Source organism: Lentisalinibacter salinarum (assembly GCF_040706555.1).
GTDB lineage: Bacteria > Pseudomonadota > Gammaproteobacteria > Steroidobacterales > Woeseiaceae > Lentisalinibacter > Lentisalinibacter salinarum.
On record NZ_JAPDRH010000002.1, the window covers coordinates 628583 to 853632 of the forward strand.

The 225050-nt window shown below is 68.6% G+C and carries 217 protein-coding genes (2 of these 217 running past the window's edge); 106 read left to right on the forward strand and 111 right to left on the reverse strand.

The genetic code is table 11. The annotated features are described in order from the left end of the window. The 7 genes from accC to purD form a co-directional block, all read left to right on the forward strand. Positions 1 to 1185, forward strand: partial view of an acetyl-CoA carboxylase biotin carboxylase subunit gene (gene accC, locus ACJMKZ_RS05875; protein ID WP_405232258.1) — the 3' portion only. 156 nt of this gene lie to the left of the window's left edge; 1185 of the gene's 1341 nt are visible here — the last part of the coding sequence; the start codon falls outside the window, past its left edge; the stop codon is at positions 1183 to 1185. 15 nt (positions 1186 to 1200) lie between these two features. Beyond that, entirely contained in the window at positions 1201 to 2085 is an 885-nt protein-coding gene (gene prmA / locus ACJMKZ_RS05880) for a 50S ribosomal protein L11 methyltransferase (RefSeq protein WP_405232259.1), read from the forward strand. A 4-nt stretch (positions 2086 to 2089) separates the two neighbouring features. Next, positions 2090 to 3928: a DUF3426 domain-containing protein gene (locus ACJMKZ_RS05885; RefSeq protein WP_405232260.1), complete on the forward strand. Its 1839-nt coding sequence runs from the start codon at positions 2090 to 2092 to the stop codon at positions 3926 to 3928. Continuing rightward, positions 3919 to 4914 carry a tRNA dihydrouridine synthase DusB gene (gene dusB / locus ACJMKZ_RS05890; protein ID WP_405233144.1) on the forward strand — a complete coding sequence of 332 codons (996 nt, stop codon included), beginning with the start codon at positions 3919 to 3921 and terminating at the stop codon, positions 4912 to 4914. Before ACJMKZ_RS05885 ends, dusB begins: the two co-directional genes overlap by 10 nt. 79 nt (positions 4915 to 4993) lie before the next feature. Then, positions 4994 to 5272, forward strand: coding sequence for a DNA-binding transcriptional regulator Fis (fis, locus tag ACJMKZ_RS05895; protein WP_405232261.1), 279 nt, complete (start codon positions 4994 to 4996; stop codon positions 5270 to 5272). 40 nt (positions 5273 to 5312) lie between these two features. Next, complete coding sequence (purH, locus tag ACJMKZ_RS05900) at positions 5313 to 6860, forward strand: bifunctional phosphoribosylaminoimidazolecarboxamide formyltransferase/IMP cyclohydrolase (protein WP_405232262.1); 1548 nt, start codon at positions 5313 to 5315, stop codon at positions 6858 to 6860. A gap of 15 nt (positions 6861 to 6875) precedes the next feature. Continuing rightward, the gene (purD, locus tag ACJMKZ_RS05905; RefSeq protein WP_405232263.1) at positions 6876 to 8180 is read left to right on the forward strand and encodes a phosphoribosylamine--glycine ligase; all 1305 of its coding nucleotides are present in this window, start codon (positions 6876 to 6878) and stop codon (positions 8178 to 8180) included. Positions 8181 to 8241: 61 nt separating this feature from the next. On the opposite strand, the gene rho is transcribed toward purD, so the two are convergent. Both rho and trxA read right to left on the reverse strand, forming a co-directional pair. Further along, on the reverse strand, positions 8242 to 9498 hold the full coding sequence (rho, locus tag ACJMKZ_RS05910; RefSeq protein ID WP_405232264.1) for a transcription termination factor Rho: 1257 nt from the start codon (positions 9496 to 9498) through the stop codon (positions 8242 to 8244). 191 nt (positions 9499 to 9689) lie between these two features. Continuing rightward, positions 9690 to 10016 carry a thioredoxin TrxA gene (gene trxA, locus ACJMKZ_RS05915; protein ID WP_405227350.1) on the reverse strand — a complete coding sequence of 109 codons (327 nt, stop codon included), beginning with the start codon at positions 10014 to 10016 and terminating at the stop codon, positions 9690 to 9692. Between the two features lie 279 nt (positions 10017 to 10295). On the opposite strand from trxA, the gene rhlB reads away from it, so the two are divergent. The 3 genes from rhlB (at position 10296) to ACJMKZ_RS05930 (ending at position 12818) form a co-directional block, all read left to right on the forward strand. Beyond that, positions 10296 to 11693 carry an ATP-dependent RNA helicase RhlB gene (gene rhlB, locus ACJMKZ_RS05920; RefSeq protein WP_405232265.1) on the forward strand — a complete coding sequence of 466 codons (1398 nt, stop codon included), beginning with the start codon at positions 10296 to 10298 and terminating at the stop codon, positions 11691 to 11693. Between the two features lie 12 nt (positions 11694 to 11705). Beyond that, complete coding sequence (cysQ, locus tag ACJMKZ_RS05925) at positions 11706 to 12500, forward strand: 3'(2'),5'-bisphosphate nucleotidase CysQ (RefSeq protein WP_405232266.1); 795 nt, start codon at positions 11706 to 11708, stop codon at positions 12498 to 12500. 84 nt (positions 12501 to 12584) lie between these two features. Next, complete coding sequence (locus ACJMKZ_RS05930) at positions 12585 to 12818, forward strand: DUF465 domain-containing protein (RefSeq protein ID WP_405232267.1); 234 nt, start codon at positions 12585 to 12587, stop codon at positions 12816 to 12818. 1 nt (position 12819) lies between these two features. Here ACJMKZ_RS05930 and trhO read toward each other — a convergent pair whose 3' ends face one another. Both trhO and plsB read right to left on the reverse strand, forming a co-directional pair. Beyond that, positions 12820 to 13782 (reverse strand): oxygen-dependent tRNA uridine(34) hydroxylase TrhO, encoded by a 963-nt coding sequence (gene trhO / locus ACJMKZ_RS05935; RefSeq protein ID WP_405232268.1) that lies wholly within the window; start codon positions 13780 to 13782, stop codon positions 12820 to 12822. Between the two features lie 50 nt (positions 13783 to 13832). Then, positions 13833 to 16331: a glycerol-3-phosphate 1-O-acyltransferase PlsB gene (plsB, locus tag ACJMKZ_RS05940; RefSeq protein ID WP_405232269.1), complete on the reverse strand. Its 2499-nt coding sequence runs from the start codon at positions 16329 to 16331 to the stop codon at positions 13833 to 13835. A 74-nt stretch (positions 16332 to 16405) separates the two neighbouring features. Here plsB and otsB point away from each other — a divergent pair, with 74 nt between their 5' ends. The 4 genes from otsB to glk all read left to right on the forward strand — a co-directional run bounded on the left by otsB (position 16406) and on the right by glk (position 21410). Then, positions 16406 to 17176 carry a trehalose-phosphatase gene (gene otsB / locus ACJMKZ_RS05945; protein ID WP_405232270.1) on the forward strand — a complete coding sequence of 257 codons (771 nt, stop codon included), beginning with the start codon at positions 16406 to 16408 and terminating at the stop codon, positions 17174 to 17176. A 70-nt stretch (positions 17177 to 17246) separates the two neighbouring features. Then, on the forward strand, positions 17247 to 19034 hold the full coding sequence (locus ACJMKZ_RS05950; RefSeq protein ID WP_405232271.1) for a glycoside hydrolase family 15 protein: 1788 nt from the start codon (positions 17247 to 17249) through the stop codon (positions 19032 to 19034). Positions 19035 to 19044: 10 nt separating this feature from the next. Continuing rightward, the gene (gene otsA / locus ACJMKZ_RS05955) at positions 19045 to 20433 is read left to right on the forward strand and encodes an alpha,alpha-trehalose-phosphate synthase (UDP-forming) (protein ID WP_405232272.1); all 1389 of its coding nucleotides are present in this window, start codon (positions 19045 to 19047) and stop codon (positions 20431 to 20433) included. Next, on the forward strand, positions 20430 to 21410 hold the full coding sequence (glk, locus tag ACJMKZ_RS05960) for a glucokinase (RefSeq protein WP_405232273.1): 981 nt from the start codon (positions 20430 to 20432) through the stop codon (positions 21408 to 21410). The genes otsA and glk overlap by 4 nt, the downstream gene beginning before the upstream one ends. 99 nt (positions 21411 to 21509) lie before the next feature. On the opposite strand, the gene ACJMKZ_RS05965 is transcribed toward glk, so the two are convergent. The 5 genes from ACJMKZ_RS05965 to ACJMKZ_RS05985 all read right to left on the reverse strand — a co-directional run bounded on the left by ACJMKZ_RS05965 (position 21510) and on the right by ACJMKZ_RS05985 (position 25163). Continuing rightward, positions 21510 to 22112: a DUF2059 domain-containing protein gene (locus ACJMKZ_RS05965; RefSeq protein ID WP_405232274.1), complete on the reverse strand. Its 603-nt coding sequence runs from the start codon at positions 22110 to 22112 to the stop codon at positions 21510 to 21512. Then, complete coding sequence (locus tag ACJMKZ_RS05970) at positions 22109 to 22495, reverse strand: hypothetical protein (protein WP_405232275.1); 387 nt, start codon at positions 22493 to 22495, stop codon at positions 22109 to 22111. Before ACJMKZ_RS05970 ends, ACJMKZ_RS05965 begins: the two co-directional genes overlap by 4 nt. 111 nt (positions 22496 to 22606) lie before the next feature. After that, positions 22607 to 23146, reverse strand: a complete 540-nt coding sequence (locus ACJMKZ_RS05975; RefSeq protein ID WP_405232276.1) for a macro domain-containing protein — start codon at positions 23144 to 23146, stop codon at positions 22607 to 22609. A gap of 51 nt (positions 23147 to 23197) precedes the next feature. Beyond that, positions 23198 to 24352 carry a serine hydrolase domain-containing protein gene (locus ACJMKZ_RS05980; RefSeq protein ID WP_405232277.1) on the reverse strand — a complete coding sequence of 385 codons (1155 nt, stop codon included), beginning with the start codon at positions 24350 to 24352 and terminating at the stop codon, positions 23198 to 23200. A 1-nt stretch (position 24353) separates the two neighbouring features. Next, complete coding sequence (locus ACJMKZ_RS05985; RefSeq protein ID WP_405232278.1) at positions 24354 to 25163, reverse strand: CPBP family glutamic-type intramembrane protease; 810 nt, start codon at positions 25161 to 25163, stop codon at positions 24354 to 24356. A gap of 167 nt (positions 25164 to 25330) precedes the next feature. Between ACJMKZ_RS05985 and wrbA the strand changes: the two genes are divergently transcribed. Continuing rightward, a complete protein-coding gene (wrbA, locus tag ACJMKZ_RS05990; RefSeq protein ID WP_405232279.1) occupies positions 25331 to 25933 on the forward strand; it encodes an NAD(P)H:quinone oxidoreductase in 603 nt (200 codons plus the stop codon). Positions 25934 to 25955: 22 nt separating this feature from the next. On the opposite strand, the gene ACJMKZ_RS05995 is transcribed toward wrbA, so the two are convergent. Genes ACJMKZ_RS05995 through ACJMKZ_RS06030 form a run of 8 tightly spaced genes read right to left on the reverse strand, consistent with a single transcriptional unit; the run spans position 25956 to position 32780 of the window. Further along, complete coding sequence (locus tag ACJMKZ_RS05995) at positions 25956 to 26624, reverse strand: hypothetical protein (RefSeq protein ID WP_405232280.1); 669 nt, start codon at positions 26622 to 26624, stop codon at positions 25956 to 25958. Positions 26625 to 26639: 15 nt separating this feature from the next. Next, positions 26640 to 27338: a hypothetical protein gene (locus tag ACJMKZ_RS06000; RefSeq protein ID WP_405232281.1), complete on the reverse strand. Its 699-nt coding sequence runs from the start codon at positions 27336 to 27338 to the stop codon at positions 26640 to 26642. After that, positions 27335 to 27574: a hypothetical protein gene (locus ACJMKZ_RS06005; protein ID WP_405232282.1), complete on the reverse strand. Its 240-nt coding sequence runs from the start codon at positions 27572 to 27574 to the stop codon at positions 27335 to 27337. Before ACJMKZ_RS06005 ends, ACJMKZ_RS06000 begins: the two co-directional genes overlap by 4 nt. Before the next feature lies 1 nt (position 27575). Beyond that, positions 27576 to 28115 carry an alpha/beta fold hydrolase gene (locus ACJMKZ_RS06010; RefSeq protein ID WP_405232283.1) on the reverse strand — a complete coding sequence of 180 codons (540 nt, stop codon included), beginning with the start codon at positions 28113 to 28115 and terminating at the stop codon, positions 27576 to 27578. Next, positions 28112 to 28519 (reverse strand): MGMT family protein, encoded by a 408-nt coding sequence (locus tag ACJMKZ_RS06015; protein WP_405232284.1) that lies wholly within the window; start codon positions 28517 to 28519, stop codon positions 28112 to 28114. Before ACJMKZ_RS06015 ends, ACJMKZ_RS06010 begins: the two co-directional genes overlap by 4 nt. Further along, complete coding sequence (locus ACJMKZ_RS06020) at positions 28516 to 29904, reverse strand: DUF697 domain-containing protein (RefSeq protein WP_405232285.1); 1389 nt, start codon at positions 29902 to 29904, stop codon at positions 28516 to 28518. The genes ACJMKZ_RS06015 and ACJMKZ_RS06020 overlap by 4 nt, the downstream gene beginning before the upstream one ends. Then, positions 29828 to 31324, reverse strand: a complete 1497-nt coding sequence (locus tag ACJMKZ_RS06025; protein WP_405232286.1) for a GTPase — start codon at positions 31322 to 31324, stop codon at positions 29828 to 29830. Before ACJMKZ_RS06025 ends, ACJMKZ_RS06020 begins: the two co-directional genes overlap by 77 nt. A gap of 28 nt (positions 31325 to 31352) precedes the next feature. Beyond that, positions 31353 to 32780 carry a sodium/proline symporter gene (locus ACJMKZ_RS06030; protein ID WP_405232287.1) on the reverse strand — a complete coding sequence of 476 codons (1428 nt, stop codon included), beginning with the start codon at positions 32778 to 32780 and terminating at the stop codon, positions 31353 to 31355. A 456-nt stretch (positions 32781 to 33236) separates the two neighbouring features. Between ACJMKZ_RS06030 and ACJMKZ_RS06035 the strand changes: the two genes are divergently transcribed. Then, positions 33237 to 36857 carry a hydantoinase B/oxoprolinase family protein gene (locus ACJMKZ_RS06035; RefSeq protein WP_405232288.1) on the forward strand — a complete coding sequence of 1207 codons (3621 nt, stop codon included), beginning with the start codon at positions 33237 to 33239 and terminating at the stop codon, positions 36855 to 36857. Next, the gene (locus ACJMKZ_RS06040) at positions 36847 to 37323 is read left to right on the forward strand and encodes a hotdog fold domain-containing protein (RefSeq protein WP_405232289.1); all 477 of its coding nucleotides are present in this window, start codon (positions 36847 to 36849) and stop codon (positions 37321 to 37323) included. The genes ACJMKZ_RS06035 and ACJMKZ_RS06040 overlap by 11 nt, the downstream gene beginning before the upstream one ends. A 12-nt stretch (positions 37324 to 37335) precedes the next feature. Here ACJMKZ_RS06040 and ACJMKZ_RS06045 read toward each other — a convergent pair whose 3' ends face one another. Further along, positions 37336 to 38898, reverse strand: coding sequence for a hypothetical protein (locus ACJMKZ_RS06045; RefSeq protein WP_405232290.1), 1563 nt, complete (start codon positions 38896 to 38898; stop codon positions 37336 to 37338). 104 nt (positions 38899 to 39002) lie between these two features. Here ACJMKZ_RS06045 and ACJMKZ_RS06050 point away from each other — a divergent pair, with 104 nt between their 5' ends. Beyond that, positions 39003 to 40079: a pyridoxal-phosphate dependent enzyme gene (locus ACJMKZ_RS06050; protein WP_405232291.1), complete on the forward strand. Its 1077-nt coding sequence runs from the start codon at positions 39003 to 39005 to the stop codon at positions 40077 to 40079. A gap of 63 nt (positions 40080 to 40142) precedes the next feature. Here ACJMKZ_RS06050 and ACJMKZ_RS06055 read toward each other — a convergent pair whose 3' ends face one another. From ACJMKZ_RS06055 to lipA, 13 genes are all read right to left on the reverse strand, one after another. Next, positions 40143 to 40904: a SapC family protein gene (locus tag ACJMKZ_RS06055; protein WP_405232292.1), complete on the reverse strand. Its 762-nt coding sequence runs from the start codon at positions 40902 to 40904 to the stop codon at positions 40143 to 40145. Then, positions 40894 to 41070: a hypothetical protein gene (locus ACJMKZ_RS06060; RefSeq protein WP_405232293.1), complete on the reverse strand. Its 177-nt coding sequence runs from the start codon at positions 41068 to 41070 to the stop codon at positions 40894 to 40896. Before ACJMKZ_RS06060 ends, ACJMKZ_RS06055 begins: the two co-directional genes overlap by 11 nt. After that, complete coding sequence (locus ACJMKZ_RS06065; protein WP_405232294.1) at positions 41067 to 42230, reverse strand: L,D-transpeptidase family protein; 1164 nt, start codon at positions 42228 to 42230, stop codon at positions 41067 to 41069. The genes ACJMKZ_RS06060 and ACJMKZ_RS06065 overlap by 4 nt, the downstream gene beginning before the upstream one ends. Positions 42231 to 42331: 101 nt before the next feature. After that, positions 42332 to 42709 carry a hypothetical protein gene (locus tag ACJMKZ_RS06070; RefSeq protein ID WP_405232295.1) on the reverse strand — a complete coding sequence of 126 codons (378 nt, stop codon included), beginning with the start codon at positions 42707 to 42709 and terminating at the stop codon, positions 42332 to 42334. After that, the gene (locus tag ACJMKZ_RS06075) at positions 42706 to 43485 is read right to left on the reverse strand and encodes a class I SAM-dependent methyltransferase (RefSeq protein ID WP_405232296.1); all 780 of its coding nucleotides are present in this window, start codon (positions 43483 to 43485) and stop codon (positions 42706 to 42708) included. The genes ACJMKZ_RS06070 and ACJMKZ_RS06075 overlap by 4 nt, the downstream gene beginning before the upstream one ends. Continuing rightward, positions 43482 to 44252, reverse strand: coding sequence for a DUF429 domain-containing protein (locus ACJMKZ_RS06080; RefSeq protein ID WP_405232297.1), 771 nt, complete (start codon positions 44250 to 44252; stop codon positions 43482 to 43484). The genes ACJMKZ_RS06075 and ACJMKZ_RS06080 overlap by 4 nt, the downstream gene beginning before the upstream one ends. Next, positions 44249 to 44920, reverse strand: coding sequence for a ligase-associated DNA damage response endonuclease PdeM (gene pdeM / locus ACJMKZ_RS06085; protein WP_405232298.1), 672 nt, complete (start codon positions 44918 to 44920; stop codon positions 44249 to 44251). Before pdeM ends, ACJMKZ_RS06080 begins: the two co-directional genes overlap by 4 nt. Next, positions 44917 to 47397 (reverse strand): ligase-associated DNA damage response DEXH box helicase, encoded by a 2481-nt coding sequence (locus ACJMKZ_RS06090; RefSeq protein WP_405232299.1) that lies wholly within the window; start codon positions 47395 to 47397, stop codon positions 44917 to 44919. The genes pdeM and ACJMKZ_RS06090 overlap by 4 nt, the downstream gene beginning before the upstream one ends. After that, positions 47394 to 48992 carry an ATP-dependent DNA ligase gene (locus tag ACJMKZ_RS06095; RefSeq protein WP_405232300.1) on the reverse strand — a complete coding sequence of 533 codons (1599 nt, stop codon included), beginning with the start codon at positions 48990 to 48992 and terminating at the stop codon, positions 47394 to 47396. Before ACJMKZ_RS06095 ends, ACJMKZ_RS06090 begins: the two co-directional genes overlap by 4 nt. A gap of 26 nt (positions 48993 to 49018) precedes the next feature. Next, the gene (locus ACJMKZ_RS06100) at positions 49019 to 50011 is read right to left on the reverse strand and encodes a ligase-associated DNA damage response exonuclease (RefSeq protein ID WP_405232301.1); all 993 of its coding nucleotides are present in this window, start codon (positions 50009 to 50011) and stop codon (positions 49019 to 49021) included. 8 nt (positions 50012 to 50019) lie between these two features. Then, the gene (locus ACJMKZ_RS06105) at positions 50020 to 50841 is read right to left on the reverse strand and encodes a M48 family metallopeptidase (RefSeq protein WP_405232302.1); all 822 of its coding nucleotides are present in this window, start codon (positions 50839 to 50841) and stop codon (positions 50020 to 50022) included. A 206-nt stretch (positions 50842 to 51047) separates the two neighbouring features. Then, positions 51048 to 52082, reverse strand: a complete 1035-nt coding sequence (gene sohB, locus ACJMKZ_RS06110) for a protease SohB (protein WP_405232303.1) — start codon at positions 52080 to 52082, stop codon at positions 51048 to 51050. A gap of 15 nt (positions 52083 to 52097) precedes the next feature. Further along, the gene (gene lipA, locus ACJMKZ_RS06115; protein ID WP_405232304.1) at positions 52098 to 53156 is read right to left on the reverse strand and encodes a lipoyl synthase; all 1059 of its coding nucleotides are present in this window, start codon (positions 53154 to 53156) and stop codon (positions 52098 to 52100) included. Between the two features lie 112 nt (positions 53157 to 53268). On the opposite strand from lipA, the gene ACJMKZ_RS06120 reads away from it, so the two are divergent. Next, positions 53269 to 54090, forward strand: coding sequence for a DUF2797 domain-containing protein (locus ACJMKZ_RS06120; RefSeq protein WP_405232305.1), 822 nt, complete (start codon positions 53269 to 53271; stop codon positions 54088 to 54090). A gap of 105 nt (positions 54091 to 54195) precedes the next feature. Here the strand turns inward: ACJMKZ_RS06120 and ACJMKZ_RS06125 are convergent, their stop codons facing one another. Next, positions 54196 to 54402: a hypothetical protein gene (locus ACJMKZ_RS06125; protein ID WP_405227244.1), complete on the reverse strand. Its 207-nt coding sequence runs from the start codon at positions 54400 to 54402 to the stop codon at positions 54196 to 54198. A gap of 350 nt (positions 54403 to 54752) precedes the next feature. On the opposite strand from ACJMKZ_RS06125, the gene ACJMKZ_RS06130 reads away from it, so the two are divergent. Beyond that, a complete protein-coding gene (locus ACJMKZ_RS06130; RefSeq protein WP_405232306.1) occupies positions 54753 to 56216 on the forward strand; it encodes an OmpA family protein in 1464 nt (487 codons plus the stop codon). A gap of 215 nt (positions 56217 to 56431) precedes the next feature. On the opposite strand, the gene ACJMKZ_RS06135 is transcribed toward ACJMKZ_RS06130, so the two are convergent. Continuing rightward, complete coding sequence (locus tag ACJMKZ_RS06135) at positions 56432 to 57337, reverse strand: lipase family protein (RefSeq protein WP_405232307.1); 906 nt, start codon at positions 57335 to 57337, stop codon at positions 56432 to 56434. A gap of 9 nt (positions 57338 to 57346) precedes the next feature. Continuing rightward, positions 57347 to 58039 (reverse strand): HAD family hydrolase, encoded by a 693-nt coding sequence (locus ACJMKZ_RS06140; protein ID WP_405232308.1) that lies wholly within the window; start codon positions 58037 to 58039, stop codon positions 57347 to 57349. Positions 58040 to 58139: 100 nt separating this feature from the next. Here ACJMKZ_RS06140 and ACJMKZ_RS06145 point away from each other — a divergent pair, with 100 nt between their 5' ends. After that, positions 58140 to 58559, forward strand: a complete 420-nt coding sequence (locus tag ACJMKZ_RS06145; RefSeq protein WP_405232309.1) for a VOC family protein — start codon at positions 58140 to 58142, stop codon at positions 58557 to 58559. A gap of 178 nt (positions 58560 to 58737) precedes the next feature. Here the strand turns inward: ACJMKZ_RS06145 and ACJMKZ_RS06150 are convergent, their stop codons facing one another. The 8 genes from ACJMKZ_RS06150 to ACJMKZ_RS06185 form a co-directional block, all read right to left on the reverse strand. Continuing rightward, the gene (locus ACJMKZ_RS06150) at positions 58738 to 59643 is read right to left on the reverse strand and encodes a DMT family transporter (protein ID WP_405232310.1); all 906 of its coding nucleotides are present in this window, start codon (positions 59641 to 59643) and stop codon (positions 58738 to 58740) included. 58 nt (positions 59644 to 59701) lie between these two features. Then, positions 59702 to 60553 (reverse strand): methylated-DNA--[protein]-cysteine S-methyltransferase, encoded by an 852-nt coding sequence (locus tag ACJMKZ_RS06155; protein ID WP_405232311.1) that lies wholly within the window; start codon positions 60551 to 60553, stop codon positions 59702 to 59704. A 79-nt stretch (positions 60554 to 60632) separates the two neighbouring features. Further along, positions 60633 to 62252 (reverse strand): BatD family protein, encoded by a 1620-nt coding sequence (locus ACJMKZ_RS06160; protein WP_405232312.1) that lies wholly within the window; start codon positions 62250 to 62252, stop codon positions 60633 to 60635. Between the two features lie 53 nt (positions 62253 to 62305). Then, a complete protein-coding gene (locus ACJMKZ_RS06165; RefSeq protein WP_405232313.1) occupies positions 62306 to 64189 on the reverse strand; it encodes a VWA domain-containing protein in 1884 nt (627 codons plus the stop codon). Further along, a complete protein-coding gene (locus ACJMKZ_RS06170; protein WP_405232314.1) occupies positions 64179 to 65270 on the reverse strand; it encodes a vWA domain-containing protein in 1092 nt (363 codons plus the stop codon). Before ACJMKZ_RS06170 ends, ACJMKZ_RS06165 begins: the two co-directional genes overlap by 11 nt. Next, positions 65267 to 65746 (reverse strand): DUF4381 domain-containing protein, encoded by a 480-nt coding sequence (locus tag ACJMKZ_RS06175; protein ID WP_405232315.1) that lies wholly within the window; start codon positions 65744 to 65746, stop codon positions 65267 to 65269. The genes ACJMKZ_RS06170 and ACJMKZ_RS06175 overlap by 4 nt, the downstream gene beginning before the upstream one ends. 10 nt (positions 65747 to 65756) lie before the next feature. After that, positions 65757 to 66716, reverse strand: a complete 960-nt coding sequence (locus ACJMKZ_RS06180) for a DUF58 domain-containing protein (RefSeq protein ID WP_405232316.1) — start codon at positions 66714 to 66716, stop codon at positions 65757 to 65759. A 23-nt stretch (positions 66717 to 66739) separates the two neighbouring features. Continuing rightward, entirely contained in the window at positions 66740 to 67738 is a 999-nt protein-coding gene (locus ACJMKZ_RS06185) for an AAA family ATPase (RefSeq protein ID WP_405233145.1), read from the reverse strand. A 67-nt stretch (positions 67739 to 67805) separates the two neighbouring features. Between ACJMKZ_RS06185 and ACJMKZ_RS06190 the strand changes: the two genes are divergently transcribed. The 6 genes from ACJMKZ_RS06190 (at position 67806) to ACJMKZ_RS06215 (ending at position 76841) form a co-directional block, all read left to right on the forward strand. Then, positions 67806 to 68480, forward strand: coding sequence for a hypothetical protein (locus ACJMKZ_RS06190; protein WP_405232317.1), 675 nt, complete (start codon positions 67806 to 67808; stop codon positions 68478 to 68480). Continuing rightward, complete coding sequence (locus ACJMKZ_RS06195; protein ID WP_405232318.1) at positions 68477 to 68971, forward strand: DUF192 domain-containing protein; 495 nt, start codon at positions 68477 to 68479, stop codon at positions 68969 to 68971. Before ACJMKZ_RS06190 ends, ACJMKZ_RS06195 begins: the two co-directional genes overlap by 4 nt. 202 nt (positions 68972 to 69173) lie before the next feature. Continuing rightward, a complete protein-coding gene (locus tag ACJMKZ_RS06200) occupies positions 69174 to 71132 on the forward strand; it encodes a S9 family peptidase (protein WP_405232319.1) in 1959 nt (652 codons plus the stop codon). A 341-nt stretch (positions 71133 to 71473) separates the two neighbouring features. Continuing rightward, entirely contained in the window at positions 71474 to 74293 is a 2820-nt protein-coding gene (locus ACJMKZ_RS06205) for a TonB-dependent receptor plug domain-containing protein (RefSeq protein ID WP_405232320.1), read from the forward strand. A 164-nt stretch (positions 74294 to 74457) separates the two neighbouring features. Further along, a complete protein-coding gene (locus ACJMKZ_RS06210; RefSeq protein ID WP_405232321.1) occupies positions 74458 to 75687 on the forward strand; it encodes a hemolysin family protein in 1230 nt (409 codons plus the stop codon). A gap of 29 nt (positions 75688 to 75716) precedes the next feature. After that, positions 75717 to 76841, forward strand: coding sequence for a PQQ-dependent sugar dehydrogenase (locus tag ACJMKZ_RS06215; protein WP_405232322.1), 1125 nt, complete (start codon positions 75717 to 75719; stop codon positions 76839 to 76841). Positions 76842 to 77114: 273 nt separating this feature from the next. Here ACJMKZ_RS06215 and ACJMKZ_RS06220 read toward each other — a convergent pair whose 3' ends face one another. Both ACJMKZ_RS06220 and ACJMKZ_RS06225 read right to left on the reverse strand, forming a co-directional pair. Then, the gene (locus ACJMKZ_RS06220) at positions 77115 to 77570 is read right to left on the reverse strand and encodes a tellurite resistance TerB family protein (RefSeq protein ID WP_405232323.1); all 456 of its coding nucleotides are present in this window, start codon (positions 77568 to 77570) and stop codon (positions 77115 to 77117) included. A gap of 101 nt (positions 77571 to 77671) precedes the next feature. Then, positions 77672 to 79531 (reverse strand): Na+/H+ antiporter NhaC family protein, encoded by a 1860-nt coding sequence (locus ACJMKZ_RS06225; protein WP_405232324.1) that lies wholly within the window; start codon positions 79529 to 79531, stop codon positions 77672 to 77674. 176 nt (positions 79532 to 79707) lie between these two features. Here ACJMKZ_RS06225 and ACJMKZ_RS06230 point away from each other — a divergent pair, with 176 nt between their 5' ends. Beyond that, positions 79708 to 80841, forward strand: coding sequence for an aromatic ring-hydroxylating oxygenase subunit alpha (locus ACJMKZ_RS06230; RefSeq protein WP_405232325.1), 1134 nt, complete (start codon positions 79708 to 79710; stop codon positions 80839 to 80841). Positions 80842 to 80890: 49 nt separating this feature from the next. Here ACJMKZ_RS06230 and ACJMKZ_RS06235 read toward each other — a convergent pair whose 3' ends face one another. Together ACJMKZ_RS06235 and ACJMKZ_RS06240 are read right to left on the reverse strand one after the other, a co-directional pair. Further along, positions 80891 to 82384 carry a sodium:solute symporter family transporter gene (locus ACJMKZ_RS06235; protein WP_405232326.1) on the reverse strand — a complete coding sequence of 498 codons (1494 nt, stop codon included), beginning with the start codon at positions 82382 to 82384 and terminating at the stop codon, positions 80891 to 80893. A 71-nt stretch (positions 82385 to 82455) separates the two neighbouring features. Continuing rightward, entirely contained in the window at positions 82456 to 82740 is a 285-nt protein-coding gene (locus ACJMKZ_RS06240; protein ID WP_405232327.1) for a GIY-YIG nuclease family protein, read from the reverse strand. Between the two features lie 131 nt (positions 82741 to 82871). Here ACJMKZ_RS06240 and ACJMKZ_RS06245 point away from each other — a divergent pair, with 131 nt between their 5' ends. Next, complete coding sequence (locus tag ACJMKZ_RS06245; RefSeq protein WP_405232328.1) at positions 82872 to 83615, forward strand: hypothetical protein; 744 nt, start codon at positions 82872 to 82874, stop codon at positions 83613 to 83615. A 22-nt stretch (positions 83616 to 83637) separates the two neighbouring features. After that, a complete protein-coding gene (locus ACJMKZ_RS06250) occupies positions 83638 to 84531 on the forward strand; it encodes a hypothetical protein (RefSeq protein ID WP_405232329.1) in 894 nt (297 codons plus the stop codon). Between the two features lie 19 nt (positions 84532 to 84550). On the opposite strand, the gene ACJMKZ_RS06255 is transcribed toward ACJMKZ_RS06250, so the two are convergent. Both ACJMKZ_RS06255 and ACJMKZ_RS06260 read right to left on the reverse strand, forming a co-directional pair. Beyond that, positions 84551 to 86173: an NAD-dependent malic enzyme gene (locus ACJMKZ_RS06255; protein ID WP_405232330.1), complete on the reverse strand. Its 1623-nt coding sequence runs from the start codon at positions 86171 to 86173 to the stop codon at positions 84551 to 84553. Positions 86174 to 86197: 24 nt separating this feature from the next. Continuing rightward, the gene (locus tag ACJMKZ_RS06260) at positions 86198 to 87535 is read right to left on the reverse strand and encodes a DUF418 domain-containing protein (RefSeq protein WP_405232331.1); all 1338 of its coding nucleotides are present in this window, start codon (positions 87533 to 87535) and stop codon (positions 86198 to 86200) included. A 180-nt stretch (positions 87536 to 87715) separates the two neighbouring features. Between ACJMKZ_RS06260 and ACJMKZ_RS06265 the strand changes: the two genes are divergently transcribed. Further along, complete coding sequence (locus ACJMKZ_RS06265) at positions 87716 to 88375, forward strand: hypothetical protein (RefSeq protein WP_405232332.1); 660 nt, start codon at positions 87716 to 87718, stop codon at positions 88373 to 88375. An 87-nt stretch (positions 88376 to 88462) separates the two neighbouring features. Further along, positions 88463 to 89323, forward strand: a complete 861-nt coding sequence (locus ACJMKZ_RS06270) for an MBL fold metallo-hydrolase (RefSeq protein WP_405232333.1) — start codon at positions 88463 to 88465, stop codon at positions 89321 to 89323. 99 nt (positions 89324 to 89422) lie between these two features. Here ACJMKZ_RS06270 and ACJMKZ_RS06275 read toward each other — a convergent pair whose 3' ends face one another. Together ACJMKZ_RS06275 and ACJMKZ_RS06280 are read right to left on the reverse strand one after the other, a co-directional pair. Further along, complete coding sequence (locus ACJMKZ_RS06275; protein WP_405232334.1) at positions 89423 to 90154, reverse strand: glutathione peroxidase; 732 nt, start codon at positions 90152 to 90154, stop codon at positions 89423 to 89425. Between the two features lie 76 nt (positions 90155 to 90230). Beyond that, a complete protein-coding gene (locus ACJMKZ_RS06280) occupies positions 90231 to 90710 on the reverse strand; it encodes a Dps family protein (RefSeq protein WP_405232335.1) in 480 nt (159 codons plus the stop codon). A 112-nt stretch (positions 90711 to 90822) separates the two neighbouring features. Between ACJMKZ_RS06280 and ACJMKZ_RS06285 the strand changes: the two genes are divergently transcribed. Together ACJMKZ_RS06285 and ACJMKZ_RS06290 are read left to right on the forward strand one after the other, a co-directional pair. Continuing rightward, positions 90823 to 91725, forward strand: a complete 903-nt coding sequence (locus ACJMKZ_RS06285) for a hydrogen peroxide-inducible genes activator (protein ID WP_405232336.1) — start codon at positions 90823 to 90825, stop codon at positions 91723 to 91725. A gap of 109 nt (positions 91726 to 91834) precedes the next feature. Further along, positions 91835 to 92539, forward strand: coding sequence for a J domain-containing protein (locus ACJMKZ_RS06290; RefSeq protein ID WP_405232337.1), 705 nt, complete (start codon positions 91835 to 91837; stop codon positions 92537 to 92539). 4 nt (positions 92540 to 92543) lie between these two features. On the opposite strand, the gene ACJMKZ_RS06295 is transcribed toward ACJMKZ_RS06290, so the two are convergent. Then, complete coding sequence (locus ACJMKZ_RS06295; protein ID WP_405232338.1) at positions 92544 to 92795, reverse strand: hypothetical protein; 252 nt, start codon at positions 92793 to 92795, stop codon at positions 92544 to 92546. 112 nt (positions 92796 to 92907) lie between these two features. Here ACJMKZ_RS06295 and ACJMKZ_RS06300 point away from each other — a divergent pair, with 112 nt between their 5' ends. After that, complete coding sequence (locus tag ACJMKZ_RS06300) at positions 92908 to 93285, forward strand: hypothetical protein (RefSeq protein WP_405232339.1); 378 nt, start codon at positions 92908 to 92910, stop codon at positions 93283 to 93285. Positions 93286 to 93377: 92 nt separating this feature from the next. On the opposite strand, the gene ACJMKZ_RS06305 is transcribed toward ACJMKZ_RS06300, so the two are convergent. Both ACJMKZ_RS06305 and ACJMKZ_RS06310 read right to left on the reverse strand, forming a co-directional pair. Next, positions 93378 to 93638 carry a hypothetical protein gene (locus tag ACJMKZ_RS06305; RefSeq protein WP_405228324.1) on the reverse strand — a complete coding sequence of 87 codons (261 nt, stop codon included), beginning with the start codon at positions 93636 to 93638 and terminating at the stop codon, positions 93378 to 93380. Between the two features lie 367 nt (positions 93639 to 94005). Continuing rightward, positions 94006 to 94557, reverse strand: coding sequence for a BPSL1445 family SYLF domain-containing lipoprotein (locus tag ACJMKZ_RS06310; protein WP_405232340.1), 552 nt, complete (start codon positions 94555 to 94557; stop codon positions 94006 to 94008). A gap of 168 nt (positions 94558 to 94725) precedes the next feature. On the opposite strand from ACJMKZ_RS06310, the gene ACJMKZ_RS06315 reads away from it, so the two are divergent. Continuing rightward, positions 94726 to 95244, forward strand: a complete 519-nt coding sequence (locus ACJMKZ_RS06315) for a hypothetical protein (protein ID WP_405232341.1) — start codon at positions 94726 to 94728, stop codon at positions 95242 to 95244. 241 nt (positions 95245 to 95485) lie between these two features. On the opposite strand, the gene ACJMKZ_RS06320 is transcribed toward ACJMKZ_RS06315, so the two are convergent. The 7 genes from ACJMKZ_RS06320 to ACJMKZ_RS06350 form a co-directional block, all read right to left on the reverse strand. Continuing rightward, a complete protein-coding gene (locus tag ACJMKZ_RS06320; RefSeq protein ID WP_405232342.1) occupies positions 95486 to 96304 on the reverse strand; it encodes a GTP cyclohydrolase II in 819 nt (272 codons plus the stop codon). Between the two features lie 25 nt (positions 96305 to 96329). Beyond that, positions 96330 to 96995 (reverse strand): NUDIX domain-containing protein, encoded by a 666-nt coding sequence (locus tag ACJMKZ_RS06325; protein WP_405232343.1) that lies wholly within the window; start codon positions 96993 to 96995, stop codon positions 96330 to 96332. Positions 96996 to 97005: 10 nt separating this feature from the next. Beyond that, on the reverse strand, positions 97006 to 97413 hold the full coding sequence (locus ACJMKZ_RS06330) for a CBS domain-containing protein (RefSeq protein ID WP_405232344.1): 408 nt from the start codon (positions 97411 to 97413) through the stop codon (positions 97006 to 97008). Between the two features lie 45 nt (positions 97414 to 97458). Then, entirely contained in the window at positions 97459 to 97809 is a 351-nt protein-coding gene (locus ACJMKZ_RS06335; RefSeq protein WP_405228311.1) for a P-II family nitrogen regulator, read from the reverse strand. After that, on the reverse strand, positions 97799 to 98635 hold the full coding sequence (locus ACJMKZ_RS06340) for a DUF1538 domain-containing protein (protein WP_405232345.1): 837 nt from the start codon (positions 98633 to 98635) through the stop codon (positions 97799 to 97801). The genes ACJMKZ_RS06335 and ACJMKZ_RS06340 overlap by 11 nt, the downstream gene beginning before the upstream one ends. Continuing rightward, on the reverse strand, positions 98626 to 99369 hold the full coding sequence (locus ACJMKZ_RS06345; protein ID WP_405232346.1) for a DUF1538 family protein: 744 nt from the start codon (positions 99367 to 99369) through the stop codon (positions 98626 to 98628). Before ACJMKZ_RS06345 ends, ACJMKZ_RS06340 begins: the two co-directional genes overlap by 10 nt. 140 nt (positions 99370 to 99509) lie before the next feature. Continuing rightward, a complete protein-coding gene (locus ACJMKZ_RS06350) occupies positions 99510 to 100082 on the reverse strand; it encodes a hemerythrin domain-containing protein (RefSeq protein WP_405232347.1) in 573 nt (190 codons plus the stop codon). A gap of 204 nt (positions 100083 to 100286) precedes the next feature. Here ACJMKZ_RS06350 and ACJMKZ_RS06355 point away from each other — a divergent pair, with 204 nt between their 5' ends. Further along, complete coding sequence (locus ACJMKZ_RS06355) at positions 100287 to 101036, forward strand: TerC family protein (RefSeq protein ID WP_405233146.1); 750 nt, start codon at positions 100287 to 100289, stop codon at positions 101034 to 101036. Between the two features lie 58 nt (positions 101037 to 101094). On the opposite strand, the gene ACJMKZ_RS06360 is transcribed toward ACJMKZ_RS06355, so the two are convergent. After that, positions 101095 to 101796, reverse strand: a complete 702-nt coding sequence (locus ACJMKZ_RS06360; RefSeq protein WP_405232348.1) for an OmpW/AlkL family protein — start codon at positions 101794 to 101796, stop codon at positions 101095 to 101097. Positions 101797 to 102025: 229 nt separating this feature from the next. Between ACJMKZ_RS06360 and ACJMKZ_RS06365 the strand changes: the two genes are divergently transcribed. After that, positions 102026 to 103834: an ABC transporter ATP-binding protein gene (locus ACJMKZ_RS06365; protein ID WP_405232349.1), complete on the forward strand. Its 1809-nt coding sequence runs from the start codon at positions 102026 to 102028 to the stop codon at positions 103832 to 103834. Between the two features lie 17 nt (positions 103835 to 103851). Then, positions 103852 to 105042 carry a M20 aminoacylase family protein gene (locus ACJMKZ_RS06370; RefSeq protein WP_405232350.1) on the forward strand — a complete coding sequence of 397 codons (1191 nt, stop codon included), beginning with the start codon at positions 103852 to 103854 and terminating at the stop codon, positions 105040 to 105042. A gap of 4 nt (positions 105043 to 105046) precedes the next feature. Here the strand turns inward: ACJMKZ_RS06370 and ACJMKZ_RS06375 are convergent, their stop codons facing one another. After that, the gene (locus ACJMKZ_RS06375) at positions 105047 to 105400 is read right to left on the reverse strand and encodes an HPF/RaiA family ribosome-associated protein (RefSeq protein ID WP_405232351.1); all 354 of its coding nucleotides are present in this window, start codon (positions 105398 to 105400) and stop codon (positions 105047 to 105049) included. Positions 105401 to 105729: 329 nt separating this feature from the next. On the opposite strand from ACJMKZ_RS06375, the gene ACJMKZ_RS06380 reads away from it, so the two are divergent. Then, the gene (locus ACJMKZ_RS06380; RefSeq protein WP_405228293.1) at positions 105730 to 106155 is read left to right on the forward strand and encodes a MarR family winged helix-turn-helix transcriptional regulator; all 426 of its coding nucleotides are present in this window, start codon (positions 105730 to 105732) and stop codon (positions 106153 to 106155) included. 18 nt (positions 106156 to 106173) lie between these two features. Here the strand turns inward: ACJMKZ_RS06380 and ACJMKZ_RS06385 are convergent, their stop codons facing one another. Further along, the gene (locus ACJMKZ_RS06385; protein WP_405232352.1) at positions 106174 to 107898 is read right to left on the reverse strand and encodes a L,D-transpeptidase family protein; all 1725 of its coding nucleotides are present in this window, start codon (positions 107896 to 107898) and stop codon (positions 106174 to 106176) included. Positions 107899 to 108076: 178 nt separating this feature from the next. Here ACJMKZ_RS06385 and ACJMKZ_RS06390 point away from each other — a divergent pair, with 178 nt between their 5' ends. From ACJMKZ_RS06390 to ACJMKZ_RS06400, 3 genes are read left to right on the forward strand one after another with little or no spacing between them, the layout of a single operon-like run. After that, a complete protein-coding gene (locus tag ACJMKZ_RS06390; protein WP_405232353.1) occupies positions 108077 to 108634 on the forward strand; it encodes a DUF882 domain-containing protein in 558 nt (185 codons plus the stop codon). 4 nt (positions 108635 to 108638) lie between these two features. Next, the gene (locus tag ACJMKZ_RS06395) at positions 108639 to 110390 is read left to right on the forward strand and encodes an amidohydrolase (RefSeq protein WP_405232354.1); all 1752 of its coding nucleotides are present in this window, start codon (positions 108639 to 108641) and stop codon (positions 110388 to 110390) included. An 18-nt stretch (positions 110391 to 110408) separates the two neighbouring features. Further along, complete coding sequence (locus tag ACJMKZ_RS06400) at positions 110409 to 112424, forward strand: tetratricopeptide repeat-containing sulfotransferase family protein (protein ID WP_405232355.1); 2016 nt, start codon at positions 110409 to 110411, stop codon at positions 112422 to 112424. A gap of 30 nt (positions 112425 to 112454) precedes the next feature. Here the strand turns inward: ACJMKZ_RS06400 and ACJMKZ_RS06405 are convergent, their stop codons facing one another. Next, positions 112455 to 113369 (reverse strand): hypothetical protein, encoded by a 915-nt coding sequence (locus ACJMKZ_RS06405; RefSeq protein WP_405232356.1) that lies wholly within the window; start codon positions 113367 to 113369, stop codon positions 112455 to 112457. Continuing rightward, complete coding sequence (locus tag ACJMKZ_RS06410) at positions 113366 to 113926, reverse strand: aspartyl/asparaginyl beta-hydroxylase domain-containing protein (RefSeq protein WP_405232357.1); 561 nt, start codon at positions 113924 to 113926, stop codon at positions 113366 to 113368. Before ACJMKZ_RS06410 ends, ACJMKZ_RS06405 begins: the two co-directional genes overlap by 4 nt. A 154-nt stretch (positions 113927 to 114080) precedes the next feature. Here ACJMKZ_RS06410 and ACJMKZ_RS06415 point away from each other — a divergent pair, with 154 nt between their 5' ends. Both ACJMKZ_RS06415 and ACJMKZ_RS06420 read left to right on the forward strand, forming a co-directional pair. Continuing rightward, a complete protein-coding gene (locus tag ACJMKZ_RS06415) occupies positions 114081 to 116492 on the forward strand; it encodes a TonB-dependent receptor (RefSeq protein ID WP_405232358.1) in 2412 nt (803 codons plus the stop codon). Between the two features lie 117 nt (positions 116493 to 116609). Next, on the forward strand, positions 116610 to 117614 hold the full coding sequence (locus ACJMKZ_RS06420) for an alpha/beta hydrolase family protein (protein WP_405232359.1): 1005 nt from the start codon (positions 116610 to 116612) through the stop codon (positions 117612 to 117614). Here the strand turns inward: ACJMKZ_RS06420 and ACJMKZ_RS06425 are convergent. Then, the gene (locus ACJMKZ_RS06425) at positions 117611 to 118330 is read right to left on the reverse strand and encodes a DUF4097 family beta strand repeat-containing protein (RefSeq protein WP_405232360.1); all 720 of its coding nucleotides are present in this window, start codon (positions 118328 to 118330) and stop codon (positions 117611 to 117613) included. The genes ACJMKZ_RS06420 and ACJMKZ_RS06425 overlap by 4 nt on opposite strands. A 92-nt stretch (positions 118331 to 118422) precedes the next feature. Here ACJMKZ_RS06425 and ACJMKZ_RS06430 point away from each other — a divergent pair, with 92 nt between their 5' ends. Next, positions 118423 to 119220, forward strand: coding sequence for a DUF2189 domain-containing protein (locus tag ACJMKZ_RS06430; RefSeq protein ID WP_405232361.1), 798 nt, complete (start codon positions 118423 to 118425; stop codon positions 119218 to 119220). Positions 119221 to 119255: 35 nt separating this feature from the next. On the opposite strand, the gene ACJMKZ_RS06435 is transcribed toward ACJMKZ_RS06430, so the two are convergent. Further along, on the reverse strand, positions 119256 to 120614 hold the full coding sequence (locus ACJMKZ_RS06435) for a pyridoxal phosphate-dependent decarboxylase family protein (protein ID WP_405232362.1): 1359 nt from the start codon (positions 120612 to 120614) through the stop codon (positions 119256 to 119258). A gap of 114 nt (positions 120615 to 120728) precedes the next feature. On the opposite strand from ACJMKZ_RS06435, the gene ACJMKZ_RS06440 reads away from it, so the two are divergent. The 3 genes from ACJMKZ_RS06440 to ACJMKZ_RS06450 all read left to right on the forward strand — a co-directional run bounded on the left by ACJMKZ_RS06440 (position 120729) and on the right by ACJMKZ_RS06450 (position 123934). Beyond that, a complete protein-coding gene (locus ACJMKZ_RS06440; protein WP_405232363.1) occupies positions 120729 to 121967 on the forward strand; it encodes a putative DNA modification/repair radical SAM protein in 1239 nt (412 codons plus the stop codon). Continuing rightward, positions 121964 to 123421, forward strand: a complete 1458-nt coding sequence (locus ACJMKZ_RS06445) for a UdgX family uracil-DNA binding protein (protein ID WP_405232364.1) — start codon at positions 121964 to 121966, stop codon at positions 123419 to 123421. Before ACJMKZ_RS06440 ends, ACJMKZ_RS06445 begins: the two co-directional genes overlap by 4 nt. 78 nt (positions 123422 to 123499) lie before the next feature. Continuing rightward, entirely contained in the window at positions 123500 to 123934 is a 435-nt protein-coding gene (locus tag ACJMKZ_RS06450) for a c-type cytochrome domain-containing protein (RefSeq protein WP_405232365.1), read from the forward strand. A 12-nt stretch (positions 123935 to 123946) separates the two neighbouring features. Here ACJMKZ_RS06450 and ACJMKZ_RS06455 read toward each other — a convergent pair whose 3' ends face one another. Beyond that, entirely contained in the window at positions 123947 to 125242 is a 1296-nt protein-coding gene (locus tag ACJMKZ_RS06455; RefSeq protein WP_405232366.1) for a cysteine desulfurase-like protein, read from the reverse strand. A 205-nt stretch (positions 125243 to 125447) separates the two neighbouring features. On the opposite strand from ACJMKZ_RS06455, the gene hemN reads away from it, so the two are divergent. Then, positions 125448 to 126830 (forward strand): oxygen-independent coproporphyrinogen III oxidase, encoded by a 1383-nt coding sequence (gene hemN / locus ACJMKZ_RS06460; RefSeq protein WP_405232367.1) that lies wholly within the window; start codon positions 125448 to 125450, stop codon positions 126828 to 126830. Positions 126831 to 126878: 48 nt separating this feature from the next. Here hemN and ACJMKZ_RS06465 read toward each other — a convergent pair whose 3' ends face one another. Further along, complete coding sequence (locus ACJMKZ_RS06465) at positions 126879 to 127256, reverse strand: phage holin family protein (RefSeq protein ID WP_405232368.1); 378 nt, start codon at positions 127254 to 127256, stop codon at positions 126879 to 126881. A gap of 20 nt (positions 127257 to 127276) precedes the next feature. Beyond that, a complete protein-coding gene (locus tag ACJMKZ_RS06470) occupies positions 127277 to 127762 on the reverse strand; it encodes a cytochrome C (RefSeq protein ID WP_405232369.1) in 486 nt (161 codons plus the stop codon). Between the two features lie 167 nt (positions 127763 to 127929). Between ACJMKZ_RS06470 and ACJMKZ_RS06475 the strand changes: the two genes are divergently transcribed. The 6 genes from ACJMKZ_RS06475 to ACJMKZ_RS06500 all read left to right on the forward strand — a co-directional run bounded on the left by ACJMKZ_RS06475 (position 127930) and on the right by ACJMKZ_RS06500 (position 133776). After that, positions 127930 to 128796 (forward strand): alpha/beta hydrolase, encoded by an 867-nt coding sequence (locus ACJMKZ_RS06475; RefSeq protein ID WP_405232370.1) that lies wholly within the window; start codon positions 127930 to 127932, stop codon positions 128794 to 128796. Positions 128797 to 128958: 162 nt separating this feature from the next. Next, the gene (locus tag ACJMKZ_RS06480; RefSeq protein WP_405232371.1) at positions 128959 to 130842 is read left to right on the forward strand and encodes a DUF5666 domain-containing protein; all 1884 of its coding nucleotides are present in this window, start codon (positions 128959 to 128961) and stop codon (positions 130840 to 130842) included. A 121-nt stretch (positions 130843 to 130963) separates the two neighbouring features. Continuing rightward, positions 130964 to 131821, forward strand: coding sequence for a DUF6502 family protein (locus tag ACJMKZ_RS06485; protein ID WP_405232372.1), 858 nt, complete (start codon positions 130964 to 130966; stop codon positions 131819 to 131821). 86 nt (positions 131822 to 131907) lie between these two features. After that, entirely contained in the window at positions 131908 to 132798 is an 891-nt protein-coding gene (locus ACJMKZ_RS06490) for a hypothetical protein (protein ID WP_405232373.1), read from the forward strand. A 34-nt stretch (positions 132799 to 132832) separates the two neighbouring features. Continuing rightward, positions 132833 to 133360: an RNA polymerase sigma factor gene (locus ACJMKZ_RS06495; RefSeq protein WP_405232374.1), complete on the forward strand. Its 528-nt coding sequence runs from the start codon at positions 132833 to 132835 to the stop codon at positions 133358 to 133360. Next, on the forward strand, positions 133357 to 133776 hold the full coding sequence (locus ACJMKZ_RS06500) for a hypothetical protein (protein WP_405232375.1): 420 nt from the start codon (positions 133357 to 133359) through the stop codon (positions 133774 to 133776). The genes ACJMKZ_RS06495 and ACJMKZ_RS06500 overlap by 4 nt, the downstream gene beginning before the upstream one ends. Positions 133777 to 134422: 646 nt before the next feature. Here the strand turns inward: ACJMKZ_RS06500 and ACJMKZ_RS06505 are convergent. The 5 genes from ACJMKZ_RS06505 to ACJMKZ_RS06525 all read right to left on the reverse strand — a co-directional run bounded on the left by ACJMKZ_RS06505 (position 134423) and on the right by ACJMKZ_RS06525 (position 139583). Continuing rightward, entirely contained in the window at positions 134423 to 135037 is a 615-nt protein-coding gene (locus ACJMKZ_RS06505) for a membrane-associated protein (RefSeq protein ID WP_405232376.1), read from the reverse strand. Then, a complete protein-coding gene (locus ACJMKZ_RS06510; RefSeq protein WP_405232377.1) occupies positions 135034 to 136098 on the reverse strand; it encodes a threonine aldolase family protein in 1065 nt (354 codons plus the stop codon). Before ACJMKZ_RS06510 ends, ACJMKZ_RS06505 begins: the two co-directional genes overlap by 4 nt. Before the next feature lie 89 nt (positions 136099 to 136187). Further along, the gene (locus tag ACJMKZ_RS06515) at positions 136188 to 138437 is read right to left on the reverse strand and encodes a xanthine dehydrogenase family protein molybdopterin-binding subunit (RefSeq protein ID WP_405232378.1); all 2250 of its coding nucleotides are present in this window, start codon (positions 138435 to 138437) and stop codon (positions 136188 to 136190) included. Between the two features lies 1 nt (position 138438). Beyond that, entirely contained in the window at positions 138439 to 138897 is a 459-nt protein-coding gene (locus tag ACJMKZ_RS06520) for a (2Fe-2S)-binding protein (protein WP_405232379.1), read from the reverse strand. Positions 138898 to 139001: 104 nt separating this feature from the next. Continuing rightward, positions 139002 to 139583, reverse strand: a complete 582-nt coding sequence (locus ACJMKZ_RS06525) for an LOG family protein (protein WP_405233147.1) — start codon at positions 139581 to 139583, stop codon at positions 139002 to 139004. A gap of 203 nt (positions 139584 to 139786) precedes the next feature. On the opposite strand from ACJMKZ_RS06525, the gene ACJMKZ_RS06530 reads away from it, so the two are divergent. Beyond that, positions 139787 to 140155 (forward strand): DUF6491 family protein, encoded by a 369-nt coding sequence (locus ACJMKZ_RS06530; RefSeq protein ID WP_405232380.1) that lies wholly within the window; start codon positions 139787 to 139789, stop codon positions 140153 to 140155. Positions 140156 to 140239: 84 nt separating this feature from the next. On the opposite strand, the gene ACJMKZ_RS06535 is transcribed toward ACJMKZ_RS06530, so the two are convergent. After that, positions 140240 to 140809, reverse strand: a complete 570-nt coding sequence (locus ACJMKZ_RS06535) for a cysteine dioxygenase family protein (RefSeq protein WP_405232381.1) — start codon at positions 140807 to 140809, stop codon at positions 140240 to 140242. Positions 140810 to 140950: 141 nt separating this feature from the next. On the opposite strand from ACJMKZ_RS06535, the gene ACJMKZ_RS06540 reads away from it, so the two are divergent. Continuing rightward, positions 140951 to 141403, forward strand: a complete 453-nt coding sequence (locus ACJMKZ_RS06540) for an Lrp/AsnC family transcriptional regulator (RefSeq protein ID WP_405232382.1) — start codon at positions 140951 to 140953, stop codon at positions 141401 to 141403. 74 nt (positions 141404 to 141477) lie between these two features. On the opposite strand, the gene ACJMKZ_RS06545 is transcribed toward ACJMKZ_RS06540, so the two are convergent. Continuing rightward, positions 141478 to 141990, reverse strand: coding sequence for a high-potential iron-sulfur protein (locus ACJMKZ_RS06545; RefSeq protein ID WP_405232383.1), 513 nt, complete (start codon positions 141988 to 141990; stop codon positions 141478 to 141480). A 200-nt stretch (positions 141991 to 142190) separates the two neighbouring features. Here ACJMKZ_RS06545 and ACJMKZ_RS06550 point away from each other — a divergent pair, with 200 nt between their 5' ends. From ACJMKZ_RS06550 to ACJMKZ_RS06565, 4 genes are all read left to right on the forward strand, one after another. Continuing rightward, positions 142191 to 143345: a sulfotransferase family protein gene (locus ACJMKZ_RS06550; protein ID WP_405232384.1), complete on the forward strand. Its 1155-nt coding sequence runs from the start codon at positions 142191 to 142193 to the stop codon at positions 143343 to 143345. After that, positions 143342 to 144493 (forward strand): glycosyltransferase, encoded by a 1152-nt coding sequence (locus ACJMKZ_RS06555; RefSeq protein ID WP_405232385.1) that lies wholly within the window; start codon positions 143342 to 143344, stop codon positions 144491 to 144493. The genes ACJMKZ_RS06550 and ACJMKZ_RS06555 overlap by 4 nt, the downstream gene beginning before the upstream one ends. Then, positions 144486 to 145202, forward strand: a complete 717-nt coding sequence (locus tag ACJMKZ_RS06560; protein ID WP_405232386.1) for a polysaccharide deacetylase family protein — start codon at positions 144486 to 144488, stop codon at positions 145200 to 145202. Before ACJMKZ_RS06555 ends, ACJMKZ_RS06560 begins: the two co-directional genes overlap by 8 nt. Positions 145203 to 145347: 145 nt before the next feature. Beyond that, positions 145348 to 145794 (forward strand): thioesterase family protein, encoded by a 447-nt coding sequence (locus tag ACJMKZ_RS06565; RefSeq protein WP_405232387.1) that lies wholly within the window; start codon positions 145348 to 145350, stop codon positions 145792 to 145794. 18 nt (positions 145795 to 145812) lie between these two features. Here the strand turns inward: ACJMKZ_RS06565 and ACJMKZ_RS06570 are convergent, their stop codons facing one another. Further along, the gene (locus ACJMKZ_RS06570) at positions 145813 to 146313 is read right to left on the reverse strand and encodes a MarR family winged helix-turn-helix transcriptional regulator (protein WP_405232388.1); all 501 of its coding nucleotides are present in this window, start codon (positions 146311 to 146313) and stop codon (positions 145813 to 145815) included. 325 nt (positions 146314 to 146638) lie between these two features. Here ACJMKZ_RS06570 and ectA point away from each other — a divergent pair, with 325 nt between their 5' ends. Genes ectA through ACJMKZ_RS06590 form a run of 4 tightly spaced genes read left to right on the forward strand, consistent with a single transcriptional unit; the run spans position 146639 to position 151423 of the window. Next, positions 146639 to 147160 carry a diaminobutyrate acetyltransferase gene (ectA, locus tag ACJMKZ_RS06575; RefSeq protein ID WP_405232389.1) on the forward strand — a complete coding sequence of 174 codons (522 nt, stop codon included), beginning with the start codon at positions 146639 to 146641 and terminating at the stop codon, positions 147158 to 147160. An 18-nt stretch (positions 147161 to 147178) separates the two neighbouring features. Further along, on the forward strand, positions 147179 to 148483 hold the full coding sequence (gene ectB / locus ACJMKZ_RS06580; protein ID WP_405232390.1) for a diaminobutyrate--2-oxoglutarate transaminase: 1305 nt from the start codon (positions 147179 to 147181) through the stop codon (positions 148481 to 148483). A 23-nt stretch (positions 148484 to 148506) separates the two neighbouring features. Then, entirely contained in the window at positions 148507 to 149940 is a 1434-nt protein-coding gene (locus ACJMKZ_RS06585; protein ID WP_405232391.1) for an aspartate kinase, read from the forward strand. Between the two features lie 49 nt (positions 149941 to 149989). Further along, positions 149990 to 151423, forward strand: coding sequence for a sodium/proline symporter (locus ACJMKZ_RS06590; RefSeq protein WP_405232392.1), 1434 nt, complete (start codon positions 149990 to 149992; stop codon positions 151421 to 151423). A 51-nt stretch (positions 151424 to 151474) separates the two neighbouring features. Here the strand turns inward: ACJMKZ_RS06590 and ACJMKZ_RS06595 are convergent, their stop codons facing one another. The 6 genes from ACJMKZ_RS06595 to ACJMKZ_RS06620 form a co-directional block, all read right to left on the reverse strand. Then, the gene (locus tag ACJMKZ_RS06595) at positions 151475 to 151873 is read right to left on the reverse strand and encodes a hypothetical protein (RefSeq protein WP_405232393.1); all 399 of its coding nucleotides are present in this window, start codon (positions 151871 to 151873) and stop codon (positions 151475 to 151477) included. Between the two features lie 195 nt (positions 151874 to 152068). Further along, a complete protein-coding gene (locus tag ACJMKZ_RS06600) occupies positions 152069 to 152596 on the reverse strand; it encodes a fasciclin domain-containing protein (RefSeq protein ID WP_405232394.1) in 528 nt (175 codons plus the stop codon). 108 nt (positions 152597 to 152704) lie between these two features. Next, on the reverse strand, positions 152705 to 154045 hold the full coding sequence (locus ACJMKZ_RS06605) for a DUF1501 domain-containing protein (RefSeq protein WP_405232395.1): 1341 nt from the start codon (positions 154043 to 154045) through the stop codon (positions 152705 to 152707). A 14-nt stretch (positions 154046 to 154059) separates the two neighbouring features. Next, complete coding sequence (locus ACJMKZ_RS06610) at positions 154060 to 155694, reverse strand: DUF1800 domain-containing protein (protein WP_405232396.1); 1635 nt, start codon at positions 155692 to 155694, stop codon at positions 154060 to 154062. Between the two features lie 199 nt (positions 155695 to 155893). Next, a complete protein-coding gene (locus ACJMKZ_RS06615) occupies positions 155894 to 157354 on the reverse strand; it encodes an amidase (RefSeq protein WP_405232397.1) in 1461 nt (486 codons plus the stop codon). Positions 157355 to 157361: 7 nt separating this feature from the next. Further along, entirely contained in the window at positions 157362 to 157796 is a 435-nt protein-coding gene (locus ACJMKZ_RS06620) for a CBS domain-containing protein (protein ID WP_405232398.1), read from the reverse strand. A 146-nt stretch (positions 157797 to 157942) separates the two neighbouring features. Between ACJMKZ_RS06620 and ACJMKZ_RS06625 the strand changes: the two genes are divergently transcribed. Further along, positions 157943 to 159511: an AbgT family transporter gene (locus ACJMKZ_RS06625; protein ID WP_405232399.1), complete on the forward strand. Its 1569-nt coding sequence runs from the start codon at positions 157943 to 157945 to the stop codon at positions 159509 to 159511. A gap of 208 nt (positions 159512 to 159719) precedes the next feature. Further along, a complete protein-coding gene (locus tag ACJMKZ_RS06630) occupies positions 159720 to 160736 on the forward strand; it encodes a Coenzyme F420 hydrogenase/dehydrogenase, beta subunit C-terminal domain (RefSeq protein WP_405232400.1) in 1017 nt (338 codons plus the stop codon). Here ACJMKZ_RS06630 and ACJMKZ_RS06635 read toward each other — a convergent pair. Continuing rightward, complete coding sequence (locus tag ACJMKZ_RS06635) at positions 160682 to 162532, reverse strand: winged helix-turn-helix domain-containing protein (RefSeq protein ID WP_405233148.1); 1851 nt, start codon at positions 162530 to 162532, stop codon at positions 160682 to 160684. The genes ACJMKZ_RS06630 and ACJMKZ_RS06635 overlap by 55 nt on opposite strands. A gap of 214 nt (positions 162533 to 162746) precedes the next feature. Between ACJMKZ_RS06635 and ACJMKZ_RS06640 the strand changes: the two genes are divergently transcribed. The 9 genes from ACJMKZ_RS06640 to ACJMKZ_RS06680 all read left to right on the forward strand — a co-directional run bounded on the left by ACJMKZ_RS06640 (position 162747) and on the right by ACJMKZ_RS06680 (position 170623). Then, positions 162747 to 162869, forward strand: coding sequence for a hypothetical protein (locus ACJMKZ_RS06640; RefSeq protein ID WP_405232401.1), 123 nt, complete (start codon positions 162747 to 162749; stop codon positions 162867 to 162869). Between the two features lie 13 nt (positions 162870 to 162882). Beyond that, complete coding sequence (locus ACJMKZ_RS06645; protein WP_405232402.1) at positions 162883 to 163038, forward strand: hypothetical protein; 156 nt, start codon at positions 162883 to 162885, stop codon at positions 163036 to 163038. Between the two features lie 16 nt (positions 163039 to 163054). Further along, positions 163055 to 163840, forward strand: a complete 786-nt coding sequence (locus ACJMKZ_RS06650) for a sterol desaturase family protein (RefSeq protein ID WP_405232403.1) — start codon at positions 163055 to 163057, stop codon at positions 163838 to 163840. Positions 163841 to 163986: 146 nt separating this feature from the next. After that, the gene (locus tag ACJMKZ_RS06655) at positions 163987 to 164658 is read left to right on the forward strand and encodes an ABC transporter ATP-binding protein (RefSeq protein ID WP_405232404.1); all 672 of its coding nucleotides are present in this window, start codon (positions 163987 to 163989) and stop codon (positions 164656 to 164658) included. Continuing rightward, complete coding sequence (locus ACJMKZ_RS06660) at positions 164655 to 167210, forward strand: FtsX-like permease family protein (protein WP_405232405.1); 2556 nt, start codon at positions 164655 to 164657, stop codon at positions 167208 to 167210. Before ACJMKZ_RS06655 ends, ACJMKZ_RS06660 begins: the two co-directional genes overlap by 4 nt. 2 nt (positions 167211 to 167212) lie before the next feature. Further along, positions 167213 to 168373 (forward strand): lipocalin-like domain-containing protein, encoded by a 1161-nt coding sequence (locus tag ACJMKZ_RS06665; RefSeq protein WP_405232406.1) that lies wholly within the window; start codon positions 167213 to 167215, stop codon positions 168371 to 168373. Positions 168374 to 168453: 80 nt separating this feature from the next. Continuing rightward, entirely contained in the window at positions 168454 to 168657 is a 204-nt protein-coding gene (locus tag ACJMKZ_RS06670; RefSeq protein ID WP_405232407.1) for a hypothetical protein, read from the forward strand. A 197-nt stretch (positions 168658 to 168854) separates the two neighbouring features. Next, positions 168855 to 169994, forward strand: coding sequence for an S-methyl-5-thioribose-1-phosphate isomerase (mtnA, locus tag ACJMKZ_RS06675; protein WP_405232408.1), 1140 nt, complete (start codon positions 168855 to 168857; stop codon positions 169992 to 169994). 11 nt (positions 169995 to 170005) lie between these two features. Beyond that, positions 170006 to 170623, forward strand: a complete 618-nt coding sequence (locus tag ACJMKZ_RS06680; RefSeq protein ID WP_405232409.1) for a class II aldolase/adducin family protein — start codon at positions 170006 to 170008, stop codon at positions 170621 to 170623. A 288-nt stretch (positions 170624 to 170911) separates the two neighbouring features. Here the strand turns inward: ACJMKZ_RS06680 and ACJMKZ_RS06685 are convergent, their stop codons facing one another. After that, positions 170912 to 171613, reverse strand: a complete 702-nt coding sequence (locus ACJMKZ_RS06685; RefSeq protein WP_405232410.1) for an esterase/lipase family protein — start codon at positions 171611 to 171613, stop codon at positions 170912 to 170914. A 63-nt stretch (positions 171614 to 171676) separates the two neighbouring features. Continuing rightward, complete coding sequence (locus ACJMKZ_RS06690; RefSeq protein WP_405232411.1) at positions 171677 to 172516, reverse strand: hypothetical protein; 840 nt, start codon at positions 172514 to 172516, stop codon at positions 171677 to 171679. A gap of 141 nt (positions 172517 to 172657) precedes the next feature. Here ACJMKZ_RS06690 and ACJMKZ_RS06695 point away from each other — a divergent pair, with 141 nt between their 5' ends. From ACJMKZ_RS06695 to ACJMKZ_RS06710, 4 genes are all read left to right on the forward strand, one after another. Continuing rightward, positions 172658 to 173533, forward strand: a complete 876-nt coding sequence (locus ACJMKZ_RS06695) for an alpha/beta hydrolase family protein (RefSeq protein WP_405232412.1) — start codon at positions 172658 to 172660, stop codon at positions 173531 to 173533. Continuing rightward, the gene (locus ACJMKZ_RS06700) at positions 173530 to 175302 is read left to right on the forward strand and encodes an SLC13 family permease (protein ID WP_405232413.1); all 1773 of its coding nucleotides are present in this window, start codon (positions 173530 to 173532) and stop codon (positions 175300 to 175302) included. The genes ACJMKZ_RS06695 and ACJMKZ_RS06700 overlap by 4 nt, the downstream gene beginning before the upstream one ends. A gap of 70 nt (positions 175303 to 175372) precedes the next feature. Further along, a complete protein-coding gene (locus tag ACJMKZ_RS06705) occupies positions 175373 to 176863 on the forward strand; it encodes a M16 family metallopeptidase (RefSeq protein WP_405232414.1) in 1491 nt (496 codons plus the stop codon). Further along, entirely contained in the window at positions 176853 to 178304 is a 1452-nt protein-coding gene (locus ACJMKZ_RS06710) for a M16 family metallopeptidase (protein ID WP_405232415.1), read from the forward strand. The genes ACJMKZ_RS06705 and ACJMKZ_RS06710 overlap by 11 nt, the downstream gene beginning before the upstream one ends. A 42-nt stretch (positions 178305 to 178346) precedes the next feature. Here the strand turns inward: ACJMKZ_RS06710 and ACJMKZ_RS06715 are convergent, their stop codons facing one another. Genes ACJMKZ_RS06715 through ACJMKZ_RS06755 form a run of 9 tightly spaced genes read right to left on the reverse strand, consistent with a single transcriptional unit; the run spans position 178347 to position 187591 of the window. Continuing rightward, positions 178347 to 179120, reverse strand: coding sequence for an SDR family NAD(P)-dependent oxidoreductase (locus ACJMKZ_RS06715; RefSeq protein WP_405232416.1), 774 nt, complete (start codon positions 179118 to 179120; stop codon positions 178347 to 178349). 7 nt (positions 179121 to 179127) lie between these two features. Further along, on the reverse strand, positions 179128 to 179433 hold the full coding sequence (locus ACJMKZ_RS06720; protein WP_405232417.1) for a DUF4389 domain-containing protein: 306 nt from the start codon (positions 179431 to 179433) through the stop codon (positions 179128 to 179130). 54 nt (positions 179434 to 179487) lie between these two features. Then, the gene (locus ACJMKZ_RS06725) at positions 179488 to 180462 is read right to left on the reverse strand and encodes an aspartyl/asparaginyl beta-hydroxylase domain-containing protein (RefSeq protein WP_405232418.1); all 975 of its coding nucleotides are present in this window, start codon (positions 180460 to 180462) and stop codon (positions 179488 to 179490) included. A gap of 10 nt (positions 180463 to 180472) precedes the next feature. Next, positions 180473 to 181636 carry an OprO/OprP family phosphate-selective porin gene (locus ACJMKZ_RS06730; protein ID WP_405232419.1) on the reverse strand — a complete coding sequence of 388 codons (1164 nt, stop codon included), beginning with the start codon at positions 181634 to 181636 and terminating at the stop codon, positions 180473 to 180475. Positions 181637 to 181650: 14 nt separating this feature from the next. After that, positions 181651 to 182514: a hypothetical protein gene (locus ACJMKZ_RS06735; protein WP_405232420.1), complete on the reverse strand. Its 864-nt coding sequence runs from the start codon at positions 182512 to 182514 to the stop codon at positions 181651 to 181653. 9 nt (positions 182515 to 182523) lie between these two features. Continuing rightward, the gene (locus tag ACJMKZ_RS06740) at positions 182524 to 184158 is read right to left on the reverse strand and encodes an ATP-binding cassette domain-containing protein (RefSeq protein WP_405232421.1); all 1635 of its coding nucleotides are present in this window, start codon (positions 184156 to 184158) and stop codon (positions 182524 to 182526) included. Continuing rightward, the gene (locus tag ACJMKZ_RS06745; protein WP_405232422.1) at positions 184142 to 185275 is read right to left on the reverse strand and encodes a P-loop NTPase family protein; all 1134 of its coding nucleotides are present in this window, start codon (positions 185273 to 185275) and stop codon (positions 184142 to 184144) included. The genes ACJMKZ_RS06740 and ACJMKZ_RS06745 overlap by 17 nt, the downstream gene beginning before the upstream one ends. Before the next feature lie 4 nt (positions 185276 to 185279). Beyond that, complete coding sequence (locus tag ACJMKZ_RS06750; RefSeq protein ID WP_405232423.1) at positions 185280 to 186746, reverse strand: DUF5666 domain-containing protein; 1467 nt, start codon at positions 186744 to 186746, stop codon at positions 185280 to 185282. Between the two features lie 26 nt (positions 186747 to 186772). Next, a complete protein-coding gene (locus ACJMKZ_RS06755) occupies positions 186773 to 187591 on the reverse strand; it encodes a DUF6502 family protein (RefSeq protein ID WP_405232424.1) in 819 nt (272 codons plus the stop codon). A 293-nt stretch (positions 187592 to 187884) separates the two neighbouring features. Between ACJMKZ_RS06755 and ACJMKZ_RS06760 the strand changes: the two genes are divergently transcribed. The 4 genes from ACJMKZ_RS06760 (at position 187885) to ACJMKZ_RS06775 (ending at position 193062) form a co-directional block, all read left to right on the forward strand. After that, positions 187885 to 189816, forward strand: coding sequence for a DUF4382 domain-containing protein (locus ACJMKZ_RS06760; protein WP_405232425.1), 1932 nt, complete (start codon positions 187885 to 187887; stop codon positions 189814 to 189816). A gap of 71 nt (positions 189817 to 189887) precedes the next feature. Further along, positions 189888 to 190973 carry a hypothetical protein gene (locus ACJMKZ_RS06765; protein WP_405232426.1) on the forward strand — a complete coding sequence of 362 codons (1086 nt, stop codon included), beginning with the start codon at positions 189888 to 189890 and terminating at the stop codon, positions 190971 to 190973. A gap of 122 nt (positions 190974 to 191095) precedes the next feature. Next, positions 191096 to 192280, forward strand: a complete 1185-nt coding sequence (locus ACJMKZ_RS06770) for an endonuclease/exonuclease/phosphatase family protein (RefSeq protein WP_405232427.1) — start codon at positions 191096 to 191098, stop codon at positions 192278 to 192280. A gap of 8 nt (positions 192281 to 192288) precedes the next feature. Further along, positions 192289 to 193062: an alpha/beta fold hydrolase gene (locus ACJMKZ_RS06775; RefSeq protein ID WP_405232428.1), complete on the forward strand. Its 774-nt coding sequence runs from the start codon at positions 192289 to 192291 to the stop codon at positions 193060 to 193062. Between the two features lie 73 nt (positions 193063 to 193135). Here the strand turns inward: ACJMKZ_RS06775 and ACJMKZ_RS06780 are convergent, their stop codons facing one another. Both ACJMKZ_RS06780 and ACJMKZ_RS06785 read right to left on the reverse strand, forming a co-directional pair. Next, positions 193136 to 194287 (reverse strand): fatty acid desaturase, encoded by a 1152-nt coding sequence (locus ACJMKZ_RS06780; RefSeq protein WP_405232429.1) that lies wholly within the window; start codon positions 194285 to 194287, stop codon positions 193136 to 193138. A 74-nt stretch (positions 194288 to 194361) separates the two neighbouring features. Next, complete coding sequence (locus ACJMKZ_RS06785) at positions 194362 to 195138, reverse strand: alpha/beta fold hydrolase (protein WP_405232430.1); 777 nt, start codon at positions 195136 to 195138, stop codon at positions 194362 to 194364. A gap of 82 nt (positions 195139 to 195220) precedes the next feature. Between ACJMKZ_RS06785 and ACJMKZ_RS06790 the strand changes: the two genes are divergently transcribed. The 5 genes from ACJMKZ_RS06790 to ACJMKZ_RS06810 are packed head-to-tail and all read left to right on the forward strand — an operon-like array spanning position 195221 to position 200473. Next, positions 195221 to 197137, forward strand: coding sequence for an ATP-binding cassette domain-containing protein (locus ACJMKZ_RS06790; protein ID WP_405232431.1), 1917 nt, complete (start codon positions 195221 to 195223; stop codon positions 197135 to 197137). Continuing rightward, entirely contained in the window at positions 197134 to 198345 is a 1212-nt protein-coding gene (locus ACJMKZ_RS06795) for a nitrilase-related carbon-nitrogen hydrolase (protein WP_405232432.1), read from the forward strand. Before ACJMKZ_RS06790 ends, ACJMKZ_RS06795 begins: the two co-directional genes overlap by 4 nt. A gap of 31 nt (positions 198346 to 198376) precedes the next feature. After that, a complete protein-coding gene (locus tag ACJMKZ_RS06800) occupies positions 198377 to 198787 on the forward strand; it encodes a GFA family protein (RefSeq protein WP_405232433.1) in 411 nt (136 codons plus the stop codon). 58 nt (positions 198788 to 198845) lie between these two features. Next, on the forward strand, positions 198846 to 200024 hold the full coding sequence (locus tag ACJMKZ_RS06805) for a saccharopine dehydrogenase family protein (RefSeq protein ID WP_405232434.1): 1179 nt from the start codon (positions 198846 to 198848) through the stop codon (positions 200022 to 200024). A 59-nt stretch (positions 200025 to 200083) separates the two neighbouring features. Continuing rightward, positions 200084 to 200473: a hypothetical protein gene (locus ACJMKZ_RS06810; protein WP_405232435.1), complete on the forward strand. Its 390-nt coding sequence runs from the start codon at positions 200084 to 200086 to the stop codon at positions 200471 to 200473. On the opposite strand, the gene ACJMKZ_RS06815 is transcribed toward ACJMKZ_RS06810, so the two are convergent. Continuing rightward, entirely contained in the window at positions 200427 to 201200 is a 774-nt protein-coding gene (locus ACJMKZ_RS06815) for a hypothetical protein (protein ID WP_405232436.1), read from the reverse strand. The two genes, ACJMKZ_RS06810 and ACJMKZ_RS06815, sit on opposite strands and share 47 nt — an antisense overlap. A 108-nt stretch (positions 201201 to 201308) precedes the next feature. After that, positions 201309 to 201581 (reverse strand): hypothetical protein, encoded by a 273-nt coding sequence (locus tag ACJMKZ_RS06820; protein ID WP_405232437.1) that lies wholly within the window; start codon positions 201579 to 201581, stop codon positions 201309 to 201311. 211 nt (positions 201582 to 201792) lie between these two features. On the opposite strand from ACJMKZ_RS06820, the gene fusA reads away from it, so the two are divergent. Continuing rightward, entirely contained in the window at positions 201793 to 203835 is a 2043-nt protein-coding gene (gene fusA / locus ACJMKZ_RS06825) for an elongation factor G (protein ID WP_405232438.1), read from the forward strand. A gap of 54 nt (positions 203836 to 203889) precedes the next feature. After that, positions 203890 to 205485 carry a tetratricopeptide repeat protein gene (locus ACJMKZ_RS06830; protein WP_405232439.1) on the forward strand — a complete coding sequence of 532 codons (1596 nt, stop codon included), beginning with the start codon at positions 203890 to 203892 and terminating at the stop codon, positions 205483 to 205485. 76 nt (positions 205486 to 205561) lie between these two features. On the opposite strand, the gene ACJMKZ_RS06835 is transcribed toward ACJMKZ_RS06830, so the two are convergent. Continuing rightward, positions 205562 to 207088: an amidase gene (locus tag ACJMKZ_RS06835; protein ID WP_405232440.1), complete on the reverse strand. Its 1527-nt coding sequence runs from the start codon at positions 207086 to 207088 to the stop codon at positions 205562 to 205564. A 193-nt stretch (positions 207089 to 207281) separates the two neighbouring features. On the opposite strand from ACJMKZ_RS06835, the gene ACJMKZ_RS06840 reads away from it, so the two are divergent. The 3 genes from ACJMKZ_RS06840 to ACJMKZ_RS06850 all read left to right on the forward strand — a co-directional run bounded on the left by ACJMKZ_RS06840 (position 207282) and on the right by ACJMKZ_RS06850 (position 209608). Further along, positions 207282 to 207815 carry a bactofilin family protein gene (locus ACJMKZ_RS06840; protein ID WP_405232441.1) on the forward strand — a complete coding sequence of 178 codons (534 nt, stop codon included), beginning with the start codon at positions 207282 to 207284 and terminating at the stop codon, positions 207813 to 207815. Between the two features lies 1 nt (position 207816). Beyond that, entirely contained in the window at positions 207817 to 208425 is a 609-nt protein-coding gene (locus tag ACJMKZ_RS06845; RefSeq protein ID WP_405232442.1) for a hypothetical protein, read from the forward strand. 79 nt (positions 208426 to 208504) lie between these two features. Next, a complete protein-coding gene (locus tag ACJMKZ_RS06850) occupies positions 208505 to 209608 on the forward strand; it encodes a phytase (protein WP_405232443.1) in 1104 nt (367 codons plus the stop codon). Between the two features lie 82 nt (positions 209609 to 209690). Here ACJMKZ_RS06850 and ACJMKZ_RS06855 read toward each other — a convergent pair whose 3' ends face one another. Then, positions 209691 to 211070, reverse strand: a complete 1380-nt coding sequence (locus ACJMKZ_RS06855) for a GntP family permease (protein ID WP_405232444.1) — start codon at positions 211068 to 211070, stop codon at positions 209691 to 209693. Between the two features lie 63 nt (positions 211071 to 211133). Next, positions 211134 to 212768 carry a di-heme oxidoredictase family protein gene (locus tag ACJMKZ_RS06860; RefSeq protein ID WP_405232445.1) on the reverse strand — a complete coding sequence of 545 codons (1635 nt, stop codon included), beginning with the start codon at positions 212766 to 212768 and terminating at the stop codon, positions 211134 to 211136. 131 nt (positions 212769 to 212899) lie between these two features. Here ACJMKZ_RS06860 and ACJMKZ_RS06865 point away from each other — a divergent pair, with 131 nt between their 5' ends. From ACJMKZ_RS06865 to ACJMKZ_RS06875, 3 genes are read left to right on the forward strand one after another with little or no spacing between them, the layout of a single operon-like run. Further along, a complete protein-coding gene (locus ACJMKZ_RS06865; RefSeq protein WP_405232446.1) occupies positions 212900 to 213388 on the forward strand; it encodes a DUF2165 family protein in 489 nt (162 codons plus the stop codon). Between the two features lie 3 nt (positions 213389 to 213391). Beyond that, positions 213392 to 214264 (forward strand): class I SAM-dependent methyltransferase, encoded by an 873-nt coding sequence (locus tag ACJMKZ_RS06870; RefSeq protein ID WP_405232447.1) that lies wholly within the window; start codon positions 213392 to 213394, stop codon positions 214262 to 214264. Between the two features lie 44 nt (positions 214265 to 214308). Continuing rightward, positions 214309 to 214689, forward strand: coding sequence for a thiol-disulfide oxidoreductase DCC family protein (locus ACJMKZ_RS06875; RefSeq protein ID WP_405232448.1), 381 nt, complete (start codon positions 214309 to 214311; stop codon positions 214687 to 214689). A gap of 8 nt (positions 214690 to 214697) precedes the next feature. Here ACJMKZ_RS06875 and ACJMKZ_RS06880 read toward each other — a convergent pair whose 3' ends face one another. After that, a complete protein-coding gene (locus ACJMKZ_RS06880; RefSeq protein WP_405232449.1) occupies positions 214698 to 215249 on the reverse strand; it encodes a GNAT family N-acetyltransferase in 552 nt (183 codons plus the stop codon). Positions 215250 to 215286: 37 nt separating this feature from the next. Continuing rightward, positions 215287 to 215709 carry a hypothetical protein gene (locus ACJMKZ_RS06885; RefSeq protein ID WP_405232450.1) on the reverse strand — a complete coding sequence of 141 codons (423 nt, stop codon included), beginning with the start codon at positions 215707 to 215709 and terminating at the stop codon, positions 215287 to 215289. Positions 215710 to 215916: 207 nt separating this feature from the next. Between ACJMKZ_RS06885 and ACJMKZ_RS06890 the strand changes: the two genes are divergently transcribed. The 3 genes from ACJMKZ_RS06890 to ACJMKZ_RS06900 all read left to right on the forward strand — a co-directional run bounded on the left by ACJMKZ_RS06890 (position 215917) and on the right by ACJMKZ_RS06900 (position 218349). Next, positions 215917 to 216399, forward strand: a complete 483-nt coding sequence (locus tag ACJMKZ_RS06890) for a hypothetical protein (protein ID WP_405232451.1) — start codon at positions 215917 to 215919, stop codon at positions 216397 to 216399. A gap of 123 nt (positions 216400 to 216522) precedes the next feature. Beyond that, a complete protein-coding gene (locus tag ACJMKZ_RS06895) occupies positions 216523 to 217401 on the forward strand; it encodes a retropepsin-like aspartic protease (RefSeq protein WP_405232452.1) in 879 nt (292 codons plus the stop codon). A 180-nt stretch (positions 217402 to 217581) separates the two neighbouring features. Next, complete coding sequence (locus ACJMKZ_RS06900) at positions 217582 to 218349, forward strand: hypothetical protein (protein ID WP_405232453.1); 768 nt, start codon at positions 217582 to 217584, stop codon at positions 218347 to 218349. Positions 218350 to 218424: 75 nt separating this feature from the next. Here the strand turns inward: ACJMKZ_RS06900 and ACJMKZ_RS06905 are convergent, their stop codons facing one another. Together ACJMKZ_RS06905 and ACJMKZ_RS06910 are read right to left on the reverse strand one after the other, a co-directional pair. Continuing rightward, entirely contained in the window at positions 218425 to 218865 is a 441-nt protein-coding gene (locus ACJMKZ_RS06905) for an MgtC/SapB family protein (protein WP_405233149.1), read from the reverse strand. Positions 218866 to 218915: 50 nt separating this feature from the next. Beyond that, a complete protein-coding gene (locus ACJMKZ_RS06910; RefSeq protein ID WP_405232454.1) occupies positions 218916 to 219053 on the reverse strand; it encodes a DUF3096 domain-containing protein in 138 nt (45 codons plus the stop codon). A gap of 253 nt (positions 219054 to 219306) precedes the next feature. Between ACJMKZ_RS06910 and ACJMKZ_RS06915 the strand changes: the two genes are divergently transcribed. Further along, complete coding sequence (locus ACJMKZ_RS06915) at positions 219307 to 219660, forward strand: hypothetical protein (RefSeq protein WP_405232455.1); 354 nt, start codon at positions 219307 to 219309, stop codon at positions 219658 to 219660. Between the two features lie 13 nt (positions 219661 to 219673). Here ACJMKZ_RS06915 and ACJMKZ_RS06920 read toward each other — a convergent pair whose 3' ends face one another. Beyond that, on the reverse strand, positions 219674 to 220399 hold the full coding sequence (locus tag ACJMKZ_RS06920) for an oxygen-binding di-iron domain-containing protein (protein ID WP_405232456.1): 726 nt from the start codon (positions 220397 to 220399) through the stop codon (positions 219674 to 219676). Between the two features lie 210 nt (positions 220400 to 220609). Here ACJMKZ_RS06920 and ACJMKZ_RS06925 point away from each other — a divergent pair, with 210 nt between their 5' ends. The 3 genes from ACJMKZ_RS06925 (at position 220610) to ACJMKZ_RS06935 (ending at position 222318) form a co-directional block, all read left to right on the forward strand. After that, complete coding sequence (locus ACJMKZ_RS06925) at positions 220610 to 221113, forward strand: beta-class carbonic anhydrase (RefSeq protein WP_405232457.1); 504 nt, start codon at positions 220610 to 220612, stop codon at positions 221111 to 221113. Between the two features lie 97 nt (positions 221114 to 221210). Further along, positions 221211 to 221804, forward strand: coding sequence for a class I SAM-dependent methyltransferase (locus ACJMKZ_RS06930; protein WP_405232458.1), 594 nt, complete (start codon positions 221211 to 221213; stop codon positions 221802 to 221804). Positions 221805 to 221847: 43 nt separating this feature from the next. Next, positions 221848 to 222318 (forward strand): LEA type 2 family protein, encoded by a 471-nt coding sequence (locus ACJMKZ_RS06935; RefSeq protein ID WP_405232459.1) that lies wholly within the window; start codon positions 221848 to 221850, stop codon positions 222316 to 222318. 84 nt (positions 222319 to 222402) lie between these two features. Here ACJMKZ_RS06935 and ACJMKZ_RS06940 read toward each other — a convergent pair whose 3' ends face one another. Beyond that, positions 222403 to 222828, reverse strand: a complete 426-nt coding sequence (locus ACJMKZ_RS06940; protein ID WP_405232460.1) for a hypothetical protein — start codon at positions 222826 to 222828, stop codon at positions 222403 to 222405. 82 nt (positions 222829 to 222910) lie between these two features. Between ACJMKZ_RS06940 and ACJMKZ_RS06945 the strand changes: the two genes are divergently transcribed. After that, positions 222911 to 224005 (forward strand): PQQ-dependent sugar dehydrogenase, encoded by a 1095-nt coding sequence (locus ACJMKZ_RS06945; RefSeq protein WP_405232461.1) that lies wholly within the window; start codon positions 222911 to 222913, stop codon positions 224003 to 224005. Positions 224006 to 224081: 76 nt separating this feature from the next. Here the strand turns inward: ACJMKZ_RS06945 and ACJMKZ_RS06950 are convergent, their stop codons facing one another. Both ACJMKZ_RS06950 and ACJMKZ_RS06955 read right to left on the reverse strand, forming a co-directional pair. Then, a complete protein-coding gene (locus tag ACJMKZ_RS06950) occupies positions 224082 to 224291 on the reverse strand; it encodes a dodecin (protein ID WP_405232462.1) in 210 nt (69 codons plus the stop codon). Between the two features lie 46 nt (positions 224292 to 224337). Next, positions 224338 to 225050 carry the 3' portion of an aminotransferase class III-fold pyridoxal phosphate-dependent enzyme gene (locus ACJMKZ_RS06955; protein WP_405232463.1) on the reverse strand. It continues 1654 nt past the right edge of the window, so only the last 713 of its 2367 coding nucleotides appear in the window; its start codon lies off the right edge, out of view — the gene reads right to left on this strand; it ends in the stop codon at positions 224338 to 224340.

Genomic DNA, 225050 nt, shown 5'->3' on the forward strand with positions numbered 1-225050 from the left:
CCGCCCTCCTCCGCCGAGAGCTACCTGGACATGCCGGCCATCATCAGCGCCGCGGAGGTCACCGACTCCGTGGCCGTGCATCCGGGTTACGGCTTTCTCTCGGAGAACGCCGACTTTGCCGAGCGGGTCGAGAAGAGCGGTTTCATCTTCGTCGGCCCGAAGGCGGAGAGCATCCGCCTGATGGGTGACAAGGTCTCGGCCATCCGTGCCATGAAGGAGGCGGGCGTGCCCTGCGTGCCCGGTTCCGACGGCCCCCTCGGCGAGGACGGCGACGAGAACCTGCGCCTCGGCCGCGAGATCGGCTATCCGGTGATCATCAAGGCGGCCGGCGGCGGCGGCGGACGCGGCATGCGGGTGGTCCACAGCGAGGCCTCCCTGCTCGGCGCCATCAACGTGACCCGGGCCGAGGCCAAGGCGGCCTTCGGCAACGACCAGGTCTACATGGAGAAATTCCTGGAGCGGCCGCGGCACATCGAGTTCCAGGTGCTGGCCGACGCCCACGGCAACGCCGTCCACCTCGGCGAGCGCGACTGCTCCATGCAGCGCCGCCACCAGAAGGTCATCGAGGAAGCCCCGGCGCCTGGCATCAGCGACGAGGAGCGCGAGCGGATGGGTGCGCGTTGCGTCCAGGCCTGCCAGGAGATCGGCTACCGCAACGCCGGCACCTTCGAGTTCCTCTACCAGGACGGCGAGTTCTACTTCATCGAGATGAACACCCGTCTGCAGGTGGAGCATCCGGTCACCGAGATGGTCACCGGCATCGACATCGTGAAGGAGCAGCTGCGCATCGCCGCCGGCGAGAAGCTCGGCTTCACGCAATCGGACATCCGTGTCACCGGGCATGCCATCGAGTGCCGCATCAACGCCGAGGACCCGAAGACCTTCATGCCTTCGCCCGGCATGGTCCAGCTGTGGCACTCGCCGGGCGGCCCCGGCATCCGCGTGGACAGCCATCTCTACAGCGGCTATCGGGTGCCCCCTTACTACGATTCATTGATCGGCAAGCTGATCGCCTACGGCGAGAACCGGGAATCCGCGATCGCCCGCATGCAGATCGCGCTGACGGAGATCGTGATCGAGGGCATCAAGACCAACGTGCCGCTGCACCAGGAGATCATGACCCACCAGGCCTTCAAGACCGGCGGCACGAATATCCACTACCTGGAGAAGCGCCTCGGTCTGTGAACCGGCGCCGGCGGGATGTCTTGGCGTCAGTTCACCATGGCTCTGGACGGGCTCGACCCGGAGCGGGTGGAGGCCGCGCTGGAGGACCTCGGCGCCGGCGCCGTCACCTACTCCGACGCTGGCGACTCGCCGGTGCTGGAGCCCGCGCCGGGCGAGACCCCGCTCTGGCCCGCCACCCTCGTCACCGCGCTGTTCGACGACGATCTCGACGAGGAAGCCCTGAGTGCCGGCCTGCGCGCCGCGCTCGAACTGGACGAACTTCCGGCATGGCGAGTGGAGACGCTGGCGGACCGCGCGTGGGAGCGGGAGTGGTTGCGCGACTTCCGGCCCATGCGTTTCGGGCATCGCCTCTGGGTATGTCCGACCGGCAGCGTGGTGGAAGAGCCGAACGCAGTGGTGCTGAACATGGACCCCGGCCTCGCTTTCGGCACCGGCACCCACGCGACCACGGCCCTGTGTCTGGAATGGCTCGACGCGGCCCGCGTCGACGGACTCAGCGTCCTCGATTACGGCTGCGGTTCGGGCATCCTCGCCATCGCCGCCCTGCTCCTCGGCGCCGGGCAGGCGAGCGCCACCGACATCGACGCACAGGCCCTCACGGCAGCACGGGCAAATGCGGGACGCAACAGCGTCGCCGGGCGTCTCGGCGTCGTCGCCCCGGACGAACTCGGCGACGCCGCGTTCGACATCGTGCTGGCGAACATCCTCGCCGCCCCCCTGGTCGGACTCGCACCGCGGCTGGCCGCACTGACCCGGGGCGGCGGCGAGATCGTGTTATCGGGTATCCTCGCGAGTCAGGCGGACGAGATCCGCGCCGCCTATGAGCCCTGGTTCGAGACCGCGCCGGCGGTCGCACGCGAGGACTGGATCATGATCAGCGGCAGGCGCCGGGAAGACTGAGGCCGTGTACACCCAATGCACCGAATGCCGGACCGTCTACCAGATCGGGCCGGAAGATCTGAAACGCGCCCACGGGCGGGTGCGCTGCGGCGCATGCGGGACGGTGTTCGACGCACTGGAAACGCTGTCCCACGAGCCGCCGCAACCGGCCGAGCCGCCGGCACCCGAGCCGGAGTCGATCGAAGAGCCGGCGCCGGAGATCGGCGCCGAGGCCGGGCCGGAACCGGAGCCGGAATCCGAACCGAAGCGGGAGCCGGAGCCGGAGCCGGAGCCGGAGCCGGAGACCGAGACCGAGACCGAGACCGAGACCGAGTCTGCAGGGAGTCCGGCGGAAGAAGCGGAATGGACGCCCGCGCCGATGGAGGAGCCCGAAGCGCTGTGGCAAGCCGCGCCGGAAACCGGATCGGAACTGGAATTCCGGCCCGAAACGGGGCCCGAGGCCGAACCGGAACCCGAACGGGAATCCGAGGCCGAACCAGAACCCGAGGCCGAACCCGAGCACGAGCCCGAACCGGAAGGCGAACCCGAGCGCGAGCCCCAGCGCTTCGACGACGACACGCCCCTGGAGGAAATCCTGGCTTCCTTCGGCGGTGAACTTGCCGCTGAGTCTGACGAAGAGGAAGGCGAGCCGCGGCACGAAGCCGCCGCGGCCGGCCCGCAGACGGACGGTCCGGCCGGGAAACCGGCAGAGCCGACGCCCCATGCCGGCGAAGACGCGGGGGAGACCGGCGATCTCGGCGACGAGGACGAGTGGCGGGCACTGCTCGCCGAACTCGAGCTGGACGAGACCACCCTGGGACTCGGGCTGGAGCATGAGACCGGCGACGAGAACAGCGCCCCGGCCGCGCAACGACCGGAGGCGCAGGCGCCGCTCGAAGAGCTCACCCTCGCCGAAGAGCCGGCGGAGGAGGCGCCGTCAGCGCCCGAGAAAGCCGCGGCGCCGGAGGAACCCACGGTGGCCGAAGAACCGACGGCGCCCGACGAACCCGCGGTGCCCGAACAGCCCGCCACGGCCGGCGACCGGACGGACGAAGCGGAAAAGGAGGGCGAGCGTCCCGCTGCCGGCGAAGACCGGGACGACCTCGCGGCATCCGCGGCCCTGTTCGACGAGATCGTGCAGAGCGGCGAGTTCGCGGCGATCCTCCGCCCCGACAGCGACGCCGCGGCGGCCGCCGTCGAGGAGCGCGGGCGGGAAGATCGCGGGGAGTCGCAGCCGGCCGCCGAAGCCTCCCGGGAGATCGACAGCGAGACGGCCGGGGGTGCGGCCCGGGAGCCGCCTGCGGAAGACGGCGAAGAGGAGATCATCGACCAGACACTGCTGCCGCGCCGCCGCGGACGGTCGCTGACGCTGCTGTGGTCGGCGGCCGCCTTGCTGCTGGTCGCGGCGCTCGGCGCCCAGGTCATCCACGGCCAGCGTGCCGAGCTGGCGACGCATCCGGAATTCGGTCCCCGCCTGCAGCAGATCTACGGCCTGTTCGGCGCCGACGTGCAGCCGCGCTGGGACATCGGCGCGCTGTGCGTCGAGTCGTCCAGCGGCGATGCCAGCAGGGATTCGCTGCAGATCACCAGCGTCATCGTTCACCAGGGCGACCGGCCCCAGCCCTATCCGCTGCTGCACGTCTCGCTGACGGACCGCTGGCAGAGCGTGATCGGCAGCCGCTCGGTCGAGGCTGAGGACTATCTGCCCGAGGGGGATTTGCGCGACGTCCGCATGCATCCGGGCGATCGCGTGCGCGCCCGCGCCCGTCTGTCGGATCCGGGCAGCGAGGCGTCAGGCTACGAACTGCATGTCTGCTACCGGGGCGCTGAAGGCGACCTGCGCTGCTCCGGCGCCTGCCGCTAATGCGCATCGGCACCATCGACATCGCGTCGCCCGTGCTGCTCGCCCCCATGGCGGGCACCACCGACCTGCCTTTCCGCCGCCTCGCGCGCCGGTTCGGGGCGGGCCTGGCCGCCACGGAGATGACCACCGCGGACACCTCGCTCTGGCGCTCGGAGAAGTCACGGCACCGACTGCGCCTGGAAGGCGATCCCTGGCCACGGGTGGTGCAGATCGCCGGCAGCGATCCCGCGCCGATGGCGGAGGCAGCCCGCGCCGTCGCCGACGCCGGCGCCGACATCGTCGACATCAACATGGGCTGCCCGGCCAAGAAGGTTTGCCGCAAGCTCGCCGGCTCGGCGCTGCTGCAGGACGAGCGCCGGGTCGCCGACATCCTCGCCGCGGTCGTGGCCGCGGTCGACGTACCCGTCACGCTGAAGACGCGGACCGGCTGGAACCCCGATAACCGCAATGGCGTGCGCGTTGCGAAACTCGCCGAGGACTGCGGCATCCGGGCGCTGGCCATCCACGGACGCACCCGCGCCTGCCGCTTCGCCGGCAGCGCGGAATACGCGACCATTGCGCAGGTCGTCGACGCAGTCTCCATACCGGTGATCGCCAACGGCGATATCGACGGTCCTGAAAAGGCACTCGAAGTTCTGCGCGTAACCGGCGCCGCCGCGGTGATGATCGGCCGGGCGGCACAGGGCCGGCCGTGGATATTCCGGGAGGTCCTCCACCATCTGCGTCACGGCACCGCGCCGCCGCCTGTGGACGCTGCCGAGCTCCGTGCTATCATCACCGCCCACCTGCAAGACCTGCACCGTTTCTATGGGGAAGAGCGCGGTGTCCGGGTGGCACGCAAACACCTGTCCTGGTACAGCCGCCATCTGACGGATGGTGATGAATACCGACGCCAGGTGGTGCGCGTTGAGAGCGCCAGGGAGCAACTGCTCCTCACCGAGCGCTTTCTCGACAGCACGGACCGGGCCGGTGCACGAGCCGCCTGATCCCGCTGTTCAGCAGCAACAGTCAACGGAAGCGCTGCGGCCGGCGGTCGTGGCGGCGATCTGCGGGGAACGAATCGACGTGGCTCCATCGACACGAAAGAAGAAGCGAAAGCCGACGCTCGGCAACGACAAGTCCCTGAGCGACCACACCCAGGAAGCCCTGAACCAGTATTTCGAGAGCCTGAACGGCTACCGGCCGGGGGATCTCTACGAACTGGTGCTCAGCGAAGTGGAGAAGCCGCTGCTGCGCACGGTGCTCGAATACACCGGCGGCAACCAGAGCGAGGCCGCCTCGATCCTGGGCATAAACCGGGGCACCTTGCGGAAGAAACTGAAGGCGTACGCGTTGCTGCGCTGAGCGGCCGTCGGCGCCAGGACACACACCGGGAGCAGAGCCGATGACGCGACCCCGCCGCGCGCTGTTGAGCGTCTCCGACAAGACCGGGGTGGTGGAACTGGCGCGGGGCCTGGCCGGCAGCGGCTACGAGCTGCTCTCCACCGGCGGCACCGCCGGCGCGCTGCGAGATGCCGGTCTGGAAGTCACCGACGTCTCGGCGCACACCGGTTTCCCCGAGATCATGGACGGCCGGGTGAAGACGCTGCACCCGAAGATCCACGGCGGACTGCTGGGCCGCCGGGATACCGACGCCGCCGTCATGGCCGAGCACGGCATCGACGCCATCGACGTACTCGCCGTCAACCTCTATCCCTTCGAGCAGACGGTCAGCGCGGCGGATGCGACCCTCGCCGACGCCATCGAGAACATCGACATCGGCGGCCCCGCCATGATCCGGGCCGCGGCGAAGAACCACCGCGATGTCCTCGTACTGGTGGACCCGGCCGACTACGAGGCCGTCCTCAGCGCGCTGGATGAAGGCAGCGTGGACGAGGCTCTGCGCCTGCGCCTCGCCGCGAAGGCCTATACCCATACGGCCAGTTACGATGCGGCCATCTCGGCGTGGCTCACCGAGGCGGCGGGTGACAGCCGGCTCGGCGAGCGCTTCGCCGCAGGCGGGCGGCGCATAGCCAGTCTGCGCTATGGCGAGAACCCCCACCAGCAGGCCGCCTTCTATGCCGATGCGGGCGACCTGCGCGGCACGCTGGCGGGCGCGGACCAGATCCAGGGCAAGGCGCTTTCCTACAACAACATCGCGGATGCCGACGCCGCGCTCGAATGCGTACGCCAGTTCGAAGGCCACGCGTGCGTGATCGTCAAGCACGCCAACCCCTGCGGCGTGGCCGCTGCCGGGTCGCAGCTCGAGGCCTACGAGCGGGCCTACGCCACCGATCCGGTATCCGCCTTCGGCGGCATCATCGCCTTCAGCGCGCCGCTGCAGAAGAAGGTGGCCCGCGAGATCCTGGATCGGCAGTTCGTGGAAGTCATCGTGGCCCCGGCCCTGGCCGATGGCGCCGCCGAGGTGCTGGCCGCGAAGAAGAACGTGCGCGTTCTCGTCACCGGCGAGACGCGGCCCCCGCGGCCGGCCGTCGACCTGAAGAAGGTCTCCGGCGGTCTGCTGGTGCAGGACCGGGACGATGGCCGCATCGAGGCGGGCGAGCTGCGCGTGGTGACCCGCCGCGAACCCTCGGCCGGCGAGATCGCCGATCTGATGTTCGCCTGGCGGGTGGCCAAATACGTCAAGTCCAACGCGATTGTCTTCGCCCGCGGCAGCGCCACCATCGGAGTGGGCGCCGGTCAGATGAGCCGGGTCTACTCCACGCGCATCGCCGCCATCAAGGCGGCCGATGCCGGGCTCTCCACGAAGGACGCCGCCATGGCGTCCGACGCCTTCTTCCCGTTCCGCGACGGCATCGACTCGGCGGCCGAGCACGGCGTTCGGGCCGTGATCCAACCCGGCGGTTCCGTACGCGACGAGGAGGTCATCGCCGCGGCCGACGAGCACGACATCGCGATGGTGTTCACCGGCATGCGGCACTTCCGTCACTGAGCCGGAGGAGTTGCCTTGAAGATACTCATCGTGGGCGGCGGCGGGCGCGAGCACGCGCTGGCCTGGAAATGCGCCGCATCACCCAGGGTCGACGAAGTCGTGGTCGCGCCGGGCAACGCAGGCACCGCGCTGGAACCCGGGGTCCGCAACGCCGCGGTGGCGGCGGACGACATCGAAGGCCTGCTCGCGCTGGCCCGCCGGGAGGACGTCGATCTCACGATCGTCGGTCCGGAGGTCCCGCTCGTCGCAGGCGTCGTCGACTCCTTCGCGGAGGCCGGGCTGCGCTGCTTCGGACCCCGCGCACAAGCCGCGAGGCTGGAAGGCTCCAAGGCCTATACCAAGGACTTCCTGGCCCGCCACCGCATCCCCACGGCCGCCTACGGCAACTTCACCGAACTGACGCCGGCGCTCGACTACATTCGCGGGCAGGGCGCGCCGCTGGTGGTGAAGGCGGACGGCCTCGCCGCCGGCAAGGGCGTGGTGGTCGCCCACACCGTCGAGGCCGCGGAGGAGGCAGCGCGGAACATGCTCCAGGCCGGCGCGTTCGGCGGTGCCGGCCAACGCATCGTCGTGGAGGAGTTCCTGCAGGGCGAAGAGGCGAGCTTCATCGTCATCACCGACGGGCGCCACATCCTGCCGCTGGCCACCTCCCAGGATCACAAGGCCCGGGACGAGGGCGACACCGGCCCGAACACCGGCGGCATGGGCGCCTACTCCCCTGCACCGGTCGTCACGCCCACGATAGAACGCCGCATCATGGACGAGGTGATCCGCCCCACCATCGACGGACTGGCGGCGGACGGCGTCGACTACCTGGGGTTCCTGTATGCCGGGCTGATGATCGACGAGAGCGGCGCGCCGCGGGTGCTCGAATTCAACTGCCGCTTCGGCGACCCGGAGACCCAGCCCATCATGGCGCGGCTGGAGAGCGACCTGGTCGAGCTCTGCGAGGCCGCGCTGGACGGCCGCCTGGCCGACGCGAAGGCGCAATGGGATCCCCGCGCCTCACTCGGCGTGGTGATGGCCGCAGGCGGTTACCCGGACGACTATCCCAAAGGCGACGCCATCGCGGGCCTGGATCGCGCCGCAGCCGTGGACGGCGTCAAGGTCTTCCATGCCGGCACGCGCATGGACGGCGATCGGGTGGTGACGGCCGGCGGGCGCGTGCTCTGCGTCGTGGGGCTCGGCGCGAGCGTCACGGCAGCGCGGGACTCGGCCTACCGGGGCGTCGACTGCATCCGCTGGGATGGCGTCTATTTCCGCCGCGACATCGGTCACCGCGCCATCGCCCGCGAGGCCGCTGCCGCGGCCGACCGCTAGAACCGCACAGGCACCGCCGACTGTACTGATGCGGAGACGGCGGCGCCGTCTCAGCGGTTCCTCAGCGCTTCATTGCCTCGAAGAACTGGACGTTCGTCTTGGTGTCCTGCAGCTTCGACAGCAGGAACTCGACCGCGGCGAGCTCGTCCATCGGATGCAGCACCTTGCGCAGCACCCACATCTTCTGCAGCTCGTCCGGCTGGGTCAGATACTCTTCCTTCCGGGTACCGGAGCGGTTGATGTTGATGGCCGGGAACACCCGCTTCTCGGCGATGCGCCGATCCAGGTGGATCTCCATGTTGCCGGTGCCCTTGAACTCCTCGTAGATGACATCGTCCATCTTCGAGCCGGTGTCGATCAGCGCCGTGGCGAGGATGGTAAGCGAGCCGCCCTCCTCGATGTTGCGTGCCGCGCCGAAGAAGCGCTTCGGCCGGTGCAGGGCGTTGGCGTCCACGCCGCCCGTCAGCACCTTGCCGGACGACGGCACCACGGTGTTGTAGGCACGTGCCAGACGCGTGATGGAGTCGAGCAGGATCACGACGTCGCGCTTGTGCTCGGTGAGCCGCTTGGCCTTCTCGATCACCATCTCGGCCACCTGCACGTGACGGCTGGCCGGCTCGTCGAAAGTGGAGGAGACGACTTCGCCGCGCACCGTGCGCTCCATCTCGGTGACCTCCTCGGGCCGCTCGTCGATGAGCAGCACGATGAGATCGCACTCGGGATGGTTCGCCGCGATGGCCGAGGCGATGTTCTGCAGCAGCATGGTCTTGCCGGCCTTCGGCGGCGAGACGATGAGGCCGCGCTGGCCCTTGCCGATGGGTGCGACCATGTCGATGATGCGTGCCGTCAGGTCCTCGGTACTGCCGTTGCCCTGCTCGAGCTGCAGCCGGTCCTTCGGGAACAGCGGCGTCAGGTTCTCGAACAGCACCTTGCTCTTCGCGTTCTCCGGCGCGTCGAAATTGATCTGCCCCACCTTCAGCAGCGCGAAATAGCGCTCGCCGTCCTTCGGCGGGCGGATCAGGCCGGAGACGGTGTCGCCGGTGCGCAGGTTGAAGCGCCGGATCTGGCTGGGCGACACGTAGATGTCGTCCGGACCGGCCAGGTAGGAGCTGTCGGACGAGCGCAGGAAGCCGAAGCCGTCCTGCAGGATCTCCAGCACGCCGTCGCCGTAGATGTCCTCGCCCTGCTTCGCATGCGCCTTCAGCATCGCGAAGATGATGTCCTGCTTGCGCGAGCGTGCGAGGCCTTCCAGCCCCATCTCCTCCGCAAGCTCCACCAGCTCCGACGCGGGACGCGTCTTGAGCTCGGTGAGGTTCATCACATTCTTGCTGTCGGCCAGCTGCTCCGGCGTGATGACCTCGAGATTCTCCTCGTCGGCCGGGAGATCCTCGTAGCCGTGCTGCGTGTTGCCGCTTTTCCGCCGGCGCGGTTTGCGCGGCGGTCCATTCTGATTTTTCGGACGGGAAGATTGCTTCGACCGTCCTCTTGCTTGATTACCCAAGTAGCCTCTCACAAGTTGGCATCCAAAAACTCGACAAGTTGCGATTTCGACATCGCACCCATTTTCTGTGCCTGTACTGCTCCGTCACGGAACAGCATCAGGGTAGGGATACTGCGGATCCCGAATTTCGGCGGCGTGTTAGGATTCTCGTCGATGTTGATCTTCGCCACCTTCAATCGATCGCCGTACTCGCCGGATACGTCATCGAGCAGCGGCGCAATCATCTTGCAGGGACCGCACCACTCCGCCCAGAAGTCCAGCAACACCGGACGATCGGACTGCAGTACGTCCTGCTCGAACGTCGCGTCACTCGTATGAACGATCTGGTCAGTCACCGCTGTTAACCTCCCCGCAGTATCGAATGATTCAGTGTCCAGAGTCGGAGCTACCCCGACAGCGCATATTTCTTTCGGCACCGGACCAGGCAGGTGACGGCGCCTTCCCGATCAGGCAATATGTCGCAGCTTTCTCGCCGGTCTTGTGCGGCTTCTCTTGAGATTTGGTGGTAGCGAATTCTGGCAGGTGCGACGGCTGTCGCAGCGAACTGGGGTTAATTTGAACCCTTCGCGGCCGAATTTGCAAGCCTTACATTCACTTTTTCCCCACGGGAACCCATGTCTGAAAATCATCTGAGCGAACTGGCCTTCAGGGATCTGGAGCTGCCGGACGCGATACGCAAAGGCATCGAAGATGCCGGTTTCGAATACTGCACGCCGATCCAGAGCCGGACGCTGCCCATCGCGCTCGAGGGCCGCGACGTCGCCGGCCAGGCGCAGACCGGGACGGGCAAGACGGCCGCGTTCCTTATCGCCCTCTTCGATCGGCTGCTCGCGAGCGAGCGGCCGGACAGCAAGCAGTCGGCGCCGCGTGCGGTCATCCTGGCCCCTACCCGGGAACTCGCGGTGCAGATCGCCGCCGACGCCGAAACCCTGGGCAGCCACACGGGTCTCGAGCTCGCGCTGGCCTACGGCGGCAAGGACTACGACAAGCAGCGCGACCACATCACCGCCGGCATCGACGTATTGGTCGGCACGCCGGGACGCCTCATCGACTACTTCAAGCAGGGTGTGTTCAACCTGAACCACGTGGAGGTCATGGTGCTGGACGAGGCCGATCGCATGTTCGATCTGGGCTTCATCAAGGACATCCGCTACGTGCTGCGGCGCCTGCCCCCGCCGACCGAACGGCTGAACATGCTGTTCTCGGCCACCCTCTCGCACCGGGTGATGGAACTCGCCTACGAGCACATGAACGATCCGGAGCTGATCCGCATCGAGCCCGAGAAGGTGACGGCCGACCGCGTGCGCCAGGTCATCTACTATCCCTCCAACGAGGAGAAGCTGCCGCTGCTCATCAAGCTGCTGCGCGAGAGGGACGCCAAGCGCACGATGGTGTTCGTGAACACCAAGCGGGAGGCGGAAAGACTCGAGGACACGCTGCGCGCGAACGGCATCAACGCCCAGGCCATCTCCGGCGACGTCCCCCAGCGCAAGCGCGAGCGCATGCTATCCGACTTCCAGAGCGGCGAACTCGCGGTGCTGATCGGCACCGACGTCGCCTCACGCGGCCTGCACGTGCCCGACGTGAGTCACGTGTTCAACTACGACCTGCCCCAGGACCGCGAAGACTACGTGCATCGCATCGGCCGCACGGCGCGGGCGGGCGCATCGGGCGACGCCATCAGCTTCGGCTGCGAACAGTACGTGGTGTCGCTGCCCGACATCGAGGACTACATCGGCAACAAGATCCCGGTGGCGAGCTTCGATCACGAGGCGCTGCCGGAGATCGAGCGCCCGCCCCGGCGGCCGCGCAAGCGCATCGGCGACCGCCCCGGCGGCGGCGGCAGGCCGTCCCGCGGCGGCGGGCGCAGCGGCCGTGGGAGCGGCGGCGGCAGCGGCAGGAAGGCCCGCTCCGACGACGGCGGCAGCAAGGCCAAATCCGGCGACGGCGGCGAGAAGAAGAAGCGGCGCCGACGCAGGAAGACGAAGAAATCCGGTGATGCCGGTCAGTAACACGGAGGATACGTGCAGAACCGACAGCAACTCCTGAAGAACGTGGTGGCCGTCACCCGGGATGCCGGTCAGGCCATCCTGGAGGTCTATGAGACCGACTTCGACGTGGAGAACAAACAGGACGACTCCCCCATCACGGCGGCCGACCGCGCGGCCCACGACATCATTGTGCAGGGCCTGAAACAGCTGACGCCCGGCATGCCCGTGCTGAGCGAGGAAGACGGCATGCCGTCCTACGGCGAGCGCAGCGCCTGGCAGCGCTACTGGCTGGTGGACCCCCTCGACGGCACGAAGGAGTTCGTCAGCCGCAACGGCGAGTTCACCGTGAACATCGCCCTGGTGGAGGGCCATCAGGCAGTGCTCGGCGTCGTGCACGTGCCCGTGCAGGGCAAGACCTACACCGGCCTGCACGGCTACGGCGCGCGGCGTCTCGTCGACGGCGGGAGCAGCGAGGCCATCCGCGTCGCCGAGGAATCTGCATCTCCGGTACGCGTGGTCGGCAGCCGCTCGCACCGCGGCGCAAGTCTGGACGCCTGGCTCGAGGAACTGGGCGAGCACGAACTCGTACCCATGGGTTCGTCGCTGAAATTCTGCGTCGTCGCCGAAGGAGGCGCCGACGTCTATCCCCGGCTCGGTCCGACATCGGAGTGGGATACCGCTGCCGCCCAGGCCGTGGTGGAGGCCGCCGGCGGGCGCGTTACGGTGGCCGGCGGCTCGCCGCTGGCCTACAACGCCAAGGCGGACATCCTGAACCCGCACTTCCTGGTGACGGGCCCGCAGGACCGCCAGTGGCCGCCTATTGGTTGATAGATGGGTCGAGACCGAGGCTGAGACCCGGGCTGCGACCGGGAAAGACTGGACAAGCGCCGGATTTCGGCTTACTAAGAAAGCGTGGACGGCGAGATCACCGACAACAACAACGTCGAGAACGACGCATTCCGGGACCTGGAGCGCCTGCGGGAGCTTCGCATCAGCCATCGGGACCTGGACGACCTCATCGACCGCCTGTCGGAGGATCCCCTGGTCGACCAGCTCCGGCTGCGGCGCCTGAAGAAGCGCAAGCTGCAGCTGAAGGACATGATCACCCGCCTCGAGAGCGAACTGATCCCCGACCTGAACGCCTGAGCTACTCCTCTTCCCTGGCTTCGTAAACGGCGCCGATATGCCGCTCGCCGCGGGCCTCGGCCAGTTCCACCTGGCGGCGCCGCTCGGCCAGCCGCTCGGCGCGGTCGGCGTCGACGTCGCCGTGGCAGTGGGGGCAGCTCACGCCCTCTTCGTAGAGCGGCGATGCCACGTCCGCGGCGGACAGCGGCCGCCGGCAGGCGTGGCATTGCACGTAGTGGCCGGGGGCCAGGCGCCGGTCCACGGCCACCCGGCTGTCGAAGACGAAGCACTCGCCCTCCCAGCGGTTGTCGGGCGATTCCGCCATCTCGTCCAGATAGCCGAGGATTCCGCCTTCCAGCTGGTAGACCCGCTCGAAGCCCATCTCATGCATCATGGCCGTCGCCTTCTCGCAGCGGATGCCGCCGGTGCAGTACATGGCGATGGGCCGATCGCGCACGCCGGCCAGCCGTTCGTCGACGAAGGCCGGGAAATCGCGGAAGCTGTCCGTGCCGGGATCGACGGCGCCGGGGAACCGCCCCACGTCGATCTCGTAGCGGTTGCGCGTGTCGATGACCAGCGTCTCCGGATCCGAGATCAGCCGGTTCCACTCTGCCGGCGCAACCCGCTCGCCGGTGAGCGCCGACGCGTCGACGTCGGGCCGCCCGAGGCTGACGATCTCCCTGCGCAGGCGCACCCGCAGCCGCCGGAAAGGCGGCTCGTCCGCGCGCGACCAGCGGCCCTCCAGGCCCCCAAGCCCCTCCATGCCGCCCAGCCAGTCGAGCATCGACACGAGTTCGCCGCGCTCGCCGGCGAGTGTTGCGTTGATGCCTTCCGGCGCCAGCAGGACGGTGCCGAGCAGATTTCGCTCGCGTCCGGCCGCGAGCAGCGGCTCGCGCAGCTGCCGGTACGCCGACAGAGAGACGAAACGATAGAAGGAGACGACGTCGCAGGCGTAGCCGTCCGTGCTGCGGGGAGTGCTGCTCATGGACGCAATTGTACGCAACACCGGGCACCCGGGGTGCAGATGCAGGCGCCTCAGGCCTGTTCCCGCTCCGCCTCTTCGGGCGGCAGCTCGCTCACGGTGGTGCTGAGGATGTGGTGGCAGAGCTGTTCGCCGAGTACCTGGCGGGCGTCTTCCTCGACGCGCACCAGGTCCTCGCCGAACGCCAGCCGGCCCTCGGCGTCGACGGAGAGCACGTCGCCCTTGCGCAGCGTGCGGATAAATTCCTGGAACAGCTTGCGGTCGAAGAAGTCCGGCGAGCGCAGCCCGGAGACCATCGACAGGCGCTGCGCCGAGAGTTCGCAGATACGCTCCAGCCGCCCCTGGGTGAGACGTCCCGACCCATAGCGCTCCAGCAGCGCGATGGTCATGTAGTAACGCTGCAGCATCGGCAGCATCAGGCGGCCGAGCTGGACCAGCTGGAAGGCGGCTGCGCTGCCCGCGCGGGGCCGGCGCAGCGTCTGGCCGTCCTCGGACAGACGCAGGAGCCCGAGGCCGGTGAGCTGGCCGATGACGTCGCGCACCAGCGTCTCCACCTCGCTTCCCCGCCAGCGCAGGAACAGCTCCACGCGCACGTACGGATAGGTCAGACCCACCAGGCGCACCACCTCGGCCAGTGCGAGCCGGCGACTCTGGATGAAGCAGGCGGCCACCAGACCCGGGACGGCCAGCAGGTGGAGCACGTTGTTCAGGAAATAGGTCATCAGCACCGCCTCGCTCTCCCGCATGAGGATGAGATCGCCGAGGGGATGCTCCTCGCGCCGGATGACGCCCATCTTCTCGCCATGGGCGATGACGGCTTCGGGCCCGAGTTCGGTGACCGTGACCGCGTCGCTGTAGGGGAAGCGACGCAGCAGCTCCAGCAGCAGCGTAAGCTGGCGGTGCAGCGTGGACTCCGGCATGGTCTGGCGGGGCGTCGCCAGCAGCGCCAGGGCCAGCAGGCTGATCGGCGTGACGGCAGCGGCCGCGTTGATGCGCCACATGATGCGGCGCTCCAGGTCGCCGACCACCTCCGGGAGCCAGGCCGGCCGTTCGCCCTCGATCAGCTCCTCGTCCCGCCAGCCCGGACGGTGCGCGTCCAGCAGCGCGGTGAGTTCCAGCGGCTCGCCCACGTTGACGTACACCTCGCCGAAGTAGTCGCGCAGCGTCCGCAGGGAGCGGATCAGGCCGAGCACGGTCTCTTTCTTTTTCTCCTCGCCCGAGAGCTCGCTGATGTACGCCTTGCCTTCCACCAGCTTCTCGTAGCCGAAGTACACGGGCACGAACACGACCGGACGGCGGGGATCCTGCAGGAACGACTCCACCGTCATCACCAGCATGCCGCCCTTGGGTTTGAGCAGCCGCCCGGTGCGGCTGCGCCCGCCCTCCACGAAGTACTCGATGCTGAAGCCGCGGGTGATCAGCGCCCGCAGATAGGCATAGAACACCGAGGCGTACAGGCGGTTGCCACGGAAGCTGCGGCGCAGGAAGAAGCCGCCGCCGCGCCTGAGGATGGAGCCCACCACCGGCAGATTCAGGTTCACGCCCGCGGCGACGTGGGGCAGCGACAGGCCCTGGTGATAGAGCACGTAGGACAGCAGGATGTAGTCCATGTGGCTGCGGTGACAGGGCACGTACACCAGTTCCCTGCCCTCGGCCACGGATTGCACCCGCTCGATGCCGTTCAGGCGGATGCCGTCGTAGAGCTGATGCCAGGCCCAGGTGAGCACCTTGTCCAGGAAGCGCACCATGGGGTAGGACATGTCGGCCGCGATCTCCCGGGCGTACTCCCGCGCCTTGCGCCGCAGCCGCTCGCGCTTGCGGGCATCGCCGCGGGACTCCTGGCTGATCACGCCGCGCACGCTGGCGCTGCGCACCACCCCGTTCACGAGCGTGCGGCGATGGGACAGATCCGGGCCCAGGGTCGCGACGCGGCGCTGGCGGAAATGCACGCGGAGTATCCGCGAGATCTTGCGCGAGGCGAGCCGCGCGCTGAGCCCCTCCGCCGCCACACGGCGCACGGACAGCGGCTCGCTGAAATGCACCAGCGTGGCGCGGCCGTAGAGGACCGTACTCAGGAACTTGCGCGTGCGGCCGCCGATATCCCACTGCTCGCTGAACAGCACCTTGAACCAGGAGCGTTCCTTCTCCGGCGCCCGGCCCCAGTAGACGGCCACGGGCACCAGCAACAACTCCTCGTCGCCCTCGCGGCCCGCGGCGGCCACCAGGCGCTCGAGCCGCGCCGATATCTGTTTGCGGCGGCGGCCGAACAGCAGACCCCGCGGGCTACGCAGCACGATCAGCGCCGTGGATTCCTCCTGCCCCGCAAACACGACGCCCTCCCCGGCCAGCGGCAGGTCGTGCCTTATGCAGGCCTGCTCCAGCGCGAGCCGATCCGCCAGCCCGCCGTACTCGAGGACATAGCAAACGCGGGTACCGGGCGGCGCCATCAGCTCCGCGGGCTGCTCCGGCAGCACGGCCGGTCTGATCCACAGGCGGGTGATGCGCGCGAGCAACCAGATCCAGGGCTGACGCAGGAATCTCGGGGCGATCATGCGGCGGATTCTACCGAATACCGGCCGCGCAGGTGTTTGCAAAGCGCGCCGCGGTGCGCAATGCTCGCACCGCCGTGACAACGACAGCAAAGAACCTGAAGCCTGCGCCGCCACTCGGCGACGCCCGTCGCTGGGCGCTGTTCCTGGACGTGGACGGGACGCTGCTCGGCTTCCGCGACGACCCCGCGGAGGTGGCGTCCAGCGCCGAGCTCAACGCGCTTTTGTCGCGTCTGGCCGAGCGGCTCGACGGGGCGCTGGCGCTGATCAGCGGGCGCCCGGTGCACGACATCGATCGGGTCTTCAGCCCGCTGGTACTGCCCGCCGCCGGCGCCCACGGCCTGGAGTTGCGCCGGCATCCCGACGACCCCGTGGAATACCGCGAGGGTGCGCAGCTGCCCGACGATGCGATGGACCGTCTGCAGACCTTCGTCGCGGGCCGTCCCGGCGTGCTGCTGGAACACAAGCCCCAGGGTGTCGCGCTGCATTACCGCCGCGCGCCGGCCGCGGGCCCGGCGGTCGTGGAGACCATGCGCGCCATCGGCGAAGACCTCGGACCCGGCTTTCGCCTGATGGAAGGCAAGATGGTCTGCGAGCTCATGCCGGCCGGTCGCAGCAAGGGCAAGGCCATCGAGGATTTCATGACCGTGGAGCCCTTCGCCGGGCGGCTTCCGGTTTTCGTCGGCGACGACATCACCGACGAGGCCGGCTTCTCGGTGGTGAACGAACTGGGCGGACACTCCATCCACGTCCGCGAGAGCGCCCGCCAGACCGGCACGCTGGCGCGCTGGTCGCTGCCGGACATCGAGGCGGTCTACGCATGGCTCGACGCGCTGGCGGACTCTTGACCGCGTCCGCTCTTCCCTCATTATCGGGATTTTTCGAGTCACTGAAGACGACGACGCAAAGGGGTCGCGCATGACGGATCTGAATCTCGGGGTCATCGGCAATTGCCAGATCGCCTCGCTCATCGACAGCCGGGGCGTGATGGTCTGGGGCTGCCTGCCCCAGTTCGACGGCGATCCCGTCTTCTGCCGTCTGCTGCGCAGCGAGGAAGACCGGGAACGGCCCGGCTACTTCGAGATCGAGCTGCAGGACTTCGAGCACGCCGAGCAGGAGTACGTGCCGAACACGCCGATACTGCGCACCACCCTGTACGACCGCCACGGCGGCGCCATCGCCATCACCGACTTCGCTCCGCGCTACCCCTACATGGGGCGCATGTTCCGGCCGATGATGCTGATACGCGCCGTCACGCCGGTGAGCGGCAGCCCGCGCATCCGAATCCGGCTGAACCCGGCGCGCGATTACGGGCGCAAGGCCTGCAAGACCCGCCGCGGCAGCAACCACATCCGTTACCTGGGCTCCGGCATGCGGATGCGGCTCACCACCGACGTCTCGATCACCCGGGTGCTGGACCAGTCCAGCTTCGTACTCGACCGGCCGGTACACCTGATACTCGGCCCCGACGAGTCCATCCCGGAGGCGGTCTCGGACACCTACCACAACCACCTGGAAGCCACCGAGCGATTCTGGCGCGGCTGGTCACGGGGCCTCGCCATCCCCTTCGAGTGGCAGGAAGCGGTGATCCGTGCGGCCATCACGCTGAAGCTCTGCACCTTCGAGGATACGGGCGCGGTGATCGCGGCCATGACCACCTCCATCCCGGAGGCCGCCGGCAGCGGGCGCAACTGGGACTACCGCTACTGCTGGCTGCGCGACAGCTACTTTGTGGTGAACGTGCTGAACCGGCTAGGCGCCACGAAGACCATGGAGGAGTATCTGCGCTACATCATCGACGTCTCCACCGAGGCCGGCCTGACCGAGCTGCAGCCCGTCTACGCCATCAGCGGCCGGGCGGACCTGACCGAGAGCGAGGTGGAATCGCTCTCCGGCTACCGCGGCATGGGCCCGGTACGCCTCGGCAACCAGGCCTACGAACAGAACCAGCACGACGTCTACGGCGCAGTCGTCCTCTCCTCCACGCAGATGTTCTTCGACCAGCGCCTCACGCATCCGGGCGGCATGGCGGAGTTTCAGCTGCTGGAGCAGCTCGGCGCCGTCGCGGTGCGGCTGCACGATCAGCCGGACGCCGGCCTGTGGGAATACCGGGGGCGAAAGAGAGTGCACACCTTCTCGTCGCTCATGTGCTGGGCGGCCTGCGACCGCCTGGCGCGCATCGCCACGCGGCTCGGCCTCGCCGACCGCGCGGCCTACTGGGGCCGACAGGCGCAGCACATCCACCGGGTCATCTGCGAGCAGGCCTGGGACGACAGGCAGCAGGCCTTCACCGAGAGCTTCGGGCGCCCGGAGATGGACGCGAGCCTGCTGATGATGCACTACCTCGGTTTCCTGAAGGCCGACGATCCCCGTTTCATCGGCACGGTGAACGCCATCGAGAAGCAGCTGCGCCGCGGTCATCACGTGTTCCGCTACGCGGCAGCCGACGACTTCGGCGAACCGGAAAACGCATTCAATATCTGCACCTTCTGGTACATCGATGCGCTGGCGTCCATCGGCCGGGAGGAAGAAGCGCGGGAACTCTACGAGCATATGCTGAGCTGCCGGAACCCGCTGGGCATGCTCTCCGAAGACATAGACCCGCGGGACAATTCGCTGTGGGGAAACTTCCCGCAGACCTACAGCATGGCCGGTATCATCGACGGTGCCATGCGCCTCAGCAAGAGCTGGGCCGAGGCCATCTAGGGAGCAGTACATGAGCGGCAACGGACGTCTGATCACCGTCTCCAACCGGGTGGCGATGCCGAATCCCAACCGGCCCGCGGCCGGCGGCCTGGCCGTCGGCGTGCTTGCGGCGCTGGAGGACGAAGGCGGCGTATGGTTCGGCTGGGACGGCAAACTGACCGCCAGCGACAGCCACGACCCGCAGCATGTCACTCGCGGCAAGATCACCTTCTCCACCATCGACCTGAACGAGCGCGAGTACGAGCTGTACTACAACGGCTTCAGTAACCGGGTGCTGTGGCCGCTGTTCCACTACCTGCTGAGCTACATGCTCTACGACCGCCGCGAGTTCGAGGCCTACCTGCGGGTGAACGCACTGTTCGCGCGCAAGCTGAAGCCGCTGCTGGAACCCGACGACATCATCTGGGTGCACGACTATCACCTGATCCCGCTCGCGGCCGAACTCAGGAACGCCGGTGTGGACCAGCCCATCGGCTTCTTCCTGCACGTGCCGTTCCCCGGTTACGACGTGCTGCAGGCGCTGCCCGACCATGAGTATCTGCTGCGCTCGCTGTCCGCCTACGACGTGGTGGGCTTCCAGACCGAGCGCGACCTCGCCTCATTCCGGGAAGCGATGACCCACCCGATCATCGGCGGCGAACTCGCGGAGGGCAATCGCATCGACGTCCCGGGCGGCTCGCTGATCGCCGACGTCTATCCCATCGGCATCGACGTCGACGGTATCGCAACCCTGGCGGAGGCCAACAAGGACACGGAGAACGTGCAGCGCATGCGCGCCAGCCTCGGCAACCGCGAGCTCCTGATCGGCGTCGACCGCCTCGACTATTCCAAGGGCCTCAGGCGACGATTCCAGGCCTACGAGCGCCTGCTGGAACGCTATCCCTCCAACCAGGGCAACCTCGTGTTCATGCAGATCGCGCCGCCCACCCGGGTGGGTATCCGCGCCTACGAGGAGATCCGCGCCCAGCTGGAGCGCACCGCCGGCCAGATCAACGGCCGCTTCGCCGACATGGACTGGGTGCCCATCCGTTACCTCAACAAGGGCTTCGATCGCCCGACGCTGATGGGCATGCTGCGCACCGCGCGGGTGGGGCTGGTGACGCCCATCCGCGACGGCATGAACCTGGTGGCGAAGGAGTATCTCGCCTCCCAGGATGCCGAAGACCCTGGCGTACTGGTACTCTCCAAACTCGCCGGCGCGGCCCACGAACTCACCGAGGCGGTGCTGGTGAATCCCTACGACACCGAGGACGTGGCCGACGGCATCAACCGTTCCCTGCACATGCCCGTGGACGAGCGCCGTGAGCGCCACGCCGCCATGATCGACACGCTGCGCCGCAACGACATCACCGCCTGGCGTACCCGCTTCGTCGCCGACCTCAGGAAGAAGCGGCGATGATCTCTGCAGGTCCCGACCGCTGGCTGATCGCGGATATCGGCGGCACCAACAGCCGGGTCGGCTGCTGGCGCCGCGGCCAGCCGCATCACCAGATCGAGCATCCGCTGGTCATGGAGAATGCAGCCTTCGAGAACATCGAGGACATGCTGCGCCATTATCTCGACGGCCTCGGCGGCACGCCGCCGGAAGCCGCCGGGCTCGCCGTCGCGGCCCCCGTCACCGGCAACGAGGTCGACCTGCTGAACATCGACTGGGCGTTCCGGCAGGACCGTCTGGCCGCGGACTTCGGCTTCTCCGAGCTCTACGTGATCAACGACTTCGAGGCCATAGCCTGCGCGCTGCCGTCACTGCCGGCCGAGGACTGCATCGACATCGGCGGCGGCGCCGGCCTGCCCGGCCGCAGCGTGGCCGTGCTCGGTCCGGGCACCGGCCTCGGCGTGGCCGGACTCGTCATGAGCGATGCCGGCTACATCCCGGTGAGCGGCGAAGGCGGACACATGACCCTGCCGGCGGTCAACGACGACGAGATGCGCGTGATCAAGCGCGTGCGCGACGAACTCGGCCACTGCTCGGCAGAACGCATACTCTCCGGCGAGGGCATCGGACGGCTGCATCAGGGGCTGCACGGCGGCGAGCGACCGAAAGCGCGGGAAGTCAGCGAGGCGGCACGCGCCGGCGACGAAGACGCCATTCGCACCTTCAACCTGTTCTTCGGTTTTCTCGGCACCGTCGCGTCGGACGTGGCGCTGGTGTTCGGCGCCCTGGGCGGCGTCTACATCGCCGGCGGCATCGTGCCGGCGAACCTGGGCCTATTCCGCCGCTCCGGCTTCACCGAGCGCTTCGTGGACAAGGGCCGCTACCGGGAGTACCTCGCGGGAATTCCGCTGAAGCTGATCACCGCGGCGACGCCGGGACTCACCGGCATGGCCGCATTCTGCGATCCGGACTCGAGCATCAGGACGCAAAGGACGCGGTAAGTCAGGACGAATCGCTCGTAAAGGCCGACGAGCACGAAACAGAGGCCGGCTACGAGCAGTGCGTATTCGGACCGGGCGATCTCCATCGGTCTGCCGGCGTCAATGCAGAGCGGAAGGCCACGCGACGTCCGGCGGGGCGTCGCCTGCCGCCCAGTCCGGCGTTTCCCGCTCTCGCGGGCTTCCGGATTCCATCTCGTCACGCAGCAGGGCCATCAGCCGCGGCTGGCTGTCAGCCATCAGGTTACGCATGATCCGGAGTGCCTCGGCCTCCAGGAGGGGCTGACGGTCGATCATCTTTCTGCCGACCGGCGAGCGGTAGAAATCGATCAGTTGCCGGAGTTCCGCTTCCTCGTAGACGTTCGTGTAGGCCCGGACGAACTCGGGTTCGACGCGCTCCCAGGACATTTCGCGGTCTATGAAGTCCCTCGCCAGGCTGAAGCACCGCTCGAACCGCCCCCGATCCTCCGGGCGGATGCCCGCCAGTTCGATCGACTCCATGATCATCGACAATGTCTGCGCCTGGGAGCGCTCCATCATCTCGCGGGAACGGGTGACCTCCAGCAACTCCGTGGCGGCGGCCGCATGGGTGGCTGCATTGCCGCCAGCCGCCGGGTCGCCCCCTGCTGGATCATCGTCCAGCGTAGCGCAGGAAGGGACAGCGAAAAGGACCACGAGAACAACAGTCAGTAACTGACGCATCATCGTCTCCTCCCTGATGGGCGGCCGCGTACCGGGCGCCGCGGCACAGCCGGCCCGACACTGATCCGCGAAACACCGAAACCGAGTATGAGCGCGACGAAGATCGTGGCCGCCTCGCGGAGCAGGTTACCGGCATCGATCAGGCCGACGGGGGTGAGAACGGCGAAGAGACCGTAGCCGACGCTCACGCCGCAGAACGCGGCGACGGCGAGGCGCCACAGCGGCGGGCGGGTATGCAGGCGGGCTATCGCCAGGCCGGTGCCGGTGCCGACGAACGCTGCGAGCGCATGCGCAAGGCTGAAAAACTGGCTCTCGCTGCCGCCGAAGCCCAGAACCAGCGCCACGAGCACCGACGTTGCGAGCGCATCAAGAAATGGATGTCCCACGTCCCCTGACGTCCCTGTCTACCATATGCGGGAATAAATTACCGCAAACTGACGAAGGAGTCACGATCGCGGGCCACGAAGGCCTGGCCGGCTACCGGTCGTCCGCGGCGCTCACCCCGCCGGCAGGGACTGGAGCGTCTCCTCGTACAGCGCCGCGTCGGCATCGCTGAACAGCACGAACCGGACGTGCTTCACGGCGGACAGCTTCGGCAACGCCTCCAGGACCGCGCCCAGTGCGATACGCGCCGCCGGTTCCGCCGGGAAGCCGAAAGCCCCGGTGGAGAGCGCCGGGAAGGCAATGGACGCCACCGAGTTTTCGTCCGCCAGCGACAGTGCCACGCGATAACAGGAGGCCAGCAATTCGTCGGACGGCTCGTCGCGACCGTAGACCGGCCCCAGACAATGGATGACGCAACGGTTCGGCAGATCGTGGGCGCCCGTCATCACCGCCTCGCCGGGCTGGATCGGCGCGTACTGACTGCCCTCCTCGGCCAGGCCCGGCCCCGCAGCGCGGTGGATCGCGCCGGCCACGCCGCCGCCGGTCTGCAGCTCCGCGTTCGCCGCGTTGACGATCACGTCCATGTCGGGCTGGTCGGCGATGTCGCCGCGGATGATCTCTATCGTGACGTCATTGATCGCCGTCTTTCTCATGGGGCCAGTCTAGGCAGACCGCCCGCCGACAACAATGGGCGACGGCACGCATCAACGCCCGATGACCGCCTCCGCGAGCCGCGCCTCGATCTCTCCCATGAGCTCGCTGCCCGGCTCGGTGAATCCGATGTCGGTGTTCACCTGGAAGGCGATCGTCACACCGTGATCGGCGTAATGGCGCAGGCTGGACGTGTAGCCCGGGATCCAGCCGGCGTGGCCGTACACGGCGCCGAAATGCCCGCCGCGGAACTCCGCAACCCCCAGGCCGTAGCGCGCGGCGGGCCGCGCCGGGTCGATCGGCGCCGAGGCGAGCAGCACCGGCAGGTAGTCTCCCGGCATCGCCGCCCCGCCGAACAGGGCGGCGCCCCAGCGCGCCAGATCCCGGGAATTGCTGACGAAGCCGCCGGCGGTCCATTCGAGTCCCGGATGGAAGGCCAGCAGCCCGTCCTCCGTGAGCGTCTTCGCCGGCAGCCCGAACGGGTTGTCGGCGGCCAGATGACCCGGCACCAACCCGGCCAGGTCGCGACGATCAGACGGCGAGGTATGCGAAAGACCGAGCGGCTCCAGGAACCGCCGGGCCACGCCCTCGTAGTAACCCTCGCGCGTCGCCTTCTCGATGACCAGTCCGAGCAGCACGTAGCCCGTATCCGTGTATGCGAAGCCCTCGCCGGGCAGAAACAGAGGCTCCTCGTCGAGTACGTAGCCGATCAACTCCCGCGGCGCGAACGAGCGGCCGGTCGCGAGCCGCTGGGCAAACTCGGCGCCGAAGGCCTCGTCGTAGACGTGGTCGGAGAGGCCCGATCGATGCCGGAGCAGGTGGCGCAGCGTGATCGTGTCATGGTTGGGCAGCCGCTCGTACCAGGGCTCGTCGCCCAGCCACTCGGCCAGGGGATCGTCGAGCCCGAGCCGGCCCTCGCGCGACAGAGCCAGCGCCATCGCACCCGTAAAGGTCTTGCCGATGCTCGCAGCCAGCATCCGGTCGTCCGGCCTCATCGGCATTTTGGCATGCATGTCGGCGAGCCCCGTCGCCGCGACCAACACCGAGCCGTCGGGCAGGACGCAGGCAGCCGTGGCGCCCGGGAAACCGTGCTCGGCGTGCAGCGCCTCCAGCGCGTCCCGGAACGCCTCCCCCGGTCCGGCCGCCGCTGGCAGGGCGACGGGGATGACGGCCAGCAGCCAGACCGCGGCCGCATACAGTCCTCTCATCCTAGGCATACGGTTTGGCATAGCGGCTCTCGACGACGCCGATCGCGGCGCCCTGCCGGCTGAACATCGCCGTGCGGTTCAGCCACACAACGACTACGGCCGCTGCGCAGAAGAGATACATGTCGTAAGGCTGGGCATCCGGCCATAGGGGATTGTTCAGCCAGAAATGGAAGAACAGCGGCAGGAGGATGCTCCCGCGCGAGGCATTGAACAGCGCCGTCACGATAAGCGCCGCCCCGACCGAACCCAGGAAGAAGGGCGTGAACGACCAAGCGCCCTGGGGCGTGCCACTCAGAAGGAAAGCCGGAAAATGCCAGAGCGCCCAAACGATACCCACCGCCAGACCGGCCCAGAAAGGCGCGAGCCGGCGCTGAGCCAGCGGGAGGGCCAGACCGCGCCAGCCGAATTCCTCGACCGGACCGAGAAACAGCATCAAGAGCAGCGCCGTCGCCAGCGAACCGGCCGTCCCCGACCATGCGGACCACTCGTCCAGGTCGCCTTTCAGTGCCACGCCCGCGACAAACAGCAGCGGGATGCCGAGCAGGACGAATGCATACCAGGCAGGCGAACAGCGCCACAGGGCAAGCCGGCGAAGGTAGCCCCGGAGTCCGCGCAGGCCGGCATACCGCAGCACGAGCACGACAGCGGCAATGCCGGGCGCCCATACGGCCAGATAGAACAGCGGGTTGCGGCCGCTGATCTCACCGAATACCGCCGTCACCGCATCGGGGGCGAACAGGAACAGGCAGAACACGCCCCAGGCGATGCCGAAGGTGATCAGGACGAACGGGACGAGTGCGGCGACGGGCACGGCGTCGACATTCTGCGCGGCCGGGGCGCCTGTCATGACGGCATCCTCGAGACTGACGAAACCGTATTGTCGGGACGGCGCAGCGCGGCGTCCATTGGTGATTCGCGCAAGAACTACCGGTAGCATCTGCGGTCGGGTTCGCAGGATCGATCAGCAGGAGACCAACGATGGCGCGAATACTCGTCCTCTACTACAGCATGTACGGCCACATCGAGACGATGGCGAAAGCGGTGGCCGAAGGAGCCGCCGGCGTCGAGGGAACCGACGTCACGCTGAAGCGGGTGCCGGAACTCGTGCCCGAGAAGGTGCTCGAAGAGTCGGGCGCCAAGACCAACCAGGACGCGCCGGTGGCCGAACCCGCCGAGCTGGCCGATTACGACGCCATAATCTTCGGCACGCCGACGCGCTTCGGCAACATGTGCGCGCAGATGCGGAACTTCCTGGACCAGACCGGCGGTCTGTGGGCGAACGGCAAGCTGGTCGGCAAGGTGGGCAGCGTGTTCACCTCCACGGCCTCCCAGCATGGCGGCCAGGAGACCACCATCACCTCTTTCCACAACACGCTGATCCATCACGGCATGGTGGTGGTGGGCGTGCCCTACACCTGCCGGGCGCTGACGACGATGGACGAGGTGATGGGCGGCAGCGCCTACGGCGCGGCTACGCTGGCGGATACGGACGGCAGCCGCACCCCGTCGGAGAAGGAACTCACGATCGCCCGCTTCCAGGGAGAGCACGTCGCGGGGATCGCGAAGAAGCTCGTCGCCTAGCGGCGGGCGGCTTGCCCGTCCGTCAGGCGAGCGCCGGCTTCACGACGCTCAGCACCGTAATGCCGGCAATCAACAGCCACAGGACGACGAGGACCGACGTCGCCCGCCGGTAACCCTGCCGCAGCCGGGACTCGAGCGCGGCGTCGCTGCCGTGCGCGCCGATCTCCTGCCATACCGCGAAATAGCGGACCAGCGCCAGCCGGATGCCGACGCCGCAGACGATGACGCCGGCGAAGAGGATCACCTTCCAGGCGAGCCAGCCCGGCGCCCGCAGGAGCCCGGTCAGCGACAGCGCACCGAGTACCAGCAACGCCAGCATCACGGCGTGGCGCACCGCATGATCGGCCAGCGCCAGCAGCGTTCCGGCAGAGGACTTGCGCCGGCGATGCGTCAGCTCCACCAGCACCAGCCATGCCGCCGCAAACAGCCCGGCGACGACGGCGAGCGCCGCGCCGCCCGGCAGATAGCCGTACAGGGCCGCCAGCGCGGTACCGAGGCCCAGCTGCAGTATCAGCGCGTAGCGCACGTGCTGGTCCACGTCCATGACGTGATCCAGCAGCCGGTCCCGCTCCGCGAACGGCAGGCCGTCCGCGTACGAGACGTAGCGGAAGGTGGAATTGATGACCAGCTCCGAGCCCAGCCAGTATCCGAGCACGGCGATGTGGGCGACCAGTAACGTCTGCAGCAGCATGGGCGTCGGCAGGCGTCAGCCGGTCAGGCTCACGAGCTGATAGAGGTAGTCCTTCGGCTCGCCCACGTGGGCCTTGACGATCAGCCGGTCGTCGTCGGCCGTGGTCCACACGTGATACGGCGGATGGTAATCGACCACGGTCCCCTCGAACAGGAACTCGAAGTGATGCGTCTCCAGCGCACACGCCGGCACCTCCAGCGTCTCCCGGCCGCGGTAGCGCAGACCGTAGCTGATGCGGTGCAGCCGCGGGCCCGTCGAGCCATTGAAGGCGAGCGAGCTGATCAGGCTGCCCGTCACCCACTGGTCCTCGTCCGGGCGGGAGAAGTCGAAGGCGGTGGTCATCCAGGCGTCGCTGGCGATCGCGTGGCTGCCGAAGGTCTGCAGCGGCGCGGCGGCATCCAGCACCTGGCTGAGACGGCCGTCCTCCACATTGAACGATTCGCAGGCGCCGCCTCTCTCGTCGAACACGTACCAGCCGGTGCCGACGAACCGATCTTCCACCGTGAGGCGCACGAACGCGTCCAGCGGGCGCCAGTCGGCGTCGACGGCGCACAGCACGTCACGCAGCACCTCCCCCTCGTCGATCTCGCTGCGGGCGCGCAGGATGCGCCGCCCGTCGGTGTGGACCGTGACCGTGTAGTGCTCGCGGCCGCGCTCGCCGCCAGCACCGAGGTATGCCAGTCGGCCCTCCCGCGTGCGATGGCGCATGCTCACTCGGGATCCCGCGCCTCGGCCCCCTCCAGCGCCTCGTCCATGGCCTTCTTGCGGTCCTTGCCCATCTCCTCCACTTCCTTCGCGCGGTCGATGGTGTCGGTCATCGGGTCGAAGACGGTCTCGCGGTCCTCATAAGTCTCGTCGGTATAAGACTCGTCGGACTTCGCCGCCTCGTCGTCCGCACCGCCGCAGGCGGCCAGCGCCAGACAGGCGCCTATCAGCAACAGGTTCCGCATTTCACTCTCCCCTCTTCGCCATGACGCGCCCGATGAACAGGCGCAGCAGTTCGTTGATGATATCGATGTTTTCCGTCAGGCGGTGATCACCGTCCACCACGTGCAGGGAGGCCAGCGACTCCCGGGCGAAACGGATGCTGTTCTCCACCGGCACCACGTCGTCGCGCCAACCGTGCACGATCTCGAGCGGGGAGTCAGGCGGCGGCGGAGTGAGCTCCTCGTAGCCGGGCATGTAGTAGGCAGGCGCCAGCACGAAGACGCCGTCCACCGACTGGACGGTGCTCGCCGCGGTGGCAACGTGGCCGCCCATGCTGGAGCCCACCAGGATGATCGACCGTGCCGGCCGCTCGATGCCGCCCAGCACGCCCACGAGCTTCTGCACCCGCTGGGTGGGGTCGGCGATGCCCTGGTAGTCGACGGAGTCGGCACGGGCGCCGAGCTCGCGCACCATGGCCGCCATCGCGGTGATCTTGCTGCCCCAGGGCCCGCTCTCCTGGCCGTGGGAAAAGATGACGTCGAGATCGGCGTAAGCGTTCGTCACTGGGTTTCCTCCCTGCTCGCATCGGCGGCCGGCGCCGCCCTCCAGATGAGTTCGTCGAGGTCCGGCTGCCAGCCGAACCGCGCCATGGAGATGCGACCGCGCGAGACGATGACGCCCTCCTCGCGCAGGCGGTCGCGCTGGCGGAAATAGCCGGCACTGCCCTCCGGCAGAGAGATGCGGCCAGCCGCGTTCACCACCCGGTGCCAGGGCACGTCGGTGCCTTCGGGCAGCGTCGCCATCACCCGCCCCACCAGCCGGGCACCGCGGGGCACCCCCACCAGCCGGCCGATCTGGCCGTAGCTGGCCACGCAGCCCGGCGGGATGGAGCGCACCATCGCCCTGATGCGCTCCCTGCGCTTGCGGGAGAGCGTGTCGGGTTCGCTCCTGCGTCCCGCGAGTTTCACTGCGCCGCCCGCAGCCGCTGACGTATCTCCTCGCGCGCCTCGCGCAGGATCGTGTCCCGGTCGAGGCTGGCGAGGATGTCGGAGACTACCCGCTTGGGCCCGCCCTCGCCCCAGGACTTGCCCTGGGCCAGGTACTCGTCGGCGACGCGGCCGACCACGTAGGTGCTGTAGTAGGCGATCGCGCCCTGAGCACCGGCGGTCATCAGGGTGGACAGCCCGCCGGTGCCCACCTTCAGCGCGCTGGAGAGGAAGTGCACCGCCCAGACGGTGCCCATGAGCGCCGCTGCCTCGGTCATGATGACCCGCACCAGGGAGCCGGCCTCGCGGCGGGCGACGGGCAGCTCGTAGATCCGGGACAGATGCACCACCATGCCGACGTCGACGAAGGCGGCGGCGAACAGATCCGCCACGGGTACCGGGTTAAGCGCCACGGTGGCGCCCTTGGCGATGCAGTAGGTGCGCACCACGCGCTCGGCCACCTCGCGCCGCGCCTGCACGATCCGCCGGCCCACCTTGTCGGTGAGATCGGCGGCGAAGATGGAGGCGTTCAGCGCGGCCAGCGTCTTGCCCTCCCGGTCGAGGATCTCCCACAGCCTGAGGCGCAGCGCCTCCACGTCCGCCGGCGGCCGGCGGCGCGTCTCGTGCTCCTCCCCGTCCGCTACTCGGGTGATCACGGTGCGCGGTGCGGGGTCGGCAGCGGCCGGGATGACGTTGCGCGCATCGATGAGCCCATCCACGCGTTCGCGCAGGACCGCCAGCAGCGTGTCCCGTTCGGCGTCGTCGTAGCGGTCGGCCTTGTTCAATACCAGCACCACCGGGCGGCCGAGTCGCACGATCGTGCGCAGCGCATCGAACTCGGTCGCGGTCATGTCGCCGTCGACGACGAACATGACCAGGTCGGCGCGGCCGGCCACCTCCCGCGCCAGCGCCTCGCGTTCCTCCCCGCCCGCCTCGTCGATGCCGGGCGTGTCGATCACGAAGACGCCACCCGCCTCCTCCTCGCGCAGGGCGTGCATGGCGCTCTCGCGTGTCTCGCCGTGCAGCGGACTCACGGCGAAGCGGGTCTCGCCGATCAGGGCGTTCAGCAGCGAGGACTTGCCGGTGCTCACCCGGCCGAAGGCGGCGATGTGCAGGTGGCCGTGCTCGAGCTTGTCCAGCATCGCCTGGACCTGCCGGTAGTCGTCCGCCAGCGCCTCGCGCACGCCGGCGGGCAGGCGCCGGTCGCCCAGCAGCTCGCGCAGGCTCTCCCGGGCGAGGTCGAGATGACCGCCGCTCGGGTCGGCCGCAGGATCGGCAATTCCGCCGGCCCTACTCGTCCCGGCGTCTTGCCTGTTCCCGGAGGGCGATCTGCGCCACGCGCCGAACACCCGTTTCCAGATACTCACTCAGATTTTCCTCGAACTGCTCGGCGGCCGCCTCCGGCGAGAACCGTCCCCGGGCGGCGAGGGCCTGGACCAAGCTGCGGCCCAGGGCATCGAAGATGAGGCCATAGGCTACGGCATGCACCAGCCCGCCCGCCACTGTGCCGACGCCGGGAAAGGCCTTGAGCCCGTTGCCGGCCACGGCGAGCGTGAGCGGCAGCGCCCGTCCCACGCGGCTCTGGCTCAGGTTCAGGAACTGCTCGATATCGAGATCCCGCGGCGAGATACCGTACAGCGCCGACAGGGCCCGGGTCATCGCGGTGCCCAGATAGCCCTGGATGACGATATCGGTGCCGGGGCTCACCGCCGCCAGCGCACCGATCACGGCCTTGCGGGTATAGGAACGGATGATCTCCTCGGCCCGTCGCGCACGGTAGGCGGTCTCCGCCGCCTGCAGCTTCTCCGTGGCCAGCGCGAACACGGCCGCATCGCGGCGGCGGTCCATGTCGTCGCGGCCGCGGGCAAGCTGCTCGTTCAGCGCCAGCACCAGCTCGGCGATGTCGGGCTCGCGCGCCCGGCGACGCTCGACCAGTTCTCCTTCCGGACCCTCCTCCATGACGGCCTCGTCCTCGCGGGCGCTCACCCGCACGGCGACGGCCGGGGCCTGCGGCTGCAGATCCTGCAGGCGGGCCTGCAGCCGTTCCATTACCTGGTAGAGCTCCTCCTCCGTGTACTGGTCGGTCTTGTTCAACACCAGAATGGTGGGTTTGCCGACGCCGACCAGCTGCCCGAGCGCACCGGCTTCCTGGCGCCTGAGATCCCCGTCGCAGAGATAGAGCACGACGTGGGCGCGCAGCGCCTCCTCGCGCGCGACGGCATCGAACTCGCCGCCGACGGCGCCGGTGCCGGGGACGTCGGTCAGCACCACTTCCTCGCCGTTCGGGCTGTGCCACTGATAGCGCGCAATCTCCCGGGTGGAGCCGCCCACCGGACTCGTCTCGACTTCCGCGCCGGGCACCAGCGCGCGGATCAGCGAACTCTTGCCGGTGCTGATCTCGCCGAACAGGGCGAGATGGATGCGCCCGGTCGCCCGCCGCTCGTCCAGGGCGGCGAGTTCACCGCGGGCGGCGGCCACGTCGATACCGGCCGCCTCGGCGGCCGTCAGCCGGTCCTTCAGTGCCTCCTCCGAGAACACCGGCTGCTTCTGCTCCTCCCGGCGGGAGCGCCGCGGCAGCAGGAAGCGCCAGACGATCCAGACGGCCGCGAGAGCAATGGCGAGCAAGACCCCTGCATAGGCAGAGACCAGCCACGCCGGCGCCTCGCGCAGGCGGTCCCAGACGTTGAGCGCGGACTCGGTAATGAACAGCATGCCCGCGATCACCGCCACGAACAGCAGGATCACCGCCAGGATCAGCACGGTGCGCAGGATGCGATCGACCTTCATAGGCGGGACAGTCTAATTGCGGCGGCGATCAACGCACACTCATCGCGTCAGTCGTTTCCCGAACGGCGGCAACCCAGGCGATCGTGAGCGCGACGACGAGCGGGATCAGCCGCTCGGCGGCGTCGCCCGGCGTGTGGGGCAGCCAGTGCAGGATCACGGTCAGTCCGAAGCCGGCGATCAGGGTGGCGAGCGTGCCACGCGCGCCGACGCGATAGCCGAGCACGCGCATCAGCAGCAGCGGGCCGAAGGCCGAGCCCACGGCGTGCCAGGCGAACAGCACGCGCGTGAAGATGTCCTCCGCGACGAAGATCGCCAGCAGGGCCGCCGCGATGCAGAGCAGTACCACGGTGACCCGGGAGACCCACAGGCGCGACGTACGCCCCGGCGTGCCCGCGTTCCAGTCGTGGGCCGCCGACGAGGCCGCCACCAGCAACTGGCTGTCCGCGGTGGACATGATGGCCGACAGCACGGCCGCCAGCACGATACCGGCGACGAAGGGCGGCAGCACCCGCGCCGAGACCTCGAACAGCACCTGCTCGCCGTCGGCGATGTCGTAGAGCACGCGAGCGCAGAGCCCGAGCAGCAGCATGCCGCCGTAGACGAGTACCGCCCAGGAAATCGCGATGACACGGGCCCGCCGGAGCGACGGCTCGTCGCGCAGCGCCATGAAACGGTTCACGACGTGAGGCTGGCCCGGATAGCCGAGGCCGATGCCCAGCGTGCCGAGGACGAACGCCACGCCCATGGCGCCGGTGAACGGACCGGTCAGCGACAGCTCGACCGGAGAGGCGGTGGCGGCGAGCCGGGGCGCCAGCTCGCCGACGCCGCCGAGGGCGACGAGCGCCGCCGCCGGCACCAGGACGGCGGCGGCCACCATCATCAGCCCCTGCACCATGTCCGAGACCGAGACGGCCCAGAATCCGCCGAGGAAGGTGTAGGCCAGCACGATCGCCACGCCCGTCAGGATGGCCGCCTCCCGGGGCCAGCCGAAATGCGCCTGAAACGCCTTTCCCGCGCCTTCGAACTGGGAGGCGATGTAGAAAATGAAACAGAACAGCACGATCACGGCGGCCACCCGCAGCACCGTCTTGCGCGCCGCGCCGAACCCGGCTGGCGCGATGATCTCCGCCAGCGTGATGGCGCCCGTCTCCCGCGACAGCACCCGCAGGCGCGGCGCGATCAGGAACCAGTTGATGAGGAAGCCGCTCAACGTCGCCGGGAACAGCCACAGCGCGGACAGGCCCCAGGAATACGCCGCGCCGCTCACGGCCAGCAGCGTCCAGGCCGATGACGAACTGGCCGAGCCGCTCAGCGCCGCCAGCCACGGCCCGAGCCGCCGGCCGCCCAGGAAGTAGTCGGTATTGTCCCGGTTGCGGCTCTGCGCCCACACGCCGATGCCGACGAGCGCAATGCCGTAGGCGATCAGGGTGTAGAGGATGACGTCGTTCTGCTCCATGCGCCGGCCATCTTACTGCAACACCCGTAGGAGGGCCTTCAGGCCCGACCCTGCTGTGGGAGGGCCTTCAGGCCCGATTCCTTCTTTCCTGGCCGCCCTGCGGGGGTATCCATCTTGCTCCCGACAAAAGGTCGCGGCGATGGATACCCCCGCATGACGGCCGCCTCGCGGTGGCCGGGAGGATCTGCCAGTCAGCGGCGCCTGCTGACTGGTGCCGTTCCCTTCGGCTGCGGGCCCGTCAGCGGCTGGGGTGGGCTGCGGGGGTCGTCCGGACCGACTGGCGCCGATAGACGATGTTAGGAGCGGCTTCAGCCGCGATTGATCGGGCCTAAAGGCCCTCCCACATGAGCGTCGCCCGTAGTCCGCCCCAGTCGATGGCGGGCCGACGCCTAGAGAAACCCATCGGGCCTGAAGGCCCTCCTACACGGGGGAGGGCAGGACGGTACACTCTGTCGGATGCATGACGCCGGCTGGCAATTCTGGATCGATCGGGGCGGCACGTTCACGGACGTGATCGGCCGCTCGCCGGCCGGCGAACTGGTCACCGCCAAACTGCTGTCCGAATCACCGGGGCAGTACGACGACGCGGCCGTCGAGGGCATCCGCCGGCTGCTTGCCGCCGCCGGCGATGCCGGGGCCCGTGTGGATGCCGTGAAGATGGGTACCACCGTCGCGACCAACGCCCTGCTCGAGCGACGCGGCGAACCCGTCGCGCTGGTGGTGACGAGAGGCTTCCGCGATGCGCTCGCCATCGCCTACCAGAGCCGGCCGGATATCTTCGCGCTGCACATCCGCAAACCCCGGCCGCTGGAGATGGAGATCATCGAGGCCGACGAGCGGGTCGACGCCGACGGCACGGTGCTCCGGGCGCTGGACGAGGCGGCGCTGTGCCGGGACCTCGCGGCGGCCCGGGAGCGCGGCATCACGGCGGTGGCCGTATGCTTGGTGCACGGTTATCGCTGGACGGCGCACGAGGAGCGCGTCGCCGCCATCGCCGCGGAACTCGGCTACAGCCAGATCTCCGTGTCCCACGAGACGGCCCCGGTCATCAAGTTCGTGAGCCGCGCCCAGACCGCGCTGGTGGACGCCTATCTCTCGCCCGTGCTGTACCGCTACGTCGAGCGCCTGGACCGAGCGCTGGAGCCGGTGGCGGCGCCGGAGCGGCTGCAGATGATGCAGTCGAACGGCGGGCTCATCGATGCGGCACGCCTGCGCGGCAAGGACGCGGTATTGTCCGGCCCGGCCGGCGGCGTGGTGGGCATGGTGCAGACGGCGAGCGCGACCGGACTCGAGCGGCTGATCGGCTTCGACATGGGTGGCACCTCCACCGACGTCTCGGCCTGGGCGGGCGAGTACGTTCGCACGCTGGACTCGGAGGTGGCCGGGGTACGCCTGCGCGCGCCGATGATGGAGATACACACGATAGCGGCGGGCGGCGGCTCGGTGCTGACCTATCGCGACGGCCGCTTCCAGGCCGGCCCCGAATCCGCCGGCGCCGACCCGGGCCCCGCCTGCTACCGGCGCGGCGGCCCCGCGACCGTAACCGATGCCAATGTGGCGCTCGGCCGCATCCCGGTGGCCCACTTCCCTGCCGTATTCGGGCCCGGCGGCGACGAACCGCTCGACCGGAAAGCGAGCCTGACGGCCCTCGAGGCGCTGGCGGAGGCGGCCCGCGCCGACACCGGCCGGACCCCGATCGATGAGGAAGTGGCCGAGGGCTATCTGCGCATCGCCGTCGAGAACATGGCGAATGCCATCCGCCGCATCACCGTGGAGCGTGGCGAGGACGTGCGGGACTTCACGCTGTGCTGTTTCGGCGGCGCCGGCGGCCAGCACGCCTGCCGGGTGGCCGACGTCCTCGGCGTACGCTCGATCTGGCTGCACCCGCTGGCCGGCCTGCTCTCGGCCTATGGCATGGGGCTCGCCGACCTCATCGCCTCGCGCACCGAGAGCATCGAGATGCCGCTGGAAGCCGCGACGGATACGGCCGAGGCAGCCCGGGACAGGCTCGTGGCCGACTGCCGGGACGAACTCGCCGCCCAGGGCCTGCCCGCCAACACGCTGGAGATCGCGGTGCGCTACGGCCTGCGAGTGGCCGGCAGCGACACCATACTCACGGTGCCCGGCGGCAGCCCCGATGAGGCGGCAGCGGCGTTCGCGGAGGCCCACCGCACCCGTTTCGGCGTGGCACCCGGCGACGAGCCCCTGGTGCTCGCCTCGCTCACAGTGGAGGCCCGGGGCCGCGATGAACTGCCGCGGGGCTTCAGCGGTCCGGGCGCGACGGATGCGCCGCCCGAACCCCTCGAACACACCGAGGTCTGGCTGCAGGGCGAGTACCGTCGTGTGCCGGTCTACGACCGCGCCGAACTGGGCGCGGGCCAGCGCATCCCGTCGCCGGCCATCGTCATCGAGGACAACGCCACCACGGTGATCGAGCCGGGCTGGGAGGGCGAGCTCAACGAGCACGGCCACCTGCTGCTGACCCGGCGCGAGGCGCCGGCCGCCGAGCGGGTTTCCCGGGAGGCCGATCCGGTCATGCTGGAAGTGTTCAACAACCTCTACATGCACATCGCCGAGCAGATGGGCACCGTGCTGCGCCACACGGCCCATTCGGTGAACATCAAGGAACGGCTGGACTACTCGTGCGCCGTGTTCGACCGGGCCGGACGGCTCATCGCCAACGCGCCCCACATGCCGGTTCACCTGGGCTCGATGGGCGACAGCGTCGCCGCCGTCATCGATGCGAACGCCGACGACGTTCGCCCCGGCGACGCCTGGATGCTGAACGCCCCCTACAACGGCGGCACCCACCTGCCGGACATCACGGTGGTCACGCCCTATTTCCCCGGACGTGACGCGGCGGAGCCGGCGTTCTGGCTCGCCTCCCGCGCCCATCACGCCGACGTCGGCGGACTCACCCCCGGCTCCATGCCGCCGGCGAGCCACCGCATCGAGGAGGAAGGCGTGCTGCTGGACAACGTACGCCTCGCGCGGGGCGGCGAGCTGCAGACCGAGACCGTACTCGAACTCTTCCGCAGCGGCGACTGGCCCGCCCGCAACCCGCGGCGCAACCTGATCGACCTCAAGGCCCAGCTCGCGGCCAACGAGGAAGGCATACGCCAGCTCGACCGAGCCATCGACCGCTACGGCGCGGAGACCGTGCACGCCTACATGGACCACGTGCGCGAGAACGCGGCCGCCAGCGTGCGCCGCCTGCTGGCTCGCCTGCGCGACGGCGAGTTCGCCTACGAACTGGACAGCGGCGAGACCATCCGGGTGAACATCCGCGTCCGTGACGGCCGCGCGCGGGTGGACTTCACAGGCACCAGCCCGCAGTCACCGAGCAACTTCAACGCGCCGGAGTCGGTGACCCGCGCGGCGGTGCTGTACGTGTTCCGCACACTGGTGGAGGAGCCCATCCCCCTGAACGCCGGCTGCCTCGAGCCGCTGGACATCCGCGTACCGCCGGGCACGCTGCTGAGCCCCCGCTATCCGGCTGCGGTCGTCGCCGGCAACGTGGAGACCTCCCAGTGCGTCACCGACGCGCTCTACGGTGCCCTCGGCGCGCTGGCCGCCTCCCAGGGCACGATGAACAACCTCACCTTCGGCGACGACGAGCACCAGTACTACGAGACCATCGCCGGCGGCGCCGGGGCCGGGCCGGACTTCGACGGCGCCGATGCCGTGCAGACCCACATGACCAACTCCCGCCTCACCGACCCGGAGGTGCTGGAAGGCCGCTTCCCGGTGCTGGTGGAGGAGTTCTCCGTCCGCGCGGGCTCGGGCGGCCGCGGCCGGCAGCGGGGCGGCGACGGCTGCCGGCGCGTCATCCGCTTCCTGCAGCCCATGGGCGTCTCCATACTGTCCGGTCATCGGCGCGTGCCGCCGTTCGGCCTGGCCGGCGGCGGCGACGGCGCCGTCGGCCGCAACCGCCTGCGCCGCGCAGACGGTAGTGTCGAGGAACTGGCGGCGGTGGACACGCGCGAGGTCGGCGTCGGCGACGCCGTGATCATCGAGACGCCCGGCGGCGGCGGTTACGGTGCGCCGGCACACGAGGAACCGGATCATGACGACTGAGACTTCCGCTCTGAGGATGTGGCGCCGGCTGTCGCGCTGGCCGCTCGGCCGCTGGCTGTTCACCCGCGCAGTGTGTCTGCGCGCGCCCTACTTCTCGTCCATCTCGCCGCTCATCCTCGAGATAGAGCCGGATCATGTCACCGCGCGGGTGCGCAAGCGGCGCAAGGTGAAGAACCACATCGGCACGGTGCACGCCCTCGCCTGCGCCAACCTCTGCGAACTCTGCGCCGGCGTGCTGATGGAGGCGGCCATCCCGGCGGACCGGCGATGGATCCCGCGGGGCATGAATATCGAGTACCTGGCCAAGGCGGCCATGGATGTGACGGCGACGGCCCGTCTCCCGGAGACGCAATGGGACGACGGCGAGGATGTGGCGGTGGACGTATCCGTCCGCGGAGCTGACGGCACCGAGGTGGTGCACGCGGTGATCCGCATGTACATCACGGCGCGGCCGGCCCGCGCCTGATCCGAGCGGTCTTCAGCCCGTCGCGGCGCTGGCGCCGGCGAAGGCCGCAGGGCTGATCCGCGCCCCGGCCGGTTCCTGCACCAGCGACCACACCAGCATCTCCGTCTCGCCGACGGGCCGGAAGCCGATGATGAGGCCGACCGAAGGCCTGCCCTGCTGGGCGGCCGTATTGGTGGAGGAATTGCAGCGCACGAACCACGCGGCGCCGCCCCGGCCAGCGAAGGCGCCGTCCGCCTCCAGCGCCTGCAGAAAATCGCCCACGCGGCGCTCCACCGCCTGCCACAACGCGCGCTCGCTGCGGCGGAACAGCACCCAGCGCGTGGACCGCTCGACGCGATGCAGGACGAACTGGATCAGCCGCTCGCTAGCCAACCGCCGGGCGCCGCCGAACACGCTGCCGGTGAAGGTGACGTCTCCCGTCGGACGCACCCGCCGGTCGTCGCCGCGGCGCAACGTCTGCACCCCGTGGCGATGCAGCGCTGCCGCTTCCGCATCGTCCAGTTCCACGGCCGGGCGCAGATCGCGCAGGAACGCCGCTCCTTCGGCCGGGGACGTCCAGACATGGCCGCTCTCGTCATTGCGGGCCAGGATCCCGGCCAGCGCGCCGCCGACCGCCACGATCCCGTCGTCCGGTCGGCGCCGGTCGATCATGCGCGGGAAGTAGGTCACGAGCTGTGGGCTGCGGAAGCCGTCCCGGCGCAGCGCCAGATCCAGCTCGGCGAAGCTGCGGCAGGATACCGGCGGATCGACGACCAACATGGCGCCGCGGCGCTGACAATAGCGCTCGGCCGCCATGAGGAAAGCCGGGCCGGGATCGCGGCCGCCGCCCATCGGCGGCGCGTAGAGGAAGCTGAAGTGCGCCGCGCCTTCCAGCGCGAACAGCCCCGTGTAGTCACGCGCCGAGCCGATCAGGTCGTAGTCCGTCAGCGGCTGACCGTCAGTGCCGGGCTCGCCGGCCTGTACGTAGGAGACTACCCGGTCCGCGCCGCCGGAACGGGTGGCGTCGGGACGGCATCCGGGCAAGGGTCCGGCCACGCGCACCAGCCGGGAGGTGAGGAGCCGATCGCGGACGTTGTTCTCGCCGCCCTCGGCGCAGGTGAGGCCGCGGAAGATCTCCTGGTCGTCGATCAGGCGCGTGCGCGGCGACAGCCGCTGCACCGTCAGGTTGAAACGGCTGCCGTCGGCGCCCGGACGACCGTCTATGCCGTCATAGTCCACGGATGCGCGGAACGTCTCGCCGGCGCCCGGGCTGAGCGCTGCCAGCGTCAGGCCGCCATCGCCGGCCGGCAGCGTAAGCCTGGCGCCGCGGGCACCGTTCGCCACGCGGACCACGATCGCGCGCCGGCCGCCATGAGCGAAGAACTGCTCTACGGCCGGGCCGAGACTGCTCAGCCGCCAGTGGCCGCCGAAGCGGCGGGAGAATTCGGAGAAGGAGCCGACGGTGACGGGGTGGTTGACGGGGCCGCAGAGCGCGCGGCCGATGAAGGCGGCGGTGGTATCGGGACCAGTCGGTATGGACTGATCCTCGGCCGGCATCTCCCCCACGGTAATGCCGGTATTGGTCGAATCGCTCAAATGCCGATTGCCCTTGTCGCCCCTGGTGCCTCAGCGTCCAGAGCCTGATTCTACGGCCTGCCGGGGGGAGTTACCATGCCGGCTGACATCGACCGGTCCCACTCATGCAGACACCGCGCGGCTACAGCTATCTCGAACAGTCCCACGGCGGGCTCAACCGTCTGCCGCGGGAGTTCCTCGGCGTTTTCCCGACGCCACTGGAATGCCGTCGGACCGACCGTCTGCCGCTCTGGATCAAACGGGACGATCTCACCCATCCCGACTACGGCGGCAACAAGCTGCGCAAACTCGAGTATGCCTTCGGCCAGGCCATTGCCCGAGGTCATCGATCAGTCGCCACCTTCGGCGCGGCGGGCTCCAACCACGCGCTGGCCACGGCCGTGCATGCCACCAGCCTCGGTCTCGGCTGCACCTGCCTGCTGGGGCCCCAGCCGGCCAGCCCGGCGGTACGGCGCACGCTGAACCGGCATCTCGCGCTGGGCACCGAACTGGTGCCCTGGGGCGGCAGCCGGGCCCGACGCCTCGCGCTGTACCGCGACCTGTTCCGCGGTCCCGACGCCGCGCACCGGCCCTGGGTCATCCCCATCGGCGGGTCCACGTGGCACGGCACCGTGGGCTACGTGAATGCGGCTTTCGAACTCGCCGCCCAGGTCCGCGCCGGGCAGGCGCCGGAACCGGAACTCGTCTATCTGCCCCTCGGCACCATGGGCACGGTAGCCGGGCTCGCGGCCGGCCTCAGGGCGGCCGGCCTGTCCAGCCGCGTCGTCGCCGTCCGCGTGGTCATCGAGAAGATCGCCGACGAGACCCGCACCCGGCGGCTCGGCGCGAAGACGGCTACTCTGCTGCACCGGCTCGACCCGTCCTTCCCACCCGTGCGGGAGGACGAACTGAAGCTGGAGGTGCGCGACGAATTCCTCGGCGAAGGCTACGCCGTGCCCACCGCGGCGGCCCGCCGGGCGGTCGAGCGGGCGGGCGCGGAACTCGACCTCACACTGGAGACCACCTATTCCGGCAAGGCGCTGGCCGCCCTGCTGGCCGACGCGGATGCCGGCCGTCTCGACGGCCGCCCGGTGCTGTTCTGGAACACCTACAGCTCGGCACCGACGGACGCACCCGCCGACCATCCGATCCGACCGGGCTTGCCGGAGCCGCTCGCCCGCTATTTCGAATCCAACGGGTAGGAGGGCCTTCAGGCCCGATCTTCGCTTGAGGTCGCCGAGCGCTGATCGGGGCTAAAGCCCCTCCTACAGTCCTTTTTGCTGGCGGCGGGCCATCAGGGTGCGCCAGTTGTCCAGCGAATGGAGGTGAGAGTAGAGGCAGGACAGCTCACCGGAGCGGTGCCATCCGTAGATGGTGTCCTTGTCCAGGTCGGTGAGCTTCTTCGCGTCGATGCAGACGTAGCTGGCCAGGGTCTGCTGCTCGGTTGCACCCGTCGGCGTGTAGCTCGCCTGCTGGGGTGTCAGCAGATCCAGATCGCGGAGCCGCTCGCAGAGTTCGCGCGTTCGCGCGCGCTCGGCTTCGTACTGGGAACAGAACTGCACCATCTGCTTCGTGTGCTCCGAGAGCTCGCCGCCCTCGAAGAAGGGATAGCGGGGCTCCGCGGTGACGGCGGCCGACTTGCGATCGATGAGCAGTGCGCCGCGGCCCTGGTCGTCCGTGGCGAGACCGAAGGGATAACAGCGCAGATACGACGGCACGTAGCACATCGGGTCCCACTGCCCCTGCTCGTCGACGAACAGGTTGGTGTCGTCCAGGATCGCGGTCACCGCCAGCGGCACCGGGTCTTCCACGGACGTGAAGACGATCGGATAGTGACGCTGGGCAGTGGCGAACTCCGGCAGCGTCACCGGTATGGCACGGACGTTGCGCACGAATTCATACGGGCGCTCGGGCGGCGTCAGCCCCAGCCCGCCGTGTTGCTCCGGAGTCAGCAGCTCCGGCTGCTCGTAGAGAAAGGCGCTGCCGGTCAGCACCGGCTCGGCGCCCTGTTGCGGTTCATCCGTCATCCTTTTTCGCTCCTGCGTCGTTGCCGCCTTCGCCCGGCCGCACCGGGACGCCCTTTTCCTTGTCGTCTTTCACCGGTGCCTGGTCCTCGCGGGACTCGCGGGATTCCTCTTCCTTGCGGTCGATCTCCTCCAGCATCACCTTCAGCCATTCACTGATTTCGCTCACTCGACCCCGGCCTCCTGTTCTGTCTCGCCCGCGGCAGCGTCGGGGTCCGATTCGATCATCATCTGGTCGATGAGCTCGGCCACTTCGGCCAGCGTGGGCGCGTCCGGATCCGCCTCGACGACGTTCGCCACCAGGCGCACCCGGCGTGCCAGCTCGTTCTCGTCCCGGCTCAGTACGCGGATGGGGACACCCCTCGCATCGGCTGCAGCACGCCGCGCGTTCGCCCGCTCGTGTTGCTCGGCGAACGCACCCGATTCCTGCCGTGCACGCTCCATCAACGCGTCGAGGAGCGCGTCCGGATCGCGCTCGTCCTCCGCCAGCATCGGATGCGCCTCCATGTAGAACTCCCCCGCCCGGCGGCCGTAGAGCACGGGCTGGTTGACGATGGTGACCGGCGTGCCCCGATCCACCTGTTCGTACAGGGTCTCGATGTTCTCCGGGTAGAGCCGCACGCAGCCGTGACTCACCCGCATGCCCACGCCGTAGGGCTGGTTCGTGCCGTGGATCAGGTAGCCCGGCATATCGAGTTGCAGCACCCGGTTGCCCAGCGGGTTGTCCGGGCCCGGCTCGACCACGGCCGGCAGCGGGTTGCCGGCCTCGGCGTGTTCCTGGCGCACCGACCACGGCGGATACCACACCGGATCCCGGGCCTTGTCGATCACCACCGCGGTGCCGGTCGGCGTCTCCCAGCCTTCGCGGCCGATGCCGATCGGGTGGGTGATCACCGTCTGCGCCTCGCCTTCGTCCGCCGGCGGAAAGTAGAACAGGCGCTTGGCGGCGATGTTGAGCACGATGCCTTCCCGGGGCGCATCCGGCAGCACGAACTGCGTCGGCAGCACGACGATCGCGCCCTCGCCCGGCAGCCAGGGGTCCACGCCCGGGTTGGCCTGCACCAGTTCGTCGTAACCCAGGCCGTAGGCGCGCGCGATATCCGAGAAGGTGTCGGACTCACGGGTCTGGATGATCTGCACCTCGCCGACCACGCTCTGCCGTGGCGACGTCAGCTCGAATCGGTCGGCTGCGATCGGCTCGCGCTCCTCCAGCGTGTCGATCCAGCGCACGTCGCTCCTTGCGCCGTCCTGACCGCCGGTCGCGGCGCAGCCGGCCACCGTCAGGCCCACCGCGGCGGTGACGAGGATGCCGGACAGACGGCGAGTCATGCCGGGGGTTTCCCGGCCGATTGCCGGGCCGGCGGTGCGGCGAACTGTGGGACGGCGGGTGGTCATCGCGGGAATTCTAGCGGATGGCGGCAGCGGCCGCCTCAGACCGCGAGCCCCAGGTAATACAGGGTGGCCAGGAACGCGAGCACCATCAGCGCGAGCGCGCCCAGGTTCAGCGCCGTCCGCCAGACGGAGCGCCGGCGGCGCACGTCCCGCCGTATCGACTCCGCATCGGCGCCGCCGGGTCCGGCCGGGTTGAGGCGCCAGCGCTGCCCGCCCTGGCGGGGCACCGGCGTGAAGTACTCCCGCCAGCCCTGCAGGATGCGCTGGGTGCGGCCCATGTCGACGGCGGCGCCGCGGGCGATGCGCAGCACGGACAGCCCCTCCGGCGGCCCTTCCTCGAGGACCGCGGCGATGCGCTGGATGTCCGAAGACAGGCGACGGTCGAAAAGCAGGGGAAAGGAATAGGATCGGTTCATGACGGCATGCAGGTGTCGGTGTCAGAGTTGCCGCGAGGGGGACGCCGGCAGGCCCGCACCGCGAGCGGCCAGCGCACCCGGCGCGGGCCCGGCCCCCAGAGCGCCTCCAGGCGGCCTGCGATGTCGGCCAGCGGATCGATGCCGGCCGCCTTGCGACAGCGCGCCAGCGCCGACCAGGTGGACAGATAACCGAGCATCTGCCCGGCCTCCCATTCCGCCTCCATGTGGAACTCCGGCGTCTCGAGCTCCGGCCACGGCATGCCGATGGTGCCATAGCCCGCATCGATATGCCGCCGCTCGGGAGGCCACCAGGGGCCGAGCGGCCCGCGGTAGAACTCCAGCACCAGCGCGTCGATGTCGGGATCGACGGTGCAGAGTTCGTAGCACCAGGCCGCCAGCAGTCCGTCGTCCGCGAGCACCCGGCCCGCCTCGGCGAAGAACCGGTCCCGGTCGAACCAGTGCAGGGCCTGGGCGACTGTGATCAGGTCCGCCGCGGCCTCCGCCATTCCGGAGTCCTCGGCTGTCGCCACCCGGAAGCGCACGCCCGGCAGCGCCGGCGCGCGGCGGATCTGCGCCTCGCTCGCGTCCGTCGCCTCCACCCTGCGGAAAAGCGGCGCCAGGCCCTCCGCCGCCTGCCCGCTGCCGGTGGCGCAATCCCATGCCACGCCGCGGCCGGGAGCCGTGGCCGCCAGCCAGTCGAACAGCGCCTGCGGATAGCGGGGCCGGTAGCGGGAATAATCGCCGGAGACGCCGGAGAAATGATCGCGGAAGCTCATGCCGAAGCTCCGGCGGAGGAGTCCCGTATCCAGATCCAGCCTTCCCGCTCGGCCAGCGCCCGGTCGGACGGCGGCGGGCAGCGGCCGGCGAGGAAGTCGGCCCCGGCCAGCGCCGCCAGGGCGGCATCGAGTACGTCCGCCGCGTTCAGCAGCAGGCCGCGGTGCTCGCCCGGGTCGAGTTCCCCGGCGAGGCCGTCGAGGATGACCGTCCGCAGTTCCCGCGCGGCCGCCGGCTTGTAGCGCCGGGCGGGCAGGTCGCGGCTCAGCAGCACGGCGGCGGGATAGACCTCGATGGCCGCGCTGGCGCCGAGTTCGGGCGACCAGGCGAGCGGGATGGGCTCCGCCCGCAGTTCGCGCAGCGCGCCCAGCACGCCCAGAGCCGCGACGGCCGTGCGGGCGATCCGGTCGGCGCCCACCTCCAGCGGCTGCTTGCCGAGCCGCCGGCGCACGAACTCATCGGTGGCGCGGCGAAAGAGACGATTCGGCTCGGTCTGTCTCAGCGCGGCTCCGGCCCGATGGGCCGCGATCGTCTCACCGAGCGCGGTCGGCCAGCCGAGTGGCGCGTCCAGGCAGAACAGCGCCGGCCCGTCGCCGGCCGCCGCTGCGGCCAGGCAGGCGACGGAACCGGGGCCGTCGCCGAGCGCCGCGTGGCTCACCCGGTAGCGCCCGCCGTCCCGGGTGATGCCCACCACGCCGGTCTTGCGGGGGTCGGTGGCGCAGTCGATCCCGACAATGGTCCGGACCAGGCTCTCGTCGACGGCGCTCACAGCGCCACCACCGTGTCGGGGCCGACCGCGAACACCCGGTCATCCGGCGCCGGCAGGATGTTCTGCCCGCCGGTGAAGGTGCCGAAGGCCGGTAGCACGGCGTGATCGTCCCGGAACCAGAACACGGGCAGGCGCAGCCGGTCGGCGCCGGTGCGCAGGCGTACCGCCGGATGCAGATGGCCGCCGAGGCCGTAACCGCGACCGTCGGGCTCCGGCTCGTGCTGCAGCACGAAGGGCGGTTCCGGCCGGGGCTCGGCGAACCAGCGGATCCGCGGATCGAGTCTCTGCCGCGTCGCGGGCCGGTCGTGATTGCCGGCGACGATGCTGACGGCCGCCTCCACGCCGTCGAGCCAGGCGGAGATCGCGTCCAGCCAACGATCCGTCTCGCCGGGCGGCGCATGGGTAAAGTCGCCCAGCACGACGAGTTCCCCGGCGCCGAACTGCGCCACCAGCCGGGCCAGGCGCTGCAGGTCCGATTCGGTCACGCCGCCGGGCACGGCCAGACCCGCCCGGCCGAACGTCCATTCCTTGCCGAGATGCACGTCCGCTACCAGCAGCATGCGGCGCCGCGGCCAGTACACCGCCCGGTCGTGGTGCAGCAGCAACCGCTCGCCGGCGCAGTCGATCGGCACAGCGCCGGCGGACGCCTCGGGTGCCACCGCGCTCATGCGCTCTTCCGTCGCCGCTCGGCGGCGCGCTCGAGGCTGGCGGCCATGCGCTCGACCCGGTCGCGCCAGGTCTCGCTGGACATTATCTGGCTCTGCAGACGCTCCGCCCACAGCGGGAAGGCGAGCGGCGTCAGCCGTTCCGGCCGCTCGATGACGATGCGCTTGCCGCCGATCGCCGCCAGCGCCTCGCGCATGCGCCGGGCCTCGAGCTGACTCTCCAGCACCTCCCGGCGGGCCTGATCCAGCAGCAGGTTGTCGCTGTCGTAGCGCTCCAGCACGTCGAAGATGAGTCCGCTGGAGGCCTGGATCTGGCGGGTCGACTTGCCGCGGCCGGGATAACCCTGGAATACCAGGCCGGCGATGCGGGCGATGTCACGGAACCGGCGCCTGGCGATCTCGCCGGTATTCATGCAGGCGAGCAGATCGGCCTCCAGATCGCCGGGCGCGAACAGCCGGGCGAGGCGTTCCTCGTCGATGGCCGGCTCCTCGCGGCAGAGCAGTTCCAGGCCGTAGTCATTGGCCGAGAGCGTGAAAGTGGCGGGCGTCTCGCGGGACAGCCGCCACGCGATCAGGGTCGCGAGCCCCTCGTGCACCAGCCGGCCGGCGAAGGGATAACAGAACAGACTGACGCCCTCGCGGCTGCGGGTCACCTCCACCAGCAGCTCGCCGGGCACCGGCAGCCGCGACCAGCGCCGCTGCAGATCCAGCAGGCCGGCGACTGCGTTCACCTCCGCCGGTTCGTCCGCGCCGGATCCGGCCGCCGCCAGCACCTCCAGCACGCTGTCGGCCAGCTCGGTGGACAGCGGCATGCGCCCGCCCTGCCAGCGGGGCACGGTGCGCCTGCCCTTCTTCGCCCGTCGCACGTAGGCGGTCATGTCGCGCACCCGGGCGAGCTCGACCAGACGTCCGGCGAACAGGAATCGATCGCCCCGTTGCAGCCGGGAGACGAAGGACTCCTCGATGGTGCCGAGCGAGCCGCCCGTCAGCCAGCGGATGTTCATCGCGGTGTCGCTGGCGATGGTGCCGATGCCCATGCGGTGACGCTGGCCGATGCCCCGGTCCGTCACCCGGTAGCGTCCGTCCACGGCTTCCACGCGCCGGTACTGCGGATACCCCTGCAGCGCCTGGCCGCCGCGGGTGACGAAGTCCATCACCCAGCCCCATTCGGCATCCGAGATGCCGGCGAAGGCGTGGGTACGGCTCACCTCCGCGCGCATGGCCTCCGCCTCGAAGCCGCCGCCGAGCGCGACGGTGACCAGGTGCTGCGCCAGCACGTCCAGCGAGCGGACCAGCGGCCGGCGCGCCTCGATGCGCCCCTGCTCCGCCGCCCGGCGGGCGGCGGCGATCTCCACCAGTTCGAAGGCGTGGGTAGGCACACACAGCACTTCCGAGACGGCGCCCGGCTGATGGCCGCTGCGCCCGGCACGCTGCAGCAGCCGGGCGACGCCCTTCGGGCTGCCCACCTGCATCACCTGGTCCACCGGGCTGAAGTCCACGCCCAGGTCGAGCGACGAGGTGCACACCACGCAGCGCAGCTCGCCCGCCCTGAGGCCGTCCTCGATGCGCTGCCGCAGCTTGCGGTCGATGGAGCCGTGATGGAGCGCGATGCGCCCCACCCAGTCCGGCCGTGCGTCCACCAGCCCCTGGAACCACAGCTCCGCCTGGGAGCGGGTGTTGGTGAACAGCAGCGTGGAGCCCTTCGACTCGATGGCCTCGACCACCGCCGGCAGCAGCCGGACGCCCAGGTGGCCCGCCCAGGGGAAGCGCTCGAGCGTCTCGGGCAGCACCGAGCGGATGCGTACGGTCTTCGGCGCGTGCCCGCGCACGAGTCGGCCCGCCGTTCCCGGCCCGAGCAGCACGTCCCGGGCCTCGGCGAGGTTCGCCAGCGTCGCGGACAGCCCCCAGGTCCTGAGCCCCGGCGCGATGCTGCGCAGCCGCGCGAGGCAGAGCTCCAGCTGCACGCCCCGCTTCGTGCCCAGCAGCTCGTGCCACTCGTCCACCACCACGCAGGCGAGTCTCCGGAACCAGCTGGCTCCGTCGGCGTAGCTCAGCAGCACCGACAGACTCTCGGGTGTCGTGACGAGCGCCTCGGGCGGCCGCCTGCGCTGCCTTGCGCGCACGGACTGGGACGTGTCGCCGCTGCGCACCTCCACCCGCCAGTCGCTGCCGAGGGCCGCCGCCGCGTCTGCCAGGTTCTCCCGGGTATCGACCGCCAGCGCGCGCAGCGGCGTGATCCAGAGCACACGCGGACCGCCGTCCGCGCCGCCCGCCGCCGCAGCCTCCGCCAGCGGGCCGAGCCAGGCCGCCAGCGACTTCCCGCTGCCGGTCGGCGAGTGGATCAGCCCGGACTCGCCGGCGAGGTAGGCGTCCCGGGCCTCGCGCTGGAAGTCGAACAGCCGCCAGCCGCGCTCGTCGAACCACGCCTGCAGCCGCGCATCGAAATCGCCTGTCACACTTGCCGTCAAATTCTCGCTCACGAGCGCACCAGCGCCCTCACGCTCTCGATATCGTCGGCGTCATCCACGCCCAGGTCCCGGCGCCAGCGGGCGATGCGGGGGAATCTGAGTGCCACGCCGGACTTGTGGCGGCGCGAGGCATTGATGCCCTCGAAGGCGATCTCGAACACCTGCTCCGGCCGCACGGAACGAACGGGCCCGAAGCGCTCCACCGTGTTGCGCCGGATCCAGCGGTCCAGCTCCCGGATCTCGGCGTTGTCGAGTCCGGAGTAGGCCTTGGCGATGGGCACCAGGTCGCCGTCCCGCCAGACCGCGAAAGTATAGTCGGTGTACAGGTTGGCCCGCCGCCCGTGTCCGGGCTGTGCATAGATCATGACGGCATCGACGGTGTGAGGCGCCACCTTCCACTTCCACCAGAGGCCACGCTGCCGGCCGGTGCCGTAGGGCGAGTCCAGCGCTTTCAGCATCATCCCCTCCACCCGCCGCTCCCGGGACTCGTTTCGCAGCGCGGCGTAATCCGCCCAGTCGCCGGCTTCCACGACCGGAGAGAGCCTGAGTGTCTCGTGTGCGGCCGGCACGACGTCCGCCAGCGCGGCGCGGCGCTCGGCCAGCGGCCGATGGCGGATGTCCTCGCCGCCCTGTTCCAGCAGGTCGTAGGCGAGGAAGACGGCGGGGACCTCCGCCAGCAGCTTCGCGCCGACGCGCTTGCGGCCGATGCGCCGCTGCAGCGCCGCGAAGTCCATCACGCCGGTGTCGGCGTCCCAGGCCAGGATCTCGCCGTCCAGCACCGTGCCGTCGGGGAGCACTTGCGCCGCATCTCTTACCTCGGGGAAACGGTCGGTGATCAGATCCTCGCCCCGCGACCAGAGGAAGCCGCGGCCGGCGCGGCGCACGAGCTGGGCGCGGATGCCGTCCCACTTCCACTCCACCTGCCAGTGCGCCGGCGCGCCCGGCAGATCCGCGGGATGCGTGTCATCCAGCGGCGCGGCGAGGCAGAAGGGATAGGGTCGGGAGACGTCCGCCTCGCCGTCGTCCGGCGACATGAGCTGCTCGAAGAATCCGGCGTCCGGCTCCCACTGCCCCATCAGGCGATGCAGGATCACCGGCCGCGACAGGCCGGCCGCCTCGGCCAGCGCCCGCGCCGCGAGCGTGCGGGAGACCCCCACCCGGAATGCGCCGGTCAGGAGCTTGTTCAGGAGATAGCACTGCTCGTAATCGAGGGTCGCCCACCAGCGTTTCACGCGCTCGCCCTGGGCCTCCGCCTCCAGCCCGCGCAGGGGCAGGATCTCCGTCTCCAGCCAGTCCGCCAGCGAACGATCGTCGGCGGGCGCGGCACGGCCGGCGTCGGTCAGGAGCGCTATGGTCTCCGCCAGGTCGCCCACCGATGCGTAGGTGTCGTCCACCAACCAGTCCGGCAGGTCCACGCTCTCGTACAGCCACTGGCGCAGGCGGGCCGGCCCCGCCAGCTGCTTCATGCGGCGGCCGGACAGGAAGTAGACGGCCCAGGCGGCGTCCGCCGGTGGCGACCCGGAGAAATAACGGACCATGGCCGCCACCTTGAGGTTGGTGGAGGTGGTCTGGTCCAGCTCCTGGTAGAGGCGGCTGAAGTCACGCATGCCGGCGTCGCCCCCGGTGCCGATCCTTACTGGTCATCGCCGCTGCCCTCGTACAGCGTCTCCAGCGCGGCGGCGTCGACCCCGCGCTCCCGCAGCAGGCGCACCAGCGCATCCGTGTGACCGTGGGTGGCCAGCACCCGGGAGGCGCCGGTCTCCTCGATGGTCCTGAGCAGCGACGGCCAGTCCGCGTGATCCGAGAGCACGAAACCCCGGTCGTAGCCCCGCCGTCGGCGCTGGCCGCGGATGCGCATCCAGCCCGAACAGAAGCCGGTACTCGCCTGGCGGAAGCGGCGCATCCAGGTGCTGCCGGCCGCGCCGGGCGGCGCGACGATCAGCTCGCCGGCGTAGTCCCCCTTGCGGCGCAGGTCCACCTTCTCCGTCGGCAGCATGGCGACGCCGGCTTCCCGGTAGACCTCCACCAGCGCGTCCACGGCGCCGTGCACGTACACGCACCGGTCCGTGTATGCGGTCAGTTCGGCCAGCACCCGCTGGGCCTTGCCGAGCGCGTAGCAGAACAGCACCGACGGCCGTCCGGATGCCGCGTTGCCCTGCCACCAGTCGTGGATCTCGGCCGCGGTCTCGTGGCCCGGCTTCCAGCGGTACACGGGCAACGCGAAGGTGGCTTCGGTGATGAAGGTATCGCAGGGCACGACCTCGAACGGCGTGCAGGTGGGATCCGGATCCCGCTTGTAGTCGCCGGATACCACCCAGACGCCCTCCTCGCCCTCGATGCGGATCTGGGCGGAACCGAGCACGTGGCCGGCGGGATGGAAGGACACCGTGGTGTCGCCGAACGCGATGCGCTCGCCCCAGCCGACTGCGCGGATGTCGGCGTCGGCGCCGAGGCGTTTGCGCAACAGGCCGACCCCGGGCGCACCCGCGTAATAGACCTGCGAGCCCGGCCGGGCATGGTCGGCGTGGGCGTGGGTGATGAGCGCCGTCTGCGCCGGACGCCAGGGGTCGATGTGGAAGCCGCCGGCCGCGCAGGCGAGGCCGGTGTCGGTTGCGCGGACCAGCACGCCCCGGGTCAGGACTCCGGCTTCTCGATCGCCGGCCGCGCGCCGCAATCGGGAGCCTTGCCGGCGGCACGCGCGTCGTTATACAGCTTCAGCGCCACCGGGTAGTGCGCGACCAGCTTGTCGATGCGGTCCTCGCTGGAGGGGTGGGTGGAGAGGAACTCGGGCGGCTCGCCCTTGTTCTTCTCGCGCATGTTCTTCCACAGCTCCACGCTCTCCCGGGGGTCGAAGCCGGCGCGGGCCATGTATTCGATGCCGACGATGTCCGCCTCACGCTCCTGCGTGCGGGTGAACGGCAGCGTGATGCCCAGCTGGGCGGCCATCTGGATGGCCGTGGACGCGCTGCGGTTGGCCATCGGCGTACCGCCCACGATGGCGCCCAGGAAACCCACGGTGTAACCGGTGGCCAGCGCCCGCGAGGCCCGCTCGTTCGGATGACGCGCCGTCACGTGCGCCACCTCGTGTCCCATGACGGCGCCCAGCTGGTCGTCGTTTTCGGTCACGTCGAGCAGGCCGGTGAATACCGTGATCTTGCCGCCGGGCAGCACGAACGCGTTCACCTCGGGGCGTTCCACCACCGCCAGTTCCCAGTTCAGCGCCGCCATCTCACCCTCGAGCTGGCCGACGATGGCATTGGCCACGCAGGCGACGAAGTCGATGGTGGCCCGGTCGGTGGACAGCGGCATCTCCGCCCTGAGCTGGGTGAACGCCGCCTCTCCCTGGGCCTGGAGCTCTTCATCGGACTTCAGGATCAGCTGACTGCGACCCGTCGGCGACGTGGCGCAGGCGGTTGCCAGGACGAGGCCGGCGGCGATCAGGCCGGCGGCGGTCAATCGAAACCATTGGAGTGATTGGAACAATCGGAACAATCGGAACGATTGGAACGATTGGAGCGAACGGGTCTGCTTCATGGCGGTGCTCGTCGGGTCTCGGTGCTCATTCAGACTGGCGGCGCCCGGCCGAGTTCCGGCCGCGGCGCCCCGGGGGAAGGCTCCGGAGTGCCTCCCGTCGGATTCTAAACCAGGCCGGCGCCGGGCGCTCAACGCAGGTAGCGGCTCTCCTGCAGGCGCCGCCACAGGATGTCGGCGGCGCGCTCGGCGAGGGCGTCCATGGAGTGCAGCACCTTTTTCGGCAGCGGCTGCTTGATCTCGTAGGTGACCTTGTAGACGTCCCTGTCCACGACGGCCTTCACCAGCAGCTCGTCGCTGGTGGCGAGTTCGTCGGCCAGCGACAGCTCGATGGCCTGGGTGCCGTACCAGTGCTCGCCCGTGGCCACCTTCTCCATATCCAGGTCGGACCGATAACGGCCGACGGCATCCTGGAACAGCCGGTGCACGTCCTCGAGTTCCTGACGCAGCTTGTCCCGGTCCTCCTCGGTGTTCTTGCCGAACATCGTGACCGTGCGCTTGTACTTGCCGGCGGCGATCTGTTCGAACTCCACGCCGTGGTTGTCCAGCATGCGGTTGAAGTTCGGCAGCTGGGCCAGCACGCCGATGGAGCCCAGAATGGCGAACGGCGCCGCGACGATGCGGTCGGCGATGCAGGCCATGAGATAGCCACCGCTGGCGGCCACCCGGTCCACGGCCACGGTGAGCTTCACGCCGGCCTCGCGCAGACGCACCAGCTGGGATGCGGCCAGGCCGTGCTCGTGGACCATACCGCCGGCGTTCTCCAGCCGCAGCAGCACCTCGTCGCCTTCCCCGGCGACGGCGAGCACCGCGCTCACCTCCTCGCGCAGAGCGGCAACGCCCGTCGCCTTGATGTCTCCCTTGAAGTCGACCACGAAGGTGCGCGGGCGGGCCTCATCGCTCTTCGCGGCGCTTTTGGCCGCCTTCTTGGCCGCCGCCTTCTCGGCCTTGGCGAGCGCCTTCGCGGCCTTGCGGTTGACCACGCTGCGCTTGAGCGTGCCCGCCAGCTTGCGGTACCGCTCGTTCAGATTCTCGACCTTCAGGCCCTCGCCGCCCGAGACCTTGCGCGAGGCCGCCGCGCCGGCGGCAATGACTACCAGCACGGCAGCGACGAAGGTGATCGTTTTGGCCAGAAACAGGCCGTAATTGGCGAAGAAGTCTTCCATCCGGCGGTCCCCGCGTCAGGAGGCGGCCGAGGCCGCCTCGCTCGCCTCTGTGGCTATGCCCACGTTGTTCTGCTCCAGCACCCGCTCGGCCCGGTAGCTCGATCGCACCAGCGGCCCGGCCACGACCTCCAGGAATCCCTTCGCCAGGCCGGCTTCCCGGTAGCGGGCGAATTCCTCCGGCGAGACGAAGCGCTCCACCGACAGGTGATTGCGGGTCGGCTGCAGGTACTGCCCGAGCGTGAGGATGTCCACGTCGATGGCGCGCAGGTCGTCCATCGTCTCGTAGATCTCCTCGTCGGTCTCGCCGAGGCCCAGCATCAGGCTGGTCTTCGTGAGCACGTCGGGCCGGTAGCGCTTCGCGTGCGCGAGCACGGACAGGGTCTTGTCGTAACCCGCGCGGGGGTCGCGCACGGGATGGGTGAGCCGGCGCACGGTCTCCACGTTCTGGGCGAAGACTTCCAGCCCGGAATCCACCAGCAGCTCCACCGCCGCGGTGTCGCCGTCGAAGTCAGGCGTGAGGGCCTCCACCGCGGTCTGCGGCCGGAGTGCCTTGATCTCCCGCACGCACGCCGCGTAGTGGGAGGCGCCTCCGTCGGGCAGGTCGTCCCGGTCCACGGATGTGAGCACCACGTAGTTGAGATTCATGAGTTCGACCGCGCGGGCGGTGTTGGCGGGCTCCTCGGAGTCCAGCCAGCCCCGCGGGTTGCCCGTATCCACGGCGCAGAAGCGGCACGCGCGCGTGCACACCGAGCCCATCACCATGATGGTGGCGGTGCCGGCATTCCAGCACTCGCCGATGTTCGGACACATCGATTCCTCGCAGACGGTGCTGAGCCGGTTGTCGCGCACGGTCTGCTTCACGGCGGAGTACTTCCGGCCGGCGGGCATCTTGGCCCGCAGCCAGCGCGGCTTGCCACCGCGGGTCACGGGCTGCTCTTCACGGCCGGTCTTGATGCCGTTCTTGATCGCGGTGAAGCCGGCGTCCGTCCGGTATTTCTCGCCGCTGCGGGCGCCGCCGCGGGCGTTGCCCTCGACGATGGGAATGCCGCGGAATCCTTCGGTCTTTTCTGTCATGGGTCCCTGGCCTTCTGGCCATCCGGAAGCTGACCGGCTATTGTCGCATGCCGCACCGCGGCATCAAACTCTGTCGCACTTGTGTCGTCACACGCCTCCCCGGAGCCGCGTCATGCCATTGCAAGGTCACCTGAGAAAAATGCGCACCGAGCACAGTGCGCCCGTGAGCTACCGGCTGCCGCTGGACGACAGCGAGGAGCCCCTGAACGCCTACCTCGGCCGGGAGATCGCTCTCACCCACACCGGCGCCATCCACTGTATGGCCTGCGGGCGCAAGACCTCAAAGAGCTTCAATCAGGGCTACTGCTTCCCCTGTGCCCGGGGGCTCGCCCGCTGCGACATCTGCATCGTGCGCCCGGAGCGCTGCCACTTCCACGAAGGCACCTGCCGCGAGCCGGACTGGGGCGAGGCCAACTGCATGCGCTCCCACGTCGTCTACCTGGCCAACTCCTCCGGGCTGAAGGTGGGCATCACCCGCGCCTCCCAGGTGCCCACACGCTGGATCGATCAGGGTGCCCGCCAGGCGCTGCCCGTCCTGCGGGTGGCGAGCCGCCGCGTAGCCGGCCTGGCCGAGGTGGCCATCGGCCGCCACGTCTCCGACAAGACGGACTGGCGCCGCATGCTGAAGGGCGACCCGGAACCGCGCGCTCTCGCGGACAGCCGGGACGAACTGCTGAAGCTCGCGGAGCAGGAGCTCGATGCCATCGCCGCCGAGTTCGGCGCCGACGCCATCGAGCGGGTCGCGGACGCGGAGGAAGTGGTGATCGAGTACCCCGTCAGCGAGTACCCGGACAAGGTGCGCGCGCTGAACCTGGACAAGACGCCGGCGGTCACCGGCACCCTGCTCGGGGTCAAGGGGCAGTACCTCATCCTCGACAGCGGCGTGCTGAACGTACGCAAGTACGCCGGCTACGAGATGGTATTCGAGGCCTGACCCGGGGCGGCCGGCAAAAAAACGCCCGGCCAAGCCGGGCGTATCAACGGGAGGCTCGGAAGCCTGGAGAGAAACGTTCGCGGCTGCGCCGCGTCCTGCCGCTGGTTAGTGCACCCTGGCCCAGCGCAGCAGCTGGACGCAGTCGGCGTCGAGTTCGAAGTTGTGCGCCAGCAGCGCCTCGATGTCCTCGGGCTCCACGTCGGCGCCGGCCGGCCGGCACAGCTCGACGATACCGCTGTATTCGTCGGCGTCCCGGCTGCCGCCCTCCCTCAGGACGAACTCCGCGTAGTACTGGGCACAGTGTCTTCCCATGTGCCCGAGGATAGGCACCCGGGCCGCGGCGTTTCTGTGAGCCGCTGCACAGAATCGCCCTTCTTCATCCCCTTCTGCATACCCCAGGGCCGCATAATGGGTCCCGGCGGACAGCACCCGCGCCATTGCTCCTGCTCCGTTATCGCCCTGCTCTGTCGCTGCAGATGATTCATGATCCGGCTCCCTCCCGCTGCGCCCGTTTTCGGGCTCCTTACTGTTACTTGATGCAGCCGGGAGCGGTTTGGTTGCAACGCCCCTCCAGCGACGTAACACTATCGACCCAGTCATCCCTGCAACTCCGCCATGGAAAGGCTCCGCCGGTGACCGGCCGGAGTCCCGAGGAAATACCGATGCCGCGCTTCGTTACCCGCCCGCTCTCTCTCCTCCTGTGCTTTCTGACCCTGGCCGCCGCGACCGCCGGCGCGCAGGAACTCCGAGCCGCCCTGTTCGAGGACGCCGACGCCGCGCGCGCGGCCGCGGAGAAACTCCAGGCTTCCCTGTTCTCGCCCCGGCACTGGGAGCGAGGCGTCAGGGACTACGAGGCCGCGGAGGCCGGCCTCGACCGCGGACGCAGCGTCGACTACATCCGCGGCAAGCTGGCCGACGCCGAGCAGGAATTCCGCGAGGCCGCCGAGGCGGCGGAACTCGCCCGTATCACGCTGGCCACGGTGATCGAGACGCGCCAGGATGCGCGCAAGGCCGAGGCTCCCGCGCGCTCGGCTCCCATCTGGGAAGACGCGGAGGAGAAGTTCGGCGACGCCATCCGCGAACTCGAGAGCGGCGACCTGCAGGACGCGCAGGAGCGGGCCGGCGAGGCCGAGAGTCTCTACCGGGACGCCGAGCTCTCCGCCATCAAGAGCCGTTACCTGAGCGAGACCCGCCGGCTGCTGGAGGAAGCGGACCGCGCCCGGGTCGAGCGCTACGCGCCGGTCACGCTCGCGCGCTCCAAGCGCCTGCTGCAGCAGGCCGAGAAGGAGCTGAACGAGAACCGCTACGACACCGACCTGCCCCGCAGCCTCGCCCGCCAGGCCAACTACGAGGCCCGGCACGCCATCCGGCTGGCCGACGTGGTCCGCGACGTCCGCGACGACGAGCTGACCGTGGAGGAACTCATCCTCTCCTGGGAGCGCGCCCTGACCGCGGTGGCCGGCGCCGCCGACATCGTGCCCGACCTGGTCGACGGCAGCGAGGAACTCACGGAAGAGCTGGTCGCTTACGTCGAGAATCTGCGCTCCCGCAATCAGTCGCTGGAACAGGATCTCGCCGACAGCGTCTCGCGGGTGGCCGAGATGGAAGAGGAACTCCGCATCCTGGACCAGCGGCTGGGCGGCGCCACCGAGGAACGCCGTGAGCTGATGGAGCGACTGCAGGCGCAGAACCGCATCCGGGAACAGTTCGCCCAGGTGGAGAAGATGTTCGAGCGCGACGAGGCCCAGGTCTTCCGCGAGGGCAACGACGTGACGCTGCGCCTGGTCGGTCTGAGCTTCCCGAGCGGCAGCGCGTCGCTGGAAGCCGAGCACTACCCCCTGATGGAGAAGGTGGAAGCCGCCATCAACGTCTTCCCGCGCAGCCAGCTGACCGTCGAGGGCCACACCGACAGCTACGGCGGCGACGAGAGCAACGTACGCCTCTCCCAGGCGCGGGCCGATGCCGTGATGCAATACATGATCAACGCGCTGCGCGTGCCGAGCTACCGGTTGAGCGCCACCGGCTACGGCGAGACCCGCCCGATCGCGAGCAACGAGACCGCGGACGGCCGCGCACGCAACCGCCGCATCGATATCGTCATCAGCCCCGAGCTGGACGACATGTAGGAGGGCCTTCAGGCCCGATTACTTTCTTTTGGCGTAGGCGCGCCATCGGGTGGGCAAGCGCTTCTGACTGGCAGTTCCTCCACGCCACCGCGAGCACGGCCGTCATGCGGGGGTATCCATCGCCGCGACCTTTTGTCGGGAGCAAGATGGGTACCCCCGCAGGGCGGCCAGGAAAGAACGGAGTCCGGCAGGGCCGGTCGGGCCTGAAGGCCCTCCTACGTTGCCGTTGAGGAGCGCCACCAGTCGGCGATGATGCCGCCGGTGGTGCGGTTGACCAGGTAACCGTACTCGCTGTGCACGTTCAGCTCGCCGTCCTTGCGGAAAAAGTTCAGCACCTCGTAGTCCTCGATGTCCGCGATCAGCCCCGCGGCGAGCATCTCCCGGTAGTCGCGGCGGAACGAGCGGTCGAGTGCCGTGAGTTCGCCGATGGCCGCCACGTTCACCCAGCGGCGGATATTATCCGGGTAGCGCTCGGCCCCGTCGGCGTCCCGGCCCTTCAGCCGGCGCTGCACGAAGCGCTGGCCGAGCGGGCTGCCGAGAGTGAGTAAAAGATCCACTCTGCCGGGATGACCGTCGACGCGGGAGAGTTCCCACAGGGCATCCCAGGCGATCACGGAGCCGAGCGAATGGCCGATCAGCAACACCGGTCGGCCCTCTCGCCAGGCGGCATCCAGACGCATCTCCAGCCGGCGCCGCACGCGCCGGCCGATCTCCCTGACATCGTTCAGATACCGGCGCACGTCCTGCAACGTGACCTGCATGCGCTCGTCGGCCAGGTGGGGGATCAGGAACGGCAGCAGGTCCCCCAGGATGTAGGCGAAACGCTTGAGCCGCTTGCCCCAGGAGCGCGCCTCGGCGGCATCCTCTTCGGTGGGTCCGGGCGTGGCCAGTAATTCCTCGATGGCGACGAGATCGGGCTCGATGTCGGCGTGGGTGTTGTAGAAGACCCAGGTCCAGTCCGCCAGCGTCAGGCAGTCGCCGCAGTCGGACATGGCAGCGGCGACGTCCGCGTCCGCCCGGCGGACGCCCTCGAGCATGGTGCGCCAGATCTGCTCACGATGGCGTTCCGGCTCCGGCTTCGGCTTCATGCCGGGAACGAAGATGATGACGGGGCGTGCCACGGCCCGCCCTCAGTCGGTCCCGAGCAGGTCCAGCAGGGCGTCGAAGTCCGGCACTTCCGCGTGGGGCGGTTCCAGCTCGTCCGGCCACTGCTCTCCTCTGCGGTTCACCCAGACCGTCAGCATGCCCGCCCGGCGCGCGCCCTCGATATCGTGATCGGGATGATCGCCCACGTGCAGCACCTCGGCCGGCTCACTGCGCGCGTGCTGCATGGCCTGCGCGAAGATCTGCGGGTGAGGTTTCGGCGCCCCCGCCGACACCGCCGTCACGATGCCGTGGAACAGATGCCCTACGCCGATGCGATGCAGGTCCGCATTGCCGTTGGTGACCGCCACCAGCCGATAGCGGGGATGCAGGCGCTCCAGCGCCGGCAGCACGTCCTCGAAGAACTCCACCTCGTTGCGGTGGCGGTCGAACACCTCGAAGGCCTCGTCCGCGAGCGTTTCCGCATAACCCACAGCCAGCGCCATCTCGCGCATGACCTCACGGCGCAGGAAACGGAAGTCGTGGGCCTGCTCCGGGTTGGCTGACACGATCTTCTGTCGCAGCGTCAGCATGTCCGCCGGCTTGAACCTCTGCGGGATGCGCGGATAACGGGTGGCCAGCCACTCGCCGAGCTTCTCCTCGGCACGGCGGATCACCGGCGCCACGTCCCAGAGGGTGTCGTCGAGGTCGATGGTCAGTGCGCGGATACTGTTCAGCATGGATTCCGGATCCGATCGATGATTCGCGACGGGCCTCGCCGCGTGGGCCGCTATAATGGGTGTTCCGCTCACCGTTTCACAAGTGACCGCCGGGGTGACGATGAAATACCTGCACACCATGGTACGCGTCAGCGATCTCGACGAATCGCTGGACTTCTACTGCAACAAGCTCGGCATGCGAGAGATCCGGCGCCACGACAGCGAACAGGGCCGCTTCACGCTGGTCTTCGTCGCGCCGCCCGGCAACGAGGAATGCCCGCTCGAGCTCACCTTCAACTGGGACCCGGAGGAATACGGCGAGGGCCGCAACTTCGGCCACGTCGCCTACCAGGTGGAGAACATCTACGACACCTGCCGGCAGCTCATGGACGCCGGCGTGACCATCAACCGCCCGCCCCGCGACGGCCGCATGGCCTTTGTGCGCTCGCCCGACAACATCTCCATCGAACTGCTGCAGAAGGGCGACGCGCTGGCACCTGAGGAACCCTGGGCGTCTATGGGCAACACGGGCCACTGGTAACCCCATGCAGGAGGGCCTTCAGGCCCGACCCGGCTGTAGGAGGGCCTTCAGGCCCGATTCCTTCTTTCCTGGCCGCCCTGCGGGTGGATAAGGGTCGTGGGGTCGTCCGGGCCGACTGGAGCCAACGGACAATGGTAGGAGCGGCTTCAGCCGCGATTGATCGGGCCTGAAGGCCCTCCTACCGGCGCTTCGCGCCGGAGACGCTCGGCTGGTCCAGCGCCGCCGACGCCGGCTGGGTCGGCGAGCGCAGCGTGATCAGCAGCACGCCGCCCAGCGTCAGCACGCCGCCGAGGACGATCCTGAGCGTGAGCTGGTCGTCCAGCAGCAGCACGCCGAACATCACGCCGAACAGGGTCGACATGAGCATCAGCGGCGAGATCAGCGAGACGTCGTAGCGCTGCACCAGGTAGTAGGTGGCGCCGTGGCCGAACAGGCTGGCACCGATGGCGGAGAACCCGACCGCCGCCCAGCCCATCGTATCGACGCCGGCGATGGCCGCCGCCTGGTTGTCCTCCAGGCCGAAGGAGGCAGCCGCCAGCAGCGGCCAGGAGATGGTCGCGAGCCAGCCCTGCAGCTCGAAAACGCTGACGCCCTCCAGCTTCTTCATGAGCAGCATGCCGCTGGCCGCCATGAGGGCACCGGCGATCACGAAGGCGAGCGCGGGCAGGTAGCCGAGCACCCGCGGGTCGAAGCCGATGATCATCACGCCGGCGAACGACAGCGCGATGCCGGTCCAGCGCTTCCAGCGCACCTGCTCGCCGAGGAAGAGGACGGACAGGACGGTGGAGAACGGCACCGCGAGCTGCAGCGCGATCGCCACCGTGGAGACGTCGTCCGCCAGCGCCAGCCCCTGGTAGATCAGCGTGAAGTGCAGCGCGCCCATGCTGAGCGCCACGCCGGTGATGAGCAGCATGCGCCCGCGGATGATCTTCAGCACCGGGAACAGCACCAGAAACAGGAGCAGGAAACGCAGCGAGGCGAATGCGAGCGGCGGCAGCTGCTCCATGACGAATTTGGCCGCCACCAGGTTGAAGCCGAAGACGAGATTGACGGCGAGGACGAGCGCGATGTGCGGCAGGCTCATTAACGGACCGGCGGCGGCGGAAGGAGGCCGCGCAGGATACCACCGGGCAGCGCAGCAGTCAGACCGCGGCGGGCTCCGATGACGGCTGGCAGCGCTCCCAAGCGAGCATGGCTCGCTTGCGGTCCGGGCCCCAGCGATAGCCGCCCAGTGCGCCGTTGCGCCGCAATACCCGATGACAGGGGATCAGCCAGGCCACGGGGTTGGCGCCGACCGCGTTGCCGACGGCGCGGGACGCCCCCGGGCGGCCTGCGCGTGCGGCGAGTTCTGCATAGTCGGTCGTCTCGCCCGGCGGCACGGCGAGCAGCGCCCGCCAGACCTGATGCTGGAAGTTGGTCCCGCGGACGTGCAGCACGTGTTCGCATGCACCGCTGCGGAAGATCCCGTCGAGCACGGCGCCGGCCTCCGGGTCGCGCGTAATGCGCGCACCGGGCCAGGCGCCGGCGAGCTCCGCCAGCAGCTCGGCCTCGGACCGTTCGCCGGCGAAGCCGAGCTCGACGATCCCCCGGGGGCTGCGCGCAAGGAAAGCGCGGCCGAAAGGCGTATCGCCGGTGCCCGCCCGCAGCGTCACGCCGGCGCCGCCGCTCTTGAACTCGCCGGGGGACACGGCCTCGATGCTGACGAACAGGTCGTGCAGCCGCCCCGGCCCCGACAGGCCCGCTCCCCAGGCAGCCTCCTCGACGCTGGCGTCGGCCAGCAGGTCCGCCTCGGCGCTCACCAGCGACAGGCGACGCAGATAGCGCAGGGGCGAGAGCCCGGACCAGCGGCGGAACAGGCGGCTGAAGTGGGCCGGGCTGACGCCGGCCACCGCCGCAATCTGCGAGAGCGTGGGATGGTCCCGGTAATGGGCATCCATGAAGGCGATGGCCCGCTCCACCCGCGCGTAATCGCTTTGTCTGAGAGGTGTCGTCATGGCAGCGAGGATAGTGGCGCCCGGCAGCCGGCACCACCCGGTTCTTGCGCGGGTTCCGGCATTTCCGGCGCCGGTCGATTCAGGCGAGGTGATCGAGGACTTCGTCCGCCTCGCTGGCGCCGCGCCGGCGGCCGCCCCGGGTCATCGCTTCCAGCTGACGGCCGAGGGCCCGGCCGTCCCAGGTGCTGGCGGAACCGCCGTAGCGCGAACGATTGAGAAACTCGATTTCTTCCGCGGCCTCCGACGGCAGGCGTTCCGCGAGCTCGCCCAGCGAGCGCGGCGGCGATTCGGGCCAGCGCACGGCGCCCCAGGCCAGCAGTGCGTCGATGGCCGCGGCGGAATCGCCGCGATTGCACGCCTCTTTCACCGCCTTCAGCCGCCGCGCCTCCTGGCGAAATCTCGGCGCCTCCCGCGGCACCGGGCGCACGCGCCGGGTGCGATGGGCGTACCACCAGCCGATCAGCGTCAGCACCCAGCCGCCGGCGAGGATCAGACTCATCCGGTACCAGAATCCTTCCCCCGCAGCAGACGACGTCGGCTGCATCGCCGCGGGCAGCTCGGGCGGCGGCGCCGCCGGTTCCGCAGCGGCGCCCGGCAGCACCTCCAGCGCACGGGGCGGCAGGGTGGCGATCTTCCACTCGGCCGCCCGCACGTCCCACCACGGCACCTCGAGCGCCTCGAACTCCACCTGGCCTGCCTCGGAGGCCACCAGCGCGAAACTCTCCCGGCGAATGCCGAGCACCCCATCTTCCACGCCCAGCGTCTCCAGTTCCGGCTGATCCGAGTAGCTGCGCACCCCGTCCGGCGCCGGCAGGTCCAGCCCCGGCAGCTGGTTCGCCAGCAGCCCGGTCGCCCGCAACTCGATGCGCCGCGCCACCGGCTCGCCGGCGGTCACGGGGCCCCTGGACGGCTCCCATTCCTCATCGAGACTGACGTCGACGGCGGGCAGCCAGGCCGCGTCGGGGTACGACGCCGGCGGCGGCGGGATCGGCTGCACCTCCACGGTCACGGGTTCCGACGTGAACACCTTGCGCACGGTGCGCATGCCCTGATCGAGCAGGCGGGCCTCGAAGCGCGCCCGGCCGATCTCCAGCGTGCCGCTGGCCTGGGGGAACAGCGCGTAGCGGCGCTCCAGCACCGTGTAGGTGCGCCCGCCGATCACCGAATCGTAGCGGCGATCGTCGTCGAAGGGCTGCACCAGCACCTCCACCCCGTCGAACGACGGCTGCACCAGGCGCGGCTGGCGCGACGACACGCCGACGAATATCTTCACCGAATAGACGACCTGGGCCTGCACCCAGGTCTCCCGCGCATCCACTTCCGCGACGAGAAAGATGTCCGCCTCGCCGGGCGGCGCCTCCTCGATCTCCTTCACCGTGACGGTGATGGGCTCGCTGGAATCGCCGCCTATCGTGAACGCCGGTATGGTCAGCTCGCCGGTGCGCCTGGCCATCAGCGAAACCGTCCAGGTGCGCGATCGGCTCACCTGGCGGTTGACCATGGTCGTGCTCGAGGTGCGGTTCTCGCTGAGGACGTCGAAGTCCTCCTCGAGCACGGTCAGGTCCGGTTCGCCGGTCACGTCCCCCCCCACCTGCACCTTCAGCGTGAACGACTCGTTGATGCGGACGTCGCGGCGATCCACGGTCGCCGTCACCGACGCGAGCGCCAGCGTCGGCAGCAGCATTGCGACCGCACTCACGAGCGCGACCATGGCGGATTTTGCGGAGGCTGCGGCAATGACTCGGGACCTGCTCACCACGGCTGCACCTCTTCCTGTTCCGTCCACAACGGGTTGCCGTCCTGGTCGCGGCCCTCGCGCTGATACTGATCGCGGAACTTGCGCCGCAGCAGACCGCCCGGGTCGTTCGGCACCCGGCGCAACCACTGCTCCATCGCCTGCATCTGCTCCTGCCGGCTGCGCTCGTCACCGGAGGCGGCCGCCATGCGGCGCGAGCGCTCGCCGCCGTCTTCTCCCGCCTCCGCGGCTTCGGCGGCACGGCGCATTTCTTCGCGGAGTTCCTCGATGGCCCGTTGCTCTTCCGCATCCGCAGGACTGGACCGGCCGTCGGCCTCGGCCTGGCTGCTGCCGTCCGCGCCCTGTTCGCCGGCCGGCTCGCCGTCCTGCCGCGCGCCGCCGGACTCGCCGTCCTCGCCCGCCTGCTGCTGATTCTCCGCGGACTGCTGCTGGCCGTCCTGGCTCTGCTGGCCGTCCTGACCGTCGCCGGACTCGCCCTCGCCGCCGGGCTGCTGTTGCTGTTGCTGTTGCTGCTGGAGCTGTCGCAGCAGATCCAGGTTATGGCGGGCATCCTCGTGGTCCGGCTCGGCCGCCAGCGCCTGCTCGTAGGCTTCGATCGCGGCCTCGAACTCACCCTGCCGGGCGAGCGCGTTGCCACGGTTGTAGGCGGCGTCCACGGTGTCCAGTCCGGCGAACGCCTCCGCGCTGGCCGCATAGTCGCCGGCCCGATAGCGGGCGGCCGCCTCCCACGCAGGATCCTCGAACAGTTCGGCCGCCTCGCCGGCACGGCCCTCTTCCAGTGCGCGCGAGGCCTGCTGGTCCGGGGTGAGCCACAGGTCCTGCCACTCCGCTGCCTCGGCCGGCCGCGGCAGCGGCATCGCCAGCACGACGAGCACGAGCAGCCAGCCCCGGCGGAACGCCAGCGCGGCCAGCGGCAGCAGCGCCAGCACCAGCCAGGGACCCCGGTCGTGCCAGAGTTCCGTGAAGAACTCCCGTCCGTTGCCTTCATCGCCGGCCCGGGTGCCGGCGACGCCCGGGCCCATCGCCGCGAGCACCGCCTCGAGGTCGCCGTCGTCCACGCTCAGCCGGTGGTAGATGCCGCCGCCGGCGATGGCGATCTCCTGCAGCAGGCTCTCTTCCAGCGCCGGCAGCACCATGCGACCGGACTGGTCCGTGACGAAACCGCCGTCCGCTTTCGGCAGCGGTCCGCCCTCTGCCGTGCCCACGCCCAGCACCGACACCCGGTAGCCGGCATCCCGCAGCGCCGCGGCCGCGCGCACCGATTCGCCGGCCGCGCCGTCGCCGATCAGCAGCACGTGGCCGCGGCTCGCACCCGCCTGCTCCAGCAACTCCCGCGCCTTCGCGAGCGCCCGCTCCGGCAGGCTGCCCCGGCTCGGCATGATGTCCGTGCTCAGGCTGCCCACCAGCGCTGCGATGGTGTCCACGTCGTCGGTCAACGGCGTCACCGTGAAGGCGTGGGCCGAATAGACGATAAGCGCGGTCTGTCCCTCCTGCCGGCGCTCCAGCAGATCGAGGAGTTTCAGCCGCGCCCGGGCCAGCCGGCTGGGCGCCACGTCCGCCGCGTCCATGGAGCGCGACAGGTCCAGCGCCACCACCAACGAGTCGCCGCCCCGGTACAGCTCCTGCTTCTGCCGCTCCCAGGCCGGCCCTGCCAGGGCGACGGAGGCGAGCACGCCGATGGCCGCCACCAGCCAGTACGGTCCGCGACCGCGGGCAGCGGTGCCCCGATCGTCGAGCACGTAGGGGCGCAGGCGCTCGTCGATTACGGCGCGCCAGCTGCCTACGTCGAGGCGCCGGCTCGCAAGCCACCAGGCCAGCGCCAGCACCGCCGGTATGGCCAGCAGCCACAAGGGGCGCAGGAAGTGGAACTCAGCCGGCACCGGGCAGACCCTCCTGCGGCGAGACCGGCCGGGACGCGGCGAACGCGCCCGACAGGGCCTGCAGCGCGAGGCTCGCCAGCATCAGCGTGAACGCACCGCCGAGCGGCCAGTAGAAGATGTCGACCACCGGCCGCATGCCGCCCTCGTCCGTCGCCGCCGGCTCCAGTTCGTCGAGGATGCGGTAGATCTCCTGCAGCGAGGCGGTGTCCGTGGCGCGGAAATAGCGCCCGCCGGTGGTCTCTGCAATGCGCGTCAGCGTCTCCTCGTCGAGGTCCAGCGACGGGTTCACCTGGCGCATGCGGTTGCCGAGCAGCGAGGGTATCTCCATGGTCTCGGCGCCGATGCCGATGGTGTATATCTTCAGCCCCACCTGGCCGGCCAGCTCGGCCGCCTTCAGCGGGCTGATGGCGCCGGCCGTATTGGCGCCGTCGGTCAGCAGCACCAGCACCTGCTCGCCCTCGGCCACGCCGCTCTGGCTCTCGTCGTGGACGCGCTTCACCGCCAGCGTGATGGCGTCACCGATGGCCGTCTTCTCGCCGGCCAGTCCGATCACCGCCTCGAACAACAGCGTCTTCACCGTCTCCCGGTCGAAGGTCAGCGGCGCCTGCAGGTAGGCGCGCTCGCCGAACAGGATCAGGCCGAGGCGATCGCCCTCGCGCCGGTCGATGAACTCGCCGGCGACCGCCTTCGTGGCGGAGAGCCGATTCACCGTGCGACCACCCAGCGTGAAGTCGCGGGCCTCCATGCTGCCCGACAGATCCACCGCCAGCATCAGGTTGCGGCCGGTCACCGGCGCCTCCAGCGCATCGCCCGTCACCTGCGGGCGGGCCGCGGCGACCACCAGCAGCACCCATGCCAGCGCCCCGATGAGCAGCCGCGGGCGCAGCGCGAAGCCGCGCTCGGTGCCCTCTGCATGGGGGAACAGCGCCGTGGACGGCACTCGCAACGCCGCTCTGTCGGCACCCGCCGCCGGCGGCAGCAGCCAGCGCACGAGCACCGGCAGCGGCAGCAGCAGGAAGAGCCAGGACCACGCGAAACGGACCTCGGTGAGCCAGGCCGGAATATCGCCGAGCCACGTCACTCGCCGGCCTCCAGGTGTCTCAGCCGCGCCCGGCAGAGTCCGAGCAGCGCCATGGCGTCGACCACCCGTTCCTCGGGATCCGGGCAGTACGGTGCATCGGCGAGGCAGCGGCCGGGGCCCTCGCTGAACGGCCGACCGGAAAGGCCGCCGTCGAGCCAGGCCAGCCATTCATCCCCGGTCACGCCGGCGACCCGGCGGCGTCCATCCGCCGTGATCGCGGCGCGCCGCATCAGGGTGGAGAGGTCCTTCGCGAGCTGCGCGACGTCGCCGTGGGCTGCATAGTTCTTCTCGATGCGTTTGAGTTCCGCCAAACCCGCCCGCCGGACCCGGGTCCGGCGCCGCCAGGCGAGCCACGCCCACGCGGCCGCACCCGCCAGCACGAGCGCCAGCAGCGCCCACCAGCCCGGCGCCGGCGGCCACCAGCCCACCGGCTCCGGCAGGTGGATATCTCTCAGCGGTAGCTCGGCGGGGGACATCGTCGCCTCCTCAGCGCGGCCGCTGGCCGAGCACGCGGGACAGGAGCTCCATCGGATCGTCCCCGGTGGAGGCATCCACCCAGCGCATGCGGTAGCGCTCGAACAGTGTGACCATCTCGTCGCGGCGGCGGCGGAACTCGTCGGCGTAGCGCTCCCGCAGGCGGCGGCTGTCCGTCTCCAGCGTGGCCTCGCCGCGGCCGTCGCGCACCCGGTAGCGCCCCGGCGGCGGCAACGCTTCCTCCAGCGGATCGTGCAGGAAGAACACGATCACGTCGTTGTGCCGGCCGATGTCCGCCAGGCAACGCCGGGCGGACTCGCCGAAGTCCCGGAAGTCGCTGAACAGCACCACGAGGCTGCCGGTCTTGGCCACCTGGCGCAGGCCGCCCATGGCGGACTCCACGGCGGTGGCACTCTGTGACAAATCGAAATCTTCGCGCTCCCAGACCGGGGCCGCGGCCGTCTCGTGCAGGAAACGGAGCACGGCCCGGCGGCCGAGCCGGGGCCTCAGCTCGCGATGGAAGCCTTCCGCGAACAGGAACCCGCCCACCCGGTCGCCGTGGCCCGCCGCCACCCAGGCGAGTAATGCTGCCGCTCGGGCCGCGAGCACCGACTTGAACCGCCCCCGGGTCGCGAAGTGCATCGCCGCGCGCAGATCCAGCCACAGGAGCACCGGTCGCTCCCGCTCCTCGCGGAACAGCTTTGTGAACGGCTTGCCGGTGCGCGCCGTCACCCGCCAGTCGATGTTGCGCGGGTCGTCGCCGTCCTGGTAAGGCCGGGCCTCGGCGAACTCCATGCCGCGGCCCTTGAAGTGGGAGAGGTACTGGCCGCCGCGCCGCGCGCGGGCGCGCATGGCATCCAGGCTCAGCAGGCGAGCCGGCGCGGCCAGGCGGATCAACTCCGCCTGGGTGACGCGGACCGGGGACTCGCCGGCCGCCGGACCGGATGCTGTTGCCTGGGATGCCTGCCCCATACCGCTGACGTCTCCCCCTCCGCTCAGGGTACGCCGACGCCGGCGATCAACCCGTCGATGAAGGCATCCGGGGTGAGTCCGTCGGCCTCGGCCTCGTAACTGAGGAGCACCCGGTGGCGCAGCACGTCCGGCGTCACCGCCTGGATGTCGTCGGGCCCCACGTAGTCGCGGCCGCGCAGCCAGGCGTGGGCGCGGGCGGTGCGGTCGATGGCGATGCTCGCCCGCGGACTCGCGCCGAACTGGACGGCGCCGGCCAGTTCGCGCTCGATCCGCTCCGGGTCCCGGGTGGCAAGCACGATGTCCACGATGTAGCGCTCCAGCTCGTCGGCCAGATGCAGTCTCAGGATCTCGCCGCGGGCCGCCATCACGTCGGCTTCGGGCAGCTCGGCCGGCGGGCTGAAGGGATCCGACGCGCGGGCCTTCGCCTCCTCCCGGTTCAGCACCAGGATGCGGCGCTCGTCCTCGGCGCTCGGATAGTCCACGACCGCGTGCATCAGGAACCGGTCGAGCTGGGCCTCCGGCAGCGGGTAGGTGCCTTCCTGCTCGATCGGGTTCTGGGTCGCCATCACCATGAACAGCGGCGGCAGTGGATAGGTTTTGCTGCCGACCGTGATCTGGCGTTCCTCCATCGCCTCCAGCAGCGCGGACTGCACCTTGGCCGGCGCCCGGTTGATCTCGTCGGCGAGGATGAGGTTGTGGAACAGCGGCCCGGCGCGGAACTGGAAGGTGCCGTCCTGGGGACGGTAGATCTCGGTGCCGGTGAGGTCGGCGGGCAGCAGATCCGGCGTGAACTGCAGGCGATGGAAATCGCCCTCGATGGACTGGGACAGCACCTTGATGGCCCGGGTCTTGGCCAGGCCGGGCGCACCTTCCACCAGCAGGTGTCCGTCGCAGAGCAGGGCGATCAGCATCCGATTGACCAGGTGCTGCTGGCCGATGATCAGGCCGCTGACATGGTTCTCCAGGGCCTGGAATTTCTCGTACAGATCCACGGTTTCCTCCGCACCGAAGGGGCGCGACATTGTAGGATTGGCGGCGTCGCGCGCCAAACCTTCACCGGCCTGCGCACCGGACGGGGACTCTCGCTGCATGGTATTCCCTTTATCAGAAAGCCGTCGCCATGGCCGGGCCGCCCCGCGCCCCGGCGGACTTCTGTGGACCGCGGCCGGCGGCAAAAATTCGCTGCTGCCGGTGCTCTGCCTGCTGCTGGGCGCCTCCGCCTGCGCCGGTGAAGGGGAAGACGCTCCTGCCGGCACTGCCGCCGGGACCCTTGCCGATGCCGCAGGGAGATCCTGCCTTGAGGACGGCGGCGGCTATCTCGCCGGACGGCTGTACGGCGCCATCGATGCGCCGCTGAACTGGCGGGGCGACGCCCTGGAATGCGAGGGCATGCCGCGGCCGGACGGCGCCGGGGCCCGGCTGCGCTTCGCCCGGCGCATCGCCCCCACGGACGCCGACCTGGTGATCATCGTCGGCATCGACGGACTGGACCCGGACGAGACCGTCACGGGCCGGGCCGCCACCGTCACGGTCATCGACGAGCATTCCAGCCGCTTCTACTCCAACAGCGGCAAGCAGTGCTGGGCCGACGTCACCCGGCAGGAACCCGCGCCCGGACCGGAGGATACCCGCGCGGTGAGCGGCCGGGTCTACTGCACGGCCGCCCTGCCCGCGCTGAACGGCCCGGGGAGCATCAGCCTGGACGAGCTCGAATTCCGCGGCCGCATCGACTGGGCGCCGTCGCAGGACCCGCTGTCGCCATGAGCCGATTCGCGCTCGTCGCCCTCGCGCTTCTCCTCGCGAGCGGCCCGGCCGCCGGCGAAAACCCGGGCGACGAATCCACGTCGGCACTGGATGCCGCCTTCGGCCGCGCCGTCATTACCGTCGAGGGCCGCCTGGCCTGCCACAGGATCGAAGTCTGGCTGGCGCTCAATTCCGCCCAGCGGGCCCGCGGTCTCATGCACGTGCCTGCGATGCCCGACGACCGGGGCATGCTGTTCCTCTACCCCGGCGAGCGGCGCGTATCCATGTGGATGAAGAACACCCTGATCCCGCTGGATATGGTGTTCATCAGGGCGGACGGCACGGTCGCCAACGTGGCATCACACACCGAGCCGCTCTCGCTGGAGTCCGTTTACTCACGCGGTCCGGTGAGCGCCGTGCTGGAACTCAATGCCGGCGTCGCGGCGCAGCTCGGCATCGAGCCCCGCCGGCGCGTATATGTGGGTCACGCCGTCCAAGAGACGGGGAGATGACCCCATGTCGACGGCCTGACAAGTCCATTGTCTCGCCTCGGAAACTTTCTTTGGCTACTATCGGTCGCAACCCAAGAACGTAGGAGGGCCTTCAGGCCCGATTGCCACGGCCATATTTCCTCGGCTCGATACCGATGCGGTTGTCGGGCCTGAAGGTCCTCCTACAGGCTTCCAATATGAACAAGGTCTACCAGGAGCAGACATGAAAAGGATCAACTGTTATCTCGCGGCACTGGCGGCCGCCCTCATGCTCGCAGCGCCGGCCATGGCCGTCGAAGAGATTCCGGTCGAGGATTTCTTCAAGCGCTCGCTGTTCACGAGCTTCCAGCTGTCGCCGGACGGCCAGTACCTCGCTGCCGTGACACCGCTGTTCGAGAACGACCGCCGAAACATCGCGGTCATCAATCTGGAGACCCGGGAGGCCGCGGCCATCACCGGCGTGAAGGATCGCGACGTCAGCGGCTACATGTGGGCGAACGACGACCGCATTCTGTTCTTCATGGACAACGACGGTAACGAGTCCTTCGGCATCTTCGCCGTGAACAAGGACGGCTCCAGGCCGCGTACGCTGATCGAGCCGGCCGAGACCCAGATCCGCGGCGGCAGCTTCGTCGTTCTCACCGCCTCGGTACTGAACACGCTGGACGACGACAAGGACGAGGTCCTGGTATCCGTGCCGCGCCAGTACCACGACACGGTGGTCCAGGACGTCAAGCGCATGAATATCTACAACGGCAAGATGCGCAACGTCGAGCGCAACCCGGGCAACATCGTCGGCTGGCTGCCGAACGACGAGGGCGAGATCATCGGCGCCGTCGCTCTGGAAGACGGCAAGCGCAAGGTGCTCTACCGCGAATCCGAGAAGGATGACTGGACCACGCTGATCGAGTTCAAGGTGGCGGAAGGCGGTTTCACGCCAGCGTGGATCAGCGACGACGGCGAGCGGATGTGGGTGCGCTCCAACGTCACGCCCGACGGCAAGGAACGGGACAAGGCGGCCATCTACGAGTACGACCTCGAAAACAGGAAGCTCGGCAAGCTGATCTTCGAGCATCCGGAAGTCGATGTCGGCGGAGTCGTCGCCTCGGACGTTAAGGACGACGCCGTGATGATCACATACAACGCCGACAAGCCCGGCTACCACTACGTGGACCCGGAATGGGAGCGGATGATGAAGTCCATCAAGGCCGCCTTCCCGGAGAAGCAGGTGTCGCTGTCCAGCGCAACGAAGGCCGAAGATCAGTTCGTCTTCACGGTCTGGAGTGACCGCAATCCCGCCGAGTACTACCTGTTCGACCGGGAGACGAACAAGATGGAGCAGCTGGCCATCGCCTACGAGTGGCTGCCCGAAGAGAAGCTGGCGAAGATGGAGCCGGTGGACATCGAGGCACGGGACGGCCTGACCCTGCCGGCCTACCTCACCCTGCCCCCGGACAGCGACGGCAAGGGCCTGCCACTGGTGGTGAATCCCCACGGCGGCCCACGCGCGCGGGACACCTGGGGCTTCAATCCGGAGGTGCAGCTGCTGGCCAACCGGGGTTACGCGGTGTTACAGGTCAACTTCCGCGGGTCCACGGGCTACGGCCAGGAATTCGACAAGGCCGGCTGGGGCAAGTGGGGCGCCGAGATGCAGAACGACATCACCGACGCCGTGCAGTGGGCCGTCGACGAGGGCATCGCCGACCCCGACCGTGTCTGCATCTACGGCGCGAGCTACGGCGGCTACGCGGCCATGGCCGGCATCACGTTCACGCCGGAGCTGTATCAGTGCGCCATCAATTACGTCGGCGTCACCGATATTCCGCTGCTGTTCGAGACCATGCCGGCCCAGTGGAAGATGCTGCGGGCAGAGATGAAACGGACCATAGGCGATTACGACGATCCCGAGGAGCGTGCCGACATGGCCGCGCGCTCGCCGATCAACCACGTCGAAAAGATCCGCGTGCCGCTACTGATGGGCTACGGCGAGGAAGACCCGCGTGTGGTGATCGACCACGCCCTCAAGCTCGAGGAGAAGCTCAAGGCCCACGATGTGGAGTACGAGCTCATCATCAAGGAGGACGAGGGCCACGGGTTCCGCAAGTTGGAGAACCAGGTGGAGTGGTACACCAAGGTCGTGAACTTCCTTGACGCGAACCTGAAGAACCCGGACAAGGGCTGACACGACCCCCGCGGCGGGGCGCGAACGCCCCGCCGCGCAGGAGGATGCGAAAGCCTCTCAATCAGACGGCTCCCCCAGGGGAGCCGTTTTTTTTCATGAAAACAATAACCTGCGAAACCATTTTTGCGGTGATGCAGTAATCTCGACTTTGTTGTGACAGTGCAACATAAGTACACCCCGCAAAATAGACACTTACGCCGGAAATCTGCTAAATTCCACGGAGGTCGTCGTCTTGCTGCAACAGGTGGGACGACGCCGGATAGCATAAGAAGACTGACTAGAAACCCAATGGAATCCGTCATCCGGCGGAATCCGCCAAGTGACATCCGGGAGGCTTGGTAATGAAAATCCTGAACCTGCAACGCTGGTCTGCGTTAGTAGCCAGCGCTCTGCTAGTACTCGGTGCCATGGGCACCACGACCGCCTTCGCGCAGAGCGAAGAAGACGAGGACGAGGAGAGCGCCGAGCTCGACCGTGTCGTCATTACCGGTTCGCGTATCTCGCGCACCGCGATCGAGGGCCCGAGCCCCGTTACGGTGATCGACCGCGAACAGCTCGACCGTGAGGGCTTCACCACGGTCCAGGACGCACTGAAGTCGCTGAACCAGGTCACCGGCCTGTCGCAGAACGAAGCGCAAGCCGGCACGTTCACGCAGAACGCGAACTCCATCGATCTGCGTAACCTTGGCCCCGGCCGCGTGCTGGTGCTGGTGGACGGCCGCCGTATTTCCGATTACCCGCTGCCCTACAACGGTCAGTCGAATATCGTGAATATCTCGGCCATCCCGCTGGCTGCCGTCGACCGGATCGAGTTCCTGGCGAGCGGCGCCTCGGCCATTTACGGTTCCGACGCCATCGCGGGCGTGGTCAACATCATCCTGCGCGATGATCTGGCCAACTCCCTCGATCTGAACGTCCGTTACGGCGATTACACCGACGGCGGCGGCGAGAGCGTCCGCTTCCAGGGTGTGGGCGGCTTCCTCGGCGACAACTGGAACATCACCTACGCGTTCGAGTACTTCGACCAGGATCCGATCTACGCCTTCCAGCGCGACTTCATGGACAGCACCGAGGACGCACCGCGGCCGAGCGAGCGCATCGCCAGTCGTAACGCCGTCGAGATCGACCTGTTCGGCGGAGACACCACTCCGATTTACATCGATCCGCGTGTGGCCACCGGCGAGGCGAACCCCTGCGCCGATTTTCCCGATCTCGTGCTGTCCAGCCGTCCTGACCCTGCCGTGGGCGAGCGCTTCTACTGCGGCAGCAAGACCTGGGTCGGCGAACAGACGATTCTTAACGGCCGCGAACAGGTGAACTTCTATACCAAGGGCGCCCTGGAACTCGGCAATCATGAACTGTTCGGCAGCGTCAACTACTTCCAGGTGGATGCCGACATCGACACCGGCTTCAACTACTACTTCAACCTGACGCCATTCTATTCGCCGAACTCCGCATCGACGGTTCTCGGCCCCGGCAACGGCACGATACTGCAGATGCAGCGCATCTTCACGAACGCCGAGATCGGCGGCCCTGAGGCGAAGTTCCAGGAATTCGACGAGGAACTGATCAACTACCAGGTCGGATTCCGCGGCCAGCTGTTCAGCCCTTACTGGGATTACGAGCTGTCCTGGAACTCGTCGAACTACGATCTGAAGCGTGACCGGACACTGCTCGTCGAGGCCGCCGTCGAAGACTACTTCTTCGACGTCATTCCCGGCGCTACGGATCCGCTGTTCAATTTCTATCCAGTGGCAAATATCGACTATGACGCGGTGTATTCGCCGATCACGCCGGAAATCTGGCAGTCGATTACCGACGTTGGTAAGACCAACGCCGATTCTTCGAACGACGTGATCCAGGGCGTGATCACAGGCGACGTGTACGATCTGCCGTCCGGTCCGGTCAGCATGGCTGTCGTCGCCGAGTGGGGCACCCAGGATTACGATATCAGTCTGGATCCCCGGCTCGTGTCCGCCGATTACTTCTGGGGTCTGACGGGCACCGGTGGCGGCGGCGAGCGTGATCGCTACGCGCTCGGCGTCGAGTTCGCCATTCCGCTGCTCGACACGCTGCAGGTCTCTGTCGCCGGACGCTACGACAAGTACGACGATATCACCCAGGTGGACGATGCCTTCACCTACAACCTGGGTGTCGAGTACCGCCCGACGGACCGCATCCTGCTGCGCGGCTCCTGGGCCACGAGCTTCCGCGCACCCGACATGCACTACGTGTTCGCGGATCCGAGCGGCTTCTTCACGACGGCGGTCGACGAGTACCTCTGCCGTCGCGACGAGCCCGGCGTACCGTTCTCGGATTGCACCTACGACGCCGAGAACTTCTTCGGAACCCGTGCCGGTAACCCTGGCCTGGAGGAAGAGGAAGGCGAGTCCATCACCCTCGGTTTCGTGGTCGAGCCGATCGACAACCTGACGATCACCGCCGACTGGTGGCAGGTGGACCTCGACAACATCGTCGTGGACAACCCGATCGCGCGTCTGCTGGAGACCGAGGCAGACTGCCGCCTCGGCCTGAAAGACATCAACACCGGCGAGTGCCAGGATGCCATCTCCCGCGTCATCCGTAATCCGGCCGACGGCACGATCAACTCCGAGCGGATCGACCAGGTCAACACGGGCCCGATCAACGCCGCCAACAACAAGGTCACGGGTATCGATGCGTCTCTGGATTACAACGTGGAGACGAACGGTATTGGTACCTTCTCGCTCGAGCTGGGCTGGACCCATGTCCTGGACGATGACTTCAGCGTCTTCCCCGAGGATCCGGTGGACAACGTCCGCGACCAGAGCATCAACTGGCGCAGCCGCGTCCGTGGCACGCTCGGCTGGCAGTACGGCGATTTCCGCGCCACGCTGTTCGGCGAGCGGTTCGGCTCCACCCGTTCTTACCTGGGTCAGGTGAACGACGAGCTGGCCGAAGAGCCGCGCATGGGCCCGCAGATGATCTACAACCTGACCGCGGGTTACACGTTCATGGACGGCAAGGCCGACGTGCTGTTCGTCGTCAACAACCTGTTCGACGAGAAGCCGCCGGTCGACCAGAACTGGTCCGGCTGGCCGTACTTCGAGTGGTTCAACTACTACCAGTTCTCGCTGGGTCAGTCCTGGGCCCTGCAGGCGAGCTACCGTTTCGACTACTGATCGAAACACACTGTCCGCATTGGACGAAAAGCCCGGCTTCGGCCGGGCTTTTTTTTGTGTGTATGATTCGTGTGAATGAATGTAGGAGGGCCTTCAGGCCCGATTTGTGAATGAATCGGCGCTGAAGCCCCTCCTACATCGGATCCGACACCCGAGGAAAACCCATGCTCGTCTTCGTCGCCGCCGTCTCGGTGGCTCTCGTCTTCTCCTTTCTCTGCTCCATCTTCGAGTCGGTGCTGCTCTCGGTACGCTACTCCCGGGTGGAGGAACTGGCCCAGAGCGGCAAGCGCTCGGGACGGCTGCTTCGCCGCTTCAAGCGGGACATCGACACGCCCATCGCGGCCATCCTGATCGTGAACACCGTCGCCCACACGGTCGGCGCGTCGGTGGCCGGCGCCAGTTACTCGAACGTGTTCGATCCGCAGACGCTGTGGATCTTCACCATCGTCTTCACTATCGCCGTGCTGCTGTTCACGGAGATCATCCCGAAGACGGTGGGTGTCACCTATTCCGATCTGCTCGCGACGCCGGTCGCCTTCGGCATACAGGCCTTCACCGTGGCGCTGAAGCCGCTGGTGGCGGTGAGCGGCATGCTGTCCCGGGCGCTGCGCGGCGGCGGCGAGGAGATGCCCATCACGTCGGTGGAGGAGATACGCCTGCTCGCCTCGCTGGGCCGGCGCGAGGGCAGCGTGGGCCTGCGCACGGCGTCGATGATCGTCGGCGCCACGCATCTGCGTCAGCTCCGCGCCGTGGACGTGATGGTGCCGCGCGCAGCCGTGCGTTTCCTGTCCGGCACCATGAGCAGACAGGAGCTGCTGCAGACGCTGAAGGAGGAACGCTTCAGCCGTTTCCCCTGGTCGCCCGGCGAGGACCTGGACCAGGCGGCGGGCATCGTGCTGGCCAAGGAACTGCTGATCCACCTGCAGGAGCACGAGGAGGTGGACTGGGAGTCGCTGGTCCGCGAACCCCTGATCGTGCCGGAGACCAAGCCGGTCAACTCGCTGCTGCTGGCCTTCCAGGAGACCCGCACCCACATGGCGCTGGTGGTGGACGAGTACGGCACTTTCCTCGGCATCGTCACCAACGAGGACCTGCTGGAGGAGATCGTCGGCGAGATCTACGACGAGACGGACCGTCCGACGGAGGAGATCTGGCGCCAGCCCGACGGCAGCCTGCATGCGCTCGGCACCGTGGATCTGCGCAAGCTCTGCGGCCAGCTCGGCCTGCGCTGGGAGCCGGAGGCGGACGTCGTCACCGCCGGCGGCCTCGTCAGCACGCTGCTCGGCCGTCTGCCGGAGGTGGGGGACGAGGTAGAATGGAGAGGCTACCGCCTGCGCGTCCTGGCAGCGGGACGGCGGCGCGCGGAACGCATCGCCGTAAGCAAGGTCGACTAGAAGACGAAGAAGAAAAAGGGAGAGATTCCATGCTGCGGGTGTCCGTATGGTCGATTCTGGCGGCCGTGCTGCTGGCCGGTGTGTCTGCCGAGGGGCGAGTGGAGCGATTCGGGACGGAGCGCCACGACGTCGAGGTGTCCGTCGTCACCGACGGCCTGAGCCATCCGTGGGGGCTCGCGTTCCTGCCCGACGGCGACGGTCTGATCACCGAGCGAGGCGGCACCCTCCGCCTGGTGCGCGACGGCGCGCTGCTGCCCGACCCGGTCGCCGGCCTGCCGCCCATCGATCAGCACGGTCAGGGCGGCCTGCTGGACGTGGCGCTACACCCGGATTTCTCGTCCAACCGGCTGGTCTATCTCTCCTACGCCGGCCGGGGCGACGACGGCTACAGCACCGAGGTGCTGCGCGGCCGGCTGGAGGGCGACTCCCTCGCCGACGTGGAAGTGATTTTCCGCGCCACCCCCAAGATGGATGGCAAGCGGCATTTCGGCTCCCGGCTCCTGTTCGGACCGGACGGCAAACTCTACGTTTCGCTCGGCGACCGCGGCAACCGGCCCTCGGCCCAGGACCTTGCCTCCCATAACGGCTCGCTGCTGCGGCTGAACCCGGACGGCAGCGTGCCGGCAGACAACCCGTTCGTCGGCCGCGACGGCGCGCAGCCGGAAATCTGGGCCTACGGCAACCGCAACATGCAGGGCATGGCGCTCAGGGCGAACGGCCAGATCTGGACCCACGAGCACGGCCCCCAGGGCGGCGACGAAGTGAACCTGATGCGTGCCGCCGTGAACTACGGCTGGCCCGTGATCACCAACGGACGCAACTACGGCATCGGCACGAAGATCGGCGAGGGCGAACAGAAAGCCGGCATGGCTCAGCCGGTCCACCATTGGGTGCCATCCATTGCCCCTTCGGGCATGGCCTTCTACAACGGTGACGCCTTCCCGGCATGGAAAGGCGACCTGTTCGTGGGCTCGCTGAAATTCGGCCTGCTCGTGCGGCTGACCCTGAAAGGCGACGAGATCGTGGCCGAGGAGCGCATGCTGGACGATGCCTATGGCCGCATCCGCGCGGTGGCCGAGGGTCCGGACGGCCTGCTCTGGCTCCTCACCGACGAACGCAACGGCAAGCTCCTGAAGCTGACCCCCGCCGAATAAAACGTAGGAGGGCCTTCAGGCCCGATTCGGCTGTGGGAGGGCCTTCAGGCCCGATTCCTTCTTTCCTGGCCGCCCTGCGGGGGTATCCATCTTGCTCCCTACAAAAGGTCGCGGCGATGGATACCCCCGCAGGGCGGCCGCCTCGTGGTGGCGTGAAAGCGCTGCCGGTCAGTGACGCTTTCTGACTGGTGCCATCCTTTTGGGCCACGGGCACGTCAAGAGAAGGTGACATCGGCCAGGAAGAGCCGAATCGGGCCTGAAGGCCCTCCTACATTATTTTTCGAAGAACCGCTCGTATGCCGAGTGCATGACCTCCGGCGGGATCTCCAGCACCTCCGCGGCATAGTGCAGGACGTCGAGCTCCGCCGACTCGCGGCGGCCGTCGGCGGCGATCAGCTCCAGCATGAGGATTGCCACCTCCTCTTTCTCCGACGGGTCCAGCAGGTTCCTGAGCGCCCGCAGCTGGGCCTCGAGTTCCTCGGGCTCCGGCGCCTCGGTCAACGCGTTGGTCAGCAACTCCAGCGCCTCGGCGCTGCTCAGGCGGAAGTGGCTCTCAGTGATGGCGAGCATCTGCGAGGTCTCAGCCGTGGAGATAGTGCCGTCGGTCTTCGCGATGCGAACGAGCAGCGAGGCGATCAGGAACTGGAAGTCCCGGTCGGTCATGATGCCCTGGGCATCCACCGCTTCGCCGGACCTGAGCCGCAGGGTATCGCGTGGAATAGTGGCCATGGCTGTTCCCCCGCCATCCGCCCCGGACGCCGCCGGGGCACCGCCCTAGTTTATCCATCCTGCCGCGGAACGCCATCCATGCGCGTCGGACGGGCCGAAGCTCAGCCCGATCCGGTCGAAGAAGCCGCGGCGTCTTCCGGCCGCCGGCCGAAGAAGCGGATGACGACGTAGAGCACGGCACCGCCCGCCGGCAGGGCCACCCACCACGGCAGCCCGTAGCCGGTGGGCAACGTGCCGACCAGCAGCGCGACGACACCGACGGCCATGGCATAAGGCAGCTGGGTGCGGACGTGCTCGATGTGATCGCAGCCGCTCGCCATGGAAGAGAGGATGGTAGTGTCCGAGATCGGCGAGCAGTGATCGCCCCAGACCGCGCCCGCGAGGTTGCAGGCAATGGCCGAATACAGGATGCCGTGGTACTCGAGCCCGGTCATGCCCGCCGCCGACATCACCGCCCAGGTCAGCGGGATGATCAGCGGCATGAGGATGCCCATGGTCCCCCAGCTCGTGCCGGTGCTGAAGGCGGTCAGTGCCGAGAGCACGAATACGAGCGCCGGCAGCACTGCCGGCGGCAGGGAATCGCCGAGCAGGCTGACCAGGTAATCCGCGGTGTGGAGTTGCTCGGCGATGCCGGCCAGCGCCCAGGCCAGCACCAGGATGATCATCGCGAACAGCATGGAACGCACGCCGGTGTACCAGGCGTCGATGACCTCCTCGAGATCCAGTATGCGTTGCCCGAGCGACAGGACGGCGGCCACCACCACGCCCAGCAGTGAGGCCCACATCAGTGACTTGTAGGGATCCGCGCTACCGATGATCTGCGGCAGCGTCTCGCCCTCACCGGTGATCAGCAGTGCGGCCAGGAGCGTGCCGATGAGCACCAGGATCGGCAACACCGCGTTGACCGCGCGGACCGGCGCATCCTCCTTCGGCTCCAGATCTTCGAGACCCTCGCCGCTGGATGCCTCCGAGGCCTCGGAGCGCACCCGACCCCCGCGGGCGCGCACCTCGGCGGCGTGCATGCTGCCGAAGTCCCGCCCCGTGATGGCCACGAGGAAGACGAAGAACAGCGCGAGCAGAGGGTAGAAGTTATAGGGGATGGTGCTCAGGAATACCGAATAGGGATTCTGCGTGAACTCGGGAATGCTCTTCAGCGCATCGCCGATCAGCCCCACCTCGTAGCCGATCCAGGTGGTGGCCAGCGCCACGCAGGTGATGGGCGCCGCCGTGGAGTCCACAATGTAGGCGAGCTTCTCTCGGGAGATGCGCAGACGGTCCGTCACGGAGCGGGCCGTGTTGCCGACCACCAGCGAGTTGCCGTAATCGTCGAAGAAGATCGCTATACCCATGAGCCAGACGGAGACCTGTCCGCTGATCCGGTCCGTCGCCTTGCGCATGATCAGCCGCACCACGCCGTGCATGCCGCCGTTGCGGGTAACGATGCCGACCATGCCGCCGATCATCAGGCTGAACAGGATGATCATCGCGTGATCGCGGTTGGCGAGCGCCCCGGCCACGTGCACCTGGAAGGCCTCGAGCAGGCCCTGGAAGGCGCCGGTCGGACTCAGCGAGATCAGCGCGGTGGCGCCGAACCAGATGCCCAGCATCAGCGACGGGATGACGCTGCGCAGGGCCAGCGCGAGGAAGATGGCGAGCAGCGGCGGCAGGATCGAGAGCCAGCCCGGGATCACGCGCAGTGCCGCTTTCGCGAGTGGTCGCGGCGTCGCCACGGACAGCTCGTATACGGCGAGATCCAGCGCCTGCGGATCGTCCACGAGCACGTTGCTGAAGACGGCACTGCCCTCGGGGTCCGCGACGGCCTCGAAGCGCAGGGGTCCGGCATCCAGCTCCAGACGGGCGCCGGCGGGCGCCCCCTCCACGGCCACGTCAAAAGCGACGCCGGCGAGCGCCACGCGGGGCGGCTCCAGCATGACCTCGGCCATCGCGCGGGAAGGCAACACCGAAGCAGACAGCGCGACGACCACGAGCAGCGCGAGTGGTTTTCCGATTCTTCTTCTCCCCCCACCAGGAAGACAACGCGGCGATGTTAGCATGCGCGGCAAAGTCGCCGGCGCTGGCGCCCGCGCAGCCGCTTCGCGATAATGGAGCCACTTGCAGAGCGCTTGCGGGGCTGATCATGGCGACTGTATCCCGGGAACAGGACATAGGCGCGACGGACCGCGACTTCGGCAGGGCGCTGACGCCGCCGGGCTGGATATTCCACGACCGTTCGCTGTACGAACGCGAACTCGAGGAGATCTTCCGCCGCATGTGGCTGGTGGCGGGCCATCACACACGGCTGTCCTCGCCGGGTGATTTCTTCGTGGTCGACGTCGGCCCGGAGTCCGTGATACTCGCCGCGGATGGCGACGGGCGCCCACGCGCCTGGCACAACTTCTGTCGTCACCGCGGCACCCGGCTGACCTCCGGCGGCGGCAACTGCCGCATGTTCCGCTGCCCGTACCATAACTGGGCCTACGGCCTGGACGGTTCGCTGATCGCCGCCCCCGGTATGGACGAGGGGGAGGGCTTCGACCGCGGCAAGTTCCCGCTGCGCGAGGTGCGCGTGGAGACCCTCGACGGATTCCTGTTCATCAATCTGGACCCCGACGCCGAACCGCTGGCCGATGCCTACGCCGGATTCCCCGACCTGTCCGGCTACGACGCGGCCGGGCTCGTGCGCGTGGGGCACCACGAGTACGAGGTGGCCGCGAACTGGAAGCTGATCTGCGAGAACTACAACGAGTGCTACCACTGCTCGCTGGCGCACCCCGCCCTGCATCGTGTGAGCACTTACGGCGAACTGCCCGAGTACGACTTTGTCGGCCGCAACTTCAACGGCGGCCCCATGGGTATCAAGGACGGCTGCAACACGCTGACCGTCTCCGGGGTCACCGCGAACCCGCCGTTGCCCGGTATCTCCGAACAGGAAAAGCGCATGGTGCAGTACCTGAACCTGTACCCGAACTTCCTGTTCAGCCTGGCGCCCGACTACGTCATGGCCCACTACGTGTGGCCGCGGGGACCGGACTCGGTCTACATCGAGACGGAATGGTTCTGCTCGCCCGCGCAGATGGAACACCCAGACTTCGACGCCACCGACGCGATCGACTTCTGGGACATGACCAATCGCCAGGACTGGGCGCTGTGCGAGAACGCCCACCGGGGGCTCGCCTCCAGCGCCCACCTGCCCGGCCCGTACCACCACAGCGAGAGCGGCGTGCACGCCTTCGACCGCTGGTACGTACAACGCATGTTCGGCCCATTGTAGGAGGGGCTTTAGCCCCGATTCATTATTGGAATCGGCGCTAAAGCCCCTCCTACATGGTCTTTCGGTTCAGCCACCAGCCAATCACCAGCACCGGCGCGATGCCGAAGATGCCCCCCAGCGTGCCGGTGACGCCTGGATTGGCGAAGGTGAGATCCACCCAGGGCAGCAGTACGCTGCCGTAGAGGTATAGCCCGATGTGCACGACGAGCGCGCCGGCCGACGCCAGCCACAGCAGGCCCAGTGGCATGTCGCGGAACAGCACGCCCGCCAGCAGCGGCGGAGCGGCCGCCACCGCCAGACCGTAGACGCCCACCTGGCCGAAGATGCCGAGCAGCCGCGGCGGATCCAGATTGACGATGAACGCCGCCACGGCGATCGCCACCAGCACCACGTGACTGGCCCGCATGCCGAGCCGCATGCGCTCCTCCGGCGTGCGCTCCCGGGGGGAGTAGCGGTCCACCAGATTCAGCACCAGATCGTTCGCCGTAATCGTCGACAGTGACACGAGCAGGCCGTCCAGCGTGGACATCGCCGCGGCCAGGAGCACCACGCTGATGATGGTGAAGACCCAGTCCGGGAACACCGTCTGCAGATACACGGTCATCACCAGGTCCTGACGGAACGCGCCGGTGGTCTCGTCGATGAGCGCGCTCTCCGGCACCACCAGGTGGGCCAGGAAGCCGACACTCGCGAGCAGCAGGAAGAGGAAGAACACCGCCGCAAACACCAGCAGATAGCGATGTACCGCCTCGTCCGTCTTCACGTACAGCGCCTTGGTCAGGATATGGGGCTGGCAGGCGAGCACCGCGCCTATCACGAAGCCGGCGACATAGACCGAGAAGGGATCATTGAACAGATGTCCGCCCGTGTTTACCGGCACCAGCAGATCCGGGTCCGCGGCGGCGAGGCGCTCCGCCACCGAGCCGGGCTCCGCCAGGAGGATCGCGATGCCCGAGCCGATCACCACCAGCGTCACCAGGATCATCAGCGAGCCCTGCAACATGTTGGTGAGCACGTGCGCATAGGCGCCGCCGATGAACACGTAGCCGGTGACGAAAGTCAGCGTGATCACCAGCGCGGTCACGTTCGAGACCCCCAGCAGCCGCTGCATGACGATGGAAATACCGCCGACCAGCAGGACCACGAACGCAAAGGACAGCAGGTTCAGGAACGAGAAGTACAGCGCGAAGCCGGGCGCCTTGTAGCGCTTGCCCACCCAGTCGGGGATGGTGAGCGCCTTCGCCTCGGCGCCGAAGCGCCGGAAGCGGAACGACAGCAGGTACAGCATCGTGAGGATGCCGAGCCCGGTGCCGGGCACCATGTGGATGAACGCAGACAGGCCGTCCACGTAGATGAAGCCCGGGTTGATGATGAACGTCGCCGCCGAGGCGGTGCTGGCCGCCAGCGTGACGCCGACCACCACCGGGCTGAGGTCGCCACGGCCGATGGCGAACGCGCCGAAATCCGTCGTGCGCTTGTAGCCCCGCCAGCCGAGCCACGCCGTGGCCAGCAGATAGACGATGAATAGCAGCCATGCAAACACGGCTCGCTCCCCCGGTTGCGGATTTCAACGAGCGTTGAACTTATAGGAGAAGCCGCCGGGGCGCAACCGGCTCAGTCATCGCCGTCCCGGGCCAGCAGCCGCCGCTTGGCGTCCGCCGGCAGGCGGCGGATAGCGTACTCGCGCCGCTGGGCCGCCGAGCGGTCGGCGGCGGCTTCCGCGTAGACCAGCTCGGCGGGCAGGCGGCTGCGGGTATAGCGCGCGCCCCGGCCCGCGTTGTGCTCGGCGACGCGGCGCGCGAGGTCCGTGGTGATCCCCGTGTACAGCGTCCCGTCGGCGCAGCGCAGCAGGTAGACCTGCCAGACGCCGCCCTCCCCTGCTTTGGCCTCCTCGCCCATGCGGCGAGTATGCCCGCGCCCTGCCCGGCCGGAAACTCGCGGGATTGCCGCGAAATGCCGCAGGCTCGCCGCGCGTCTCACGCGCAGACTCCTCCCGTGGTTCAACCATTGCTTCACAGGGAGGTGAGGCCATGAAGAGATTGATATTGTTTTGCGCGGTTGCCGCGCTGTGTTCGATGGATCGGGAGGCGATTGCGGACCCTATCCTGCCGTCGCCGTATGAAGGAGATCCGATGGAGCTGTTCGGCGAAATGATCGTGGACGACAGCATACTGTGCACCGGAGACGGCTGCGGTCCGCTGCTGGATTCTCTCGGGCAGGACTATCAGATGGATCTCTACTTGTTGCTGAATCAGCCCTCGACGCTCGACGAGACGTCGACCTATACGCTGGCAGTCTCCACCGAGCAGCTCTGTGAAAGACTGGCGGAGTCGAAGCCGAAAGGGTGTTCCTCTTCCAGTCCGCCGTCGGTGCCGGCATTCGACCCGTACTGGCAACCGAACGGCTGTGGCGTCGGCGGCTGGCGGGACTTCCTTCTCGCGCGGCTGGCAAGCATTAGCATGCCTACGTTTACCGGTGACCTCGACGAGCCGTTTCCGGGAGTCAGCTTCGAGCCTGCCTGCAACGCCCATGATCGTTGTTATGGCGTACAGTTGCCCCAGTATCAGTGTGACAACCTCTTCTACATCGGCATGCAGGGGGCATGCGAAAGCAATACGGCGAACGCAACCCGCACTCTGTGCATGAGCACTGCCGCCATCTACTTCGGAACGGTTGCTCAGCACGGGGAGAGCGCCTACGAGGCCGCCGGCGAGGAGCATGCCTGCGCGACATGGCACCACGAGATGGAAGCCAATGACTGCAAGGCATCCTGAAGACCATCGAAGAGAGTGAATCATGTTCCGATACATTTTCGTGCTGTTTGCGCTGGCGACGGCCGGCACCGTCGCCTGGTTGATGTTCGAAACATTGGACTCGCCGGTCGAAAACCGGGCGCCATTCTCTATCGGAATCGAAGACACGCCGCGCGCGGCCATCAAGGACAAAGCTACGGCGCTACCCACCAGTCAGCACGCGGAGACACAACCAGGGGAGACCACCAACACGACGACTACCGGAGAGAGCCCGGCCCGGTCCGCGTGGGCGCCCGGCCCGCTGGCTCTACGAGCCCATGCGGCCCGCGCGCCCGACTTCGAAGAATTGCTGACCGCCTACGATTCCGTCTCGGCGGCAACGCTCAAGGAGTTCAATGCCCGCTATGCCGGTGCCATCGCCTTCCGCACCGAAGGAGAGTTTGAATGGATGGAGGACCAGGGATTCCCCCTGCCGGAGGAAATACTCGCTGCTGCAGACATGGCACTGGCGGATCTCCGTACGCTCGCCGACGGTGGCGACCCGAAGGCGCAGTTCCTCTACCTCGATCGCACACTGCAGGAGGTGCGGGAACTCAGGCAGAGCTATCTCCGCTCCGGCATATCGCCGGATGGGTTGAAGGATATTCCAGAGTACGGGGATGCCCTTATCCGGGCCGCCTATGCCAAGAGTTACCTGACCGAGAGTGATTCTCCTTTTGCCGGCTACCTCATGGCTGAATTCTCACGAGCGGCCTTCGGCAACCCGTACGGCTATATGGCGGGCTTGCTCCACGCCAGCCACCTCGGCGATCCGCGGGCCTACGGCAAGCTCCGAGCATTCGTGAGTCAGAACGACATCTCCGAGGACGCACTCAACGCGATGGGCGCCTATGCAGTCATCGTTGAAGGACGTGGCATGCTCCGGAAGCCTGAGTGAAAACGCTCCCGTAAACCCGTCAGTAGCTCGGATCGTACATCGTCGCCTCGATCGCCGACCGGAGATCCTCCGGGACGGGGTCGAGGCGGGCGATGCCGTCCTCCAGCGCCCGCTCCACGACGGTGGTGGCGATGGCGGCCGATATCTGGCGGATGCGGGTGAGCGGCGGATACAGCGTGCCGGCCTCCAGGTCTTTCTCGCTGATGAGGTCGGCCAGGGTCCGCGCGGCGGTGAGGAACATCGTATCCGGTATGCTCGTGGCGCCGGCAAAGACCGCGCCGAGCCCGATGCCGGGGAAGATGTAGGCGTTATTACCCTGGCCCGGCCGGTAGAAGCGCCCGCCCCAGGTCACCGGCTGGAAGGGGCTGCCGCTGGCGAAGATGGCGCGGCCGTTGCTCCACGCGTAGGCCTCTTCGGCGGTGCACTCGGCACGTGAGGTGGGGTTGGACAGCGCGAAGATCACCGGCCGCGGATTGATCCGGGTCATCAATTCGACGATCTCGCGGGTGAACGTCCGCGGCGCTCCGGTGGCTCCGATCAGGACGTGGGGGCGGTGCTCCTCCACGGCGCCGAAGAAATCGGTGGGCGCGCTGTCGGCGGCGTAGTCGACCAGCGTTTCCGGTATATCGGTGCGCTCACGGGTGATGAGGCCCTTGCGGTCGACGAAACGGATCCGGCTGCGCGCATCCGCCTCGGACACCCCCTCCTCCACCAGTGAGGACACCATGAGGTCGGCGATACCGGCCGCGGCGGATCCCTTGCCCAGGAACATGACTCTCAGGTCCCGGAACGGGATGTCCGTGATACGGGTGGAAGCGATGACGCCTGCCAGCGCCACGGCGGCGGTTCCCTGGATGTCGTCGTTGAAGCAAAGTACGTCGTCCCGGTAGCGTGCGAGCAGCGAGCGCGCATTCTCGGTGGCGAAGTCCTCGAACTGGATCAGCGCGTCCGGATACGCCTTTTGCACGGAGCGGACGAACTCCTCCAGCAGCTCCATGTATTCCGGCCCGCGCAGACGGCGGCGCCGCAGGCCGAGGTACAGAGGATCGTCGAGCAGTGTCTCGTTCTCGGTACCCACGTCCAGCATGACCGGCAGGCACTGCTCGGGTCGGATGCCGGCGCAGGCGACGTACAGCGAGAGTTTGCCGATGGGGATACCGGCGCCGTTGCCGCCCAGATCCCCCAGACCGAGCACCCGCTCCCCGTCGGTCACGACGATCACCCGTATGTCTTTCTTCTCCCAGTTGTCCAGCAGCCTCGGTATCTGCCCCTTGTCCTCCGGCGTGATGAACAGCGCGCGGGTATGACGGTAGATGTGCGCGAACTCGAGGCAGGCCTCACCCACGGTCGGCGTGTAGATGATGGGCATGATCTCTTCGATGTGGTCGATGACCGTGCGGTAGAACAGCCGCCGGTTACGACCCTGCAGCGCGCGCAGGAAGATGTAGCGGTCGATGTCGCTGGACTGGCGCCGGAGGTTCTCCAGCACCCGGGTGATCTGCATCTGCTGTGTGGAGATGGCCGGCGGCAGCAGCCCGCGCAGCCCCAGCTGCTCGCGCTCCTCCGCCGTGAAGGCGGTGGACTTGTTGATATCCGGATCCCGCAGGACGTCGATGCCCCGGAGGTGCGACTTGTTCTCCATACGTGCCTCGCGTTGGTGTGCTCGTCAGCTTTTGAGCGGCTGCCGTCGCCAGTATGTCAGTGATCGCCACAGCCATTCCACGGGTCCGAAGCGGAAGTTCCGCAGCCAGATCGGGCTCAGCCAGAGCTGCAGGCCGATCACGGCGGCCACGAATGCCATCTGCCAGAACCGCGGCACGGTCCCGTATAGGCCGAAACCATAACCGTAGAAGACAGTCGTGAGTATCAGGGAATGCATCAGGTAGTTGGTGAGCGCCATCCGGCCGACGGCGGCAAAGCGGCGCATGAGCGCGGCGAGGGCGCCGGACTGCACGATGCGCATCACCAGCCCGACATGGCCGAACGCCACCAGGATGCTGGCGAAATAGTTCGGGATCATGCCGACCCGGAAGGCGTACAGGCCGTCGAACTCGTGCTGCCAGAGGTTCCAGCCGCTGAAGGCGGCGAGCGGCAGCCCCAGACCGTAGCCCACGATCATCATGCGCCGGTAGAAAGCCGGGCTGCGCCGCGCCGAGAGCACTCCGAGCTTCATCAGCGCCATGCCGATCAGCATGAGCCCGCCGACGCGCCACAGGGCGAAAGCGATAGCGCCCTGAAACTGCATGCTGGCGACCATCGGCGCGCGATGCTCGACGATCTCTCCGTAGCTGCCCCGGTAAGCCTCCAGGTCCGCCTGCACGTCCTCGGCCGTGGGCGCCACGAAAGAGCGCATGGCCTCCGCCGCCTCCAACCGGGCCTCCTCCTCCGCGGTGAGCGCCTCGCCGGCGTCGCGTTGCTCCTGGAGGGGCCGTGTGGCGGCCTGCTCCTCCTCCATGTACTCGGCGCCGGCGTAGTTCATGAGCAACGAGACCGGCAGCAGCAGACAGGCGACGACGATCAGCGTGCGCGGCGCCCGGTGGCGCAGCGGATACAGGAGCATGCCCACCAGCGCGTAGTGGAACAGGATGTCGCCGAACCAGAGCAGATAACCGTGGGCCACGCCGATCAGCAGCAGCCACAACTGGCGCCGGTAGAAGATGCCCGCGAAGCCGACCCCGCGCTCCTCCGCCCGCCCGGCCATGAGTACGACACCGGCACCGAAAAGCATCGAGAAGATCGTCATGAACTTCTGATCGAACAGCAGATGGGTGAAGAACCAGGTGCCGAGGTTGTACCACTCCTCGCCGCCCATGATCAGCGGATTCGTATAGGCGGCGAACGGCATCGCGAAGGCATAGACGTTCATGACCAGGATGCCGAGCACGGCCACGCCGCGAAGGGTGTCGATGGCCGTGATGCGCTCGGCGACGGTGACCGGCCCCGCTGCGGGCAGCCCGGCCGGCTCGTCCATCGCCCCGCCCCGGGGCACGCGCGTCTCGCTCATCACTGTCTCCCTGCCGTGCCGGACCGCCCGGACTGGCTCGCATTCTACTGCCCGGGCCCGTCCCGGGCATCCGTGGATGTGATCCCGCTCACACCCGCGACCGGGAAGCCGGTATAGCCTTCCGCGTATTCTGTTCAATTGCTGTTCAAACGCCCGCCGGGACGCGGGCACGGAGTGACCATGAAGACCCTGCGAATCACTGCTCTGCTGGCACTGCTCGGGCTCGCCGCGGCAATGCCCGCCCAGGCCGACGACGACCTCTGGTTCGGCGTCCGGGCCGGGACGCTCGGCCTCGGGGTGGAAGCCACCTGGCGCCCGGTGCCGTATCTCGACCTGCGCGGCGGACTGAACCGCTTCAGCTTCGACGACGACGGCTCGGAGGCCGGCATCAATTACGACGGCGAGTTCGACCTGAACACGTGGTACGCCACCCTGAACCTGCGTGCGCCGATGACGCCGTTCCGCCTGACGGCCGGCTACTTTTCGAACAGCAACGAGGTGAATCTCACCAGCCGCGATGGCAGCACGATCGAGATCGGCGGCACGGTCTATCCCGCCGATCAGGTGGGCACACTCAACGCCGCCGTGACTTTCGACAGCGGCGCGCCCTATGCCGGCGTAGGCATGGACTTCCGCATCTTCGACACCGTTGGCCTGAGCCTGGATCTCGGCGTGCTGTTCCAGGGCGAACCCCAGGTGGGCTTCACCGCCAGCGGGCCGATCGCCGACGTGCCCCAATTCCAGGATGATCTGGAAGCCGAGCGGCAGGAGCTCGAGGCCGAACTCGAGGACTACGACCTGTATCCGGTGGCCATGCTCGGCTTCCACTGGAACTTCTGATCGACACGCCGCGACGGCTTCATCAGAACGTCATCGATGCTCCCTAGCATGGACCGCCATGAAGGCAGTCAGCAGGGAGAGGGAACGATGACGGAGAGTCCTGCCATAGACCGGCACGGCACGGCCACGACGGACGCGGTGGCCGACATGCCGCTCGACCGGCGCTCGGGGAACGACGAAGGCTACGCGCTGCGCTTCCTCGGCATCGGCGGGGGTACCGGCCAGGGCAGCCCCATCGCGACGGTCGAACGGGGCGCGGAGCCGCTCCTGATGATCGACTGCGGCCCCGGCGCCGTGGACGGCTACCGCGCGCAGTACGACGCGCTTCCGCACAGCGTCTATCTCACGCACACCCACATGGATCACGTGGGCGGCCTGGAGGAGCTGTTCCATGCGGCCGCGCCCCTCGTCACCGGCGGAAGGCGGCCGCCCGTGCGGCTGTTCGTGCCGGCCGCCATCGTGGCGCGGTTGCAGGAACGGGTGGTGGGTAATGCCTTCGTCCGGGCCGAGGGCGGAACGAATTTCTGGGACGCATTCCAGCTCGTCCCGGTCAGCGGCGGCTTCTGGCTGGATTCGCTGTGGTTCCGGGTCTTCGAGGTGCGGCACATGCAGCCGCGGTTCTGCTACGGCGTCGCGCTGCCCGGGAGCTTCCTGTTCACGGGGGATACGCGACCCATACCCGAGGTGCTGCGCGAGTGCGCCACCGAGGGCGAGACCATCTTCCACGACTGCGCGGTCCGGGCGAATCCGGCCCACAGCGGCTTCGTCGATCTGCTGAACGAGTATCCGGGAGAGACGCTCGACCGCATTGTCGTCTATCACTACGGCTCGGTGGAGAACGGCCGCCGGCTCGAGAGCCACGGTTTCCGCATCGCGAAGCTCGGCCGGCGCCACGACCTGCCGGCGCCGCTGCAGGCGGGTGCTGCGGCGGCCCGACTGGCGTCCTGACTCCGGCGCAGACGAAAAAAAGCCGGGCCCCTCGCGGGACCCGGCTCTCGAATCGCCGTCGTTGAAACGGCTGGGGGATCGACTCGGGCGTCCGGCCTGTCAGGCTGCCTTGCGCCCGCTGAGCCACTGCTCCAGATCGTCGGCACCGCCGATCAGCTCGCCGTCGACGAACACCTGCGGGAACGTGGTCGCCTTGGCGACGGCGCGCAGCGTGCGGTCCGTGTAGTCCCGGTTCAGCACCAGTTCTTCGTAGTCGATGCCGGCGTCACGGAGCCGTGCCTTCGCCTCGGCACAGAACGGGCAGCCCTTGCGCGACAGAATGGTCACGTCGTGGGGCTTCTCCGCGCTCGGCGCGATGTACTCCAGCATGGTGTCGGCGTCGGAGACCTCATAGGGGTCGCCTGGCTTCTCCGGCTCGACGAACAGCTTCTCGATCTTGCCGTCGCGCACCAGCATGGAATAACGCCAGGAGCGCTTGCCGAAGCCGAGGTCGTCCTTGTCGACGAGCAGGCCCATCTTCGAGGTGAACTCGCCGTTGCCGTCCGGCAGGAACCGGACGTTGTAGGCCTTCTGCGCCTCCTGCCACTCGTTCATCACGAACGCGTCGTTGACGGAGACACAGATGATCTCGTCGACGCCGTGCTTCTTGAACGTGTCGGCCAGCTGGTTGTAGCGCGGCACGTGCGACGACGAGCAGGTCGGCGTGAACGCGCCCGGCAGCGAGAAGACCACCACGGTCCTGCCGTCGAACAGTTCACTGGAGGTCTTGTTGACCCACTCGTGTCCCTCGCGCGTGCGGAATGTCGCTTCGGGTACTCTCTTGCCTTCCATCGATGTATCCATTGATTTCCTCCTGGTTTCCGGTCGGGTCATGCCCCGTGTTTCGAATCGGTGTGTCGCGTGTGCTTCAGGCCGCCTCATCCTTGAGCAGGCTGCGAAGCATCCACGCGTTCTTCTCGTGAATCTGCATGCGCTGGGTCAGCAGGTCCGCCGTGGGCTCGTCGTTGGCCTGGTCCACGACCGGGAACACCTGGCGTGCCGTGCGCACGACGGTCTCCTGGCCGAGCACCAGCTGCCGGATCATCTCCTCGGCATCCGGGCTGCCCGTCTCTTCTTCGATATCCGTCAGCTTCGCGAACTCGCTGTAGGAGCCGGGCGCCTTGAAGCCCAGGGCGCGGATGCGCTCGGCGATCTCGTCGACGGCCTGAGCGAGCTCGGTGTAATGCTCCTCGAACAGCGTGTGGAGCGTGGCGAACATCGGCCCCGTCACGTTCCAGTGGTAGTTGTGCGTCTTGAGATACAGCGTGTAGCTGTCGGCGAGGAGCCGCGACAGCCCGTCTGCGATCTCCCTGCGGTCTTTCTCCTCGATTCCGATGTTGATGGTCATGATCCTTCCTCCTTTGATGTTCCCTATCATAAGGATCGCCATTGATAATTAAAATGGAATATTTTTATAATAGTGATCGATTTATTGAATACAACCGCCGGATTTCCGCTCCATGGCCATTAATCTCCCCAGCGTCAAGCAGTTACGTTACTTCGTGGCACTCGCGGAGCACGGCCACTTCGGCCGTGCCGCCGACGCCTGCCACGTATCCCAGTCGGCATTCAGCGTCGGCATCCAGGAACTGGAGGCGGCGCTGGACGTGCAGCTGGTCGATCGCACCAACCGGCAGGTCACCATCACCGCCATCGGCCGGGAGGTGGCGGAGCAGGCCCGCCTGTGTCTCAGAGATCTGGAGTCGCTCGTGCAAATGGCAAGGGTGGGCCAGAAGCCATTGTCCGGCCCGCTGCGCCTGGGCGTCATCCCCACCATCTCGCCGTTCCTGCTGCCCCGGGTGCTCCCTCTCGTAAGGCGCACCTTCCCCGAACTGAAGCTGTTCCTGGTGGAGGATCTCACCGAGAAGCTGCACCACAAGCTCCTGGCCGGGGATATCGACCTGATGCTGTTCGCCGTCCCCTACGAGCTGCGCAACGTGGAGACCGAGTCGCTGTTCCGGGACCGCTTCCTGCTGGCAGCGCACCGCGAGACCCGTCTCGTGGACCCGGAGAACTACCGCTACAACCGCCTGCACGCCGACAGTGTGCTGCTGCTGGAGGAAGGCCATTGCCTGCGGGAACACGCCATCGACGCATGCCGCATCCGCAGCTCCGAGAAGGTGAGCCGTTTCGCCGCCACCAGCCTGTTGACGCTGATCGAGATGGTGGACGCCGACCTCGGCATCACCTTCCTGCCGGAGATGGCCAGGGACTCGGCGCTGCTGAGCGCAACGGACGTCGGACTCTGGCCGATGGGCGAGCGCTCCTACCGGGAGATCGCCCTTGGCTGGCGCCGCGGCAGTGCCCGCGCGGACGAATTCCGCGAGCTCGGCGCCTTCATCACCGACAACCGGCAGCCCTGACGCTCGTCGCCCGCCCCGCGAGAATGCCCGCCCTTATGTCGAGTCGGGCCTCACGACGTCGCGCGGGTCACTAGAATCCGGTGCATAACAAGAACAAGGAGGCGCAGGCATGAAGTCCCGGAACGACCCTGTCGGGCAGCGTGACTACTACCGCATCCTCCACGTCCAGCCCGACGCACCGCTGGAGGTGATCCGCTCCAGCTACCGTACGCTGATGCAGCGGATGCGCGCGCATCCCGACCTGGGCGGCGACAACCGCCGGGCCGCCGCTCTGAACGAGGCCTGGTCGGTGCTGCGTCACCCCGAGAAGCGGGCGTCCTACGACGCGGCCCGCCGTGCCGCCAACCCCTCTCCCCGGCCTTCCCGGCGTGAACCGCGGCCGGCCGAAGCATGCCTGTTCTGCGGCATGGAGCCCGTCCACGCCGGCGCGCCGGACGCGGGCGAGCGCTGCGGCGAGTGCGCCAGCCCGCTCGCGCCGGCCGACCGCCGTCGCCTGGAGACGCGGGGTCAGCGGGCCATCGCCCGCATCCGCCGCTCGCAGCCGATCACCTTCCTCGCCACCTGGCCGCAGCACTTCCCCATGACGGGACGCATGCAGGACGTCTCCCTGCACGGGCTGAAATTCGTCACCCGGCAGGCACTGTCCGCCGGCCAGATCATCCGCCTCGATTGCGACATCTGCCGGGCGGTCGCCCGCGTGGTGGCCGTGCAGCCGTCCGTAGATCCGGGTGACAGGCAATGGCTGGTGCGCGCCGAGTTCCTCACGCTCGATCTCGAGCGCACGGTCGGGGCTTTCGTCTGCGAGACCGCCTGAGGCCTCAGACACAGACCGTTACGAACCCCAGAGCGAGCCAGAGCATCGTGGCCCGCCGCACGATCGCGAGCAGGGTGTCGCCGAGCCGGCGCGTGAGTCCCCCGATGGCGAGGTCGTGGATCCGGTTGTCGATCTGCTCCCGGTGCAGTTCGTACGCGGCATCGGAGGAATTCAGATAGCCCTCCGGCAGGAGCACGAGCCCGTCCCCGCTGAATTCCTCTTCCTCGACGGAAGGCGATACGACCCGCTCAGCCATCAAAAAAATCCTAGCGCAGGCAGCCGCTTAGCGCCGTGAGCCCCATCACAGAAGCGGACCCGTCGCGGGCGGCCGCTGGACACGGTCCGCGCGAAGCGCGACAGTCGGGGCCATGGAGAGCAACGATCTGCGCTGCTGGCGCTGCGGCGCCCCGCTCGCGAAGCTCACCCTGCCCCTGTCGCGGCTGGACGAGTGCCCGGCGTGCAGCATCCCGCTGCATGTATGCCGCATGTGTGTCCATTACGATCCCGCGGTTGCCCGCCAGTGCCGGGAGGACGACGCCGAAGAGGTCAGGGAGAAGGAGCGGCCTAATTTCTGCGACTACTTCCGGCCCTCGGCCACGGCCTTCGAGTCCGGCGCCATCGACGCCGAACGACGGGCGCAGCGGGAACTCGACAGCCTGTTCGGCGGCGCGCCGGAAGCCGGCCCGGGCGAAGACGGCGGAGCCGATCCCCTGACCGACGCGGAGGCGCTGTTCCGCAAGGAGTGAGCCTCAGGCGGCCGGCGCCGCGCCGCCGTCGCCACCCGTTCTGCGGAAGTCTCTCCCCAGCCGGGGCGTGATTTCGCTGCGCCGCCTCCGACTCAGCGGCGTTTGCGCCGCTTCCTCTTCCCCTTGCCGGGGGCATTGCGGCCCGGCTCGTCCGTGCCGCCCCACTTCTCGCGGTGCGCGGCCGCCGCCTGGGACTGCACCGAGGCGTGACGGTTGGACAGCAGCAGGGAGTCGGGCGAGCACACCCGGGCCTTGATCAGACCCAGGTCGGCGGCGGCGTCGAACAGGCTCGGATACCACCGCTCCCACTTGGGCAGTAACGCTTCCACCTGTTCCCTGAGGCTCGCACTCATCGCAGCCATCCTCCTCGACCGTCCCCCGGAATCTATCCCAACGTTCCCGCCAGAGGAAGGGCGGGCATCGCGGCACCGGGCATTGAAAGGGCAATGAAAAAGGGCCGCATCGCTGCGGCCCTCCGTGAGTGGGGTGTCGTCAACCCCCGGGTATCTTCCGTACCCTGGGCCTCACTGCGACAGCGAAGGCTGCTCCACTGTCACGGCGAAATCCCGGGGCTGGAACGACACTCCCAATTTCTCACTAGACATTGGATCACCTCCTTTCAGTTATGGGCCGAGCCGACAGCATCCAATAATTGCCGGCGAATTCCAAGCGCTGCCGCGAAAATCGCGAACGCGGTCACGAACGGCAATTAGACAGAGCCTAGTCCTCGCTCATGTCCAGCTTCGTGAACTTGGTGCCCTCGAGCGTCAGGTTGTACATCAGGCCCTTGCTGCCGAAGACGAAGCCCACCACCGGATCCGTGATGTTCGCCGTGTCGATCGTCTTGCCGGCACCCAGGTCGATCAGCGCGACCGAGCCGTCCACGCCCACCTTGAAGCCGGCGCTGTCGCGGAACTTCGCCAGCGCTTCCTGCGTCATGAAGGCGATCACGATGCTCTTGGCCTGGGCGCCGAGCTGAAAGCCGAAGGAACCGGCCGCGGTGGAGTAGTAATCCACCGTCTTGCCGCCGACCCGGAGCGCGCCCTTGCCGTACTCGCCGCCGATGCCGATGCCGGCCTTGATGACACGGGGAAACACCAGCACGCCGGCGGCACTGTTCAGAAATACCTCCGCGCCTTTCACCTCGGACTTGAAGCCGGCGAGCGCCTCGTCGACGTCGGCATCGATCTCCGCGGCACTGTCGGCCAGCGCAGGCTGCACCAGCCAGCAGGCCGCGAGCAGGATGGCGGGCAATAATCTCGGGATTCTCATGGCACAGGACTCCGTGGGACGAAAGCGCCGGAATTCTAGCAGCAACCCGTGAATCGAGGCTGAACGGCCCAGGCGGGAGCATCCCGCCTTGTGAAGCGATTCTCAGAATCCCGGATCCCGCATGGGCATAATCCGGACACTATGCGCAGAAACCGCGCGGGGGACGGCATGGCACAGGGATCGGACAAGCCCGGTAAAGGCGACACCGTCAGGCTCGCAAGGCCCGGCGGCAAGGTCGGACTGGACGAGCGCGGCCACGCGGTCTGGGTGGGCGACGTGAAGACCGGCCGTTTCGAGCTGATGAATACGCAGACCGTGGAAGCGCTGATCCATCAGGGCGACCCGAATCTGCGCAAAGAGATGGACCGACTTGCGGGCGACGGCGCGGATGGCGTGGTGGCCAGGGAGAAGGACACGGGCCACTTCCGCATCCTCGAGACCGAGAGCCTCGAGGCGATGATGAACCGCCCCGTCGCGGGACGCGAATCGGTCGCGGTCGGCGGCCGCAACATCGACGAGCTCGAGCCGGAGCCGGACGAGGCCGGCGACGAGGAATTGCAGCTGGTCAGCACCCAGATGCTGCGCCAGATCCTCGGCAAGGACGTGACCGAGGCGGACGACGCCGAGGAGGAGGCGCCGGAGGCGGCCTTCTGCAACCCCTACGACAGCACGCCGAACAAGAAGTAGATCGGCCCGCTTGATCGGCTGGTGTCATCGGCCTGTAACACGGGCCCGCTAGTATCAACTCCGGTTCGGGGCATCACCCAGACCCGTTCCAGGCTGCGGACCCCCCACCCGACGCCCGCAGCCGACCGTCCGGCACGCGACAGGATGCCGCAACGGATACCACGGAGGTACCCCGGCCGGACGACTCCCCCCAAGCCCGGTGTACCGGTGGCCGCAACGGCCGCCGGTCTCACCGGCACTTTCAGTCGGTGAGGTCCTCGTCGCTGAGCCGGTGGCCCCAGTCACGCTTGGCCGCCAGGTAGCGGCGATTCCAGTCGCCCACGCCGGTCACGTGCTTGACCGCGTCGATATCCGTCAGCCCGTGTTCGGCCAGGTCGGCGACTTTCTTCGGGTTGTTGGTCAGCAGCCGGAACGGCCGCGTGCCGAGAAAATGGTGCAGCAGCGCCGCCGCGTCGCCGAAGTCCCTGGAGTCGTCCGGCAGACCGAGAGACCGGTTGGCCTGGTAGGTATCCTCGCCGGCATCCTGCAGGATGTAGGTGACCGCTTTCGCCCAGAGCCCGATGCCGCGGCCCTCGTGGCCGGCCATGTAGATGAGGATGCCGCCCGCGGGGTCTGCATGGATGCGGTGCATGGCCGCGACGAACTGCGGGCCGCATTCGCAGCGCTGGGAGCCGAAGACGTCACCCGTGAGGCAGCTCGAGTGCACGCGGACGAGCGGCCGGTCGGCCGTCTCGGGCTCGCCGATCAGCAGCACGCTGTTCACCGCCATGGAAGAGGCGAGTGTGGCGAACAGCCGCTGGCCGCCCTGCTCGCGGAGCTCCCGGGCGAGGTCTTCCACCTTGGACAACTCGGTATGCCGTACCGCCGCGTACCAGCGGACCTCCATGCGCAGGCCGGCGACGTCCAGCGGCAGCGGTATCGGCCCGAGCAGGTTGATGGCCGGCTCGCCCGGCGGCGGCGGATTGGCCGCATCGATGACCCGTCCGTAGCGGTCGATGCGGATCAGACGGCCCTGCTCGATCAGCCGGCCGCGGATCGTGGGATCGATGTACGTGAACATGTTCGAAGGATAGCACCGCCGGCGGTCAGCACCCCGGCCGCTCGCGGCGGAGATAGCAGCGCTCGCCCCGGTAGCACAGGAACAGCGGCGGCCGCTCGGGATCCGCGAGGCGCGGACGGACCTCGGCCAGCATCGCCTCGGTCACGTCGATGAGGCCGGCAGCAAGAATCCCGTCCGGATTCACCCAGCGCAGATCCAGTAATTCGCCGTCGCCGCCGAGGGTGCCGCGGAGATGCCGGGCATCCACCATGAAGAAGCGGGCATGGTAGCGCCAGGGACTGCAGGCCGGTGTGATGGCGCGGCCGACGTAGTGCAGGCGGTGCAGCGGCGGCGCGGCGCCCAGTGCCCGGAAGATGTCCCAGCCGCCGGCACCCGGACCCACGTCTCCCGGCACGCCCAGCACCAGGCCGGTCTCCTCCGCCGTCTCGCGTACCGCCGCCATGGCGAGCGCCCGCGCGTGCGCGGCCGAGCGGAACGCCCCCCATTCCCCGGTCGGGAGTTCGGTCGCCGGCCGGGCGCTCCGGTCGTCCGGCTCGAGCCGGCCGCCGGGGAAAACGTAGACGCCCGGCGTGAAGCGTGCCTCGCGGCGGCGCCGGCCCATGAGCACTTCCACGCCGCGGCCGCGCCGACGGTAGACAAGCAGGCTCGCCGCGTCCTGCGGGCGTACGGGAGATCGAGGGGTCGTTGTCATGCGACCGGCCTCACTCCAGCGTCGGCAGCGCCTCCAGCGCCAGCACGTAGTAGCTGACGATGCCCACCACCTTATGCGTCTCGTCGATCACCGGCGCGTGGCCGATGCCGACACTCTCGAACAGGCGTGCGCAGTAGCGGATGTCCATCTGCGGCCGCACGGAGATGACCGGTTTCGCCATGATCTCGTAGACGTTGACGCGCTCCGGCGCCCGGTCCTGGCCGATGACATGCTTGGCGATGTCCGAGAAGAGCAGCATGCCGTATTCGTCGCGCTCGTGGCGCCGCTTGACGATCAGGCAGGTGGCCTGCACCTGCTTCATCGTCTTGAGCGCGTCCAGCACGGTCATGCTGCCGTCGATCTCCGTGACCTCGCGATGCATTACCTCGCTGACGGGCACCCATTTTCTTTCAGCCATGATCACTCCTCTCTGTTCGTCGGCAGCAGAACGGGTTCCATCCCCTCACAACTGCTCTTCCACTACCTCGGTCAGCTTCTGTGCCTGACTCGTAACGCCCACGGCGTCCTCGACATCGATCTGGATGGCGATACCCGTGCCGGGCTTCTCGTCGAACTCGCCCACCTCGCCGATGTGCTCCAGGATGTGGCGGCTGAGATGCTGCTCCACGAGCATCATGACCACGTCCCGCTGGGTGGAGAGCGTGAGACCCAGGAAGGTCTTCTTCTCCTTGGAGCCCTCGCCCCTCGCGTTGTTGACGACGGTGCAGCCGGTGGCACCGGCTTCCCGGGCGGCCTCCATGATGGCGTCGGTCTTGTCGTCCTCGACGAAGGCGATGATGAGTTTAAAGTGCATTGCCGTTCTCCTTATCCCGTTTCGCGACGGTCCCGCCGTCGCGCGACTTTTTTTCGTGACTGGATTGCCTGCGGCTGCGCAGTTCCGACAGCTGGGCGTACGCCAGGACACAGATGATCGGGAACATGCAGGCGAAGGCCACGAGACCGAAGCCGTCCAGCAGCGGACTGCGGCCCGGTACGGATTCGGCGAGGCCGAGACCCAGTGCCGTTATCAGCGGAACCGTCACCGTGGAGGTCGTGACACCGCCCGAGTCGTAGGCGAGCGGCACGATCGCCCGCGGTGAGAAATACGTCTGCACCATCAGGATGACGTAGCAGGCGATGATGTAATAGTGCAGCGGCGTTCCGGTCACGATGCGCAGGCAGCCGAGAGAGACGCCGATGGCGACACCGAGAGCGACCGCCACCCTGAGCCCCCAGGGATGGATGGCTCCGCCCGAGACGTCCCGCGCCTTCAGGGCCACCACCAGCAGGGCCGGCTCGGCCAGCGTGGTACTGAAGCCGAGGCAGAAGGCGAAGGCGTAGACCCAGAGATAATCGGCCCAGTTCACGCCGGAGAGAATGCTCCCGGCCGTACCGATGAATTCCGGGGAGGTCAGCTGCTGCGCCATGAGTCGACCGAGCGGGAACAGGGCCTGCTCCAGCCCGATGAGAAAACAGCCCAGGCCGATGACGACGAGCACGAACCCGACCACGATCCGGTTCCGATCGGGCATCCGGCCGCCGATCACGAACCACTGGAACAGAAACAGGAACAGGGCGATGGGCGCTACGTCGCGTGCCGTGCCGCCGAGTATCGCGAGGCTGGCGGCGATCAGATCCACTGCAGCATTATCCCGTAGCCCATCACGAAGATGATGGGCGTCAGCGAAGCGAAGGCGATCAGCCCGAATCCGTCCAGCATGGGGTTGCGCCCCTCCAGCGACGAGGCGAGGCCGACGCCCAGCGCCGCGACCAGCGGCACCGTGACGGTGGAGGTCGTGACGGCACCGGAATCGTATGCGATGCCTACGATCTCCGCGGGCGCGAATATCGTGGCGATCACCACGACGACGTAGCCGCCGATGATCATGGCCGGCAGCGGCCAGCCGGTGATGATCCGCATGACGCCGAGGACCAGCGCGACACCGACCGCCAGCGCAACCGTCATTCTTAGCCCGGTGGCGTAGCGCGTCTCCGACTCGGGCGTCGCCTCGATGGCGCCCGCCAGAGCCGCCACCTCGCCGGCCTCGGCGGCCACCGCAATCAGCGCCGGCTCCGCCACCGTCGTGCCGAAGCCGAGCGCGAAGGCGAAGGCAATCAGCCAGAACACGCTGCCCTTGCGCGCCAGCGCGTGGGCCAGGTTCTCGCCCACGGGGAATAGCGCCAGCTTGAGGCCGTAGATGAACAGGGTGAGTCCGATGACCACCAGGAGGACGCCGCCGGCGAGCGGCGCGAGCGTTGCCGCCGGCTGCCGAAGCACCAGCAGCTCGAACACCGCGATGACCACGACGATGGGAGTCAGGTCGCGCAGACTGTCGCGGAGATCGCGCCCGAGCGCGCGCAGGACATCAAACATGGCGCTGTGCGTTCTCTCCCCTGTTGTCGGCCCTTCTTTCGGCCCCTTCTTTCGGCCGAAGCGTCGAGCGTCCTGGCCGTCCCGGTCGTCCCTATCGTCCCTATCGTCCCGGTCGACCCGATCGTCCCCGGGCGGCGGCCTCAGTGATCCAGGGCGTCCGCCTCATTGCGGATGAACTTGTACAGGCTCTCGTAGGAGGACTGCACCGAGGGGCCGAAGACCGGGTCGTGGGACTGGTCGGTCTGCCCCGGCAACGCATCCCAGTCCTCGTCGGCGAGCAGTTCGTCGGCCAGCGTGAACAGCGCCGCCTCTTCCCAGCGCATGTGGTCCCGCAGCTTGCGCACGTAGTCCGCGGCGGCCGCGGCGAGCTCGTCCCGCCGCACCACGGAGCCGGCCTCCACGGCATCCAGCGCCTCGCGCAGCTGGATGCCGACGCGGCCCAGCTCGTCGTGCTCCTCGAGGATGCCGTCGATGCCGCTCAGCATGTCCGGCGCCACGACTTTCAGCCGATGATAGATGCGGTCCTCCCGCGGATGGTGCACGGAATCGGGATACGACGTCATGTAGCGCATGATGTCGTGGGCCAGCTCGTAGTCGGGTTCCAGGCCGTCGGCGATCCGCCGCGTCTCCTTCTCCAGCAGCTGGAGCAGGATGGCGATATTGCGATGGTCGTCCCGCAGCTGGGCGAGGACCGTGGAAACTGGTGTCGGCATAGTTCGTTCCTGACGCATCATCCCGGACATGCGCGCGCAGCCGGGCCGGCGGAGCCCTTCCCGCCCGAAACCCATCCTGCGGAGGGCGGCGGGCACAGCCTATTCGGGAATACCACTACCGCTCTGCCGGCGCAACCGCCGGCTTGTGATAACGTCTGGCGTCGACGGGGCAACGCGCGGAGACTCGCTGTGGAATGGATCACCATGCCGGAGGCCTGGATCGCGCTGGCCTCGCTGACGGTGCTCGAGATCGTGCTCGGCATCGACAACATCATCTTCATCTCGGTGCTGGTGGGCCGGCTGCCCGAGGAGCAGCGCCAGCGGGCGCGCATCCTGGGGCTGGGGCTCGCGATGGGCATGCGCATCGTGCTCCTGCTGCTGATCACCTGGATCATGCAGCTGTCGGCGGACCTGTTCGAGGTGCTGGGCACCGGCATCTCCGGCCGCGACCTGATCCTGATCGGCGGCGGGCTGTTCCTGCTGGCGAAATCCACGCTGGAGATTCACCACTCGGTGGAAGGCGTGGACGCCGACGAGAAGCAGGCAAAGGCGGCGACCTTCGGCGGCGTGCTCGCGCAGATCGCGATCGTCGACATGGTGTTCTCCCTCGACTCGGTGATCACGGCCGTCGGCATGGCCGACCACCTGGCGGTGATGATCATCGCGGTGGTCATCGCGGTGGGAGTGATGATGGTGGCGGCGGGCGCCATCGGCCGTTTCGTCGACGAGCATCCCACGGTCAAGATGCTGGCTCTCTCGTTCCTGGTGCTGATCGGCACGGCGCTGATCGCCGAGGGCATCGACCTGCATATCCCGAAGGGCTACATCTATTTCGCCATGGCCTTCTCGGTGGGCGTGGAGATGCTGAACCTGAAGGTCAGGAAGAGCCGCCAGCCGGTATCACTGCACAAGAAAGTGCCGAAGGAGAAGGAACTCCTCGAACAGGAAGGCTGAAACAAAAAAAAGGCCGGGCTGTCATGCCCGGCCTTTTACCTTTCGATGCCCTGCGGTATCAGAACTTGTAGCCAACGTTGATGCCGTAGGTCCAGGGGTCGATCTCGACCGTGCCCAGATCCAGCGTACCGACGGGGTCGACGGTCAGCTCGGCGTCCGTCTCGATGTTGATCCAGCGAACCTCGAAGTTGATCGACCAGTTCTCGTTCAGGATGAAGTCGGCGCCCGCCTGGGCGGCGAGACCGAACGACGTGTCGAGATCGAGATCAGCGCCCGTCACCTCCAGACCCGGATTCAGGGCTTCGACGGTATCGATGAGCGCCTGGTCGACGTCTTCGCTGAAGAAGAGCGTCATGTTCAGGCCGAGCCCGACATAAGGCTGGAATGCGCCGTCCGGCAGGAAGTGATACTGCAGCGAGAAGGTCGGCGGCAGGTGATCCGTCTCGGCGATCTTGCCGATGCCGGCGATTTCGATGTCATGATTGAACGGTGCGGCAGCCAGGACTTCCAGACCCCAGTTCGGCGTGAAGAAGTAAGTGCCATTGAAGGTCAGCGTCGTACCGGAATCGACCTCGATGGTCACCGGCGTGGTTCCTCCATCGGAGGGTACGGCCGTGTCGAGATTGTCCGACTTCGGGTCCACCGTCGTCACGCCCACGCGGAACAGCCAATCGCCTGCCTCATAAGCCTGTGCCGGCCCTGCGATGAGCAGAGACGTACCGACGCAGACAGCCAGAATTCTTAATGAAGATCCCTTCATCACGAGTCTCCTTGGCCTGATGCAGCGGTCGCAAGCAACCAGACCGCCAATGAATGTTCACGCGACCGCCACTATTGTCCGTCCGCCCTGATTGCTGCGGTATACGGGTTGTCCTGAGAGGGCCCTCGAAAACTACTTATTGCGCTGCAGCATCTACTGAACGCCCGTCTGGCGCGGGCTCCGCGGGTACTGCAGTGCCCCGCTCCGGAGGCCCTGCTAAGCTCGCCGGATGAGCGGCGAGGCCAAGAGTTCCTTCCAGGCACTGAAGCGCCTGTTGCATTACGCGCGGGGCTACCGCCGACGCATCCTGCTGGCCACCGGCTGCTCCGTACTGAACAAGCTGTTCGACGTGATGCCGGAGATCCTGATCGGCATCGCCATCGACGTGGTCGTTCGCCAGGAAGACTCGTTCGTGGCCGCGCTCGGCATCACCGACCCCCGCTCGCAGATGCTGCTGCTGGGCGGTCTGACGCTCGTCATCTGGATCAGCGAGTCGCTGTTCGAATACCTGTATCTGATCCTGTGGCGGAATCTGGCCCAGGATCTGCAGCACGGCATGCGCATCGACGCCTACCGGCACGTCCAGGACCTGGACCTGGCCTACTTCGAGGACCAGAGCACGGGCAACCTGGTGGCCATCCTGAACGACGACGTCAACCAGCTCGAGCGCTTCCTGAACGGCGGCGCCAACAACCTCATCCAGGTGGCGACCACGCTGGTGGCGGTGGGCACGGTGTTCTTCGTGGTCTCACCGCTGATCGCAGTGGTGGCATTCACCCCCATCCCGGTCATCGTCGTCGGCGCCTTCTATTTCCAGCGCCGGGCTCAGCCCCTCTACGCGGAGGTCCGCGAGCGTGTCGGCGGGCTGGGCTCGCGCCTCGCGGCCAACATCTCGGGCATCGCCACCATCAAGAGCTTCGCCACCGAGCGGCTCGAGGCCGACCGGGTGCGCGCGGACAGCAACGCGTACGTGTCGGCGAACCGCCGCGCCATCGCCGTGAGTTCGGCCTTCATCCCGGTGATCCGCATGGCGATCCTGGCCGGCTTCCTCGCCACCTTCCTGATCGGCGGCTGGATGACCCTGTCCGGCGCCCTGGCCGTGGGTGCCTACGGCGTGCTCGTGTTCCTGACCCAGCGGCTGCTATGGCCGCTGACCAGCCTGGCGGAGACGGTGGACCTGTACGAACGGGCCATGGCCTCGTCCCGCCGCATCCTGGATCTGATCGAGGCGCCCGTCGCCATCCGCGATGCCCCGGGAGCCGAGGCCCTCGGCGAGGTGGCAGGCCGCATCACCTTCGAGCACGTGTGGTTCGCCTATGCCGACGGCGAGCCGGTGCTGCGGGACATCGACTTCGACATCGCGCCGACCGAGACCGTGGCCTTCGTGGGCCAGACCGGCGCCGGCAAGAGCTCTCTGATCAAGCTGATGCTGCGCTTCTACGAGCCGCGGCAGGGCCAGATTCTGCTGGACGGGCGGGCGATCCGCGATTTCACCCTTGGGAGCCTGCGCCGGCGAATCGGGCTGGTGAGCCAGGACGTGTTCCTGTTCCAGGGCACGGTGCGGGAGAACATCGCCTACGGCGCGCCGGAGGCGAGCGAGGCGGCAATCGTCGAGGCGGCCCGGGCGGCCGAGGCCATGGAGTTCATCGAGCGCCTGCCCCGCGGCCTCGACACCGTCGTGGGCGAGCGCGGGCAGAAGCTCTCCGGCGGCCAGCGCCAGCGCCTGTCGCTGGCCCGAGCGCTGGTGAAGGACCCGCCGGTGCTCATCCTGGACGAGGCGACCTCCGCGGTGGACAACGAGACCGAGGCGGCCATCCAGCGTTCGCTCGCCACCATCTCGCACTCGCGCACGACGGTGGTCATCGCCCATCGGCTCTCCACCATCGTGCACGCGGACCGTATCATCGTGCTCGAGCGGGGCCGCATCGCCGAGACCGGCGATCACGGCTCCCTGTTGGCCCGGGGCGGCATCTATGCCAGCCTCTGGGCGGTACAGACCGGACAGGAGGCAGCCGCCCCCGCCGGCCCGATGACCTGACGGAGACGGAATACGGCATGGAACTCCTGGACCGCATACGCGAACGCCAGCAGGCGCTGACCGCCTGGCGCCATCACATCCACGCACACCCGGAGCTGGCCTACGAGGAGAAGGCCACCAGCGACTTCGTGGCGGAGAAACTGGCGGGTTTCGGCCTCGAGGTCCACCGCGGCCTCGGGGTGACCGGCGTGGTGGGCACGCTGCGCGCCGGCAACTCGGACCGGGCCATCGGCCTCAGGGCGGACATGGACGCGCTGCCCATCCAGGAGCTGAACGAGTTCGAACACCGATCCCGGCACGAGGGCTGCATGCACGCCTGCGGCCATGACGGCCACACCACCATGCTGCTGGGCGCGGCCGAGCACCTGGCCGCCGACCCCGACTTCGACGGGGTGGTGCACTTCATCTTCCAGCCCGCCGAGGAAGGCCGCGCCGGGGCGAAGGCGATGATCGAGGACGGCCTGTTCGAGCGGTTCCCGGTGGAATCGGTCTACGGCATGCATAACTGGCCGGGGCTGCCCGTCGGCGAGTTCGCCGTGCGCGTCGGCCCCCAGATGGCCGCCTCGGACAAGTTCGAGATCACGGTGCGCGGCCGCGGCGGCCATGCCGCCATGCCCCACCAGACCATTGATCCGGTGGTGACCGCCGCCCACATCATCACCGCGCTGCAGTCGCTGGCCAGCCGCAACACGGAGCCGACCGACTCTGTGGTGGTCTCCGTCACCGTGCTGCGGGGCGGCGAGACCTTCAACGTCATCCCGGACGAGGTGGTGCTGAAGGGCACCGCCCGCACGCTCACGCCGGAGTCCCGCGACCGGATCGAACGGGACATCGCGCGGGTGGCCGCCGGCGTGGCGGAGGGCTTCGGCGCCAGAGCGGAGACGACCTACTACCGCACCTACCCGCCCACGGTGAACACGCCGGACGAGGCCGAGATCGCCGCGCGGGCGGCGGCGGCCGTGGCCGGCGCCGGCAACGTGCACCGGGACCTGCCGCCCACCATGGGCGGTGAGGACTTCGCGTTCATGCTGGAGGAGAAACCCGGCTGCTATCTGTGGCTCGGCAACGGCCCCGGCGAGGGCGGCTGCATGCTGCACAACGCCCGCTACGACTTCAACGACGAGGCGCTGCCTATCGGCGTTGCTTACTGGGTCAGCCTGGTCGGCGAACTGCTCGGCGGCAGCGAGCGCGCTCCCCGGGCCGCCTGAAGTCTCAGCCGGCCTCGGGCGCCGCCCGGGCCTTGCCGGTGCGCTGGCGGTTGTAGCCCTTCAGCCGGCGCGTCGCCGCACGGAACGAGTCGTTCACCGCCACGTACGGGTCCTCGTGAGCATGGTTGTCTTCCTGGGCATGGCTCACGACGATCTCGCGCCCCGGCACGTTGACGTCGACGACGACGTGATAGATCCGCCCCTTGTTCTGGTGCCGGTGCGGCGCCTCCACGGTCACCCGGCACGAGATGATGTCCGAGCACACCTGCTCGAGCTTCTCTGCCTGTTCACGGATGACGGTCTCCAGCGCCGGGGAGCGCGGGATGTCCTTGAAGCGGATTTCGACGGGTATCTGCATTAGGCGACTCCTCTCTGGGTGCCTGTCTCGACTATGCGGCGGGCTCCCTCGGAGCAGCCATCAGTGGAATCCACGATCGTTCCTGCTGCCGCTGGCGGAGGATATTGGCTGGAGTGCACCGTCCGGTCGGCACCCCTCCTCCGAGTATCCCGCCCGTGCTTGCCTGTGGTTCGATACTAGCAGTGGCAGTGCAGTCGCGCCCGCTGCAAAGCAGCACGGTTCGCCGGCTTTCGTCATCCGCCGCAAGACCCGGTTACAGGCGCCAGGAGCCGTGATATTATTGACATGCGAATTGTCTTTGCGACAAATATTTTGTCAGGAGGCCTGACATGCAGAAACACTTCGACGACCTGTTCCACGAGGTCCGGCTGCTCTTCACCACCCTGATCCACACCGGAGAGCAGCTGCACGAAGACTCCGAAATGACTCAGCCCCGCCGGGCGGTGCTCGAGCACCTGCTGCGTGAGGGCCCGTCCACGGTGCCGGCCATCGCGCGGGCGCGGCGGGTCTCGCGCCAGCACATCCAGGCGCTCGTCAATCCGTTGCTGCACGAGGGCCTGGTCGAGCGGGTGGAGAATCCCGCCCATCGGCGCTCCAAGCTGGTACGGCTGACGGCGGCGGGACAGAAGGTGATCGAGGATATCCGCCGCCACGAGGCCCATCACCTGGATCAGGCCGGCATCGGCGTATCCGACGACCAGCTCCGCGGCGCGACGGAGGTGCTGCGCCACGTCCGCGAGGCGCTGGAGGCCTGAGCCGGCCGGCAGCGGAGGCTACGGCAACAGGCTCCCCGAGGCACCGGGATCGAGCCCGGAGGACGCGTCGAAGTCGCTGTCCAGCGCTCTCAGCACGGCCGCGTCCCGCTCGTAGACGTCCGGGTAGAACCCGAACTCGCCGTCGGGGCCCATGCCGGCCGTCCAGTACAGGATCATGACGGGGACCGGATGAGGCAGGAAAACGGTGCGCGTGAGGCCCGCGGCCACCGCGGCATCGATCTCCTCCGCTCCCCACTCGGGATCCTCGTCCAGCAGCAGCGCCGCCAGCTGCAGCGGCCGCTCCACCCGGATGCAGCCCGAGCTGAAGCTGCGATCGGCGCTCCGGAACAACTCCCTGCCCGGCGTGTCGTGCAGATAGACGTTGTACGGGTTGGGCAGGATGAACTTCACCCGTCCCAGAGCGTTGCCCGGGCCCGGGGGCTGGACCAGCTGATAGGGCAGCCCGCCGCTCCGATAGCGGGCCCAGGCGACCGCCTCCGGCGCAACGACGTTGCCGTCGGCCGCCACCACCTGCAGGTTCCGCCGGGTCACGGCGGCCGGGTCCGCGATGGCCTCCGGGATGATGTCGTTCTCGAGTATCACCGGGGGCACCGTCCAGGTGGGATTGAAGACGAGATAGACGATTCTCGAGCGGAACACCGGAGTGCGCCGATAGGGTTGCCCTACCACCACACGCGTCTCCCAGCGGATGTCGTCACCGCGCATCAGGAAGGCGCGGAAACCGGCGATATTCACCAGCAGGTAGTCGCGTTCCGGGCGCTCCAGCACCCAGCGGGCCCGGTCCAGGTTCACCCGGATCTGATCGATGCGGGCAGCCACCGGCAGATTCATCGCCGCCAGGGTGCGGGCGCCGACGACGCCGTCCGGCTCCAGCCCGTAGCGACGCTGGAACGCGGTGACGGTGGCTTCGATCGAATCGTCGTATTGCCAGGGATCCGGTGCGGCCGGCAGCGGGAACTCCGCGGCCAGCCGCGAACGGACGGCGGCCACCCGCGGATCCCGCATGCCGGGTTTCAGCGCCTGCCCCGCCGGGATCGCCTGCCAGCCGCCCGAGGCCGCGATGTCCCGGTAGCGGGCCAGGGCCGCGACCAGTTGCCGGTAAGGCGCGCCCCGCCCGAGATTGAAGAACCCGGCCAGCGAATCCGCCGCCAGCGCCGCATGCAGCGTGGCTACGGGGTCCCCCTCCTCGATGTCCGGGTGGAAATTCCAGTGCGGATCGAGGCGGGAGGGCTCGACCTTCCCGTAGACGAGGTGGTGGGCGAGCCGCGCCAGAGCATCGGTCATGAGCAGATCCCGGTCCGCCCTGCCGTAGGGGTCCGACTCCGCGCCGATGGCTTCGACGTGGCGTTCCAGGACGGCGAGATGATAGTCGGCGGGGTTCAGCCCCTCCCTGGCGCTGGCGCGCACCAGCGCCAGCAGCTCGCGGCGGCGCTCCGCCCCGGACCACAACGGCCGGAAACGCCGGCCGGCGTAGAGATCGGGAAGCAGCGTGCGGGCCGCCAGCGGCTCCCCCTCGATCACATGCAGCGTATCCGCCTCGATCTGCTCCAGTCGCTGGCGCAGCCGTTCCCGGACGGCCTGCTCCGCAGAGCCGTGCAACTCCTGATCCCACGGCGAGGCCGCCGCCCCCGGAGCGGCACCGATCAGCAGCAAACCCATCAGCAGGGCCGGCAGCCGGGCCTGCAGAATGGGGTGGTTGATCGGGGCGCCGTGGCAGGACACGCCACTATTCTAAACCGGGAACGGCGACACGGAACGGGAACCGCCCGGGCCTCAACCTGTCGATATTCTTTCCAGTCTGCGTCCTCGTCGTCCATAATCGCCCATCGGAGTCGATCGTGTGCGAACGGAGTCTGCAGGCAGCATTGGCAGGACAACGAGTACGACAATGGGAGAGGACATGGCAGGAGACACCCGGGACGATAATCATTGCGCCTCGCGGCGCCGGTTTCTGGCGGGCGCCGCGGCAGGGGCCGCGATGCTGGCGCCCTGGAGCCGCGCGGCGGCGGCACTGGAGACCCGCAGCCTCGCCTTCTGGCACAACCACACCGGCGAGAGGCTGAAGGCCGTCTATTTCGAGGGCGGCGAATACCTCCCCGACGCGCTGGCCGAGATCAACCACCTGCTGCGCGATTTCCGTACCGGCGAAGTGTGGGAGATGGACGTCGGGCTGCTGGACACCCTGGCCGACCTGCGCTCGCTGACGGGCAGCAAGGCCGAGTTCCAGATCATCTCCGGCTACCGCTCGCCCCAGACCAATGCCATGCTGCGCAGCGCGAGTTCGGGCGTGGCGAAGCGCAGCCTGCACATGCAGGGCCGCGCCATCGACGTCCGGCTCTCCGGCTATGACACGGCGAAGCTGCGCAGGGCCGCGATGAGCCTGCGCCGCGGCGGCGTCGGCTACTACGCCCGCTCGGACTTCCTGCATGTCGACACGGGCCGTGTGCGGAGCTGGTAGGCCGATGCGCGCGACGCTGCTGGCGACGGCACTCCTGCTTCTCCAGGCCGGCTGCGCGGAGCGGCCCGCTGGTGAGGCCACAGGGGAGGCCGCCGGCGTCGAGCCGGCGGACATCGTCTTCACCGGCGGCGTCATCCATACCGCGGACGAAGCGCGCAGCCGTGCCGAGGCGGTGGCGGTGCGGGGCGACACCATCGTCGCGGTGGGCGACGCCGGGGAGGTGAGCGCCTGGATCGGCGACGCCACCCGCGTGGTGGACCTGGATGGCCGCACCGTCCTGCCCGGTTTCCACGACGCCCACATGCACCCGCTCACCGGCGGCGAGATGCTGCTCGGCTGCTCGCTGTTCGGGCTCACGACGCGGGATGCCATCCTCGCGAAGGTCGCCGAGTGCGTGGCGGAGAGCGACGACGAGTGGGTGATCGGCGAGAACTTCGACCTGGCCGCCTTCCCCGGCGGCAATCCCCACAAGTCGCTGCTGGACGAGATCGCGCCCGATCGCTACGTCTACCTGCGCGGCACCGACGGCCACAACGACCTGGCCAACTCGAAGGTCCTCGAGCTGGCGGGCATCACGGCGGAGACGCCGGACCCGCCGAAGGGCGTCATCGAGCGCGACCCGGAGACCGGCGAGCCGACCGGCATGCTGCGCGAGACCGCGCGGGCGCCGGTGGAGGCGCTGCTGCCGGAGACCACGTTCGAGGACCGGGTGGCGGCCCTCGAGGCCACGCTCGCGGAGACGGCGCGCTACGGCATCACCTCCCTCGTGGACGCCTGGACGGGCGTGCCCGACTGGGAGGTGTATCGGGCGGTCGCCGAATCAGGCGGGCTCGACGCCCGGGTGAAAGCCTCGCTCACCTACGGCGTCAATGCCAAACACCAGGGCGAGGAATGGGAAGCCGCGCTGGCCCGGCGCGACGAGTTCGCCGGCGAGCGCTTCACCGTGAGCGCGGTGAAGTTCTTCGTCGACGGCGTGCTGGAGGGTGAGACCGCCGCTCTGGTCGAGCCGTACACGGGCATGGACCATCGCGGTGTGCTCAATTTCGAGAGCGACGAACTGAAGCAGACCGTCACCCGCTTCGACGCCATGGGCCTGCAGATCCACATGCACGCCATCGGCGACCTGGCCGTGCGCGAGGGACTGGATGCCATCGAGGCCGCGCGCAAGGCGAATGGCGACACCGGCAACCGCCATCACATCACGCACCTGCAGCTGGTCCACCCCGACGACATACCCCGCTTCGCCGAACTCGGCGTCGCCGCCACTTTCCAGGCGCTGTGGGCTTATCCGGACGCGTGGATCATGGAGATCAACCTGCCGGTCGTGGGCCCGGAACGCGTGGAGCGCATGTATCCCGTCGGCAGCATCCACCGCGCCGGGGGCACGATCGTCGGCTCCAGCGACTGGGCCGTGTCGTCGATGAACCCGCTCGAAGCCATCGAGACGGCGATTACCCGCCAGGATGCCGCCGGCCAGGTCGACGGCACCCTGAACGCCGAAGAAGCCGTGGACCTCGCCACGATGCTCGATGCCTATACCCGCAACGCGGCGCGGCTGCTCGGCCACGACGACATCACCGGCTCCATCGAGACCGGCAAGCGGGCGGACATCGTGGTGCTCGACCGCGACATCTTTGCCATCCCGGCGTCCGAACTCAGCGAGGTCCGGGTGGACATGACGCTGCTCGACGGAGGGATCATCTACGAGCGCAATTCCGAGCCCGAGGCGAGCGCGACGGCGGAGAGCGACAACTGAATACGAGGGCCGGTATCCATGGCTGAGGGCAGCAGCTCCGGTATCGCCGCGCCACGGGCCACGTTCCACCAGGCCATCCGGCTGCTGAACGGCGGCGATGCCCAAGGCGCGATTGCCGTCTGCCGGGAAGCTCTGGCCGAAGACCCGGACGACATCAACTTCACCGCCCTGATGGGCGCGATCCTGCTGAAGGCCCGTCGTTTCGACGAGGCCGAGGAACAGCTGCGCCGGGCCATCGCTCTCGCGCCGTCGTTCGCCAAGCCCCACGAGGACCTGGGGCTGTTGCTGCTCCAGCAGCGGCGCAACGCGGAGGCGGAGGACGTGCTGCGCCGCGCCGTCACCCTCGACCCGGAACTGGAGCAGGCGCATTTCCATCTCGGCCGGGCGCTGCTGGCGAATGGCAAGAGCGACGAGGCCGACGAGGCATTCGAGCGCTGCTTTGCGTTGAACCCGGAGAAGGGGCGTCTCGCGGAGGCTGCCCGCCTGCACCGTGCCGGCAAGGTAGAGGAAGCCGAGAAGCTCTATCGCCGCGTGCTCAAGGACAACCCGAAGAACGTCACCGCCCTGCGACTGCTGGGCGTGATCGCCATGCAGTCCGGGCATCCGGAAAATGCCGGGGAACTGCTGTCGAAAGCGGTGCGGCTGGCGCCCGACTTCACCGGCGCGATCATCGACCTGGGCCGCCTGCACCAGGACCAGCACCGCCTCGCCGAAGCCATAGAGTGCTTCGAGAAGGCCGTCGAGACCGATCCGCGCAGCTCCCACGCCCACTTTCTGCTGGCGGCCGCGCTGGCGCCCGCGGCCCGTACTGCGGCAGCGGCGGCGGCCTACCGGCGCGCGATCGAACTGAAGCCCGAACACGCCGGCGCCTGGCTCGGCCTCGGCCACACGCTGAAGACCCTGGGCCGCCAGCCCGAGGCGATCGAGGCCTATCGGGAGTGCATCCGTCTCAAGCCCGCCAACGGCGAGTCCTGGTGGAGCCTGGCCAACCTCAAGACCTATCCCCTGGGAGACGAGGACATACAGGCGATGGAATCGGCGCTGGAGACGCCGGACCTGAACGAGCAATCCGAGGTCAACTTCCTTTTTGCCCTGGCGAAGGCTTGGGAGGACCGCGAAGACTATGACCGTGCCTGGCATTACTACGACAAGGGCAATCGCCGCCAGCGCATGCGGGAGAACTACGACCCCGTGCAGACGGAGGTGAACAACGACGCCATCGTCGAGGTCTTCACGGAGGAATTCCTGGCCGTCAACGAGGGCACAGGCTGCGACGATCCGGCGCCGATCTTCATCGTCGGCCTGCCGCGCTCCGGCTCCACGTTGATCGAGCAGATACTGGCGAGCCACAGCCAGGTGGAAGGCACGGCGGAGCTGCCCTATCTCGGCCGCGTCGCCACGAGCCTGAATCGCAACCGGGCCGACGGCGTGAATTACCCCCAGGCCGTGCGCGAGCTGAAAGGGCCGAACTTCGAGGCCCTGGGCCGCCGTTATCTGGAGCATGCCTCGCTGCATCGTGTGGAGGGCCTGCCCCGGTTCATCGACAAGATGCCGAACAATTTCCCGAACGTCGGCTTCGCGCGGCTGATCCTGCCCCGGGCGAAGATCATCGACGCCCGTCGCCACCCCATGGATTCCTGCCTGAGCTGCTATCGTCAGCTGTTCGCCCGCGGTCAGACGTTCACCTACGATCTCACCGAGATCGGCGAATATTTTCTGCAGTATCAGCGCATGATGGACCACTGGCATGCCGTCATGCCGGGGCGCGTGCTCACGGTCCAGTACGAGGAGCTGGTGAGCGACTTCGACAACCAGGTACGCCGACTGCTCGACTATTGCGAGCTGCCCTGGGAAGACGCCTGCCTGAACTTCCACGAGACGGAGCGCCCGGTCCGGACCGCGAGCTCGGAACAGGTGCGCCAGCCGATCTACCAGGGCGCAGTCGGCTTCTGGCATCGCTACGAGCAGCATCTGGACGAGCTGGCCGAGGTACTGGAACCGGTCCTCGGGCGCTACGAGGGCTACGCCGGCTGAGATGCCCGGCCGGCCCCGCCCGCCGGCACCTCAGTATGGCCAGACCTCCAGTCCGTGGACCGCGTTGCGGATGTCCTTCGTGAGCGTCACCACCATCCGCGTGCGGTCGGCGGCCAGATCGTGTATCGCCACAGTCGACGGCGAGGACCCGGCCGCGATGCGATGTTCGTCGATCACCGCCAGCCCCCGGCCGAAGGCCTGGCGCGCAATACGCGAATCGTCCAGCTCGGTATGGGTCAGCTCCGCCGGGTCGTAGACCGGTACGCGGAAGGCCTGCTCGTGCCCCGGGGCCGCGTAGCGCACGACGTCGGCCTGGGTATCGTTGAACAACAGGCCCTCCCGGAACGGCCGCGCGTTGTGCACACCCTGCGGCAGACTCGCCTGCGCGACGATACGCCGGCCGTCGTAGGTGAGCAGCGCGCCGGTGCGTAATCCGCTGAAATGCATGCCGCGGCCGTCGCAGTGGATCATGTTCAGGTGCAGACGATTGCCGGGCTCGGGCCCGGGACCCTCGACGGGATCGAAAGGTGTGCCGCGGAAATCGCCGTGACCGCGGACGACGTGCAGGCCCCAGCAGAAGCGCTCGGCGTCCAGATCGAAGCCGAGCAGCGCGTCGTAGCCGGTGGAGGTAAGGTAGAGCCGGCGCTCGTAGACCGCTATCTCGTGGCAGTGCCTGAGGTAGGGGTTGCGCCAGGAGTCGACGAGCCGGAAGTCGGGCGTATAGGCGAACAACTCGTCGCTCGCCGCAACGTAGACCCTCTCGCCGTCGAAGGCAATGCCCCTGAGCCCGCGGTCCCAGCCGCGCCCCTGCCAGTCGATGTCGGCCGTGTTCCAGTCGACGGTCTGCACCACGCGCTCGCGCTCGAGGTCTATCAGGTAGACGCCACCGTGACTCTCGCCCTGGTGGCTGCCGCGCACCACGGAGGTGGCAACGAGAATAGTCACGCCGCGCGCACGGCGCCGGGCGGCAGGTAATCGAAGATGAACGTGACGCGGTCCTCGGCGCCCTTGTTCATGACGCTATGCAACAGCTGGTTGTTGAGCTCGTAGACCTTGCCCACTTCGAGCCGGTGCGGCCGACCGTCGATCATGAAGCGCACCCGCGGGTTGGTCGTGACCGGGATGTGGATCCGGTGGCTGGCATGAAACGACGGGTGAGAATCCCGATGCGGATCGATCCGCGCCCCCGCGGCCAGTCGCGCCGCCATGGCCCGGATGATGGTACCGCCCGGCGGGTAATGGCGGGCGATGATGTCCTGCATCAGCGGCAGCGCGGTGTCGGCCAGACGGTCCCAGCCCGGCTCCTTGCGCACCGTGATCTCCGGCCAGTTCTTGCCGTCGGTGAATATCATCACGATGGAAGTCGTCCGCTTGTGGACCTCGTATTCCTGCTGGCGATACTCCTGCTCGTTCCACGCCGAATCGTCCTGGCGGAGGATCGCATCGCGCAGCGGCTCGACATCGATATCACCGAGTTCTTTCAGGGGCTGGTCGATTTTCATGAATACCGCCTGCAGCATTTCACCTTGTGGCGAACAACCAACATCGAGGTCTGTTAGCGACAGCAATCAAGCTGTCACGACAGATACAACCGTAAACATTATTTGCTCTTTCGCCACGCATCAGTAGTATTAAGCAAAAGCGGGAGAGACAGCAATGGCCGAAAATCAGCAGTCCGGTGCTGCCGCGTACAGCCGCAGCGCCATCGCCGCCGCAGTTTCTGCGGCACTCACGGGGCCCAGCGCATTCGCCCAGACCCAGGGCGACGCCATCGAGGAAATCGTCGTCACGGCGACGAAGCGCGAGGAGAGTCTCGCCGACATCCCGATGTCCATCCGGGCCTTCACGACGGACGATATCGTCCGCCAGGGCCTCGAGGGCCTGGACGATTACGTCGGCAAGATCCCGAGTCTCGCGCTGGCGCGACGGGAGCCGGCGGGCAACTCGGTGGTGTTTCGCGGCGTCGCCGCGTCGGGCATCCAGTTCGGCACCAATCCATCCAGCGGCATCTATCTCGATGAGCAGCCGATTACGGCCGCCGGCCTGAACCCGGACCCGCGGCTGGTCGACATCCAGCGCGTCGAGGCGCTGAGCGGCCCGCAGGGCACGCTGTTCGGCGACGCCTCCCAGTCGGGCACGCTGCGCATCATCACCAACAAGCCGGATCCCACCGCCTTCGACGCGTGGGTGGAGCTGGAAGCCAACCAGATCTCCGACGGTGATACCGGCTACGACGTCAGCGGCATGCTCAATATCCCGCTGGCCGACGACAAGCTGGCGCTGCGGCTGGTCGGCTTCACCGCCGAGGAAGCGGGCTACATCGACAACGTACTCGGCACCAGCCCCGGCGGCACATACACCAATGCGGAATTCGCCGAAGACGACATCAACTCGACCACCATTACGGGCGGCCGGGCGGCGCTGCGCTGGTTCCCGAACAACCGCTGGACCGTCGATGCCTCCGCCATCTTCCAGTCGACCGAGGCGGACGGCTTCGGCGACAAGGACTTCGACCGCTCCGACCTCGAACAGGTGCGCTTCTTCGACGAGCGTCTGGACGAAGACTGGTACCAGGCGGCCGTGACCCTGGAAGGCTCCACCGGCATCGGCGACTTCCTGTTCAGCGTCTCCTACTTCGACCGCGACCTCCAGTACGACGCGGACGGCACGGAATACATGTTCGCCTTCCAGCAGTTGAGCGACGAATTCGAGGCGTATTACAACACCGTCAACGGCACCGACTACGATTTCTACTTCTACGACTTCGGCGGCGAAGTGGTGCGCGGTTACAACCTCGAGGACGCCCAGTCCGAGCGCTTCAGCATCGAGGCGCGCTGGTCCACGCCCGAGGTCGACGACAGCCGCTGGCGGGGCATCGTGGGGCTGTTTTACCAGAGCTTCGAGGATTCCACCGTCTACAAGGCGGGCGCCGAAAACTTCGCCGGCTCTCCGGCCTTCTACTACCTGGCCTACAACTACTACAACCCGTCGCTTAACGGCCTGCCCCCGGGCAGCTGGGACTTCACCGACAACTGGTTCTTCGGTCTCTACGACACCGAGATCGACCAGTTCGCGCTTTTCGGCGAGGCCACCTTCTATCTCACCGACAAGCTGACGGTCACCGCCGGTGGACGCTGGTACCAGGTGGACCGCAAGGAGGGTCTGGTTCTCGGCGCGCTGGCCCAGAATCCGATGCCCAGCGCAGAAACCGATTTCGTCTTCACCGACGGCACCGGCGACGAGAGCGACGAGGGTTTCGTGCCGAAGATCAACGTCAGCTACAACTTCGGCGAACAGGATCTTCTGTACTTCACGTACTCCGAAGGCTTCCGCAGTGGCGGCGCCAATGCCCTGCGTCCGACCTCCGTCCTCCCGCGCAAGTACGACTCCGACATGGTCCAGAACTACGAGGTCGGCTACAAGACCACCACGGCAGGCGGACGGCTGTTCCTGAGCGTCGTCGGTTATCACATGATCTGGGACGACATCCAGGTACAGGTCAACGACCCGCAGCCTCTGGTCTTCCAGCTCGGCGTGGTCAACTTCCCCGAGGCAACGATCGACGGCGTCGAGGTTCAGGCCTCCTGGGTGCCGGCGCCGGGCTGGACGCTGGACGCCACGATTGCCTGGAACGAGGCGGAAATCTCCGAGAGTGCAACGCTGTTCCCGGGCACGGGCGCCGCCGTGGAGGCCGTCGACGGCACCCGCCTGCCCATCACGCCGGACTGGAAGGGCTCGCTCTCGATCGAGCGCACTTTCGCGGACAGCACCTTGTTCGGCGGTACGCCGTTCGTACGCGCTGATTACTCCTATACCGGCGAGTCCATCAATGCGCTCGCCGGACTCGAGGCCACCGTGGTCTCGCCGCCGCCGACCATCCAGGACCCCTACAACATCCTGAATCTCCGGGCGGGCATCGATGCCGACAAGTGGAGCGTGGGCGCCTACATCGCCAACGTCTTCGACGAGGACGGCGATCAGTTCATCAACAACCGTTACGCGAAGCGGCGCATCACCGTGACGCAGCCGATGACCTTCGGCATCAGTTACCGCCGCAACTTCCGCTGAGCGCCGCGACAAACCGACCGACGGGAGCCGGGCCGAGAGGCCCGGCTTTTTTTTGCGCGGGGCGACGTGGCCTAGAATCCCCTCCATGACCGCACGCAGCCAACATCGGGGGCGGCCGTGAGACGGCGGCGAGCCATCGCAATTGCCATAGCCATCGGCGTGGCGGCCGGCTTCGCCGTCATCCTGGCCGCGCTGGCAATCTGGATCGCCGACATGCGCACCGAGCAGCGGGATCGGCTGATTGCGCGGCACGGTACTCTGGAAGCGACCACCGTGGCCGTCACCGACGCGACGCCTGCAGCGCCCGGCGGCTACGTGGACGAAACCCTGTCCCTCGCTGCCGATACGGGGCTCCGCGTCGACCTGCGGGTGCGGCGGCCGGATGTCGCGCCGGGCGAGCGAGTGCCCGTGCTGCTGCTGCTGGGCGGCCACCGCACGGGGAAGGACGCGGTGGAGCTGGCCGGGGCGCCGGACGGGATCGCCTACGCGGCCATCGACTATCCCTACGAGGGCAGTCACCGGCTGCGCGGCGTGTGGCAGATCCTGAGCGCGATCCCGGATATCCAGCAGGCTTTCCTGGACACGCCGCCGGCCCTGTCGCTCGCGCTCGACTGGCTGCTCGCACAGCCCTGGGCGGATCCGGCGCGCACGGAACTGGTGGGTGTCAGCCTGGGCGTCCCCTTCGCCGCGGCGGCCGGCGCGCTGGATGAGCGCTTCCGGCGGGTCTGGCTGATCCACGGCGCCAGCGACAACCACGCCTGGCTGGCCCACAATCTGCGCGATGACTTCCCCGCCGACTGGCGGCGGGCGGTGATGACCGAGGTCTTCTACACGCTGATTTACGCCGAGAGCTTTCGCACGGCGCGCTGGGTGGAGGCCATACCGCCGCGCCCCGCGGTCATCATCGCGGCGCGGGAGGACGAGCGCCTGCCCCCGGAGGCCCTCGAGCCGCTGCCCGCTATCGCCTCACGTCAGCCCGCCGTCGATCTGCTGTGGACCGACGGGCTGCACATCGAGCCCGATCGCCCGGAGGTCATCCGGCAGCTGCTCGATCTGGTGCTGGTGCGGGTGCGGCAGGACCCGCCGCCGACGGTCCCGGCAACCGGGCCGGACCCGCGCTAGTCGCGCACGTCCACCTCGCCGCCGATCTCGTCGAAGCGCAGGCTGCCGCTGCCGGCATCCAGCACCGTGAGATCGCCCGCGACGCCGGTGACGGTGATGCCGCCGGAGCCATCGTCCACGGTGACGCTGCCGGCCACGTCGCGCACCGACAAGCTGCCCGAGCCATCCTCGATCACGACGTCGCCGCCGGCGTCCTGGATGGCCAGGGAACCGGAACCGTCGTCGATCTCCACGGTGCCGCCCACCCGGGTCAGAACGAGCGATCCCGAGCCGTCCTCCACGTCGATGTCGCCGCGGACGTCACGGATGGCGAGCGAACCGCTGCCGTCTTCCACCCCCAGCGCGAAGCGCTCGGGCACGCGCACGTCCACGCTCATGGTCGGCTGCTCGCCCCAGAACGTGCTCCAGCCGATCTGCCGCAGTTCGGCGACGAGCTCCGCCCCCGCGATGCCCCGCTCCAGGGTCAGCCGCACCTGCTCGGCGAGGATCTCCACGGCCTCGTCGGCATCGGCATCCGGGAAGTGCATCTCCGCCCGCACCCGTATCCGGTCCGCACCCGGCACGCCGGTGATCTCCATCGGCCCCGCGCCGGTCTCGATCTCCAGCCGGTCGAGGCCCTCCGCCTCCAGCTCGAGCTCGATGACTTCCGTATGTTCCGCCACAGCCGGCATCGCAGCCAGCAGCGCGACGGCGGCCGCAACCGTCAACGTCCGCATGATCCGTCTCCTCTGTCGCGAATGATCATTCTGCATCACACATGGATGCAATGAGCAGGGCATTCGGTTTAAATTCCGGCTCAGGGGGATTCATGAAGACCAGCGAGAACCAGACGGGCCCTCCTGCCGGGGGAAAGCCGGAAGAACTGCCGTTCGTGGCGCCGTGCAGAGACCTGCATCCGCTGGCGGCGTTCGGCTGGCTGCGACGGGGCTGGCGCGATCTCCGGGCCGCACCCCGGCAGAGCCTGTGCTACGGGGTCGTCGTCATGTTCGCGAGCTATGCGGCCGGCCTCGTCGCCTGGAAGCTGGGCGGCGTCTGGCTGCTGCTGGCGATGGCCTCGGGCTTCATGTTCGTCGGCCCGCTCATGGCCATCGGTGTCTACGAGATCTCCCGCCAGCTGGAGCGGGGCACCCGGCCGACGCTCGCCGAGGGCATCCGGGAGACCTCCCAGCACGTGGGCAACGCCCTGGTCTACGCCATCGTCGTGCTGGTGGTCTTCCTCGTCTGGGCCCGGGCGGCCTCGATGGTGCACATCTTCTTCCCGGTCGAGACCAACCACTCCTGGCGCGACCTCGTGCCCTTTCTCGGCATCGGCAGCGCGGTGGGTGCCGTATTCGCCAGTATTGTCTTTGCCGCCAGCGCCTTCTCGCTGCCGATGATCGCGGACCGCCGCACGGACACGGTCACGGCGGTCGTCACCAGCGTGAACGCCGTGCTGCGCAACAAGGCGGCGATGATCGTTTGGGCTGCGCTGGTGGTGAGCTGCATCCTCCTCGGCTTCGCCACCGCATTCCTCGGCCTGGCGGTGGTGATGCCGCTGCTCGGTCACGCCACCTTCCACGCCTACCGGGAGACCATCGACGCGAGCGCCTGGCCGCCCGCGGACTAGACCCTGGCGGCGGAGCCCCCGGGCAGCGGGCGCCGTCAGCCCGCGCGCACCCGCTCCGCGACCCGCAGCATGGCCGCCAGGCTGCGCTCCACGTCCGCCTCGCTGGTCGACCAGCCGCTCACGCTGATGCGCATGGCCGTGCGGCCCTGCCACACCGTCCTGCCGCACCAGCAGGTGCCGTCGGCCTGGATGCCCTCGATCACGGCAAGCGTCGTCGCCGCATCGCCGAAACTGACCAGTACCTGGTTCAGCACGACGTCGTTCAGTATCTCGTAGCCGGCCGCGGAGAGGCCTTCGGCGAAGCGCCGCGCATGCCCGCAGCAGCGTTGCACCAGTTCGGCGACGCCTGCCCTGCCCAGCTGCCGCAGCGCTGCCCACACCTCGACACCGCGGCCGCGGCGGGAGAGCTCCGGCGTGTAGTCGGCCGGGCTGCGATGGGCGCCGGCGGGCGGCAGGTACTCGGCCGTGATCGCCATCGCCGCACGCAGCGCCTCGCCGTCCCGCACGAAGGCAACCCCGCTGTCATAGGGCACGTTCAGCCACTTGTGCGCATCCGTCGCCCACGAGTCGGCGGCCGCCATGCCGTCGACCAGATGCCGGTGCGCCGCCGAGGCCGCCGCCCACAGCCCGAAGGCACCGTCGACGTGCACCCAGGCACCGGCCGGCTGCGCCCGCTCGCACACGCGGGCGACGGGATCGCAGGCTCCGGTATTCACGTTGCCCACCTGGGTGCAGACGATGGTGGGACCGTCCGGTTCCGGGAGGTGCTCGGGCAGCAGGCGCCCCTGACCGTCCACGGGGACGGCCACCACCCGGTTGCGGCCCAGCCCGAGGACACCGAGGGATTTGCTCACGGAGGGGTGCACCTCCTCGCCGACTACGACGGTGACCGGCGGCGCGCCGATCAGGCCGTCGGCCTCGACGTTCCAGCCGGCGTCGCGCAGTACGGCATTACGGGCCGCCGCCAGAGCCACCAGGTTGGCCACGGTGGCACCGGTCACGAAGGAGCCGGCACAGCCGGCGGGCAGCCCGAGGACGTCCAGCAGCCAGCGCAGCGCCACCGCCTCCAGGGTGGCGGTGCCGGGGGTTGGCTCGTACATGGCGCTGTTCTGGTCCCAGGCGGTATTCAGCCAGCTGGCGGCCAGGGCGGCGGGCAGTGAGCCGCCGATCACGAAGCCGAAGAATCGTGGGCCGGCCATCGCCGTTGTGGCGGGGGAACCGAGTTCGTCGAGCACCGCCAGCACCTCGCGTGGATCGCTGCCGCTCTCCGGCAGCGGTTCCTCGAGCCGGGCGAGCGCCGCCACGGCTTCTGCGGACGGCGCCACCGGCCGCTCTTCCAGCCCTTCCAGGTAGCGCAGCGCCCGGGCGCTCGCGTCTTCCAGCAGATCCTTCATCCGGCCACCTCGCCATGTCACGCTGCCGCCGGATTCCTCGACAGGGCCTCCGCAGGGATTGACGGCAGCTGGATATACATACAGTCTTTGTGGGCTTAACAACAGTAGTGCGCCATGCCCCGCCTGACGACCATCGACAAGCTCGCGATCCTGGCCGACGCCGCCAAGTACGACGCATCCTGCGCCTCCAGCTCTGCCAGGCGCAAGGACTCGCGCGCCACCGGCGGCATCGGCTCCACCGGCGGCGCCGGCATCTGTCACTCCTACGCCCCGGACGGACGCTGTATCTCGCTGCTGAAGGTGCTGCTGACCAACTATTGCCAGTACGACTGCCAGTATTGCGTGAACCGCCTCTCCAGCGACGTGCAGCGGGCCCGCTTCGGCGTGGACGAACTGGTGAATCTGACCCTAGAGTTCTACAAGCGCAACTACATCGAGGGGCTGTTCCTGTCCTCCGGCATCATGGTGAGCCCGGACTACACCATGGAGCGGCTGGTCGAGGTGGCGCGCCGCCTGCGGGAGCAGCACCTGTTCCGCGGCTATATCCACCTGAAGACCATCCCGGACGCCGACCCCGCGCTGATCGAAGAGGCAGGCCGCTACGCCGACCGGCTCTCCATCAACATCGAACTGCCCACGAGCCAGGGCCTCGCCAGGCTGGCGCCGGAGAAGGATGCCGGTCGCATCCGCACGGCGATGGGCCGGCTGCGGCTCCGGCTGGAGGAGAGCCGACCGGACCGCCGCGGCCGCCGGGACCCGAACGGCCTCGCCGCCACGGGCCAGAGCACGCAGATGATCGTCGGCGCCGACGACGCGGACGACCGGGCGATACTGACGACCAGCGCTTCGCTGTACGCGGGCTACCGCCTGAAGCGCGTGTACTACTCGGCCTTCAGCCCCATCCCCTACCCCAGTGCTGCCCTGCCGGCGACGCCGGCGCCGCTGCTGCGCGAACACCGCCTCTACCAGGCGGACTGGCTGTACCGGTTCTACGGCTTCGGCGTGGAGGAGATCCTGGCCGGCGGCGACGGCAGGATGCTGGACCCCGCCGTGGACCCGAAATTCGCCTGGGCGGTGCGCCACCGGGAGCGCTTCCCGGTGGACGTCAACCGCGCCGACCGCGAGACCCTGCTGCGGGTACCCGGCCTGGGCACTCGGGCGGTCGGCCGCATACTAAAGGCGCGGCGCCACCGCAGGCTCGGCCTCGAGGACCTGCAGCGCATGACCGTATCGCTGCAGAAAGTGCGCCCGTTCGTCGTCGCCCAGGGATGGCAGCCCGGCCGCTTGCTGGACAGTCCCGCGCTCACCGGCCTGCTCGCACCGCCGCCCCGCCAGCAGAGCCTGCCGCTGTGAGTCATGCCAGGGGCCGTGGCAGTATCGAGATCGTGCTCGATGCGGCGGACGGCTACGAGGCCTGGCGGGACCAGGCACGCCGGCTGATCGCGGCCGCCGTGCCGCCGGAGACTACCGCCTGGCGCGAGCGCCGCGCGACCCCGGATCTGTTCGCCGGCGAGCCGGCCGCGCTGCCCCGCACCCGGCGGGCCATCCTGGTGCCGAAGGGCTTCCCCCCTCTCGCCGAACGGGTCGCCTGCCATCGCGACCCCCGGCGCTTCGAACTCCTCTATCGTCTGCTCTGGCGCCTGCAGTCGGACCGCTCGCTGCTGGAGGTGAGCTCCGATGCCGACGTGGCGCTTGCCGCCGGCATGGCCCGCTCCGTGCGGCGCGACATGCACAAGATGAAGGCGTTCGTGCGCTTCCGCCGCGTGCGTCACGCCGTCGTCGAGGCCTACGTGGCCTGGTTCGAGCCGGAACATCACATCCTGAAGACGGTGGCACCGTTCTTCATGCGCCGCCACACCGGCATGCGGTGGTCCATCCTCACGCCGGAGGCAAGCGCGCACTGGGACGGCGACGCGCTCACCTACGGTCCGGGCGCGAACCGCGCCGACTGCCCCGACGGCGACGCACTGGAGGCATACTGGTCCACCTATTACGCCAGCATCTTCAACCCGGCGCGGCTGAAAGTGGATGCCATGCGGGCGGAGATGCCGCGCAAGTACTGGCGTAATCTGCCCGAGGCCCGGCTGATCCCGGGGCTGATCAGGGACGGGGAGAAAGCGCAGCGCTCGCCGCCGCCGGGGCGGCGGCCGGCGGCCGGCCGGGCACGGCAATGGATCAGGATGGACATGACGGAAGAGAAGACACCGCGGACGCTGGATGCGCTCGCAGCCTGCCTGGAGGCCTGCCGGCGCTGTCCCATCGGCGAGCAGGCGACCCGGGCGGTGCCCGGCGAAGGCCCTGCCGACGCCGGGCTGATGCTGGTCGGCGAGCAGCCCGGCGACCGGGAGGACCTCACGGGCCGCCCCTTCGTCGGCCCCGCCGGACGGCTGCTGGACGAGGCACTGGCGGCGGCCGGCATCGAGCGCGAGCGCATCTTCCTGACCAACGCCGTGAAACACTTCAAGTTCGGGCTGCAGGGCAAGCGCCGGCTGCACCGGAAGCCGGACGCCGGCGAGATCGACCATTGCCGCTGGTGGCTCGGGCTGGAGCTCGGGATGGTGGAACCGCGGGCCGTCGTCGCGCTGGGGGCTACGGCCGCGCGCAGCCTGCTCGGCCGTCCGGTGGCCGTCCGCGAGCACCGGGGCAGCGCCCTCTCGCTGGAGGACGGTACGCCGGTGTGGATCACCGTCCACCCGTCATATGTGCTGCGCCAGCGGGACGACCGGGCCCGGGAACGCGAACTGCGCCGCCTCGTTGCAGATCTTCGCAAGGCGGCAGCACAGGCAGTAGGTATTGCGCGAAATTGACAGGGATGCCCTCGCGTCTACGATGAAACGGTGACCGAACAAGCCGCCGTCCCGGCGGCGAAGCACAAGGGGGCAACCATGGGCAGATTCGCGGGCAGATTCATGGACACGGTTCAGGGACTCAGGATCATTCCGCTCGCCCTCGCCACGCTGGGCCTGGCATTCCTTTCGGGCTGCGAGCGGCAGGTCAGCTTCTCGGAGGACGTCCAGCCGGTCCTGGCGGCCAACTGCGCCGGCTGCCATAGCGGCTACGCCGAAGGCGAAACCAGCACCGGTCTGAACGTGACCGATTATGCGAGCCTCATGCACGGCACCCGCCTCGGCGAGGTGGTGGTGCCCGGCAGCGCCGCCTCCAGCACGCTGTACCTCGTGGTCTCCGGCGAGAGTGCGCCGGAGATACAGATGCCGCCCCACCATGAGGAATCGCTCGCGCAAGGGCGCGGCGCCCCGCTCGACAAGGACGAGGTGCAGCTGATCAAGGACTGGATCGACCAGGGCGCGAAGAACAACTGACGCGCGGCCGCGTCAGCCGCGGGGCGCGATTCGCGGCAGAATGCTCTCGAGTGTGTTCAGCAGCACGTCGAGTTCCTTGATGCCGTTGTAGTGCACCGGCCCCACCCGGATGACGCCGCCCGCCTCCATCAGGCCCAGCGTCCGCACCACTTCCAGCGCGTAATTGTGACCGTTCCAGACGAAGATGCGGCGCTGCCCGAGCTCTCTGGCGATCATCGCCGGCGCCACGCTCTCGACGGTGAATGCCACCGTCGGCAGTCGCCGCGAATACGCGTCCGGAGCCGTGATGCCGTGCACCCTGACGCCGGGCAGCGCCTGCAGCCCGTCGATGAGGTGGCGCGAGAGGGTCTCCTCGTACTCGAGCAGCCAGGCGAGTGCGGAGTGGACGTGCAGGGCGCGGCCGCACATGCCGGGGAAGCGCCCGGCATAGTCCGCGGCCCAGGCCTCGCCCAGCGACGCGAAGTAGTCCACCGCGGCGGCCGTCCCGGCCATGCCCTCGTGGCTCTGGGTGCCCGTCTCGAAACAGCCCGGGATTCTGTTCGGCGCCGGCCGCACTTTGTAGGGCTCCAGCGATTCCAGTATCTCGCCGCGCCCCCAGAGGATGCCCTGGTGAGGGCCGAAGAACTTGTACGCGGAGCAGGTCAGGAAATCACAGCCGAGCGCCTGCACGTCGGTGGGCACATGGGGCGCGGACTGCACCGCGTCCACGAAGGTCCATGCACCGGCCTCGCGCGCCTTCGCGGCAATGGCGGTGACATCGTTCACCGTGCCCAGCAGATTGCTGGCGCCCGCCACACAGACCAGCCGGGTGCGCTCGCCCAGCAGGCGATCCAATTCGACCAGGTCGAACTCGAAAGTCTCCGTGTCGAACGGCAGCCACTTCACCTCCAGGCCGTGGTCCCGCGCCATCATTACCCAGGGCCAGATATTGGCGTCGTGGTCCATCTGCGTGACGATCACCTCGTCCCCCGGCGATAACGCGGCGCCGATGGAGCGCGAGAGATGGAAGGTCAGCGTCGTCATGTTCTGCCCGAACACGATCTCGTCGGCCGAAGGCGCGTTCAGGAAATCCGCCATGGCCTGATGGGCGTCGGCGACGATCTCGTCGGCCAGCCGGGAGGTCTCGAAGGGCCCGCCCAGGTTGGCGTTGGCCTCCAGCAGGCAGCGGCTCATCCGGTCGACTACCGTGGCGGGAACCTGCGTGCCGGCCGGATTGTCCAGATAGATGCGCCCGCCGATGTCCCCGTCCAGGGCCAGGGCGGGGAAGCGCTCGCGGATTCTCTCGAGGGGATAGTCCTGTACGGGCATGGGGCCTCCCGGGGTGACGAGGGGCGCATGATGAAGGGCCGGGCCCGCCGCGGCAAGCCGGCGCCTTCGGCTAATGCCTATGCAGGCGGCCGCGGCGTTCGGGTACGGTTAGCCTCGGGCCGGGGAGCGAGCCTCTTACCATAATCGTTGTGGTTCAATGACATGTGGCCGCCGCGCGGCGGCAACGGGATTCAGGAATATCGGCATGCAGCCAATCAAGTTCGACGAGGCGCTGATCAGGCGCTACGGAGGCCGCGGGCCCCGCTACACCTCCTACCCCACGGCGGTGCAGTTCCACGAGTTCGACGAGGCGCAGTACAAGCGCCAGTGCGTCCTCAGCAACGAGCGCAACGACGGGCCGTTGTCACTGTACCTGCACATCCCCTACTGCCACACGCTCTGCTACTACTGCGGCTGCAACAAGGTGGTGACGCGTAACCGGGACCGGGCCGCGGAGTACCTGGGCCACCTGTTCCGCGAGGTGGAACTCCAGTCCGCCCTGTTCGACGACGACCGGGTGGTGGAACAGCTTCATCTCGGCGGCGGCACGCCCACCTATCTCAGCGAGGAGCAGCTCTCCTCGGTCATGTCCAAACTCGGCGAGCACTTCCGGCTGCGTGGCGACGGCCGGCAGGAATTCTCCATCGAGATCGACCCGCGCAGCATCCGCCCCGGCATGGTGGCGGCGCTGGCCGGCATGGGCTTCAACCGGCTCAGCATGGGCGTGCAGGATTTCGACCCGGAGGTGCAGAAGGCGGTCAATCGCATTCAGCCGCCGGAGGAGACCCTGCCGCTCATCCAGCAGGCGCGGGACGCCGGCTTCCGCTCCGTCTCCATCGACCTGATCTACGGCCTGCCCATGCAGACGCCGGAGCGCTTCGACCGCACGCTGGACACCGTGCTGGAGGCCCGGCCCGACCGCATCTCGGTCTACAGCTACGCCCACCTGCCGCAGATGTTCCGAGCCCAGCGGCTGATCCGCCAGGAGGACCTGCCCAGCGACGACGTGAAGCTGGCCCTGCTCGGCCACACCATCCAGCGGCTCTGCGCGGAGGGCTACGAGTACATCGGCATGGACCACTTCGCCCGCAAGGACGACGAGCTCGCCATCGCGCGCGAGAACGGCACCATGCAGCGGAATTTCCAGGGCTATTCCACGCACGCGGACACCGAGCTCATCGCCCTCGGCGCGAGCTCCATCGGCCGCATCGCCGACTGCTACAGCCAGCACACCCGGCACGACCACGATTACGGCCGGCGCATCGAGGAAGGACACCTGCCCGTCGAGCGCGGCCTCATCATGAGCGACGAGGACAAGCTCCGCGGCAAGGTGATCCAGTCCATCATGTGCCGTGACCGGCTGATCTTCAGCGAGATCGAGGAGCGATTCGACATCGACTTCCGCAGCCGCTTCGCGGACGAACTGGCGGACCTCGCGCCGCTCGAGGAAGACGGCCTGGTGGAGGTGGACGACGCCTCCATCCGCGTGACGCCCACGGGCCGGCTGCTCCTGCGCGCCATCGCGATGGTGTTCGACGGCTACCTGCGGGCGCAGGCGGAGCCGCAGCGCTACTCCAAGATCATCTAGACGGCTTCACCCGGAGCGGATCATCCGAGCGGCTTCGCCGCCGCGTCTCTAACGCCGACGTATGACCATCACCTCGTAGCGTCCGCTCGGCCCGATGTACCAGGACGTGAGCGTGCTCGTGAGGCTCACCACCAGGGAGCCGAACAGGGCCGCCCAGAAACCCGACACCGCGAAATTCGCCAGCAGCCAGGCGACCAGGCCGAACATCATCGCGTTCACCACGAACAGGAACAACCCGAGCGTGACGAGGGTGAGGGGCAGCGTCGCGACGATGGCGATGGGCCGCACCAGCGCGTTCACCACGCCCAGCAGGATGGCGGCGAGGATGAACGTCCCCACGCCGCTGATGTGCACGCCCGGGACGATGGCGGCGGCCAGCCAGAGGCCGAACACGTTTATCAGGAGTCGGACCAGCAATCCGGGCATCGCTCTCTCCTCCGTCAGGCTCAGTAGATCGGCGCGTACTGGTACTCGGGGTACTCGTAGCGCGGCACGACGACGTCGTAATGGGGCTGGAGGAACGCGACCAGGTTGATGAGCTGGCGCACGGTCATACGGTCGTTGAAGCCGGGCATCAGCGATTTGCCATCCTCGGAGACCTCTTCCTCCGGGTACCAGCGGACCAGTTTGTGAGACGGATTGATGATGGAGGTCACCAGCTCGCCGTAGGTCTTCACCCGGGTCACCTCGCCGCCGAGCGTCACCTCCACCGGGCCCTTCGCCGCCGGCGGCGGCAGCTCGTAATTGCTGATGACGTGGCAGGAATTGCACTGCAGTGCCAGGAATGCCGCCCGCCCGGCCTCCGGGTCTCCGTCCGGCAGGCGGAATCCGGCGGCGGACTTCGGGCCGGCCTCGCAGCCGGCCAGCAGTGCCATGCTCAGCGTCGCAGCCATTACCATTGCCACGTTGGACCGGCGCATCGTTTTCCTCATCCCGGGCTTCCTCCCCGCAACGACAGGCCGCGGATACTCGAGCGGCGCGGCCACAACTCTACAGCTTCACTCTAGGCGATCCGGGCATACCCGGCCAGTAGTGACATGTGCCTAGCATTTCCGATTGCGCAATACTGTCGGCCTACCGCCGCCGCGGAGACCGATCGATGAAGACCGTACCACTGACCTTCGTTTTCCTGGCCGCCCTGGCTACCGTGGCCGCCCCGCCGCTCGACGCCGGGGAACGGGAAATCCGCCTGCAGGCCGTCGACCGCGCCCATTACCACCGGCTGGCGCCGGACGAGCCAGAGGGCGTCTACCACATCCACGTGCGCCTGCCCGAGAGCCACGAACCGGGAGCCGACCGACGCTATCCGGTGGTCTATGTGCTCGACGGCGGCAACCTGTTCCCGCTCCTGGCCGGATACTACCGCTACCTGGAACTGGGCGAGGAAGTCCCCGAACTCATACTGGTGGGTATCTCCTACGGGACCGACTACTTCCGCGAAGGCAACCAGCGCAGCCGCGACTACACCGCGGAGGCGCCGGAACCCGAGTTCTGGGGCGGCGCCGGCGCCTTCCTCCGTTTTCTCCGCGACGAGCTGATCCCGATGGTCGAGGCCCGCTATCCCGCCGACCCGCAACGCCGGGTGATCCTCGGGCAGTCGCTCGGCGGACAGTTCGTCCTCTACACCGCGCTGCAGCCCGACGGCCCGTTCTGGGGGCACATCGCCGTCAATCCGGCGCTGCACCGCAACCTGCCGCTCTTCCTGGCGGCGCCCGATGAAACCCCGGCCGGCGAGCGGCAGCGCCTGTACGTGGCCTCGGGCGCCGACGACCTGCCCCGTTTTCGCGGCCCCGCGCTGTCCTGGATCGGCCACTGGACAGCGCAGGACGAGACGCCCTGGGATCTGGAGGCCGAGATCCTGCCCGGCGAGAGTCATTTTTCCGCTGGGCCGAGCGCCTTCAGACGCGGGATCCGCTGGCTGTTCGAGTCGGACGAGGCCGTCATCGGCCCCGCACCGGCTCAGTGAGCGCAATCCCAGCTCCCTGACAGCCGTCCAATTTCCTGCCGGTCCGGCGGCGATCTCGTCGGCGAGTGTGTTTTTTTGCTTGACCTGATCCAATATTGGGGTATATTTCCCCAACTGTAGCTCACTAAAGCCTCTTTCAGCACACAGGATCAGGAGACGAACATGAACATTTCACGACCCAAACTCAGAATCGGAGCCGCCGTGGCAGCCGCACTCGGCCTGGCCGCCTGCGGCGGCGGTGGCGGCGGCGGCACCGCCACCCCGCCGCCGACAGCGACCAACCCGCCGCCGGTGACCTCGGCCAAGGTGAGTGCCTCCGGCGTGATCACCGGCTTCGGCAGCGTCTATGTGAATGGCGTGCGCTACGACACCTCGACGGCGGAGATCGAGTTCGAGGACGAAGGCCGCAAGACCGAGGACGCCCTGCGTCTCGGCATGAAGGTGAAGATCGAGGGCGAGCGAGACGGCGATGACCGCCGTGCCGACCGGATCCGTTACGACGACGATCTGGAAGGTCCGGTGAGCGCCATCCGGCCGGACGCGTCGAACCCGGGCCTCGGCGCGTTCACCGTGGCCGGGCAGCAGGTCACCGTGGACGACAACACGGTCTTCGACGACAGCATCGGTGACAAAAACGGCGACGGCAGCATCGACCTGCTCGACCTGGATCCCGCCGGCGGCACCATCGCCGTCGAGGTGAGCGGGTTCCAGACCGACGCCGGCATCCTCGCCACCCGCGTGGAGCGGGACGACGACCAGGCCGGGGGCGACGACGATGTCGAGGTGAAGGGCTACGTCACCGACCTCGACGCGGCGGCAGGTACCTTCCGCATCCGTGACCTGACCGTGGCGTGGACCGCGGACGACCTGGATAGCGAGGACTTCCCGGACGGTACGCTTACCGAAGACGTCTTTGTGGAGGTGGAAGGAACGCTGCTCGCCGACGGCACACTCGAGGCGGACAGCATCGAGCGCGAGGACGACTTCGGCCGCGGCGACGACGACGAGGGCGAATTCGAGATCGAGGGCATCCTGCAGGCGGTGGATACCGCTTCCAGCCCGAACACGATCACCATAGACGGCAATACCATCCCCGTGGACGACGCCGGCCGGCTGGCCGGTCACGTCGGCGAGCGCGTGGAGGTGGAAGGCACCTTCGACGCGAACGGCGTACTGATACTGGACGACGGTGACGACGGCGTGAAGTTCGAGCGCGAGAATTCCGTGCGAACCGAGGACCGGGTAGAGACGGTCGGCACGGGGAGCTTCTTCACCCGCCTGGGTCTCGAGATCACGCCCACGCGCGCAAACCGCATCGAGGATGACGGCGCCGACGACGGCGACCGTCTCACCCCCGAGGCGTTCCTTGCGCGGGTATCGGCAGGCGACTACGTCGAGGCGCGCGGCTACCCCGAGAGCGACGGCACCGTGACCTGGATGCGCATCGAGCGCGACGGCGACGAGGACGATCAGGACTGCGAGCTGCGCGGCCCGGTGGCCGACGGCTCCGTCGACGATCCTTTCTTCGTCATCCAGGGCGTCACCATCGACACGGCGCAGATCACCAGCGCCGGCGGGTTCCGCGACGAGAACGACGTGGCCATCGGCCGTGACGAGTTCTTCGCCCGCCTCGCGGCCGGCGACGTGATCGAGGCCGACAGCATCGACAACGGCGGCTGCTCCGACGGCCTGCTCATTGCCGAGGAGGTCGAGTTCGAGCGCGACGACGGTGTCGCCGGTAACGACGACAACGGCGGCATGGGCGGCGGTGACGGCGCCGCGACCGACGAGGTGAGCGGCACGGTCAGCAACGTGGACGACGTCGAGAACACGTTCGTGGTCGCCGGTCGGACCGTCCGCGTCACGGCGGACACCCTGATCGACGCTTCCATCGTCGAGGCCGCACGGGGCGAGGAGCTCGGGGATGCCGATCTGCGCTTCGGCGACCTGCCCGAGTCGCTGTCCGAACTCCTGCCGGACGGACTCCAGGTCGCCGTGCGGGTGGATGCCGACGGCAATGCCATCCTGATCGAGGACCAGGACTGAGCCGCCGCGTTCGCTGCGGCGACAGGCCGCTGACGGAAAACCGCAATGGCGCCGGGCCCGGCAGGTTCCTCCTGCCGGGCCCGGCTTCCCGACTGTCAACCGCGGGCCTCCGTGGTACAGAATGTCCGCACGCCGTCACGAGAACCCGGACATGGATACCGATCTGAAGAGCTCCGTCTATCGCGCCTGCCGCCTGCTGCTGCGGCCGGTGGCGAGCATCGCGCTGCGCTGCGGCATCACATGGCGGGAGTTCTCCGACCTCTCCAAGTCCGTCTTCGTGGACGTCGCCACCTCCGAATTCGGCATCCGTGGCCGCCCCACCAACGTGTCCCGCGTTGCCGTGATGACCGGTATCGACCGTAAGGAGGTCCGGCGCCAGCGGGATCTGCTCGCCGCCGAACCGGAGAGCGTCAGCCGCAAGACCAGCGACGCCAGCCGGGTGCTGTCCGGCTGGCACCAGGATCCGGCGTTTCTCGACGATTCGGGCCAACCGCTCGAACTGCCCGAGGAGGGCCCCGCGCCGTCCTTCGACGCGCTGACCCGGCGCTACTCGGGCGACGTCCCGAGGCAGACCCTGCTGAAGGAACTGCTGGGTGGTGGCACCGTGGCGCGAACCCCTGACGGGAGAGTGCGCGCGCTGAGACGCTACCACGTCCCGGAACCCCTGGAGCCGGAGAGCATCCTGCGTGCCGGGGCCGTACTCAAAGAGCTCGGCGACGCACTGCGCCACAACCTGTACCGCAAGGCGGACGATACGCCCCGCTTCGAAGGCCGCGCCTCCAACGACCGGATGACGGCCGAGCAGGCTGCCCTGTTCCGGGAATTCATGCAGGTGCGCGGCCAGGCCTTCCTGGAGGAGGTCGACGACTGGCTGAGCCGGCACGAGCCGGAGACCCCGCCGCCGCCCGGCAAGGCCGTGCGTCTCGGCGTGGGCCTGTTTGCGATCGAATCTGAGGCCGGCAGAGAGCAGCCCCGCTGACGGCGCACTTTTTTCGCGGCCCGGGTGTAACCGTTTGCGCCGGCGAGCGCTATAACATGGCAGGTCACACCGATACGGAGCCCGCCATGCGCTTTCCGAAACTGCACGTCATCCTCATGGTCGCCATCCTCGCCGCCCCGGGCCTCGCCGTGGCCGGGGTCACGCCCGGCGAACTGCCCGGCAACACCCGCTGGTACCTGCATGCCGACCTCGTCCAGATGCGCGGCTCCGAGGTCGGGCGCCAGCTCTATGGCTGGCTGGACAAGGAGCTGTTCGCGGAACTGCGCAACGACCTCGGCATAGACCTGGGCGCCGAGACTGACCGGGTCACGGTGTTCAGCCAGGGCGACGACGACGCCGTGCTCGCCATCCGCGGGCGTTTCTCGGACCAGACCCGGGAGAAAGTGCTGGCACTGGCGAAGCGCGAGGCCAAGGTGGACGAGCACGAGGCCGACGGCAGCCGCTACTACCAGCTGGGCCAAATGGACGATGCGGATTTCGACGGCTACTTCACGTTCGCCGTCGACGGACTGCTGCTGTTTACGTCCGAGGCCGCGACCATGGAGGAGCTGCTGGCCGACGGCGGCCGCGTACAGGAACGTGAGACGGCGGACGGCACGCTGTTCGTGCTCACCGCGGACCGGAACCTGATGGAGGGCGGGATCCGTCCCCAGGCCGGCACCGGTAACTCCTGGGAGTCCCGTATCCTCGAACACACCCGGGAGGCGGCATTTTTCGTCGCCGACCGCGACGGGCTCGCCGCCATCGAGGCGAAGATCGTGACCAGCGATCCGGGCATGGCCATGGCCGTGGGCGGTATCGTGGGGGGTCTGATCGGATTGCAGGCCGTGGCCGCGGAGGAAGAGCCCGCGCTGGCTGAGCTGCTGAGCAAGACCAGGGTGACGGTGAACGAGGGTACGGTCGGCATCTCCGCCCTGGTGGAGCCGGAGCTGATGACGAGACTGCTCGCCCGTTGAGGCGGGCTCCGGCGACCGGCGCGCCGGAGGACTCATGAGCAGCGAGGACGAACTCATCGCCGCGGCGAAGGCAGGCTCCCACAGCGCCTTCGCCGCGCTCGTCGAGCGCTACCAGGACGGCCTCTACCGCTTCCTGTGCGTGCGCTGCGCCCGCATCTGCGACGCGGAAGACGCGCTGCAGGACACCTTCGTCGGCGCCTGGCGCTATCTCGACAGCTACGATCCGCGCTGGCGCTTCAGCACCTGGCTGTACCGCATCGCCCTGCGGCATGCGGCGGGCCGGCCGGCGGCGTGGGAATCGCTGATCGGCGAACCGGCCGATCCGGCCGCCGATCCGCTGGCCGACTGCATCGCGGACGACGGGCGGCGCAACATCTGGCTGACTGCCCGGCAACGGCTCACGCCGGACGGCTACACCGCACTGTGGCTCCATTACGGCGAGGATATGGCGGTCCGCGACGTGGCACGCGCGATGGGACGGAGCGTATCGTGGGTCAAGGTGAACCTCTTCCGGGCCCGGCGGCGGCTGGCCCGGGAACTCGAGACGGAGGACGGGGAATGACGGAACTGGAAGAGCGTCTGCGCCGCGATGCGGCGAGGATCCGCGCGGAAACCACCCCGGAGCTGAGAGCACGCGTGCAGGCATCGCTGCAGGCCGCGGAGCCCGCTGCCCCGCGCCGGCGGCGCCCGGCGCTGGTGCCCCCGCCGCGGCTGCTCGGCGGCGCCGCGCTGGCGGCCGCCGTCGCGGTGGCGGGAATCCTGGCGCTTCGTCCCGAGGCGCCCGCACCGGAATCCTGGCCCGCGACGCCCACGGCACAGACGCAGACCTCGCTGCCCGCGAAACTGCCGGCCACGCTGCAGGCGGACTTCGTACTGCTGGAGCTGGAGCAGCGCGCCACGCAGCCGCTGACGGAGGAACAAAAGCGCCTCGAGGCCGATCTGCGCCGGCTCGAGGAAGAGCTGCGGCGGGCCTTCTGAGGACGGGCTTTCCGGGGACGGGCTTTCCGGGAAGGGGGGCGGCGCGATGACGCCCGCCGCAAAAAAGTGAGGGGATGACGCCGTCGCGTCATCCCCTCGTTTTTTGAGCCAGCGCGGCGTCCGATTCGATCGATCCGGCAGCTTTCGCCACCCCCTCGGACCTGCCTGACTCCGGCCTGTGGCTCGTCCGCTCGGCTTGCGCCTTGCGGAACCTCGTCTCAGGCTCCTCACGAGGACTCTTTCGTCCCCGATGTTTATTTAAAGACGCCTGGCTACGTCCCCCGCGAACTGCATGCCGGTCATGCGAGTCACGAGTACAGGCAGTTTCCGCTCTCCAATGGTCGCCAGATGCTCTCGCTCCAGCTTCCTCAACGCGCGGCCTCTCGGCGTTGCGACTTGGTCAGCTTCCGCTGCCCTTGACCACTTTGGCGGGTGGCCCTGCCCCTGCCAATCGGGGCCCGGTTTCAGGATCGCGCTCCTTTACCGTGGAGTCCACGTTACGCCTGCCGATTCGCCCTGTCAGCAGAATATCCTGTGCCTCTCATGTGTTTATTCTGTGGATAAGCGGTGGAAATTAAGAGATCGATATTTATCAGAATGTTGGGAGAAAAAATCGACATCCCGGCGAACTGTTTTCCACAGGTTGCTAATAGAGCGGGAGATCCCCGCCGGCCTCCTTCGCCGTGAACAGCCAGGACAGCATCCAGTGGGTGGGCAGATAGACGCAGACCGGGAAGAACAGCATCACGAAGCCGAGATAAAGCCGGCCGTCGATCCGCCGCTGGGGACGCTCGCCCGGCCCGAACACCCAGTTGATGTTCTTCGCGGGGTCGGTCACCAGCCAGGTAGCCGGCAGCACCGCCCAGGCCAGCAGCGTCTGCAGCAACAGGGCGCGGCTGTCGTAGCCGAGCCGCCAGACGCCCCAGATCAGCAGCGGCGGCAGGATCAGGTGGAATAATGACAGCCCGCGCAGCCAGCGGGGCAGGGCCGGGTCGAACATGTAGCCGGCGAGGCCGGTGACGGGCCGCCGGAACAGGAGTCCGCCGAGGTAGCTGATCGTCCACACGGCCTCGGGCAGCAGCACCCCCACCGCCATCATGCTGAACAACAGCGCGCTTTCGAGCCACAGCGCCGGTACCAGCAGGATCAGCGCGATGTCGGAGAACCAGAGGAAATTCTTCGGGCCGTGGCGGAGCCAGTAGATCGGGAGGATGAGCGCGACGACGGCCGTGTAGGCGGCCTTCAGCCAGAGCGGGATCATGCCTGCGCGGCGGCGGCTCCTGTGCCCGTGAGTTCGCGGGCCGCGGCGACGCAGCCTTCCACCGCCCCGTCCGGCGTCGCGAACGAGGTGACCAGCCGATAGACGCCGGGACCGCTGTGGGGCCACGGGTGGAACTCGAAGCCGCGGGAGCGCAGACCCTCCGCCAGCGCATCCGGCAGGCGCACGAAGATCTCGTTGGACTGGATCGGGTGCAACAGCCCGGTGCCCGGGCAGGCGGCCAGCCCGTCGGCGAGCGTTCGGGCACGGCGGTTGGCGGCGGCGGCCAGGCGCAGCCAGAGATCGTCGGCGAGATAGGCCTCGAGCTGTGCAGAGACGTAGCGCATCTTGCTCAGCAGGTGACCGGCCTGCTTGCGGCGCCGCGGTAACTCCACCGTGTCCGCCGGATCGAACACGACCAGCGCCTCGGCCAGCATCGCGCCGTTCTTGGTCGCGCCGAACGAGACCAGGTCGACACCGGCGCGCCAGGTGATGTCGGCAGGCGAGCAATCGAGGGTGGCCAGCGCGTTCGCGAGCCGCGCGCCGTCCATGTGCACGCGCAGCCCGTCCCGGTGCGCGACCGCGGCGAGTGCGGCCACCTCGTCGGGCGTGTAGACGGTGCCCAGCTCCGTCGCCTGGGTCAGGCTCAGTAGCCGCGGGCGGCTCGCATGTTCGCCCATCGCGAGAGATGCGGCCACGGTCTCCGCCACGGCCGCCGGCACGAGCTTGCCGTCAGGGCCGTCCAGGGCCAGCAGCTTGGCGCCGCCGCTGAAGAACTCGGGCGCGCCGCACTCGTCCGTGTTGAGGTGCGCATCCCGGTGACAGACCACCGCGCCGACGGAGCCGCAGGTCTGGGCGACGGCAAGCGAGTTGGCGGCCGTGCCGGACGCCAGCGGATAGATCTCCACGTCCCGCTCGAACAGCTCGCGGAAGCGCTGGCGCAGGCGCCCGGTGGCGGCGTCCGCGCCGTAGGCGTGAGCGGGACCGTCGTTCACTTCGGCCAGGGCCGCCATGATCTCGGGTGCCACGGGATACTCGTTGTCGCTGCGGAAATTGCCCGGCATGGCCTGCTCCTTCGTTTCGACCGACGGGGGCGCGGGCCGCGCCCCGGAGCGACAATGCTACAGCCGCGGGAGGGAATGTTCGACGCCGCTCAGGCGTCTCCGGCAGGCCCGGACGGCGCGAGCAGACCGTCGGTGAGCTGGCGGCCGACGGGCAGCCGGCGAACGCGCCTGCCCGTGGCCGCGAAGATCGCGTTCGTGAGGGCCGGCGCCAGCGGCGGGACCGGCGGCTCGCCGACGCCGGCCGGCTCCGCTGCGCCCGGCACGATGTGCACGTCGATCTGCCGGGGCGCTTGCGCCATCGTCAGCAGCCGGTACTGGTGAAAGTTGCGCTCACGGTGACGGCCGCCGTCGATCGTCACCTCGCCGTGAAGAGCCGTCGCGAGCGCATCACAGGCGCCGCCCTCCATCTGGGCGCGTATGCCGTTGGGATTGACGGCCAGCCCGCAGTCGATGGCGCCGACCAGCCGCGGTACGCGCAGCGTGCCGTCGCGTTCCACCCGCACGTGGGCCACCCACGCCACATAGCTGCCGAACGTGAAATGGCCGGCGATGCCCAGCCCGTCGCCCGGCGGCAGCTGCCGCCCCCATCCGGCGTGCCCGGCGGCGACCCGCAGCACGTCAGCGAGCCGGCCCGGATTCCAGGTGGGGCCGCCGTGTCCGCCGTAGTCCATCTCCCGCGACTCGCCGAGCAGCCGGAGCCGGAACTCGAGCGGGTCCACGCCGGCCTCCGCCGCGAGTTCGTCCATGAAACTCTGCACGGCGAAGGCGTTCGCGGTGTGAGCCGGCGCGCGCCAGGAGCCTCGCCAGGCGCCGGAGGCCATGTCGAAGTACTCGTAACGCAGGTTGTCGACGAGGCCCGCGGGCGGATCGTCCGGGTAGATCTCCGACTGCCAGTGCACGGCATCCTCGCGGCGGTAATATTTGGACGGGCTGGCCACCCGGTGGCGCCAGGCCGCCAGCCGGCCGCCCGCGTCGAGTCCCGCCGTCAGCTCGTGCCAGCCGCCGGGTCGCAGGAAGTCGTGCGCCATGTCGTCTTCGCGGGTCCAGGTGACCTTCACGGGCAGCCCGGCGGCTTTCGAGACCAGCACGGCCTCCGCGACATGATCCGAGGTGAGCCGTCGGCCGAAGCCACCGCCGAGCCGGGTCAGGCGGATGTCTATCGAGAGCCGGTCCAGGCCGGTGAGCGCCGCCACCAGCCGCGACGCGCCGGCCGGGCTCTGCATGGGTCCGATGACGGTACAGCCGTCCTCGCGGACGTGGGCATGGCAGTTCTGGGGCTCCATGGTCGCGTGGTGCACGTAGGGCAGCCGGTAGCGCCGCGACAACCGCGTCGGCGCCTCGGCCAGGGCGGCGTCGAAATTGCCGTCGTCGCGCACCGCCTCGCCGCCTCCCCCGTCGAGCGCCGCCCGGCAGGCGGCGTCGAAGGTGTCCGTGGTCTCGCCGGTATGAGGACCCCGGTCCCACGCGATCTCCAGCGCTTCTCTTCCCTTCATGGCGGCCCAGGTGGAGCGCGCCACCACGGCCACGCCCGGCGCCAGCGTGCTATAGGGCGCCCCCGGCTCCGGGCCGGGCACCGCGACCACGTCGATGACGCCGTCCACCTTGCGGGCATCGCGGTCGTCGCAGGAGACGAGCCGGCCGTCGAACCAGGGACAGCGCGCGATCACCGCGTGGGCCATGCCGGGCTCGCGCACATCGATGCCGTACACGGCGCTGCCGTCCACCACCTCGTCCACGCCCTTCGCCGCCACGTCCCTGCCGAGCAGGCGGAACTCTGCCGGGGATTTCAGCGCGGGTGCCGACGTTTCGGGCTCGAGATTCGCCGCCGTCCGTGCGAGTTCGCCGTAGCCGATCCGGCGGCCGGTGGCCGGGTCGACGACGTACGCGGGTTCGGTCGTGAGCCGCTCCGGGGCGACACCCCATTCGCGCGCCGCCGCGCGCAGCAGCAGCCGGCGTGCTCGCGCGCCGAACTCCCGCAGCGGCCGGTACAGCATCACGACGCTATTGCTGCCGCCGGCCCCCTGGGGCACGTAGCGCCACGCCGGCTTGCCGTCCTCGTCCCGGGTCAGCATCATCGGCAGCTGCCTGGTCACGACGCGCGACCAGTCCGCATCGAGCTCCTCTGCCACCAGCAGGCTCATGGTGGTGTACATCCCCTGACCCATGTCGGGCTGGGAGACCCCGATCACGGTGCGCCCGTCGGCCTCGATGCGGACGAACGCGTTCAGGTCGCGGCCCGCGGCGGACACGCGGCCCGGCACGATGCCCAGAAACAGCCCGCCGGTCGCCGTCAGGCTCGCCTGCAGGAACTGGCGGCGGGAGAGCGCCGGCGCCGCCATCTCAGGCCTCTTCCCTCAGGTAGCGCGCCGCCCGGTGGATGGCGCGGCGTATGCGAACGTGGGTGCCGCAGCGGCAGAGGTTGGAGTGCAGGCGGTCGATGTCTACGTCGTCCGGCGCCGGCACGCGCCGGAGCAGGTCCACCACCGCCATGATCTGGCCGGCCTGGCAGTAGCCGCACTGGGGCACGTCCTCGTCGGCCCAGGCCCGCTGCACGGCGTGGGCGGCATCCGGGGAGAGCCCCTCGATGGTGGTCACCCGCGCGCCGTCGAGCTCGCGCATCGGTAATCGGCAGGCGTTGCGGGCGCGGCCGTCCACATGCACGGTGCAGGCGCCGCAGACACCGATCCCGCAGCCGAACTTGCTGCCGGTCAGACCGAGCTCGTCGCGCAGCACCCAGAGCAGGGGCTGGTCCGGGTCGCCGTCCCAGGCATGCGTCCTCTCGTTGATCGTCAGCTTCATCGCTGTTCCCCCGCTGGCCATGGGGCCAGTGTGCCGTCGGCCGGAGCCGCTGCGGGGTCATCTGCGATGAGTCGTGCACGAGCCGCGACGACCCGTGCCGGCGTTCAGGTCTCGTCCCGGTCCATCCACTTGGCCGTGTAGCGCGGCGTGTAGCCGGCCATGAGATCCAGCAGCGCGGCCGCGTCCCCGGCCGCGAGAATCATGTCCCGGTGCTCTCCGCGCACGAAACCCTCGCTGACGGTCTGGTCGAGGAACGTGAGCAGGTCGTCGTAGTAGCCGCCGGCGTTCAGCATGCCGCAGGGCCTGGCGTGGATGCCGAGCTGCGCCCAGGTGAGTATCTCGAACAGCTCTTCCAGCGTGCCGAGACCGCCGGGCAGCGCCACCACGCCGTCCGAGAGTTCCGACATCAGTGCCTTGCGCTGATGCATGGTCTGCACCACGCGAAGGTCGGTGAGTCCCTGGTGGCCCACTTCCTTGCGGAGCAGCGCCTCGGGGATCACGCCGATGACCTCGCCGCCGGCCGCCAGCGCCGCATCGGCGAGCACGCCCATCAGTCCGACCCGGCCGCCGCCGTACACCACCCGCCAGCCGCGTTCCGCGATGGCCCGGCCGAGTTTTTCGGCAGCGCTCGCGTAAGCCGGACGGGTGCCGCTGCTGGATCCCGCGAATACGCAGATCGATTCCATACGCGCCATCAGTTGCTGCTCCCGGTGCATGCGGTCCTGCCCGCGATCGGCCTGCGGCCGTGCAGGCAATAGTCCAGTCCGTTGCCGGCCGAACTGTGTCAGATTCGACCGGTCGTGCAAAGCCGGACCCTTGAATCGGCCGCCGGGCACACGCATCTCTACCGCAACGACGCGGCACTCATTCGCCGCGGCAAGGAGGATCGATGAACAGGACAGCCAGGATGATGCTGCCGGTGGCAGCCGTCGCTCTGCTGGCCGGCTGCGCCACGCAGACCTCGCCCAACGAGCCGCCTGCCGGCCCGAGCGCGGTACTGCACTTTGCCGATCTGGGCGGTATCCGTGACTGGCGCTCGGTCGACAACGGCAGGGCGGTGTTGATCGAGGGACGCCGCGGTCAGTGGTACCGCGCGACTTTCTTCAGCCCGTGCACCAGCCTGCCGTTCGCGAACACCATCGCCTTCGCGACGGACGCCACCGGTGATCTGGACAAATTCAGCTCGATTCTTACGCGGGACGAGCGCTGTTATTTCCGTACGTTCGAGCGGGTTCCTGATCCCGACGCGGAGGAGTGAGCGGATCCGGGAACGAATGTAGGAGGGCCTTCAGGCCCGATCAAGATAACGAATCGGGCCTGAAGGCCCTCCTACGAGGCGCTCCTACAATTCGATGTTGATGCTCGCCGGGTCCGCGATCAGGTCGCGGCCGTAGGTGTGGACGGTGATCGCGACGTCGTCGCTCGCGTTGTGAACCCGGTGGGGATAATCGATGCCCGGCTGTACGCAGGTCACGTCGCCCGGCGCGCAGACCGCCTCGCAGGCGAGTTCGACGGCGCCGTCGCACGCCAGGCGATAGTTGGCGACGCTCGGCGCGCCACTGTACACGCCCACGGCACCCCACGCCGTGTGCCCGTGAACGGGAGTGCCCTGGCCCGGCCGCCACACGACGGACAGCACCGTGAAGCGCCCTTGCGGATCGGCGTAGAGCACGTGGCGGCGATAGGTCTCCGCACCCGCTGCCCGGCATTCGGCCGGCAACCAGTCGTCGGCGGCCATCAGGCGCCGCACCTCGCGGCCGACGCGGCTCGCCAGCCGGTCTTCACTGCACGCTTCGCACAGTGCGCTTACACGGCGGACGTATTCGTCGAAATCGATGGCTTGCGCAACCGTGGGAGCCTCGCGTCCGCCGCCGGGCCGCCACTCATGCATCTTGTCTGCTGAAACCGCCATGGGCTCTCTCCCTGCTTCGCGCATTCACGTACACGAAACGGTAGCAGCAGGACGGGAGCCTCTTGGTGCAAAATTGGCCATAAATGTGAAACGTGTTAGGTTATTTTACTAACAAGGCTCAGATTCTGGGGATGATGTTTCGTGGACAAGAAAGACAAGCAAATCCTCGCGCTGCTGCAGGAGGACGCCTCGCTGCCGGTGGCGGAGATCGCGGAGCAGGTGGGACTGTCGCGTACGCCCTGCTGGCGGCGTATCCAGCAACTGGAAGAGAAAGGCGTCATCCGCAAGCGGGTCGCACTGCTGGACCGGCACAAGCTCGACGTGCCCATCACCGTGTTCGTGGCAGTGCGCACCAATCAGCACAACGCCGCATGGACCGAACGCTTCCGAGAGATGGTCCAGAGCATCCCCCAGATCGTGGAGGTGCACCGTCTTAGCGGTGATATCGACTATCTGCTGCGCGTGCTGGTGCGCGACATCAACGGCTTCGACGCCGTCTACAAGCAGATGATCGAGATGGTGGATTTCTCGGATGTGAGTTCCAGCTTCTCGATGGAGGAGTTCAAGTTTACGACCGCGATCCCGCTGGACTGATTCGGGAACGGATCGCCGGCGGAACGAAAAACGGCCGCCCGGGGGCGGCCGTCAAGTGCTGACGAGCGGGGGACTCAGGCCTTCGGTGCGTAGGCGCTGCACCAGCCGGCACTGTTCACCAGTTTGCCCGGGAAGAGAGAGCAGCCGGCCCATTCCTCGTCGCCCTTGGCCTGGAACAGCTGACAGTTGCTGCATGCCTGGCCGGGCTGATAGCGGGCGTACTTGCTCTGATCCACGTTGCTGGCGTCGTGCACGTAGCCGAGCGCCTTCGCCTGCGGGTCGTCCAGGGACAGCTTCGGCCGGCTGTCTCCGCCCGCAGCTGCCTCGCCGGCCTGGGATTTCGCCGTCTCTGCGGCCGCCTGCGCCGACTCCTGACTCATGCCCGCATCCCCGGCCGCATCTTTCGCCATGTCGGCTCCGCTGCCGGATCCCTCGTCGGCAGAGGGCTTCGCGCCACCCCCGCTCGCAGGAGCGGAGTCGCCGCCGCCCGAGCATGCCGCCAGTCCCGCGAGGGGCACGAGCACCGCCGTGCCGCCCACCAGCTTCAGGAATTTCCGGCGTCCTGCCGGATCGGAATATTCGCTCATAACAACTCTCCGCTAGCGTCGGCTCGCGCCGACGGGTTCAAGAATCAATCTGGATCCGCGCGCGCTCATTCTCGGCAACGGTCCCGGGCAATGCAAATGGCCCGCACCACGCCCGTGGCCGGCTGCAACATTTCTGCCACACATCCCTGTCACGATGCCGTTACGAAACGGATCAACCATCAGGTCGCGCCTGCCCCGACATGACAGCGACGCCGTTCAGCATCGCAGCGAGGATCGCCGGACTCTGCCGCCAGACCCTCGCCCCCTCCCGCTTCCCGGGACTCCTCCGCTATGTCCGCCGCGTCGCGGTCGGGGCAGTGTTCCTGCCGGCGCTCCTGCTGCTGCAGGCCGCGCACTGGATCGGCTTCCTGCTGGACGAGGTGTTCTTCCGCGGCTATCGGCGGGTCGCGATCCGTGAGCCCGTATTCGTGCTCGGCACACCGCGCAGCGGCACGACCTACCTGCACCGCCTGCTGGCGGCCGACACCCGTTACACGACCTTCGCCACCTGGGAGTGCCTGTTCGCCCCGAGCATCACGGAGCGGAGATTCTGGACCGCCCTCGCCGCGGCCGACCGGCTGATCGGGTCCCCGGGGGCCCGCGCGCTCGCAGCCACGGGGCGCGCCGCCTTGCGCCGGATCGACGACAAGCACCCACTCGGACTCGCCGAACCGGAAGAGGACTACTTCTGCTTCCTGCCGCTGCTGTGCTGCTTCATCCTCGTCGTGCCCTTCCCCGAGGCGCGCTGGGTGTGGCGCATGGGCACATTCGACAGGGACATGCCCGAGGCGGAGCGTCGGCGGCTGCTGGCCTGGTACCGGCGCTGCCTGCAGCGTCACCTCTACGCCCACGGCCCGGACAGGACGCTGCTGTCGAAGAACGCCGCTTTCGCGGGCATGGCACGGAGCCTGGCGCGCGAATTCCCGGATGCCCGCTTCGTCGTCTGCGAACGGGACGCCGTCGAGGTAATCGCCTCGCAATTCCATTCGGTGGCCGACGGCCTGCGCCTGTTCGGCGTCCCGCCCGACGACCCGCTTTTCCGGGCACGGCTGCTCGATTGCCTGGCTTTCTACTACCGGAACCTGGAGAACCTGCGTGCGGAACTGCCGCCGGAGCGCATCGCGTCTGCCCCGATGGCGGAACTGGCCGCCGACCCGGCGGCGCTGGTACGCCGCCTGTACGAGCGGCTGGGTCTCACGGTGACCGGCGCGCTGGCGGCGCGTCTCGGGCAGCTCGAGCGGCGCCGGCCCCACGTTCCGGCCGAGGCGCCGCCGCTGTCCTCCTGGGGCATCGACATGGCGCAAGTGCGGCGGCGCTTCGCCGCCTGGACACGCAAGGAGGAGCCGCAGACATGATGGCAACAGAAGCGCTGCAGTCCCGACTGCGCGAGAGCGCGCCGGCCCGCTCCCGTTGCGAGCGTCTGCGCGTCGCCGTCGTTTCCGACGCGGTGGCCGAACGCAACGGCGTGGGCTCGTATTACAGCGACCTGGTCGGCCAGCTCGCCTCCCGGGTCGGACGCGCGGAGCTGTTCTGTCCGCAGGACAGCCTGCAGGGCTGGCGGCGCCGGCTGGTGCCGCCGCTGCCGGGGGACCGGACCCAGCGTCTGTGGTTCCCGCGCCCGTTCCGGCTGTGGCGCCGGTTGACCACGCTGGCGCCTCACGCTGTGGTGGTGCCCACCCCGGGCCCCTTCGGCCTGATGGGCCTGCTGGCGGCACGGCGTCTGGGCATCCCCCTGATCACGGGCTTCCACACCCACTTCGAGCAGCTGGCGGACATCTACTGGAGGGACGCCTTCGGCCGGCTGAGCCGCGGCTACCTGGAGCGCTGTCACCGGCTGCTGTTCCGTCACAGCGCACTGGTGCTGGCCAACTCCCCGGAGATGGCCCGTCTGGCGGACCGTCTCGGTGCCCGCGGCACGCGGCTCATGGGCACCTCGGTGCCGCGGGAGTTCCTCGACCGTCCGCTCGTCGCACCCGCGCCCGCAGTGCGCCGCCTCCTGTTCGCCGGACGGCTCGCCGAGGAGAAGAACCTGCCCGCGGTACTGGACGTGACCGAACGGCTGCCGGGCCTGCGGGTCAGCATCGCGGGCGACGGGCCCATGCGCCCCGCCGTCGCGGCCGCGGCCGCGCGGCTGCCGAACCTGGATTACCTGGGCTGGGTGCCCCGGGAGCGGCTGATCGACACGCTGGACGCCCACGACATGCTCCTGCTGCCGTCCCGGGTCGAGTCGTTCGGCACCGTGGCGCTCGAAGGCATGGCCCGCGGCCGGCCGGTCATCGTGTCCGGCGACTGCGGCATCGCCGAATGGCCCGAGCTCGAAGCCGGCCTGTTCCGCATCGGCGCGAACGAGAGTGTGATACAGGCCGTCATACGGGCCTGCGCGGCGGCGCCGGCCGTGCGCGCCGAAATGGGCCGCCAAGCCCATCTGGCGGCACGCCGGCTAAACGACTGGAATCTGCGCACCTGGATCGGCTGGCTGCAGGGAGACACCGACAGTGGCTGAGGCCGTTCCGGAGATCCTGGTTTCGGTGCACGACGTGATGCCGGAGAACCTCGACCGGGTGGCCGGCATCCTCGCCGCGCTGGAGGCCGCCGGCGCCGGTACCGCGACGCTGCTCGTCGTACCCGGCGTCGGCTGGACGGGCGAGACCCTGGACAGGCTGCACGGCCTGCTGGCCCGCGGCCATACCCTGGCCGGACATGGCTGGCAGCACCGCTGCGCCCGGATCCGGGGGCTCCGGCACCGCCTGCACAGCGCGTTCCTCTCCCGCGACGTGGCGGAACATCTGTGCCTGGACGCGGCCGGCATCGAGGCGCTGATCCGCCGCTGCGGCGAATGGTTCCCGCGCCACGGCCTGCCCCAGCCCGACACCTACGTGCCGCCGGCCTGGGCGATGGGCTCCATCCCGCGGCAACGCCTGCACGGCCTCGGCTTCCGCTACTTCGAGACCCTCACCGGACTGTACGACGCAGGGACGGGACGCTTCCGCTCGCTGCCGCTCGCCGGCTTCGAGGCGGACACACGCTCCCGGGCGCTGGTGCTGCGCGTACTCAACCGGACGGCCCTCGCGCTGGCAGCGCCGGGACGGCCGCTGCGGCTCGCCATCCACCCTCGCGACCCCGAACTGCTGCTGGCGGGTGACCTGGAACGCCTCATCGCCACGGCGGCAGCCGGCGCTAGCCGGCCCGCCGCGCGTGCCGCGGCCGGCTGACCACCCGTCGGACTAACGGAGACCGGCGAGCACTGGCGAACACACGCGCCCGCGGGTAGCTTATGCGCCGGTTCCGGTCACAACGGCAGACAATATGAGGCCACGACAACCTTCGGCGGCCGAGGTTCGGCAGCTCCCCGCACTCATGACGCACGTAATCCCGCCCGACTGGGAAGACCAGAACGGCCACGTGAACATCCGGTTCTACATGGTCCTGTTCGAGCGCGGCGGCTGGCCCATGGTACAGGAGATGGGCATGGACGATTCCTACTTCCGGGAGCGCCGGCAGGGCCTGTTCGACCTGGAGCATCATCTCTATTACCTGAACGAGATCCACGTCGGTGAATCGGTCAGCATCCATGCCCGCCTGGTGGACCGCAGCGAGAAGCGCTTCCACGGCGTGATGTTCATCGTCAACGACAGCCGCGACAACCTGGCGGCCACCCTCGAGTACATCACCAGCGGCGCCGACCTGGCGCACCGTCGCACGGCGCCGTTCCCGGCCGATATCGCCGCGCAACTGGACCGGCTGGTGGCCGAGCACCGCCGGCTGACGTGGGAGCCGCCGCTGTGCGGCGTGATGTCGGCCTGACACCCCGAAACGGAGGACCTAGAGCGTGGACGGCGCCTCGCCGATCTGACCCACGTCCAGTACGGGAGAAGCGTCCAGCTTTTCGGCACCCATCAGGTCCGCCACCCGCTGCAGGGCCGCGACGATGGCATGACGCTCCCAGTCCTGCAGGGCGGAGTACTCCTCGAGGAATCGGGTCTGCAGCGCCGTCGGTGCCCTGGCCACGAGTTCCCGGCCCTCCGGCGTCAGGCTGACCTTGACCTGCCGCCGGTCGGCGCTGCCGCGCCGGCGCAAGACCAGGCCGCCCTGCTGGAGCCTGTCGATCATCGAGGTGACGGTGCCCTGGGTGAGACCGACCTTGTACGCGATTCCTCCCACCGTGAGTTCGCCGGCCATCGACAGCAGCTCCAGGACGAGCAACTGGGACGTCGTGAGGCCGGTCTTGCGCGCGAGCGACTTGGCGTCCAGATCCGTCGCCCGGAGGACCCGGCGCAACGCGGTCAGCACCTCTTTCTCCAGCATCTCGTCCTTTTCACTCATCGCCCTTTCACTCTCAGCCCTCGTACGCCGGCCCCCGGGCGGCACGTCTCCAGGTCTCTGATCCCAGTGATGTTTGTGCCGGTCGGACACCCGCTCACTTGAAAGGAGTACTTTGACCCTCAAATCGAAGTTGCGCCGCTAATCGCTATTTTCTAAAATTGTAGCGCTGTTCGATCAGCTTTTTTAATTGAATATCGAAATATCTGTCAACCGGAAGACGCCGGACGCCCCTGCAGGCCGCCGATAGGTCTAATATCAGTCTATCGGGTCCTATCCCGCCGCACCGGACAAAGCCCAACCGACAGATTCCCCTATCAGGCAAACCATGCAAGCAAAGAGAATCCAGAAAGATTCTGCTATCTCCATACGCGCGCCGGTGTCGATCGACGGCGCCGCCGTCCACGCCCTCATCGGGCGCTGCCCGCCGCTCGACACCAACTCCATGTACTGCAATCTGCTGCAGTGCACCCACTTCGGCGCCACCAGCGCACTGGCGGAGGCGGAAGGGGACGCCGTGGGCTTCGTCTCCGGCTACAGTCCGCCCCCGCATCCGGACGCGCTGTTCGTGTGGCAGGTGGCCGTCGACGAGCGGGCCCGCGGCCACGGCCTGGCCAAGCGGCTCATCATGGACATTCTGACGCGGCCGGGCAACGAACACCTGCACTACATCCGCACCACCATCACGGCCCGGAACGAAGCCTCCTGGGCCATGTTTCAGGGCCTCGCGCGCAAACTGGGCGCGCCGACCGAAGACAAAGTGCTGTTCGATCAGGACGAGCACTTCGGCGGCGAGCACGAGAGCGAGCACGAATTGATCATCGGCCCCTTTGAAATTCAGAGAAACTGAGAGAAATCGAGAAACGCCATGAAAACCACCGTTGAGAAGATCGACCTTTCCAGTAACGCACACACGGGCGGCGTGTTCGCGCGCCTCGAGTCGGACGTGCGCTCCTACTGCCGCTCGATCCCGGTCCTGTTCGAGAAGGCGGTCGGCACCGAACTCGTCGATGCCGACGGCAACGTATATCTGGACTTCCTGGCCGGCGCCGGAAGCCTGAATTACGGCCACAACAATCCGGTGCTGAAAGAGGCACTGATGGACTACATCGCCGGCGACGGCATCGCCCACAGCCTGGACATGCACACCGCGGCGAAGAAGCGTTTCCTGGAGACCTTCCACGAGCGCATCCTGAAGCCGCGCAACCTCGACTACGTGGCCCAGTTCACCGGCCCGACCGGCGCGAACGCCGTCGAGGCCGCCATGAAGCTGGCACGCAAGGTGACCGGGCGCGAGACCATCGTCGCCTTCACCAACGGCTTCCACGGCGTCACGCTCGGTGCACTGTCTCTCACCGGCAACCGCCATCACCGGGATGCCGCCGGCGTGTCGATGAGCGGCGTCGTGCGCATGCCCTTCGACGGCTATCTCGGCGAGGGTGTGGATACGCTCGACTACTTCGAGAAGACGCTGGACGATCCGAGCAGCGGCGTTGGCTACCCTGCCGCCGTCATCGTGGAAGCGGTCCAGGGCGAAGGCGGGCTGAACGTCGCCAGCGAGGCCTGGTTGAAGCGCCTCGAGGCGATCTGCCGCGCCCGCGACATCCTGCTCATCCTGGACGACATCCAGGCCGGCTGCGGCCGCACGGGCAACTTCTTCAGCTTCGAGCCGTCCGGCATCCGGCCGCACATGGTGACGCTGTCGAAGTCGCTGAGCGCAATGGGCCTGCCGTTCGCGGTGCTGCTCATCGAGTCGGACCTGGACGAGTGGGAGCCCGGCGAGCACATCGGCACGTTCCGCGGCAACAATCACGCGTTCGTGACCGCGGCCGCCGCGCTGGAGGAATTCTGGTCGACGCCGCGCTTCGAACAGGACGTCAGGCGCAAGGCCGGCATCCTCCGCTCACGGCTGGAGGAGATCGCCGCGGCGTCGCCCCTCGGACTCACCGTCAAGGGCCGCGGACTCATGATCGGCATCGCGTGCCCCGACGGCGAGACCGCCGGCAGGGTATGCCGCGCCGCGCTGGAGCGCGGTCTCGTGATCGAGACGAGCGGCTCCTTCGACGAGGTGGTCAAGTGCCTGCCACCGCTCACGATCAGCGACGACGAACTCGAGCGGGGCCTGGCGGCGCTCGCGGAGAGCTTCGACGCCGCGGCCAGCGACAGCGCCTGAACGGCGCGAGGAGCACAGCAAGGATGACTCATACCGTAGAGAAGATCGGCGGCACCTCGATCGCCGACAGCGAAGCGGCGCTGAACAACGTCTTTTTGCCGTCGCGGCGGAAGGGCGACCCGTACAACCGCATCTTCGTGGTCTCCGCCTACGCGGGCATGACCAACGAGTTGCTGGAGGACAAGAAGACCAAGGACCCCGGCGTCTACACGCTGTACAGCCACAGCGAGTCCGACTGGGCCTGGGGCGATGCGCTGACGAAGGTCTGCCGGAAGATGATCGAGAAGAACGAGGAGATCTTCGACGATCCGGGTGTACGCGAGCCGGCCAACCAGTTCGTGCTCGAGCGCATCGAGGGCGTGCGCAGCTGCCTCATCGACCTGCAGCGGCTGTGCTCCTACGGCCACTTCCATCTCGGCGAGCACATGATGACCGTGCGCGAGATGCTCTCGGCCCTGGGCGAGGCCCACAGCGCGTTCAACACGGCCCTGATGCTGCGCATGCACGGCGTGGAGGCCCGCTTCGTCGACCTCACCGGCTGGCGCGACGACAAGCCGCGCACGCTGGAGGAGCGCATCGACATCGGACTGAAAGGCATCGACTTCGAGGCCGAGCTGCCCATCGTCACCGGCTACACCCAGTGCCACAGCGGCCTGTTCCGCGAGTACGGCCGCGGTTACACCGAGGTGACCTTCAGTCACGTCGCTGCCCGCACCGGCGCCAGCGAGGCGATCATCCACAAGGAGTATCACCTCAGCAGCGCCGACCCCCTGATCGTGGGCGAGGACAAGGTGCAGAAGATCGGCAACACCAACTATGACGTCGCCGACCAGCTCTCCAACATGGGCATGGAGGCCGTCCATCCCCGCGCGGCGAAAGTGCTGCGCCAGGCCGAGATCCCGCTGCGTATCAGGAACACCTTCGACCCGGATGACCCCGGCACGGTGATCCGGCAGGACTACGTGAGCGACGAGCCCTGCGTGGAGATCGTGACCGGCTGCCGCGCCGTGCTGGCGATCAAGCTCTTCGACCAGGACATCGTCGGCGTGAAGGGCACGGACCGCCGCATCGTCCAGGCGCTGGAGGACAACCGGCTGCGCATCGTGACGAAGGACATGAACGCGAACACCGTGACCCACTTCGTCACCGGCACGCTGAGCCGGGCCAAGCATGCCATCGCGGAGCTGGAGCGCCTGTTCCCCCACGCGGATATCGATCTGCGCCGGGTGGGCCTGGTCTCGGTGATCGGCACCGACCTCAACCGGCCCGGCCTGCTGGCGGACACGGTGGGCTGCCTGCACGAATCGGGCATCGACGTGATCGCCCTGCACCAGGGCATGCGCCAGGTGGACATCCAGATCATCGTGGACGAGGGCGACTATGACGCGACGATCAAGGCGCTGCACGAAAGGCTGGTCGAGAACCGTGACACCGTGGGCGACCGTAACGCGGCCTGAGCCGCAGTCCGCTCTCCGACGGTAACGAACCCGACGGTAGCAATAGCAGATGCTGACCAGCTTCATCGCAGCCATGGCGGTCTTCGTGCTCATCGGGGTGGGCTCGGTGCTGCGCAGCCGCGGCACCAAGGACGATTATTACCTCGCCAGCCGTGACGTCTCGCCCGCCTTCGCGGGCCTGTCGGCGATCGCGACGAACAATTCCGGATTCATGTTCATCGGCCTCATGGGCTACACGTATGCGGCCGGCGTGGCGTCGCTATGGGTGATGGTCGGCTGGATCGTCGGCGACTTCCTGATGTCGCTGGTCATCCACCGGCGGCTGCGGGAATCCACGGAGAAGCACAATGAGGTGACCTTCGCCGGCGTACTCGCGCGCTGGCACGATACCGATTTCCGTATCCTGCGCATCGTGGTGGCGCTGCTGACGCTCGCCTTCCTGGGCGCCTACGCGGCCGCCCAGCTCACGGCCGGCGGCAAGGCGCTGCAGGCGATGTTCGGCTGGACGCCGAGCAGCGGCGCCATCCTGGTGGCGACCATGGTGGCCCTGTACTGCCTGGCCGGCGGTATCCGGGCTTCGATCTGGACCGACGTGGCCCAGTCGGTGGTCATGCTGTTCGCCATGAGCATCATGCTGGTCGTGGCACTGGTCAGCGTCGGCGGCGTGGGCGCCGCCGTGGAAGAACTCTCCACCGTTCCCGGTTTCCTCGCACCGTTCCCCGACGAACTCAAGCTGCCGGCGCCGAGCGGACCGGTCCTGTTCGTCGTCGGCTGGATGTTCGCGGGCATGAGCGTCATCGGCCAGCCCCACATCATGGTCCGGTTCATGGCGCTGGAGAGCGCCGGCAAGCTGCGCCGCACGCGCATGTACTACTACGGCTTCTTCACCGTGTTCTATACCTTCGCTGCCGGCGTCGGCCTGCTATCCCGCCTGCTGCTGCCCGACCTCGGCAGCATGGACCCCGAACTCGCGCTGCCCACCATGGCAATGGAGCTGCTGCCGGGGATCTTCGCCGGCATCGTGATCGCCGGTCTGTTTGCGGCCACCATCTCCACTGCCGACTCGCTGGTGCTCAGCTGCTCCTCGGCCCTCACCCACGACCTGCTGCCGCAGAAGATCGAGAAACCGCTGGAGCTGAAGGCAGGCACGCTGTTGATCGTCGTGCTGGCGCTCATCATCGCCCTGAACGGGACGCAGAGCGTGTTCGCGCTGGTGATATTCTCCTGGTCGGCGCTTGCCAGCGCGTTCGGGCCTCTGCTCTACGTCTACTCCCGCGGCCTGCGGGTGGCCGAGAGCCAGGCGTTACTGATGATCGGAGTGGGTGTCGCGGTGGCCATCGGCTGGCGCTGGCTCGGCTGGCACAACGACGTCTACGAGGGCATGCCCGGCATGCTCGCCGGCTGGCTCACCTACCACGCCACGCGGCCGATGCTCTCCCCGACCGGCGATACGGCGGACGCCAAGGCAAGCCAGGAAGCCTGACCCGCCAACAAGTTCAGAAACGCCCGAACCGGATGCCGGACACCTTTTTCCTTACAGTTTGAACTTGCCGCCACCCTGCAGACGGGGATCCGGCATGCCGCCGGCCCCTTCCGAGCCCGGCACCACGATGGAAGAAGCCGCATCCCGGCGCATCTCCTCCAGCCGCTTGATCGTATCCTCGGCCGCTTCCGCAGCGCCGGCGCCGAACTTCTGCGCCGCCTCGCCCAGGGAGCTCGCCTCGATCTCGAACGACAGCGGCAGCGCGCCCGCCGGCGTCAGCAGCTGGGTCTGCCCTACGTACTGCACGGCCCGGGAGCCGTCCTCCGCGCCCTCGGCAGTGACCGGAGTCATCCGCCGGATCGTCCCCACCCGCTGATCCGTGAAGACCTCCTCCCGATACAGGTCGTCGGCGGACATCTCCATCTCTTTCTCGTCGGGGCCCTCGGCCATGTCGCTCACCCTTTCTGGCTGTGAATCCGGAACGGAAGGCTAACAAGTTTGCGCCGCCTCGGCACCTGCGGCGCCCAAGGTGGAGCAAAAGTCGCCGCAAAAAAAACCGGCACGCCCTATCGGGAACGTGCCGGCCATCCGACCGTTTGCGGTCCGGCGCCGTCCATGGCACCGACCCGGTTCAGTTCGCCCGCCTCACTCGGGCAGGATCACCTGATCGATCACGTGGATCACACCATTACTGGCCGCGATATCCACGGCCGTGACCGTGGCGCCGTCCACCTTCACCATGCCGCCACTGGCGTCGATCGCGACCGACTGGCCGTTCACGGTAGTGGCGCTGTTCAGCTTGACGACATCGCCGGACGTCACCTTGCCGGGCACCACGTGGTAGGTGAGGATGGAGACCAGCTGCTCCTTGTTCTCCGGCTTCAGCAGGCTCTCCACCGTGCCCTCCGGCAGCGCGGCGAACGCCGCATCCGTCGGCGCGAACACCGTGAACGGACCGTCGCCTTTCAGCGTGCCCACCAGGCCCGCCGCATCCAGCGCGGCCGCCAGCGTGGTGAAGTCACCCGCGGCCACCGCGGTGTCCACGATGTCCTTCTCGGCCTTCTTCTCCATATTCTTGTGATGACCCGCGACCGCGGTGGTGGCCGCCGCCAGCAGCAGCAGTCCCATCGCCAGCACGGTGCGGATGTTGGAAGGGTTTGTCGTCCTTGTCATGTCGCTCTCTCCTCTGGGGTTGTCGTAAGACTCGCGACTGTTTTCGGGGCCCCGTGAATAACGGATGAGCGGCAGGATGGACAGAACTTCGACGCAGCCTCCGCCGTCTCACAGCAGGAAGCCGAGATCGCGCTGGATAAAGTTGTCGATGTGGGGCGCCACCTGGGCGAGGTCCGCGTCCGGTATGCCGAACCAGCGGGCGAGCGTCGCGGCGTACTGGTCCGCCGATACCGACGGGATCATGCGCCCGCCGCCGACATCCTCGGGCCCGTCGATCGCCAGCAGTGGATAGGTTCCATACAACTCCCGGCCTCTCACGGCATCGCCGACCACCAGCTGGTTGCCACCCCAGCCGTGATCCGTACCGTCACCGTTGGAGGTCAGCGTGCGGCCGAAATCCGACTGGGTGAACGTGGTGACGCTGTCGGCGACCCCGAGTTCCACCGTGGCCGCATGGAAGGCGGCGATCGCCTGGCTGACGCCGGCCAGCAGGCCCGGCTGCAGCTCCGCCTGATCGTCGTGGGTATCGAAGCCGCCGGCGGCCACGAAGAAGATCTGGCGTTCCATGGCGAGTTCGTCGCGCACGGCGATCAGCCGCGCCACGGTGCGCAGCTGCTCGCCCAGCTGGGAGGCCGGGAAGGCGGTGGCGAGCTCCGGCGCCCCGGCAATGGCGCCGCTGACCCGGTCCGCGGCGTCCACCGCCCGCTCCTGTACCTCGGCGAAACCGCGCTCGTAGACGGAACCGTAGTCGCCGCCGATGATGCGCTCGAAGGCCCGGCGCTGCTCCAGGAAGATGCCGCTGTCGCCGAAGCCCTCGAAGGGCACCGGGCCCTGCGGCCCCATCACGTAGGCCACCGTCTCGCCGGCCGACTGGAACAGAGTGTTGCCGAACAGCGAGGCGTTGGTGGCGAGCTGCTGCCCGGAGACCTCCAGGCGGATCAGGTCGGCGATGCGCCCGGCCCAGCCGGTCGCCGTCTGGTTCGCGCCCTTCAGCGAGTGCCACTGGTCCTGCTGGTCGTTGTGCGAGAACAGCTGGGGCGGCAGCACCGCCGAGCCGGCCTGGAACGCGGCCTTCGTCACCGGCTGGATCAGCGGACCCACGTTGGTCACGAACGCGGCCCGCCCGCTCTCGAACAGGCCCTGCACCTCGGGCATGGACGGATGCAACCCGTAGTCCGTGCCGTCGGAGGCCAGCGGCTGTATCGGCAGCAGATCTGCCTGTGCGATGGCCAGATTCTGGCGCGAGGCCGCATACACGCCGTACTCGGCGTCACTCGACGGCACCAGCATGTTGAACGAGTCGTTGCCGCCGAACAGGAATACGCAGACCAGCGCCCGGTAGTCGTCGAACGGGCCGGGCGCGGCGGCCACGCGCAGGCCGGGGCAGGCGGCCAGCGCGGCACCGGCGCCGCCGAGCTTCAGGAAGTCGCGTCGATTGATGATTGCCATGATGTGCTTCCCCCTCAGCGCTGGTACGCGTATTCGGGCGACGAGGCCACGAGGTAGATCGCCTCGGCCGCCCGGGCTACCGGGTCGCCGGCCGGGATGCGTTCCACCATCCCGACCGCCTCCTCCGAGAGCAGCGGAGAGATCTCGCCCGCCAGCAGCTTGTCCGCCACCCGGGCCACCAGCGCCTCCGCGTCACCGGCCAGTGCCACCTCCTCGCCGATGTCGATGAACACGTCGTCCGGACGCAGGTCCGGGTTCTCGGAATGGTTCACGAACGCCTGCGCCAGCATCAGGTTGGTGACGAGGGTGTTCTGGTACTCGGTGGCGATCTGCAGCTCCGGCGCCACCAGTCCACGGTCACGGATCTCGCCGGGCGGCGCGTAGAACGGGCTGTAGAAGTTGAACACGGAGGGCGACTGCAGCGGTCCCTGGCCCAGCAGGATGTAGGCGAAGCCGAACGGGAAGGCCCCGCTCTCACTGCGGGCGTCGTAGGCGCGCCAGAGCTGGGTCAGGCGCAGCAGCGGCTCTTTCAGCTTGCCGTCGGTGTCCAGCGCGTCGTCCGGCCGCGCCCCCGGGTCGAGCAGGATCGCCCGCACCACCGCCGCGAGGTCGCCTCGCACCCCGGCACCGTTATCGTTGAACGTCTCGGCCACCCGGCGCACGTAGGCCGGCGACGGATTGCTGGTGGTCAGGCGCTCGATCAGCCGTGTGGCGAGAAACGGCCCCACATTCGGGTGCTCGAAGATGTTGTCCAGCGCCGCGCGCAGGTCTTCCTCGCCGGACCGCCCGGCCGGCAGCTCGATGCCGTCGAGCAGCTGCTTCGGGCCGGTGTCGTGGAACGCCTCGTACAGCGCCATCGGCTGCGTCTGGTTGACGGGAGTGATGCGCGCCTGCTCGAAGCTCGGTGCGCCGGCGAAGTGCCAGCCCGTGTAGACGTGGGCGAATCCCTCGATGACGGACTGGTCGTAGGTGGGAATCGGCTGGCCGGCGCCGTCGGTCTTCACCGTGCCGTCCACGTTCAGCTCGACGAGACCGATGGTGAACAGCTGCATGAGTTCGCGGGCGTAGTTCTCGTCCGGGCGAATGTTCAGCGCCGGGTTCGGCTTCTCGTTGCCGAGCATGCTGAGATAGATGCCCATGGCCGGATGCAGCGTGACGGCTTCCATCAGGTCGCGGAAATTGCCGAAGGCTTGTTCGGCCAGGGTGTCGTAGTAGCCCGCCAGCGCCCAGGGGGCGCCCTCGAGCGCGCCGAGCTGGGAGACGACCATGATCTGGGACAGCGCGAACGCCACCCGCTGGCGCAGCTGATCCTCGCCGTCCACCGCGTTGCGGAACCACACGTCCACCCGGTCCGGCTGCAGCTGCCCGGGGAAGTCGGGCCGCGGCAACGAGCGCAGATAGGGCAGTTGCAGCGAGGCCGGCGCGTTCATCTGGTCGTCGATCCAGGCCTCGATGCCGCTCCCGACCACCGCGTCGGCCCCGGCCTCGGTGGCACCGAAGGTCGCCTGGTTAAGGAAGCGGAACGCCTCGGTCTTGCTGACCGTCGTCGGCGGCGGCGGCGGCGGAGACGGAGGCGGCTCCGAACCGCCCCCGGAGGAACCCCCGCCGCCGCAGGCGGTGAGCGCCAGCGACGCCGCCAGAAGGAGCACGGCCCTCGAGCCCGATGCGTATGCCCGTAACCCTCTCGTCATCCTGCTACCCCGCGTCCCTTCTGATCGGCACGAGCAACTACAACGTTTTCGCGCCGGCCGGGTTGACAAGCACCTTGCCCGCCGCCGGTCAGGAAAGCCGTGACCCACGCCACATCCCGCGCCGCTACCCGACCGCGGGCCGGCGGCGGCCGCTCGCTCAGGCCGGGCCGTAACCCGGAGGCGGTGTGAAACCGCCGAGCAGCCGGTACAGGCGGTCGGCCAGATCCAGGCAGGTGCGGTCCTCGAGGAAAGGGCCGATGATCTGCAGCCCCACCGGCAGGCCGTCTTCCGCGACCCCAACGGGGATGACCGTCGCCGGCAGGAACGAGGCACCGGCGAGGCCCATCCAGCTGAACTGCTCCTGGTAATTCCGCGGCTCGCCGTTCACCGTAATGGTGCGCCGGCTCATCGGTTCGGAATGATCGTGGGGGATGGCCGTCGTCGGCAGCACGGGCGCCAGCACGGCGTCCCGGTCACGGAAGAACTCGTGCCAGCGCGCCCTGAGCTGCAGGCGTCGCTCGTTAGCCGACAGCCAGTCCCGGTGCCGCTGTGAGGTGAACCGCGCCGCCAGCGCACGGCCCTCCCCGGCCTCGGCAGCCTTCGCCGCCATCGCCTCGATTTCGTCCCGGCTGAAGCCGCCGGAAAGCGCCGCATTCAGCAGCTGGTTGAACACCGTAACCGCCTTGTCGAAGGTGAACGCCGGCCGTACCTCGTAGTCCACCCGGGCGCCGGCATCCGCCAGCGCATCGGCCGCCGCGCCGAGCAGGCCGCGGACCGGGGCGTCCACCGGCGCCGACGGCTCGTCGAACCAGACCGCCACCCGGTAGTCGGCAAGATCCGGGTGGCGCGGCGGCTGCAGCTCGAGCGACCAGGCCTTCGCATACCAGTCGTTCGGACCCGCCAGGACGTCGAGCGCGAGCTCGAGGTCCGCCACGTCCCGAGCCAGGGGCCCCACGACGGCGATATCCGCCTCGGTCAGCGTGCCCGGCGGACCGGGAATCTGGCCCCGCCCCGGCACGATACCGAAGCTCGGCTTGTGGCCGGTGACGCCGCAGCAGGACGCAGGCCCTCGGATGGAGCCGCCGATGTCGCTGCCGAGCTCCAGCGGCGTGAATCCCGCGGCCAGCGCCCCGGCCGCGCCGCCCGAGGAACCGCCCACGGTGCGGCTCGTATCCCAGGGGTTGTTGCTCTGGCCGAAGACCGCGTTGTAGCTCTGCACGTCCGCCGCGTAGAGCGGCAGGTTGGTCTTGCCGGCGATCACCGCCCCCGCGTCGCGCAGGCGCGCCACGGCAGCCGCGTCGTGCTCCGGTACGAACTCCGCGAGCTCCGGCGCACCGGAGGTGGTGCGAAGCCCGGCGGTCTGGAAGGAGTCCTTGATGGTCATGGCGACGCCGTGCAGCGGGCCTCGCCAGCGGCCGCGCGCGGCCTCCCGGTCGGCCTCGTCGGCTGCGCGCCGCGCGCGCTCGTCGTCCCGGGTGACGACCAGGTTCAGCGGCCCGTCCAGGCGGTCGATGCGGGCCAGCATCGCCTCCAGGTGGTCGCGGCTGGTGAGCTCGCCGGCGCGGATGGCCGCCGCGGCCTCCCGCGCACTCATCCAGGCTATGCGCGCCTCGTCCACGGCGGGCTCAGAACTGGCCTGCGATATAGCTCTGCAGCTGCTCGATGGTGTGCTCCTGATCCGCGATCTTCGCCTTCACCAGGTCGCCGATCGAGACCAGGCCCACGACCCCGCTGGCGTCGCGCACCGGCAGATGCCGTATACGCTTGTCGGTCATCAGCGCCAGGCACTCGTCCACGGAGCGCTCCGGCGCCACGCACACCACCTGCGTGGTCATGATCTCGCTCACCGGCAGCTCCCTCGAAGAGCGGCCGGCCAGCACCACTTTCCTGGCGTAATCGCGCTCGGTGAAGATACCGGCAAGGCGGCCGTCGTCCAGCACGACGACGGCGCCGACGTCCTTCGCGGCCATCATCTCCAGGCTCTCCAGCACCGTCGCGCGCGGCGACACCGACCACAGCACGCCGCCCTTGTGCTTCAGGATATCGCTGACCTGCGCCATGGTTGGCTTCCTCCCCCTGTCGTTGACAGCTCAGAAACTACCACAGTCCCCTGCACGGGTGCGTCGCGGCGGGCCGCCGCGCTTTTGCCCTCGTCCGGCCCTTGGCCTATGCTGCCGGGAATTTTTCCACAGACGAGGGAGCGAGCATGGCACCGTCGGACGGCACGCCCGCCACCAACACGGGCATACTCGGCTGGATCGAGCGCACCGGCAACCGCCTGCCCGATCCGGTATTCATTTTCCTGTACCTGATCGCCGGACTGATCCTGTTCAGCGTCTTCGCGGCCTGGGTGGACATGTCCGCCCTGCACCCCACCGAAAAGGGCGCCGACGGCATGCCGCTGGTGCTCACGGCGGAGAGCCTGCTCTCGGCCGACAACATCCGGCGGCTGTGGGTGGAGATGCCGACAACATTCACCCATTTCCATCCGCTGGGCTACGTGCTGGTGGTCATGCTGGGCGCCGGCATCGCCGAGCGCTCCGGGCTGTTCGCCTCGGCGATGCACGCCGGCGTACGCAACGCGCCCCGTTTCCTGCTGACGCCGGTGGTCGCGCTGGTGGCCATGCTGGGCAACCTGGCCGCCGATGCCGCCTACGTGGTGCTGATCCCGCTGGCCGGCGTGCTCTATGCCGCAGCCGGCCGGCATCCCATCGCCGGCATCACGGCGTCGTTCGCCGGCGTCTCCGGCGGCTTCTCGGCCAACCTGCTGCCGGGTCAGCTGGATGCCCTGCTGTTCGGCATCACCGAGGCCGCGGCCGAGAGCATCGTGCCGGCGTGGGATGCCAACATCGCCGGCAACTGGTACTTCATCGCCGCCATGACGTTCTTGTTCCTGCCGGTTATCTGGTACGTCACCGACCGCATCATCGAGCCGCGGCTCGGCACCTACACGCCCGAGGGCGAGGCGGCCAAGTCCATCCACGAAGACAAACCGCTGACGCCCGAGGAGCGCCGTGGCCTGAAATGGGCCGGGCTGGCGGTGCTCGGCGTCGTGGCTCTCTGGATCTTCTTCACCATAGGACCGGGCACGCCGCTGATCGACGAGACGGCTGACGAAACCGCCCGACTGTCGCCTTTCTATAAGTCTCTCGTGGCCGCTTTCTTCATCCTGTTCCTCGCCGCGGGCTGGGCGTACGGATCCGCTGCCGGCACCGTTAAGGGCCACCGGGACATCGTCACCATGATGTCCGAGTCCATGGCGGACCTGGCCTACTACCTGGTGCTCGCCTTCGCCGCGGCCCACTTCGTGGCCATGTTCAACTGGTCGAACCTCGGCCTCATCTTCGCGGTTCAGGGCGCGGGTGCCATCGAGTCGTCGAACCTGCCGATGCCGGTACTCCTGGCGTTGCTGGTGCTGTTCGCCGGCGGCATCAACCTGCTCGTGGGCTCCGCCAGCGCCAAGTGGGCCCTGCTCGCGCCGGTGATGATACCGATGATGATGCTGCTCGGCGTGAGCCCCGAGATGACAACCGCCGCGTATCGGGTGGGCGACAGCGCCACCAACATCATCACGCCGCTGATGGTCTACTTCCCGCTGATCCTGACCTTCTGCCAGCGCTGGAAACCGGATTTCGGCATCGGCAGCCTGATGGCCGCCATGATCCCGTATTCCATCTGGCTGATGGTCGGCGGTCTGGTGATGACGATGATCTGGGTGGGACTGGGCCTGCCGCTGGGTCCGGGGGCCTCGGTGGGCTATCAGCTCCCCGGCTGACACCGGCATTGCCGCGCCGCCGTTCGGCGCGGCGGCGCCGCGGGACCTGTGCACCGACTGCGGCATCTCGCGGACGGCCGAACCCAAGCGCTGCGGCCGTGCCTGCCAGTTCATAAAGCCCGATTACCCGGGGCTCGAGCGGCAGGTACACGGCCGAGCCCGTGACCCGGCGCGGCCCGACGAGCTGCACTTCGGCCCCTTCCGCCGGATGCTGCGGGCCCGGCTCGCAGAGTCGCGGGAAGGTGCCCAATGGACCGGCATCACCACGCGCATCGGCGAGCGGCTGCTCGAGGACGGGCTGGTGGATGCCGTGCTCACCATGGGGCCCGACCCGCAGGACCGCTGGAAGCCCGTGCCCGTGCTGGTCACCGACTCGCGGCAGATGGCCGCCTGCCGCGGCATGCGCATGGGCTACGCGCCCCTCCTGGCGCTGCTCGAGCCCGCCGTCGAGGCCGGGCATCGGCGCATCGCAGTGATCGGCATCCCGTGCCAGGTCTACGCCCTGCGGGCACTGGAACGGGAGCTGGGGCTCGAGCGCCTGTACGTGATCGGCACGCCCTGCTCCGACAACACCACCACCGAGCGCTTCCACCGGTTTCTGGCGTTGCTGTCCGACGAACCCGAGACCATCGAGTACCTGGAGTTCCGCGCCGACTTCCACGTGGAGCTGCGCTACACCGACGGCCGCCGCCGCGAGATCCGGTTCCTGAAACTGCCTATCTCAAAACTGCCCTCGGACTTCTTCCCGCTGACCTGCCGCACCTGCGTCGACTACACCAACGTGCTGGCCGACATCACCGTCGGCTACATGGGCGGCGAGGGCGAGCAGTGGCTGCTGGTGCGCAACCACCGCGGCGAGGAACTGCTGGGACTGCTGGGCACGGAGGTCGTGACGAGCGAGCCCGGCAGCGCGGGCAGGCGGAAGAGCCATGTCGAAGGCTTCCTGAAGAACACGGAACGCGCCGCCGGCGGATTGCCGGTGCGGGGCATGCCGGACTGGCTCCGGCCGCTGGTCGGCTGGCTCATGCCGCGCATCGGCCCGCGGGGTCTGGAGTTCGCCCGCGCCCGGGTGGAGATGAAAGCGGTGGAGACGGTGCTGCACCTGGCGCGTCAGGCACCGCGGCGCATGCGCCACATGGTGCCGGCGCACGTGTGGAGGCTGGTCGCGCCCTACGGACTCACGCGGGACGGTTCGAAGCCCATGCGCGACAACAGCTCACGGTAGCGGGGGTCGCCTCGCAGCGGCTCGAGGAGCGGGTCGACTTTCAGGTCCGTCATACCCGGGTCGCGCGCCTCCCACGCCCGCTCGAGCCAGCGGAAGGCGAGGTCGGTCTCGCCCAGCCAGGCGTAGACTTCCCCGATCTGGTACGGCGCGGTGACCGCATGGTCCCGCTCCAGGATCGACACGGCCGCCAGTGCCTGCTCTCTCTCGCCGCGAGCCTCCGCGATCAGCGCATCGGCCACCGGCCCCAGTATGGGATTCGGCTCCACCCGGCTCCCGGCCAGCGCGACGTTGCCGCGCTCGAGGTCGATCTGGACCCGTAGCAGACCGGCGCGGGGATAGCCGGGCACCAGTTCCTCGGCGCGGTCGAGCGCGTGTTCGGCACCCTCGAGATCGCCGGCGGTATAACGGAAATAGGCGAGGTTGTAATAGGGACTGGCACGCAACGGGTCGCGCTCGGTTGCCATGGCGGCGAGCCTCACCGCCCGATCGAACTCCCCCAGGTGGAAGTTCAGCGCGGCGTTGGCCATCAGCACGAAGCCGTCACCGGGGGCCAGCTCCAGGGCCCGCTCCAGGGAGCGCCGGGCTTCCTCCCAGTTCCAGTCGTAATAGAGGTGCATCCAGCCCAGCAGCAGGTGCGCTTCCGCCAGGTCGGGCGCGAGCTCCAGGGCCCGCCGCGCGTGAGTGCCGCCGCGCCCGTAGCCCTCGTCTGCCGGGATCGCGCCGATATCGGCAAGTCGCATCCAGGCCCCGGCAAGAGCCGAGTATGCCGGCGCGAATGCGCGATCGGCCGCCACCGCCTCCTCGAGGTAACGGATGGCTTCGCGCAAACCTGGCTCGTCCCGCGCCGTCTCGAACAGGTAGCGCCCGTGCAGGTAGGCGATATAGGCATCCCCCTCAGGCGCCCGGGGTGAAGGCACCGCGCTGCCGGCGGACAGCTTCACGCTGAGCTGGCTGGCGATGGCCCTGGCGATCTCCGTCTGCAACAAAAAGGTGTCGCCGATACGCCGATCGTAGGTCTGCGCCCACAGGTTGTACCCACTGGCCACGTCCACCAGCTGCACGTTCACGCGGATGCGGTCGCGGTCCCGCCGGATGCTGCCGTCGAGCACCGCATCCACCTGCAGGCTGTCCCTGATGGCCGCGAGATCGTCGGCACGGTCGCGGAATTCGAAAGCCGAATGGCGGGCCACGACCCGCAGCTCGCCGATGGTGGACAGCGTGGTCAGTATCTCCTGGGCGAGACCGTCACCAAAGTACACATCCGCCTCTGCGCCGCCCTGCACGGCGAACGGCAGCACGGCGATGGAGCCGCGCGTCGCGGAGCCGTCGCCGCTGCCGCTGCGCCAGAACACGAACGCCGCGGCCCCGAGCACCAGCAGCACGCCGGCCGCCAGCATCCAGGTGCGCCGTCCGGCGTCCCCGCCGGCCGCAACCGTTGCCGGGGATGAAGCGTCGGTCCCGGCCATCTGCGGCGCGGCCGATTCGGCGACCTCCGCCACCAGCCGGTAGCCCCGTTTCGGAATGGTCTCCACATAGCGATAACTGCCGCGGCGGTCGCCGAGCGCGCGCCGCAACTCGCCGATGGTGGCGGTGAGCGGCTCGTCGGTCACCGCCGTGCGCCCCCAGACCTCGCCCAGGATGGTATCGCGCTCCACCACCTCGCCGGGGCTCGCGGCCAGCAGGCACAGCACGTCCATGGCCTTCGGGCGAAGGCGTTCCGATCTCCCGTCGCGGACGATGCGGCCTTCGAGAGGGAATACCTCCCAGTCGCCGACGATGAACGGCTGCCTCAGCATCACGCTGCTTCTCTCCCGTGGTTCCCGCCAATTCTAGACCGCGGCAGCGGGCCCGAGACACATCCCGGCGCATCTCTGCACGCACCTGCGGACAAATTTCGGTTTTTCTTCGGAATTAAAGCGCTTCTATTTCAGTTAGTTAGCGCGCGGCCTCCCCATCATTCGCTTCGTCGGCAGCGCGGTTGCCGCCGACCAGCGACGAGGAGGAAACGTCATGAAGACACGCAAGCAATGGCAGGAACGCGCGATATCCCAGGCCGTCGGCTGGCTCGTGCTGGCTGCACTGGTCACCGCCTACGGCTACAGCGTCGCGCAGTTCGCCGGCGTGGCGGGCTGAAGCGGAGCCATCCGTGGATACGCCCCGCCACCCGAAGCAATCCCGCCCCGGCCGCAAGCGCACCGCTGGCGGCCGGGGCGAGGAGATGGAACCGGCAGTGATTGCGCTGCTGGTGTTGTACGGCCTGGCCATCCTGTGCGCGAACGCCGCACTGATGGCGGGCCTCTGAGAGAGAGGAAAAAGAGATGATCGAAATACTGGGCATTATCGGCCTCGCCTTCATCCCCGCCTTCATGGCGCTGGACCTGGTCTACGAGGCTCGCGAGTTCGAGGCACCGCGCTGGTACCGGCTGCGCATGTTCGCCGCCACCGTCGCCGTGCTCGGTGGTTCCATCGCCGTCACCGCGTTCTGGGGCACCGTGTTCGAGGGCGTGAGCCTGCTGGACGGTTCGGTGCTCGGCACCTGGGGCGGCGTGGCGGCGGGGATTCTGGTCTACGAGCTGATCCATTACGCGTATCACCGCTCGGCGCACCGCTTCGACTGGCTGTGGCTGGCCGGACACCAGGTGCACCACAGCGCGGAGAAGATCGACGCCTTCGGGGCCAACTACCTGCACCCGATCGACCTGTTCTTCTTCACGACGTGGAGTTCGCTGGTGTTCTTCCCGCTGCTGGGGCTCACGCCGGAGGCGGGCGCCATCTGCGCGACCTGGCTCGCCTTCAACGCGATGTTCCAGCACGCGAACATCAGGACACCGCACTGGCTCGGCTACCTGATCCAGCGGCCGGAGAGTCACCTGGTGCATCACGCCCGCGGCCGGCACGAGTTCAACTACGCCAACCTTCCGCTGTGGGACATGGTGTTCGGCACGTTCCGTAATCCGCGCAGCGTGGAAGGAATGGAAGCCGGTTTCTGGAACGGGGCGTCGACCCGCATCCTGGACATGCTGCGTTTCCGTGACGTGTCCAAGGCGCCGGCGGCGACCGTGGCCGATGAGCCGGAAACCCGTCCGCTGCAGGAAGCCGCGTGAATCCACCCCGCCCCGCGTAGGGGCCCTTGCCCGGGCACTGCGACCCTGCGGTGCCCGGGCCTTTTTTTGCCCGGTTTTCTGCGCAGCGGCTGAACAGCCCCCGCCCCGGCGCCACAGCGGAGGCGAGCTGTGGAACAATGCGCGCCATGCGCATCACCCTCGAACAGGTCAGCAAGCACTACCGGGCAGGCGAACACCGCCAGACCGTGCTCGACGGCGTCAGCGCCGAATTCGCCAGCGGCCGCTTTGTCGCGCTGCTGGGACGCAGCGGCTCGGGCAAGTCCACGCTGCTGAACCTGATCGCCGGTTTCGACGAACCCAGCGCCGGCCGCATCCGCATCGGCGACCAACCGGTGAGCGGCGTGGCGGACCGGGAGCGCACGCTGTTCCGCCGCCGTCATCTCGGCTTCGTGTTTCAGTTCTTCAACCTGCTGCCGACGCTGACCGCGGGCGAGAACGTCCGCCTGCCGCTGGAGCTGCTCGACGTGCCGGCGGCCGAGGGCCGGGAACGAGCGGAAGCGGCGCTGGCCGGCGTGGGCATGGAGGGCTTCCGCGACCGCTTCCCGGAGGAGCTGTCCGGCGGCGAGCAGCAGCGGGTGGCCATCGCCCGGGCGCTGATCCACGAGCCCGCCATCGTGCTGGCCGACGAGCCCACCGGCAACCTGGACCTGTCCACGGCGCAGCAGGTGGTCGAACTCCTCGATGACGCCTGCCGGCGCCAGGGCACCACGCTGATCATGGCCACCCACAGCACCGAGGTCATCGGCTACGCCGACGAGGTCTACGAGGTGCGCGAGGGCGGCCTGGAGCGCCAGTGACCAGCCTCCGGCGCCAGTCCGCCATCCGCTTCTACCTGCGCCACCCCGGCCAGCTGGCGCTCGCCGTCGCCGGCATCGCGCTGGGCGTCGCCGTGGTGGTGGCCATCGACCTCGCCAATGCCGCCTCGCTGCGGGCGTTCGAGCTCTCCCGGGAGCTCACCTCGAACCGGGCCAGCCATTACGTGGAGGCGGCGGGCGGCGCGCTGGACGAGTCGGTCTACACCCGGATCAAGACCGGCGTCGGGCTCGACCTCGCCGCTCCGGTGGTGGAAGGCCGGGTGCTGCTGCCCGCGCACGGGGATCGCTCGGTGCGTCTGCTGGGCGTCGATCCGGTCGCGGAACTCGCCTTCGACGATGCCCTGCAGCTGGTCCAGCGAGGGGTCCGGCGCCAGGCCGACGACGGCGGGCTGGACATACGGCCACTGATCGCCGAGCCGGGCGCGGTCCTGCTGCCGAAGGCGTTCGCCGCCTCTCTCGGGCTCGCCGCGGGGGACGAATTCACCGTCACGGCCAGGGACGTGGCCCACCAGCTGCGCGTCCGCGGCATCGTCGTGCTGGAGGCCGGCCGCGGCTCCGGCGAATCGGGGCCCGTCATCGCCGACATCAGCACCGCCCAGGAGGTGCTGGGCCGGGTGGGCGAACTGAGCCGCATCGAACTGGCCCTGCCCGGGGACACGCCTGAGGACATGGCGGAGCGTGTGGCCGACGCCCTGCCGCCGGGCGCGACGCTGGTCCCGGCCGGCTCCAGCGACGACGTCACGGGCGAGATGCTCCGCGCCTTCCGCATCAACCTGACCGCGCTCAGCCTGCTGGCTCTGGTGGTGGGCATGCTGTTGATTTACGCCACCATGTCGTTCGCGGTGGTGCGCCGTCGCCGGAGCCTCGGCACGCTGCGCGCCCTCGGCGCCACCCGGGGCGACGTGGCCGGCGATGTGCTGGCGGAGAGCCTCGTGCTCGGGCTGGTCGCCACCGCCGCAGGCCTCGCGCTCGGCTGGGCACTGTCCCGGTCGCTCACCGACCTGGTGCTGGCCACCATCAACGACCTCTACTTCACCGCCCGGGTCAGCCCGGACGGGATCGCCTGGTTTCCCTTCGTCAAGGCGGGCGTGCTCGGGGTCGGCGCGACGGTGATCGCCGCGCTGCGCCCGGCGATGGAGGCGGCCGGCGAGCCGCCGCGCGCCGCCATGACCGAGATCGCCCGGGAGCGCAGCATGCAGCAGCGCTTCAGGGCCGGTCCCGCCGTGGCGGTCGTCGCCTTCCTGGGGGCGGCGGCGCTGATCGCCTGGCCAGGCGCCGGGCTGGTGCCGGCCTTCGCCGGGCTGTTCCTGGTGCTGGCGGGCTATGCGCTGCTGGTGCCGCCGGCCACCGGACGACTGCTGGCCGGCGGCCAGGCGGCAGGCGGCCGGCGCCTCGGTCTGCCGGTCAGGATGGCCATACGGGGCGCGGCAGCCTCGCTGTCGCGCACCGGCCTCGCGGTCACGGCGCTGGCGGTGGCCGTGGCCACCGTGGTAGGCATCGGCGTCATGATCGACAGTTTCCGGGGCAGCGTCACCCGCTGGCTGGACGAGTCGCTCATCGCCGATTACTACCTGATCACCGAGGGCGCCGGCGAGCAGGGCTTCACCCGGGCGGAGATCGAGCGGCTGGCCGCCATCGACGGCGTGGCCGGCACCAGCCTGTCGCGCACCATCACCCTGCCGACGGCGGAAGGTGACGTGGCGGTGCGCGCCGCGAAGGCCGGGCCGCGCGGCTACGGCGAGACACTGGTCGCGGGCGACCCGGAGACCGCCTTCGCGGCGATGGAGGCGGGCGAAGGCATCCTCCTGGCCGAGGCGTTCGCCGGCCTGCGGGGACTCGAAGCGGGCGACACGCTGACCCTGCCGACGGCGCAGGGACAACGCGCGTTCGCCGTACTCGGTGTCTTCCGCGACTATCGCACCGCCGGCAGCTCGGCCATGCTGCCCTACGACGTGGCGGCCGACCTGTGGGGCTACAGGAAGCCCTACGGTGTCGGCATCTACCGGGAACCCGACGCGGACCGACAGGTCATCGAGCAGGCGCTCGGCGCCTTCGCGGCCGAGCGCGGCGACGTGAGCCTTGCGGCCAACGAGGATATCCGCAAGGTCACCCTGAACGTGTTCGACCGCACCTTCGAGATCACCGGCGTGCTGCGCCTGCTGGCCGGCATCATCGCCTTCTTCGGCATCCTGAGTGCCCTGCTGGCCCTGCAGCTCGAGCGGAACCGGGAAGTGGCGACGCTGCGCGCCATCGGCTATACCCGCGGCCAGACCGGGGCCAACTCGCTGGCTCAAACCACACTGCTGGGCCTGGTTTCGGGACTGCTCGCGCTGCCCCTCGGCGTGGCGCTGGCCGCGCTGCTGATCTACGTCATCAACCAGCGTTCCTTCGGCTGGACCATGGGCTTCGTGGTGGCGCCGGGGCAGCTCGTCACCGGCATCGTGCTCGCGGTGGCAGCCGCCTTCCTCGCCGGGCTCTATCCGGCCCGACGGCTGGCCGGCCAGCCCATCGCGGCCAACCTGCGCGGGGAATGAACATGGCGGCAGCGCGTCACATCGCCCTCGTCCTCGCCGCGGCGCTGCTGGCGGGCGGCTGCGACTCCTCGCCCACCGAACACGCGGCCGATGACAGCTCGAATGTCACCACGTTCCTCGGCAGCGCGGAGGACGACGCCCGTTTTGCCCGCGCGGATGCGCCCCGGGAGTTCCGTTTCCCGGAAGACCACGGCGCCCATCCCGATTACCGCACCGAGTGGTGGTACCTCACCGGCAACCTGGAGACCGCGGCGGGCCGGCATTTCGGCTTCCAGATGACCTTCTTCCGTTTCGGCATCGACGCCGCGCCGCCCGAGCGGCCTTCGGCTTGGGCCACCGACCAGCTCTGGATGGCGCACTTCGCGGTGACCGACACCGAAGCCGGCGAATTCCATGCCGACGAGAAGTTCGAGCGCCAGGCGCTCGGACTGGCGGGCGCCGAGACGGCGCCGTTCCGTGTCTGGCTCGACGACTGGGAACTCGCGAGCGCCGGCGACGCCGACGGGTTCCCGCTGCGCCTCGTGGCCGACGGCGGCGGCTTCGCGCTGGATCTGGGCATCGACGAAGGCAAGCCGCTGGTGCTGCAGGGCGAGGACGGGCTCGACCCGAAGGGCCCGGAGCCGGGCAATGCCTCCTATTACTATTCCTTCACCCGACTGCCCGCCGAGGGCCGACTGCGCATCGGGGATACCGAACACGCCGTCGACGGTCTCGTGTGGATCGACCGGGAATGGAGCACCAGCGTGCTCGGCCCCGGCGTGGAGGGCTGGAACTGGTTCGCCATCCAGCTCGACGACGGGTACGACCTCATGTATTACCGCCTGCGGCAGACCGATGGCGGCACCGCGCCCTATTCCGGCGGCATCCTGGTGGATCCGGACGGCGGAGTCGCCGCCCGCTACGGCGCCGACCAGGCACGGCTGGAGGCGACCGGCTACTGGACGAGCCCGGAGACGGGGGTCCGCTATACGGTGGCCTGGCGCCTGCAGGTGCCCCACCTGGGCATCGACCTCGCCGTAACCCCGCGCATGCCCGGGCAGGAACTCGATCTCTCCGTGCGCTACTGGGAAGGCGCCATCACCGTCGACGGCGAACGTGACGGCACCCCGGTCACTGGCGTAGGGTATGCGGAACACGCCGGCGTCTCTGCTCGGGGGGAGTAAGCGCCGGCGACAGGAGGGGAAACGACCGAACCGGGACCCAGTTCACAGGCTGTGGGCGACACCCGGCGTAGGTTGACGTAATGACTGTCGGCAAAGCCATGACCGTCGTATGCTGCCTCGCCCTGGCGGGCTGTGCGGGCGGGAACGCCTGGACGCACGCCACCACGGCGAGGACGGCCGCCGCCTGTCCCAGCGGCACCGTGAAGTACTGCGAGAGCCTGTTCGAGAAGCCGGGCTCCGGCCCGCGCGGCTGCGGCTGCGCGGAGATGCCGGGCGGCCGCTGAGCGGCGACGACGAGGGGGAGAGAGACCGCCGGATGCGGCGGTCACGGGGTTCTGCGGCCGGCCTCCACGCCCGCTTCGGCCATGCTCACGAAGCGCGGCGCCTGATTTGTGCCGTCCCGTCGCCGACGTTATCGTAACGATCCCGACAGGTGCCGCGGCCATCCGGCCGCCGCCCGAACGCATCCGCACGAACCGTTATGAACGACTCTGGTAACACTCCCGGCGAGAACTTCAGGACCATCTGGCTGCACCCGGACGACCCCGCCGTCGTGCAGATCATCGACCAACGCCGCCTGCCCCACCGCTACGAGGTCTTCGACCTGCGCAGCCACGCCGACGGCGCCTTCGCCATCCGCGAGATGCTGGTGCGCGGCGCGCCGCTGATCGGCGCCACCGCGGCCTGGAGCCTGTATCTGGCTGCGCTGGAGGCGCACCGGTCAGGTCTCGAAGGCGACGCCGCGCGGTCATTCATCCGCGAGGCGGCGGACGTGCTGGGCGCGACCCGACCGACGGCGGTGAACCTGCGCTGGGGCATCGAGCGCATGCTGGCAACGCTGCGCCAGGCCGGCGACGACGAACTCGCGCAGCGGCTGCGCGCCGAGGCCGAGGCCATCTGCGAGGAAGATGTGGACATCTCCCGGCGCATCGGCGAGCAGGGCGTGGAGTTGCTCGCAGCGATCGCCGAACGGAAGGGCGGCGCCCCGGTCAACATCCTCACCCACTGCAACGCGGGCTCGCTGGCCACCATCAACTGGGGCACGGCGACTGCGCCGATGTATCTCGCAAAGGAGCGGGGCATCCCCATCCACGTCTGGGTGGACGAGACCCGGCCCCGCAACCAGGGCTCCCAGCTGACGGCCTGGGAGCTGGCGGCGAGCGGCATCGACCACACGGTCATCGTGGACAACGCCGGCGGCCACCTCATGCAGCGCGGCATGGTGGACATCTGTATCACGGGCACGGACCGCACCACCCGCGCGGGCGACGTCGCCAACAAGATCGGCACCTACCTGAAGGCCCTCGCCGCCCGGGACAACGGCATCCCCTTCTACGTGGCGCTGCCCTCCACCACCATCGACTGGGACATCGCCGACGGGCTCGCGGATATCCCCATCGAGGAACGCAGCCCGGAGGAGGTCACTCACATCGCGGGGCTGGACGGCGGCGAGATCCGCGTGGTGCAGACGGTGGCCGACGACTCACCGGCCGGCAACTACGCCTTCGACGTGACGCCCGCGCGTCTGGTGACGGGCCTGATCACCGAGCGCGGCATCTGCGACGCCAGCGAGGAAGGCCTGGCGGCGCTGTTCCCGGAACGCGCCGGCGCGGCCGCCTGAGGCCCGGCGCGATGACGGCGACCGGCCCCATCGACGAGGGCTATACCAAATACGAGGTCGCCTGGCGCCCGGCCCCCGCGCTGCCCGCCGACTTGGTCCGCGACCTGAACGACTGCCGCAACCGCCTGTACGACGCGGGCCTCGTGGGCTACTACGCCGAGCACGGCGTCGGCTACGGCAACCTGAGCATCCGCGGCCCGGACCCCGGCACGTTCATCATCAGCGGCACCCAGACCGGCCATATCCCGCGCACCGACGCGAGCCACTACGCCCTGGTGACCGACTACGACATCGATGCCAACCGGGTCGCCTGCGAGGGCCCGATCCAGGCCTCCTCCGAAGCCCTCACCCACGCCGCCATCTACGAACTGGACCCGGCCATCCGCGCCATCGCCCACGTGCACAGCGGCGACCTGTGGCGGCGGCTGAAGGGCCGCATCCCGACCACCGCGCCGGACGTACCCTACGGCACGCCGGAGATGGCCCGGGAGTTCCGCCGCCTGTACGAGCAGACCGTCTTCGCCAGCTCCGGCGTAGCGGTGATGGGCGGCCACGAGGAAGGCCTGGTCGCCTTCGGCGCCACCATCGAGGAAGCCACCGACCGCCTGCTGGCCCTCACCCCCCCGTAGGAGGGCCTTCAGGCCCGATCCGGCTTTCTGTTGGCGTAGGCCCGCCATCGGCTGGGGTGGACTGCTGGGGACGCTCAGTCGGACGTCCTGTCCTCCTTCGCTTCGGCCGGGCCTCCTTCCCGCCGTCATGGCTCCAGTCGGCCCGGACGACCCCGGCAGCCCACCCCAGCCGCTGATGGGCCCGTAGCCGAGAGGCTTGGCGCCAGTCAGCAGGCGCTACTGACTGGCGCTTCCTTCACGCCACCGCATGACGGCCACAAAAGAAGGGGATCGGGCCTGAAGGCCCTCCTACGGCTTTGTGCCCAGGGTGGTGGCGATGACGCGCCAGACCGCCGGATTGAAGCCGAGGCCGAGATGGGAGCCCGGCACGCGGACGTTGCGGGCCTGGGGGTTGTAGCGGTCGATGGACGCGCGCCAGGAGACGACGCCGTCGGACCTGCTGTAGATCGAGGTGACCGGGCACTGGATGCCTTGCATGTTGCGCTCGTGCACGGCTATCTCGAAGCGGTCCAGGTCCAGGTTCTCGCGCTTCGCGAACTCTTCGCCGACCCGGGTGTACTTCGGCCCGCCCACGATCGGCGTACCCATGGTGATGACCTCGCGCACGAGTTCGGGGGCCTCTCGCGCGATCTCGCGCATGACCACACCGCCGAGGCTCCAGCCGATCAGCGTCACGGTTTCGCCGGTGGACTCGTGCAGTTCCCGCACGTGCTCCTTCAGCGTGGCGACGTACTTCGAAACCTTGCCCCGGTTGCGACCGAGCCCCCAGTGGTGCACGTCGTAGCCCAGGCATTTCAGGTAGCGGTACAGCGGGTACATCGAGACGTCACTGGCGCCGTAGCCCGGCGCGAGCACGACCGGCCGGCCGTCGCCGCGAGGTACGAACGTGATCCAGGGCCAGAAGGCCGCGAGGCTGAGCCCCTCCAGCGGCGCGCGGGCCTCGAGCAGGCCCAGCAGGGGCGGCGGCGGCGAGATGGTGGTCTGGTTCATCGGGAGACTCCTCCTGGGCTGGCCGCTCGGACGTGGCCTGTGCGGGGATGATACCGCGTCTGCTCAGCCGGTCCGCGTCATCCGGCTGCCCAGCGCCTTCAGTGCCTGGACGATGATCCACAGAAAGGCCAGAGGCAGCAGGATGGTCTGCAGCACGAAGATGACGATGAGGTTGACGATGTGCTCGCTCGCGTTCGAGACGCGCAGCCGCAGGTCGTCCAGCCGCTGCTTCACGTTCATCGACTCCAGCGATTCGTCCAGCATGGCACCCAATCGCCCCATCATGGTCTCGCTCTCCGGCGCGGGCGGCGCGGCCTGCTCGTTCAGCTCCTCGATCTCCTCACGCGTGGTCTCCAGCGCCAGGGTCGCGGCCTCCTGCTCGGCCGCCAGGAACGTATCGAACACCGCGTTGGTGCCAAGCACGAGCAGCGGCACGGCGAAACGCAGGAACAGCAGGATCAGCAGCAGGCGGACCGCCGCGCCGTCCCAGCGCCGCGCCTGCTCCGACGGCCACCAGATCACCGCCAGCGCCAGGGCGACGGCGGCCACCAGCGCCGCCGTGGTCCCCCACCAGCCGGTCATGCCGAGCAGCACGTTCTGTATGCCGAGGGAGGTGGAGGCCACCAGCATCACGCCGGCGAACTGTTCCACGAGGTCGTTGATGGGATCGAGTATCTGCCCGACGCCGAACGTCACGCCGACGCCGGCGGGCTCCACCGCCACCTCCGTGCCCTGGGCCACGGAGATGACCCCGTTCAGCGTCCTGGCCACGGCGAAGGTGACCAGCGCCCGCCTGAACGCGGCCTGAGCCTGCTCGTTGCCCACCTCGTCCAGTGTCCCGCTGAGGGCGGCGAACACGGCGAGCGCGGCGAGCAACGTGAGGAGGAGATTCCTTCTGAGCATGGATGCGTATCCCGGGCCCTGTGCGGCGAAGGTCCGGCCGAAACCCGGCGTCCAGTGTAGGGAGCCGGACCGCAAAAATACAGCGGGGGCAAGGGCCCGGAACTGCAGTGGAGAGGCCGGGCCTTCTGCTATTCTCGCCCCATGGCCGAGTTCACCGAACTGCCCTGCGGCGCTGCCGACGGGGCCACGTCCACGCTCGTCGCCCACGAGCCCGACGGTCTCGCCGCCGAGGCGCCGGTCTTCCTGGTCACGCCGGCGATGGCGCTGGCGGGCAGCTTCTACCGGCCGCTCGCCGCGCCCATGGCCGCCGCCGGGCTGCGCCTGGTCGCCATGGACCTGCGCGGGCACGGCACCAGCAGCGTCCGTCCGGATCGGCACACCGACTTCGGCTACCGGGAACTGCTGGAGCTGGACTGGCCCGCCGCCATCGCCACGGTGCGCGAGCGTTATCCGGCGGCGCCGCTCGCCCTGCTCGGCCACAGCCTCGGCGGACAGGTGAGCCTGCTCTATGCCGGCGCCAACCCGGGCAGCGTGGCCGCCGTCGTCACGGTGGCCACCGGTTCCATCTGGTGGCGCGCGTTCCCGGCGCCACGGCGCTACCTCTTCCTGCTGGCTACCCAGTTCATCGCCGCGGCCGGCAGGGTGCTGGGCAGCTACCCGGGCCATCGACTCGGCTTCGGCGGCCGGGAAGCCCGCAGCCTGGTGGGCGACTGGGCGCATCAGGCCCGCACCGGCCGTTATCGGGCGAAGGACTCCGACACCGATTACGAGGCGGCGCTGGGGGAGATGCGCGAGCCCGCGCTCCTGATCTCCGTGGCGGGTGACGACTTCGCTCCCGCCTCGGCGGCCGATCACCTGGCGTCGAAGCTGCCGCCGGAGAAAACGACGCGGCTGCATCTGGACGACGCGGTATTCCGCGAGTCGAGCAATGCCCACTTCGGCTGGGTGAAGCGCCCCGGTCCCGTCGTGGATGCGATCGCGGGCTGGATGGCAGACAGCGGAATAACCCGACCGTGAACCTGGAAGTCACGCTGCTGTTCGCGCTGATGGCCGGCGTCCTCGTGATGCTGATCTGGGGCCGGTGGCGTTACGACATCGTCGCCTTCGCCGCCCTGGTGATCGGGGTGATCGCCGGACTGGTACCGAGCGACGAGGCATTCTCCGGCTTCGGCCACCCCGCAACCATCGTCATCGCCCTCGTGCTGGTGCTGAGCCGGGCCCTGTCGAACGCCGGCGTCGTCGACCTCGTGGTGTACTACCTGGTGGACAAGTCCCGCCGCCTCGGCGGCCACATCGCGGTGATGGCCTCCCTGTCGGCCTCACTCTCCACGCTGATGAACAACGTGGCGGCGCTCGCGCTCCTGATGCCCGTGGACATGGAGGCCGCGAGGAAGGCGAAGCGCACCGCCGCACGCACGCTGATGCCCATGTCCTTCGCCAGCATCCTCGGCGGCATGGTGACGCTGATCGGTACGCCGCCCAACATCGTCATTGCCGAGTACCGTGCCGATGCGCTCGGCGAGCCCTACCAGATGTTCGACTTCACGCCGGTGGGCCTCGCCTGCGCCGTCGTCGGCGTGGCCTTCGTGGTGCTCGCCGGCTGGCGGCTGCTGCCGGAGGGCGAGCTGAAGCCCCAGGAGGAAGACGGCGTGCTCACCGGCTACATCGCCGAACTCGAGGTGCCCGAGGATTCGGAGGTGATCGGCAAGCGCGTGCGCGAGCTGGACGAGGTGGCCGAGAACAACGACGCCGCCGTCATCGGCCTGGTGCGCCAGGGCAAGCGCATGCCGGGCTTCGCCCGCATCGTCGAGATCCGCAAGGGCGACGTGCTGGTGGTGGAGGCGAACCCCGAGGGCATCGACAAACTCGCCGACAAGCTCGGCCTCGAGCTGAGCGGTCAGCCGAAGACCGAAGATGACGAGACGCCCGAGGACCTCGCCCTGCTGGAGGTGGCGGTACCCGTGGGCGCCCGCATCGCCGGGCGTTCGGCCAATTCCCTGCGGCTCCTGTATCGCCACGGCGTTGCACTCATGGGCGTCGCCCGCCAGGGCCGGCGCTTCCGCGACCGGGTGCGCAAGGTGGACATCGAGCCCGGCGATGTGCTGCTGCTGATGGGCCCGGCCGAGCAGCTTCCCACCGTCGCCCAGTGGATGGGCTGCCTGCCACTGGCCGAGAAGGACCTTCCGTCGCTGCAGCGACGGAAGTCGGGCATCGCCGTGTCCATCTTCGCTGCGGCGATCGTCCTGGCCAGCACCGGCGTGCTGGACCTCACCGTGGCGCTGGCCGCAGCGGTGGTGGGCATGGTGGCGACGGGCATCATGCCGCTGCGCCAGCTCTACGACTCCATCGAATGGCCGGTCATCGTGCTGCTGGGCTCGCTGATCCCTCTCGGTGAGGCACTGGAGACCACCGGCGGCACCGGGCTAATCGCCGATACGGTGGTGCAGCATTCCGATGTCCTGTCGCCCGTGATGATCCTGGTGCTGCTGATGGTGGTCACCATGACGCTCTCCGACGTGCTGAACAATGTCGCCACGGCGGTCATCGCCGCACCGGTGGCCGTGGAGATCGCCCACCGGCTGGGGGTAAACCCGGATACCTATCTCATGGCCGTGGCCGTCGGCGCCTCCTGTGCGTTCCTCACGCCCATCGGCCACAAGAACAACACCCTGATCCTCGGCCCCGGCGGCTACCGCTTCGGCGATTACTGGCGCATGGGCTTGCCACTGGAGGTACTGATCGTGCTGGTCGCTACGCCGATGCTGCTGTGGGTCTGGCCGCTCTGAGCGGCAGCGTTGGGAACCCCCTGGTGCTCTGGTAGTCTGCTTTCCTCACTACGGCAGGATCGGAAGAACCATGGAATCACGTTATCGCGCAGGCCGGGCAGGCCTGCCGGCCGCACTCGCGGCCCTGCTGCTGGCCGGCTGCCAGCCGGGCGGCGCACCGGAGACCCCCGCCGCGGGCGCCGACGCGCCGCAACCGTCCGCGCAGGCTCGTAACACGGACACCGCCGATGCCGGCTCCGGCTACCGGGTACCGGTGCGCTACCACACGCTGGACAACGGCCTGAAGGTGGCGATGTCCCGGGATGCCACCGCCCCCATCGTCACGGTGGCCGTCTACTACAACATCGGCTTCCGCATCGAGCCCCGGGACCGCACGGGCTTCGCCCACCTGTTCGAACACATGATGTTCCAGGGATCGGCGAACCTCGGCAAGATGGAATTCGTGCAGCTCGTGCAGCGTAACGGCGGCGTGCTGAACGGCTCGACCCGGTTCGACTACACCAACTACTTCGAGATCGTGCCGGCCCACAAGCTCGAAACCGTGCTGTGGGCCGAGGCCGACCGCATGGCCAGCCTGGACATCACCCAGGAGAATCTCGCCAACCAGCAGGCCGTGGTGAAGAACGAGGTCAAGGTGAACGTCCTCAACACGCCCTACGGCGGCTTCCCCTGGCTGGACATGCCCCAGGCGGCCAACGAGAACTGGTACAACGCCCATAATTTCTACGGCGACCTGGAGGACCTGGACGCCGCCACCCTCGACGACGTGGCCGACTTCTTCCACAAGTACTACGCGCCAAACAACGCGGCCGTGGCCATCGTGGGCGACATCGACTACGACGAGGCCCTCGCTCTCGTCGAGAAGCACTTCGGCGATATCCCGCGCTCGGAAGAAGAGATCGTGCTGCCGGACATCAGCGAGCCGCGTCAGGAGAGCGAGAAGCGCGAGGGTCGGGTCGACCCGCTCGCGACGCGGCCGGGCTACGCCTTCGCCTACCATGTGCCCCCGCGCCTCACGCCCGAGTGGTACGCCATGGGGCTCATCGACCAGATCCTGGTGCAGGGCGAGGACAGCCTGCTGCACCAGGCGCTGGTGAAGGACGCCGGCATCACCTCGTCGGTGTCCGGCGGGATCAACGCCTTCCTGGGCAACATGCTGAACTACAACGGCCCGATGCTCTGGCAGGCCTACCTCATCCACGACAACGACGTCGCCGCCGAGCGCATCACCGGCATCATCGACGAGGTGGTCCAGCGGCTGCGCACGGAGCCGGTGGACGCCGACACGCTGGAGCGAGCGACGGTGAAGTGGCGCTCCTCGTTCTACGACTACCTGGGCAGCATGTACGGCTTCGGCCGCGCGGACGTGCTGGCCTCGCTCTCGCTGTTCGACGACGACCCCTCACTCATCAACAACTTCGAGCAACGCATCCTGGCGGTCACGCCGGATCTGATCCTGGAGACGGCGAAGGAATACCTGCGGCCGACGAACCGCACGATCTTCGTGCTGGAAGCCGGCGCGGCGGCAGGCGAACAGGAGGAGGCAGGCGATGAGCAGTAAGACAGCACAGCCGATGCGCAGCGGCGCCCTGGCAATCATGGCGACCATGGCAACGACAGCGGCGCTGGCCACCCTCCTGCTGACGGCGACGGCCGGAGCGCAGGAGGCGGAGCCGGCGAAAGAAGCGCCGCCACCCGGCGGGGAACCGAAGGACTTCTCGCTGCCGGAGAAGGAGAGCTTCGGCCTGGAGAACGGGCTCGAGGCCACGCTGGTCGGCTTCGGCACGCTGCCGAAGGCGACCGTCAGCGTGGTCGTGCGGGCCGGCAACCTCAACGAGGGCGGGCAGACCTGGCTCGCCGATCTGGCCGGCGATTTCCTGCTGGAGGGCACGGCCAGCCGCAGCGCCGCCGAGATAGCCCGCCAGGCCGCCGCCATGGGCGGCCAGGTGAACGTCGAGGTGGGCGCCGACCGCACCATCGTCCAGAGCGACGTCCTGAAGGAATACGCGCCGCAGATGACGCGGTTGCTGGCGGACATCGTCCGCAACGCGGCCTTCCCCGCCTCCGAGCTGGAGCGGCTGAAGCGCGACCGCCAGCGCCAGCTGAGCATCGCGGGCACCCAGCCGCAGCAGATGGCGCTGGCTGCGTTCCGTAACGCACTGTACGGCGACCATCCCTACGGCAACCTGCTGCCGGAGGCAGAACAGCTCGCCGCCTACACGCTGGAGGATGCCCGCGGCTTCTATGCGGAGAACTACGGCGCCAGGCGTACCCACGTCTACGTGGCCGGGCAGTTCGACCGGCAGGCGGTGAGCGCCGCCATCCGCGAGTCCTTCGGCGACTGGGCGGCCGGACCGGAGATCCTGGTGGACGTGCCCGAGCCCGCCGAAGGCAAGGTGGCGGTGGACATCATCGACCGGCCCGGCGCCTCCCAGTCGAATCTGTATCTGGGGCTGCCGGTGCCGGACCCCTCCAGCCCGGACTGGATCCCGCTGCAGGTCACCAACACCCTGCTGGGCGGCTTCTTCTCCTCGCGCATCACGAGCAATATCCGCGAGGACAAGGGTTACACCTATTCACCCTACAGCACGCTCTCCAGCCGCTACCGGGACGCCTACTGGGCCGAGGTGGCCGCCGTGACCACGGAGGTCACCGGCCCCGCCATCGAGGAGATCATGGGCGAGGTCGCGCGGCTGCAGTCCGCCGCACCGCCGGTGGAGGAGCTGGACGGCGTGAAGAACTACACCGCCGGCACCTTCGTGCTGCAGAACTCCACCCGCGGCGGCATCATCAACCTGCTGGCCTACCAGGAGCTGCACGAGCTGCCGGACTCCTATCTGACCGACTACGTGAGCAACGTCTTCGCGGTGACGCCGGAAGATGTGTCGGAGACGGCCGAGCTCTACCTCCGCGAGGAGGACATGACGGTGGTCGTGGTCGGCGACCGCAGCCAGATCGCCGAGCAGGTCGCGCCCTGGGTCGGCGGCGACGAGGAAGACTGAGGACGACCCGGGCGGTTCAATCCCTGATGCGGCGCGGCGGCGTCACCAGCGTGCCGCCGCGCTCATGGCGCCGTCCACGACCAGATTCGCGCCGCTCACCCAGCGGGCCGCCGGGCTCAGCAGGTAGACGATGGCGTCGGCCACGTCCGTGCCCGTGCCGAGCGTGCCCAGCGGCACCTTCTCCCGCCAGCGGGCCACGCCCTCCGGCCAGGCCTCCGCCAGGCCCTCCCGGTCGATCAGCCCCGGCGAGACCGCGTTGACCCGGATGCCCGCCGGACCCAGCTCCATGGCGCTCGCGCGGGTCAGCATGAGAAGACCCGCCTTGCTCGCCGCGTAATGGGCATGGTTCGGCGCGGGGTCCAGCCCCTCGATGGAGGCCACGTTGACGATGGCGCCGCCGCGCCCGGCCGCCTGCCACCCGGCGGCCATCTCCCGCGTGATCAGGAAGACGCCGTCCAGGTTGGTGGCCATGAGCCCGCGCCATTCGTCCGCGCCGATCGCTGCGAAGGCCGTGACGTCCTGGCGTGCGGCCATGTTGACCACGCCGTCCGGCAGGCCGCCCCGCCGCTCCAGCTCGCCGAGCAGCCCGCGGATGCCTTGCTCCCCCGAAAGGTCGGCGCCGACGGTAAACGCATGACCGCCCTGCTCGCCGATACGCCGGGCCAGGGCATCCGCGCGCTCGCCCGCCGTGTGGTAATGCACGATGACGCCCGCGCCCGCCTCGGCCAGGCGCAGCGCGGTCGCGGCGCCGATGCCGCCGGCGCCGCCCGTCACCAGCACGGTCCGCCCGGCGAGGGAGAAGGCTTCGAGGCTCACGCCTGCGCTACTCCTGCGGCCAGTCGAGATCGAAGGGAAACGGACGTTCCTCCGTGTTGAAGGTGAGGTAGCGCACGATCTGATAGGTGTAGGTCGCGAGCTGCTGGCCGAAGCGCTTCAGGTTCTCGTTCGTCCCGGCGGTGAACAGCACCCAGAAGAACTGGAGCACCACCACGGCACCGAGCACGACGCGCGAGACGCCATACAGGAAGGCGATCACCACCATGAAGAACAGCCGCAGCCAGGTGGACCGCGACTTCACGTTCTCTTCCAGGGGACGCTGCGCCCCGGGGCCGGTCCTTTCGTCGCTCATGTCGGCTCCTCCTCTACTCCGCCGGATTCTACTACCCGGCGGCGGATTCGCCAGTCAGCCTGTCCTCCGCATGGCGTCTTCGTCCTGCGCACTGAAGCCGTAGAGCGCCGCGTCCCGGTCGGCCCTCCAGCGTTCGTCCACGGCCTCGAGCCCACCGGCCGCCCGGATCGCGTCCGCCACCTCGCCGGGCCCGATCGCGCCGATGTCCATCAGCCCGAGCGACCAGCCGATCGCCGACTCGTAGCGCGCGCGGCGTGACGACCGGACATCGGGCCACAGCAGCCGGGCGAGTGCTGCCACGGGTTTGCTCTCGGCGGCGCGCAGCAACCCCGCCTCGTCCAGCAACGACGCCCACTGCGCCGGATGTTCCCGGGCGCTCACGTAGAGTGAGACCGCGCGCGCCACTTCCTGCACTGCCCGGCTCTCCCGCGCGGTGCGCTCCGCGGCGAGTATGCGGCCCGGATCATCCGCGCCGGCGGGGATCCGCCGGTCCGCCGGGATCAGGTCGAAGATGAGGTGGATCCGGTCCGATTCCGAGTCGTTGCAGGCGTCGTGCACGGCCTTGTTGTCGAACCACCAGAGCTCGCCCTCGCGCATGCGCACGGTCTCGCCGCCAGCGCGGAGCAGGCTGCCCTTCTCGCTGCGAATCACCAGGTGATAGCGGTCACGGTAGCGGTAGTACTCTCCGCGGTCCGTGTGCGGCAGCACCGTCTTGCCGGCCGGCAGCCGGGCGTAGCGGGCCCGGCCCAGGCTGCCGTTGCGCTCGGCGGCGAACGCCTCGATGAACGCCACGGTGGCGGGGAAGCTGGCGGACATCGACGTGTAACGGCTCTCGTGCACGTCCCGGCGCCGACGACCGCGGATGCGCGATCGACGCAGGCCGCGGATCGGGATGGCGTTGGTATGCCGCTGCGCGGGCGCGGTGAGCTGGCGGCCGGGCTGCGCGGCCCAAAGCGCATCGTGCTCGGCCAGCTCGGCCAGCAGTGGCTCGAGGTGGACGTGTTCCCGAACGCGGCGAAAGTGCTGCATGGCGCGACTCCTACAACGCCGCCTGGAAGCGGAACATCAGGATGGAGCCGTCCTCGTCGATGCCGTCCGGGTTCGGCGCGGCATCGTAACGGCTGTAGTTCACCGAGACCCGCAGCTGCTCGTTGAGATAGAGCGAGACCGCCGCGGTGATCTGGGATTGCTCGCCGCCGGTCACGGGGCCGTCCTCGAGATCCAGGGTGCTGTAGCGGGCCGAGAGCTCCAGCGCGCCCCAGTCCCCTTTCGGACGGACGGATGTGGGCACGCCCCGCGAACGGCTGTAGCGGTAACGCTCGCCGGTGACGATCCAGCCGGCCTGCACGTAACCACCGGTGAAGTCCGCCTCGTTGGGGCCGCCGCTGAGACCCATGCGCATGAACTCCGACTGCAGCCGGACGTTGTCGAGGATGCCCATGAACTCGATCCCAGTGGTCCAGAGGGCGTCCACGCCGGCGAGACGGTCGCTGTTGACCAGTCGCTCGTCGGTCAGGCGCGACTCCGGGCGCGCGCGGATGCGCACGTCCTCGTTCGAATCCACGGAGCGGTACTCCTGGGCCAGGCCCACGTGCAGCACCCGGCGCTTCTTGCGGATGGGCGCCCAGGTCAACCGGCCGATCACCGACGTGCCGTCGACGGTGCGCCGGTCGAGATCGCTGAGCTCGTCGCCGAACACGCCGGCGGTGGCGCTCCAGTCGTCGCCCCAGGCCCGCAGCGATACGCCGGTGAGCATGCCCGGGCTGAGAGCGGATGCCAGCGAGCGCTCCATGAACGCCAGGTCGTTGCTGCTGGCCAGATCGTCCAGGGAGAACGGCGCCACCTGATTGCCGATGGTCAGCCGCTTGCGGCTCCAGCCCCGGTAGCGCACATACAGATTGCGCCAGCCCTCGACGATGCCGACGTCGTAGTCCGCCCGGAACTGCCAGTCGTCGTAACGGGCCCGCAGGATCGCGCGGGCGCGGCGGAAGTCCTGCTCGTCCTCGAGCACCGTCACGTCGTCGTCGTAGCGGGCGACGTCGTAGTGGATACGCCCGCCCACGCTGAAGTAGCGGTCGTCGTCCCACTCGATCTGGGCGCCGTCGTCCAGGCTGAACGACGTCTCCGCAGCCGCGGCGGTGAATGTCGGCGCCGCGCCAGCCAGGAACCCGAACAGCAGCAAGCGGCACGGTAACGTGTGCATGATTCTCTCCATGATCAATCGAAAGGCGTGTAAGCGCCCGCCGCCGCGACGCGGGGGTAAGGCGAGTCGGGGGTTGCCGACGCCTGCGGCTGCAGTCCGTCGAAGAAGTCGGTGACGCGGCGGGCGAGCCCGCCGCTGGCATAGCATTCGTTCCAGTCGTGCCCCGCGCCGGGCATGATCACGAGTTCGCAGGCGGCGGCGCCCGACGTCTTGCGGGCCTGCCGGTTCACGGCCTCCACCCAGGCCGTGGCGCGCGTGAGCCGGTTGTCGCCCTGCTCGCTGTCCAGGCGGCGGTTCGAGCGCAGGGAGTCGTCCCGCTCCACGTCCCGGTCGCCCACCAGCACGCATTTCGGCACGCTCAGGAAGCCCGGGTAGTCGATGGCGAGCGCGCCGGGAAGGCGGCCGGGCGCAAGACCGTAGGGAAAGCTCGCGGCGCGGCTCGGGAAGGTGTACCAGCCGGCCGCGGCCATCGCCAGGGCGGCCACCCTGCCGGGCCGCACCAGCGCATAACGGTGCGCGAACTGCGCGCCGCCGGAGAAGCCGAACAGCAGGCACGGCCGGTCCATGACGGTCTCGTCGAGGATCGCGTCCAGCGCGGCCGCGGCATGGAGGCGCCGGTTCGACGACCGCAGGCGCTGGTAGCCGCGGTAGCGCCGGCGGTCGTACAGCGGCGCGATGAGCTCCGTACCGGTGAGCTCGGCCCAGGGCACGAAGGCGTCCAAGTGGCCCCGCGCATGGCGGCTGATGCCGTGGATGCACACCATGGGCAGCCGCGCGGGATCCGGTTTGCGCGGCAGGAAGCGCAGATAGCGGGTGCGTGGGTCGCATGCCAGCTTGCGTTTAACGATTCGGCCGCCCCCGGCGGTATGACGCGTCATGGCAGGCGCTCAGGCGACGTCTGCGGCGGCGTGCGCCCGATCAGAGGCCACCGAACCGTCGGCGGCCAGTTCGATGACCCGGCCCGCTGCCTCCAGCAGCCGCGGGTTATGTGTGACGACGACGACGGTGCCGGGGAAGCCCGCAATGATGTTCTTCACCACCCGGAGCGTATCCGCATCCAGGTGGGCATCGATCTCGTCCAGCAGCAGTACGCCGGGCTCCGGCCACAGTGCGCGTGCCAGGGCGAGCCGCTGACGCTCGCCGCTGGAGAGATTCAGCCCGGCCTCGGCGATGCGGTCCGGCGAGTCGCCGCCCTCCTCCACGAGATGTTCGAGCCGACAGCGTCGCATCAGGCTGCGGAACGCCTGCGGCGTCATGCCGCGGCTACGGTAGCTGGCGTTGCGACGCACGGAACCGCGGATCAGCGGCAAATCCGGCCCGACGATCGCGACGTGGCGGCGGATGTCCCGGTTACGCAGCCGGGCCAGATCCTGGCCGTCGAGGAGCACCCTGCCTGCGACCGGCGCCTGCAGCCGGGCGGTGACGGCGAGCAGCGAACTCTTGCCGCAGCCGTTCGGCCCGGTGATCGCGACGACGCTGCCGGCGTCGATCGCGAGATCCAGCGGGGCGGCGCCCGGGCAGGCGATCACGCCCTCGTAGCGCAACTCGCCGGCGGCCCGCCGCAGACGGCGGCCGGTCCGGTTACGGGGCAGCCGCGGCCAGCGCAGGAAGGCACGAATGCGCTCGCGGGCCACGTCGGCCGCCTGCCAGTATTCGAATACCCGGCCGAGATCACGGATCGGCGTGGTGAGCCAGGCGACCACGGTCAGGGCGGCCACCATCTCGGCGGCGTCGAGCCGGCCGGCCCCGCCGACCAGTACGGCCAGCAGCGCGCCGGAGCCGAGCAGCTGCACCAGGCTGCGAACGCGCCCCACGAGACGGGCGCGGTCGCCGGCGGCGTGGATCAGTTTCTCGCCACGGCTGTCGAGCCTGCGCCGTTCGCGGGATTCCTTGCCATGGGCCTGGACCGAGGGCACCGCCTGCATCATCTCGGTGACGAAGCGCGCCAGCTGGCCGCGCCGGTTGCGCAGACGCCGGTTGGCATCCGCGAGGGGACCGGCCAGAAGGGCGGCACCGAACCCGCCGACGACCACGAGGCCCGCCGCCATCGCGCCGAGCAGCGCATCCATCCAGGCCAGCACGGCGACCGCCGCCACGAGCAGCGGCAGCGCGACCAGCAGCTGGGCGAGCCCCCGGCTGACCCAGGTCTTGATCGCCTGCAGATCGCCGACGAAGCGTACCAGTGCGCCGCCTTTCGGCTTGCCGGCCAGCGTGCGCGACGGCACGCCGAGCAGATGATCGAACAGCCGCAGCCGCAGCCCGTGCACGAAGACCTGGCCGAGTTCCTCGGCGTCCACACGCTCGCGTCCGCGCAGCCACGCGCCGGCCAGCGCGGCGGTCACCAGGACCGCCAGCGTGACGCCGCCGGCGCCGCCGCCCACCACCGCCTTCGCACCCAGCGCCAGGGCGACCGTGCAGGCCGCCTGCCCCAGCGCGTTCGCCATCAGCGCGGCGAAGCGGGCAGGCGCCGCCCGGGCCGCCGCGCGGACGTCCAGGGCGAGGCTGTCAGCCTGCGACGGCATCGCGCAGTTCCATGCCGCCGTGCTCGCAGGCGAGCAGCGAGCGGGAGACGTAGCGGTCGGACAGCCCGTCGAGGCCGATCACCGGCGGTTCCACCAGGTCGGCGGTCTCGCGCATGGCCAGCGGCGCAGCCGTCAGCAGACCGGAGACGGCAATGACGTCGTGGCCGCGCTCGCGCAGCCAGTCCACGCCCGCCCGCGCGCCCATCGCATCCTGCGCACAGAACACGACGCCGTCGATCGCCCGACGCAGCCAGTCGGCGCCGAGCAGCGCCGCGGTCTCGGACTGGACCAGGCCGTCGGCCACTTCGACCACCGCCACGTCGATGCGGCTGCGGCCGAGTTCCGCGATCAGGGTCTCGTAGATGCGCCGGATGGCGGCCTCTCCCACACGATAGGTGGAGACGTAACCGGCGTCGGTGAAATCGAGCACCGGTTCCGCGCCGGCGTCCTTCATCAGGAAGTAGTCGTTGCAGGCACCGGTGCCGGTGATCTTGGCGGCGCCCACGCGCAGGCCCGCCCGGGTCAGCCCGCGCACCAGGTGGGCGCCCGCCGTGGTCTTGCCGGAGTCCATGGAGGTGCCGGCCACGACAATCACGCGGGGCGGCGCCTCGCCGCCCGAGCCCGCCGGCAACGTGTAGCGGCGCAGGTTGAGCGTATTGCCGTGCTCGTCGGCCAGGACGCCCAGCGCCTCGATCTCGGTGGGGCCGCGGTGGATGCGCTGATGCCAGTTGACGGCCTGGGCGGCGACGCCGCCGGAGGCCACCAGATGGCAATGGCCGATGGTCCGCGGCACGTAGGCCTCGAACTGCTGGGGCGCATAGCGGTCGCCGTAGCAGACCACGATCTCGTCGCCGTGGAACAACTGCACGCGCCGTCCGCGCGCGCACTGCAGCTTGCCGTGGTGGCGGATACGCTTGACCCGTGCGAGGACCAGGTCGCCGGCGGCGGGCCGGGCGTCCGTGACCAGCGTCTTCGCGTCTTCCAGCGGCACCCGCCGGGTCACGAACGCCGAGCGTGCCGCCCTCAGCCGTCCCGCCTCCAGCGGACGTACCGAGCCCGCGGGGAGACCCGACGGGGCCGGACCGACCCGGAGATCCGCAGTTCTTTTCGTCGTCATCGCATCAGTCCTCCACCTCGAACTCGACTTCCTCGGCCGTCAACACGGCGCCGTCCCAGGTGCCGTCGACATCCACGACCCGGCCCACCGCGTTGGCGAAGAACTCCGCGGCCGTGATCTCCGTGTCGCCGTCCTGGAACTCCGTCTCGCCGTTCGTGCGCACGGTGACGCCGAGCAGCGTGAAGTCGGGATTGCCGACCGATTGCACCCGGGCCTGCAGTTCGACGCCGTCATCGCCGTCGTCGTCACGTTTCAGCAGCACCGCTGTCGCCTCGGAGGTGCCGGATTCGCTGCCGCCGATCTCGACGAAGTCACCCACGTTGATGTCGGCGAGCGAGAAGCGGCGCAGGTCGAGGTCGCTGTCGTCCTCCAGCCGTGTGCCGTCCTCGATGACCACCGTGATGCCGAGGGTCTGCAGCGTGCCCGCGGCGGCGTCCACGGCCTCCACGGTGGCCTCGATCTCCACCACCTTCTCCGGCTCGAACTCCACCTTCGTGGCCAGCAGGCTGCCGCCGGCCTGGGCCACGGCGTCCACGTCCACCCGCGCGCCCTCGACGATGTCGGCAGGGCCGCCGCCCTCGTACACCGTGGAGCCGTCGGTGCTGACGGCAATGCCGTTAACCTCGAACTCGTCGCCCGAGAGCACCGCAGTGATGATGCCCTCGATCTCGGCCAGGTCGTCATCGTCGGCGCCGAGGTCGTCGGTGACCCGCTCGACCTTGGTCGCCGGCAGCTCGCCGCCGGCGGCCAGGGCGTTGCCTTCCACCTCCACCACCTGGCCGTCGGCCAGAGCGGCGCCGTCGAAGTCCTCGAACGTCGCGGCCGAATAGTCGATGACCAGGCTGCCGATGGTGAACGTCAGCGCCGCATCGTCCAGATTGCCGACCACGCCGACCACCTGCAGATCGTCGCCGTCGTCGAGCTCCACGCGGGTGGCGATGATGCGCCCGTCCGGAGAGAGGAAACCATCCACGCGCACCGACTGGTCGACGCTCAGGCCGTCGATGGCGTTGTTCGGCACCGAATCGTCGAAGGCCGTATCGACCTCCACCTTCACGGTCTGGCCCAGCACCACGAACGTGCGGGCGACGAGGTCGATGCTCTCGACAGGCCCGCGCAGCAGATCGTCGGTCACCACGGTGGCCGCCGTCGCATTGCCGTCGTCGTCGATCTCGCCCGCGACGAACACGATCTCGCCGGTCTTCAGATCGTCTTCGGTGGCCAGCTCGTCATCCACCTCGATCGTGGCGCCGGAGGTATCGAAGCGCACGCCGTCCACGATCACGCTGCCGAAGCCGCTGATGGAGCCGAGCACGCGGAGACCGCTGCGGTCGATGCCGCCGGTATCGCCACCGCCATCGTCGGGGGGCGGCGGGGCGATGCTGCCGGAGTCGCCGCCACCGCCGCCGCAGGCGGCAAGCGCGAAGGCCGCGAGGAGTGTTGCGAGCAATTTCGGGGAGGGGGATGCCATGGGGAATCTTCCTTACGTTGAGTGCGTCAGTGAGTGTCTTGCGGATGTTCGAAGAGATAGACGCCGACGCCGATACGGCTGACGGCTTCTTTTCCGTTTCTGTTGCCGCTGCCGGACGAAGCGTCGAGCTCGTGCTCGCTCAGCCAGGCGTCCACCCGTTCGAGGAAGGCCTGACCCTCCTGCTGCAGGAGGGCATTGAGCTTGTCGGCGGCGCCGCGGGGCATGTGATTGTTGGAAGCGAAGCCCTCGAACCAGCCTTCGCTGCGCTCCGGGTCCAGGTTGTGCGCCAGGGAAACCCCGTGGTCGTGCAATGCCTGGCCCATGTGGCGGACGATGTCGGCGTCGGCGGCGTCACGAAGGTAGTCGCGCCGCATCGCCCGGTAGCGGCCGTCCGCCAAGGCTTCCATGAGGCCCAGGTCCAGCATCTCCTTGGTGATGGCCCGGTCCGGGATGTCGCCGGCATAGCGGTGCGTCAGCCGGTGGAACTCGGCCTCGTCCAGTTCCCTGGGCCGACCGCCTGCCGAGAATTCGGGATCCTTGTACCACCCCGTCAGCACCCGCGAGATGCGGCTCTTCGGTTCGATCGCGAGCGGGGTCTCGCTGTCGAGACGCTTGCGGATCTCGCCCACCTCGCGGCGGCTGAGCCCGGTCATGAGAGCGACGCGGGAGGCGTTGGTGGGCCTGCCGTGCACTCCGTAGTCCTCTCTCGCGATCTCGACGAATACCAATTTCGCTATCTCCGCGAACTCTTTCCAGCTGATGCCGAGCCTGAGCAGGATCCGGATCACCGGCCGCAGCAGGCGGCGGCAGGCATTCCGGGCGATTTCTGTCAGGCTTGAACTCATGTGTGCAATTTACGCACACATCCGGGAGACTTGCAAGCGATAATGAGAATTCCGGCCAAAGAGGCACCGGAGCACAGGAAACAACGCCGATGATTGCGCGTACGAAGCCGGACGGAGACGCGGCGAGCGCTGCAGAATTTACATAAGCGGGCCGCAGCATCGCTAAGTCCCTGATTCGGGCAATACCCTGGTCCCAACCACCTGTCGCCGGTTTGCGACAGGTTGATTCGTGCGCATATAGGACCAAAATGCTCACTTACATTCACTCGAAAACAAACGAGAGCGAATCAACCATGCAGATCACAAATTTCTGGCGTTGCGGCATTGCCGCGACTTCCGTACTCTTCCTCCTCGCCGGCTGCGGCGGCGGGGGCGGTGGCAGCCCCTCGGTGACCGAGCCGGACCCGGACCCGGCACCGCCGCCCAGTTCGTCAGCCGACTCGGGCACGGTGGCCATCATGTTCACCGACTCGCCCACGGACAAATTCGATCAGGCAATCGCCGAAGTGCGCCGCATCGAACTGCTGGGCGACAGCGGCGATGCGTTGATCTTCGAGGTGCCGGACGGTGAGGCAGCCGAGGAAGTCGATCTCCTCGCCCTGCGGAGCTTCACCGAACTGTTCGCCATCGCCGAAGACGTTCCCGCCGGCGACTACGAGAAGATACGGCTGATCCTCGACGGGCTGACGCTCTACGACCTCGACGACGCCACCGGCGACGTCCTCGAGGAGGCCGAGGTGAAGCTGCCCGGCAACGGCAAGGTGGACCTCAACCCGCGCGGCACGTTTTTCGTGACACCGGGCGCCACGCTGGTCATCGAACTCGACATCGATGTGGGCAAGTCCGTGAAGATCGTCGGCGCGGGCAACAGCGGCAAGTACATCTTCCGCCCCGTCGTTTTCGTCAACATCTCGGAGAAGGACGCCGGCAGCAAGCTGGCGCGTGTCTTCGGCACGGTCGATTCCGTCGAGGATGACGACACCTTCATCCTCTGTCAGCAGGAGCGCGTCTCCAATCACCGGGACGGCGACTCCGACAGCGACTCCGACAACGGTAACGGCGGCAACGAAACCTGCCTGACCGTGAACGTCGATGGCGATACCGGCATTTTCCGTGACGACGGCACCTGGGTGGAGAGCCCGATACCGCTGGCGCTGCAGGCGGGCGATCCGCTGATCGCAATCGGCAATCTCTCGGTCGCCGACGAGGCATCGGCGGAGGACGACGGCGATACCGATGACGGTGACGGCAGCACGGATGGCGACGGGTCGACCGACGGCGACTCCGACAGCGACTCGGACGCCGCCTATGACGACGACGACCTGATCCTGACGGCCTACACGCTGGAGCTGGGCGAACTCGGTACGTTCGCGAAGCTCCGCGGCACCGTGGTCACGGAGTTCGACGACTCGGTGGCCGGCGAGGACGACTACGAAGTCAACGTGCAGCCCGACGGCGAAGCGTATCTGCTCGTCGGCGACATCCAGGGTGGCACCCGCGTCTTCGACAAGTTCGCCAACGAGCTGACCTACGACGCGATCGTCACCGGTGCGCGCGGCCACTTCGACGGTGTCCTGACGCCCATCGATCCGGCTGACCCGGAAGCCGAGAAGACCGGCCTGCGCACGGCGCTGGTGGTCCTGGATCCGGACGACACGGCCGAAGTCGTCAGCGGGGCCATCCAGTCGGTGGATACCACCGCGCGCACGCTGGAGCTGCTGGTCGACGACTCGCCGCTCAACGTGTGCGTGCCGGAAGGCACCGAGATCGTCCTCACGACGCTCACGGACGAGGGCACGACTTCGGAAGACGTCCTCCTCGGGGATCTCACGGCCGACATGACCGCGGAGATCTTCGGCGACGACCGGACGGGCGAGGCGGAGGCCTGCTTCGTCGCCGAACTCGTGACCGCCGAGCTGGACGACCGGCAGGCGCCGGTCGCCGACGCCGGTCCGGACCAGACCGTAACGGTCGGCGACGCGGTGACGCTGGACGGCTCGGGCAGCTCGGACCCGAACGAGGACACGCTGACCTACAGCTGGACGCTGACCGTCCCGGCTGACAGCGGCTCGACCGCCACGCTGGACGATCCGACCAACGCCACGCCGTCTTTCACCGCCGATGTGGCGGGCGACTACGTGGCCGAGCTGACGGTGGACGACGGCAACGGCAACAGCGATACCGATACGGTCACGGTCACCGCCGAGGAGGCGGCTTCGGAATAAGACCCTATACGGTCTAGACTGGGAGGGGCGGGCTCGCGAGGGCCCGCCCCTTTTCTTTTGCGGGGTGCGTCTTGCGCGTTATCGGTCCGGTCATCGCCAACGTCATCATCGCGGCACCAGCGGCACTGGCCTGGTGGCTGGAAGCACGTTACGGCGAGCTTTATTACCGCCTCGTCCAGGAGGACCACTGGCTGGAGTGGGCGACGGTCTGGGCGTTCCTGCCGGCCGCGGCGGCTGCCGCGTGCGCCGCGCACCATCAGTGGTGGCGCCACCGCCGGGCGCCCTGGTTCCTGCTCGGCCTCGGCCTGTTCTGTCTTTTCGTCGCGGGCGAGGAGATCTCGTGGGGCCAGCGACTGCTCGGCTTCACGCCGCCCGAGTACTTCCTCACCGACAACTTCCAGCAGGAGCTGAACGTCCACAACGTGGTCGCCGGCGACCTGCGCCAGCTCGCCTTCCAGATCATCGTGCTCGGCTACGGCGTCGCCCTGCCGCTGGCGGCCGCCGTACCGGCCACCGGCAGACTGTTGTCGAAGCTCGCCGTCGTCGCTCCCCCGCCGGCGCTGATGCCCGCCTTCGCCGCGACGGCGGCCTTCTACGCGGCCTACCCCATCGAATACACCGGCGAATGGGCCGAGCTCATGCTCGGTCTCGGCCTCGTGACGGCAATCGCCGCCAACGCGAGGGAGCTGGCGGGCCGCGCAGCGGGAGGCGTTGCCGGGCCCGCCATCGCCGGGGCGGCACTGGCACTGCTGCTGGGCTACGGCACGCTGCAGGCCACCCGCGTGCTGCACGGAGAGACGGAGGAAAAGCGGCGCGCCGCCGAGACGGAGCTCCGCGCCCTCGCGACCGATTTCACTCATGAACGCGTCCGCACCCGCTGCGGTGTCCACAAGCGTGTGTACACCTTCCGCGTGGAGTGGGGACAGAGCTACCTCAGCGAAGGCCGTTTCGCCGGCCTCACCGCCGGCGGCCTGGACCCGACCCGCGCACGCTATTTCCTGGATCCCTGGGGCCTGCCCTACTGGATCCGCCACGAATGCGCCGGGGGCCGCGAGACTAGCTTCGTCTACTCCTTCGGACCCAATCGCCGCAGGGACTCCAGCCCGTGGGAAATCCGCGGCGACGATGTCGGCATGATGATCCTGAGCGACCGCTGACGGTGACAAGTCCTTATTGCGCACGGCCTCGCGCCGGGAGGAATCTGCGCATACAAGCATGCCGCGGCCGCGCATGCGCGCAGGGAGAGCTCGCACCGTCGCCGCAGGCGGAGGAGAGCGATATGAAAATCCCCAAATGGTTCCTGCTGCTGTTCACGGCGGCGCTTCTGTTCCTGGCCGGCGTCGGCAGCGTCGATGCCGGAGACTTCCGCAAGTTCCGGGCCGGTCAGCTCACGGTCATGACACAGAACCTCTACGTCGGCGGCGACATCCTGCTGCCGCTGTCGGTGCCGCCCGAGGACTTCGCGGACGCGGCGGCGCTGGTCGTGAGCCAGATCCTCACCACGAACTACCCGCAGCGCGCGATGAAGCTGGCCGAGCTGATCCGGGAGGAGCGCCCGCACCTCGTCGGTCTGCAGGAGGTCTACGTGATCCGGCTGTGCCTCGACGAGGCACTCACGCAGTGTCCCGTCGACCTCGACTACCTCGACATCCTGCTGGCCAACCTGAACGCCGGAGGCACGCTGTACCGGGAAGCCGCCTCGGTCACGAACATCGATCTCGCCGGACTGCCGGCCAGCCTGCCGGACGGAACACCGGTCTACGTCGTTCTGACCGACCGGGACGTCACGATCGCGCGCAGGGATGTCGAGACCCGCAATCCGGTGGCGAAGAATTTCGACGCTGGACTTCCGGTGGACAATCCGCTGCTGCCGGGCTTCGACAAGGTGCTGCGCGGCTATACCGCGGTCGAAGCGACGGTACGCGGACGCGACTACCGCTTCGTGAACACCCATCTGGAAGTCAGCGGCGGCGGCGAGCTTGGGCCATTCTTCCGCGCCATCCAGGCAGCCCAGACCGCGGAGCTCATCCAGTTCCTGTACGCGGACGAGAACGTCCAGGTCGTGGTGGGCGACTTCAACTCCGGTCCGGACGACGGGCCGCTGGTGGACTGCGCCATACCGGACGGCATGGGCGGCATAATCCTGACGGACTGCCCGACGCCCTATTACCTGATGGGCCAGGCCACCTACGTCGACGTCTGGCTGGAACGGGGCGGGCGCTGGAGCCCCGGCTACACCTGCTGCCAGGATACCCTGCTCGACAATCCGGTCTCTCAGCTCGATGAACGCATCGATCTCATCTGGGTGCGTCAGGCGCCCGATCATTACGGCGGGCCGGCCGTGCGCGGCGTGCGCGCAGACGTGATCGGCGAGGAGCCCGGTGACAGGACGGCGATCGACCAGCTCTGGCCCTCCGACCACGCGGGCGTCTCGGCCGGAATGACACTGCGCGTACCGCGCTAGTCTGGCTGATGGAGCGCTTCGACTCCCAGGGCTTCAGCATCGCGTACGACGATGTGGGCGAGGGCGACCCCATCATCCTGCTGCACGGCTTCGCGGCCGACCGCATCACCAACTGGAAAGCCACGGGCTGGTACCGGGTGCTGCGCGACGCGGGTTTCCGGGTCATCGCCCCGGATGCCCGCGGGCACGGCCGCAGCGACAAGCCCTCCGAGCCGGAGGACTACGCGCCGGAGGGCATCGCAGGGGACGTGATCCGGCTGATGGATCATCTGGAGCTCGACCAGGCGGACCTGTTCGGCTACTCCATGGGCGGGCGTAACGCCGGCTGGCTGCTCGCCCATCACGGGGAGCGTTTCCACTCCGTCGTCATCGGCGGCACCGGCATCAACCTCCTGGAACTCGAGGATCCGGGGTACTGGACTTCCCGTGGCTTCAAGCTGACGGCCGACAACAAGAAGACGGAATCGCTGGCCATCCCGGCGATGGTGCCGCTGTACGAGAAGATGACGAAGATCGGCGGGCGCCCCGGCGCGCTGTCCGCGTGCCTGCTGGGTTCGTTCGCCGGTCTTCGCGAGACCGCGTTCGAGGAGGTGGAGACCCCAGCGCTCGTGATCGCCGGCTCCCGGGACACGGTGGCCGGCAGTCCCCTCCCGCTGGCGGAGATGATCCCCGGCGGGAAGGCCGTCATCGTGCCCGGCAAGTCGCACCTGTCCTGCGTGACGGACTCCTTTTTCCGCGGCGCCGTAGTCGGCTTCCTCGGCTATCGCTGGGAGCGGGAATAAAAAAGGGAGCCGGCTGGATCAGCACGGCTCCCCTTGTTCGCGGTCGTATAGAGGATGACTGGGCGGCTGCCGGTCAGGCGGCTACCGGGCACTCCCGGAGCAGCGAGTTCCAGTCGGCACGCGCCTCCTGGAAGCGGGCCTTCGCCTCGGCGACCCGGCGGCGCGCGGACTCGCGTATATCGTCGGAGTAATTCGAGACCTGGCCCTGCAGCACCTTGCGCTGCTCCTTGGCCGCCGCCTCCCAGTCCACCAGCCGCTGGCGCAGCCGCTCGTAGCGCCTCGCCGCCTGCTCGCCGAAGTTGGCGCGGAGCCGGTGCGAGGCGTCCGCCGTCTCTTCCAGCCAGGTATCCAGCCGGGTCTTCTCGCCGTCCAGGCGGGCGGCCATGATGCGGAAGTCGGACACACGCTTGAGGTCCCACGCGAGACCCAGCTTCTCGAGCATGGCGATGGTCCACTTGCTGGGATCGAACTGATACCAGCGCACGCCGTTACGGTAGTCGCCGCCGAACCGGTGGTGGAAGTTGTGGTAGCCCTCGCCGAAGGTAAGGAATGCCACCAGCCAGTTGTCCTTGGCCGTGGCATCCACGTCGTAGGTGGCCTTGCCGAAGGTGTGGCAGACGGAATTGATGAAGAACGTGGCGTGATAGACCAGCGTGAGGCGCAGGCACACCGCGATCAGCAGCGCGCCCAGCAGGTGCCCCGTCATCCAGCCGATGGCCGCCGGCGTCAGGATGCCGGCCGTGGTCGCCCAGAGCGCGTAGTAGCGGTGCTGGTGCACGATCATCGGATCGTTCGAGAGGTTCTTCACGTTGCCGTAGTCGGTATCGTGCTTCCAGAAGATCAGCCAGCCCATGTGGGCGTAGAAGAAGCCCTTCCTGATACTGTAGGGATCCCGGTCGGTGTCCACGTATTTGTGGTGGTCACGATGCTGCGACGACCACTCCAGTGCGGACTGCTCGAAGGCAGCCGAACCGGCGAACAGCAGCAGGAAGCGGACGAACTTGTTCGTCTTGAACGTCGCGTGCGCGAAGTAGCGGTGATAGCCCACCGTGATGCCCAGGCCGCTGATCACGAAGAACGCGAGCGCCAGCCAGATCTCGGCCGCGGCAATGCCGTTGTAGTAAATATAGAGCGGCGCGCCGACGACGCCGCCGAGGGTCGTCACCGCGAAGAAGATGATGTTGACCCACTGATTCTGGCGGGTCACGGTCGGTACGGTCGTCATGGATGGCCTCTTTCGATTTTCGGCGCAGATTATACGCGCCGTGCCTCCGGCAGCACTGTGGAATACCGCAAGTTTCAGGCAAGGAACGCGAGCACGGCTTCTGACCACTCCCGCGGGCGCTGGTTCAGCATGAATATGCCACCGCCCTCGATGGTGGTCTGCCGACAATCTCCCAGTATATCAGTAAATACCTGATTTTTCTCGGGTTGGCTGAAGGGGTCGTCGGTGCCCGAGAGCACGAGCGCCGGTGCCTTCACCCGCGGCAGGCGGTCCTCCATGTGGTACTCCGCCACGGCGAAATGGCCCCATTCGCTGGTCTCGCCGGCCCGGAACAGGTCCAGCACCGAGCGCTGGGTGAGCGCCGGATCGTCGATCCAGCCGGCCATCCGGTGCCATTTCTCGGCCAGATGGGAGCCGTCCGGCTGCACGTGCCACTGCTCGAAGAGGGCGCCGAGCTCCCCGCGGGCCGCCTCGTCCATGTACACGGGGCCGGACAGCACGAGGTGCGAGACGCGCTCGGGGCGGCCGGCCGCCGCCTCGATTGCGACGATGGCGCCCGTGTGGTGGCCGCCGAGCGCCGCACGCTCCAGCCCGAGATGATCCAGCAGCGTGACGGCCGCCTCGGCATACCCGGCGATGTCGGGCCGGGACGGCGGGCGGTCGGAGCAGCCGTAGCCGGGCAGATCCATGGCGATCACGCGCAGGTGCTCGTCCAGCAGCGGGATGACCTCGGCGAACTCGTCCACGGAGCGCGGCACCTGGTGCATCAGCAGCAGGGGCCGGGCCGCCGGGTCGCCGCTGTCCACGAAGTGGACCTGGCCCAGCGGGCTGTCGAAGAGGTGTCGTCTCATGGGGCTGCGGTCCCTTACTCTGCGATGGACCTAGTGTAAGACACCCCGTGGGGCCCGGCGAAAGCTCCATTACAATGCCCCCATGCTCCAGCTCACCGACGTCGCGCTCCGCCGCGGGCCGAGGCTCCTGTTCGAACACGCCGGCGCCCAGATCCACCCCGGGCAGAACGTGGGTGTAACCGGCGCCAACGGCACGGGCAAGACCAGCCTGCTGCGGATGATCCTCGGCGAACTGGCCCCCGACGCCGGCGAGTGCCGGCTGCCGCCCGACTGGGTCGTGGCCCACGTCGACCAGGCCACGCCCTCTGATACGCGGCCCGCCATCGAATACGTCCTGGACGGTGATGCCGACCTGCGTGCGATCGAGGCCGACCTGGCGGACGCCGAGGCGGCCGGCGACGGCACGGCCATTGCGAAAGCTCATGCCCGCATCGAATCCGCGGACGGCTACACCGCCCGCAGCCGTGCTTCCCGCCTGCTGCATGGCCTGGGCTTCCTGCCCGGCCAGGAGGAGCGTCCTGTGGACACCTTCTCCGGCGGCTGGCGCATGCGTCTGAACCTGGCCCGCGCGCTGATGTGCCGCTCGGACCTCCTGCTGCTGGATGAGCCCACCAACCACCTGGATCTGGATGCCGTCATCTGGCTGGAGGGCTGGCTGCGGGAGTACCCGGGCACTCTGCTGCTGATCTCCCACGATCGCGACTTCCTGGACGGCGTGGCGGAGTACATCCTCAACATCGAGCAGGGCCGGCTCACGCTGTACACCGGCAACTACACGACGTTCGAGACCGTGCGCGCGGCGCGTCTTGCCCACCAGCAGGCCCAGTACGAAAAGCAACAGCGGGAGATCGCCCACGTGCGCTCCTTCGTGGACCGCTTCCGCTACAAGGCCACCAAGGCGCGCCAGGCCCAGAGCCGGCTGAAGGCGCTGGAGCGGATGGAGACCATTGCGCCGGCCCACGTCGACTCCCCGTTCCGCTTCTCGCTGCTGCCGCCGGAGAAGACGCCGCGCCCTCTCCTCACGCTGGACCGGGTAGCGGCCGGCTACGGCGACGTGACCGTCTTCTCCGGCGTGCAGCTCGCTTTCGCCCCCGGCGACCGCATCGGGCTGCTCGGACCGAACGGCGCCGGCAAGTCCACGCTGATCAAGCTCGCCGCCGGCATGCTGGAACCGCGTCGCGGGGAACGGCTGCGGGCGAAGGACCTGGCGGTCGGCTACTTCGCCCAGCACCAGGTGGAGCAGCTCGATCCCGCGCGCTCCGCCATCGACCACCTGGCCGACATCGACCCGGACGCCCGGGAAGAAGCGCTCAGGAATTTCCTCGGCGGCTTCGGCTTCTCCGGCGACACGGTGTTCATGCCCACCGGCCCGTTCTCCGGCGGAGAGAAGTCCCGGCTGGCACTCGCGCTGCTGGTCTACCGCCGCCCCAACCTCCTGCTGCTGGACGAGCCGACCAACCACCTGGACATCGAGATGCGCCAGGCGCTCGCCGTCGCGCTGCAGGACTTCGAGGGCGCCATGATGATCGTCTCCCACGACCGGCATCTGCTGCGCGTAACCTGCGACACCCTGCTGCTGGTGCACGGCGGCACCGTGGACGAGTTCGCCGGCAGCCTCGACGACTACCCCCGCTGGCTCGCCGAGCACAACCGGGGCGACCGGCGCGCGGACGACAAGGCCGACGGCAGCGTTGATGGCGTCAACACCGCGGCGGCGAAACGCGAGCGCAAACGCCGGGAGGCCGAACGGCGCCGGCGACTGACGCCCCTGAAGAAACGCCTGGCGCGCGCCGAGGAATCGCTGGCGGCACTGGAGGCCCGCCGCGGCAGGCTGCAGTCGGAGCTCGCCGACGAGAACCTGTACGATGAGGCGAACCGGGATCGCCTGAAATCCCTGCTGGCCGATCAGGCGGACCTGGAGCGCGACCTCGCGGCGGCGGAAGCCGAATGGCTGGAGGCCGCACACGAGATGGAATCGCTGAAAGAGGGCGAGGCATGAAACCCCCGCGTAAGAGGGCCTTCAGGCCCGATTCCGCACCGTCGGACGAAGCAGGGTCGGGCCTGAAGGCCCTCCTACCTCCGGGTATCAGCCGCCGGCACGTTCTCGCCGGCCTCGGCGCGCTCGCACTCTGCCCGTTCACCCACCGGGCACGCGCCGATGAGGATACCCCCCGCTACTCCGCGCTCGCGCTGCAGACCCTGTGCGACGCCGTGAACCAGGACGCCACCGCGGAAGCCGCCCGCGCCCGCATGATGGCCTCCATCCGCCGTATAGCCGGCCAGGTCGCATCGGCCCGTGGGTTCCTGAAGACCTTCAACGGCAGCGACCTGCGCCTGGTGGTGCTGCCCGAGTACTACCTCACCGGCTTCCCCTTGCGCGAGAGCCGGGAAGAATGGAAGGCGAAGGCCGCCGTCGACATCGGCGGGCCGGAATACGAGGCGCTGGCCGGCATCGCAGAGCGCTTCGGCGTCTATCTCGCCGGCAACCTGTACGAGAACGACCCGGCCTTCCCGGAACTCTATTTCCAGGCCAACACCGTCATTGCGCCGAACGGCGACACCATCCTGCGCTACCGCCGCATGATCTCGCTGTACACACCGACGCCCTGGGACGTGTGGGACGACTACCTCGCCCGCTACGGCGCGGACGCCGTGTTCCCGGTGGCCCGCACCGAGATTGGCACGCTCGGCACCATCGCCTCCGAGGAGATCCTGTACCCGGAGATCGCCCGCATGACCACCATGAAGGGTGCCGAGATCCTGCTGCATCACACCTCCGAAGTGGGCTCGCCCCTGCAGACCAAGAAGGACGTGATGAAGCGCGCCCGCGCCATCGAGAACATGGCCTACGTCGTCTCGGCGAACACGGCCGGCATCGCCGGCACGCCCCTCCCCTCCGCGTCCGCCGACGCGATGTCCAAGGTGGTGGACTGGGAGGGCAAGGTGCTGGGCGAGGCCGAGAGCGGCGAGAGCGTGAACGCCAACGCCATCCTGGATCTGCCGGCTCTGCGCGCGGCACGCCGGCGCACCGGCATGGCGAATCTCCTCTCGCGCCAGCCATGGGGCGCCTACGAGTCCGCCTATGCGGACACCGACTGGGCGCCGCACGGCGCCATGGCGGAAGGCCGCATGCTGTCGCAGCAGGCCGTGATCGAGCGCCAGCGTGCCATCATCGAACGGCTGCGCGAGGACGGCGTGCTGCGCTAAGCCGCACAGGAACCAAACGGGGGACCGATCGATGACTACACGAACACTGAGAGGCAGCTGCCTCTGCGGCGCGGTGCGCTACGTCGTGGAAGGCGAGGCACGGCGTTTCTACCACTGCCACTGCTCGCGCTGCCGCAAGGCGTCCGGCACGGGCCACGCGAGCAACCTGTTCGTGCGCGGAACGCTGAGCTGGGAGGCCGGCGAGGATCTGCTGACGCACTACCGGGTGCCCGAGGCCGAACGCTTCGGCACCAGTTTCTGCAGCCGCTGCGGCTCGCGCATGCCGCGCTACATGGAGGCAGCCGGGCTCGCCTTCATCCCCGCCGGCTCGCTGGACACCGAGCCCGACATGCTGCCACAGGCGCGCATCTTCACCGGCTCGCGCAGCGCATGGTCGTGTACCGCGGCGGCGCTGCCGGAGTTTCCCGAATACCCGGAGTAAGCTAGGGTCGGCAACACGCCCTTCAGAGAAGCCCATAACACGACAAGAGAGTCAGCGCATGAGCGACAACAAAGAATTCGACCTGGTCCTGTACGGCGCCACCGGTTTCACCGGAAGGCTGGTCGCCGAATACCTCGTCCGGCAGTACGGCGACGACCCGGACCTCGCATGGGCCATGGCGGGCCGCAGCGAGGAGAAGCTGGCCGCCGTGCGCGACGAGATCGGCGCGCCTAAGGACACGCCACTGGTGGTCGCCGACGCGAGCGACCCGGCCTCGCTGGAGGCGATGGCGGAACGCACGCGCCTGGTGCTGACCACGGTCGGGCCCTATCAGCTCTATGGTTCCGACCTGGTCGCCGTGTGCGCGAAGACCGGCACCGATTACGTCGACCTCTGCGGCGAGCCCGCCTGGATGCGCCACATGATCGACGAGCACGAAGAGCAGGCCACCGAGAGCGGCGCCCGCATCGTCTTCTCCTGCGGCTTCGACTCCATCCCCTTCGACATGGGCGTGTACTTCCTGCAGCAGGCGGCAAAGAAGGAGTTCGGCGCGACGGCGCCCCGCGTGAAGGGCCGGGTCCGCAAGATGAAAGGCGGCTTCTCCGGCGGCACGGCGGCGAGCCTGAAGGCCACGCTGGCCGCCGCCCAGAACAACCCCAGCGTGCTGGCCCTTCTGCGCGACCCCTTCGCGCTGACGCCCGGATTCAGCGGGCCGGAACAGCCCCGGGGCACGAAGCCGGCATATGACGAGTCCATGGATGTCTGGTGCGCGCCTTTCATCATGGCGCCCATCAACACGCGCAACGTGCACCGCTCCAACGCGCTGCTCGGGCACGCCTACGGCGAGGAGTTCGTCTACGACGAGATGCTGGTGGTCGGCCCGGGCGAGGAAGGCGAGGCGAAGGCGAAGGCCATTGCGAAGGCCGACGCGCTCGGCGGCGACAACGCGCCCCAGCCCGGTGAGGGCCCGAGCAAGGAAGAGCGGGAGGCGGGCTCCTACGACGTGCTGTTCATCGGCGAGATGCCGGACGGCCGCGAGATCCGGGCCAGCGTCGGCGGCGACCTCGACCCCGGCTACGGCTCCACCTCGCGGATGATCGCCGAGAGCGCGATCTGCCTGCTGCGCGACGCCGCCGACACGCCCGGCGGCATCTGGACTACCGCGCCGGCCATGGGCGAGAAGCTGATCCGCCGCCTGGTCGACAACGCCGGGCTGCGCTTCACCGTGGAGACTTGATCGGCGCCGCGAGTGCGGCGCACACTCTCTCCCCATAAGAACAGACAAAGGGGGAGACCATGACCGAGCTGGATAACAAACCGCCCGGCCTGTACTGGACCGTGGCCTGGGTGGCGCTGGTCTGGAACCTGATCGGCGTGGCCACCTACCTGGGCCACGTGATGAGCGAGGCAGGCGCCGCGCCGCCGGTGCCGGCGTGGGTCACGGGCGCCTACGCGCTGGCGGTATTCGGCGGCACCTTCGGCGCCGTCGGACTGCTGATGCGCCGGGCCTGGGCCGTGCCGATGTTCGCGGTATCGCTCATCGCCGTCTTCGGCTGGGCGGGCTACGCCTTTACCGCCTTCGAGGGAACCGCCGCCGACCTGGTGCTGCCCGTCCTGATCCTCGTCATCGCCGCCTACCTCATGTGGGCGTCGGTGTCGGCGAAGAAGAGGGGATGGATCGGGTAAGGGCGTCGATCGCCGCCTCCACCTCGCTATCCGTCATCTCCCGCCCTCCCGCCAGCGAAGCGCACAGGTTTGCCGAGGCCGCCGGCTCCGGGCTGCGCTCGCGGAACAGCTCGAGGCACGGACCGCCGCCGGCGACCAGGTCCCGGATCACAGGCGGGCTCAGCATGCCGGCCCGCTCGGCCACCGGGAAGCCGACGATGTTGTGCAGGGCGGTCAGCAGCTTCGGGCCGGCGAACTGGGGCGGGTAAGGGCCCGGGTGAGCGGCGAGCAGGCGCAGCAAGGCATGGATGGCGAAATCCAGGAACGGATTGCGCCGGCGGAATAGCAGGAAGGCGTTGTGCACCTTCACCCGGGCGCGGGGCGTACGACCGCCTCCGCGGTCCTCGATCCAGACTTCCCGACCGACGGCATACGACTCGGCAGGCAGCGCCAGGCGTTCCGGCTCGAACACGAGGAAATCCGCATCGCACCAGACCACCGCCTCGAAACCCTCCTCCAGCGCGGCGCGCAGCGCGAGCAGCCGGGCGATATCGCTGGCCACCACCGGCTGGCCGCGGAGACGCTCACGCAGGTGGTCCGGGATGGGGTCGAAGAGTTCGTCGCCGATGAAGCGGTATTCGTAGCCGGCCGCGCCGGCCCAGTTTTCCACGGAAGCCAGGCAGCGGCCCAGCCAGTGTGCCGGGAGGGGGTCGCGGTGGGATTGGAGGACGAGGGTGCGCCTCATCATGCAGGAGGTGCTTGTAGGAGGGGCTTGTAGGAGGGGCTTGTAGGAGGGGCTTCAGCCCCGACTCCTTATCCCGATCGGGCCTGAAGGCCCTCCTACATCTGCCGGCACCTATTTCTTCGACATGGAGAGGTGGACCCGGCCGGAGCGGCCCATGCGGCGCTCGTTCATGCGCTGCACGATGTCCTTTACGGCTTCCCGTACCTTCTTCTTCGTCCCGCGGCGGTGGCCCACGATGGACTGGCCGCCCTGGCTGATCACGTAGCGGTACCAGCGACCGTCGTCGCTGCCGTCCGGCGCCTCCACCTGCTCCAGTTCCACGAACTCGAAGGGCTGCTGGTAATCCCGCGCCGGGGCCGCGCTTTCGCGTTTAGTGTTGCTCATCCCGCCCACCTTACCGGATCGGGCGCGCGGCGCAACCCGGCCGAGTACCCGCCTGCCCGATTCCGGCGCTAGAATCAAGAGGATAGAACTGCCGGCGGGGTCCGGCCGGGGGTCGTAATTGCCCGGATACAGGGCCGACTCACGCAGGGGGTAAGCTAAGCTCCCAGAGATCCCCTCGAAATATAAAGACACCTCGATAAGGGAGGCATCCATGGCGTATCAGACGGCTGACATCCGTAACGTGTGCCTGGCGGGGCCCAGTAACGCGGGCAAGACGACGCTCGTGGAGGCCCTGCTGAAGGCAGGCGGCTCCATTCAGAGCTGCGGCGAAGTGGAGCGCGGCAACACCGTCGCCGATTTCCATCCCCGGGAACGCGAATTCGGCCACTCGCTGCATCCGGCGGTGTGCCATCTCGACCACGAGGGCATCCACGTCAACGTGGTGGATACGCCGGGATACCCGGACTTCTACGGCCGTGCGCTGGCCGTCCTGCCCGCCGTGGAGACCGCCGCCATCGTGGTGGATGCGCAGAACGGCGTCGACCTGACCGCCCGGCGCATGATGGAGGCCGCGGCGAAACAGCGGCTGTGCCGGATGATCATCGTCAACAAGATCGACGCGGACGGCGTGGACCACGCCCGCATCATGGAGGAAATCCAGACCGCGTTCGGCACCCAGTGCCTGCCCATCAACCTGCCGTCCGCCTCGGGCGACGCCGTCGTCGACTGCTTCTTCCAGCTGGAGGGCGAGGAGACGGCCTTCAGCGACGTGGCCACCGCCCACGAGAAGATCATCGACCAGGTCGTCGAGCTGGACGAGGAGCTGATGGAGGTCTACCTGGAGCAGGGCCAGGAACTCGCGCCCGAGCAGCTGCACGACCCCTTCGAGACGGCGCTCCGGGAGGGCCACCTGGTGCCGGTCTGCTTCGTCTCGGCGAAGAGCGGCGCCGGTGTGCGTCAGCTGCTGCGCATCTTCGAGCGCCTGATGCCGAACCCCATGGAAGGCAATCCGGCGGTGTATTTCAGGGGCGAGGGTGACGGCGCCGAAGAGGTCGTCGCCACACCCGATGCGGACGCCCATGTGGTGGCACACGTCTTCATGGTGAACATCGACCCGTTCAAGGGCCGGCTCGCCGTGTTCCGCATCCACCAGGGCACCGTCCGCCCGGGCATGCAGTTGTTCGTGGGCGACGCCCGCAAACCCGTCAAGGTCGGCCAGCTGCTGAAGCTGAACGGCGCGGAGCACGTGAAGGCCGAGCGCGGCATCCCCGGCGACATCTGCGCCATCCCGCGGCTGGAGGAGGCCCACTACGACGCGGTGCTGCACGACTCCCACGACGAGGATCACTACCATCTGAAGTCCCTGCGCAACGCCAGGCCGATGTACGGACTGGCCATCAAGCTCTCCGACGACGCGGACGTGCAGAAGATCTCCGATGCGCTGCACTCGGTGGAAGCCGAGGACCCGTCACTGCATCTCGAGCACGTCCCGGCTCTGAACGAAATCGTGCTGAACGGGCTGGGCGACCTGCATCTGAGGACCGTGCTGGAGGAGATCAGGGACCGCTACGGCATCGAGGTGGAGACGGCGCCGCCGTCCATCGCCTACCGGGAGACGATCACCGCCCCGGCCGAAGGCCACCACCGGCACAAAAAGCAGACCGGCGGCGCGGGCCAGTTCGGCGAGGTGTATCTGCGTATCGAGCCGCTGGAACCCGGCGAGGGTTTCGAGTTCAAGAGCGAGGTGGTCGGCGGCGCCATCCCGTCCGGGCTCATCCCGGCGGTGGAGACCGGCGTGCGGCAGGTAATGGAGTCCGGCGCGGTCGCCGGCTTTCCCATGCAGGACGTCCGCGTGGTCGTCTACGACGGCAAGTACCACACGGTGGACTCGAAGGAGATCGCCTTCGTCCAGGCCGGCAAGAAGGCCTTCATGGATGCCGTCGATAAGGCCTCGCCGGTGATCATGGAGCCCATCGTCGACGTGGTGTTCCGGGTGCCGGCCGACTGCGTCGGCGCGGTGACCGGCGACCTCTCCGGCATGCGCGGCATCGTCAGCGGCACGGCCGTCCTCGGGGAGAACCGCATGGAAATCTCCGGCCAGGCCCCGCTGGAGGAAATCCAGGGCTACCACTCGCGGCTGAAGTCGATATCCGGCGGCGAGGGCCGCCTGTCCATGGAGTTCAGCCATTACGCCCGGGTGCCCCACAACGTTCAGGAACGGCTGGTCGCGGCGCACCGGCAGCCCAGCGGCTGACAGGGCCGGCCCCTCGGCCTATGCTGGGGGCAGACAGACGGTGACGGAGTACCCGTGTCGTTCATCTCCGAGCTGCGCGAACGCAAGGTGGTGCGCATGGCGATCATCTACGCGGTCGCCGGCTGGGGCGTGCTCCAGATCGCCGACATCATCGCCGGCGTACTCGGACTGCCGGACTGGACGCTGCGCTTCACGCTGACGGTCCTCGTTCTTTGCTTCCCGCTCGCGCTCATCCTCTCCTGGTTTTTCAAGATCACACCGGAGGGACTCAGGCGTGAGACCGCCCCGCCCCGGCTCAGACCTTCGGTGGCCGTATTGCCGTTCCGTCGCCAGACTGACGACGGCGGCGAGGACGGCGATGACTACCTCGCCGACGGACTCACCGAGGAGACGCTCAATGCCCTCGCGGCCGTCCCCGGTCTGCGGGTGCCGTCGCGGCGCTCCTGTTTTCGCTGCCGCGACTCGGCAACGAGCCCGGCGACGGCAGCGGCGGAACTCGGGGTCGAATATGTCGTCGACGGCACATTCACCCGCCGCGCCGACGGTTTCAAGATCTCGGTACAACTGGTGGATGCCGGTCGCGACTCCGTGCTGTGGTCCCGAACCTGGCGGCATCGTGGCGACGCGGTACCGGAAATTCACCAAGAGATCGCCCGCCGGGTGGCATCCGCCCTGGGTGTGCGCGCGGGGAATGACCCGCGCACCGGTCGGACCACGTCGCCGCGCGCCTACGACGCCTGGCTCCGGGGGCGGCATGCCGCTCACAGGAATACGGCAGACGGCGTCCGGCAGGCGGTCTCCTGCTTCGAGGAAGCAATCGAACTCGACGAGGGCTTCGCCCCGGCCCTGGCGGCACTCGCCCGCGCCTACAGCTGGCTGGCGCGCTACGGGCTGATCGCGCCGCGGGCGGGTTTCCGCCGCGCCCGTGAGGCCGTGAACCGTGCCCTCGCGCTGGACCCGCAGCTCGCCGAAGGTCATGTGGCACTCGCGGAGATCCAGCTGTCGGACGAAAGGGACTTCGGCGCGGCGGAGGCATCGCTGCGCCGGGCGCTGGACCTGCAGCCGGAGGATGCCGACACCCATGCGCACCTGGGCCATTTTCTCGCGATGGTCGGACGCCTCGACGAGGCCATAGCCATGCGTCGGCGCTCGGTCGAGCTCGACCCGCTCTCGGAGCAGGCACATCTCGGCCTCGCCGATACGCTCTTCCTGGCGGGCCGCCACGCCGCCGCCCGACATGAACTGAACCGCATCCGCGAGCTGGCGCCGGGCTTCCCCGTCGCACACCTCCAGGCGCGCATCGCGCTGGCGGAAGGCAGACCGGCCGACGCGCTGCGCATCATCGGATCGGAACCGCTGGAATGGCGCCGCCTCTACATTGGCGCGATCGCCCTACACCGCCTCGGCAGGACCGCCGAGGCGCGATCACGTCTCGACGAGCTGACCGGCCGTTACGGCAACGAGATCGCGCTGCAGGCAGCGATCGTGAACGGCCAGCTCGGTGAGCCGGACCGGGCCTTCCGCTGGCTGAATACGGCCATCGAGGAACGCGATCCGGGACTGGTCGAGTTGCGGGCAGACCCCGAACTCGAGCCGTTGCGCTCCGATCCGCGCTACGAAGGCGTGCTGCGCAGCGCCGGATTGCTCTGAAAAAGCCGTATCGGCCGCCGGATAGCGGGAATTCGCGGACGGACCGCCTTCTACGAAGAAGTGTCCATCCGCGAATTCAGACGTCGGGATGACGGTTGTACCAGCCGGTCGCGCCCTCGTAGGCGTGACCGATGCGGCACAGCATGGCCTCGCCGCGCGGCACCGCCATGTATTGCATCCCCAGCGGGACGCGGTCCTCGGTGAAGCCGCAGGGCAGCGTCAGCGCCGGCGCGCCCGAGAAGTTGGCGGGCACGGCGAAGTACTGCTTCAGCTCCCGGGCCATGGGCTCGAAGCCTTCCATGCCGCCGAACTGGATCTCCTCGGTGACGCGCATGGGCGGGTTGCCCGCCGGCATCGCGATGGCGTCCACCGTGCCCAGCAGCTCATTCATCCTCGCGGCGTAATCGGCCCGGAAAGCCCGGGCCGCGGCCAGCTGCTCCTCCGTCAGCGCAGCCCCGGCCTGCAGGAACTCGCGGAAGAAGGGCCCGAACTCGTCGGCCCGCTCCGGGTAGAACTCGCCGTGTGCCTCCAGGGCCTCGGCCGCGGCGATGGCGGACCAGGGATCGGCGAGGCCGGTGCTGCCGGCAGGCATGGTCACGTCCACGATCTCGGCACCCATCGCGGCCAGCTGGCCCAGCGCATCCTGGATGGCGCTCGCGAGACGCGGATCGACGCCCTCGGTGGCAAAGGCCTCGTCGTAACCGATGCGCAGCCCCTTCACGCCGGCGTCGATGTCGGCGAAGAGGTCCGGCACCGGCTCGTCCAGGGTCATCGGATCGTTCGGATCGGGACCGCCGATCACCTGCAGCATGGCCGCCGCATCGGCCACCCGCCGCGTCATGGGGCCGACGTGGTCCAGCGATTCCGCCAGCGGGATGACGCCGTAGCGGCTGACCCGGCCGTAGGTCGGCTTCAGGCCCACGATGCCGTTGGCCTGGGACGGAAAGCGGATGGAGCCGCCGGTGTCGCTGCCGAGCGAGCCGAAGCACAGACCCGCCGCCGTCGCGACGCCGGAGCCGCTGGACGATACCCCCGGCCAGAGCTCCGGATCCCAGGGGTTCTTCGGCACCTCGAAGGACGGGTGGTAGCCGGCCATCGCGCCCTCGGTGAGATTGAGCTTGCCGACCAGGACGGCGCCGGCCGCTTTCAGGCGCGCGACCACGGTGGCATCGTATTCCGGCACGAAGTCGCGATAGACCGCCATGCCGCCCATCGTCGGCACCCCCTCCGTGTAACAGAGGTCCTTCACCGCCACTGGCACGCCGTGCAGCGGGCCGCGGTAATTGCCGGCGGCTATCTCCGCCTCGGCCCGGCCGGCCGCCTCGAGTGCCGCGACGCTGGTAACCGTGGCGTAAGCCTTGAGCGAGGGCTCCAGGTCCTCGACGCGGCCGAGCATGGCTCGGGTCAGCGCGACCGGCGAAATCTCCTGCGCCTGGATGCCCGCCGCCAGCGACAGGAGGCTCTCGTAGTGCAGCGGCACCGTCGCCCGGCCGGCCGAAGTCCCCGGGCCGCCACCACAGCCGCCCGTGGCCGCGGCCACGCCCGCCCCGCCGATGAGCTTCAGTACCTTGCGTCTCGTCAATCCCGCCCTGCCGGTCATCATGATGGCGTCTCCCCTTGGTCGTCGGACTTCCCCGGGGACACAGTGTAACGGACCGGGTGCACAACAAATCGCCACATGTCGCCGCATAGCGACAGTTGTTGGGCCGGGCAGGCGCGTGCTAGAACCGCTCGAACGGCAACCGGATCGACCGGCACGACCGGATCGACGAAATCGACACGACGAGGGGACAGTAATGTTTGAACGTGGCAGGAAAGACGGCGGCGAGACCGCTCCCAATCCCGGCGAAAGCCGCAGCACCGGCACACCCGCAGCGAAACCCGCCCACGCCGCAGTCAGCGGCAGCGGCGAAATGGCGGTGATCGGGCGCTCCATCCGCATCGACGGCGACCTCCAGGGCGAGGAGGATCTGCGCATCGAAGGGCGCGTGACCGGCACGGTAAAGCTCGTCAACAACAGCCTGACCATCGGCAAGGAAGGCGAGATCCACGCCGACGTCTACGCCAAGGCCATCACCGTGGACGGGGTCATGGAGGGCGACCTGTTCGGCGCCGAGCAGGTGGCGATCCGCCGCAATGCCCGGGTGAAGGGCAACATCACCGCCCCTCGGGTGAGCCTCGAGGACGGCGCCCATTTCAAGGGTTCCATCGAGATGGACTCCGAGGCCGTCGAGGCCGCGCTGGGCAAGCAGGGCGCGACGCGCAAGCCGGCCTCGGTGGCCTCCTCTGCGACGCCGTCAACCGCGAAGAAAGAGGAATCGGCAGCCTGACATGGCCACCGCGGCCGCGCAGGCGCTGCCGGGGGCAGCGGGGCCGATACGGGCCCCGCTGTTCCGCTCCCTGGTGGAACGGATGGAGGAAGGCGGTCGCTGGGTGATACTGGACCTCGGACCGGCGCGCCCCGAGAGCATCGATCTGTTCGGCCGCTTTCGCTGCCGCCTGGAGATCGCCGACCTCGCGGACGATCTCGACGCGCTCGTGCCGCCGGAAGACGCGGGCGAGGAGCTGCTGCGCGAGCGCATGGAAGACGCACTGCCGCCGCGCAATCCGGAGCCGGTGGACATCGTTCTCTGCTGGGACCTGCTCAATTACCTGCAGCCGTCCACCCTGCCCGCGCTGTCGTCCCGGCTGGCCGCGCGGGGGCTGCCCGGCACGCTGGTGCATGCCCTGGTCGCCTACCGGGACCCGCTGATGCCGGCGCTGCCCGGCGGGTTCTGCCCGGTGGACGGCGAGCACCTGGTGCGACGCAATGCCGCCCCGGACGCGCGCCCGGCGCCCCGCTATTCGCCGGAGGCACTCGGCAAGGCCTTCCGGGAGTTTTCCATCGAGCGAGCCATCCTGCTCGGCAACGGCATGCAGGAGTTTCTGTTCCGCCTCTGAAGCCTGCCCGGCACGGCCACAGTTGACTCGATCCGGAATTGCGTCAACAGTCCCCGTGATTCCACTGACAGGCCTTGCCATGACTGCAACCGCTCCCCGTCTTCCGCGACCCGGCATCCGCCCGGCGGTCGTCTTCGCGACCCTCGTCGCGATCCTATTCACGGCGCTCACACTGACCGGCTGCGCCGCCGGGCCGCGGCCGGTGGAATATCCGGTCGTCTTCGCCGACGTGGAGACCGATCCGGTGCCGGACGAAGGAGACGCCGCCGACGACCCGGCGGTCTGGGCACGCCCTGCGCAGGACGGCGGGGCACGGGTACTTGGCAGCAACAAACTGCGGGCCCTGCATCTTTACGATCTCGATGGCCGCGAGACCCAGTCCATCGAGGCCGGACGTCTGAACAACGTGGATCTGCGCCTGCTGCCGGGCGGCGACGCCGTGGCCGTCGCGTCCAACCGCACGACCGGCAGCATCGACGTCTTCCTGCTCGACGCGGCGACGGGCAGCGCACGGCGGTTGCCGGGCTCGGCCGTCGCCACCGGCCTCGACGAGATCTACGGCATCTGCCTCGGCTCGGCGGGCGGCGACAGCTTCCACGTGTTCGTGAACGACAAGCACGGCCGCTATCAGCAGTGGTCGCTCCAGCGCACCGGTCCGGCTGCCTTCTCCGCCCGCCTCGCCCGGCAGTTCCGCGTGGCGGGCCAGCCCGAGGGCTGTGTGGTCGACGAGACCGCCGGACACGTCTACGTGGGCGAGGAACCCCGTGGCATCTGGCGCGGCACGCTCGACCCGGCGGCCGCATGGTCGCCGGAACTGGTCGACAGCGTCGACGGCCCGGCCCTGGTCGCCGACGTGGAAGGTCTCACGATCTACTCGCCCGACGCGGGCCCGCGCTACCTGCTCGCCTCCAGCCAGGGCGACAACAGCTATGCCGTCTACTGCCTGGGCGACGAGGTGCGCTACCTGGTCTCCTTCCGCGTGGCCGACAACGAGCCCGCCGGCATCGACGGCACCGAGGAGACCGACGGCATCCACGCGACCGCCGCCGACCTGGACCCCCGCTTTCCTCGCGGCATCTTCGTCGCGCAGGACGGGCGCAACGAAGGCGCTGACAGCCAGAACTTCAAGATCGTGGACTGGCGGCGGATAGAACGCGTGATCCCGGAGGGCAGCTGCCGGTAACGGACCGTGTAGGAAGGCCTTCAGGCCCGACCGGTCCGGACCGCGCAAAGAACCCGATGCCGGGTCGGGCCTGAAGGCCCTCCTACATCGTAATCGCGGCGACGGCGATCATCACGAGCGTCGCCAGCACCGGGATCACCACCGTGATGATGCCCACGTCGCGGTAGGCTTCCTTATGGGTCAGGCCGGTGATGGTGAGCATGGCGACCACCGCGCCGCAGTGGGGCAGCGAGTCGAAGCCGCCGCTGGCCATGGTGGCCAGGCGATGCAGGGTGCCGGGTTCGATACCCATCTCCAGATAGGCCGGCGCCATGGTCTGCATGAATATCTGCAGGCCGCCGGAGGCCGATCCCGTGATGCCCGCCACCAGGCTGACGGACCCGAACATGGAGACGAGCGGCGGCAGGCCCGACTCCAGCATCAGGCGGGTGAACTGCTCGAAGCCCGCCGTCTGCGTCACGACGCCGCCGAAGCCGATGACCGCCGCGGTGTTGATCAGCGGCATGATCGAGTCCTGCGTGCCGTGGCCCACCACCTCCAGCGCCCTGCCGCGCACCATCGGGAACATCAGCACCGCGAGCAGTGTGCCCGACAGCAGCGCGATGCTGGGCCAGACGATAGGCTGGCCGTCGGCGAAGCGCAGCAACGAGAAGAACCACCCGGGCTGCGCCAGCGTGGCCTCGTCCAGGGACATGATGATGAGCCTCGGCGCCACGATCGTACCCAGGACCAGCGCCAGAGGCAGCGCCGCGGGCAGCCAGTGCGGATAGCCGGGGTCGTCGGCGCTGGCCGTCGAGACCGGGTCGTTCGGCGCCGGCTGGAAATGCTCGCCGTTGGCGGCGGCGATGCGGCGCTGGCGCTCCAGATACCACATGCCCCCGGCGAACATCAGGGCGCCTCCGCCCAGCCCGTACCAGCCGCCTGCGAACAGGGTGGTCTCCAGCGCCGCCGCCGAGATCACGTTGTGGATCGACGGTGTACCCGGCAGCGCCGTCAGCGTGAAGGTGCCGGCCCCGAGCGCCAGCGCGCCGCAGAACAGACGTTTCGGGATGTCCGCCTGCTGCAGCAGCTTCAGCCCGAGCGGATACATCGCAAAGATCACGACGAAGACGACCACGCCGCCGTAGGTCAGGAGGGCGCAGGCCAGCACCGTGATCCACAGCGCCCGGTGCGCGCCGAGTCGCTCCACCAGCGCCAGCGCGATGCTGGCGGCCGCGTGGCTCTCGCCCATGACCCTCCCGAACATGGCGCCGGCGGCGAACAGCAGAAAGAACCGCCCCGCGAAGGTGAAAGCGCCCAGCGGTCCGAACGAGAAATACTCGGTCAGTCCCGCGGCGACCGGCAGCTGGTTGGTGGCGATGACCACCACCGAGCAGAGCAGCGCCGCGAAGACGATGTTGATGCCTCGCAAGGCCAGCCAGATGAGCAGCGCGACGCTGCCGATGAGACCGATGTATTCCATGCTCCCCCCGAAGCGGTTTCCGGCCCGGGGCAGTATACGCACTCATCGACGGCACCGGCGACGTCAGTGCCGCGAGGCCCTGTGAGGGCGATCGCGACGATGCCGCTCGTCGGCCACCGTCACCTGCAGTGACTTCAGGAATTCGATCACCGCATCCCGCTCGTGCTCCGGCAGCGCCTGGTAGGCCTGCCGCGACGCGCGTGCCTCCCCGTCGTGGGCCAGCGTCGCCTCCCGCAGCGTGGTGTAGCGGCCGTGATGGAAATACGGCGGCTCGCTGGCCGCGCCCCACAGCCGCTTCGTCAGGAACCGCCGGTTGCCGGCGAAGAACGCCGGCGAGCCTGCCGGGTGATTGATGTCGATGGCTTCGCCGCCGGGGGCCTCCGGTCCGGCCGTGATGTCGTGCAGCTTCAGGTCCGTGAAAGCGGGCACCCACACGACGCCGTCGCGCGGCTCGAGCCGCCGGCCGGGCAGGTCGTCCCGGGTGAGATCCACGCGCAGCGGAGGCGTGTCGCCGGGCTGCAGATTGCCGGGCGGGTTGTAGGGGTTCGGCTCCGTATACACCCAGCCCTCGTCCACCAGCGGCAGGGCGGGCACGTGGCAGTCGGCGCAGCCGATGCGCCGGAACAACTGCCCGCCCCGACGCACGGCCCGCCGGGCCTCCCGGCCGCGGGGCAGCACCTGGCGCGGCGGCGGCAGCGTCGCCTGGAACAGGGTCGCCGCGGTGATGTCGGCGCGGGTCAGCTCGTCGGCGATCCCGTCGCCGTCGCCATCGACGCCGTCGCCGAAGCGCTCCGCCGCCTGCATGCCGTGATGATGATTGAACGCATTGCTGGTGAACTGGCGGATGGAGACCGCGCTGCCGGACTGGTGGAACGGATGGATGACCAGGCTCGGCGGGTCTTCGGCGCCCGCGCTCGCCAGGCTCTGCGGCGGCAGGCCCTCCACCGCTGAAACATCCCAGGCGCCGTCCGCCTCACGGCGGATCACGCCGAAAGACACGCCCTTCGTCTCCAGTTCGAGCGCACCGCCGGGCGGCGTGGCATCCCGGATGGTCTGCAGCTCGGCGGTCATCTGGCGAGCGAGCATCTCGATGTATCCGGAGCCGTACATGCCGGGCGTCGCACGGAAATTGCCGATGCTCTGCAGCGTGGTGAAGGCACCCGTCTCGTCCCGCGAGCCCTTCAGCGGCACCGTGTCGTCCACGTCGAAGCTGGCGAAGTCGAAACGCTGGGCGGCCACGAACACGCCGGTGACGAAATCGCCGCCGCCGCCGGGCCGACCCGCCGGCACGTTGTGGCAGCCGGCGCAGCTGTTGGCGTCCCGCCCCGACACGCGATTGAAGCTGCGGGGAAAGACCAGCGGTGCGGTGGCATCCGCGAGCGGGCCGCCGGTACCGTCGCTGAGCGGCCGTCCGGCGCCTTCCGCGGGCGTCCAGCGTGCCATGAATGCGGCCTCGCCGCGGCGCAACAGCTCGTGCAGCGGCAGCCGATGCTCCTCGCCGTCCTCGAGCCGCCGGTAGCCCGAACGCTCTGTACCGATCCGCCCGGCGGAGGATTCGACGATCCGTTCAGCCAGTGGTCCGGCGACTACTTCAGCGGGCGCCCCGGCGGCCACGTCCGTGCTCATCAGCAGCAATACGACGAGAGCCGCTGTCACCGACCCTGCGCCGGCGTCCTTCCTCCCATGGTTCGTGTCCATGACCTCCTCCCCGGTTCGGTTGCGAAGGCGGCCGACACTAGGCCCGGCCGGCGGCGCGGGCGACCCGAATATCTGCGATGACGGGCGGGATTGGGTAGACTGGCGCCGTGTCTCTTGGGGGGAGCACCGCCATGCCGATCCGTTACCTGAAGATCGTCCTGATCGTGTTTCTGGGCCTGCTGGCCCTTTTCTATGGCCTGCAGAACATCGTCAATCTGGAGGCCGCGCACCAGGTGGTCGCCGCCGTCCTGGCGATGGCCAACCACGAGTACTACGCCTCGTCGCTGGGACCGCCGGTGACGAGTCCGGTCCTCTCGGGCCTGGCGCTCGCCGTCATCATCGCCGGCGAACTCGCCGCGGGTGTGGTGGCACTGAAGGGCGCATGGGACCTGTGGGCGAACCGCAGCGCACCGGCAGCCGCGTTCAACGGCGCGAAGACCTGGGCGCTGATGGGCGCCGGTATCGGCATGATCGTGTGGTTCGGCTTCTTCCTGTCCATCGGCGGGTCGTGGTTCCAGATGTGGCAGACCCAGCTCGGCGCGCAATCCCTGGACGGCGCGCTGCAGTACTTCCTCTGCTGCGCCATCGTCTTCATCATCGTCAACATGGACGACGCCTGACACTTGGACGACGCGCCGAGCCGCACCGCCTTCGGTACCGCCTTCGCCCGCGCAGTGCACCGGCGCATCGACGATGCGCCGGCCGTCCTCGACGACGCCGTCGCCGAACGGCTGCTGCCCGCCTATCAGCAGCGCTACATCCGCCGCCTCGGCCGGCTGTCCCGATTCTGGCGCAGCTACTACGTGCGCCAGGCCGACGCCTTTACGGCCTTGCGCTCCCAGGTCGTCGTCCGCTGCCGCTACGCCGAAGACGCCCTCGCCGAGGCACGCGCCGACGGCGCGGAGCGCTACGTCATACTTGCTGCCGGCCTCGATACCTTCGCCCTGCGGCAGCCGCCACCAGCGATCGGGGTGCTGGAGATCGACCACCCCGCCACCCAGCGGTGGAAGCAGGATCTGCTGCGCAACCGGGGCATGGAGCTGCCGCCGGAACTCGAACTCCTGCCGGTGGATTTCGAGACGGTGCAGCTGGGTGACGTGTGGCCCGTCCGCGCGGACGCCGACTTCGTCTCCTGGCTGGGCGCCACCTACTACCTCAGCCGCGACGCGATACGGAACACGCTGGCGACGCTCGCGGCCTGCACCGCGCCCGGCTCCCGCATCGTCTTCGACTACTGGAGCGCGCATCCGCCCACCGCCGCCGGCAATCTGCTGCTGTGGGGTACGCGGCTGGCCGTCGCCCTGCAGCAGGAACCGATGCTGAGCTTCTTCGACCCGGACGAGATCGAGAGCCTGGCCATGGACGCCGGCTGGAGCGTGACGGAGCACCTGACGCCGGCGACGCAGAACGAACGTTACCTGGACGGGCGCCAGGACGGACTCGTGGTCCCCTCCTTCGCTCATCTGCTGCAGCTCACGAACGCGGCCGAAGGCTGAGCCCGAGCTGCATCGGCTGCGGCCGCCGGTCCGAATATCCCGCCATGAGCACCGCCACCGCCCATGCCGACGTCACCGTCTGGTACGACAGCGAGTGTCCCTTGTGCCTGCGCGAGATCGGGCTGATGCGGCGGCTCGACCGCCGTGGCGCCATCCGCTTCGTCGCCATCCAGGACGGCGGCGGCTGCCCGCTCGATCGCTCCACGCTCCTCGAGCGCTTCCACGCGCAGGAGGACGGCCGGCCCATCGTCTCCGGCGCGGCGGCCTTCGCTGCCATGTGGCGGGCCATCCCGCTGCTGCGCCCGCTCGGCGTGCTGGCGCGATTCCGCCCGGTGCTGTGGCTGCTCGAACGGCTCTACCGGAGATTCCTGCGTATCCGACCGTGGTTGCAGCGGCGTTTCAGGAGCAGCAGCGATCCCGCGTAGGAGGGCCTTCAGGCCCGACCCGCGCCCCCCTCCAACAGCACCCCCCACACCAGCGTCTCCCGCCCCCCCAGCCGCAGCCTCTGCCTGAGGCCGAACCCCAGCTTCTCCAGCACGCGGATGGACGCGGCGTTGTCCGGCGAGACCAGCGCCACGATGTCGGCGACGCCGAGGCCGCGTCCGTATTCCAGCACGGCCCGGGCCGCCTCCACGGCATAGCCCCGCCCCCGCGCCTCCGGCAGAAAGGCAAAGCCGACGTCCGTGACGTCGAGTTCCTCCCGGTACAACAGGCCGCAGACCCCCAGCGCCTCCCCGCTCTCCCGCCTGCCCACGAAGAACTGCCCATAGCCCGGCTTCGGCTGGCAGGTCCATGCGCCCTCCAGGATGAAGCGCCGGGCGTCCTCGACCGTGGTCAGCTGCTTGTCGCCGATGTGGGTGCGGAACGCCTCCTCGTTCACGAGGCGGAGCAGGAATTCGGCATCGTCCTCCCGCAGGCAGCGCAACGTGAGCCGCCGGGTCTGCGCGACGGGCCTCCCCTCTGCATCCTCCGGGGCGGTCGTCACCGATCCTCGCCCGCGTCGCCCGCCACGCCCGGGCGGCTCAATCCCCCGCCCCCCTCATGCCGCGGGACCAGGCTTCCTTCAGCACCGGATATTGCTCGATCTTCAGCATCTGCTTGCCGGCGGCCCGGCGCGCGGCGGCACTGCCGGCCCGCTCCTGCGTGATGCGCCGCTGTTCGGCGTAGGGGAGCTGAGGCATCGCATTGATGCGGGTGGCCAGGCGCTGCAACTCGCCGCTCAGTTCCTCGATCCTGGGCGCCGCGGCCGCGGCCGACTCCTCGTCGGTGACCCCCTCCAGCACGCCGGTGATCTCGGCGATCAGCCCGCGCTGGGCGTCCATGGCCTGCTCGTAGGCCGCCACGTCATCGCCGGGCCCGGCATCGGCAATTTTATCGGTATTGGTCTCGTTGCCGCAGGCGGCAATGACGAGCCCCGCGGCCAGCATCAGCAGCGATCGGATCATGGACGAACTCCCGGATGGCACGACGCCGGATTCTACATGTAGGAGGGGCTTCAGCCCCGATCCCGGCCGGGCCGACCCCGCCCGGGGCCCCCGGTCCCGAGCCCCGGGCGGCAATTCGGATCGGGCCTGAAGGCCCTCCTACCTGTCAACCGAAGCGCCGCCCGCGCGTTGATGGATTACGTCAACAGCATCTGCAGGAGCAGCACCATGCGACAGGAATGGTTGGGGATCACGGTTCTGGGCGCCCTCGTCTCCCTTTGGGGACCGGCGCTGGCGGACCATAACAGCAAATGGGGCGAAGGCACGGCCAACATGCCGAACGACATCCACAACAGCCGCATCGAGACGATGGGCGACAACGAGACGTTCCGCGACTTCGTGCGGAAGGGTAACGGCGCCGACTCAGTCAACCGCTATGCCTCGGAAGGCGACGAGACGCAACCGGGCGCGGCCGCCCGCGAGAAGGCTGCCGACCGCAAGGCCGCCGAAGCCGGCGATGGCGGCGACCGCGTGCGCGAGAACACCCGGGCACAGAAGCAGGAGCACCAGGCGGCCGAAGCCGCGCGAACCGGATCCGAGGCACGCAGCATCGAGCGCATCCGTGCCGAGCGGCGCATCGAGACCCGCTCGCGCGACGGGCTGAGAGGCAACGCGCGCGCCGCCAGCCGCGCCGGCGGCCGCGGTCGCTGACCACAGGCACCTCAGGCGCCCCCGCCCCCGGGGCGCATGCCTGCCGGCGGGTCCAGGGAAGGGCCCGCCGGCTTTCTTCGGCGGCTGTGCTAGATTTGCGGACCCGATCCCGGAACCGAAACCATGCGCGCGTCCGTCGCCGTTACCAGGCTCTGGCCCCTGCTGCTGGCCGCCGTACTCGCTGCCTGCGCAACCCCGCCGGCTGAACCGCTCCGCGTCACCGGCGAGCGGCTTTTCATACCGGTGACCATCAACGGCATCGAGACCGAGGCCCTGCTGGATTCCGGCGCCGAGATGACTCTGATCGATGCGCATTTCGCCGATCGCCTCGGACTGACGTACGCGGGCGAGCACGTGGCGAAAGGAACGGGCGGCAGCCAGTCCATCCGCTTCGCGGAAAATGTCTCCGTCCGGGCACCCGGCTTCGCCGCGGACGCCGTGACCGTCGCCGTGCTGGATCTGACGGACATCTCGGCCCGGCTCGTCGGCGAACCGGTGCACGTGGTGATGGGCCGGGAGATCTTCGACTCGGGCCGCTACCTGGTGGACATCGCGGGCCGGCGCTTCGAACGCGTACCGAGGTCTTCCCCGCCGCCGGGTATCACCCTGCCTCTCACCGAGAACCGCGGCATACGGCAACTGCCGGTCAGCATCGACGACCTGCCGCCGACGGCTGCCGACTTCGACCTCGGCAACGGCAACGCGGTCCTCGTCGGCCGGGATTACGCCGTCGCCTCGGGTCTGCTCGAGGCGCACCCGGTCGTCGGCACGAAAGCGGGCGGCGGCATCGGCGGCGAGCTGGAACGTGATCTCATCGTCGTGGACCGCCTCCGCGTCGCCGGCGTGACCTTCGAGGGCGTGGCCGTCGCCATCGATCCCACGCCGACGGCTGCTGACGTCAACATCGGCGTCCCCATACTCCGGCAGTTCCTAATTACGGTCGACTTCCCGCAGGACACCATCTGGCTGCAGCCCCGGCGGACCCTTGGACACACCCCCTGACCGGCGTGCCCGCCCCGGCCCCGGGCGAATTTCCCGAGCGGTTTTCGAGAGCGAACTTCCCGGGAAACTTCCTGAGCGCGCGGTCTAATTCCGGGGTAATATGGTTGCGGATGCGAGCGTCGCATCCATACCAATAACGACAAACAACCGACAGTCAAAAAAGAACCAGGGGGATACATCATGAAGACACAACTCACGGCACTGTTCGTGGCCGGCTCGCTGTTGCTTCTCGGCGGGCCCGCGTCGGCGCAGGACGGTCCACCGGAGATAAGGCCCGCCGAGTTCTTTCCCTGCACCTTCAACGAGGGCAAGGACATGGGCGACCTGGAGAAGGTCATCGCCCGCTGGAACGGATTCATGGACGACAACGACGACTCCGGCTACCAGGCCTGGCTGCTCATGCCCGACTTCGTCAGCGGCGATCACGCCGGCTGGGACGTCGGCTGGCTCGGCGGATGGCCGAGCGGCGCGGCGATGGGCAAGAGCCTCGATATCTGGCACACGCAGGGCGGCGAGCTGCAGCGCGCATTCAACGATGTGGTGACCTGCGCAGCGCACATGAACTATGCCGTCATGCCGATGAGAGAGGCCACCGGCGAGCCGCCGAAAGCGCCCCTCCTGACCTTCGCCGACTGCGAAGTGGAGCGTAGTGCCAATATGGAAGTGGGCCTGGGGGCGGTCCGGGAATGGATCGAGTACGAGACCTCTGCCGGCGGCGACTCGCCGCACTGGGTCTTCTTCCCGGCCTACGGCGAGCCGGTGGACTCCGACTACGACTTCAAATGGGTGACCGGCTACCGCGACTACGCGGCCTTCGGCAAGGACTGGGACGTCTACGCCAACGAGGGCGGCTGGCAGAAGGCCCAGCAGATCTTCCCCGGTGCGCTGGAATGCGACAGCCCGCGCGTCTACCGGGCGAAGCCGATCCGGCTGCCCGACGGGAGCTGATAGACCGGACCGACCGGCGGGGGCACCACGGCCGGCGCTCCTGCCGGGCGGTGGGCCGAAGGGGCGCAGGCCCTGTCAGGACCCGTCGCCGCTCCGGGTCGGGTCCTGCTTCAGTCGCTGCACGTAACGCAGCGTCACGAAGTTGACCAGGGCCATGACCATCGCGATCTCGTAGCGGCTGAACGCGACGGCCATGCCGATCAGGCCCGTGTTCCAGATGCTCGCGGCGGTGGCGGTGCCGCTGACGTTGCCGCCGCTCTTCAGGATGGCGCCGCCGCCGATGAAACCGATACCGGTGATCAGTCCCTGCAGTATCCGCGACTCCGCCTCGGTGGACGTGAGCACCGAAATGCCCACCAGGGTGTAGCCGCAGGCGGCCACGGCCACCAGCGGGAAAGTCCTCAGTCCGGCGCCGCGGCTCTCGCGCTCCCGGTCCCACGCGACCGGCAGCGACAGCACCCATGCGATCGCGAGCTGCCCCAGGTGGAATACCACCTGCGACCACGCCACCTCCATCGGTGGGATGGGTAAGCCGGAGTCCGCCGACATGACGTTTACATCCGGGCCTATACGCCCATCAGACCGGCGACGCCCACCAGAATGAGGTAGCCGGCCACGACGTAGTTCAACAGCCGCGGCACCACCAGGATCAGGATGCCCGCGAGCAGTGCCACAAGGGGCTGGAAAGCAAGGTGTATGGTCATATCTGTCCCGCCGACCGTGCCGGGCCGGCGACTCTCTTCAGCTTCGTCCCCCCGGAGGATGCAGGGAACATGCCAGCCGCAACCTGCCGGGCCGCAGGCCCGCGGACACGCCGCGCCCGGCTGTCCGTGGCAAGGCCTGCGCAGAACCTTGCAGAAATTGCACTTTCCGACCGGCCCGGCCGCTATGCGGACGAACCTCGACAGGAGCTGAAGCCCGCTGCCGCCCGGACGGGCTCGGTGCTAATCTGTTCAAATGGACGGCCTGTTCAACAGACTGCACGACCGGCGTGAGCCGCCCGGCATCGAGCTGGACATCCTGCGGCGCATGCCGCGGATCTTCCTGCTCGGCACCGCCGCGCCGTTCGTCCTCTCCGGCCTGGTCCGGCTCTGGCTCGCCGGCGACACCGGATTCGACGTGGCGAAGCGCGTCGCCAGCGTGGACATTTTTGCGATCGCGCTGGTCGTGACCTTCTGGACGGCGGCGCTCACCGTCTCCATCGCGTGCTTCATCATCTTCGTGATGAAAGGGCCGGGCTACGTGGCCGACGCCTACCACCTGAATGATGCGCCGGAGCCGGCTGCCCGGCCGGACAGACTCCGGCCCTGACCGGACGGGCCGGTCAGACCGGCCCGTAGACCTCCCGCATCACCTCCCCCACGTCGGTCATCGCCTGCGCGCCATCGCCCTCGTAGGCGGCGCCGTGCATCGTGGCGCAGACCCGGGGGTTCAGGGCGGCGAGCCGTGCCAGGTGCGTGCCGGTATCCGGCGTCCAGGGCATGTAACCGGCCATCGGGCCCTGCTGGTAGGTGGTCAGCGTCTCGCGAAAGCGCTCCGTGACGCTGTTGCCCGTGGCCGCCTCTACGTCGCCGAGCTGGTGCAGCAGATCCGAGCACAACAGCACCCGCTCGGTCTCCTCGAACAGCATGGCGGCATCCCAGCCATGTGGCAGGTGAGGTGTCGCACAGAAGTGGAACCGGCGCGCGCCGGTCTCGAAGGTCTCGCCGTCTTCCAGTATGCGCGGCGGCCGCTCCGCATAGTCGCCCAGGAAGACCATCGCGCCCACGTGGCTGCTCACGGCGGCCGCAGCCGGCGCCGCCTCGAGCCAGCGGTTCAGCGATCCGCACTCGTCCGGCTCGAAGTGGCTGAAGCCGATCCAGCGCAGGCTCGCCGGGTCGATCACCTTGCCGACCGCCTCGTACACCGCCGGGAAGAGCGACCGCATGCCCGTGTGATAGAGCAGCGGCTCATCGTCGCGGACGAGGAACTGGTTGAACTGGATGCCGGCCTCGGGCACGAAAGTGGAGATGCGGAACACGTCCGCGGCGATCTCGGTGATGGTGGTCATACCGCTCCCCCTGATCTGACGACCAGTCCGGAGCATACGCCGTTTCCGACGAGACGGCACCGGCCGTGTCCGGCCATATCCGGCCATATCGTCCGGCCATTTCGGGCCATATAACGGGATGGAATACCGCGGTAACAAAGCTCTATTTCACGTCGGAGGCGCGGGCCGGTAGCCTTCCGGACCCTGTACCCACCAGCCGGGAGAGAGATCATGTCTGCAACCGAGGAATTCCTTGCCGCAAACGAACGCTACGCGGAGACCTTCGACAAGGGCGACAAGCCCATGCCGCCGGGCAAGAAGGTGGCGGTGGTCGCCTGCATGGATGCGCGGCTGGAGACCGGGCGCCTGCTCGGGCTGGAGGAAGGCGATGCCCACGTGATCCGCAACGCCGGCGGCGTGGTCACCGACGACGTGATCCGCTCGCTGGCCATCTCCCAGCGGCTGCTCGGCACCCGGGAGATCGTGCTGATCCACCACACCGACTGCGGCATGCTCACGTTCAAGGACGATGCGGTGAAGGCGGAGATCGAGGAGGAGACCGGTGTGCGGCCCCACTTCGCGCTGGAGGCCTTCCCCGATCCCGCGGAGGACGTCGTGCAGTCCATCCGCCGCATCCGTAACAGCCCCTTCGTCCCCCACAAGGATGCCGTGCGGGGTTTCGTGTACGACGTGAAGACCGGGCGGCTGAACGAGGTGGAGGCAGATCGGGGCTGAAGCCCCTCCCACATCGGGCCGCTTGACCCGAGGCGGCGGGGATGCAAGCCTGAAGGGGTGACTTAACCCGGCGTGCACCGCCGGAACGGAGCGCTGCATGCCCAAAGAGACCTGGAGGTTCTTCCAGGCCTTCATGAAATCCCCGATGGTCGTGGCCTCGGTCGTACCGAGTTCGCTCTTCCTGAAACGCCGCATCGTCGCGGCAGCGGATCTGGCGACTGCCAGCGTCGTCGTGGAACTGGGTGCCGGCACCGGCGGCACCACCCGGGCATTGCTCGAGGCCATGGACAGCCGTGGCCGGCTGATCGCCATCGAGCGCACCGCCGACTTCGTGCCCGGGCTGGAGGCCATCGAGGACGAGCGCTTCGAACTCGTGCACGGCTGCGCGAGCGCCATCGGCGAGGTACTGGCGGAGCGAGGCTACGCCGGCGCAGACGTCGTCGTCTCCGGCATCCCCTTCTCCACCATGCCGGAGACGCTCTCGGCAGAGATCATCACGGCGGTCCACGACGCCCTGAACCCGGGCGGGCGCTTCGTCGCCTATCAGTTCAGCGGCCGCGTGGCCGAATACACCCGACCGGTGATGGGCCGCCCGACGATCCAGCGCGAGATCCTGAACGTGCCGCCCATGCGCGTGTTTACGTGGGAGAAGAAGCGGGCCGACCTCGACGCTGCCGCCAACGCGGCGTAGTCTGGATGGGGCGCGGGTATCCGCGCCTGCCGGGAGTGCCACCGTGACGCGACTATCCCTTCCCGCCATCGCCATTGTGACCCTGGTGACGCTGGCGCTCGGCCTGGGCGCCTGCACGGGTCTGCGGCCGGGTTTCGAGACGCCGACCGTGACCGTGAGTTCCTTCCGTCCGCTGCCCGGCGATGGCGCCGTGCCCCGCTTCGAGATCGGGCTGCACATCGTGAATCCCAACCGGGAGGCGCTGAAACTGCAGGGCCTCGCCTATACCGTCAGCCTGGAAGGCCGGGAACTCGTGAAGGGTGTGGACAACGACCTGCCCGTGATCGAGGGCTACGGCGAAGGGGACGTGACGCTGGTGGCGACCCCGAACCTCCTCGGCGGCATCCGCCTCGTCACGGACCTGATGGCGAGCCCGCGCGATAAATTCTCCTATGCGCTGGAAGCGAAGCTCGACGTCGGCCGCTTCGCGCCGGCGATCCGGGTGCGGGACGAAGGCGAGATCGCGCTGCAATAGCTGCAGGAGGGCATGTAGGAGGGGCTTTAGCCCCGATTTTTCGGTTCGGGGCTAAAGCCCCTCCTACATGCCCTCCTACCCCTCCTATCCGGTCGTTCTGGCGTAGAGGTAGCCGCCCACGGCTCCGCAGAGCGCCTGCACGAGCAAGCCGCCGGTGCTGCGGGCGACAGCGACCGGAGTGATGTCGAATGCGGCGTGCAGGGCGAGATGGATGGTGGCCATCGCCACCGCGCCCGCCAGGGTGTAGAGCAGGTAGCGATAACGGGGCAGCCATTTCAGCAGCAGCGCCGCCACGCCGAAGGCGATGACGAATCCGATGACCAGCATGGGCAGGAACGACGTGGCCATGCCGCCGAGATCGTGGACGATCATCTCCAGCCGCGTGCCGAAACCGACCTCCGCACCCATGCCCTCCAGGCTCGCGGCGACGTGCTGGCTGGCGGAGATCACGGCGAGCAGGTAGGTCACCGCCACGGCGAGCACGAAAGATCCGATCCGTCTGAGCCACATGGCCTGCACCCTCCCCCGCGCTACAGCAGCGCCGGAACCGGTGCTAGGCTAGCACAGTCGTCAGCCCTCCAGCGGAGCCGCCATGTGCAAGCGTCTCGTCCTTTGTCTCGTCCTCATCGCCTCGCCGGCGCTCACCGCGGCGCAGGAACCGGATGACCGCGACTACCGCCTGGAGCAGGTTGCCACCGGCCTCGACATGCCCTGGTGCATCGCCTTCCTGCCGGAGGGCGGCTTCCTGGTCACCGAACTCGGCGGCACGCTGCGGCGCGTGAGTGCCGACGGCAGCATAGGCGATCCCGTCGGCGGCGTGCCGGCCGTCTACCGGGCGAGCCAGGGCGGACTGTTCGACGTGCTGCTCGCGCCGGACTTCGCGAGCAGCCGCGTGCTATATCTCTCCTATGCCGAGGGACCGCCGGACTCCAACGCCACCGCGGTCGCGCGGGCGCGCCTGGAAGGTGACGCTCTCGCCGGCGTCGAGGTGATCTTCCGCGTCGCACCGCGCAAGGACACGCCGGTGCACTACGGCGGCCGCCTGGCCTGGCACCCCGACGGCACGCTGCTGCTCACCACCGGCGACGGCTTCGACTATCGGGAGGCGGCACAGGACCTCGGCAGTCAGATGGGCAAGGTGATCCGGATGAACCCGGACGGCTCGCCGGCGGACGGCAATCCTTTCGCCGAGGCGCCTTACGTGTGGAGCTACGGCCACCGCAATCCCCAGGGCCTCTCGGTGGCGTCCGACGGCACCGTCTGGCTGCACGAGCACGGACCGAAGGGCGGCGACGAGGTGAACGTCGTCGAGCCCGGCGTGAACTACGGCTGGCCGGTGATCACATACGGGCTGGACTACAACGGCGCCTACGTCTCGCCGTTCACCGAGATGGAAGGCATGCGCCAGCCGCTGCACGTGTGGACGCCGTCCATCGCGCCGTCCGGCCTGACGGTGTACGAAGGCATGCTGTTCCCGGAGTGGCGGGGCGACCTGTTCGTGGGTGCGCTGGTCGACAAGGACGTGCGCCGTCTGGACGTCGAGGGCGGCGAGATCGTCGCCGAAGAAGTGCTGTTCGGGGAGATAGGCGAGCGCATCCGCGACGTGGCCACGGGGCCCGATGGCGCCATCTACATCCTGGCGGAAGGCGAGCCTGGCACCCTCTGGCGCGTGACGCGCTCAGATTAATGCAGGAGGGGCGGTAGGAGGGGCTTTAGCCCCGACTCATTATCAAGAATCGGGCCTGAAGGCCCTCCTACGTGATTCAGTCCTCGATGCGGAATCCGATCTTCACCGTCACCTGCCAGTATTTGACGGCATCGCCTTCGATGTAGCCGCGCGTCTCGGTGACCTTGAACCAGTCCATATGTTTCACGGACTCGCCGGCCTTTTTGATCGCCTTCGAGATGGCGTCGTCGGTGCCCACAGTCGAAGAGCCGGTGACGTCGATCTGTTTATAGACATGGTCTTCCATGCAGAAACCTCCTGTTTCTTCGATGAGTACACGGCCAGTGTAACGGCTATCCGGCCGCCGTCTCGAACCCGACTCCGGCGAGCACCCTGTCCATCACCTCGACGAGGCGGTCCGCGTGCGGCCGGGAGAAGACGAGCGGCGGGCGTATCTTCAGCACGTTGTCGGCGATGCCGGTGCGGCCGACGAGCACGCCCTCGCGGCGCATGCCGTTCATGACGGCGCGAGCGATTGCCGGCGCCGGCTCCCGCGTCTCCCGGTCGCGCACCAGCTCCACACCGGCGAACAGCCCCGCCCCGCGCACGTCGCCGATGGCCTCGTGCCGCGACTGCAGCCCGACCAGCGCCTCACGCAGATAGCCGCCGGTCACGCGGGCGTTCTCCTGCAGCGCCTCGTGCTCGATCACATCCAGTACCGCCAGCCCGGCCGCACAGGACACGGGGTTACCGCCGAAGGTATTGAAGTACTCGAAATCGCGGGCGAAGCGCCCGGCGATCTCCGGCGTGGTGATCACCGCCGCCAGCGGATGACCATTCCCCATCGGTTTGCCGAGCGTCACGATGTCCGGCACCACGCCCTGCAGCTCGAAGCCCCAGAAGTGATCGCCGGTGCGGGCGAATCCGGCCTGCACCTCGTCGGCCACGCAGATGCCGCCCGCGGCGCGCACCCTTTGCCAGGCATCGGCGAGATACCCCGCCGGGGCTGTGAAGATGCCGTCGCTTGACCAGATCGTATCGACGAAAAAGGCCGCCGGCCGATGGC

Bases quoted from the DNA above. Each gene is read 5' to 3' on its own strand.
- ACJMKZ_RS06590 (WP_405232392.1), top strand. From the start codon at position 149,990: ATGCTGACCAGCTTCATCGCAGCCATGGCGGTCTTCGTGCTCATCGGG.
- trhO (WP_405232268.1), bottom strand. From the start codon at position 13,782: ATGAGCAGCACTCCCCGCAGCACGGACGGCTACGCCTGCGACGTCGTC.
- ACJMKZ_RS06390 (WP_405232353.1), top strand. From the start codon at position 108,077: ATGGCAGGAGACACCCGGGACGATAATCATTGCGCCTCGCGGCGCCGG.
- ACJMKZ_RS06655 (WP_405232404.1), top strand. From the start codon at position 163,987: ATGCGCATCACCCTCGAACAGGTCAGCAAGCACTACCGGGCAGGCGAA.
- ACJMKZ_RS06200 (WP_405232319.1), top strand. From the start codon at position 69,174: ATGAAAAGGATCAACTGTTATCTCGCGGCACTGGCGGCCGCCCTCATG.
- ACJMKZ_RS06275 (WP_405232334.1), bottom strand. From the start codon at position 90,154: ATGGAAGGCAAGAGAGTACCCGAAGCGACATTCCGCACGCGCGAGGGA.
- ACJMKZ_RS06245 (WP_405232328.1), top strand. From the start codon at position 82,872: ATGAAGAGATTGATATTGTTTTGCGCGGTTGCCGCGCTGTGTTCGATG.
- ACJMKZ_RS06030 (WP_405232287.1), bottom strand. From the start codon at position 32,780: ATGGAGCAGAACGACGTCATCCTCTACACCCTGATCGCCTACGGCATT.
- hemN (WP_405232367.1), top strand. From the start codon at position 125,448: ATGCAGCCAATCAAGTTCGACGAGGCGCTGATCAGGCGCTACGGAGGC.
- ACJMKZ_RS06905 (WP_405233149.1), bottom strand. From the start codon at position 218,865: ATGGAGGTGGCGTGGTCGCAGGTGGTATTCCACCTGGGGCAGCTCGCG.
- ACJMKZ_RS06270 (WP_405232333.1), top strand. From the start codon at position 88,463: ATGACGGAGAGTCCTGCCATAGACCGGCACGGCACGGCCACGACGGAC.
- ACJMKZ_RS06545 (WP_405232383.1), bottom strand. From the start codon at position 141,990: ATGAGCGAATATTCCGATCCGGCAGGACGCCGGAAATTCCTGAAGCTG.
- ACJMKZ_RS06835 (WP_405232440.1), bottom strand. From the start codon at position 207,088: ATGATGACCGGCAGGGCGGGATTGACGAGACGCAAGGTACTGAAGCTC.
- ACJMKZ_RS06335 (WP_405228311.1), bottom strand. From the start codon at position 97,809: ATGCACTTTAAACTCATCATCGCCTTCGTCGAGGACGACAAGACCGAC.
- ACJMKZ_RS06680 (WP_405232409.1), top strand. From the start codon at position 170,006: ATGACGGCGACCGGCCCCATCGACGAGGGCTATACCAAATACGAGGTC.
- ACJMKZ_RS06425 (WP_405232360.1), bottom strand. From the start codon at position 118,330: ATGCGGACGTTGACGGTTGCGGCCGCCGTCGCGCTGCTGGCTGCGATG.
- ACJMKZ_RS06500 (WP_405232375.1), top strand. From the start codon at position 133,357: ATGACGGAACTGGAAGAGCGTCTGCGCCGCGATGCGGCGAGGATCCGC.
- ACJMKZ_RS06690 (WP_405232411.1), bottom strand. From the start codon at position 172,516: ATGCTCAGAAGGAATCTCCTCCTCACGTTGCTCGCCGCGCTCGCCGTG.
- ACJMKZ_RS06485 (WP_405232372.1), top strand. From the start codon at position 130,964: ATGTCCGCACGCCGTCACGAGAACCCGGACATGGATACCGATCTGAAG.
- ACJMKZ_RS06770 (WP_405232427.1), top strand. From the start codon at position 191,096: ATGAAAATCCCCAAATGGTTCCTGCTGCTGTTCACGGCGGCGCTTCTG.
- ACJMKZ_RS06605 (WP_405232395.1), bottom strand. From the start codon at position 154,045: ATGGCAATCATCAATCGACGCGACTTCCTGAAGCTCGGCGGCGCCGGT.
- ACJMKZ_RS06205 (WP_405232320.1), top strand. From the start codon at position 71,474: ATGAAAATCCTGAACCTGCAACGCTGGTCTGCGTTAGTAGCCAGCGCT.
- ACJMKZ_RS06375 (WP_405232351.1), bottom strand. From the start codon at position 105,400: ATGCAGATACCCGTCGAAATCCGCTTCAAGGACATCCCGCGCTCCCCG.
- ACJMKZ_RS06520 (WP_405232379.1), bottom strand. From the start codon at position 138,897: ATGAAGCTGACGATCAACGAGAGGACGCATGCCTGGGACGGCGACCCG.
- ACJMKZ_RS06550 (WP_405232384.1), top strand. From the start codon at position 142,191: ATGACAGCGACGCCGTTCAGCATCGCAGCGAGGATCGCCGGACTCTGC.
- ACJMKZ_RS06565 (WP_405232387.1), top strand. From the start codon at position 145,348: ATGACGCACGTAATCCCGCCCGACTGGGAAGACCAGAACGGCCACGTG.
- ACJMKZ_RS06320 (WP_405232342.1), bottom strand. From the start codon at position 96,304: ATGTTCACGTACATCGATCCCACGATCCGCGGCCGGCTGATCGAGCAG.
- ACJMKZ_RS06430 (WP_405232361.1), top strand. From the start codon at position 118,423: ATGAAGACCAGCGAGAACCAGACGGGCCCTCCTGCCGGGGGAAAGCCG.
- ACJMKZ_RS06900 (WP_405232453.1), top strand. From the start codon at position 217,582: ATGAAGACACAACTCACGGCACTGTTCGTGGCCGGCTCGCTGTTGCTT.
- ACJMKZ_RS06290 (WP_405232337.1), top strand. From the start codon at position 91,835: ATGAAGTCCCGGAACGACCCTGTCGGGCAGCGTGACTACTACCGCATC.
- ACJMKZ_RS06695 (WP_405232412.1), top strand. From the start codon at position 172,658: ATGGCCGAGTTCACCGAACTGCCCTGCGGCGCTGCCGACGGGGCCACG.
- ACJMKZ_RS06055 (WP_405232292.1), bottom strand. From the start codon at position 40,904: ATGACGGATGAACCGCAACAGGGCGCCGAGCCGGTGCTGACCGGCAGC.
- ACJMKZ_RS06355 (WP_405233146.1), top strand. From the start codon at position 100,287: ATGCCGGAGGCCTGGATCGCGCTGGCCTCGCTGACGGTGCTCGAGATC.
- ACJMKZ_RS05965 (WP_405232274.1), bottom strand. From the start codon at position 22,112: ATGATGCGTCAGTTACTGACTGTTGTTCTCGTGGTCCTTTTCGCTGTC.
- ACJMKZ_RS06925 (WP_405232457.1), top strand. From the start codon at position 220,610: ATGTCTGCAACCGAGGAATTCCTTGCCGCAAACGAACGCTACGCGGAG.
- ACJMKZ_RS06915 (WP_405232455.1), top strand. From the start codon at position 219,307: ATGGACGGCCTGTTCAACAGACTGCACGACCGGCGTGAGCCGCCCGGC.
- ACJMKZ_RS06285 (WP_405232336.1), top strand. From the start codon at position 90,823: ATGGCCATTAATCTCCCCAGCGTCAAGCAGTTACGTTACTTCGTGGCA.
- ACJMKZ_RS06780 (WP_405232429.1), bottom strand. From the start codon at position 194,287: ATGACGACCGTACCGACCGTGACCCGCCAGAATCAGTGGGTCAACATC.
- ACJMKZ_RS06815 (WP_405232436.1), bottom strand. From the start codon at position 201,200: ATGATGAGGCGCACCCTCGTCCTCCAATCCCACCGCGACCCCCTCCCG.
- ACJMKZ_RS06475 (WP_405232370.1), top strand. From the start codon at position 127,930: ATGAAGACCGTACCACTGACCTTCGTTTTCCTGGCCGCCCTGGCTACC.
- ACJMKZ_RS06470 (WP_405232369.1), bottom strand. From the start codon at position 127,762: ATGAGGAAAACGATGCGCCGGTCCAACGTGGCAATGGTAATGGCTGCG.
- ACJMKZ_RS06305 (WP_405228324.1), bottom strand. From the start codon at position 93,638: ATGAGTGCGAGCCTCAGGGAACAGGTGGAAGCGTTACTGCCCAAGTGG.
- ACJMKZ_RS06255 (WP_405232330.1), bottom strand. From the start codon at position 86,173: ATGGAGAACAAGTCGCACCTCCGGGGCATCGACGTCCTGCGGGATCCG.
- ACJMKZ_RS06070 (WP_405232295.1), bottom strand. From the start codon at position 42,709: ATGAACCGATCCTATTCCTTTCCCCTGCTTTTCGACCGTCGCCTGTCT.
- ACJMKZ_RS06230 (WP_405232325.1), top strand. From the start codon at position 79,708: ATGGCGACTGTATCCCGGGAACAGGACATAGGCGCGACGGACCGCGAC.
- ACJMKZ_RS06895 (WP_405232452.1), top strand. From the start codon at position 216,523: ATGCGCGCGTCCGTCGCCGTTACCAGGCTCTGGCCCCTGCTGCTGGCC.
- ACJMKZ_RS06945 (WP_405232461.1), top strand. From the start codon at position 222,911: ATGTGCAAGCGTCTCGTCCTTTGTCTCGTCCTCATCGCCTCGCCGGCG.
- ACJMKZ_RS06415 (WP_405232358.1), top strand. From the start codon at position 114,081: ATGGCCGAAAATCAGCAGTCCGGTGCTGCCGCGTACAGCCGCAGCGCC.
- ACJMKZ_RS06705 (WP_405232414.1), top strand. From the start codon at position 175,373: ATGGAATCACGTTATCGCGCAGGCCGGGCAGGCCTGCCGGCCGCACTC.
- ACJMKZ_RS06095 (WP_405232300.1), bottom strand. From the start codon at position 48,992: ATGCGTGACTTCAGCCGCCTCTACCAGGAGCTGGACCAGACCACCTCC.
- ACJMKZ_RS06315 (WP_405232341.1), top strand. From the start codon at position 94,726: ATGGCACAGGGATCGGACAAGCCCGGTAAAGGCGACACCGTCAGGCTC.
- ACJMKZ_RS06050 (WP_405232291.1), top strand. From the start codon at position 39,003: ATGCAGACACCGCGCGGCTACAGCTATCTCGAACAGTCCCACGGCGGG.
- ACJMKZ_RS06740 (WP_405232421.1), bottom strand. From the start codon at position 184,158: ATGCCGTCGCAGGCTGACAGCCTCGCCCTGGACGTCCGCGCGGCGGCC.
- ACJMKZ_RS06790 (WP_405232431.1), top strand. From the start codon at position 195,221: ATGCTCCAGCTCACCGACGTCGCGCTCCGCCGCGGGCCGAGGCTCCTG.
- ACJMKZ_RS06240 (WP_405232327.1), bottom strand. From the start codon at position 82,740: ATGGGCGAGGAGGCCAAAGCAGGGGAGGGCGGCGTCTGGCAGGTCTAC.
- ACJMKZ_RS06630 (WP_405232400.1), top strand. From the start codon at position 159,720: ATGCTGCGGGCCCGGCTCGCAGAGTCGCGGGAAGGTGCCCAATGGACC.
- ACJMKZ_RS06665 (WP_405232406.1), top strand. From the start codon at position 167,213: ATGGCGGCAGCGCGTCACATCGCCCTCGTCCTCGCCGCGGCGCTGCTG.
- ACJMKZ_RS06635 (WP_405233148.1), bottom strand. From the start codon at position 162,532: ATGCTGAGGCAGCCGTTCATCGTCGGCGACTGGGAGGTATTCCCTCTC.
- ACJMKZ_RS06065 (WP_405232294.1), bottom strand. From the start codon at position 42,230: ATGACTCGCCGTCTGTCCGGCATCCTCGTCACCGCCGCGGTGGGCCTG.
- ACJMKZ_RS06710 (WP_405232415.1), top strand. From the start codon at position 176,853: ATGAGCAGTAAGACAGCACAGCCGATGCGCAGCGGCGCCCTGGCAATC.
- ACJMKZ_RS06360 (WP_405232348.1), bottom strand. From the start codon at position 101,796: ATGAAGGGATCTTCATTAAGAATTCTGGCTGTCTGCGTCGGTACGTCT.
- prmA (WP_405232259.1), top strand. From the start codon at position 1,201: ATGTCTTGGCGTCAGTTCACCATGGCTCTGGACGGGCTCGACCCGGAG.
- ACJMKZ_RS06625 (WP_405232399.1), top strand. From the start codon at position 157,943: ATGGCACCGTCGGACGGCACGCCCGCCACCAACACGGGCATACTCGGC.
- fusA (WP_405232438.1), top strand. From the start codon at position 201,793: ATGGCGTATCAGACGGCTGACATCCGTAACGTGTGCCTGGCGGGGCCC.
- ACJMKZ_RS06930 (WP_405232458.1), top strand. From the start codon at position 221,211: ATGCCCAAAGAGACCTGGAGGTTCTTCCAGGCCTTCATGAAATCCCCG.
- lipA (WP_405232304.1), bottom strand. From the start codon at position 53,156: ATGACAGAAAAGACCGAAGGATTCCGCGGCATTCCCATCGTCGAGGGC.
- purH (WP_405232262.1), top strand. From the start codon at position 5,313: ATGACGCGACCCCGCCGCGCGCTGTTGAGCGTCTCCGACAAGACCGGG.
- ACJMKZ_RS06495 (WP_405232374.1), top strand. From the start codon at position 132,833: ATGAGCAGCGAGGACGAACTCATCGCCGCGGCGAAGGCAGGCTCCCAC.
- ACJMKZ_RS06845 (WP_405232442.1), top strand. From the start codon at position 207,817: ATGGCCACCGCGGCCGCGCAGGCGCTGCCGGGGGCAGCGGGGCCGATA.
- sohB (WP_405232303.1), bottom strand. From the start codon at position 52,082: ATGGAAGACTTCTTCGCCAATTACGGCCTGTTTCTGGCCAAAACGATC.
- ACJMKZ_RS06175 (WP_405232315.1), bottom strand. From the start codon at position 65,746: ATGTCCCCCGCCGAGCTACCGCTGAGAGATATCCACCTGCCGGAGCCG.
- ACJMKZ_RS06720 (WP_405232417.1), bottom strand. From the start codon at position 179,433: ATGAGCGACGAAAGGACCGGCCCCGGGGCGCAGCGTCCCCTGGAAGAG.
- ACJMKZ_RS06510 (WP_405232377.1), bottom strand. From the start codon at position 136,098: ATGCCGGGCAATTTCCGCAGCGACAACGAGTATCCCGTGGCACCCGAG.
- ACJMKZ_RS06220 (WP_405232323.1), bottom strand. From the start codon at position 77,570: ATGGCCACTATTCCACGCGATACCCTGCGGCTCAGGTCCGGCGAAGCG.
- ACJMKZ_RS06195 (WP_405232318.1), top strand. From the start codon at position 68,477: ATGAGCCGATTCGCGCTCGTCGCCCTCGCGCTTCTCCTCGCGAGCGGC.
- ACJMKZ_RS06530 (WP_405232380.1), top strand. From the start codon at position 139,787: ATGAACAGGACAGCCAGGATGATGCTGCCGGTGGCAGCCGTCGCTCTG.
- ACJMKZ_RS06650 (WP_405232403.1), top strand. From the start codon at position 163,055: ATGATCGAAATACTGGGCATTATCGGCCTCGCCTTCATCCCCGCCTTC.
- ACJMKZ_RS06465 (WP_405232368.1), bottom strand. From the start codon at position 127,256: ATGCCCGGATTGCTGGTCCGACTCCTGATAAACGTGTTCGGCCTCTGG.
- ACJMKZ_RS06940 (WP_405232460.1), bottom strand. From the start codon at position 222,828: ATGTGGCTCAGACGGATCGGATCTTTCGTGCTCGCCGTGGCGGTGACC.
- ACJMKZ_RS06480 (WP_405232371.1), top strand. From the start codon at position 128,959: ATGAACATTTCACGACCCAAACTCAGAATCGGAGCCGCCGTGGCAGCC.
- ACJMKZ_RS06250 (WP_405232329.1), top strand. From the start codon at position 83,638: ATGTTCCGATACATTTTCGTGCTGTTTGCGCTGGCGACGGCCGGCACC.
- ACJMKZ_RS06490 (WP_405232373.1), top strand. From the start codon at position 131,908: ATGCGCTTTCCGAAACTGCACGTCATCCTCATGGTCGCCATCCTCGCC.
- ACJMKZ_RS06155 (WP_405232311.1), bottom strand. From the start codon at position 60,553: ATGACGACACCTCTCAGACAAAGCGATTACGCGCGGGTGGAGCGGGCC.
- mtnA (WP_405232408.1), top strand. From the start codon at position 168,855: ATGAACGACTCTGGTAACACTCCCGGCGAGAACTTCAGGACCATCTGG.
- ACJMKZ_RS06515 (WP_405232378.1), bottom strand. From the start codon at position 138,437: ATGGCGGCGCCGGCGCTCTCCCGCCGCCAGTTCCTGCAGGCGAGCCTG.
- ACJMKZ_RS06890 (WP_405232451.1), top strand. From the start codon at position 215,917: ATGCGACAGGAATGGTTGGGGATCACGGTTCTGGGCGCCCTCGTCTCC.
- ACJMKZ_RS06620 (WP_405232398.1), bottom strand. From the start codon at position 157,796: ATGGCGCAGGTCAGCGATATCCTGAAGCACAAGGGCGGCGTGCTGTGG.
- ACJMKZ_RS05950 (WP_405232271.1), top strand. From the start codon at position 17,247: ATGACGGATCTGAATCTCGGGGTCATCGGCAATTGCCAGATCGCCTCG.
- ACJMKZ_RS06145 (WP_405232309.1), top strand. From the start codon at position 58,140: ATGAAATACCTGCACACCATGGTACGCGTCAGCGATCTCGACGAATCG.
- ACJMKZ_RS06800 (WP_405232433.1), top strand. From the start codon at position 198,377: ATGACTACACGAACACTGAGAGGCAGCTGCCTCTGCGGCGCGGTGCGC.
- ACJMKZ_RS06745 (WP_405232422.1), bottom strand. From the start codon at position 185,275: ATGACGACGAAAAGAACTGCGGATCTCCGGGTCGGTCCGGCCCCGTCG.
- rhlB (WP_405232265.1), top strand. From the start codon at position 10,296: ATGTCTGAAAATCATCTGAGCGAACTGGCCTTCAGGGATCTGGAGCTG.
- ACJMKZ_RS06345 (WP_405232346.1), bottom strand. From the start codon at position 99,369: ATGTTTGATGTCCTGCGCGCGCTCGGGCGCGATCTCCGCGACAGTCTG.
- ectB (WP_405232390.1), top strand. From the start codon at position 147,179: ATGAAAACCACCGTTGAGAAGATCGACCTTTCCAGTAACGCACACACG.
- ACJMKZ_RS06410 (WP_405232357.1), bottom strand. From the start codon at position 113,926: ATGAAAATCGACCAGCCCCTGAAAGAACTCGGTGATATCGATGTCGAG.
- ACJMKZ_RS06950 (WP_405232462.1), bottom strand. From the start codon at position 224,291: ATGGAAGACCATGTCTATAAACAGATCGACGTCACCGGCTCTTCGACT.
- ACJMKZ_RS06330 (WP_405232344.1), bottom strand. From the start codon at position 97,413: ATGGCTGAAAGAAAATGGGTGCCCGTCAGCGAGGTAATGCATCGCGAG.
- ACJMKZ_RS06005 (WP_405232282.1), bottom strand. From the start codon at position 27,574: ATGCGGAACCTGTTGCTGATAGGCGCCTGTCTGGCGCTGGCCGCCTGC.
- ACJMKZ_RS06735 (WP_405232420.1), bottom strand. From the start codon at position 182,514: ATGACGCGTCATACCGCCGGGGGCGGCCGAATCGTTAAACGCAAGCTG.
- ACJMKZ_RS06820 (WP_405232437.1), bottom strand. From the start codon at position 201,581: ATGAGCAACACTAAACGCGAAAGCGCGGCCCCGGCGCGGGATTACCAG.
- ACJMKZ_RS06400 (WP_405232355.1), top strand. From the start codon at position 110,409: ATGGCTGAGGGCAGCAGCTCCGGTATCGCCGCGCCACGGGCCACGTTC.
- otsA (WP_405232272.1), top strand. From the start codon at position 19,045: ATGAGCGGCAACGGACGTCTGATCACCGTCTCCAACCGGGTGGCGATG.
- ACJMKZ_RS06350 (WP_405232347.1), bottom strand. From the start codon at position 100,082: ATGCCGACACCAGTTTCCACGGTCCTCGCCCAGCTGCGGGACGACCAT.
- ACJMKZ_RS06760 (WP_405232425.1), top strand. From the start codon at position 187,885: ATGCAGATCACAAATTTCTGGCGTTGCGGCATTGCCGCGACTTCCGTA.
- ACJMKZ_RS06885 (WP_405232450.1), bottom strand. From the start codon at position 215,709: ATGATCCGATCGCTGCTGATGCTGGCCGCGGGGCTCGTCATTGCCGCC.
- ACJMKZ_RS06450 (WP_405232365.1), top strand. From the start codon at position 123,500: ATGGGCAGATTCGCGGGCAGATTCATGGACACGGTTCAGGGACTCAGG.
- ACJMKZ_RS06295 (WP_405232338.1), bottom strand. From the start codon at position 92,795: ATGGCTGAGCGGGTCGTATCGCCTTCCGTCGAGGAAGAGGAATTCAGC.
- ACJMKZ_RS06150 (WP_405232310.1), bottom strand. From the start codon at position 59,643: ATGAGCCTGCCGCACATCGCGCTCGTCCTCGCCGTCAATCTCGTCTTC.
- wrbA (WP_405232279.1), top strand. From the start codon at position 25,331: ATGGCGCGAATACTCGTCCTCTACTACAGCATGTACGGCCACATCGAG.
- ACJMKZ_RS06535 (WP_405232381.1), bottom strand. From the start codon at position 140,809: ATGGCGGTTTCAGCAGACAAGATGCATGAGTGGCGGCCCGGCGGCGGA.
- ACJMKZ_RS06595 (WP_405232393.1), bottom strand. From the start codon at position 151,873: ATGGCCGAGGGCCCCGACGAGAAAGAGATGGAGATGTCCGCCGACGAC.
- ACJMKZ_RS06325 (WP_405232343.1), bottom strand. From the start codon at position 96,995: ATGACAACGACCCCTCGATCTCCCGTACGCCCGCAGGACGCGGCGAGC.
- ACJMKZ_RS06525 (WP_405233147.1), bottom strand. From the start codon at position 139,583: ATGGAATCGATCTGCGTATTCGCGGGATCCAGCAGCGGCACCCGTCCG.
- glk (WP_405232273.1), top strand. From the start codon at position 20,430: ATGATCTCTGCAGGTCCCGACCGCTGGCTGATCGCGGATATCGGCGGC.
- ACJMKZ_RS06380 (WP_405228293.1), top strand. From the start codon at position 105,730: ATGCAGAAACACTTCGACGACCTGTTCCACGAGGTCCGGCTGCTCTTC.
- ACJMKZ_RS06120 (WP_405232305.1), top strand. From the start codon at position 53,269: ATGCCATTGCAAGGTCACCTGAGAAAAATGCGCACCGAGCACAGTGCG.
- ACJMKZ_RS06570 (WP_405232388.1), bottom strand. From the start codon at position 146,313: ATGAGTGAAAAGGACGAGATGCTGGAGAAAGAGGTGCTGACCGCGTTG.
- ACJMKZ_RS06035 (WP_405232288.1), top strand. From the start codon at position 33,237: ATGCATGACGCCGGCTGGCAATTCTGGATCGATCGGGGCGGCACGTTC.
- ACJMKZ_RS06750 (WP_405232423.1), bottom strand. From the start codon at position 186,746: ATGGCATCCCCCTCCCCGAAATTGCTCGCAACACTCCTCGCGGCCTTC.
- ectA (WP_405232389.1), top strand. From the start codon at position 146,639: ATGCAAGCAAAGAGAATCCAGAAAGATTCTGCTATCTCCATACGCGCG.
- ACJMKZ_RS06310 (WP_405232340.1), bottom strand. From the start codon at position 94,557: ATGAGAATCCCGAGATTATTGCCCGCCATCCTGCTCGCGGCCTGCTGG.
- ACJMKZ_RS06025 (WP_405232286.1), bottom strand. From the start codon at position 31,324: ATGAAGGTCGATCGCATCCTGCGCACCGTGCTGATCCTGGCGGTGATC.
- ACJMKZ_RS06130 (WP_405232306.1), top strand. From the start codon at position 54,753: ATGCCGCGCTTCGTTACCCGCCCGCTCTCTCTCCTCCTGTGCTTTCTG.
- ACJMKZ_RS06775 (WP_405232428.1), top strand. From the start codon at position 192,289: ATGGAGCGCTTCGACTCCCAGGGCTTCAGCATCGCGTACGACGATGTG.
- ACJMKZ_RS06435 (WP_405232362.1), bottom strand. From the start codon at position 120,614: ATGAAGGATCTGCTGGAAGACGCGAGCGCCCGGGCGCTGCGCTACCTG.
- ACJMKZ_RS06875 (WP_405232448.1), top strand. From the start codon at position 214,309: ATGAGCACCGCCACCGCCCATGCCGACGTCACCGTCTGGTACGACAGC.
- ACJMKZ_RS06185 (WP_405233145.1), bottom strand. From the start codon at position 67,738: ATGTCGCGCCCCTTCGGTGCGGAGGAAACCGTGGATCTGTACGAGAAA.
- plsB (WP_405232269.1), bottom strand. From the start codon at position 16,331: ATGATCGCCCCGAGATTCCTGCGTCAGCCCTGGATCTGGTTGCTCGCG.
- ACJMKZ_RS06785 (WP_405232430.1), bottom strand. From the start codon at position 195,138: ATGAGACGACACCTCTTCGACAGCCCGCTGGGCCAGGTCCACTTCGTG.
- ACJMKZ_RS06180 (WP_405232316.1), bottom strand. From the start codon at position 66,716: ATGGGGCAGGCATCCCAGGCAACAGCATCCGGTCCGGCGGCCGGCGAG.
- ACJMKZ_RS06300 (WP_405232339.1), top strand. From the start codon at position 92,908: ATGGAGAGCAACGATCTGCGCTGCTGGCGCTGCGGCGCCCCGCTCGCG.
- ACJMKZ_RS06215 (WP_405232322.1), top strand. From the start codon at position 75,717: ATGCTGCGGGTGTCCGTATGGTCGATTCTGGCGGCCGTGCTGCTGGCC.
- ACJMKZ_RS06190 (WP_405232317.1), top strand. From the start codon at position 67,806: ATGGTATTCCCTTTATCAGAAAGCCGTCGCCATGGCCGGGCCGCCCCG.
- ACJMKZ_RS06860 (WP_405232445.1), bottom strand. From the start codon at position 212,768: ATGGACACGAACCATGGGAGGAAGGACGCCGGCGCAGGGTCGGTGACA.
- ACJMKZ_RS06265 (WP_405232332.1), top strand. From the start codon at position 87,716: ATGAAGACCCTGCGAATCACTGCTCTGCTGGCACTGCTCGGGCTCGCC.
- ACJMKZ_RS06505 (WP_405232376.1), bottom strand. From the start codon at position 135,037: ATGATCCCGCTCTGGCTGAAGGCCGCCTACACGGCCGTCGTCGCGCTC.
- ACJMKZ_RS06920 (WP_405232456.1), bottom strand. From the start codon at position 220,399: ATGACCACCATCACCGAGATCGCCGCGGACGTGTTCCGCATCTCCACT.
- ACJMKZ_RS06140 (WP_405232308.1), bottom strand. From the start codon at position 58,039: ATGCTGAACAGTATCCGCGCACTGACCATCGACCTCGACGACACCCTC.
- ACJMKZ_RS06125 (WP_405227244.1), bottom strand. From the start codon at position 54,402: ATGGGAAGACACTGTGCCCAGTACTACGCGGAGTTCGTCCTGAGGGAG.
- ACJMKZ_RS06865 (WP_405232446.1), top strand. From the start codon at position 212,900: ATGCCGATCCGTTACCTGAAGATCGTCCTGATCGTGTTTCTGGGCCTG.
- pdeM (WP_405232298.1), bottom strand. From the start codon at position 44,920: ATGAGCGCGGTGGCACCCGAGGCGTCCGCCGGCGCTGTGCCGATCGAC.
- ACJMKZ_RS06365 (WP_405232349.1), top strand. From the start codon at position 102,026: ATGAGCGGCGAGGCCAAGAGTTCCTTCCAGGCACTGAAGCGCCTGTTG.
- ACJMKZ_RS06850 (WP_405232443.1), top strand. From the start codon at position 208,505: ATGACTGCAACCGCTCCCCGTCTTCCGCGACCCGGCATCCGCCCGGCG.
- ACJMKZ_RS05980 (WP_405232277.1), bottom strand. From the start codon at position 24,352: ATGAGAGGACTGTATGCGGCCGCGGTCTGGCTGCTGGCCGTCATCCCC.
- ACJMKZ_RS06810 (WP_405232435.1), top strand. From the start codon at position 200,084: ATGACCGAGCTGGATAACAAACCGCCCGGCCTGTACTGGACCGTGGCC.
- ACJMKZ_RS06370 (WP_405232350.1), top strand. From the start codon at position 103,852: ATGGAACTCCTGGACCGCATACGCGAACGCCAGCAGGCGCTGACCGCC.
- ACJMKZ_RS06685 (WP_405232410.1), bottom strand. From the start codon at position 171,613: ATGAACCAGACCACCATCTCGCCGCCGCCGCCCCTGCTGGGCCTGCTC.
- ACJMKZ_RS05975 (WP_405232276.1), bottom strand. From the start codon at position 23,146: ATGAGAAAGACGGCGATCAATGACGTCACGATAGAGATCATCCGCGGC.
- ACJMKZ_RS06395 (WP_405232354.1), top strand. From the start codon at position 108,639: ATGCGCGCGACGCTGCTGGCGACGGCACTCCTGCTTCTCCAGGCCGGC.
- ACJMKZ_RS05995 (WP_405232280.1), bottom strand. From the start codon at position 26,624: ATGCTGCTGCAGACGTTACTGGTCGCCCACATCGCCGTGCTCGGATAC.
- ACJMKZ_RS06555 (WP_405232385.1), top strand. From the start codon at position 143,342: ATGATGGCAACAGAAGCGCTGCAGTCCCGACTGCGCGAGAGCGCGCCG.
- ACJMKZ_RS06670 (WP_405232407.1), top strand. From the start codon at position 168,454: ATGACTGTCGGCAAAGCCATGACCGTCGTATGCTGCCTCGCCCTGGCG.
- ACJMKZ_RS06730 (WP_405232419.1), bottom strand. From the start codon at position 181,636: ATGCACACGTTACCGTGCCGCTTGCTGCTGTTCGGGTTCCTGGCTGGC.
- ACJMKZ_RS06455 (WP_405232366.1), bottom strand. From the start codon at position 125,242: ATGCCCGTACAGGACTATCCCCTCGAGAGAATCCGCGAGCGCTTCCCC.
- ACJMKZ_RS06725 (WP_405232418.1), bottom strand. From the start codon at position 180,462: ATGCAGCACTTTCGCCGCGTTCGGGAACACGTCCACCTCGAGCCACTG.
- ACJMKZ_RS06805 (WP_405232434.1), top strand. From the start codon at position 198,846: ATGAGCGACAACAAAGAATTCGACCTGGTCCTGTACGGCGCCACCGGT.
- ACJMKZ_RS06755 (WP_405232424.1), bottom strand. From the start codon at position 187,591: ATGAGTTCAAGCCTGACAGAAATCGCCCGGAATGCCTGCCGCCGCCTG.
- ACJMKZ_RS06260 (WP_405232331.1), bottom strand. From the start codon at position 87,535: ATGAGCGAGACGCGCGTGCCCCGGGGCGGGGCGATGGACGAGCCGGCC.
- ACJMKZ_RS06440 (WP_405232363.1), top strand. From the start codon at position 120,729: ATGCCCCGCCTGACGACCATCGACAAGCTCGCGATCCTGGCCGACGCC.
- ACJMKZ_RS06795 (WP_405232432.1), top strand. From the start codon at position 197,134: ATGAAACCCCCGCGTAAGAGGGCCTTCAGGCCCGATTCCGCACCGTCG.
- ACJMKZ_RS06210 (WP_405232321.1), top strand. From the start codon at position 74,458: ATGCTCGTCTTCGTCGCCGCCGTCTCGGTGGCTCTCGTCTTCTCCTTT.
- ACJMKZ_RS06600 (WP_405232394.1), bottom strand. From the start codon at position 152,596: ATGACAAGGACGACAAACCCTTCCAACATCCGCACCGTGCTGGCGATG.
- ACJMKZ_RS06640 (WP_405232401.1), top strand. From the start codon at position 162,747: ATGAAGACACGCAAGCAATGGCAGGAACGCGCGATATCCCAGGCCGTC.
- ACJMKZ_RS06840 (WP_405232441.1), top strand. From the start codon at position 207,282: ATGTTTGAACGTGGCAGGAAAGACGGCGGCGAGACCGCTCCCAATCCC.
- ACJMKZ_RS06585 (WP_405232391.1), top strand. From the start codon at position 148,507: ATGACTCATACCGTAGAGAAGATCGGCGGCACCTCGATCGCCGACAGC.
- ACJMKZ_RS06075 (WP_405232296.1), bottom strand. From the start codon at position 43,485: ATGAGCTTCCGCGATCATTTCTCCGGCGTCTCCGGCGATTATTCCCGC.
- rho (WP_405232264.1), bottom strand. From the start codon at position 9,498: ATGAACCTCACCGAGCTCAAGACGCGTCCCGCGTCGGAGCTGGTGGAG.
- ACJMKZ_RS06040 (WP_405232289.1), top strand. From the start codon at position 36,847: ATGACGACTGAGACTTCCGCTCTGAGGATGTGGCGCCGGCTGTCGCGC.
- ACJMKZ_RS06280 (WP_405232335.1), bottom strand. From the start codon at position 90,710: ATGACCATCAACATCGGAATCGAGGAGAAAGACCGCAGGGAGATCGCA.
- ACJMKZ_RS06910 (WP_405232454.1), bottom strand. From the start codon at position 219,053: ATGACCATACACCTTGCTTTCCAGCCCCTTGTGGCACTGCTCGCGGGC.
- ACJMKZ_RS06855 (WP_405232444.1), bottom strand. From the start codon at position 211,070: ATGGAATACATCGGTCTCATCGGCAGCGTCGCGCTGCTCATCTGGCTG.